This window comes from Ancylobacter sp. G4_0304 (assembly GCF_047501495.1).
In the GTDB taxonomy this organism is placed as follows: Bacteria; Pseudomonadota; Alphaproteobacteria; order Rhizobiales; family Xanthobacteraceae; genus Ancylobacter.
This window is the reverse complement of the sequence record NZ_JAZDRM010000004.1, coordinates 1-167,393: the sequence shown is the minus strand read 5'-3', so window position 1 is coordinate 167,393 and position 167,393 is coordinate 1. Positions and strand designations below refer to the sequence as shown.

At 67.0% G+C, this 167,393-nt stretch carries 154 protein-coding genes, 1 other RNA gene, 2 pseudogenes and 1 riboswitch; of the genes and pseudogenes, 51 read left to right on the top strand and 106 right to left on the bottom strand.

Going from position 1 to position 167,393, the window contains the following annotated elements; genetic code table 11:
• Positions 1-127 precede the first annotated feature (127 nt).
• The 28 genes and pseudogenes from VRZ77_RS04080 to VRZ77_RS03945 form a co-directional block, all read right to left on the bottom strand.
• Positions 128-622 (bottom strand): annotated as a pseudogene (locus tag VRZ77_RS04080) (conjugal transfer protein TraI); the annotation flags it as partial.
• Positions 619-1,668, bottom strand: a complete 1,050-nt coding sequence (trbG, locus tag VRZ77_RS04075) for a P-type conjugative transfer protein TrbG (protein WP_037520560.1) — start codon at positions 1,666-1,668, stop codon at positions 619-621. The pseudogene VRZ77_RS04080 and the gene trbG, both read right to left, overlap by 4 nt.
• Positions 1,665-2,348 (bottom strand): conjugal transfer protein TrbF, encoded by a 684-nt coding sequence (gene trbF, locus VRZ77_RS04070; protein WP_037520558.1) that lies wholly within the window; start codon positions 2,346-2,348, stop codon positions 1,665-1,667. The genes trbG and trbF overlap by 4 nt, the downstream gene beginning before the upstream one ends.
• The gene (trbL, locus tag VRZ77_RS04065; protein WP_037520557.1) at positions 2,348-3,712 is read right to left on the bottom strand and encodes a P-type conjugative transfer protein TrbL; all 1,365 of its coding nucleotides are present in this window, start codon (positions 3,710-3,712) and stop codon (positions 2,348-2,350) included. Before trbL ends, trbF begins: the two co-directional genes overlap by 1 nt.
• 4 nt (positions 3,713-3,716) lie before the next feature.
• A complete protein-coding gene (gene trbK-alt / locus VRZ77_RS04060) occupies positions 3,717-4,082 on the bottom strand; it encodes a putative entry exclusion protein TrbK-alt (RefSeq protein WP_037520714.1) in 366 nt (121 codons plus the stop codon).
• 10 nt (positions 4,083-4,092) lie between these two features.
• Entirely contained in the window at positions 4,093-4,863 is a 771-nt protein-coding gene (trbJ, locus tag VRZ77_RS04055; protein ID WP_037520555.1) for a P-type conjugative transfer protein TrbJ, read from the bottom strand.
• A complete protein-coding gene (gene trbE, locus VRZ77_RS04050; RefSeq protein ID WP_037520553.1) occupies positions 4,860-7,316 on the bottom strand; it encodes a conjugal transfer protein TrbE in 2,457 nt (818 codons plus the stop codon). Before trbE ends, trbJ begins: the two co-directional genes overlap by 4 nt.
• A gap of 11 nt (positions 7,317-7,327) precedes the next feature.
• The gene (locus VRZ77_RS04045) at positions 7,328-7,609 is read right to left on the bottom strand and encodes a VirB3 family type IV secretion system protein (protein ID WP_008827607.1); all 282 of its coding nucleotides are present in this window, start codon (positions 7,607-7,609) and stop codon (positions 7,328-7,330) included.
• The gene (locus tag VRZ77_RS04040; RefSeq protein WP_037455233.1) at positions 7,609-7,941 is read right to left on the bottom strand and encodes a TrbC/VirB2 family protein; all 333 of its coding nucleotides are present in this window, start codon (positions 7,939-7,941) and stop codon (positions 7,609-7,611) included. Before VRZ77_RS04040 ends, VRZ77_RS04045 begins: the two co-directional genes overlap by 1 nt.
• Entirely contained in the window at positions 7,938-8,921 is a 984-nt protein-coding gene (gene trbB / locus VRZ77_RS04035) for a P-type conjugative transfer ATPase TrbB (RefSeq protein ID WP_037520551.1), read from the bottom strand. Before trbB ends, VRZ77_RS04040 begins: the two co-directional genes overlap by 4 nt.
• 169 nt (positions 8,922-9,090) lie before the next feature.
• Positions 9,091-9,522 carry a hypothetical protein gene (locus VRZ77_RS04030; RefSeq protein WP_037520549.1) on the bottom strand — a complete coding sequence of 144 codons (432 nt, stop codon included), beginning with the start codon at positions 9,520-9,522 and terminating at the stop codon, positions 9,091-9,093.
• A gap of 9 nt (positions 9,523-9,531) precedes the next feature.
• On the bottom strand, positions 9,532-11,517 hold the full coding sequence (locus VRZ77_RS04025; RefSeq protein ID WP_037520547.1) for a conjugal transfer protein TraG: 1,986 nt from the start codon (positions 11,515-11,517) through the stop codon (positions 9,532-9,534).
• 26 nt (positions 11,518-11,543) lie between these two features.
• Positions 11,544-13,283: a relaxase/mobilization nuclease domain-containing protein gene (locus tag VRZ77_RS04020; RefSeq protein ID WP_037520713.1), complete on the bottom strand. Its 1,740-nt coding sequence runs from the start codon at positions 13,281-13,283 to the stop codon at positions 11,544-11,546.
• Between the two features lie 244 nt (positions 13,284-13,527).
• Entirely contained in the window at positions 13,528-14,289 is a 762-nt protein-coding gene (locus VRZ77_RS04015; protein ID WP_051886771.1) for a lytic transglycosylase domain-containing protein, read from the bottom strand.
• A 3-nt stretch (positions 14,290-14,292) separates the two neighbouring features.
• The gene (locus tag VRZ77_RS04010) at positions 14,293-14,640 is read right to left on the bottom strand and encodes a DUF736 domain-containing protein (protein WP_037520546.1); all 348 of its coding nucleotides are present in this window, start codon (positions 14,638-14,640) and stop codon (positions 14,293-14,295) included.
• A 46-nt stretch (positions 14,641-14,686) separates the two neighbouring features.
• Positions 14,687-15,232, bottom strand: a complete 546-nt coding sequence (locus VRZ77_RS04005; RefSeq protein WP_037520543.1) for a S26 family signal peptidase — start codon at positions 15,230-15,232, stop codon at positions 14,687-14,689.
• Positions 15,229-15,750, bottom strand: a complete 522-nt coding sequence (locus tag VRZ77_RS04000) for a DUF2840 domain-containing protein (RefSeq protein WP_037520540.1) — start codon at positions 15,748-15,750, stop codon at positions 15,229-15,231. Before VRZ77_RS04000 ends, VRZ77_RS04005 begins: the two co-directional genes overlap by 4 nt.
• Entirely contained in the window at positions 15,747-16,001 is a 255-nt protein-coding gene (locus VRZ77_RS03995; RefSeq protein WP_037520539.1) for a hypothetical protein, read from the bottom strand. The genes VRZ77_RS04000 and VRZ77_RS03995 overlap by 4 nt, the downstream gene beginning before the upstream one ends.
• Positions 15,998-16,636 (bottom strand): ParA family partition ATPase, encoded by a 639-nt coding sequence (parA, locus tag VRZ77_RS03990; RefSeq protein ID WP_037520537.1) that lies wholly within the window; start codon positions 16,634-16,636, stop codon positions 15,998-16,000. Before parA ends, VRZ77_RS03995 begins: the two co-directional genes overlap by 4 nt.
• 208 nt (positions 16,637-16,844) lie before the next feature.
• Entirely contained in the window at positions 16,845-17,732 is an 888-nt protein-coding gene (locus VRZ77_RS03985; protein ID WP_037520536.1) for a replication initiator protein A, read from the bottom strand.
• A gap of 11 nt (positions 17,733-17,743) precedes the next feature.
• The gene (locus VRZ77_RS03980; RefSeq protein ID WP_037520534.1) at positions 17,744-18,028 is read right to left on the bottom strand and encodes a helix-turn-helix transcriptional regulator; all 285 of its coding nucleotides are present in this window, start codon (positions 18,026-18,028) and stop codon (positions 17,744-17,746) included.
• Positions 18,029-18,154: 126 nt separating this feature from the next.
• Complete coding sequence (locus VRZ77_RS03975; protein ID WP_394092743.1) at positions 18,155-18,697, bottom strand: DUF2285 domain-containing protein; 543 nt, start codon at positions 18,695-18,697, stop codon at positions 18,155-18,157.
• The gene (locus tag VRZ77_RS03970) at positions 18,606-18,917 is read right to left on the bottom strand and encodes a transcriptional regulator domain-containing protein (RefSeq protein ID WP_234791947.1); all 312 of its coding nucleotides are present in this window, start codon (positions 18,915-18,917) and stop codon (positions 18,606-18,608) included. The genes VRZ77_RS03975 and VRZ77_RS03970 overlap by 92 nt, the downstream gene beginning before the upstream one ends.
• Before the next feature lie 118 nt (positions 18,918-19,035).
• Positions 19,036-19,299, bottom strand: a complete 264-nt coding sequence (locus tag VRZ77_RS03965; RefSeq protein ID WP_037520533.1) for a DNA -binding domain-containing protein — start codon at positions 19,297-19,299, stop codon at positions 19,036-19,038.
• Positions 19,300-19,419: 120 nt separating this feature from the next.
• Positions 19,420-19,662, bottom strand: coding sequence for a helix-turn-helix domain-containing protein (locus VRZ77_RS03960; RefSeq protein ID WP_037520532.1), 243 nt, complete (start codon positions 19,660-19,662; stop codon positions 19,420-19,422).
• Positions 19,663-19,847: 185 nt separating this feature from the next.
• Positions 19,848-20,174 carry a DUF736 domain-containing protein gene (locus VRZ77_RS03955; RefSeq protein ID WP_037520531.1) on the bottom strand — a complete coding sequence of 109 codons (327 nt, stop codon included), beginning with the start codon at positions 20,172-20,174 and terminating at the stop codon, positions 19,848-19,850.
• Between the two features lie 561 nt (positions 20,175-20,735).
• Entirely contained in the window at positions 20,736-21,179 is a 444-nt protein-coding gene (locus VRZ77_RS03950; protein WP_037520530.1) for a hypothetical protein, read from the bottom strand.
• 138 nt (positions 21,180-21,317) lie between these two features.
• Positions 21,318-21,485, bottom strand: coding sequence for a hypothetical protein (locus VRZ77_RS03945; RefSeq protein ID WP_170828631.1), 168 nt, complete (start codon positions 21,483-21,485; stop codon positions 21,318-21,320).
• Between the two features lie 313 nt (positions 21,486-21,798).
• On the opposite strand from VRZ77_RS03945, the gene VRZ77_RS03940 reads away from it, so the two are divergent.
• A complete protein-coding gene (locus VRZ77_RS03940) occupies positions 21,799-22,008 on the top strand; it encodes a hypothetical protein (RefSeq protein ID WP_037520529.1) in 210 nt (69 codons plus the stop codon).
• A gap of 73 nt (positions 22,009-22,081) precedes the next feature.
• On the opposite strand, the gene VRZ77_RS03935 is transcribed toward VRZ77_RS03940, so the two are convergent.
• The 4 genes from VRZ77_RS03935 to VRZ77_RS03920 all read right to left on the bottom strand — a co-directional run bounded on the left by VRZ77_RS03935 (position 22,082) and on the right by VRZ77_RS03920 (position 29,287).
• Positions 22,082-23,008 carry a DUF2493 domain-containing protein gene (locus VRZ77_RS03935; RefSeq protein ID WP_037520527.1) on the bottom strand — a complete coding sequence of 309 codons (927 nt, stop codon included), beginning with the start codon at positions 23,006-23,008 and terminating at the stop codon, positions 22,082-22,084.
• A gap of 316 nt (positions 23,009-23,324) precedes the next feature.
• Positions 23,325-24,371, bottom strand: coding sequence for a toprim domain-containing protein (locus tag VRZ77_RS03930; protein ID WP_037520526.1), 1,047 nt, complete (start codon positions 24,369-24,371; stop codon positions 23,325-23,327).
• A complete protein-coding gene (locus VRZ77_RS03925) occupies positions 24,371-28,693 on the bottom strand; it encodes a strawberry notch-like NTP hydrolase domain-containing protein (RefSeq protein WP_038303978.1) in 4,323 nt (1,440 codons plus the stop codon). The genes VRZ77_RS03930 and VRZ77_RS03925 overlap by 1 nt, the downstream gene beginning before the upstream one ends.
• 156 nt (positions 28,694-28,849) lie before the next feature.
• The gene (locus tag VRZ77_RS03920) at positions 28,850-29,287 is read right to left on the bottom strand and encodes an antirestriction protein (RefSeq protein ID WP_037519553.1); all 438 of its coding nucleotides are present in this window, start codon (positions 29,285-29,287) and stop codon (positions 28,850-28,852) included.
• 239 nt (positions 29,288-29,526) lie between these two features.
• Here VRZ77_RS03920 and VRZ77_RS03915 point away from each other — a divergent pair, with 239 nt between their 5' ends.
• A complete protein-coding gene (locus VRZ77_RS03915; RefSeq protein WP_202902432.1) occupies positions 29,527-29,886 on the top strand; it encodes a hypothetical protein in 360 nt (119 codons plus the stop codon).
• 6 nt (positions 29,887-29,892) lie between these two features.
• Here the strand turns inward: VRZ77_RS03915 and VRZ77_RS03910 are convergent, their stop codons facing one another.
• From VRZ77_RS03910 to VRZ77_RS03810, 21 genes are all read right to left on the bottom strand, one after another.
• Positions 29,893-30,129 carry a DUF6117 family protein gene (locus VRZ77_RS03910; RefSeq protein WP_037519555.1) on the bottom strand — a complete coding sequence of 79 codons (237 nt, stop codon included), beginning with the start codon at positions 30,127-30,129 and terminating at the stop codon, positions 29,893-29,895.
• Positions 30,126-30,539, bottom strand: coding sequence for a hypothetical protein (locus VRZ77_RS03905; protein ID WP_037519560.1), 414 nt, complete (start codon positions 30,537-30,539; stop codon positions 30,126-30,128). Before VRZ77_RS03905 ends, VRZ77_RS03910 begins: the two co-directional genes overlap by 4 nt.
• Positions 30,540-30,610: 71 nt before the next feature.
• Positions 30,611-30,832, bottom strand: a complete 222-nt coding sequence (locus VRZ77_RS03900) for a hypothetical protein (RefSeq protein WP_037519563.1) — start codon at positions 30,830-30,832, stop codon at positions 30,611-30,613.
• A 58-nt stretch (positions 30,833-30,890) separates the two neighbouring features.
• Positions 30,891-33,029 (bottom strand): ParB/RepB/Spo0J family partition protein, encoded by a 2,139-nt coding sequence (locus VRZ77_RS03895; RefSeq protein ID WP_037519566.1) that lies wholly within the window; start codon positions 33,027-33,029, stop codon positions 30,891-30,893.
• A 172-nt stretch (positions 33,030-33,201) separates the two neighbouring features.
• Positions 33,202-34,398 (bottom strand): hypothetical protein, encoded by a 1,197-nt coding sequence (locus tag VRZ77_RS03890; RefSeq protein ID WP_037519568.1) that lies wholly within the window; start codon positions 34,396-34,398, stop codon positions 33,202-33,204.
• 172 nt (positions 34,399-34,570) lie between these two features.
• Positions 34,571-35,320 carry a hypothetical protein gene (locus VRZ77_RS03885; RefSeq protein WP_037519570.1) on the bottom strand — a complete coding sequence of 250 codons (750 nt, stop codon included), beginning with the start codon at positions 35,318-35,320 and terminating at the stop codon, positions 34,571-34,573.
• A 5-nt stretch (positions 35,321-35,325) separates the two neighbouring features.
• Entirely contained in the window at positions 35,326-35,973 is a 648-nt protein-coding gene (locus tag VRZ77_RS03880) for a DUF2971 domain-containing protein (RefSeq protein ID WP_037519572.1), read from the bottom strand.
• A 74-nt stretch (positions 35,974-36,047) separates the two neighbouring features.
• The gene (locus VRZ77_RS03875) at positions 36,048-39,320 is read right to left on the bottom strand and encodes an error-prone DNA polymerase (RefSeq protein WP_037519573.1); all 3,273 of its coding nucleotides are present in this window, start codon (positions 39,318-39,320) and stop codon (positions 36,048-36,050) included.
• The gene (locus tag VRZ77_RS03870) at positions 39,317-40,828 is read right to left on the bottom strand and encodes a Y-family DNA polymerase (RefSeq protein WP_037519577.1); all 1,512 of its coding nucleotides are present in this window, start codon (positions 40,826-40,828) and stop codon (positions 39,317-39,319) included. Before VRZ77_RS03870 ends, VRZ77_RS03875 begins: the two co-directional genes overlap by 4 nt.
• Positions 40,743-41,495 carry an ImuA family protein gene (locus tag VRZ77_RS03865; RefSeq protein ID WP_037519580.1) on the bottom strand — a complete coding sequence of 251 codons (753 nt, stop codon included), beginning with the start codon at positions 41,493-41,495 and terminating at the stop codon, positions 40,743-40,745. Before VRZ77_RS03865 ends, VRZ77_RS03870 begins: the two co-directional genes overlap by 86 nt.
• Before the next feature lie 172 nt (positions 41,496-41,667).
• Positions 41,668-44,298, bottom strand: coding sequence for an AAA family ATPase (locus VRZ77_RS03860; protein ID WP_051886739.1), 2,631 nt, complete (start codon positions 44,296-44,298; stop codon positions 41,668-41,670).
• A complete protein-coding gene (locus VRZ77_RS03855) occupies positions 44,298-45,065 on the bottom strand; it encodes a helix-turn-helix domain-containing protein (RefSeq protein WP_037519582.1) in 768 nt (255 codons plus the stop codon). Before VRZ77_RS03855 ends, VRZ77_RS03860 begins: the two co-directional genes overlap by 1 nt.
• A gap of 205 nt (positions 45,066-45,270) precedes the next feature.
• Positions 45,271-46,326 carry a hypothetical protein gene (locus VRZ77_RS03850; RefSeq protein ID WP_037519585.1) on the bottom strand — a complete coding sequence of 352 codons (1,056 nt, stop codon included), beginning with the start codon at positions 46,324-46,326 and terminating at the stop codon, positions 45,271-45,273.
• A gap of 81 nt (positions 46,327-46,407) precedes the next feature.
• On the bottom strand, positions 46,408-47,256 hold the full coding sequence (locus VRZ77_RS03845) for a hypothetical protein (protein WP_037519587.1): 849 nt from the start codon (positions 47,254-47,256) through the stop codon (positions 46,408-46,410).
• A 6-nt stretch (positions 47,257-47,262) separates the two neighbouring features.
• A complete protein-coding gene (locus VRZ77_RS03840; RefSeq protein WP_080727226.1) occupies positions 47,263-47,637 on the bottom strand; it encodes an XRE family transcriptional regulator in 375 nt (124 codons plus the stop codon).
• A 3-nt stretch (positions 47,638-47,640) separates the two neighbouring features.
• Positions 47,641-48,006, bottom strand: coding sequence for a type II toxin-antitoxin system RelE/ParE family toxin (locus VRZ77_RS03835; protein WP_037519589.1), 366 nt, complete (start codon positions 48,004-48,006; stop codon positions 47,641-47,643).
• Positions 48,007-48,046: 40 nt separating this feature from the next.
• Complete coding sequence (locus VRZ77_RS03830) at positions 48,047-48,466, bottom strand: thermonuclease family protein (RefSeq protein ID WP_037519592.1); 420 nt, start codon at positions 48,464-48,466, stop codon at positions 48,047-48,049.
• On the bottom strand, positions 48,463-49,716 hold the full coding sequence (locus tag VRZ77_RS03825; protein WP_037519595.1) for a tyrosine-type recombinase/integrase: 1,254 nt from the start codon (positions 49,714-49,716) through the stop codon (positions 48,463-48,465). Before VRZ77_RS03825 ends, VRZ77_RS03830 begins: the two co-directional genes overlap by 4 nt.
• Before the next feature lie 117 nt (positions 49,717-49,833).
• Entirely contained in the window at positions 49,834-50,517 is a 684-nt protein-coding gene (locus VRZ77_RS03820) for a JAB domain-containing protein (protein ID WP_414591389.1), read from the bottom strand.
• 61 nt (positions 50,518-50,578) lie between these two features.
• Positions 50,579-51,403, bottom strand: coding sequence for a type I methionyl aminopeptidase (gene map, locus VRZ77_RS03815; RefSeq protein ID WP_414591382.1), 825 nt, complete (start codon positions 51,401-51,403; stop codon positions 50,579-50,581).
• A 91-nt stretch (positions 51,404-51,494) separates the two neighbouring features.
• On the bottom strand, positions 51,495-52,679 hold the full coding sequence (locus tag VRZ77_RS03810; protein WP_414591381.1) for a GNAT family N-acetyltransferase: 1,185 nt from the start codon (positions 52,677-52,679) through the stop codon (positions 51,495-51,497).
• Positions 52,680-52,845: 166 nt separating this feature from the next.
• Here VRZ77_RS03810 and VRZ77_RS03805 point away from each other — a divergent pair, with 166 nt between their 5' ends.
• From VRZ77_RS03805 to VRZ77_RS03790, 4 genes are all read left to right on the top strand, one after another.
• Entirely contained in the window at positions 52,846-54,069 is a 1,224-nt protein-coding gene (locus VRZ77_RS03805) for a pyridoxal phosphate-dependent aminotransferase (protein WP_414591380.1), read from the top strand.
• A gap of 13 nt (positions 54,070-54,082) precedes the next feature.
• On the top strand, positions 54,083-54,673 hold the full coding sequence (locus tag VRZ77_RS03800) for a lysozyme inhibitor LprI family protein (protein WP_414591379.1): 591 nt from the start codon (positions 54,083-54,085) through the stop codon (positions 54,671-54,673).
• A gap of 114 nt (positions 54,674-54,787) precedes the next feature.
• Positions 54,788-55,696, top strand: a complete 909-nt coding sequence (locus VRZ77_RS03795; protein ID WP_414591378.1) for a sugar kinase — start codon at positions 54,788-54,790, stop codon at positions 55,694-55,696.
• 154 nt (positions 55,697-55,850) lie between these two features.
• Positions 55,851-56,738, top strand: coding sequence for a cation diffusion facilitator family transporter (locus tag VRZ77_RS03790; RefSeq protein ID WP_414591377.1), 888 nt, complete (start codon positions 55,851-55,853; stop codon positions 56,736-56,738).
• Between the two features lie 37 nt (positions 56,739-56,775).
• Here the strand turns inward: VRZ77_RS03790 and VRZ77_RS03785 are convergent, their stop codons facing one another.
• Complete coding sequence (locus VRZ77_RS03785) at positions 56,776-58,032, bottom strand: lytic murein transglycosylase (protein ID WP_414591376.1); 1,257 nt, start codon at positions 58,030-58,032, stop codon at positions 56,776-56,778.
• 128 nt (positions 58,033-58,160) lie between these two features.
• A riboswitch (TPP riboswitch) is annotated at positions 58,161-58,289 on the top strand.
• Between the two features lie 88 nt (positions 58,290-58,377).
• Between VRZ77_RS03785 and thiC the strand changes: the two genes are divergently transcribed.
• From thiC to VRZ77_RS03770, 3 genes are all read left to right on the top strand, one after another.
• On the top strand, positions 58,378-60,219 hold the full coding sequence (thiC, locus tag VRZ77_RS03780) for a phosphomethylpyrimidine synthase ThiC (protein WP_414591375.1): 1,842 nt from the start codon (positions 58,378-58,380) through the stop codon (positions 60,217-60,219).
• A 114-nt stretch (positions 60,220-60,333) separates the two neighbouring features.
• Complete coding sequence (gene blaOXA / locus VRZ77_RS03775; RefSeq protein ID WP_414591374.1) at positions 60,334-61,191, top strand: class D beta-lactamase; 858 nt, start codon at positions 60,334-60,336, stop codon at positions 61,189-61,191.
• Positions 61,192-61,205: 14 nt separating this feature from the next.
• Entirely contained in the window at positions 61,206-61,652 is a 447-nt protein-coding gene (locus tag VRZ77_RS03770; RefSeq protein ID WP_414591373.1) for an NUDIX hydrolase, read from the top strand.
• A 114-nt stretch (positions 61,653-61,766) separates the two neighbouring features.
• On the opposite strand, the gene oxlT (VRZ77_RS03765) is transcribed toward VRZ77_RS03770, so the two are convergent.
• Positions 61,767-63,005 (bottom strand): oxalate/formate MFS antiporter, encoded by a 1,239-nt coding sequence (gene oxlT / locus VRZ77_RS03765; protein WP_414591388.1) that lies wholly within the window; start codon positions 63,003-63,005, stop codon positions 61,767-61,769.
• Positions 63,006-63,743: 738 nt separating this feature from the next.
• Positions 63,744-65,048, bottom strand: a complete 1,305-nt coding sequence (gene oxlT / locus VRZ77_RS03760) for an oxalate/formate MFS antiporter (RefSeq protein WP_414591372.1) — start codon at positions 65,046-65,048, stop codon at positions 63,744-63,746.
• 434 nt (positions 65,049-65,482) lie between these two features.
• On the opposite strand from oxlT (VRZ77_RS03760), the gene VRZ77_RS03755 reads away from it, so the two are divergent.
• The 5 genes from VRZ77_RS03755 (at position 65,483) to frc (VRZ77_RS03735) (ending at position 72,132) form a co-directional block, all read left to right on the top strand.
• Positions 65,483-66,184: a GntR family transcriptional regulator gene (locus VRZ77_RS03755; protein WP_414591371.1), complete on the top strand. Its 702-nt coding sequence runs from the start codon at positions 65,483-65,485 to the stop codon at positions 66,182-66,184.
• A 386-nt stretch (positions 66,185-66,570) separates the two neighbouring features.
• Entirely contained in the window at positions 66,571-67,317 is a 747-nt protein-coding gene (locus VRZ77_RS03750; protein WP_414591370.1) for a GntR family transcriptional regulator, read from the top strand.
• 42 nt (positions 67,318-67,359) lie between these two features.
• A complete protein-coding gene (gene oxc, locus VRZ77_RS03745; RefSeq protein ID WP_414591369.1) occupies positions 67,360-69,102 on the top strand; it encodes an oxalyl-CoA decarboxylase in 1,743 nt (580 codons plus the stop codon).
• A 215-nt stretch (positions 69,103-69,317) separates the two neighbouring features.
• Entirely contained in the window at positions 69,318-70,595 is a 1,278-nt protein-coding gene (gene frc / locus VRZ77_RS03740) for a formyl-CoA transferase (protein WP_414591368.1), read from the top strand.
• Positions 70,596-70,881: 286 nt separating this feature from the next.
• A complete protein-coding gene (gene frc / locus VRZ77_RS03735) occupies positions 70,882-72,132 on the top strand; it encodes a formyl-CoA transferase (protein ID WP_414591367.1) in 1,251 nt (416 codons plus the stop codon).
• Positions 72,133-72,412: 280 nt separating this feature from the next.
• Here the strand turns inward: frc (VRZ77_RS03735) and VRZ77_RS03730 are convergent, their stop codons facing one another.
• Together VRZ77_RS03730 and VRZ77_RS03725 are read right to left on the bottom strand one after the other, a co-directional pair.
• Positions 72,413-73,012, bottom strand: a complete 600-nt coding sequence (locus VRZ77_RS03730; RefSeq protein WP_414591366.1) for a GIY-YIG nuclease family protein — start codon at positions 73,010-73,012, stop codon at positions 72,413-72,415.
• A 23-nt stretch (positions 73,013-73,035) separates the two neighbouring features.
• Complete coding sequence (locus VRZ77_RS03725; protein ID WP_414591365.1) at positions 73,036-73,854, bottom strand: IclR family transcriptional regulator; 819 nt, start codon at positions 73,852-73,854, stop codon at positions 73,036-73,038.
• 363 nt (positions 73,855-74,217) lie between these two features.
• On the opposite strand from VRZ77_RS03725, the gene gcl reads away from it, so the two are divergent.
• The 7 genes from gcl to sucD all read left to right on the top strand — a co-directional run bounded on the left by gcl (position 74,218) and on the right by sucD (position 82,385).
• A complete protein-coding gene (gcl, locus tag VRZ77_RS03720) occupies positions 74,218-75,984 on the top strand; it encodes a glyoxylate carboligase (RefSeq protein WP_414591364.1) in 1,767 nt (588 codons plus the stop codon).
• 203 nt (positions 75,985-76,187) lie between these two features.
• Positions 76,188-76,973, top strand: a complete 786-nt coding sequence (gene hyi, locus VRZ77_RS03715) for a hydroxypyruvate isomerase (RefSeq protein ID WP_414591363.1) — start codon at positions 76,188-76,190, stop codon at positions 76,971-76,973.
• A 48-nt stretch (positions 76,974-77,021) separates the two neighbouring features.
• A complete protein-coding gene (locus VRZ77_RS03710; RefSeq protein WP_414591362.1) occupies positions 77,022-77,912 on the top strand; it encodes a 2-hydroxy-3-oxopropionate reductase in 891 nt (296 codons plus the stop codon).
• A 371-nt stretch (positions 77,913-78,283) separates the two neighbouring features.
• Positions 78,284-79,261 (top strand): 2-dehydropantoate 2-reductase, encoded by a 978-nt coding sequence (locus VRZ77_RS03705; protein WP_414591361.1) that lies wholly within the window; start codon positions 78,284-78,286, stop codon positions 79,259-79,261.
• 143 nt (positions 79,262-79,404) lie between these two features.
• Positions 79,405-80,178: a fumarylacetoacetate hydrolase family protein gene (locus VRZ77_RS03700; protein WP_414591360.1), complete on the top strand. Its 774-nt coding sequence runs from the start codon at positions 79,405-79,407 to the stop codon at positions 80,176-80,178.
• A 111-nt stretch (positions 80,179-80,289) separates the two neighbouring features.
• On the top strand, positions 80,290-81,489 hold the full coding sequence (sucC, locus tag VRZ77_RS03695) for an ADP-forming succinate--CoA ligase subunit beta (protein ID WP_414591359.1): 1,200 nt from the start codon (positions 80,290-80,292) through the stop codon (positions 81,487-81,489).
• Positions 81,489-82,385: a succinate--CoA ligase subunit alpha gene (gene sucD / locus VRZ77_RS03690; protein ID WP_414591358.1), complete on the top strand. Its 897-nt coding sequence runs from the start codon at positions 81,489-81,491 to the stop codon at positions 82,383-82,385. The genes sucC and sucD overlap by 1 nt, the downstream gene beginning before the upstream one ends.
• A 110-nt stretch (positions 82,386-82,495) precedes the next feature.
• On the opposite strand, the gene VRZ77_RS03685 is transcribed toward sucD, so the two are convergent.
• The 3 genes from VRZ77_RS03685 to VRZ77_RS03675 form a co-directional block, all read right to left on the bottom strand.
• Positions 82,496-82,624 (bottom strand): hypothetical protein, encoded by a 129-nt coding sequence (locus VRZ77_RS03685; RefSeq protein ID WP_414591357.1) that lies wholly within the window; start codon positions 82,622-82,624, stop codon positions 82,496-82,498.
• Positions 82,625-82,895: 271 nt separating this feature from the next.
• Positions 82,896-84,530 carry a hypothetical protein gene (locus VRZ77_RS03680; RefSeq protein WP_414591356.1) on the bottom strand — a complete coding sequence of 545 codons (1,635 nt, stop codon included), beginning with the start codon at positions 84,528-84,530 and terminating at the stop codon, positions 82,896-82,898.
• A gap of 42 nt (positions 84,531-84,572) precedes the next feature.
• Positions 84,573-85,868: an adenylosuccinate synthase gene (locus VRZ77_RS03675; RefSeq protein ID WP_414591355.1), complete on the bottom strand. Its 1,296-nt coding sequence runs from the start codon at positions 85,866-85,868 to the stop codon at positions 84,573-84,575.
• Positions 85,869-86,152: 284 nt separating this feature from the next.
• On the opposite strand from VRZ77_RS03675, the gene VRZ77_RS03670 reads away from it, so the two are divergent.
• On the top strand, positions 86,153-87,085 hold the full coding sequence (locus tag VRZ77_RS03670; protein WP_414591354.1) for a DMT family transporter: 933 nt from the start codon (positions 86,153-86,155) through the stop codon (positions 87,083-87,085).
• Here VRZ77_RS03670 and VRZ77_RS03665 read toward each other — a convergent pair.
• Positions 87,063-87,902, bottom strand: coding sequence for a GNAT family N-acetyltransferase (locus VRZ77_RS03665; protein ID WP_414591353.1), 840 nt, complete (start codon positions 87,900-87,902; stop codon positions 87,063-87,065). The two genes, VRZ77_RS03670 and VRZ77_RS03665, sit on opposite strands and share 23 nt — an antisense overlap.
• A 34-nt stretch (positions 87,903-87,936) precedes the next feature.
• On the opposite strand from VRZ77_RS03665, the gene VRZ77_RS03660 reads away from it, so the two are divergent.
• On the top strand, positions 87,937-88,380 hold the full coding sequence (locus tag VRZ77_RS03660; protein WP_414591352.1) for an ion channel: 444 nt from the start codon (positions 87,937-87,939) through the stop codon (positions 88,378-88,380).
• 12 nt (positions 88,381-88,392) lie between these two features.
• Here VRZ77_RS03660 and VRZ77_RS03655 read toward each other — a convergent pair whose 3' ends face one another.
• Positions 88,393-88,800 carry an MliC family protein gene (locus VRZ77_RS03655; protein WP_414591351.1) on the bottom strand — a complete coding sequence of 136 codons (408 nt, stop codon included), beginning with the start codon at positions 88,798-88,800 and terminating at the stop codon, positions 88,393-88,395.
• Positions 88,801-88,827: 27 nt separating this feature from the next.
• Positions 88,828-89,748, bottom strand: coding sequence for an allantoinase PuuE (gene puuE / locus VRZ77_RS03650; protein WP_414591350.1), 921 nt, complete (start codon positions 89,746-89,748; stop codon positions 88,828-88,830).
• Between the two features lie 170 nt (positions 89,749-89,918).
• On the opposite strand from puuE, the gene eda reads away from it, so the two are divergent.
• Positions 89,919-90,563: a bifunctional 4-hydroxy-2-oxoglutarate aldolase/2-dehydro-3-deoxy-phosphogluconate aldolase gene (eda, locus tag VRZ77_RS03645; RefSeq protein WP_414591349.1), complete on the top strand. Its 645-nt coding sequence runs from the start codon at positions 89,919-89,921 to the stop codon at positions 90,561-90,563.
• Positions 90,564-90,638: 75 nt separating this feature from the next.
• Here eda and serA read toward each other — a convergent pair whose 3' ends face one another.
• Positions 90,639-92,225, bottom strand: coding sequence for a phosphoglycerate dehydrogenase (gene serA / locus VRZ77_RS03640; RefSeq protein WP_414591348.1), 1,587 nt, complete (start codon positions 92,223-92,225; stop codon positions 90,639-90,641).
• A gap of 195 nt (positions 92,226-92,420) precedes the next feature.
• Positions 92,421-93,596, bottom strand: coding sequence for a phosphoserine transaminase (locus VRZ77_RS03635; protein WP_414591347.1), 1,176 nt, complete (start codon positions 93,594-93,596; stop codon positions 92,421-92,423).
• Between the two features lie 496 nt (positions 93,597-94,092).
• On the opposite strand from VRZ77_RS03635, the pseudogene VRZ77_RS03630 reads away from it, so the two are divergent.
• A pseudogene (locus VRZ77_RS03630) lies at positions 94,093-94,233 on the top strand (hypothetical protein); the annotation flags it as partial.
• Between the two features lie 386 nt (positions 94,234-94,619).
• On the opposite strand, the gene VRZ77_RS03625 reads toward VRZ77_RS03630, so the two are convergent.
• The 3 genes from VRZ77_RS03625 to VRZ77_RS03615 all read right to left on the bottom strand — a co-directional run bounded on the left by VRZ77_RS03625 (position 94,620) and on the right by VRZ77_RS03615 (position 96,933).
• Entirely contained in the window at positions 94,620-95,315 is a 696-nt protein-coding gene (locus VRZ77_RS03625) for an outer membrane protein (RefSeq protein WP_414591346.1), read from the bottom strand.
• 147 nt (positions 95,316-95,462) lie between these two features.
• Positions 95,463-96,311 (bottom strand): tellurite resistance TerB family protein, encoded by an 849-nt coding sequence (locus tag VRZ77_RS03620; RefSeq protein ID WP_414591345.1) that lies wholly within the window; start codon positions 96,309-96,311, stop codon positions 95,463-95,465.
• Between the two features lie 136 nt (positions 96,312-96,447).
• A complete protein-coding gene (locus tag VRZ77_RS03615) occupies positions 96,448-96,933 on the bottom strand; it encodes a DUF1269 domain-containing protein (RefSeq protein ID WP_414591344.1) in 486 nt (161 codons plus the stop codon).
• Positions 96,934-97,191: 258 nt separating this feature from the next.
• On the opposite strand from VRZ77_RS03615, the gene VRZ77_RS03610 reads away from it, so the two are divergent.
• From VRZ77_RS03610 to VRZ77_RS03575, 8 genes are all read left to right on the top strand, one after another.
• Complete coding sequence (locus VRZ77_RS03610) at positions 97,192-98,442, top strand: sarcosine oxidase subunit beta family protein (protein WP_414591343.1); 1,251 nt, start codon at positions 97,192-97,194, stop codon at positions 98,440-98,442.
• Positions 98,443-98,453: 11 nt separating this feature from the next.
• A complete protein-coding gene (locus VRZ77_RS03605; protein WP_414591342.1) occupies positions 98,454-98,744 on the top strand; it encodes a sarcosine oxidase subunit delta in 291 nt (96 codons plus the stop codon).
• Complete coding sequence (locus VRZ77_RS03600; protein WP_414591341.1) at positions 98,741-101,755, top strand: sarcosine oxidase subunit alpha family protein; 3,015 nt, start codon at positions 98,741-98,743, stop codon at positions 101,753-101,755. The genes VRZ77_RS03605 and VRZ77_RS03600 overlap by 4 nt, the downstream gene beginning before the upstream one ends.
• Entirely contained in the window at positions 101,748-102,302 is a 555-nt protein-coding gene (locus VRZ77_RS03595; protein WP_414591340.1) for a sarcosine oxidase subunit gamma, read from the top strand. Before VRZ77_RS03600 ends, VRZ77_RS03595 begins: the two co-directional genes overlap by 8 nt.
• A 49-nt stretch (positions 102,303-102,351) precedes the next feature.
• Positions 102,352-103,407, top strand: coding sequence for a GlxA family transcriptional regulator (locus tag VRZ77_RS03590; protein WP_414591339.1), 1,056 nt, complete (start codon positions 102,352-102,354; stop codon positions 103,405-103,407).
• Between the two features lie 31 nt (positions 103,408-103,438).
• Positions 103,439-104,245 carry a DUF72 domain-containing protein gene (locus VRZ77_RS03585; RefSeq protein WP_414591338.1) on the top strand — a complete coding sequence of 269 codons (807 nt, stop codon included), beginning with the start codon at positions 103,439-103,441 and terminating at the stop codon, positions 104,243-104,245.
• A 167-nt stretch (positions 104,246-104,412) separates the two neighbouring features.
• A complete protein-coding gene (locus tag VRZ77_RS03580; protein WP_414591337.1) occupies positions 104,413-105,672 on the top strand; it encodes an aromatic ring-hydroxylating oxygenase subunit alpha in 1,260 nt (419 codons plus the stop codon).
• A 208-nt stretch (positions 105,673-105,880) separates the two neighbouring features.
• Positions 105,881-107,038 carry a 2Fe-2S iron-sulfur cluster-binding protein gene (locus VRZ77_RS03575; RefSeq protein WP_414591336.1) on the top strand — a complete coding sequence of 386 codons (1,158 nt, stop codon included), beginning with the start codon at positions 105,881-105,883 and terminating at the stop codon, positions 107,036-107,038.
• Positions 107,039-107,047: 9 nt separating this feature from the next.
• Here the strand turns inward: VRZ77_RS03575 and VRZ77_RS03570 are convergent, their stop codons facing one another.
• A complete protein-coding gene (locus tag VRZ77_RS03570; RefSeq protein WP_414591335.1) occupies positions 107,048-107,731 on the bottom strand; it encodes a hypothetical protein in 684 nt (227 codons plus the stop codon).
• A 201-nt stretch (positions 107,732-107,932) separates the two neighbouring features.
• On the opposite strand from VRZ77_RS03570, the gene VRZ77_RS03565 reads away from it, so the two are divergent.
• The 6 genes from VRZ77_RS03565 (at position 107,933) to VRZ77_RS03540 (ending at position 116,107) form a co-directional block, all read left to right on the top strand.
• Complete coding sequence (locus VRZ77_RS03565) at positions 107,933-108,889, top strand: GlxA family transcriptional regulator (protein WP_414591334.1); 957 nt, start codon at positions 107,933-107,935, stop codon at positions 108,887-108,889.
• Positions 108,890-109,027: 138 nt separating this feature from the next.
• Positions 109,028-109,852 (top strand): YoaK family protein, encoded by an 825-nt coding sequence (locus VRZ77_RS03560; RefSeq protein ID WP_414591333.1) that lies wholly within the window; start codon positions 109,028-109,030, stop codon positions 109,850-109,852.
• Between the two features lie 244 nt (positions 109,853-110,096).
• Entirely contained in the window at positions 110,097-112,136 is a 2,040-nt protein-coding gene (locus tag VRZ77_RS03555; RefSeq protein ID WP_414591387.1) for an FAD-dependent oxidoreductase, read from the top strand.
• 124 nt (positions 112,137-112,260) lie between these two features.
• The gene (locus VRZ77_RS03550) at positions 112,261-114,165 is read left to right on the top strand and encodes a DUF3483 domain-containing protein (RefSeq protein ID WP_414591386.1); all 1,905 of its coding nucleotides are present in this window, start codon (positions 112,261-112,263) and stop codon (positions 114,163-114,165) included.
• Positions 114,162-115,346: an electron transfer flavoprotein subunit alpha/FixB family protein gene (locus tag VRZ77_RS03545; RefSeq protein ID WP_414591332.1), complete on the top strand. Its 1,185-nt coding sequence runs from the start codon at positions 114,162-114,164 to the stop codon at positions 115,344-115,346. Before VRZ77_RS03550 ends, VRZ77_RS03545 begins: the two co-directional genes overlap by 4 nt.
• On the top strand, positions 115,343-116,107 hold the full coding sequence (locus VRZ77_RS03540) for an electron transfer flavoprotein subunit beta (protein WP_414591331.1): 765 nt from the start codon (positions 115,343-115,345) through the stop codon (positions 116,105-116,107). Before VRZ77_RS03545 ends, VRZ77_RS03540 begins: the two co-directional genes overlap by 4 nt.
• A 45-nt stretch (positions 116,108-116,152) precedes the next feature.
• Here the strand turns inward: VRZ77_RS03540 and betA are convergent, their stop codons facing one another.
• Positions 116,153-117,829: a choline dehydrogenase gene (gene betA, locus VRZ77_RS03535; protein WP_414591330.1), complete on the bottom strand. Its 1,677-nt coding sequence runs from the start codon at positions 117,827-117,829 to the stop codon at positions 116,153-116,155.
• A complete protein-coding gene (betB, locus tag VRZ77_RS03530) occupies positions 117,829-119,961 on the bottom strand; it encodes a betaine-aldehyde dehydrogenase (RefSeq protein ID WP_414591329.1) in 2,133 nt (710 codons plus the stop codon). Before betB ends, betA begins: the two co-directional genes overlap by 1 nt.
• A gap of 397 nt (positions 119,962-120,358) precedes the next feature.
• Here betB and VRZ77_RS03525 point away from each other — a divergent pair, with 397 nt between their 5' ends.
• The 3 genes from VRZ77_RS03525 (at position 120,359) to choV (ending at position 123,563) form a co-directional block, all read left to right on the top strand.
• Entirely contained in the window at positions 120,359-121,318 is a 960-nt protein-coding gene (locus VRZ77_RS03525; RefSeq protein ID WP_414591328.1) for a choline ABC transporter substrate-binding protein, read from the top strand.
• Between the two features lie 191 nt (positions 121,319-121,509).
• Positions 121,510-122,358 carry a choline ABC transporter permease subunit gene (gene choW / locus VRZ77_RS03520; RefSeq protein ID WP_414591327.1) on the top strand — a complete coding sequence of 283 codons (849 nt, stop codon included), beginning with the start codon at positions 121,510-121,512 and terminating at the stop codon, positions 122,356-122,358.
• A gap of 11 nt (positions 122,359-122,369) precedes the next feature.
• Entirely contained in the window at positions 122,370-123,563 is a 1,194-nt protein-coding gene (gene choV, locus VRZ77_RS03515; RefSeq protein WP_414591326.1) for a choline ABC transporter ATP-binding protein, read from the top strand.
• A gap of 8 nt (positions 123,564-123,571) precedes the next feature.
• Here the strand turns inward: choV and VRZ77_RS03510 are convergent, their stop codons facing one another.
• The 19 genes from VRZ77_RS03510 to VRZ77_RS03420 all read right to left on the bottom strand — a co-directional run bounded on the left by VRZ77_RS03510 (position 123,572) and on the right by VRZ77_RS03420 (position 142,699).
• Positions 123,572-124,669: a patatin-like phospholipase family protein gene (locus VRZ77_RS03510; RefSeq protein WP_414591325.1), complete on the bottom strand. Its 1,098-nt coding sequence runs from the start codon at positions 124,667-124,669 to the stop codon at positions 123,572-123,574.
• 168 nt (positions 124,670-124,837) lie between these two features.
• Positions 124,838-126,181, bottom strand: coding sequence for a phosphoglucosamine mutase (gene glmM / locus VRZ77_RS03505; protein WP_414591324.1), 1,344 nt, complete (start codon positions 126,179-126,181; stop codon positions 124,838-124,840).
• A gap of 158 nt (positions 126,182-126,339) precedes the next feature.
• A complete protein-coding gene (locus tag VRZ77_RS03500) occupies positions 126,340-127,737 on the bottom strand; it encodes a nucleobase:cation symporter-2 family protein (RefSeq protein WP_414591323.1) in 1,398 nt (465 codons plus the stop codon).
• A gap of 241 nt (positions 127,738-127,978) precedes the next feature.
• Complete coding sequence (gene ftsH, locus VRZ77_RS03495) at positions 127,979-129,898, bottom strand: ATP-dependent zinc metalloprotease FtsH (RefSeq protein WP_414591322.1); 1,920 nt, start codon at positions 129,896-129,898, stop codon at positions 127,979-127,981.
• Between the two features lie 164 nt (positions 129,899-130,062).
• Positions 130,063-131,097, bottom strand: coding sequence for a tRNA lysidine(34) synthetase TilS (gene tilS, locus VRZ77_RS03490; protein ID WP_414591321.1), 1,035 nt, complete (start codon positions 131,095-131,097; stop codon positions 130,063-130,065).
• Positions 131,084-132,064, bottom strand: coding sequence for a tol-pal system protein YbgF (gene ybgF / locus VRZ77_RS03485; RefSeq protein WP_414591320.1), 981 nt, complete (start codon positions 132,062-132,064; stop codon positions 131,084-131,086). Before ybgF ends, tilS begins: the two co-directional genes overlap by 14 nt.
• A gap of 215 nt (positions 132,065-132,279) precedes the next feature.
• Positions 132,280-132,771 carry a peptidoglycan-associated lipoprotein Pal gene (gene pal / locus VRZ77_RS03480; protein WP_414591385.1) on the bottom strand — a complete coding sequence of 164 codons (492 nt, stop codon included), beginning with the start codon at positions 132,769-132,771 and terminating at the stop codon, positions 132,280-132,282.
• 182 nt (positions 132,772-132,953) lie between these two features.
• A complete protein-coding gene (gene tolB / locus VRZ77_RS03475) occupies positions 132,954-134,324 on the bottom strand; it encodes a Tol-Pal system beta propeller repeat protein TolB (RefSeq protein WP_414591319.1) in 1,371 nt (456 codons plus the stop codon).
• Positions 134,325-134,377: 53 nt separating this feature from the next.
• Positions 134,378-135,349 carry a cell envelope biogenesis protein TolA gene (locus tag VRZ77_RS03470; protein WP_414591318.1) on the bottom strand — a complete coding sequence of 324 codons (972 nt, stop codon included), beginning with the start codon at positions 135,347-135,349 and terminating at the stop codon, positions 134,378-134,380.
• 6 nt (positions 135,350-135,355) lie between these two features.
• On the bottom strand, positions 135,356-135,808 hold the full coding sequence (gene tolR / locus VRZ77_RS03465; RefSeq protein ID WP_414591317.1) for a protein TolR: 453 nt from the start codon (positions 135,806-135,808) through the stop codon (positions 135,356-135,358).
• A 2-nt stretch (positions 135,809-135,810) separates the two neighbouring features.
• Positions 135,811-136,485: a protein TolQ gene (tolQ, locus tag VRZ77_RS03460; RefSeq protein WP_414591384.1), complete on the bottom strand. Its 675-nt coding sequence runs from the start codon at positions 136,483-136,485 to the stop codon at positions 135,811-135,813.
• Positions 136,486-136,883: 398 nt separating this feature from the next.
• Entirely contained in the window at positions 136,884-137,393 is a 510-nt protein-coding gene (ybgC, locus tag VRZ77_RS03455; RefSeq protein ID WP_414591316.1) for a tol-pal system-associated acyl-CoA thioesterase, read from the bottom strand.
• Positions 137,394-137,514: 121 nt separating this feature from the next.
• On the bottom strand, positions 137,515-137,934 hold the full coding sequence (locus VRZ77_RS03450) for a DUF2852 domain-containing protein (protein WP_414591315.1): 420 nt from the start codon (positions 137,932-137,934) through the stop codon (positions 137,515-137,517).
• Between the two features lie 83 nt (positions 137,935-138,017).
• Positions 138,018-138,650 carry a TetR/AcrR family transcriptional regulator gene (locus VRZ77_RS03445; protein WP_414591314.1) on the bottom strand — a complete coding sequence of 211 codons (633 nt, stop codon included), beginning with the start codon at positions 138,648-138,650 and terminating at the stop codon, positions 138,018-138,020.
• 247 nt (positions 138,651-138,897) lie between these two features.
• A complete protein-coding gene (gene ruvB, locus VRZ77_RS03440) occupies positions 138,898-139,935 on the bottom strand; it encodes a Holliday junction branch migration DNA helicase RuvB (RefSeq protein WP_414591313.1) in 1,038 nt (345 codons plus the stop codon).
• On the bottom strand, positions 139,932-140,375 hold the full coding sequence (locus VRZ77_RS03435; RefSeq protein ID WP_414591312.1) for a hypothetical protein: 444 nt from the start codon (positions 140,373-140,375) through the stop codon (positions 139,932-139,934). The genes ruvB and VRZ77_RS03435 overlap by 4 nt, the downstream gene beginning before the upstream one ends.
• The gene (ruvA, locus tag VRZ77_RS03430; RefSeq protein WP_414591311.1) at positions 140,372-140,989 is read right to left on the bottom strand and encodes a Holliday junction branch migration protein RuvA; all 618 of its coding nucleotides are present in this window, start codon (positions 140,987-140,989) and stop codon (positions 140,372-140,374) included. The genes VRZ77_RS03435 and ruvA overlap by 4 nt, the downstream gene beginning before the upstream one ends.
• A 13-nt stretch (positions 140,990-141,002) precedes the next feature.
• The gene (ruvC, locus tag VRZ77_RS03425; protein ID WP_414591310.1) at positions 141,003-141,527 is read right to left on the bottom strand and encodes a crossover junction endodeoxyribonuclease RuvC; all 525 of its coding nucleotides are present in this window, start codon (positions 141,525-141,527) and stop codon (positions 141,003-141,005) included.
• 242 nt (positions 141,528-141,769) lie between these two features.
• Positions 141,770-142,699, bottom strand: a complete 930-nt coding sequence (locus VRZ77_RS03420) for a DMT family transporter (RefSeq protein ID WP_414591309.1) — start codon at positions 142,697-142,699, stop codon at positions 141,770-141,772.
• A 379-nt stretch (positions 142,700-143,078) separates the two neighbouring features.
• On the opposite strand from VRZ77_RS03420, the gene VRZ77_RS03415 reads away from it, so the two are divergent.
• The gene (locus tag VRZ77_RS03415) at positions 143,079-143,825 is read left to right on the top strand and encodes a sulfite exporter TauE/SafE family protein (RefSeq protein WP_414591308.1); all 747 of its coding nucleotides are present in this window, start codon (positions 143,079-143,081) and stop codon (positions 143,823-143,825) included.
• A 50-nt stretch (positions 143,826-143,875) separates the two neighbouring features.
• Here the strand turns inward: VRZ77_RS03415 and VRZ77_RS03410 are convergent, their stop codons facing one another.
• The 7 genes from VRZ77_RS03410 to VRZ77_RS03380 all read right to left on the bottom strand — a co-directional run bounded on the left by VRZ77_RS03410 (position 143,876) and on the right by VRZ77_RS03380 (position 149,982).
• Positions 143,876-144,622, bottom strand: a complete 747-nt coding sequence (locus VRZ77_RS03410) for a YebC/PmpR family DNA-binding transcriptional regulator (RefSeq protein ID WP_414591307.1) — start codon at positions 144,620-144,622, stop codon at positions 143,876-143,878.
• Positions 144,623-144,749: 127 nt separating this feature from the next.
• A complete protein-coding gene (locus VRZ77_RS03405; RefSeq protein WP_414591306.1) occupies positions 144,750-145,748 on the bottom strand; it encodes an alpha/beta hydrolase family protein in 999 nt (332 codons plus the stop codon).
• A gap of 116 nt (positions 145,749-145,864) precedes the next feature.
• The gene (locus VRZ77_RS03400; protein WP_414591305.1) at positions 145,865-147,103 is read right to left on the bottom strand and encodes an alpha/beta hydrolase family esterase; all 1,239 of its coding nucleotides are present in this window, start codon (positions 147,101-147,103) and stop codon (positions 145,865-145,867) included.
• Between the two features lie 108 nt (positions 147,104-147,211).
• Positions 147,212-148,027, bottom strand: a complete 816-nt coding sequence (locus VRZ77_RS03395; protein WP_414591304.1) for a TIGR00282 family metallophosphoesterase — start codon at positions 148,025-148,027, stop codon at positions 147,212-147,214.
• A 2-nt stretch (positions 148,028-148,029) separates the two neighbouring features.
• Positions 148,030-148,641, bottom strand: a complete 612-nt coding sequence (locus tag VRZ77_RS03390; RefSeq protein ID WP_414591303.1) for a 5-formyltetrahydrofolate cyclo-ligase — start codon at positions 148,639-148,641, stop codon at positions 148,030-148,032.
• Positions 148,642-148,659: 18 nt separating this feature from the next.
• Positions 148,660-148,815, bottom strand: a non-coding RNA gene (ssrS, locus tag VRZ77_RS03385) — 6S RNA.
• A 186-nt stretch (positions 148,816-149,001) separates the two neighbouring features.
• Positions 149,002-149,982 carry an NAD(P)H-quinone oxidoreductase gene (locus VRZ77_RS03380; protein WP_414591383.1) on the bottom strand — a complete coding sequence of 327 codons (981 nt, stop codon included), beginning with the start codon at positions 149,980-149,982 and terminating at the stop codon, positions 149,002-149,004.
• 218 nt (positions 149,983-150,200) lie between these two features.
• On the opposite strand from VRZ77_RS03380, the gene VRZ77_RS03375 reads away from it, so the two are divergent.
• Positions 150,201-150,404, top strand: a complete 204-nt coding sequence (locus VRZ77_RS03375; protein WP_414591302.1) for a DUF1192 domain-containing protein — start codon at positions 150,201-150,203, stop codon at positions 150,402-150,404.
• A gap of 260 nt (positions 150,405-150,664) precedes the next feature.
• Positions 150,665-151,204: a DUF1465 family protein gene (locus VRZ77_RS03370; RefSeq protein ID WP_414591301.1), complete on the top strand. Its 540-nt coding sequence runs from the start codon at positions 150,665-150,667 to the stop codon at positions 151,202-151,204.
• A gap of 141 nt (positions 151,205-151,345) precedes the next feature.
• Here the strand turns inward: VRZ77_RS03370 and rpmE are convergent, their stop codons facing one another.
• Positions 151,346-151,570 carry a 50S ribosomal protein L31 gene (gene rpmE, locus VRZ77_RS03365; RefSeq protein WP_241621554.1) on the bottom strand — a complete coding sequence of 75 codons (225 nt, stop codon included), beginning with the start codon at positions 151,568-151,570 and terminating at the stop codon, positions 151,346-151,348.
• Between the two features lie 109 nt (positions 151,571-151,679).
• On the opposite strand from rpmE, the gene VRZ77_RS03360 reads away from it, so the two are divergent.
• The gene (locus VRZ77_RS03360; protein ID WP_414591300.1) at positions 151,680-153,485 is read left to right on the top strand and encodes an ABC transporter transmembrane domain-containing protein; all 1,806 of its coding nucleotides are present in this window, start codon (positions 151,680-151,682) and stop codon (positions 153,483-153,485) included.
• 57 nt (positions 153,486-153,542) lie between these two features.
• Positions 153,543-153,887 carry a hypothetical protein gene (locus VRZ77_RS03355; RefSeq protein ID WP_414591299.1) on the top strand — a complete coding sequence of 115 codons (345 nt, stop codon included), beginning with the start codon at positions 153,543-153,545 and terminating at the stop codon, positions 153,885-153,887.
• 3 nt (positions 153,888-153,890) lie between these two features.
• Here VRZ77_RS03355 and VRZ77_RS03350 read toward each other — a convergent pair whose 3' ends face one another.
• The 6 genes from VRZ77_RS03350 to VRZ77_RS03325 all read right to left on the bottom strand — a co-directional run bounded on the left by VRZ77_RS03350 (position 153,891) and on the right by VRZ77_RS03325 (position 158,278).
• The gene (locus VRZ77_RS03350; protein ID WP_414591298.1) at positions 153,891-154,379 is read right to left on the bottom strand and encodes a GNAT family N-acetyltransferase; all 489 of its coding nucleotides are present in this window, start codon (positions 154,377-154,379) and stop codon (positions 153,891-153,893) included.
• Positions 154,380-154,389: 10 nt separating this feature from the next.
• On the bottom strand, positions 154,390-155,424 hold the full coding sequence (locus tag VRZ77_RS03345; RefSeq protein ID WP_414591297.1) for a peptidoglycan -binding protein: 1,035 nt from the start codon (positions 155,422-155,424) through the stop codon (positions 154,390-154,392).
• Positions 155,425-155,427: 3 nt separating this feature from the next.
• Positions 155,428-156,492: a flagellar motor protein MotA gene (locus VRZ77_RS03340; protein WP_414591296.1), complete on the bottom strand. Its 1,065-nt coding sequence runs from the start codon at positions 156,490-156,492 to the stop codon at positions 155,428-155,430.
• Between the two features lie 137 nt (positions 156,493-156,629).
• Complete coding sequence (locus VRZ77_RS03335) at positions 156,630-157,418, bottom strand: inositol monophosphatase family protein (protein WP_414591295.1); 789 nt, start codon at positions 157,416-157,418, stop codon at positions 156,630-156,632.
• Positions 157,419-157,587: 169 nt separating this feature from the next.
• Positions 157,588-157,971 carry a cell division protein ZapA gene (locus tag VRZ77_RS03330; protein ID WP_414591294.1) on the bottom strand — a complete coding sequence of 128 codons (384 nt, stop codon included), beginning with the start codon at positions 157,969-157,971 and terminating at the stop codon, positions 157,588-157,590.
• 10 nt (positions 157,972-157,981) lie between these two features.
• Entirely contained in the window at positions 157,982-158,278 is a 297-nt protein-coding gene (locus VRZ77_RS03325; protein WP_414591293.1) for a DUF4164 domain-containing protein, read from the bottom strand.
• Between the two features lie 300 nt (positions 158,279-158,578).
• On the opposite strand from VRZ77_RS03325, the gene tkt reads away from it, so the two are divergent.
• The 4 genes from tkt (at position 158,579) to VRZ77_RS03305 (ending at position 164,417) form a co-directional block, all read left to right on the top strand.
• Entirely contained in the window at positions 158,579-160,576 is a 1,998-nt protein-coding gene (tkt, locus tag VRZ77_RS03320; RefSeq protein WP_414591292.1) for a transketolase, read from the top strand.
• A 194-nt stretch (positions 160,577-160,770) separates the two neighbouring features.
• The gene (gene gap, locus VRZ77_RS03315; RefSeq protein ID WP_414591291.1) at positions 160,771-161,778 is read left to right on the top strand and encodes a type I glyceraldehyde-3-phosphate dehydrogenase; all 1,008 of its coding nucleotides are present in this window, start codon (positions 160,771-160,773) and stop codon (positions 161,776-161,778) included.
• A gap of 89 nt (positions 161,779-161,867) precedes the next feature.
• Positions 161,868-163,067, top strand: coding sequence for a phosphoglycerate kinase (locus VRZ77_RS03310; RefSeq protein ID WP_414591290.1), 1,200 nt, complete (start codon positions 161,868-161,870; stop codon positions 163,065-163,067).
• Between the two features lie 324 nt (positions 163,068-163,391).
• Positions 163,392-164,417, top strand: coding sequence for a class I fructose-bisphosphate aldolase (locus VRZ77_RS03305; RefSeq protein ID WP_414591289.1), 1,026 nt, complete (start codon positions 163,392-163,394; stop codon positions 164,415-164,417).
• Between the two features lie 140 nt (positions 164,418-164,557).
• Here VRZ77_RS03305 and VRZ77_RS03300 read toward each other — a convergent pair whose 3' ends face one another.
• Positions 164,558-167,053 carry a carbohydrate-binding family V/XII gene (locus VRZ77_RS03300; protein ID WP_414591288.1) on the bottom strand — a complete coding sequence of 832 codons (2,496 nt, stop codon included), beginning with the start codon at positions 167,051-167,053 and terminating at the stop codon, positions 164,558-164,560.
• Between the last annotated feature and the right edge of the window lie 340 nt (positions 167,054-167,393).

The following is a 167,393-nucleotide window of genomic DNA, read 5'->3' as shown; positions in this document are numbered from 1 at the left end:
CTCAATAACTCCATGTAGATCACTCCGCTGTCCCCCGCGATGCCGCGTGAGACGTGGTGAAAACATGGGTCAGTTCTCGATGGAAAAATCCGCTCCTGCCGGGTCAGATCTCAGTGGAAATCAACACAGCGGGCGCCCCCCGGCTTTCCGATCCGGAGAAAAGGCGGCTGGTCCGCGCGGTCTCGATCTCCTGAAGGCGGCGCTGCTCTTCCGGGCTGATGCCGGGATTGGGCGTGGCGATTCCGGGTGTCGGCACCGGCTGTCCGCGATCCTGGGTGCTGAGGATCGGCCGCCCGAGGTCACCGGGAAGTGGCGGACCGAGCTGCGGCACGCCACTGTAATCTCGCGGCAGGCCGGCCAGTCCGTCAGCGGTCGAGCGGTTCTCGGTCGAATAGAGTTCGTCGTTCGGCCGACCGCCGTCGCGTGTCTGAAGCGCGTAGATCAGCGCACCGCCGAGCCCAACGCTGGCGACAAGACCGAGGCCGGCGAGAACCTTCCGCGATAACCGCGTGACGCGGGGCGGTTCGGCGCGCAGGCGCATCGGCGCTGGCCCGACCGGCTCGCCGGTCAAGGGCTGCCCATCGTCGGGCACTTCCTCATTCCGGGGCGGGTTCTCGCTCATGAGGTCGGCCTTCCGTCGGTGCGGAAGATCCTGACGCGCTTCTGCTCGCGACCGGAGCCGAAACGCAGTTCGGCGGCGGCGAACAGGCGGTCGACGATCATGTGGTGGCCGCGAACGCGGTAGTTCACCAGCTCGGAGGTATTGCCCTCGGGGCCGACGACGAAGAGCGGCGGCATCTCGCCCTGACCGATGCCGCGCGGAAACTCGATGAAGACCTGGCGGCCGTCATCGAAGGCGCGCAGCGGCCGCCAGGGCGCGCGATCACCCTCGATCGCGTAGCGGAAGTTGACGTTGGCGAGATCGACTCCGCTCGCCACCGGCTGGGCGGCCTGCGCCTCGGCGTTCTGCCGGCGCAGGGCGATGAGCTGGTCCTGCGGATACTGCCAGGAGACCGATGCCATATAGGTCCGCTCGGTCGAGCGCAGCTCCATGTGATAGGTGCGCATGTTGGTGTTGATGACGAGGTTCGTCATCAGGTCGGCCCGCGTCGGCTTCACGAGGATATGGATTTGGCGCGTCGCGCCCGATCCGCTCTCGGTGTCGCCAATGATCCAGCGGACCGTGTCCCCGGCCGCCACCGGACCGGCGCCGACGAGCTGCTCGCCCGGCTGAAGCGCGATGTCGGTGATCTGCCCGACAGCAGTATAGACCTGATAGAGCGCCCCTTGCGTCCAGGGATAGACCTGCATGGAGTTGATGAAGCCGTCGCGCACCGGCTGGACGCGGGCCGCCTCATTGGCCTGATTGACGCGCGCCGTCGGGTTGGTCGGCTCGGGCGCGCGTCGCGTCTCCGGCACGGGCTGCAACTGGCCGGGTAGCGGCAGCGGCCGCGGCAGCTCGACCACGGTGACGGGCGCTGGCGGATCGACCGTCTGCACAGCCGGGGCCGCATTGTCGTAGGAGATTTCCGGCGGTGGATTGGTGGTCGCACAGCCGGCCAGCGCGCTCGTCGCCAGCAGGACCGCAGGGAATGCGGCTTTCCGCAGAACTGCGAATACGATTGTGTGTGAAGCCGGATTTCCGGCTTTACGGAAAGACGGCTTCATTGCCCAAGCTCCCGTGACCAGTTGATGGCGTTGACGTAGATGCCGAGCGGATTGGCCCTGAGCCGGTCGGCGTTGCGAGGAATCTGCACGACGATCGTCAGGATCGCCGTCCAGCGCGTGGTTTCGGCGAGCTGGCCGTTCTCATAACGACGTTCGACCCAGGCGACGCGGAAACTGTCGGGAGACGCGCGGATGACGCTTGAGACGTCGACGGCGACCTGCTGGCGGCCGACCCGCGTGAACGGGTCGTTCGAGCGGGCATAGTCATTGAGCGCCATCGCCCCGCGATCGGTCGTGAAGTCGTATGCCCGCAACCAGTTCTGACGCACGATGATCGCGTCGGCAGGAATCGAGCGGACCTGCTCGATAAAGCGCGCCAGGTGGAAGGCGATCTGCGGATCGGTGGGACGATAGTCGGCCTCGGCCGGCGCCACGGCTTGAGCCTGACCGACGCGATCGACCTGCACCACCCACGGCACGATCGTTCCGCGTGCCGACTGCACGACGAGCGCGGTAGCGAAACCGGCGGAGAGGATCAGGGAGCCGAAGGCCATGAGCCGCCAGTTTTTGGCCTGGATGCGAGAGGCGCCGATGCGCTCATCCCAGACCTGCGCCGCGCGCTGATACGGCGTCTCGGGTTCGGCCGCTTTGCCGTAATGGGTGGTGGGTCGTTTGAACATCAGCGATCGCCTTCGGACAGGTTGACGGAGGAGCCGCCGCCGTGGGCGTCGCCGGAGCGGACGGCATGGGCCGTGGCTTGCACGGCATGGGTCATGCGCTGGGAGCGGCGCATCCGCTGCGCCCAGGCGGGCGGTCCGCCGGCATTGGCGGCACCGGAGGACGCGGCGCCGTCACCGGCGGCATCACCGCCGATCGAGCCCATGGTGGAGGAGCCGCCCGTCGCCTCGAACGCGGCTTTGCCACCGGCGTTGAAGCTGGAGCGCATGCTCTCGGCGGCGCGGGAGGCCGCACGGCGGAGCGGTGAGACCGCAGCGCTGCCACCGGCACGAGCGACCCCGCCAAGCCCCGAGGCGACACCTGTCGCGCCGGACTGCCCGGCAGCGCCAAGGCTGTAGGCAGTGGAAGCCCCGCCTGCGAGCGCAGCACCGCCACGGGCGGCTGCTGCTGCGCCACCGGCGAGTGCCGCGCCGCCGGACGCGGCTGCGCCGACCGCGCCGACGCCTGCCGCCACCATGCCGCCTGCGGCGAGGCCTGTGCCGACGGCGGCGCCGGCGCTGAGTTGAGGACCGCCGGAGACGATGCCGCTCGCGATCCCGGGACCGAAGATGCCGAGGCCAAGCAACGACAGAGCGGCGAGCACGATCGCCATAGCCTCGTCAATAGATGGGTTCTGGCCGCCGAAGCCGGATGTGAACTCGGAGAACAGCGTAGAGCCAATGCCGATGATGACGGCGAGGACCAGGACCTTGATGCCGGATGAGATGACGTTGCCGAGCACGCGTTCGGCCATGAAGGCGGATTTGCCGAACAGGCCGAACGGGATCAACACGAAGCCGGCGAGCGTCGTCAGCTTGAACTCGATGAGTGTGACGAAGAGCTGGATGGCGAGGATGAAGAAGGCGAGCAGCACCAGAGCCCACGCCAGGAACATGCAGGCGATCTGGATGAAGTTCTCGAAGAACGACCAGTAGCCCATCAGGCTGGAGATCGAATCGAGCAGCGGCCGTCCGGCGTCGAGCCCGGTCTGAGCGACCTTGCCGGGGCGCAGAAGGTCGGCTGTCGTGAAGCCCGTGCCGCTGGCCTTCAGGCCAAGGCCTGCGAAGCTCTCGAAGATGATCCGAGCGAGATTGTTCCAGTTGCCGATGATGTAGGCGAAGACCCCGACGAACAGCGTCTTTTTCACCAACCGTGCGATGATGTCGTCGTCGGCGCCCCAGCTCCAGAACAGCGCCGCTAGCGTCACGTCAATGACGATCAGCGTTGTGGCGATGAACGCGACTTCGCCGCTAAGCAGGCCGAAGCCGCTGTCTATGTAGCGGGTGAAGACCTCGAGGAAGTGGTCGATGACGCCGGTGCCGCCCATGATACTACCGTGCCTCGTCGGGCTGGGGCGCGCTTTCACGGCGGATCGGATTGTCGGGGATCTCGCGCGGAATCGCATTCGGCGGAGGCGGTTCGGGGAGACGCTCCATCGGACGAGCGCCGGGCGCGAGAAAGCGATGACGGTTCTCTGCCCAGGCTCGGAGGCACCCCGGATCGCGCGGCCCCGCTTCGCCAAGGGACTGGCAGCGGATCAATTCGTCACGCAGGGGATCGGCCTGAGCCTGGGTAGAGCGGCCGGATGGCCAGGCCGCCGGCGCTTCCTCCTTGCGGGTCATCTCGATCGCGGTCGCGGTGACCGCGACCGCGACGAACACGACGGCGCCAAGCCGCGCGAGCATCTTGCCGTCCATGACCATGTCCTCAGTTGCCGTTCGGGAACATGCGGGCGTTGCCGGGCTGGTAGCCCGTGCCCGGCGTCAGGAAGCGGCGGCGCTGTTCGCGGCCCTGTTCGGCCGCTGCCGCCCGCTCGGCCTCGGAGAGGCTCTGTGCGCGGCCATTGGCGGCAACGACGGCGGTGAGGTCAGCGAGCTGTTGTGCTTGCAGGGCGAGAAGCTGATTGCCCGCCTGCGTCGCCTGAAGCGCGCCGGTCGCGCCCTGGCTTTGGCCGACGAGCGCCGTCATCTCACCGCGATTGGTGTCGATGTTGCCGACGACGCCGGCCTGCACGCGCATGGCGTCCTGCAAGCCTCCGACTGTGTTCTGCCAGCGCTCGCGCGCTCCCGCGACGAGCGCCTGATCGGACGCCGACATCGACGCGTTGCCATAGGTGGTCTGAAACGCACGGTCGATCTGCTGGACGTTGAGGGCGATGCCCTGCGCCTCCGCGAGAAGTTGCTGGGTGCGCTGCACCGACTGCTGAAGCTGCTGAATCGATGAGTACGGCAGGCTCGCGAGATTGCGAGCCTGATTGATCAGCATGGTCGCTTCATTCTGAAGCTGGGTGATCTGCTGATTGACCTGCTGGAGCGTGCGCGCCGCCGTCAGGACGTTCTGCGCATAGTTGGTCGGATCATAGACGATCCACTGTGCGGCGGCCGGCGGGGCGAAGATTGGCGACAGCGCGAGCGGCGCGGCAAGGAGCGCGGCGCCGATGCGCAGCGCGCGTGAGCGGGAACGAACGGAACGGGTCATGGGCGTGCCTCCGGATCGGTTTGGGGGGTGATGTTGGTGAGGTCGGCGATGAGGTCGGCGGCCCAGCCGAGCCGGTTCTCGCCAAGCCATTCGGCAAGGAAACCATCCGTGCCGCTGCGGGCGTGAACCGCGGCGATCAGCGCCTGGTGCTGCTTCGACGAGGCGGCGCAGAGCGCCAGCGCTACGTCCGACAGACCCAGCTCGAAGAGCCGGTTGCCGCGGCGGGACTGGCAGTAATAGTCGCGCTTGGGCATCGCGCGCGCGAGGATCTCGATCTGGCGATCGTTGAGGCCGAAGCGGCGATAGATGGCGGTGATCTGTGGCTCGATCGCGCGTTCGTTCGGGAGCAGGATGCGGGTCTGGCAGCTTTCGATGATGGCTGGGGCGATCGCCGAGCCGTCGATGTCGGAGAGCGACTGCGTGGCGAAGACGACGCTGGCGTTCTTCTTGCGCAGGGTCTTCAGCCATTCGCGGAGCTGGCCGGCGAAGCCCTCGTCGTCGAGCGCGAGCCAGCCTTCATCGACGATCAGCAGGGTTGGGCGACCGTCGAGGCGGTCCTCGATGCGGTGGAAGAGATAGGCGAGCACGGCGGCGGCAGCGCCGGTGCCGATCAGACCTTCGGTCTCGAAGACCTGAACATTGGCCTCGCCCAGATGCTCGGTCTCGGCGTCGAGCAACCGGCCGTAGGGACCGCCGACGCAATAGGGTCGCAGCGCCTGCTTCAGGTCGTTGGACTGGAGGAGGACCGACAGGCCCGTCAGAGTCCGCTCGGCGATCGGTGCGGAGGCGAGCGACGACAGCGCCGACCAGAGGTGCTCCTTGACCTCGGGCGTGACGGCAACGCTCTCGCGCCCCAGGATCGCGATCAGCCAGTCGGAGGCCCAGGCCCGCTCGGCGACGTCGTCGATGCGGGCCAGCGGCTGGAGCGACACGCTGTCGTCCGATCCTTCGGTAAGCCCACCGCCGAGATCATGCCAGTCGCCGCGCATGGCGAGTGCGGCAGCGCGGATCGAGCCGCCGAAGTCGAACGCGAACACCTGGGATTGCGCATAGCGCCGGAATTGCAGCGCCATCAGCGCCAGCAGCACGGACTTGCCGGCGCCTGTGGGGCCGACGATCAGCGTATGGCCGACATCGCCGACATGGATGGAAAGCCGGAACGGGGTCGAGCCTTCGGTTCTGCCGTAAAGCAGTGGGGGTGCGTCGAAGTGCTCGTCCCGTTCCGGTCCCGCCCACACCGCCGACAGCGGGATCATATGGGCGAGATTCAGTGTCGAGATCGGCGGTTGCCGGACATTGGCGTAGACATGGCCCGGCAGGCTGCCGAGCCAGGCATCCACCGCATTGATCGTCTCTGGCATCGCGGTGAAGTCGCGGCCCTGGATGACCTTCTCGACCATCCGCAGCTTCTCGGCGGCGATGCGCGGATCGTCGTCCCAGACGGTGATCGTCGCCGTCACATAGGCCTGGCCGGCATAGTCGGCGCCCAGCTCCTGCAGCGCCATGTCGGCGTCGGCTGCCTTGTTCGCCGCGTCGGTGTCGACCAGTGCCGAGGCCTCGTTGGTCATCACCTCCTTGAGGATTGCAGCGATCGACTTGCGCTTGGCGAACCATTGCCGCCGGATCTTGGTCAGCAGCTTCGTCGCGTCGGTCTTGTCGAGGAGGACGGCGCGGGTCGACCAGCGATAGGGAAAGGCCAGTCGGTTCAGCTCGTCAAGGATGCCGGGCGTGGTCGCGGTCGGGAAGCCGACGATGGTGAGGATGCGAAGATGCGCATCGCCCAGGCGCGGCTCCAGCCCGCCGGTCAGCGGCTGGTCGGCGAGTAGCGCGTCGAGATACATCGGTGTCTCGGGGACGCGGACGCGGTGCCGCTTCGTCGAGACGGTGGAATGCAGATAAGTCAGCGTCTCGCCGTCATCGAGCCAGGCACATTCCGGCATGAAGGCGTCGATGAGTTGAAGGATGCGATCGGTGCGGTCTGCGAAGCCGCGCAGTACCTCGTGCGCATCGACGCCGGCATGATCGCGACCCTCGTAGAGCCAGGTCTCGGCGCGGGCGGCGTCCTCGGCCGGTGGCAGATAGAGGAAGGTCAGGAAATAGCTCGACTCGAAATGCGCGCCGGCTTCCTCGAAGTCGGCCTTGCGCTCGGCATCGACCAGGCCGGAAGCGCTGTCGGCGAACATGCTGGCCGGATAGGTGGCGGCGCCATGGCGCTGCGCCTCGACGAAGATCGCCCAGCCGGAGCCGAGGCGACGAAAGGCATTGTTGAGCCGGCCGGCGACGGCCACCAGCTCGGCCGGTACGGCGCTGTCGAGGTCGGGGCCGCGAAAGCGCGCCGTGCGCTGCAAACTCCCGTCCTTGTTCAGCACCATGCCTTCGCCGACCAGCGCTACCCAAGGGAGGTAGTCGGCGAGCCGGGTGTTGCGGTTGCGATACTCGGCAAGGTTCATCATCGCGTCGCTCCTCAGACCGACAGGTGGCCGGGGATGCGCAGATGCTTGCGCACGACGTCGACGAACTGGGGATCGCGCTTGGCGGCCCAGACGGCCGCGAAATGCCCGACGGCCCAGAGGCCGAGGCCGACCAGCCAGAGGCGCAGGCCGAGGCCGAGCGCGGCGGCCAGAGTGCCGTTCAGGATGGCCAGCGAACGCGGCGCGCCGCCGAGCAGGATGTGCTCGGTCAGCGCCCGGTGGACCGGGACTGAGAAGCCCGGCAGTTCGCCGCCATGATCCGCGCCGTCGGCCATCAGACGAGCGCCCCGCCGCCGAACGAGAAGAAGGACAGGAAGAAGCTCGACGCGGCGAAGGCGATCGACAGGCCGAACACGATCTGGATCAGCTTGCGGGCGCCGCCCGACGTGTCGCCGAAGGCCAGGGTCAGGCCGGTGATGATGATGATCATCACCGCGATGATCTTGGCGACCGGCCCCTCGATCGATTCAAGGATCGACTGAAGCGGCGCCTCCCAGGGCATCGACGAACCCGACGCGTGGGCGGCCGGCGCCAGGGCGAGTGTGAGGAAAGTGACCGACACCGCCGTGGCGATGTGGCGGCGGATGCGCAGGGCGTGCTTGATCATGACGGGTCTCCTGTGAGGGGCTGGCTTGCGGGGATGACGCGGTAGTCGCCGTCGGGGCCGAGTCCCTCGATGCGAGCGAGTTCAGCCAGGCGGCGCGAAGCGCCGCGGCCGGAGAGCACGGCGACGAGATCGATCGTCTCGGCGATCAGCGCGCGCGGGACGGTAACGACGGCTTCCTGAATGAGCTGCTCCATGCGGCGGAGCGCGCCGATGGCGGTGCCAGCGTGGATGGTCCCGACGCCGCCGGGGTGGCCGGTGCCCCAGGCCTTTAGGAGGTCCAGCGCCTCGGAGCCGCGCACCTCGCCGATGGGAATGCGGTCGGGGCGCAGGCGAAGCGAGGAACGGACGAGATCGGAGAGCGAGGCGACGCCGTCCTTCGTGCGCATCGCGACGAGGTTGGGTGCCGCGCATTGCAACTCGCGGGTGTCCTCGATCAGGACGACGCGATCCGAGGTCTTGGAGACCTCGGCGAGCAGTGCGTTGGTGAGCGTGGTCTTGCCGGTCGAGGTGCCGCCGGCGACGAGGATATTGCGCCGATCGGCAACCGCCTGGCGCAAGGTCTCGGCTTGAGCCGCCGCCATGATCCCGGCGGCGACATAGTCGTCGAGCGTGAACACGGCGACGGCCGGCTTGCGGATCGCAAAAGCCGGCGCGGACACCACGGGGGGCAACAGCCCCTCGAACCGCTCCCCCGTCTCGGGCAGTTCGGCCGAGACACGCGGGGCACCCGGATGAACTTCGGCGCCGACGTGATGGGCGACGAGGCGGATAATGCGCTCGCCGTCTGACGGCGACAGTCGCTCACCCGTATCGGAAAGCCCCTCGGAAAGCCGGTCGACCCAGAGCCGCCCATCGGGGTTGAGCATCACCTCGACGATCGCGGGATCTTCCAGAAACGTGGCGATCGCGGACCCGAGGGCTGTGCGCAGCATGCGCGCACCGCGAAGGATCGCTTCCGATTTCTGGTGAGTGGCCGCCACGTCGTCCCCGTTCTCTTGCGGGACCGCGACATGCGGCCCTGGATCGGGGATGAGTAGAAGAGGCAGAAATCATGGCCTGACAACAACCATAATGTGGTCGTCGTACTGTGGCGTACAAAGACAGGGAAACGGCGGAACGCCCGAATACTTGCGATGCGTAGATCAGTGATTATTCCGCGTCGCGCGCGGGAATGTCTTCCGCGATTTCCTGCCTGAGCTTCGGTCCTTGCGCGAGTCGTCGGCCAAGGGCGGTGACGAAAGCTTCGTAGCGCTCGGCGGCCTTGGCGCGCGCCGCAACCTGTGCCGGCTCTGGCAGTGGCGGATTGGACGTCAGCCAGAAGCGAATGAACACGGCGAGCGTCTCGACTGAAATGCCAAGATCGCGCTCCATCCGCGCGATGCGACGATCGAGCTGGTCGAGCCGCTTAGTGGTGGCCGCCTCTTGCCGTTCCGCGGCATCAGGCGACAAGAAGGAGGCGATGCCTGCTTCTGCGACCAGCGACAGGGATAGGTCTCGCCGCGCGGCGTGCGCGGCGAGCGCCTTCATCACATCGGGATCGAGATAGACCGACAGCCGCTGTTTCTTGAGAGGTTTCGTCACGGCCGCCCCCTACAACTCGATCCCGTCGCCCGGGTCGAGCGATGCCTGACGGGCGACCTGGCGCATGGTCTGGGTCATGCGGCTGAGGCGCGCGGCATCCTCCTCGACGTCATCCCGAGGATCGATTTCGAACTCGTTCTCGATGACTGCCTTGCGCTCGACGGTCTTCGTTCGGCTGAGTTCGGGCTGATGGCGACGCTCGGATTCTGTCGGATCATCGTCCGACGCCTCCTGCGCGGCGATCGGTGCGTGGAGATCGGGCGCTGACGGCAGCGCCAATTTGCTCCAGTCGTCGGCTTGACCTGTCCTCGGCTTCGTCAGGGTCGGCGGAGCCAAGATGCGCTCCTGAAGCCGCTGATCCTCATAATATCGCGCCTTTTTCGCCCGGATCGGCGGAATGCCGGCGACCATGACGATCTCATCGGAAGGGGGAAGCTGCATGATCTCCCCCGGCGTCAGAAGCTGTCGGGCGGTCTCAGAGCGCGACACCATCATGTGGCCGAGCCAAGGCGATAGCCGGTGGCCGGCATAGTTCTTCATCGCCTTCATCTCGGTGGCGGTGCCGAGCGCATCCGAAACGCGTTTCGCGGTCCGCTCGTCATTTGTCGCGAAGCTGACCCGAACATGGCAGTTGTCGAGGATCGAGTTGTTCGGACCGTAGGCCTTCTCGATCTGGTTCAGCGACTGAGCGATTAGGAACGCCTTCAGGCCGTAACCCGCCATGAACGCCAGGGCGCTCTCGAAAAAGTCGAGCCGGCCCAGCGCGGGAAACTCGTCGAGCATGAGTAGCAGCCGATGGCGGTTGCTCTTGGCCTGGAGATCCTCGGTCAACCGGCGTCCGACCTGGTTGAGGATCAGCCGGATCAGTGGTTTGGTCCGGTTGATGTCGGATGGCGGGACCACGAGGTAGAGCGTGGTCGGATGCTTGCCGCCGACCATGTCGGCGATGCGCCAGTCGCAGCGCCGGGTGACCTCGGCCACGACGGGATCGCGATACAGGCCGAGGAAAGACATCGCAGTCGACAGCACGCCGGATCGCTCGTTGTCGGATTTGTTGAGCAGCTCGCGCGCCGCGCTGGCGATCACCGGGTGCGGGCCCGCGTCGCCGAGATGGGCGGTCTTCATCATCGCCGCGAGCGTCGACTCGATCGGCCGCTTCGGATCGGACAGGAAAGCGGCGACGCCGGCGAGGGTCTTGTCGGCCTCGGCATAGAGGACGTGGAGGATTGCCCCGACCAAAAGTGCGTGCGACGTCTTCTCCCAGTGGTTCCGTTTCTCGAGCGACCCTTCCGGATCGACCAGAATGTCGGCGATGTTCTGCACGTCGCGGACTTCCCATTCGCCGCGTCGCACCTCGAGCAACGGATTGTAGGCGGCCGACTTCGCGTTCGTTGGATCGAAGAGCAGCACGCGGCCATGCCGAGCGCGATAGCCGGCGGTCAGCGTCCAGTTCTCGCCCTTGATGTCATGGACGATCGCCGAGCCCGGCCAGGTCAAGAGCGAGGGCACCACCAAGCCCACGCCCTTGCCGGAACGCGTCGGCGCGAAGCACAGCACATGCTCGGGGCCGTCATGTCGAAGATAGTCACGCTCGTGTTTGCCGAGCACGACACCATCTGGACCGAGCAGGCCCGCGGCCTTCAACTCGTCAGGGCGCGCCCAGCGGGCCGAACCATAGGTCTCGACGTTCTTCGCTTCGCGTGCTCGCCACACTGACATGCCAATCGCGACCGCGATGGAGATGAAGCCACCCGACGCGGCGATATAGGCGCCTTCGACGAAGATCGGCGGCGCATAGGCATCGTAGAAGTACCACCACCAGAAGAAGGCGGGCGGATAGTAGATCGGCCATCCGGCGAGCTCGAACCATGGCTGCCCGAGCTGAGGTTGGAAACCGAAACGGTAGGCAGTCCATTGCGTCGCGCCCCAGGTCGTCATCAACACGATCAGGAAGACGGTGAGGATCTGGCCCCAAAGAATCTTCGTCGCCGACATGGCGGGGCACTCCTTTCTTGTTTGGGCTAGATGCCGAGGCCGCGATTGCGGCCGAAGCTCCAGTCGACGCCGCCGCCTCCGCGCGAGACGCCGGAGATGTGCTGGCCGAGCTGGCGTTCGAGGGATGGCGACCAGGGCACGAGCTGGAAGCCGAGGCCGTCGTCGATCATGGCGAAGCGGCCCGAGGCGAGCGCGAAGCGCTGCCGATAGGTGCCTGCCACATACTCGCCCGTTCCGGCCTTCGAGAATGGTCGGCCGGTCTCGGCCGCGAGCTTCTCTCCGAGCGCTTCGACCTCGCGCTGGCGCAAGGTCTCGATCAGCCCCGGCGAGAAGCTGACGCCTCGCGTTTGCCGCTCGGCGAGGCCTTGGCTGATGAGGTGTTCGGCCCGCCGGTCCATGGCCTGGCGCACTTCCGCGCCGAAGCCTCCGCCGCCGAGTGCTACCGGCTCGCGGGCGATGGCCTGCCGGTCGAGCCAGGTGGCGCCGGTCGCATGGACCTGTCGCTCGATATCGAGATCGGAGCGAACGGCGAGCGCGACACGGCGGCGACCCTGCGCATCGTCGAACTTGCGCAACTCGACGATCGACCCCGGCGCGCTGTCGGCGGCGGCGTCGAGATCGGGGAGCTTGATATGGTGGGTGCGCCCATCGGTGCCGTCGACCACGGCATAGGCCGTGCCCTTCAGCTCGTCATCGAGCCCCCGATCGACAAGCCGCCCAATAATCGGATCGTCGAGGCTCTCGCCGGCGAGCACATAGCTCGCGGCGCCACGCTCGATGCCGCGCTCGCTCAGGCCACGATGGATGCGCTTGATGATGTCGCCGCGTTCGCCGAGCGCGCGCAGCGTCTTCTCGGCATTCTCCGAGACGACCCACTGACCAGGGCCGACCTGATCGGCGAGGCCCAGCGTCTCCAGCTTCCGTAGCCGGCCGACCTTCAGCGCGTGGAATTCGTCGGGCTGGCGATCAGGATGCGGGGCGAGATCGGCCACGCCCGTGCGATAGCTGTCGCGGGCGATCTGGCGATCGAGATCGGTCCAGCGCTCCGCGCCGACCTGCCGTTCGAGGTTGCGGCGGATCTCATGCTCTGTCCGCGGCCCCAGCTCCTGGGTGACGAGGTCCTGCGCGCGGGCGCGCATGCCCTCCTTGATGTAGTCGCGGGAGATGACGAGGTCCTGGCCGTCATCGGTCCGCCCCCGCAGGATGATGTGGACGTGGGGGTTGTCGGTGTTCCAGTGATCGACACCGATCCAGTCGAGCTTGGTGCCGAGGTCCTTTTCCATCTGGCCCATAAGCTCGCGCGCGAAGGTCTTGAGGTCGGACATATCCGTCGCGTCCTCGGGCGAGACGATGAACCGGAAGTGATGCCGGTCGTCCTGGGTGCGCTCGGCGAAGGCCTTCGGATCGGCGTCCTCGCTCTCTGGGCCGAACAGGTGCGCCTTCTCTCCATCCCGGGTGACGCCCTCGCGGCGGAGGTAGCTGAGGTGAGCTGCGAGCGGCGCGGCCCGCGCGCTATGACGGACGACGCGGGTCTTGATGACCGTGTTGCGCGATCGGCTCGTGAGAAGACGATTGGCCTGCACCGTCGCGCGCTGCCCGCGCCCGAACCGCGAGCGGTTGCCCTTGCTGATCTGTCCGGTGCGCGAGATGCGGCCGCCAGCCCGCTGTGCGGCCGCGAGCGCCTGGGCGATGAAGGGCCGTGCCTGCTGGGCGCGGGTCGAGCGGATGCGACCAGGCCGGATGCGGAAATCGTCCTCGCCGCTCATGGTCGAGGCCCCGCACATCGCGCAATCGCGCGGAATTCTTTGGCGAAATGGCGAATGCGCAGGCTGCGCCGATCAGGCGCACCTCGCGCAGATGCGCCATAAGTCCCTGAAAACACACGACCGCACCAAGCCGCACATCGCCGGCTTTTATCTCGCCATCGTGCGGTTGTGCTGTCGGCTCCTCCTCTCCAGACCGCCCTTCGTCCGCCAGAACACGCCACAATGCGAACGGGTGCGAACGCGGTCATCGCGGACCACCGGGGACATTGCGCGCGACGAAAAGGCCATCGGTGCGCGAAGCCACCGGGCCTTGATCGCGCTCCGGGGCCGCCGCCGTCGTCGCGTCTGGCTCGCCCTCAGACTGCACCGGCGCTGCAGGTCCACTGCCAGCCGACTGCACGACAAAGAGCGGCGCCCGCGTCCAGGCGAGCGGATCGGCCGCCGCCACAACGACGGGGCCGGCGAGGTCACCGCCGCGGACAACGGGGGCAAGCGCGGCGACATAGGCGCGCGTTTCAGCCGGCAATGGGCGGCCCGCGAGATACTCTTCGTAGCGGCCCGGACCCGCGTTGTAGGCCGCCAGGAAGCCGGGCGATCCGTAGCGATCGTGCATCTCGCGCAGATACGCAGCGCCGGCCAGAATGTTGTCGCGCGGATCGTAGGGATTGCCGCCGAGCCGATGCCGGACGCGCAGTTCGGACCAAGTGGCGGGCATGATCTGCATCAGGCCCATTGCGCCGGCCGAAGAGATGGCGCGCACATCGCCTGCGCTTTCGACGCGCATGACGGCGCGTATCCATGCCTCTGGAACGCCGAAACGCTGCGCCGCCTCGGCGATGTAAGGGCCATATGGATCGCTGCGTGATGGCCGCTCGACCGGCGTCTGCTGGGCGTGGGCAGTGCTCGCGACCGGTGCGGCGAGGATCAGGCCGGAAAGGAGAAAGAGGGCTGCACGTCGGAGGGCGATCCTCCCTCCGACGACAGGCTTGATGCGCGCGGCGGGCATCGCTCAGTCCCGCTCGCCGCGCTTCGGCGGGCGATTCCAGTGCAGGCCCCAGGCGGATTTGTCGTCGGCCGACTGGAACAGGTTGGCGCGGATCGGATGTTCGAAGGTCGGATCGTCGAGCTGCAGCGAGACGTAGTCGCCGGCCTTCTCGCCGGTGCGCTTCCAGCCCGCGCCGATCTCCGCGCCGGTCTCGTTGCTCATCGTGTCGAGCACATGGACGCGGTAGTCGGGCGCGTTCTCGGCATCGGACGGCTCGGCCGCGACGATGATGATGTCCTGATGCAAGGACAGCGTCGTCAGGTGGCCGATGAAGCCATCATTTTCGCGAATGAATTGACCGATCACGGGCATGGGTCGTCTCCTTCATATTGCGGTGGATAGGGTCATGGGCGCGCCGTCACCGCGTCGGCGCGCGCCAAACGAAGCGGCTATCGCCGTCCTCGTCGGTATAGAGAGGGGTTGCCCGGCCGATCACGGCGGAGGCCGGGAGCGGCCCGAAGTAGCGACCGTCGAGGCTGTCGCGGACCTGCCAGTTCATCAGGAACAGCTCGCCGTTCGCGACCAACCGGCAGCCCTGCCAGACGGGCAGCGGGCGCCCGCGACGATCGCGATCGAGCGCGTCGCCCATCGGCACGCCGTCGACCGTGATGGCGAGCCCGGTCCGGCAAACCCGTTGTCCCGGGACCGCGGCGACGCGCTTCAGGAGCGGCACGCCGCGTGGCAGGTAGCCGCCATCGGACAGGAAGGTTGCGAGCGGCTCGGGTGCGTCGACGGCGACCAGATCGGTCACGTCGAGCGCGCCCACGTCGCCGATTGTGTAGAAGCCGACCGGCGTGCTGGCGGACGCGTTCCAGATCAGGCGCGGCGCGAACGAAGCGATCGAAGCCACGCCGATAAGCGAGACGGCCGCCGTAGTGACGATGGCGTAGGTAAGCCGGGTCATGCGCCGATCTCCCGACGCAGAAGAAAGGCGCGATGCTGGCGCGGACCATAGGCGCGCGGTGTTTCGCCGACGGTCATTCGGTTGTGGACATGGCGCCAATGGTCCGGCGAAACCTCGATCGGATCGATGCCGCGCGCTTCGATGGCGTCGATGAACTGGAGCATGCGCTCCACCTTTGGCCAGCCATCGACGTGCAGCAGGACCTCTGCGCCAGGCGTCACGGTCGGGACCGTCTGACACGGCGCATCGCACTCGACTGTGCGTAGGATGTCGAGGCGCGAGACCACGGTGCCGTGTTCGTTCCCCGCCCAGCGCACCAGCGCGAGGACGCTGCCGGGAGGGAAGAAGAGGATGCGACGGCGGCGGTCGAGGATCTGCTCGCGCCGCTCGCGACCGAAGCGGACCCAGTGCTCCGTCTGCTTCTCGATCCAGACGAGTTCGACCTGGGTGAACGCTTCGGGCGGCGGCTCGGCGGCAGCACGGCCGACGCGTTTTGGCGCGGCGACAAGGCCGGTCATTGTCCTTCTCCTGACGGGGGTGGGAATTCGCGCTCGAACAGCGCGCGCAGCATGTCGGCGACGGTCTGGCCGCGCTGGAAGGCGGTGATCTTGATGCGGCCCCGCATGTCGGCGGTTACGTCGATCGTCAGCCGGGCCGAGAAATCCTCGGCGGGCTGGCCGCGGGGCGCGTGGCGATCGGGCGCCTTGATCCAGCTTTCGGGATCGGCGGGACGCGCCGCAAAGCTGCGCTTCGGGGACCGCTCGCTCATGCGCCGATCCTCGCGACTTCCGCCGCGAGCGCGGCGATCTCGCGCGCGCCAGGGCAATCCTCGTCCTGCTCGGCGGCGAGCCGGCCGGTCTGCACAACGTCGGCAAAGACGATGCGCTGGCCGATTGTGGTCGAGAGCAAGGGCGGGTCGTGATCCGCCAGCGTTTCGGCGGTCTCGCGCGCCAGGATCGTGCGGGCAGCGCACCGGTTCAGCACGAAGCGCGCGGCGAGCTGCGGGCGATAGATGCGGGCCTCGCCGAGCAGCGCCAGCATTTCGGCCGACGCCCAGCCATCGAGCGGCGACGGCTGCACCGGGATCAGCACGAGATCGGCCGCGAGAAGCGCCGAGCGCATTAACCCCGCGACACGGGGCGGGCCGTCGATCACGACATGGTCGACGTCGCGGGCCAGCTCCGGCGCTTCACGGTGGAGCGTGTCGCGGGCCAGGCCGACGACACCGAACAACCGCTCCAGCCCCTCCCGGCTGCGCTGTTGCGACCAGTCGAGGGCCGAGCCCTGTGGGTCGGCGTCGATCAGCGTGACACGCTGTCCACGGCGAGCCCATTCGCCGGCGAGATGGAGGGCGAGCGTCGTCTTCCCGACGCCGCCCTTCTGATTGAGGAGGGCGACGATCATGACGGTCTCCCGGCGATCGGGGACTCGTCCACAGCGGCCGAAAACGGCCGTTGCGTTAGAAAGATTCCGTAGGAATCTAGGTTAGATAAGTTACGGGGCTCGCAAGCTGCTGATTCAGCGCGAGGAATCGACGATTCCGGTCCCCGATAGCACGAGAGTCCAGTCCCCGATGGCACGATAGTGCCGGTCCCTGATAGCACGACACTATTCACAGCTTATCCCCAGGGTGAGATTTGGTCCGGCGACGACGGCGCGGGGTGCCGAGGGCATCCGGATCGGTCGGCACGAAGGAGAGGATTTCCGGACCGCCGACGCCCTGCTCGATGGTCAGGCGGTAGCCGGGGAGCGGCTGGCGTTTGACGATGTCGCGGAGGTCGTAGGCGAAGTGCTTGAGCGGCGAGAGGCTGCCGGACTTCGAATGGAGATGCGGGAAGTCGAAGCTCCAGCCGAACTCCTGGCGACCGCCGTGCTTGCGCACCAGGCGGTAGAGCCAGCGTTCGAGCCCGCCGGTCAGGCCGAAGTAGTTTCGGTCGATCGTGAGTACGAGCGCGTCGTCCAGCACGGCGCCGTAGAACCAGTCGGGGACTATCAGTTCGAGCCCGAGCGGGCGGCCTCGGTGATCGGCGCGTTCCTTCCACTCGTTGATCCAGGAGAAGCGGTGCATCCGCCGCTCGGTCGGCTGACGGATGGACGTCGCCACCGTGGTCGACTGAAGCCGATCGAGTGCGGCCTTCAAGCGGTCGTAATCGCGCAGCGACACGCCACGACCGATGAAGTTGAGGATTTCATAGGGAGTGGTCGCCATTAGGCGCGACGGCCGCAGGCCGAGGTCGCGTGCTTCGACGATCTGCGAGGCGGCCCAGATCAGGACGTCGGCGTCCCAGATCGTCGCCATGCCGTGCTCGGCGACGGCTTCGACGCGAATCTTCACCGAGCCTGCCTTGAAGTCGATCGGCGCCAGGCGCTTCGACTTGGCGAGCGAGAAGAATGGATAGGCCATGAGGTCCTGCGCATCGCGGGGCGCAAGATCGCCGGGCAGCGCCCGGAACAGATCGAGCTGCGCACGCTCATCGCGATGCTGGTGGCGGGACGGCATGGCGCGCCGTCTCAGCGCGGAAAGCGCCCGCCGGCGGTGGCGGGAGATTTCGGCTGACGCTTGGCGGGCAGAACAGTGCCTGCGCGTGGATCGGAGGTGGAGGTCACGAGACCCTGGTCCGCCCAGGCCTGGAGGTCTTCCACCGCATAGACGACGCGACCACCAAGCTTGCGATAGGTCGGGCCGGTTCCGTAGGTACGGTGCTTTTCGAGCGTGCGCTCGGATAGGCCGAGGAACCGCGCGGCTTCCTGCGTTCTGAGATAGCGCTGCGGAATACTGGCGGCTATTTCGGCCATGATCGCACCTCCGTGTGCTCGCTGGTTGCCGCTGCGAACGAGCGGCGGGTTGCGAGCACCGTGGCGGGAGGCCGGCGCGTTCGACAGGAACGGAATTAGGAAGTTATTTTCGACACCGAGGGCGTGTCATCGCGAGCGACGCGGAAGCCGAAGGATTTTGCGGTAGCCGCCACGGACGAACGCCAGGCCGTCCCGGGCAAGGCGGACCGTCGTCTCGCGGACAGGGTTCTCGACCCAAGTCGCCGAGTCGTGTTTGAGGTTCGGGAAGAGCTGCGCGGCGATCTGGCGGTAGCTCGCTCCTGCGACACGGGCGTCGACGACGCGGAGCATCAGGCGAGCGCGCCGCTGGCGCTGCGGCGTGACTCGGGGGTCGGCGGGCGCACGCCGGTTCTTGATGGCGGCCCAGAAGCGCGCCAAAGCGGTGAGGCGGTCCGGCAGCAGATCATCGAGAATGAGAAGCGCGGCGAGCGCTTGGCGGCTGGACAATGCGGTCAGCGCGACGTCAAAGCTTTCGCGTCGCATCTCAAGCCGGACGAGCGCCTCGTCATACTGAAGGATTACATGGGCGTGCACATCTTCAGCGGTGAACGGGGGACCATCGGGCGCTGGGCCTGTCGTCAGGATGATCGCAGCCGGATCGACTTGCGGGGTCCAGAAGATCGGCTGGATGAGCGCCGAGTTGCGCGGGTCGGCGACGAAATCGCAACCCCCATTGGGCGGCAAACTCGCGCGCGGCGCTCTCGCTCAAGCGCCCGACGGCTATCAGCTCCCGATAGGATTTTCTGTAGTCTGGGTTGCGCCGCAGAAACTCCCAGGCAAGATCACCGGGCGTTAGCGCATCGATGTAATCGTAAGCGGCCTCAGACCGCCAGCTTTCGTCCTCGGACATCCTCCACCGCCTCCGCGCAATAAGACGCAACGCGAGTTATGCATGGGGCACGATTCCAAGTTGAATGAGGCTTGGGAATAACGAAGGTGGATGAAGGTGATGCGCGTTCCGCATCACCTCAGTGCGCGCGGGAGCCAAGGAACTCGCAGAAGCCGCCCTGCGTCATCCATCTGGCGCGTTCAAGATGTGCGTCGTAGACCTGCCGAGCGCGGGGCTCGTCCCGATCGGCCTCGAGGTCGAAGAGGACTTTAGCCACCTCTCGCCAATCCGCCCCTTGCGCCTCGGCATCGAGCAGACGGGCGTAGAGCTTTAGATGCGTCCGATCGTAGGCCGTCAGCGCCGCGCCGCCCGGTGGCTGGTCGAGAAAGTCCGTCTTGGTCACAACATCCCCCGAAGACGCGGTTTATCCATTCCGGGAAACATTGTTAACGCTGATTTGATCGCAATGATGAAGCGGGCAACACATGCGCGACGTCGTCGCGTTGCCGCGATAGCCGGAAAATCAGGCGTCTTTCTTAGCATCGACCAACAGCACTCCCTTGCCCTGGTCGGAGTTCAGGAAGACGATGCCGGCGCGTTCGAAAGCTCGTCTCACCTCATCGCGAGTCGTCTCGTACACCTCCAGCCCGCTATGGGATTCGAGGCGCTTGAGAGCGGTCAATGAGACCCGGGCCTTGTCCGCGAGCGTCTCCTGTGTCCAACCCAGCAACGCGCGTGCGGCCCGAAATTGTCGGGCGGTGATCATGCATGATCACCTCCCACACGGTCCTACGCGCACGCTAAAACTACGACTATAATAGTCGCTCTCGCCTCTGAATTCCAGCAATTTCGCCCTCGGCGAGCGGACTGCCGGTGTCGAAGCCGCTGCCTGATTCGGTCGTTCGAGAATGCGAAGGCCCCGGCCTTCCGGCCGGGGCCTGACGCGGGTCCTCAGTCGCTGCGCCGCCCGTTGGGACGGGACCAGATCAGCGAGTAGGTGTCCGCGTCCTCGTCGTCGAAGAGGTTGGCGTAGATGGGGCTGTTGAACGAAGGGTCGTCCAGCTTGAGGCCCAGATAGTCGCGGCCCTCGTTGGAGCGCTTGGTCCAGGCGGCCCCGATCTCGGCACGGCCGACCAGAACCCGGTGGCTCGGAGCGTTTTCGCCGGTGGCGCGGGTGTCGGGGACGATGCGCACGCCCTTGGCCTGGACGCTGAGGGTGACGATTTCGCCGGTGAACTCGTTCGAGACGGTCTTCTTGAAGGTGCCGATGGTCGCCATGGTAAGTCTCCGTTTTTCCGTATTCGAGCCCGCACCATTGCGGCCTCGATGGCGATCGGTTGGCCGGAGGCGATCGACGGCGCACCCCGAAGGGGCTGGACAGCTAAGGAGGGGTTTCTTGTCCCGCGAGGAATGGCGGCGCAGCCGGCAGGGGAAGAAAGTTCGACGCCGCTGTTGCGTCATAGGCGATCGAGGCGTCAGCCGGCCTTCGGCCAGATCAGGCCATTGAAGAGGCCGTTTGGAGCGGTTGAGGCACGGTCAGGAAACGGATGCGATGGCGGCCACCCTGCATCGGCATACCGGCGCTGATGCGGACCCCCTGGCGATTGCTCCCTCGTACAGGCAAGTCGCGCTGCATCCTCGCCGTCGCCGCTATCGGAGGGATCGTGACGCCCGGTAGCAGGTCGCGCACGCCGATGCAGTTGCCCCGGAGCGCTTCAGCGGGGTCGTGCGCAGGGTCTAGCGTCGAGTTTCGCTCCACGCTCCAGCCACACGCGCCTCAGACTGCGGAGGCGTTGGCGCCAACGTGATTTTGGTCCGTCGCATCGGCGCTGAATGTGGTCAGGCTCGCGCGAGGCCCGGACCGGATGGGGCGGGGGCCGTCGCCATCCCGGCGACCCGCACGAAGGCGGTAATGCCAACGGCAATCGCGCCGATGATCGAGAAGGCCATCTGCCAACCGTCGGACGGCATGAGGTGTTTGACGATGCCGTGGGTGGCATGGAAGCCGGCGAGCGCGGCCGGGGCAACAAAGGCGATGGCGACAAGCAGCTTCAGCCAGATGGGTCGCACGAACGCGATCATGAGGTTGCCGATGGCAAGAGTGATCGCCGCAGCGACCAAGCCGACAAGAATGGCGCCCACGATGCCGGCGCCGGTGCCGTGCGCCCAAGCGCCGACGGTCACGCCGACGAAGGCCGGCAATGCGAAGACGGCGAGAGTGAACAGCAGCCAGCACAGCGCGGCAATAGCGGCGAGCGAGGCGAGAATTGCGAGAATGATCATGGCGGTGGACTCCGTGACGATTGGTCTGACGGTCGCGCCTTCCACCACCACCACGGCACATGGCAACTGTAGCCGAAATGCGTCCGCGCCGGGAGCGGAAATCGCTGAGGATCTCCGCCCGGCAGCGGATCGCGCCGGTTACGGGGCGAAGGGGTCGATCTCATGGATGATCTCCGAGGCGTCCCCGTCGTATTCGCTGGCGGGAGCCACCGACAGGGTGCCGTCTCCGGCCTGGAAGATGACGATGGCGGCCATCAGGGTTGTGGCGAGGCTGAAGGCGAAGGCGTGAGCGTCGTTGAGGGACATTTGCTTGGCTCCTGCTGGAGCGGGGGACCATCCCCCGCCGACAGGCGCCCGAAGTGTTCGGCCGTGGACTGCAATCACCGCGCAGGCGCAGCCGCAGCGGCGGCATGCTCGCATAGCCGACCCTTTATGGGTTGATGGCGACAAGTCTGCGGCTGAACCAAGGATCAGCGCTGAAAGGCGGGGGTGGTTCTCGTGTAAGGAGACCAACGTTACTGGCCTCGAACCTTACTCTGCTTTGCTCCAGCCAAGTGCCGCTGGACGAGGATCTAAGATATTCTGCCGACGGCAGGCGTGGTGTCGCGAGGGAGGGCCAATGGCGGAGTTCACAGGTAGAGATCTGCATCTCGTGAAGAAGGCTCTCGCGATCGCCGTGTTGGCCATCGAACGTCAGCCGGGTCCCTTTCAGTCTTCCTCCGACCAGGCGGATATGAAGACGCTGCTCGATGCGCTGATCGAGAGCGATACTGAGCTCGCGCACTATGCGCGATCCGCCCGGATAGCAGTGACAGGCAAGCCGGACTGAAAGCGGCTTTGCGAGAATACGCCAACGCGCTTCTGCGGGATGGCATCAATGCAGAGAAACGTAAGGGCGGCGCTTAAGCGCCGCCGAATTTCCAGACTGGGATGCCGAGCTTCTTCGCCTTGTCGGCGAGGTTGTCCTGAATGCCGGTGCCCGGGAAGTGCATGACCCCGATCGGCAGGACGTCGAGCATCTGATCATTGCGTTTGAACGGAGCGGCCTTGGCGTGTTTGGTCCAGTCTGGAGCAAATCCGACCTGCGGCACCTTGCGATGGTCGGCCCAGCGGGAGGCGATCTTCTCAGCGCCCTTCGGTGACTTGCCGTGGATCAGCACCATGTCGGGATGCTTGGCGTGGACCTGGTCGAGCTTGGCCCAGATCAGCGTGTGATCGTTGAAATCGAGCCCGCCGGTGACGGCGATCTTAGGACCGGCCGGAAGCAGAACCTCGTTGTCGGCACGCTTCTTCGCGGCGAGGAAGTCGCGGCTGTCGATCATTGCCGAGGTGAGGTTGCGATGGTTGACCATCGATCCGCTGCGGGGACGCCAGGGTGAGCCGGTGTGCCGTTCGTAGTGCTCGGCGGCCTGGTCGCGCATCAGCTCGAAGGCGTTGCGACGTTCGATCATCGTCTGCCCTTCGGCCGTCAGGCGCTCCAGCTCGACGGCCTTCACCTCGGAGCCATCCTGTTCGCGTTGCCCACGGCGCTGCGCCTGCTCATTGTCGTCCAGCTCGCGTTCGATCCGGTCGGTGGCTCGGTGGAAGACGTTGACGGTCGACCAGAGGAGATCGTCGAGGTCGGGCTCGAGGCGGGTGTCTTCCAGGGTGACGATCAGGGCGTCGAAGACATCGGCGATGGCGCCGGCGACGTGGTTTCCTTCGGGCAGCGGCCTTCCGTCGGGTTCGTCCGCGAAGGGACGGTAGCCATAAAGCTGAAGCTCGGAGAGGACGTGGTCGGTGGGGGATGATTCGTGATGCGGCTCGTAGCTGTCGTCGTGCTCGCTCATCGGGATGCTCCTTCGTCGGTGTGACCGCGACCCTCGCGGCCTTCTGGCGACGAAAGCCAGCAGGCGGTCCGGACCTGCACCCGGAGCGAAGCGAGAGGGCCGGAGCGCAGCGGAGGACGGCGAAGGCCGGCTATTTTGTTTCGCGATGGAAAGGCCCGAAGGGCCGCCGGAAAATAGTCGGGCGCCGACGTTGTCGGTCCGGGCCGTTTGCTGGCCGATCGCCCTCTCGAAGGCCAGGTTGCGGCTCTCCCTGACCCTTGGGAGTATCCGAGCGGGTAATAAGCGACGGCGTTGCCGCCACCAGCATTCCTTCCAGCTATGCCGCCAGCGCCATGAAGCGCGCGACGTCCTGGGGAGCGATCTGTACCCGCGCCGCTGCCCGCAGGCTTTCCAGTCCAGCCAAGCGGAGATCCTCGTTGAAGTCGCCCAGCCTCGGAGACACGACGATCGCCTCGATCCCGGCCGCGTTCGCCCGTTCGATCAGCGTCGCCATCGCACTGTCGCCGGCCGGGTCGTTGTCGCGCGCGATATAGAGCCTGCGCAGTGTCTCGGGGAACAGGATGGCGGAGAGATGCGCTGCCGAGAGCGCCGCCGCCATGGCCATTCCGGGCAAGACGCATCGCAGCGACAGCACCGTCTCGATGCCTTCGCCCGCCGCCATCACGTCGCCCGGTACACCGAAGCGGACCGCGTGCCCGAGAAGGTCGCCCATCGCTCGCCTCGGTGTGTCGATCGGCGCCTTGTCCGAGCCGTCCGGGGCGAGCCAGGTGCGATGCGCGCCAGTGATCCGGCCAGCCAAGTCGGTGACAGAGGCGATCATCGCCGGCCAGGTCTCGGTCGGGGAATGCTCGTCAGGACGATAGTAGCAACGGGGATGGAAGCGCAGTGATCCGGTTCCGTGCAAAGCCGTAATCGCACGTTCCCGTAGATACGCTTCCACGACAGTGCCCAAAATCGGCTTTGACATGCCGACAAGCCTTCGTGCCGCTTCGGGCGATCCGGTTGGGACTGGTGATCTGCGCTCGCCACCTTGCGAATGCTCCGGCTCGGGATGTGGCATGGACAGGAAGGTGCGCGCCTCGTCGGCGACGTCCTTGAAGTCGATCAGGCCGCAGCTTTCGCGAATGACGTCCAGCAGGTCGCCATGCTCACCTGTCGCGGCATCGGTCCATTTGCCTGCGGCCCCCTTGCCGGTGTCGCCGCCTTTCAGGCGCACGAACATCGAGCGGCCCGGCGTGTTGCGGACATCGCCGACCAGCCAGTAGCGGCCCTCGCGATGACCGGCCGACAGATAATGACGGCAGACCGCCTCGGCCTGTCGGCCGAGACGCTGCGCCAGTTCGGAAGCATCATGACGGACCATCACGCTGCCTCCCGCTCGCCGATGCGCTCGACGGGAAAGCGCTCCAGCACCTTGGCGAGGATCGACGGACCGGAAGCGTCGGTGGGCACGAAAAAGCGCAGCTTCCACGAGATGATCTCGCTGAACAGGCCATAGGCTCGCAGGCGATCGCGCATCGCGTCGGTGAAGCCGGACAGTTCGATGCGGTTGGCGCCCATGACGCGGACGCGGCGGAGTTGCATAGCCTCGGCGAGGTCGAGGATGGTCCGGCCGTCGATCAACGCTGTGAAAGCGTCGTCCGGTGTCAGCGTGCCTGCGTCCGATGCCAATGCGCCCGCCACCCAGGCCGGCGAGACACGACGGCCGATGATGCGCTCGCCTGCATCGGTCTGAAGCCGATAGACACGGGTCGACTCGTTCGGCAGCCGCTTCCAGATCGGCAGCAGCAGTCCAGCAACGATGTGGATGGTGCTGTCGGCAAATTCCGGCACCTCGGCTATCTCGGCCGTCCATGCCTCCATGAAGCCGTTCCGATCGGTTTCCTCCCAATGGCTCTCGTCCATCGAGCGCAGGGTGGCGTGATGCTGTTCCATCGGGCGGATCAGCGCCACGCGCCGTTCGATCTCGCCATCGTCGAGCATGATCGACGATGCCGTAACCTGCACGGCGGCTCGGCCGGAGCGGCCGTTGACCAGCAGCTTCGCGCGTGGGTCTGCGAGAAAATCGAACGCGGCATCGAGTGAGGTCGGCCGGTTGCGTTCGCGCCGGGTGATCGTAAGCAACTGCGTCTCGGCGCCAGCGCCCGGATGGACATGGATGGTGCGACGGTCGGTGACGACAAAGCTCTCGGCCTGGAGCGTCTCCAGCCCAAGGTCATAGACGCCGCTGGCGACGGCACCCTCGATCTTGGCGTTCAAGAGCTGCTCGAACGCCGTGAACAGGATGCCCTGCAGTTCGATCGTCAGCGCCAGCAACCGGTTGAGGAAGGTGGTGATCGGCGGCAACTCGTCCTTGATGCCGTTGTCGTCCGTCAGCTTCAGCCCGGTGGCGTCTTCGAACATCTGGAGCGAGCAACCCTCGACCTTGCCGCGGACCAACAGGAGATAGAGCTGGCGCAGCGCATCGCGCGCATAGTGCGATTCCAGATTGTCCTCGGGCCGGAACAGGCCCTGACCGCCGGTCTGGCGCTGGCCGCGCGTGATTGCGCCCAGCGTGTCGAGCCGGCGTGCGATCGTCGACAGGAAGCGCTTTTCGGCCTTCACGTCGGTGGCGATCGGCCTGAACAGCGGCGGCTGTGCCTGGTTGGTGCGGTTGGTGCGACCAAGTCCCTGGATGGCGGCGTCGGCCTTCCAGCCGGGTTCGAGCAGGTAGTGGACGCGGAGCCGCTGGTTCCGCGCCGACAGGTCGGCGTGATAGCTGCGGCCCGTACCGCCAGCATCCGAGAAGACGAGGATGCGCTTCAGGTCGTCCATGAAGGCTGAGGTTTCCGCCAGATTGGCCGAAGCGGCGCGGTTCTCGACGGCGAGGCGTTCGCCCCTTCGGACAATGCGACGGGACCTGCCGGTGACTTCTGCGACGATATCCGTGCCGAAGCGCTGGACGATCTGGTCGAGCGCGCCCGGGACCGGCGGCAAGCTGGCGAGCGTCTCGATCAGCTCGTCGCGTCGGGCCACGGCCTCCCGGCTCTCGACGGGCTGGCCGTCCCGATAGACCGGCCGCGACGACAGATTGCCCGCGCTATCGGAGAAGGGCTCGTAAAGCTGCACCGGAAAGGAATGGGCGAGGTAATCGAGAACATACTCCCTTGGCGTTATGTCGACGCGGACGTCGTTCCATTCCTCGGTCGGGATCTCGGCCAGGCGGCGTTGCATCAGCGCCTCGCCGGTCGAGACGATCTGGATGACAGCGGCGTGGCCATCGGCGAGGTCCTGATCGATCGACCGGATCAGGGTCGGCGTTTTCATGCTGGTGAGGAGATGACCGAAGAACCGCTGCTTGGCGCTTTCGAATGCCGAGCGGGCAGCGGACTTGGCCTGGCGGTTCAGCGTGCCGCCATCGCCGGTGATGTTGGCGGCTTGCATCGCTGCGTCGAGATTGTTGTGAATGATCGAGAACGCCCCGGCATAGGCATCGTAGATGCGCGTCTGCTCGGGCGTGAGCTGGTGCTCCAACAGTTCATATTCGACGCCGTCATAGGAGAGCGAGCGCGAAGTGTAGAGGCCGAGCGAGCGCAGGTCACGGGCCAGCACCTCCATCGCCGCAACGCCGCCGTCCTCGATCGCTTCGACAAATTCGGCCCGCGTGGCGAAGGGGAAATCCTCGCCGCCCCAGAGGCCGAGGCGCTGCGCATAGGCAAGATTGTGGACCGTGGTGGCCCCGGTCGCCGAGACATAGACGACACGCGCGTTCGGCAAGGCATGCTGAAGCCGCAGGCCCGCGCGGCCCTGCTGCGAGGCCGAGACGTCGCCGCGTTCGCCCTTGCCGCCGGCGGCGTTCTGCATGGCGTGACTCTCGTCGAAGATGATCACTCCATCGAAGTCGGAACCCAACCATTCGACGATCTGCTTGACGCGCGAAAGCTTCTCCCCACGGTCGTCGGACCGTAGCGTGGCATAGGTGGTGAATAGGACGCCTTGGCCGAGGGTGATCGGCTTGCCCTGCGGGAAGCGCGACAGCGGCGTCACCAGCAGGCGTTCCATGCCAAGCGCCGACCAGTCGCGCTGCGCGTCCTCCAGCAGCTTGTCGGATTTGGAAATCCAGACCGCTTTACGGCGTCCGCGCATCCAGTTGTCGAGGATGATGCCGGCCGACTGGCGGCCCTTGCCGGCGCCGGTGCCGTCGCCCAGCATGAAGCCGCGGCGGAAGCGGACGGCGTGCTGAGCATCATCCGGCGCGGCCGAGACGAGGTCGAAGGTTTCGTCAACGGTCCAGGCTCCGGCGAGGAATTCGCCATGGGCCTCGCCGGCATAGATCACGGTTTCGAGCTGGGCGTCGGACAGAATGCCGTCGGTGACGATGCTGGCGGGGAGCGTCGGCCGATAGCTTGGCTTCGGCGGTGCGACCGAGGCCATCGCCGCCGACTGGACCAGCTTGGTCGGGTGCGGCTGCGCGCCGGGAATCCGGATCGCCTGAAGCCCGTATTCCTCATAAATGGCGTCGGTCAGCCGGCCACCCTCGGGCGGCGTCCAGTCGACGGTTTCATAGGCGAGTTCGACGCCCTCTGGTTCGGCTATCGCTCGGCTTGGCGACGATGACGTGGCGCGGGCGAGATAGCCGCGCACGGTGCGGGGCGTCGGTGCGATAGACGCGAGCGGCGGCAGCGCGACCGGCAGGCGCGACGGGGCCTGGGTTTCGATCCAGCCGAGCAGCGTCGCCACATCCTGCGCGAGGCCAGCCGATGGCGGAAACGCGGTGGGGTCGTCGGCGGGTGCCTTGTCGATGACGGTCAGGCGGGTCTCGATGGTCGTGCCATGCTTGGCATAGACCGAGCCGTCGATCGCCGCCGTGAACACGACACGTCCGCGCTGCTGCAAGCGGACAAAGGCGTCGCGCCAGGCAGGTAGCTCAGGCGCGAAGCTGGCGCCCGTGATCGTCACGAGCCGTCCGCCATCGGCGAGCCGGGCGAGGGCCGAGGCGACATGGCGATAGGCCGCGTCGGCTACTCGGCCGCTGACATTCGCCATTACAGAAAAGGGCGGGTTCATCAGTACGACGCTTGGCATAGCGGTCGGATCGAGATGGTCATCGATCTGGGCGGCGTCGAATCGCGTGACGGGGATGGCCGGAAAGAGGGAGGAAAGAAGCGCTGCACGGGTTTCGGCCAGCTCGTTGAGCATCAGCGTCGCACCCGCCGTTTCGGCCAGGACCGCGAGCAGCCCGGTTCCGGCCGAGGGCTCCAGCACACGATCGACAGGTGTGATGGCGGCGGCAGCGAGCGCAGCGAGGCCGAGGGACACCGGCGTCGAGAACTGCTGGAAGGCCTGCGTCTCCTCAGAACGCCGGGTATGTGTCGGCAACAGGCTCGCGATCTTGGCCAGCATCGGGAGGCTGGCGGCCGGAGATCCGGACTTGCGGAAAACCGCCTTTCCGTATTTGCGCAGAAACAGCACCGTCGCCACTTCGCAGGCCTCGTAGGCCGTCTTCCAGTCCCAGGCGCCAGACGTGTCGGAAGCGCCGAATGCCGCCTCCATCGCACCGCGCAGCGTCGCGGCATCGACGGGCTGGCCCCGCTCAAGATGCGGAAGAAGGTGGTGGGCTGCGGCGAGGATGGCGGCCGGCGCCGGGCTCGCGGCAAGCGGAGACGGCGCAGCCGGAACGGCCGCGGATGCGGAAGCGATAGTCATGGAGGTCACCTCGGGAGAGCGGGAAACGGAGGAACCGGCAGGCGCTCTCTCTCGACCGCACCGGCTCAAACCCGTCCCGGCGAACCTCTTCCTCTGAACGGCAGGCATGAAAAAAGCGCCTGACCGGAAGGCCAGGCGCTCGGCGGGTCGCAGCGCTCAATCGATCGCCTGGAAGATCTCGGCGGACTCGGGGTGCTCCGCCGCATAGTCGTAAAGGCGGCTGTATCCCTCCGCCATCAGGTCGACGGGATATTGGAAGGAGAGATGGGAAAAGGCGAACAGCGTCGCGATGATCCCTGCCGCCCCGGCGGACACCTCGCCTTCATAGCCGTTCGTGTCGCATATGATCTGAAGGCGGGGCTTGGAGGCTGGCGCGAGGTAAAGCGGCTTGCCATCGCGCTGATAGAAGTCCCAGAGACCGCCTCGATAATCGCGCGGGCTGAGACGCTCCATGTGATAATAGACCGTCATCTCTCCGATCAGGAAATGCTGGCGGCCGAAGAGGGTCGGAAGGAAATCTATTCGACGAGCATCCGGAACAAGCACCGCCGAGCGGTCGACGGGTTGTTCAGCGTGGGCTGTAGTCTCGGTCATGGGGGGCACCTCGGAGAGCGGGAAACGGAGGAGCCGTCGGGCGCTCTCTCTCGACCGCACCGGCTCGACCCCGTCTCGGCCGGCCTCTCACTCTGGCGTGCGGAATGACCTTTTGGCCGCTTCATCTTCCGAGGCGGGCCGCGCGCCGCTACACTTGTTCATCCGACACATGGCGGGCGGCAGCCTCGACGATCGAGGGCGCGCGCTTGCTTCACCGAGAGAGGTCAAGGGAGACGGAGATGAAGGGAAGCGCGATCGGCATGCTGGCGGCGGGGTGCCTCGTGGTGGGGTTCGGCGCGGGATTCGTCGCGCGACCGATGATCTCGCCGGGCGGTTTGTCTGCCGCGGCCGTCGCCGGCGTCGCGCAGCCGAGCGAGGAAGAAGCGATCGCCGCAGTCCGCCGTCACCGGCTGTTCACGGGAACGTCGCTTGCCAATGCGACGCTGAAACTCGGCGATTGCTCTCCGGGTGGCGTCGGTCCTGGCGTGACGTGCATGACGCAGCTCACGATGGACACGACGCGGGCCAACGCCACACCGCAGAACCGGCCGGTCGGCTTCGCGCGCGTGAACGGCCAATGGGAAGTCGCGGTCTGGTAGCGGATATCAATCTTCGATGCCGTCACCGCCACTTGGGGGCGTGTACGCCTCGTAGGGATCGCCGTCGGCAAGGTGACCGAATGGCGTGAACACGTAGGCGCCATCATCGCGGCCGACCGCGCAGATGACGTAGCGGGTCTGCCCGGTGGCAGAGTCCGCGCATTCCATAAGCGCGAGGTTGCCGTCCGCTGCGGCGCGAAGCAGCGTCTTGAAATTGGAGCGCGCATGATCCGGGATGCTCATGACGCGCCTCCCGCAGCTAGGCGGTCGGCGAGCCAGCGGCCGCTGCTCATCCATTCGACGGTCTGCCCCGTCGTCAGGTCGAGGACATGGGCACCTCCGGAGAAGCCATCGATGCGCGGCTCGGAGGCGACGCCCGCCCATTGGAATCCCCAGCGTCCGGCGAGGCCAAAGGTCTCGGCGCACCGCGTCACGAAGGTGATGAGGAGCTGGGGGTCGGCGGTGCCGGGATCGCGCATCCAGAGGCGCGTGGCACCATGCTCGGGCTCGATGGACAGTAAAAACGGCTCGGCCGGAGGATCTTCGGCGGCATTCTGCGCCATCAGGTCGTTGTAGATGTCGAGCGCGCGAGCAGCGTTCTCGACCGTGCCCACGTCCAGCAGGCACGAGAAGCGTGTGAAATAGTCCGCCATGGCGGTCTCCTGAAACGAAAAGAGCCCGGCGTAGGGCCGGGCTCGAGGTGGATGTTGGGGTGTGGTTTGGTTCAGTAGCCGAACTGCCAGGACGGCCACGGCTGACCGTCGTCGGAGGCGCGCACCGCGTCCTTGAGGTAGGCGCTGTCGCCTTCGACGACGGTGGGATCGAGCACGGGCGTTTCGTCGATCACCGTCACGCGGCAGACGAGGCCATCTTCGACCTCGACGTGAACCGGGACGAGATATTGGAAGACGACGCGGCGCGGCGCGTCGGTGCCGGATGTTTCCATCTAAGGCTCCTTGAGACAAGCAACGGGGAGCGATCAGCGTCGCTCCCCGCCAAGTGGCCTATTCGGCAGCGATCAGGTCGGACGCATCCTCGTCGGCTTCGATCACCTCGTCATCGTCACCAGCGAGGAAGTCCGGCAGCGCCTCGGCGTCACCGGCGTCGCCGCCCTCAGGCTGATCGGCAACATCAGCGAGCCGCAGCGGCTCGGGCAGCCAGCCACTATCGGCCAGGAGCCGTTCGGCCTCCTTGGCCATATCGCCCTTCTTCAGGTGGTCGATGAGTTGGGCGGCCTGTTCGCCCTTCGCCTCGCGGACTGCTTCGAGGATGCGCGGCTTGGTTACGCGATTGAGGTAGTTGCCGAAGGTCGGACGCCAGCCGGCCTCCACCATGTCCAGCCCGGTCGCGCGCGTCAGGCGGTCGGCCTGGGTGAGCCGCATGTCGAGCGTATGCTGCGACACACCGCTGGAGCTGTGCGGATTCGGCCGCTCGTAAAGGGCGTTGACGCCGTAGCTGACGCAGTGGGCCAGCAGCGCCATGCGGCTGGTGTCGTCCAGGCCAGCCAGCCAATCCCAAAGCGCATCGTCGTCTTTCGGGATGTCGCTCGCCCAGGCGTCGTGCCGCTCCTGCACCGCACGGGCGGGAGGGCTGTCGGCGAGACTCTCGTCCTGCGCGGGGAAGTAGATGTGCTTCACGCCCGCTTCCATGGCGCCGTTATACATGCGGGTCATGAACCGGTCCGAGACGAACTTGTGCAGCAGCGCCGTCATGGCGACATGCGGGTTGTTCGCGACGGCGTCGCGAAGCGCGAGCGTGCGGTAGGCGGTCAACTCGATGACCAGGCGCTCGGGCAGCGGCTTGATGGCGTCGTCTTCGTCGTCATCTTCAGTCTCGGTGGGCTGGCCGCCGATGGTAATGACGGCGCGCTGGACCGTCTGGCCGGCGGTTGCGCCCGATACGCTATCGGTCTCCGAGCCGCTGTCGCCGTCGCCGTTGCCGTCGACCGGGATAACTGGAACGTCCTCGGGGCGGACAAAGCCGCGATCCACCGTCAGCGAGCCGTTGGCGTCGATGCTGACAAACACGCCGGCGATGGCGATGTCAGCCAGCTCGTAGTGAACCGGACGATCCTCGAAGCTCGCGAGCGCGGTCTCGATTTCGCCCAGACGCTGATCCACCTCATCCGGCAGCTCGTCGGCGTCCTGATACTCGGCTTCCAGCTTCGCCATTTCGGCGTTCAGCGCGTCAATGGTCGCCTGCTCTTCGGGCGAGAGGTCGAGCGGCGTGCCGGTGATCTCCTGCAGGCCGCGTGCCGCATCGTACGGGAAGCTCACGGCCACTTCGATCCACTTCCACCCTTCGGCCGCGATCGTCTCGGCTTCGGCCTTCAGCTTCTCGCCAACGAGGCGGTCGAGGAGGCCCGCGTCCTGAAGCCATCCGCCGTCGTCGGACTGGAACAGGTCGCGCATGACGGTGCCGCCCGCCGCTTCATAGGCCTCGATGCCGACGAAGATGGCACGCTTGTCGGAAGCGCGCACCGTCGTCTCGGTCAGCATACGCCGGATCTGGTAGGGTTCCTTGGACCAGGCGTCCTTGATCGTGTCCCAGACCTGCTGCTGGCGCGCATGGTCTTCGGAGACCGTGAACGCCATGAGCTGCTCCAGCGTCATGCCGTCGTCGGCATAGACGTCGAGGAGCGCCTGCGAGACCGAGGCAAGTCGCAGCCGCTGCTTGACCATGTTGACGGGCACGAAGAACGCCGCGGCGATTTCCTCCTCGGTCATATGCTTGGCGCGCATGTCCTGAAAGGCGCGGAACTGATCGAGGGGATGGAGCGGAGCACGCTCGATGTTCTCTGCGAGCGAGACCTCTTCGGCGAGGATCTCACTGTCATTGTCGCGTACGATGCAGGGCACCGGTGCGATCTTGGCGAGGCGCTTCTGCTTCACCAGCAGTTCGAGGGCGCGGAAGCGACGGCCACCGGCCGGAACCTCGAACATGCCGGTCTCAACACCTTCCGCGTCGATGACGGGCTGGACGCTGAGGCTCTGGATCAGGCCGCGACGGGCGATCGAGGCCGCCAGGTCTTCGATCGAGACGCCGGCCTTCACGCGCCGGACGTTGGACTGGGACAGAACCAGTTTGTTGAAGGGGATGTCGCGCGAGGACGACAGGGTGATCTTCTGAACGGCAGTAGCCATCGGGGTAGTCTCCGCGACGGGCGCCGAGAGACTCTCTCTCAGCCCTAAACCCGTCACGAAGCGAAGCGCCGCCCTCTTCCTCTAAAGGGGGCAGCGCCGAGGACCGGAATTGAGGACACGCGGAAGCGCAAAGCCGGAGACACGGAAATCCGCATCTCCGGCTTTGCGGATGTCAGGCGGCTCGATCGAGCAGCTTCTTCGCCTTAGCCTCCATGTCGAGGCGAGCGTCCTGATGGGGCTTGTCGCGTGCGACGGCGGTGATGCCCTGCACAAAATCGAAAATGCTCTCGGGCGGGCGACCTTCCTCCGTCAGGACCGCGTCGATGATCTTGCCGGTCTCGGCCTTCGAGAAGCCACGGCGGCGCAGGAAGTCGGTACGATCCTCGTCGGTGCGCGCCACGATCCGCTCGCGGGCCATCTTGATGCCGTTGACGAAAGGCAGCGGAGAGGAGTTGGCGAAGTTCGCCAGCGCCGGCGCGGCCTCATGGGCGAAGCGATTGGCGGCGTATTTGGAGTGGCGGATCGTGATCTCCTCGAAGTCCTCGACGCCCCACAGATTGCGGTTCTGGCAAACCGCGCGCAGATAGAAGCTCGCCATCCCGAGCGTCTTGGCGCCGACCTCTGAGTTCCAGCAGTAGAAGCCCCGGAAATAGAGATCCGGCGAGCCGTCCGGCAGCCGTCCGGCCTCGATCGGGTTCAAATCGTCGACGAGGAAGAGGAAGACGTCGCGATCTGAGGCATAGAGGGTGGTCGTATCCTTGGTGATGTCGACGCGCGGATTGTAGATCCCGGTCGACCAGTCGAGGACGCCGGGCACCTTCCAGCGCGTGTCGCCAGTGCCGTTGCCGGCGATGCGCTGCACCGCCTCGACCAGCTCGTGATCGAAGATGCGGCCGTAATCCGGCCCGGTGACGGCGCGCAGCTCGAGCCGACCGGTATCGGTTTCGAGCGTCTTGATCTGCTCCGCCCGATTGGACGTCAGGCCATATTGCAGGTTGATCGCGGCCAGCGGCGCCGGGAGCTGGCGCAGATATGCGGCCGGCGCACCGACCAGGCTGGCCAGTTGGCCGAAGCTCCAGTGCGTGGGTGCAATCGGCGTATCTGTGCCCGGCAGGATGAGCGCCAACCGCTCCGGGTCGCTGCGGTTCGCCTCCACATGGATGAGCGGGCTTTCCACAACGCGCGTGCGGCTGCGATCGGCGCGGTTGCGGACGGAGCGCGCCAGCTCGGACAGTGACAGATATCGCTCGTCCGCGGGCCGGGAAAACCACTCTGACGAGACGCGGCCGATCCGCTCTCCGCGGCCGACATCGACCTTGTAGCCGCCGCTGGTGTCGCGGCGCGCGTCTAGAACTGAAACCTGGGTCATGGGACCAATCTCCATGACGGGCGCCGGAGACCTCTTCTCCAGCCCTCAACCCGTCACGGAAAATCCCTCCGCACTCTCACTCTCAGCGGGGCGTTGTGGGGCAGCCGCCCCGCAGAAGGGGTCGACCGAGACCGACGGGCTCGGGCGCAGGGGAAGGCTTTCCCCTCAAGGTCTAGTCCAAGGTAGACGCGGCGGCCGGATAGAATGTACCGATCCATCGCTGCTTGAGCGTAGCGAACGCTAGTCGGCTTGGAAGGCCGCTACCCCACGTCGGTGGAAAGAACACAGTGAGCTGCTCGCCGACCTGAACCGCGAGTTTCCCGATTTCCGAGACAACCGCGTCCAGGGTGGTCGACTCTACAAAGGGACCGATCACGGCGTTGCCTTCGCGCTGTGGCCTGATCATGAACGCGGACTTCATCGTCGGGTGGCCAGCGAGTTCGGAAAACATTTTGTAGGTTTCGTAGCGCTTTTTGCCGGTGAAGCCGTCGCGAGCGTCGATGGCTTCGCGCACCTTTACCGGCCCGAATTCTTTCTGACGCGCCTTCTCATCAGCGAGACGCCAACGTCCAATCAGACTTCGATCGCCGGCGAAATAGCTTAGGAGGAAAGTCGTCTCGAGCACATCGCGAAGAATGAGCGCACTGTTCTGGCTGTAGCCTGACAGCGCGAGTTTGATGCTTGCCCCAAATGCGTTGAACGTGCGCATGCCGAGAATTTGAACGACCTTCAAATCTTCGTCGGCGGTTTGGAACTGTCGCAGTATGTCGGCGAGGTCCATCGCTGCCTCGGTCACCGCCAGATGCAGTCCCAGGCGGTCGTCCGCTGCGATCATCCCCAGAGCCTTCTCTCGAAGCTCCTCTTCGCCGGCGTGTAGCCGTGCCAGATTGGCCGATAGGAGGTCGGCCGCGCTCGGTTCCATCGGTGTCACCTCCAGAGGGTGTCGTTCTTGTTCCTTACTACGTTGAAGCTCCCGAACGCCGGCCGTGCCTTATAGGAGGTCACATGAGTGAGGGCGTCGCCCAGCGCTTCAGCCAGGTCCGCCCTGGTGATCGTCGAACGATCGCCGACGATCACCTCCACCGGCTTCAACTCGTCGGTGAAGGCCTCGAAGTACAAGTTCCCTTCGTGGATACTGTCGGCAAGGCGGCTAAAGCAACGGTATTCGGACTCGTACCTCCACGCGGTGAACTTGGTGAGCAGCAGATCATCGACGTCTGCGCTGATGATTTCGCGGTCGGATGGTGCCGGCAAACGTGCTCGGCGGTACTTCACGGGATGATAAGTGTCGTTCCCGTCCGGCACATCAAAGCCGATAGCCATGCCATGGTGCTTTTCGGCGTAATGGCCCCAAAGCATGGGGTGGGACCATTTGCGGCTAAAACATACGATGCCGAATTCGCGATCCCGTTCATTCTTCCAGTTGCGCATAAACGCGCGGACGCGCTTGTCGCGGAGGTTCCATCCAAGAAATTCGAAGGGATCGTTCAGCTCGTTGATGCGTGCAATCTTCAGACGACGTTGCTTGAGAGCGAGCAACCCATATTTCTGCGAAGTGAAGTGATAGAGGCGCATATTCGTTCAGGTCGCTTCGCTTCCTAGAGTTGCGTGGTCGCGGCATGAGTCGCGCAGAAGCCTATTCTACACTTTTATCTAAAGTCTCGGGTCTTCACCTTGATCGAGTCGATATGCAGATCGCGGACGTACATGTCGCGCGTGCGCAGTCCCTTCGGCGCAAGGCCGCGCGGGTCGGGCGTCGGGGAGGCATGATGGAATTCGTCGCCCCGACCGTGTGGCAACGGAAAGGCCGTGTCGCGCTCGCCGACGCTCGCCAGCTCAGCGGAGAGATCGGTCAGCCGTTGGACTACGAGGTGAACGACTTCGCCTTCGCGCTGAACGCGCCCGCGCACGGCGATCATGCCGGCCGACAGGATGGTGCGTCGGTTCTGCTCGAAGACCTTGGGCCAAACGACGAGATTGGCGATTCCGCTCTCGTCTTCGAGCGTGATGAACATGACGCCCTTGGCGCTGCCAGGCCGCTGTCTCACCAACACGATGCCGGCCGCCTCCAGCGACCGGCCATCTTTCGCGTCCATCGCCTCTTGGCAGGTGACCATGCGACGACGGCGCAGCTCCCGACGCAGGAACGAGACGGGATGGTCCCGCAGCGACAGGCTGACATGCCGATAGTCCTCAACGACTTCACCACCCGCCGTCATCGGGCGGAGGATGACCGCCGGTTCGGCGACCTCCGGCACGATCTCCGTCTCTCGGGCCGACGCGGCGGCAAAGAGCGGGAGCGGCTCATCGCGCAGAGCCTTGATCGCCCATAGCGCCTCGCGGCGTGCCAGGCCGAAGGGCGGTCGAAATCCGTCCGCTTCGGCGATCTGCGTGAGCGCCGCGACGGGGATGCCGGCACGGCGCCATAGATCGTCTACCGAGCCGAAGGGCTGATCCGCCCTGGCCGTGACGATCGCCGCGGCGTGGGCATTGGCGAGGCCTTTAACCATGCGCAGACCCAGGCGAACGGCGAACCGCTCTTCGCTGCCGGCGGGCTCGAGCGTGCAGTCCCATCGGGATGCGTTGGCGCAGACCGGACGGATTTCGACGCCATGATCACGCGCGTCACGCACGATCTGCGCCGGCGCGTAGAAGCCCATGGGCTGACTGTTCAGCAGCGCGGCGCAGAACACTTCAGGATGCCAGCATTTGAGCCAGGCTGAGGCGTAGGCGATCAGCGCAAAGGAGGCTGCGTGGCTTTCCGGAAACCCGTAACTGCCGAAGCCCTCCAATTGTTTGAAGGTCTGCTCGGCGAACGCCTGCTCGTAGCCGTTGGCCACCATGCCGCCGATCAGCTTGTCCCGGAAATGCGAGACGCCGCCCGTGAACTTGAAGGTGGCCATCGACTTGCGGAGCATGTCGGCCTCGCCGGGCGTGAAGCCGGCGCATTCGATCGCGACCCGCATCGCCTGCTCCTGAAACAGCGGCACGCCGAGAGTCTTGCCGAGCACCTTCTCCAGCTCGGGCTTCGGGTAGTGGACGGGCTCAAGGCCCTCCCGGCGACGAAGATAGGGATGCACCATGTCGCCCTGGATCGGACCTGGTCGGACGATCGCGACCTGCACGACGAGATCGTAATAAGTGCGTGGCTTGAGCCGCGGCAGCATCGACATTTGGGCCCGGCTCTCGATCTGGAAAGTGCCGAGCGTGTCCGCCTTTCGTATCATCGCGTAGGTGCGCGGGTCCTCGGCCGGGATGGAGGCGAGGTCGAGATTGACACCCTTGTGCTCGGACAGAAGATCCAGCCCCTTCTTCATGCAGGTCAGCATCCCGAGCGCCAGGACGTCGACCTTCATGAACTTGAGCGCGTCGATATCGTCTTTGTCCCACTCGATGACCTGCCGGTCCTTCATCGCAGCGGGCTCAATCGGGACCAGATCGTCGAGCCTGTCATGGGTTAGGACGAAGCCGCCTGGATGCTGGCTGAGATGGCGTGGCGCGCCCATGAGCTGTCGCGCGAGATCGAGGGTCAGGCGAAGGCGGCGGTCGGCGAGATTGAGGTTCAGCTCCTCAACATGCTTTGGCTCGACGCCTTCCTCGGACCAGGCCCAGACCTGCGACGACAAGGTGCCGATCAGATCTTCGGGCAGGCCGAGCGCCTTGCCGACATCACGCAGCGCGCCCTTAGCGCGGTAGCGAATGACGGTGGAGCAGAGCGCGGCGTGGTCACGGCCGTAGGTGTCGAACACCCATTGCATGACGATCTCGCGCCGCTCGTGCTCGAAATCGACATCGATGTCGGGCGGCTCGCGCCGCTCCTCGCTGACGAAGCGTTCGAAGAGAAGATCGTTGCGGCCGGGATCGATCGAAGTGATGCCGAGGACATAGCAGACTGCGGAGTTGGCGGCCGAGCCGCGACCCTGGCAGAGGATGTCTTTCGATCGGGCGAAGCGAACGATCGAATTCACTGTCAGGAAGTAGGGCGCGTAATCCAGCTTTTCGATCAGCCGCAGCTCATGCTGGAGCGCGGCGGTCACGCTGTCGGGTACGCCCTCGGGATAGCGCTCCGACGCGCCTTCCCAGGTCAGCCTCGCCAGCGTTTCTTGCGGCGAGAGCGCCGGATCGTCACGCTCCTCCGGATATTGATAGGCAAGCTCGTCGAGACTGAAGCGGCAGCGATCAGCGATCTGGAGAGAGCGAGCAAGCGCTTCCGGATAGCGGCTGAACAGCCGGTGCATCTCCTCCGGCGGCTTGATGTAGCGGTCGGCGTGACGTTCGCGCCGATCGCCGAGGGTGTCGATCGTGACGTTGTGGCGGATGCAGGTCACGACGTCTTGCAGGATGCGGCGACCCGGCTCGTGAAAGAGGATGTCGTTCGTCACCACCGCGGGCACGCGCATTTGCGCGGCGAGGTTCGACAGCTCGTGAAGGCGAAGCTGGTCATTGGGGCGACGGTGTAGCGTGAGGGCGACGTAGGCGCGGTCACCGAACGCGTCGCGAAGCCGGCGCAATCTGAAGCCGCACTCGTCATCGGCCAAGTCGGGCACAAGGACGGCGACCAGGCCATCGCCATAAGCTACGAGGTCCGGCCATTCGAGAATGCACTTGGCCTTGCCGCCGCGACCCTTGCCGAGCGAGAGCAGACGGCAGAGGCGCGAATAGGCGGGGCGGTCGGTCGGATAGACCAGCACCGACGTGCCGTCGGCGAGGTCGAGGCGGCATCCGACGATCAGGCGCACGCCGGTCGTCTTCGCGGCCTCATGAGCGCGCACGATGCCGGCGAGGGAGTTGCGGTCAACGACGGCCACCGCCTCGATCCCGGCAAGCGCCGCCTGGGCGAACAGCTCCTCGCAGGACGACGCACCGCGCAGGAAGCTGAAATGCGAGGTGACCTGAATCTCGACGTAGCGGGGCTCACTCATCCGAAGACCCCATGGATGAACCATCGGTGCGAGCCCGTGGCCGTGTCCTCGCCATCGCCAGCGCGGTAGAGCCAGTAACGCTCGCCGGCGTCGTCCTCGACCCGGAAATAGTCGCGCACGGCGACCAGCTCGGCGTCACGCTTCCACCATTCGCCGAAGACGCGCTCCGGGCCGTCGCCGCGACGCAGGCGCCGGCGCACGCCGCGCCAGGTGAAGGAGACCGGCGGATGGTCGGGCAACAGCGCCACCGTCTCGACCAACTCGGGATGAGGCAGGAGGCGCGAGGGCCTCGGCCAATGGCCGGGCCAGCCCGCCCCCGTGTCGGCCGCCATTGCCGGGATGCGGCAGACGGATCGCTCGGGAACGTCGCTTGCGACGGGAGCAAGCCGATAAAGGGCGCGCTCGCCCACCCGGTTCATCAACGTGTCGATGAGATCGGAGACGTCCGGTGTGCTTTCCTCGATGAGGGAATTGACGATCTGTCTGCGCTCAAGCGGCTCGGCGACGCTCGCGGCGAGCGTCATCACCTCGATGCCAAAGCCGGGTTCGATGGTCTCGATCCTGTCGCAGAGCAGACGCGTCAGGCGCTTAACGTCGCGGACCGGCGTTGCCATGCCGACCCTGACGGCTTGGGCGCGGCTGTCGACGCGGTGGCAGATGAGGTCAAGTCTGCGAGCGCCCAAGCCGCCGGCCTCGAGACGCTCGCAGAGCTGGCCGACGAGCTTGGCGATATACCGGGCTATGGTCTCGGCCGCGGCGATCGGCTCGGCGAAGGCGCGGCGCACTTCGATGAGATCGACCGGCCGGACCGGCTCGATCGGCTCGGCCGCCTGGCCGAGGGCTTGATCGATGCGGCGGCCGATTTGGGGGCCGAAGCGCAAGGTGAGCGGCGCCCGAGGCTGCGCGAGAAGGTCGCCGACCGTATCGAAACCGAGTGTCCGCAGGGCGGCGACGGTGGACGCGGCGATGCGCAGCGCTGCGAGCGGCAAAGGCTCCATTATGGATGCGCCATGTCGGTCCGGTGCGATCTGCGGGGCATAGCGGGCCAGAGCGTGCGCAGCGCCCCAGGTGTCGGCGATCGCGCCCCGAGCCGCGATCCCGGACATGGCAAGCCGGCCGATGAGGCCGTCCAGCATCGCACTTTCGCCGCCATGGAGATGATCGGCGCCCGTCGAGTCGATGATGATCCCGTCCGGCGGATCGGGAGCGACGACGGGAGCGTATCGGAGGAGCCAGGCCGCGAGCCGGTCGAGCGCCTCGGCGTCGCCTACCGGGTCGGCGTCCTGCACGATGAGTCCGGGCGCCAGGACCTGGGCCTTGGTGACGGGCATGCCAACGCGCAGGCCAGCAGCGCGGGCAGCGGCGTCAGCCGCCAGCACCACCCGCCTGTTCCCGTCGCGGCCAATCAGGACGAGCGGCGCCTCAGCCGGAGGCGCCGCGTCGCCAGCCTTCCGCCGTAGCCGGTCGGTGGACCAGCTCGGCAGGAAGAGCGAGACGACCCGTGTCATCGCACGCCTCCACTTCGAAATCTGCACTTTCGCCCGCGCGAGCGCGGATCAGTTCGACCAGCCAGCGGGCTCGACCCACGCCCGGAACGGGAAGCGATGTCGAAGGCAAAGCGGAGACGCGCCAGCGCGTCATCGCCGCTGTAGGCTGGCCGAAGTCTGTAGCCTCTGTCTGTCGCCGCCAGCGTCGCAGCGCGATCCCGATCGATCCGGTGCCTTCGGCCGCCAGTTGCAGGCGCCGCGAGGCGGTCATGGAAAGTCGGGCCACTTCACCAAGGACGGCGCCCAGGCCACCGTGGCGCAGGCCTTCCTCCATGCAGGCGAGCACGGTCTTGTCGTCGCCGGCTTCGAGATAGATCACGCGATCGGATGCAAGGCCTGCTTGGGCGATCGCTGGCGCGAAGAGGTCGGGGCGCGTGATGCACCAAAGGATCTTGCCCTTCGTGCGGGCGGCGATCCCGGCGCTGAAGAGGGCGGCAGCGGCTCCATCGATCGCGCCGTTGCCGCCGCCGGCGATCTCATGCAGGGCGCCGAGCGCGAGTCCTCCGCCGGGTAGGCGCGAGTCGACCTCGGCAATCCCGAAGGGGAGAACCGATTTGGCGCGCCGGCTGCGACCTTCGATCTTTTCGATCTGCGCGCGCAAAGACTCTATGGCGGGCTCGGGCCGCAAGCTCGTTCTTGACCTCCAAGGGCGGGTTCTTCGTCATGTTCGCTATTTGTTCTATCTTTCAGGAACGAGAGTCAAGCCCGGATCGGCGTGAGCGAGGGTGCGCGACACGGTTTTACTGTCTCGTGGCTATCTGAGCGCCGCTGGGCGGTCGAGGCGCATGCAGCGAAATCGCTTAAGCATAGGAGGTGACGGGAGCCTTGGCCTCCTTCTGGCGCTGCTGGATGCTACCTAGCCACGTCTCCAGTTTCACGACTTCGGCTATCAGATCGGCATGAGAAACAGTCTCAGGGTTCAGGGTTTCCGCGGACGTATGCATCTCTTCCGACAACCGGCCTCGCGCTGCTGTTACGGTCTTAACGTCGTCATCGCTGATGATCGCGAGCTTGAATAGACTGTTGCCCTTTATGGCGTTATCGAATCGAGCAAGGACCGGAAATACAAAGTCTGCGATGCCTTGATCCCAAGATTCTCGAAGTTGCTCGATGATGCCTTTGCAGAAGATAGTCCGCCGAGCATCCGGCCATGTATCAAATTGGTGCTTTGCTTCTTTCAGCTCCGAGCGCAGGGATTGCGCCAATTGTTGCGCTGATTTCGCCTTCATCGGCAGCTCTGACTCCACAAAGCCGGGTCGGCTCTGTTTGCGACAAACTGTCTGATACTGGATGGAGCGCGTTTTTGCGTCCGCTTCGCGACGCAACTCGAAAAGAAACGTCAGATCGTGTGTAAACACGATGACCTGCCGGTGCTCAGCCTCCTCTACAAGTCGCGCTGCTACCGCCCTGCGATGAATGTGATCGAGCGATGACATAGGGTCGTCGAACACAATACTGGAGTATTGTTTGGATGTGACAAGCTCGGCCAGGAATGCAGCGAGTGCGACGCAACGATGTTCGCCCTCGCTGAAAATCTCGCCCACAGGCTCATCAGGTTTCTCAACGAGACAAACTTGAAAATATGACACAGCATTCGAATCTTTGACTTTCCGAAGCTCGACCGGCATTCTAGCCAACTTGAGCTTATCAATCTCACGCGCGAATCGACCGCGTAAGGCGTTCGTAACAAGCTTGTCAGACAATTCCTTATTCTTAGTCGTAACGGATCGTTTTGCCGTATCCTTTGCGGCCTTGGTTATGATTTCGGCCTCTTTGCGCCTCTCAATCTCGGCTTTAATGTCCGCGAGTAGAGGGCCGAGTGCCTCTCGATCTTTCAGTTCTCGATATTCCTTCACCAAGGCAAGGTGCTCTGGGCTGTTTTGATCGGCTGACAGTTGAAGCGCACGACTCGCAAGGCGGACAGATAGCGCGGCGAGTGCAGTGGCTGGGAAGGCAGTGAGTTGCTCGGGAGCGGTCTTGCTACGGACGAAAGATCGAAGCCGCCAAGCCGCCCGCGTACTGCATTCTCTCACAACACCGGCAAGAGAGACGTCCCCGATCTCGGTCTCAATGAGGCTAACGAACTGGCGGCGGGCCGCAGCGCTCATATGCTTAGCGGCGGCTTGTTTTATCGCATCGCTATAGGCCTCTTCCGCGGCGTCTTCGTCGGCTTTTGTCGAGCCCTTAACGAACGTCTCGAACGTCACGAGGCGCTCAATCGCATCTTTTTCCATGGGCTGTTGGCAAAGCACGCACAACTCATCATGGCCCGTTGGATGCGGGAATGTCCTGCTCGGATATGCGATGCCATCGGAGTATTTCCGGGCGGCCTCCCAAAGAGCGCGCCATGTCGCCTTCCCCACGTCAGGAAGCGGCGAAGCGGCGAACAACGCGTCGGATGCCAATTTCGCGCTCTCGGCTTTGGTTTCCCAGTCGGATTTCAAGGAGGAGCGCATCGCAAACGCCGCAGGAGATGCCGTGTCGACCAGATTCTTGAGCTTGCCGATGCCATCATCAAGGCGTGCTTTCTGCGCGGTGATTTTCGCAGCGGCTCGTTTCGGTTCTTGTGCGAGATCGCTTTCCAGCGCGGCGAGGTGGGAGGTTTCCGCCTCTGACAATTGCGCCAGCAGGTCGAGCTGAGCGATGCTTGATTTTGTGGAGAGGCTGCGCACGAAAGCGCCGGCAGCGGTATCGGCACCAAGTTGGGGCTCTTTAATTGCCAGCGGCGTTTTCGCATTGATGGCGGCAAGCCGATCATCGAGCTTTGCCTTGACCTGATCACAGGCCGTAGCCAACGCTTCCAAGACACGCATTGGCTGGGGAATGTAGGCCACGGCGTTCGTCTTCTCGACGTGCACGTTGGCGCTTCTGGAGTCGAAAATGCTTATCGACGGAAGGTCAGCGTGGCTCGGCGCTTCCGGGCTCCATGCGAATTGATCCTCCGTGGCACCACGTAGGAACACAATGTTGGCGGTCTGCGGGGTAGCTGCCGCATCTTCCACGTCACGCAAGATCTTGTTGTTGCGGTCGCGTGTCCGGCAGGCGTGCTTCAGGATACGGACATAGCCAGATTTGCCTGACCCATTGTCGCCGTACACGATCGACAGTCCCGCCTGCGCGAATTCGAGTTTTTGATCGAAGGCCAGGGCATTGACGCCGGTTGGATTCTCGATACGCAACACGCTGACCGGTGCACCTAAGATACTTTGTGACGAGACATCTGCGTCTGACAACGGCGTGTGAGGCAGCGCTGGATCAAGGCAAATTTCGAGAAGTTCGTCGATCTCCTCGCTGCCAAGGATGCCGCTCTGAACAAGTCGGCGCAAAGCATCTCGTTGCCAAGCCGGACGCGTAGCAGACCAAGCAAGCACCTCGGCAAAAGCGAGGTTTTCGGTCAGCGTTTCTTCGTTGGTAGATTGAGCCTCAGCCATCAGCCTTTGCCACCTTTCTTGTCGGAGTCCCAGGCCGGGAGAATGAACGGCTGGCCATGGTCGATAGGAACGCGAATTGACGTTTCCCCCCACTCGGCGGGCGCTGCAAGCGCGATGATGAAGCGCGACGAGAGGTCGGCATATTCGCCTTCCGGCATGGGCGTATGTCGTTCGGGCAAGCGGCGGAAAAGATGAGTATGATAGACCCAAACGTCATTGCCCCTGAGCAAGACCAAGAGCTGCTTGATCCGGCGGCGAACGGCGATTTCTTCGCTTGGGGCCACCTTCTCTAGGATGCTCCGGACGGACCACGTTAGGCCGTCCAAAATGCCGATCAGCTCTTCCGCGTACTCAGCCGCCTCATCCGTCAGCGAGATCATAATTTCGCAAGCGAAGTCGTTCGAGCTGTTTGCCTGCTTGAACAGCAGACCTTCATCCATCGTCACATTTGCGAGGTCGTAGTCGTACCGGGAAACCAAACGCTCTTCGCGCATCTCAGCAATGACAGCAGAGAAAACCTCGCCGGCGCCCGCGGTCTTTGATTGAGTGGCATCACAAGGAAACGAGATTTGCTCCCGGCGGACGTTCAAAACCTTCGCAAGTCGGTCAAGAACGTCTACTGGTACAGGCGCATTTTTGTTTTCGATCTCGCGAAGCGTCCGTTCGCTGACCCGAACCTCATAGGCCAATTCTTTCTGTGTCGAGACACGCTCGGCGTTGGTGCGGAGCCTCTTTATTTGGCTTCCATCGGGGGTAACTTTCTTCACTGTCGCCTCGGTTTGTAATTGTCGATTTAGGCACAGTATAACAGTCGACCTGCGAGTAGTCGGCAACAAACCGGCAGCTAACCGGCAAGCGCGCGGCAAGCCTGCGAGCGCGGCGGCTTTCACTCGCAGATCGATGCCCCAAAATCCCGGCGGGGCGGTTGAAACAGCACATCGACAGCAGCCGTTCCGAATGGAGGGCCTTGCCTCATCGGCGATCCATGGCCAGATCCTCCTGATACTGATGCCAGCCGTACATATCTTGTATGGGCTCGGCCATGACCTCATCGAGGTCGTCGATTTCCTGATGGAGCCGAGCATAGCAATCCAGGACAGCGAGATCGTCCATGCCGAGCCGCAGCTTGGCTGCTTGCCGACGCCAACTGGCAAACGGCAACTTCTTATGACGGGGCTTCCATTCAGGAAGAAGCCTTTGGTTCGCCTCGATCAGAACGCTGCTTCCGCGGGCGATGGAAAGCCGATCCGGATCGAACGGTTCAAAGGGAGTCTGGGTCGCTTTTAACTGGCGCTCACGCTCACGATGACGGCGCACTACCTCCGCGATCGTGTCGGCCTCGAGTTGAACACGACGTAGGGTCTGAGTGGGGTCATCCTTACCGCTGCGACCCTTAGCGATTATTCCGAAATCGGTTTCCGATTTCCCTGCGAGGCCGATTAAGTGCTCCGCCAATGCATTGCCGAGCAGAAGAGGGTCGGGATCGACGCGCGCGGCGACGCGCATGCAGAACGCCGATACGTCGACCTTGCAAGCATACCGCCGCGTCTCCGCAAGCTCGGGAAAATGTTCGATGATCTCACCCCGGGAGAGTGACTCCTCCCAACGCAGGAAACGCACCGGCCTCAGCAATTGCGGCGCGTAGCTCAGTACGAGTTTGAGGTATAGGCGGGCGAGGGGGCCGATGACAGGGTCGTCGCGCAGACCAACATGGTAGAGCTGATTGCGATAGCCGTGAAGGATCTGAACAGATCTGACGTCAACGTCCGCGAAATAGCCTGCCCGCTTTAACAGGGACGTCTTCGCATCAAAATTTTGCCCACGTCCAGCGAGCTTATCTTTCAGGGTCAATTTTGGGCTTGCTAATCTGCTATCTTCTTCGATCAGTTCTAAGCATCTTTGATGGCACATCAGCTCGAAAGCATTGTCGATTAAGATCAGCGCCATCCGGCTGCTGAGCGGACGTGCCGCCGATAGTTCCGCGGCCGCTCTGTCGAGTTGCTCAGCAAGAGGTAGGATGAAGCGCATCAGACCTCCGGCGAGAGGTACTTGCGAGACAGCATCGCTTTCAAAGTGCGCCGAGCCCCCACGTTTTGATTATTCGAAGCGTCACGCGACCCGCCTAGCCAGGCGCTCATGCTCTGCGATGAGGAAAGTCAGATAGCTTCGTATGAGGTTGCAGTAGAGGCGTGCCTCATCGATCTGGAGCGCAAGGCCCTCCCTGAGATCGACCCCGTGACGGACGCCACCACCCGTCGGCGAGGAAAGATAGCCATGCAACGTCATCATCCATTGCAGGATTTGCTCTTGATGCCCGCGGCCGCGCTGGCGTAGTTCGCCGATGATTTCGTTGAAGTACCGACCCTGGATGCTGCCGTCTAAGATCTCAGGACCACGAAACGCCGTCGAGATCGTCTCCAGCAGCCAAAGGACCTCTTGGACGGCCTGACGGCCGTTGCCTTCGCTCAACGAGTGCTGGGAGGCATCAAGAGATTCGTTGATGATCGCTTGCGCCTGCACATCGAGAGATGGGGGAGCGTCGGGTACGTTGATCGGAATGTGGACCCGCGTTGCGACCAGCATGGGAGGGTCGAGCTGATAGCCAGCGTCTGCGTCCGCGAGGATGCGGTTTATCCGCCCGGCATCCGGCACGACCATGGTAGGATTGCGGGCGCGAAGTTCCTGGCATGCATCCCAGAATGCCTCGATGAATATGGGGGCGTTCGTCTCCGCACGCGCCATATCTCGGTCGAGATCTTCGGATGCGAACCGTTCGTTGGTGCTCGGCCAATACTCTGTGTTGGCTGCGGCGCAGAAGCGAGCCTTGAAATGCTCCAAAATAGCCTTCCGCTGGCCTTGCCCGCAAACGCGGTTGATGAGATCGCGAAAGCCCTCTTGGACGGCGGCTTCTATCGGGCCGGGACTGTCAAAACGCCATCTGCCATCGAACTGGAGCATCGGGTGTCACCGCGCTGCCGCCGACTTTCGGCGTGCTACGGTGCGCATAGGTCTGTCGTGGGAGACGGTTCCATCGCTGAGACGCTGGAGCCGGATGGCCGGCCGCCCCGGCAGATTCACCGTCAGCTCAAGTTTTCCGCCGATCGCCTCAACGTAGCTGCGCAGTGTCGATAGGTACATGTCAGCCTGCTTTTCGATCTTCGAGACCGACGGTTGCTTTATCTTCAGCGCCGCAGCGATGTCCTCCTGCGCCTTCCCGGCGATCTGACGCATCTCGCGCAGGCCCTCAACCTCCTGCTTCAGTTCCTCATAACGGGCTTCGATCTGCTCCTGCTGATCGCGGGGCAGAGAAGCAATGACGTCGTTAAGGCTCCGGCCCATCGATCAATCCTTCTTTGCGGATTTCAGGCTTTCCAGATGTGCGGAAAACCGACTGTCCGCCTTTGCGATAAGCTGCTTGTAGAAGCGCTTCTGGCTGCCGCCGGATTTGTCGCCTGCAACGAGAAGGATGGCCTTCCGTTCGGGATCGAAGGCGAAGGCAGCACGCCATTCGCCGTCGGCGGCAGAGAAACGCATCTCCTTCATATTGGCGTGCTTCGAGCCGTTGAGCGTGTCGGCGTATGGCCGACCGAGCTGCGGACCGAATTCGCCGAGCAGTTTCGCAACTGCCAGCAATTGGGTCTGAACCTCGCGCTCAAAAGCCAGGAACTCCGCCTCGAAGGCGTCATGCAATCTAACATCCCAGGTCATATAGCTTCCAAGCTATGTTGAGTCAATGGCGAGCGGGGCATTAGTTGCCACCCTCGGCCACGCCAGCCTGGCGAAGCAGATCGCCAAGGCTCTTTCCACCGATCCAACATCGCGCAATGACGCGGTCAAAGGAGCGGACGCGGCCGCCGCGCCCACGTTCGGCCGTGCAGGTGATCTCGCGCCGAAGGGCGACGCGTTCGAGCGCCGCTTTCGCCGCGGGACCGCCTGGCGTGTGCAGCTCCGGGGCATCGAAGTCGGCAAGGCGCACCTCGATCCACTCGTTGGGGTCCGATGTACGCCCGACGCAAAGACCGTCGCCGTCGCCGACATAACGGACCAAGCCGGAGAACTCGACTCCAACCTGCGAGGGGACAGGCGCCTCGCATGGATCTGCATGGGCCGGGACCGCAAAGCAGGCCGTGACGAATGCGCCGGTGACAGCGATGAAGCGACCGCTCACGCGGCCTTCTTCAAGGCGCTGCCGCCCTTCTTCTTCGCTAGCAGCGCCCGGACGAACTTATCCCACTTGGCCATGCCGGCGCGCTTTTCGACCATGTAGTTCCAGCGATCGTAGTGCTTCGAACTGACGTCCTGAAGGGCGTGGTTCTGAAGCCGATCGCGGATTTCCTTCGGCACACCAGCTTTTCCGGCGAGCGTCTTGAAAGTGCGCCGGAGATCGCGGTTCGTGACGTAGGGGATCACGCCGCGATCGCGCTGACGCCACATGAACGAGTATAGAGTGCCATGGCTGACCGGCTTTGACTGGTCCGTGGCGGAGGGGAAGAACCATCCATATTCGTTGGGCTTGATGGACTCGATCAGTTCGGCCGCGAGCGACGGGACCGGGACAGCGTGCGGCTGGAGGTTTTTGGTCTTCGACCAGTCGATGATCCGCTCTTTGGCGTCCCACTGGTCGACATGGAAGCGAGCGATCTCCTCAACGCGCTGTCCGGTCAGCATGAGAAGCTGCACGGCGCGGAGGTAGGAGGGAGTGACTGGCACATCGGGGCATTCGAGCCAACGATAGAGCTGCAGGAACTCGTCCTCATCCAGCCAGCGCGTGCCCTGGACCTTGGGCTCCGTCGGGATGCCGGTGGCCGGATTAAAAGGGATGCGGAAGCGGCGAGCCGATTGCTGTCGATAGTCGTTGTCGGATTTCATACCCCAGCCAAAGGCCGCGTGGAGATACGACCGCACATGATCGGCCATCGACTTCGCGCCACGATCATAGATCGGACGGATTAGCTCGATGATCTCCTCGGCCTCGATCTCGCGGGCGAGGCGGTTTCGTCCGAGCGTATCGGCAATCTTGTTCAGGCCTTTTTCCGTCTCCTTCCACGATGGCTTGCCGGCGGCCTTGAGCGACGCGACATAGCCCTCGAATAGGTCCGCGACCGTGCCAGGACGCGTATCCGTTGCGATCTTGATGCTTCGGCCCTTCTGGATCACATCCGCGAAGTCGCGCTTGAAGACCGCGCGCGCGTCAACGAGGGACATCGAGGGATACGCACCGATCTTCTTCTTGGTGCGCTTGCCATCACGCCACTGCTGGGCCATCCAATCGGCGGTCACGCGCTTGGGCATTGGCTTGAGGACAAGGACGAGACGGCCGGTGCCGCGTCCATCGCCGTCGGCGAGATTTTCTTGCTTCTGGCTCACCTCGACGCGCTTGAGCGCATGCCGGATGGCGGTGTCGGTCAGGCTGGGCATCGCGATTCTCCTGTTCCGCAACTGGGATCGGTTCAGGAGAAACAGGGGTCGCTTGCTGGGAGCGGAGAGCCGTTTTCTACCCCTTAAACCGCCCCCAGTTTGCCAAAACCGTCCCCACTACGCAATGCCAAAAATGCCCGAGTTTGCTAGTGTTTCAGCGTGCTTGTGCGTGCTCCAGCGTGATCTTATTGACCGAGTGGGATGGTTGTGGACGAGGATGATCGCGCTGGCGGAGACCTCCAGCGCGCGCTTCACCACCTCGCGCGGATAGACCGGCGTGTGGTCCACCGTGCCGCGCTGCTGCACCTCGTCGAGGATCAGCTGGTTGCGCTTGTCGAGGAACAGCACGCGAAACTGCTCGTGGTCGACGAAGGCCATGGCGGCGCGGCAATGCGCCAACACGGCGCTCCAGGAGGACAGCACCGGACGGGCCCGCACCTTGCCACGCGTGACACGCTCCACCGCCGCGCCGATCAGCTTGAGCTCGGTGACGATGGCCTCGCCCACGCCCTTCACCTCGACGAGGCGCTTGGGCGGCGCGGCGACGACCTCGGCGAAGGAGCCGAAGCGCTCGATCAGCGCCTTGGCAAGCGGCTTCACATCCGCGCGCGGCACCGCGCGAAACAGCACCAGCTCTAGCAGTTCGTAATCGGGCAGCGCCTCGCCGCCGGCCTTACGGAAGCGCTCGCGCAGCCGCTCGCGATGGCCCATGAAGTGAGGCGCCGGCTCCGCCAGCCCGTCGCGCGGGGCGTCCGCGTCCGGCAACGGAAGCGCGTCGCCGCCCTCGTCGTCGCCGGCCATTAGGGGTCCGGCGATTTCGCCCTGCCCGGTCTTACGCGTCATGCCGGCTCCTCGGGGCGGGTCAGGCGGCGAAGATCGGCCGGTGATAGCCCTTGGGCGACAGCGTGAAGATTTCGACGCCGTTCTCGGTCACGCCCACCGAATGCTCGAACTGCGCGGAAAGCGAACGGTCGCGCGTCACGGCGGTCCAGCCGTCGGAGAGCACCTTCACATGCGGGCGGCCGAGATTGATCATCGGCTCCACGGTGAAGATCATGCCCGGCAGCAGTTCCGGCCCCTCGCCGCGCCGCCCGACATGCACGATGTTGGGTTCGTCATGGAACAGCTGGCCGACGCCGTGGCCACAGAAATCGCGCACCACGCTCATGTGCAGCGGCTCGACGAATTCCTGGATCGCCGCACCGATATCGCCGACATGCGCGCCGGGACGGATCACCTCGATGCCGCGCATCAGCGATTCATAGGTGACGTCCAGCAGCCGCTCGGCGCGGCGCGGAATGGCGCCGACCGGGTACATGCGGCTGGAATCGCCATACCAGCCGTCGACGATCAGCGTGACGTCGACATTGACGATATCGCCCTCGCGCAGCGGCTTGTCGCTGGGAATGCCGTGGCAGACGACGTGATTGATCGAGGTACAGGTTGAATGCCGGTAGCCGCGATACATCAGCGTCGCCGGCAGCGCGCCATTGTCCATGCCGAACTCGAAGACGAGATCGTCGATCGCGGCGGTCGTCACGCCGGGCGCCACCATCTCGTGCACCAGATCGAGCGCCTCGGCGGCGAGCCGGCCGGCGCGGCGCATGCCCGCGAAGCCTTCCGGCCCGTGCAGCTTGATCTGGCCGGTCTTGCGCAGCGGGGCGCCCGCCGCTTCCACATAAGTCATCGTTGAAAAGTCCAGAACAGAAAGGTTGTCACGAATGTAAGCCTTTCCCGGCGTGGCGCAAGAAATCGAAGGGCGTAGCGCGCCGGCCGCGTCACCCGAGCGGCTTCAGCATGTGCACCACGCGGCGGTCCGCCAGTTCCCGCACCTGCTCGATGCCGAACCCCTTGCGCCGGTACCAGTGCACATTGTCCACCAGCTTTTCGCCGGTGATCAGCCGCATCTGCCGGCGGCCCAGCGCGCGGGCGCGCATCTCGGCGGCGTCGAGCAGGACATTGCCGAGCCCGCGGCCCTGCGCGCCCGGCGCGACGCCGATATTGTCGATGTAGAGGTCGTCCGCGCGGGGCTGGAGAATGAGCACCCCCGCCAGAGCCCCCGACGTCCCGCCGGCCTCGGGGCCGTCGAGCACCCACACCTCGCGTGTGCGGAACACCTGCCCATATTCCCATTGCAGCGGGATCGGCTCCGTTCCCAGCAGCTCTCGGTTCCGGGCGAACGCGGCGCGCTGCAGCGCCTCCACCGCCGGCCGGTCGCCAAGGCTGGCACGGCGCAGACTGTGGGTCGGAGTGTCGAGAGTACCGGCATTGAGCACGGAGAGCGAGACGTGCTGCCGGCCGTCGGCGTCGAAATTCTCCGGCGCCAGCCACGCCTCCATCGCCACCGCGCGCTGGGGCCATTCCTCTTCCAGCATGGAGAACCACGCGGTGTCGCGATTATGGCCCTTCACGATCATATGATGGCGGAAAATGCCCTCGAAGGTGAAGCCGTAGCGCTCCGCCGCGCGGCGCGAGGGGGCGTTGAGCGCGTTGCATTTCCACTCATAGCGCCGGTAGCCCAACGTCTCGAAGACGTGGCGGGCCATCAGATACATCGCCTCGGTGCCGCCCTGTGTGCGCATCAGCGCCGGGGTGTAGAGGATGTTGCCGATCTCGATCACGCGGTTGGCGGTGTCGATCCGCATATAGGTGGCGTGGCCCACCGCGCGGCCGGTCGCGCGGTCCCGTATCGCAAACATCAGCGGGTCTTCGCGCCCCGCCGCCGCTTCATATGCGGCGAGGAAGGTCGCGAAATCGGGATAGGGCGCGGCGCCCAGATAGGCCCAGAGCCGCTCGCGGTCGTCGCCATGGGAAAGCTCGTACAGATCGCGCGCATGGAGCTTCGGGTCGAAGGCCACGATGTCCACATGGCGCCCGGCGAGCACGGTCGAGCGCTGGGGGCGCGGGGCGGGATGCGCGTCAACTGGCGCGCCGACGGGAAGGAAACTCGACATTGCGGTCATTGCGGAACTCGCTTGTTGCGCGCGCTCGCCAGAACAGGCGCTTGCAGCACCGGCCGGCGGCGTGACAGATAGTACAAAACCGACGGTACGACACCGACAAGAAAGTGCCGGACACCCGCGAGGGCCGAAGCCGCGCGGCACGCCGCCCCAACGCCAAGAGACGCTCATGACCCAGACAGCGAAGATCGCGCCGGCCGCCGGCCTCCGGCCCCAGCCCGTGGAAGCCTTCAACCGCATCGGCGAGGAAAACGCCTTCGCCGTGCTGGCCCGTGCCACCGCACTCGCCGCCGAAGGGCGCGACATCGTCAATCTCGGCATCGGCCAGCCGGATTTTCCGACTCCGCCGCACATCGTCGAAGCGGCCATCAAGGCGCTGCGCGACGGCCATCACGGCTACACCCCCTCCACCGGCATCGCGCCGCTGCGCGAGGCGGTGGCGGCCGACGTGCATCGCCGCTTCGGCGAGGAGATCGACCCCGGCCGCGTGGTGATCGTGCCCGGCGGCAAGGTCACGATGTTCTCGGCCATCCTCATGCTCGGCGAGCCCGGCGCGGAAATTCTCTATCCCGATCCCGGCTTCCCGATCTACCGCTCGATGATCGAGTTCACCGGCGCCAAGCCGGTGCCGGTGCCGATCCGCGAGGAAAACGGCTTCGGCTTCTCGGCGGAGGAGACGCTGGCGCTGATCACCCCGCGCACGCGCCTGCTGATCCTCAACTCGCCGGCCAACCCCACTGGCGGCGTGACGCCGAAGGCCGAGATCGACGCGCTGGTGGCCGGTCTCGCCAGGCACCCGCATGTCGTGATCCTCTCGGATGAGATCTACGACCAGTTCCTGTTCGACGGCGAGGCCCACACCACGCTGCTGGCCTATCCCGAGATCCGCGACCGCCTCATCCTGCTCAATGGCTGGTCCAAGACCTATGCCATGACCGGCTGGCGGCTCGGCTGGTCGCTGTGGCCGGTCGGGCTGTTCGAGCCGATGCGCAAGCTGGCGGTCAATGCCTGGTCCTGCGTGAACGCGCCGGCCCAGTTCGGCGCCCTCGCCGCGCTGACCGGCCCGCAGGACTGCGTGGGCGAGATGGTGGCGGAGTTCGACCGGCGCCGGAAGCTGGTGGTCGACGGGCTGAACGCTCTGCCCGGAATCTCCTGCGCGACTCCGAAGGGCGCGTTCTACGCCTTTCCGAACATCGCCGGCACCGGCTGGTCGTCCGCCAAGAAGCTCGCGAGCGCGCTGCTGGATGAGGCCGGGGTCGCCACCATCGGCGGGCCGGATTTCGGTGTCCATGGCGAGGGTTACATCCATCTATCCTACGCCAATTCCGCGCAGAATATCTCCCGTGCGCTCGACCGCATGGCGGAGTTTCTCGCGCAAGCACGCGCAGCCTGAAGGAGCGGACGGCATGAGGGGCGACGTTCCCTGCCGCGCAGCCATTTCTTGCCGCGCAGCCCTTGCCGTCCTCACCTGCCTGCTGCTGGCAGGGCTTCCCTGGCCGGCTGCGGCGCGCACCACCGCCTGCGATACCGCGAAGGCGCAGATGCGCGCCTATCTCGACTGCCTCGGCAGCACGCAGAAAGCCAGCGAGCAGCGGCTCAACCGCACCATCGACGCCGCGCGGGCGGCGATCGCGGCGCGTGGCGAGCTCCAGCAGGTGCAGCGCAATCGCTGGACCGCGCTGCTGGAAGAGTCGCACAGCCGTTTCGTGCACTGGCGTGATTTCGAGTGCCAGAGCATCGCGCCCTATGAAGGGGGCGGCGCTGAGAAGACGATCGGCGGCCGGGTGACCGGGATCGGCTCGCTGGAGCAGCGGCTGATCTGCCTCATCTCGCTGAACGAGGCCCGCATCGCCGATCTCGAGCAGCGCTACCGGCTGGAGCGCCATCCGGACGCCGCCGTGGCGGAGGACGCAGATCGGCCAGATTCGCCCGCCGGCGCCGCCGAAACGGCGCCGGTTTCCGGCAGTATGCCGCGCCTGATCGAAATCACACCCTGAGCGTCCCGGAGAGGCTCTGTACACAGGCCGGACCGCCCGCCTTGCCCCGAGCGGCGAAAGAGGCGAGTCTCGCGCGGGGTGCGAGGCGCGCCGGTTCGAAACGGAGGGACGCGCATGTCCAAGGTCATTTCCATCGGTGAGGTCATGGTCGAATTCTCCCGCGGCGCGGATGGGCGCTACGGGCTGTCGATCGGTGGCGACACCTTCAACACCGCGGTCTATCTCGCGCGGGCCGGTATCGAGACCGCCTATGCCACCGCGCTCGGCGACGACCGCTTCTCGCAGGCGATCCGCGCCTCGGCCGAGGGCGAGGGCATCGGCACCGGGCAGATTCTCCACGTCGCGGGCCGCAGCCCCGGCCTTTATGTGATCGACACCGACGCGCGCGGCGAGCGCAGCTTCACCTATTGGCGCGACAATTCCCCGGCGCGCGAGCTGTTCGAGCTGCCGGGATGGGAAGGCATCGCGGAGGCGATCATCGAGGCCGGCACCATCTATTTCTCCGGCATCACGCTCTCGCTCTACAGCAATGCCGGGCTCGGCCGGCTGTTCGCCACGCTGGAATTCGCGCGCGAGCGCGGGGCGCGCATCGTGTTCGACGGCAATTTCCGCCCGCGCAACTGGAAGGGCGATGTCGGCCGGGCCCGCGCGGTCTATGCCCAGGCGCTGAAGCGCTCGTCGATCGCGCTGCCGACCTTCGACGACGAGGCCATGCTGTGGGGCGACGGCTCGCCTGCCGCCACCGCCGAGCGGCTCGCCACCTTCGGCGTGCCGGAAGTGGTGGTGAAGAACGGGCCGGAAGGCGCGCTGGTCTCGGTCGGCGGTTCCTCGCATTTCGTGCCGATCCCCGCGCCGGTGGAGCCGGTCGACACCACGGCGGCCGGCGACAGCTTCAATGCCGCCTATCTCGCCGCCCGGCTCGGCGGGCAGAACCCGGTATCCGCGGCGGAGGCGGGGCACGAACTCGCCGGGCGGGTGATCCGCCATCGCGGCGCCATCCTGCCCCGGCAGGCGCATTCCTGAGCGGCTCAGCGCCGCGCCACGGCCTGCTAACGCTTCTGCGAATGACTTGCAAACCGTTGGTAATGCTTGATTTCCACGGCTCGACCCCGTAAGCGAATGCCGATTGCCGCTGCCTCACGGGCGGCGGCATCGGTTTTATCGGGGCAGGGTGACGATGGAACGATCCCAGCGGGTTGCGATCGGCAATGTCGGCATCAGCGTCCTGGTGCTGGCGCTGAAATATCTGGCCTTCGTGCTGACCGGCAGCATCGCGCTCTATTCGGATGCGCTGGAAAGCGTGGTGAATGTCGCGACCTCGATCGCGGCGGTGATCGCACTGCGCGTGAGCGCCAAGCCGGCGGACGCCGCCCACCCTTACGGCTATGCCAAGGCAGAGTATTTCTCCGCCGTGGTCGTCGGCGTGCTGATCGTGGTCGCCGCGCTCACCATCTTCCGCGAAGTGTACCAGAACTGGTTCGAGCCCTCACCGCTCGACGCCTCCCCGCGCGGCCTTGCCATGAACGCCGCCGCCGGCGTCATCAACGCCATCTGGTGCGTCGTGCTGTTTCGCGAGGGACGCCGTGCCCGTTCGCCGGCGCTGATCGCGGACGGCAAGCACCTTCTCACCGACGTGCTGTCCTCCGCCGGCGTGCTGGTCGGCGTGGTGCTGGCGATCGCGACCGGATGGGAGAAGCTCGACCTCATCCTCGCCGGGCTGGTGGCGCTCAACATCCTGTGGTCGGGCTGGGGCGTGCTGAAGGAAAGCGTCGGCGGGCTGATGGACCAGGCGGTGCCGTCCGACACGCTGGCGCTGATCCGCGCCCGGATCGCACAGGAGGCCACCGGCGCCATCGAGGCGCATGACGTGCGCACCCGTCAGGCCGGGCGGATGACCTTCGTGGACTTCCACCTCGTGGTCCCCGGCGACATGAAGGTGAGCGAGGCGCACGCCATCTGCGACCGGATCGAGGATGCGCTGGAGGCCGAGGTCTCCGACATCCTCGTCAACATCCATGTCGAGCCCGAGGTGAAGGCCAAGCAGGCCGGAATCCCGGTGCTGTGATCCTGCCGGTGCTTTGATCCTGCCGGTGCTGTGACGCCTACCGCCCGGCGCGCAGCGCCGCGAGAAGATCGGGCGTGGGATAGGAATCGGCCGGCAGGCCAAGCCGCATCTGCTCCACCTTCACCGCCTGCCGCGTCGCCGCGCCGGTAATGCCGTCGACCCGCCCGACATGGTGGCCGCGCGCGTTGAGCAGGCGCTGCAGTTCCACCACCTGCGCCTGCGACAGCACGGGGATCGCCTTGCCCTGCCCGCGATTGAACGGGCCCGCGCCCGCCACCCGCGCGGCGAGATAGGCGGCCGAGGTGGCATAGACCAGCGAGTTGTTCCACTCGGTGAACACGTCGAAATTCGGATAGACGAGGAAGGCCGGGCCGTTCCGGCCCATGGGCAGCAGCACCGAGGCGGGAAGCTGGTCGTTGGGCAGCGGACGCCCATCCGCGCGCACCACGCCCATTGCCGCCCATTGCCCGCGCGGCAGCTTGATCGACAAATCGGCCTGCTGCCACGGCAGGTTCGACGGCACCCGCACCTCTTCCAGCCAGGGCTGGCCGCGCTGCCAGCCCAGCGCCTTGATGTAGTTAGCGGCCGAGGCCAGGGCGTCCGGCGTCGAGCGGATCAGGTCCACCCGGCCGTCGCCGTCGAAATCGACGCCGTAATTCAGGTAATGGTCCGGCAGGAACTGGAACTGGCCGAGTTCGCCGGCCCAGGGCCCGCGCATGGCCTGCGGGGTGAGATCGCCGCGCTCGACGATGCGCAGGATCGCCATGAGCTGGGTGCGGAACATCTCGGCGCGGCGGCAATCCCAGGCCAGCGAGGCCACCGAGCGGATGGTCTGCTTGTCGCCCATGAAGGCGCCGAAATCGGTCTCCAGCCCCCAGAACGCCACCAGCACCGCGCCGGGCACGCCGAATTGCTGCTCGATATGGTCGAACAGCGCCTTGTTCTTCTGGATGAGCTGGCGACCCTGCTGGATGCGGTAATTGGCGACCATGCGGTCGGAGAACTCGAAGAAGCTCTGCCCGAACACCTTCTGGCCGCGGTCCGCCCCAACGACATTGGCGTCATAGGTGATGCCACCCAGCGCCGCCGACACCGCACGCGGGGAGACGCCCTGCGCTACCGCCTGCTGCTTGAACAGCTCCAGCCATTGGGCAAAGCCCTGCCCGCTATTGCCGCAGCTGGTGAGCGCCACGCCCTGCGCGGCGGCGGGAACCGGCAGCAGCGCGGAGGCGGAGATGGCGAGGGTGGTGGAAAAGGCGGCGGCCGCCAGCCGCGTCATCAGACTTTTGCGCATCGCATCCCCGGTTCGATCGAGCTGAAAATCACGGGCTTTTTCGAATCAGCAATCTACAGGAAACGCGGCGCGGGGGGAGCGGCGCCGGAGGCGGATTGACAGGTCGCGCGACTTTCGTCGTATAGTCGCCCCGTTCCAAGGGGAGCCCCGAGAAGGGGCTGAGAGATCGACGGGCCTGCCGCAAGGCGGGCCGCCGCGATGACCCTTCGAACCTGATCCGGGTCATGCCGGCGAAGGGATCGGAACCAGAAGGCGCATGGAGCCCGCAAGGGGCGACCATGCCGCCCTCTCCCCCCAGCGTCACAACGCCCGGATCTCCGTAACCCATGGTTTCAGGAGATCCATATGCCGTCCAAGCCGACCACAGAACACACCTCGCCCGGCGTTGCCACCGGGCCGATCCCCGGCTCGCGCCGCCTCTATGCCGAGTGCCCCGAGCGCGGCTTTCGCGTGCCGTTCCGCGAAATCCTGCTGCACCCTTCCGCCAATGAGCCGAACCTCGCCGTCTATGACGCCTCCGGCCCCTACACCGACCCGGACGCCACCATCGACATCAATGCCGGCCTCGCCCGCCCCCGCGCGGCATGGGTGAGCGCGCGCGGCGATGTCGAGGCCTATGACGGGCGGGAGGTGCGGCCGGAAGATAACGGGCATGTGCCGGCGGACAAGCTTGTCACCCCGTTCCCGATCCGCCACCGCCCGCTGCGGGCGAAGGCCGGCGCGGGCGTGACGCAGATGGCCTATGCCCGCGCCGGCATCATCACGCCCGAGATGGAATATGTCGCGATACGCGAAAACGGCTTGCGCGCGCGCATGGGCGAGATCATCCGCGACGGCGAGGATTTCGGTGCCTCGATCCCCGACATCGTGACGCCGGAATTCGTGCGCGACGAGGTGGCGCGCGGGAGGGCGGTGATCCCGGCCAACATCAACCATGGCGAACTGGAGCCGATGGCGATCGGCCGCAACTTCCTGGTCAAGATCAACGCCAATATCGGCAATTCCGCCGTCACCTCCTCGGTGGCGGACGAGGTCGACAAGATGGTGTGGGCGATCCGCTGGGGCGCCGACACGGTGATGGACCTCTCCACCGGCCGCAACATCCACAACATCCGCGACTGGATCGTGCGCAACTCCCCCGTCCCCATCGGCACGGTGCCGATCTATCAGGCGCTGGAGAAGGTCGGCGGCGTCGCGGAGGATCTGACCTGGGAGGTGTTCCGCGACACGCTGATCGAGCAGGCCGAGCAGGGCGTGGACTATTTCACCATCCATGCCGGGGTTCGCCTGCCCTATGTGCCGCTCACCGCCCGGCGCGTCACCGGCATCGTCTCGCGCGGCGGCTCGATCATGGCCAAGTGGTGCCTCGCCCATCACCGCGAGAGCTTCCTCTATGAGCGCTTCGCCGAGATCTGCGAGATCATGCGCGCCTATGACGTCACCTTCTCGCTCGGGGACGGGCTGCGCCCCGGCTCGATCGCCGATGCCAACGACGCCGCGCAGTTCGCCGAGCTGGAGACGCTGGGCGAATTGACGAAGATCGCGTGGGCCCATGACTGCCAGGTGATCATCGAGGGCCCCGGCCATGTGCCGATGCACAAGATCAAGGCCAATATGGACAAGCAGCTGAGCGCGTGCGGCGAGGCCCCGTTCTACACGCTCGGGCCGCTGACCACCGATATCGCGCCGGGCTACGACCACATCACCTCCGGCATCGGCGCGGCGATGATCGGGTGGTTCGGCACGGCGATGCTCTGCTACGTCACGCCGAAGGAGCATCTCGGCCTGCCCAACCGCGACGACGTGAAGACCGGCGTCATCACCTACAAGATCGCCGCCCATGCCGCCGACCTCGCCAAGGGCCACCCGCTGGCGCGGGCCTGGGACGACGCGCTGTCGCGGGCGCGCTTCGAGTTCCGCTGGGAGGACCAGTTCAACCTCGGCCTCGACCCCGAGACCGCCCGCGCCTTCCACGACGAGACCCTGCCGAAAGAGGCGCACAAGCTGGCGCATTTCTGCTCGATGTGCGGCCCGAAATTCTGCTCGATGAAGATCAGCCAGGACATTCGCGACGCCGCGCGGGCCGCGGAGTCGCAAGCCGCCGAGGCTGGCATGACCGAGATGGCGGAGCGTTTCCGTGCCGGTGGCGGGCAGCTTTACGCCCCGGCCGCCGCGCAGCCGCAATGACGGCGCGGCGTGGCGGGGATATCCTTGCCACGCCGCGTTTCCTCCCGGCGAGAGCCACGCGAATGACCCAATGCCGGTGCACTTGGCGGACGCACCGTAACGAGAAGGCCGCCCATGACCCCCGACCTGCCATTGAAGACGTTTCCGGCGCTGGCCCTGGCCGGCGCGCTCTGGCTTGCGCCCGGCCTTGCCCAGGCGCAGCAGGCCCTGCAGCCGCTGACCGCCGAGGCAACCGCCGCGACCCCGCTCGAATGCACGCTGATTCTCGACGCCACCTCCGGCGAGCCCCTGCATCGCAGCGGCACCTGCGACCGCGCCTTTGCGCCGGCGTCCACCTTCAAGGTGCCGCTCGCGGTGATCGGCTTCGATGCCGGGATCCTGAAGGACGCCACCACGCCGGCCTGGCCCTATAAGAGCGAATATGACGCGCCCGAGCGGGTGCGCAAAACCGTCGACCCCACCATCTGGGAAGCCGATTCGGTGGTGTGGTACTCGCGCGAGATCACCCGGCTGCTCGGGATGGAGCGCTTCGCCGCCTATGTCGCGCGCCTCGACTACGGCAACAAGGACGTGGCCGGCGACCCCGGAAAGAACAATGGCCTGACGCGCAGCTGGCTCGGCTCCTCGCTCGCCATTACGCCCGAGGAACAGGCCGGCTTCCTGCGGCGCCTGCTGTCCGACGCGCTGCCGGTCTCGTTCCAGGCGCAGGACAAGACCCGCGCCATCATCCCCGCCTTCACCGCCGCCGACGGCTGGAGCGTGCACGGCAAGACCGGCAGCACCTGGCTGTACGGACCGGACGGGCAGGCCGACAGGAACCGCCCGATCGGCTGGTTCGTCGGCTGGGGCGAGAAGGACGGACGGCGCATCGTGTTCGCCCGCCTCTATGTCGGCACCGAGCCTTATGAGGACGGCATGGGGCTGAAGCAGCGGGAATTCTTCCTCGACGCCCTGCCCTCCCTCGTGAAGTGAGCGCGGATACCCCGATGAGCACCGCCCCGAGCCGCCCGGTTGCCCGCCCGGTTCCCGCCGTCCTCGCCGTGGTGCTGCGGGGCGAGGAGGTGATGCTGGTGCGCCGGGCCAATCCGCCGGACCAGGGCCTGTGGGGCTTTCCCGGCGGACGCATGGAAATGGGCGAGAGCCATCTCGACGCCGCCCTGCGCGAGCTTCACGAGGAGACCGGCATCGCGGCCGACGCGCCGCGCCTCATCACCGTGCTGGACTTCATCGAGCACGGTGGCGACGGACGGCTCGCCCATCATTTCGCGATGATCGCGGTGCTGTGCCGCTGGCGCACCGGCGAGGGCGAGGCGGCGGACGATGCGCTGGAGACCCGCTGGTTCGGCGCCGCCGAACTCGCGGAGGTGGGGCCGGCCGCCAGCGCGCAGGTGCTGTACCTGGCCCAGCTTGCGCGCGACATGAGCGCGGCTTGAGCCCGAGATGAGGGTGGCTTGAGCGCACGCCTCTGATATGGCCGACGGCCCTGCCCAAAACAAAAGGCGGGCTCCCCGAAGGAAGCCCGCCCCGTTATTCAGGTCTCACTCGGATCAGGCGTGGGCCGAAGCCACCGTCTTCTCCCCCGCGGCGCCGGGCGTCGATGGGATGACCGACTTTGCGACATGCCGCTTCAGCGTGCCGGGCAGGACGGTGATCGCGAGGAAGGCTGCGAACAGGTCCATGCCAGCGACGGTGTAGAGCACGGTCGACCAGGTGCCGGTCGCTTCCATCAGCAGGTTGCCGACCGGAACGAACAGCGCGCCGATGCCCTTGGCGGTGTAGAGGACGCCGTAGATCTTGCCGATGTGCTTGGTGCCGAAGGCATCGCCCGCCAGCGCCGAGAACAGCGAGTAGACTTCACCCCAGGCCAGGAACACGACGCCCGAGAGGATGAGGAACGCCCAGGGATTGTGACCGAAATAGCCCAGAGCGATGATGCCCATGCCTTCGAGCGAGAAGGCGATGACCATGGTCTTCTCACGGCCGATATGGTCCGAGATCCAGCCGAACAGCGGACGCGAGATGCCGTTCATGACGCGGTCGAGCATCAGGGCGAGCGGCAGGGCGGCCATGGTGAAGAAGTACAGGTTGACCTGGAATTCCTTCACGCCGAGGTCCTGCGCGATGACGCCGAGCTGGGCAACCGCCATCATGCCGCCGGTGACGACGCAGGTGAACATGAGGAGCATCAGCCAGAACAGGCGGGTGTTCAGCGCTTCCTTCAGCGTGTAGTCGCGGCGGGTCTGCGACAGCTTGTCGGAGGGCTTCACTTCGCCGGCCTTCGGCGAGCGCAGGAACCACGCCGCGAGGAAGGCCAGGCCGCCCTGGAGCAGACCGAAGAAGAAGAAGGTCTCCTGGAAGCCCGAGGACTCGATCATGGCGGCGATCGGCAGGATGGTCGCGGCCGAACCGGCGCCATAGCCGCCCGCGGTCAGACCGACGGCGAGGCCGCGGCGATCGGGGAACCACTTCAGGGCGTTGTTGATACAGGTCGCGTAGATACAGCCGACGCCGACGCCGCCGACCGCGGCCGCGACATAGAACGCGAACAGCGTGGTGGCCTGCGAGTTCAGCACCCAGGCGGTGCCGATCATCACGGCGCCGAAGGCGACCATGAAGCGGGGGCCGAGCTTATCGATGAAGTAACCTTCAATCGGGGCGAGCCAGGTCTGCACCAGCACGAAGATCGTGAAGGCGATCTGGATCGAAGCGCGCTCCCAGCCGAACGTCTGCTGAATTTCCGGCACGAACAGCGTCCAGGCGTACTGGATGTTGGCCGTAGCCACCATACACACCACACCGACGGCGAGCTGAATCCAGCGACGGCTTTCCGAAAAATCCTTGCCGGGCCCCACGGCCGCCGGCGTCTGCGAATAGGCGCTCACAGGCGTATCTCCTCTCCAAAACTCATTTTATCGCCGCGGATCGGCTTGTTTTTATCAGCCGCGCGCCCCCGTTGGCCGGAGGTCGGCGGCGTCTTGGCATTGTTGGCCGCGGGCGGCTCCACGCCTGCCCGCAGCGGCCGCTTTCGCGGCTTGAATCGTGTTCGTCAGTGATGCGGTCCCGTCGGCCCGGCGCCAGCGCTCTCATGCTGTGCGGCGACTGACGCAAGGTTGAGGGATCCGATCCGCATGTTGGGGATCATAATAGACAATATTATGTATGCCAATCGCCTTTTGCGGACTCTTTGCATTTCGGGAATGTGACAGAATTCAATTTGGATAATCTTGATATTAGGAAGACTAAATAAATATTAGACCAACGAATAGGCCCGACGTCTCTTGATTATAACGCTGTTTATGACCATTCAAAATCAGCAACGCTGAGGAAGAATCGTCGACGGTTGCCATGGATCGATTACGCCTCGCGATCAGGCACGACTTTCGTCGACCCTCGATCCGGACTGGAGTGCGGCGGAATTACGCTGCCACAACTGCCGAAGCTGCGGCGCCCTGCCACAGGCGCAAACGAAAAAGGGCGCGTCCGAAGACGCGCCCTTCAAAAAGGCCCGGAAAGTTGAGGGCGGATTACTCGGCGGCAACCACCTTGGCGGCGCTGTTGGCGGCCGCGGCGCGGCGGCTATGGGCCGAGGCCAGCGGCTTCAGGATCACCAGCGCCATGACGGCGGCGATGATGTTAAGCGCGGCGGCCGAGACGAACACCGCATGCCAGCTTCCCGTCACCGTGGTGATGATGCTGGTGAACGGCACGATGATCGCGGCGGTGCCCTTGGCGGTGTAGAGCAGGCCGGCATTGGTGGTGGCGAACTTCGAGCCGAAGGCGTCGCCGCACATGGCGGGGAACAGGCTGTAGATCTCACCCCAGGCGAAGAACACGAGGCCGGTGAGGATCACGAACAGCACCGGGTTCTGGCCGAGCACGCTCAGCGCATAGATGCCGACGCCCTCGATCGCGAACGCCACGAACATGGTGTTCTCGCGGCCGATCTTGTCCGACACCCAGCCGAAGAACGGACGGGTCAGGCCGTTCAGCACGCGGTCGATCGCGGCGGCGAAGGTCAGGGCCGGCAGGGTGATGCCGATCAGGCTGACGGGAACGTCGGCGATGCCGAAATCCTTGGCGATCGGGCCGAGCTGCGCGGTCGCCATCAGGCCGCCGGCGGCCATCATGACGAACATCGCGTACATCACCCAGAACAGCGGGGTGGTCAGCATCTCCTTGGGCGAGAAGTCGCGGGCCGACTGGGCGACCTTGGCGGCGACGTTCCGCGCGGCAGCGGCGATCTGCTCCTTCTTCGGCGCCATCAGGAACAGGGCCAGCACGGTGATGACGATACCCTGGCCGAGGCCGAAATACAGGAACGCCGCCTCGTAGCCCTGATTCTTGATCATGTTCTGGATCGGGATCACGGTCAGGGCCGAGCCCGCGCCGAAGCCGGCGGCGGTGATGCCGGCCGCGAGGCCGCGCTTGTCCGGGAACCACTTCAGCGAGTTGCCCACGCAGGTGCCGTATACCGCGCCGGCGCCGATGCCGCCCACCGCCGCAGCGATGTAGAGCACGGTCAGGGAGGTGGCATAGGCGTTCAGCACCCAGGCCAGGCCGCACATCAGGCCGCCGAACAGCACCACGATGCGCGGGCCGTACTTGTCCACGAACCAGCCCTCGACCGGCACCAGCCAGGTCTCGGTGACGATGAAGATCGAGAACGCGACCTGGATCGCCGCACGGTCCCAGCCGTGGCGCTCCTGCATGGGGCCGACGAAGAAGGTCCAGCCATACTGCATGTTCGCGATCATGCACATGCAGATCACGCCGAACACGAGCTGAAGCCAACGCGCCTTATTCAACGATGACGTTGCGGTAGTTTCCATTGTTTCCTCGAACGTTTCCCAACGTAATTGCTCGCAATAGCTCTGTTATTTTTGTTGAATACGCTAACGGTACCCCTGCTTCCGCAAGATACCGAGGGAGCCATTACCCAACGCATAAGGCATTTTTTCGAGAATGCAATATTTTGAATACCAGGGTTGCAAAATTTTCACAGCAACCGAATTACGCAAGGTAATATTCCCATACGTAATATTTGGGCATTTCTTACGTAGCGTGAGGCGGCCCCGGAGCAGCGCCCGCAATGGACATTCCGGATGTGATATATAATGCTTGGCATCTGGAATGCCGCATTCGAGAATCCGGCGCGTCGCGCCGCCGCCCCCCGCCTGCCGGCAAGGGTTAGCGTCCGTCGTGCCGCAAAAGAAAAAACGAGACAAAACAACAACAAGACACCTGACCGACGAGGACGCCGCCCGTGGAAGTCGCCGATACCCAGACCCGCCTCAACATCGCCCCTCTCGCCGCGAACACCAGTCTGCGGACCCTGGCCTATGACGCCATCAAGAAGGCCATCACCGAGATGGACCTGTATGGCCAGGACAACGAGATCCGGCTGGACGAGCGCCAGCTCTCCGCCGACCTCGGCGTGAGCCGGACCCCGATCCGCGAAGCGCTCACCGTGCTGGAGCAGGAGGGCTTCGTGCGCTCCGTGCCGCGGCGCGGCATCTTCGTGGTCCGCAAGTCGAAGCGCGAGATCATCGAGATGATCACCGTATGGGCCGCGCTGGAAAGCATGGCCGCGCGGCTTGCCGCCACGCGCGCGAGCGAACGCGACCTCGCGAGCCTGCGCGACGTGTTCCATGACTTCGAGGGCGGCGCGCCCTCCGAGCACATGAACGAGTATTCCGACGCCAATATCCGGTTCCACCAGACCGTCATCCGCCTCTCCGGCTGCGCGATGATCGGCGAGATGACCGAGAATCTGTTCATCCACATCCGCGGCATCCGCGCGGTGTCGATGCGCCAGGAGAATCGCTCGGAACGTTCGCTTCAGGAGCACCGCGCGATCATCTCCGCGCTGGTCGCGCGCGACGCCGACCTGGCGGAACGGCTGGTACGCGAGCACACTCTGGGCCTCGCCGCCCATGTGGAAAAGCACGGGAAATTCCCGTCCTGAGACCTTGCCGGCCCGATCTGAGCGCGTCGCGCGCCAAAGCTCTCCCGCTCGACATTCTCAGCCGAACGATGGGGAAGCGCTCTGAATTCAAAGAGTTGGGACCCCTCCTCTTCGATCGGACGGGTCCATCCGATCGCGAGCGCGCCAGCGGATCGAGAACTTTCTGCTCTCGCGGACAGCAAACTGTTCGCGCGCCCTCGCCACGCGGAATTTGTCGTGGTATATTGCATACGCAACGATGGCAGCCACGCCAAAAGACCTTCGCAGAAAGGTTGGGCCGCCGCTCGTTACGCTAGGGAAAAAGGAGCGCCGCCGTCCCCGGCTATGGGGATATCCGATTGACATGTTGGTATTTGGTATGCCAAATTCAGAGGACTCCTGCGGGTATGTCCTCCGAGGACATTCGTGTGAGCAGCAAGGCAGTTCTGAATAAGCGTTGGCAGAGCGGCGACCATGGCTTGTCCATCGAGCGCCTGCCGGCCAAGGAGAGCTTCAAGAGCAAGGCCTACGCCGCCCTCAAGGAAGCTATCACCAACATGAACATCTACGGCTCCAACGAGCCGGTGCTGCTCGACGAGCGGGATATTTCGGAGCGTCTCGGCGCAAGCCGGACGCCCGTTCGCGAGGCGGTCGCGATGCTGGAGCAGGAAGGCCTGCTCCGCGCCGTGCCCCGGCGGGGAATTTTGGTGGTTCGCCGCACCAAGGCCGAGATCATCGAAATGATCGAGGCCTGGGCGGCACTGGAAAGTATGGCGGCCCGTCTCGCCACGCTGCGTGCCAGCGACGAGGCGATCGCCGAATTGAAGACCTACTACAAGGAGTTCGATACTTCTCGGATCGAGCGTGAACGGAACGACGATTATTCCACCGCGAATATCGCCTTCCATCAGAGCCTGATCCGGTTGAGCGGCTCCTCTCTGCTCGCAGCGATGACGGACAACCTGTTCTTCCATGTTCGGGCCATCCGCCATCGCACGATCTTCGAAATGGACCGGGCGCAGCGTTCGGCGGCCGACCATCAGGAGATCATCCTCGCTCTCACGGCACGGGACGCGGACCGTGCCGAAAGGCTGGTCCGGGACCACACGCTCCGGCTGGCCCGCCACGTCGAGAGCCATGTAGATTTAGATTAGGGCGGCAAAAACCCGCCGGATTGCATTGGGAGGGAATACGGGATGTCCGCAGTCGCACAAGTCATCGACGTCAACGCCGGCGCAGAAGAGCAGGAGCTCACCGACGGCTTTCACCTCGTCATCGATGCGCTCAAACTCAACGGCATCGAGACCATTTACGGCGTGCCCGGCATTCCGATCACCGATCTCGGCCGCATGGCGCAGGCCGAAGGCATCCGGGTGATCTCGTTCCGCCACGAGCAGAACGCCGGCAACGCCGCCGCCATCGCCGGCTTCCTGACCAAAAAGCCCGGCATCTGCCTCACCGTTTCCGCGCCCGGCTTCCTCAACGGCCTGACCGCGCTGGCGAACGCCACCACCAACTGCTTCCCCATGATCCTCATCTCCGGCTCCTCCGAGCGCGAGATCGTCGACCTCCAGCAGGGCGACTATGAGGAGATGGACCAGCTCGCCATCGCCAAGCCGCTGTGCAAGGCGGCCTTCCGCGTGCTGCACGCCGCCGATATCGGCATCGGCGTGGCCCGCGCGATCCGCGCGGCGGTCTCGGGCCGTCCTGGCGGCGTCTATCTCGACCTGCCGGCCAAGCTGTTCTCGCAGGTGATGGATGCGGCCGAGGGCGAGAAGTCGCTGGTGAAGGTCATCGACGCCGCCCCGGCGCAGATCCCCGCCCCGGCCGCCGTGAAGCGCGCCCTCGACGTGCTGAAGTCCGCCAAGAAGCCGCTGATCATCCTCGGCAAGGGCGCCGCCTACGCGCAGGCCGACGAGGAAATCCGCGAATTCGTCGAGAAGACCGGCATCCCGTTCCTGCCGATGTCCATGGCCAAGGGCCTGCTGCCCGACACCCATGAGCAGTCCGCCGGCGCCGCCCGCTCGGTGGCCCTCAAGGACTCCGACGTGGTGGTCCTGGTCGGCGCCCGCCTGAACTGGCTGCTGTCGCACGGCAAGGGCAAGACCTGGGGCGAGCCCGGTTCCAAGAAGTTCATCCAGATCGACATCGAGCCCAAGGAAATGGACTCGAACGTCGAGATCGTCGCCCCGCTGGTCGGCGACATCGGCTCGGTGATCGCCGCGCTGAACGCCGGCATCGACAGCTCCTGGCCGGCGGCTCCGGCCGACTGGGTCGGCACGCTGAAGGCCCGCAAGGAAGCCAACATCGCCAAGATGGCGCCCCGCCTGAAGAAGAACTCCACCCCGATGGACTTCCACTCGGCGCTCGGCGTTCTCAAGGACGTGATGACGGCCCGCCCGGATGCGATCCTGGTCAATGAAGGCGCCAACACGCTCGACCTCGCCCGCGGCATCATCGACATGACCAAGCCGCGCAAGCGCCTGGACGTCGGCACCTGGGGCGTGATGGGCATCGGCATGGGCTTCGCCGTCGGCGCGGCGGTCGAGACCGGCCAGCCGGTCCTCGCGGTCGAGGGCGACTCGGCCTTCGGCTTCTCCGGCATGGAGGTGGAGACGATCTGCCGCTACAACCTGCCGGTCACCGTGGTGGTCTTCAACAATAACGGCATCTATCGCGGCGTCGACGTCGACCCCACCGGCCGCGATCCCGCGACCACCGTGTTCGTGCCGGACTCGCGCTACGACAAGATGATGGAAGCGTTCGGCGGCGTTGGCTACCACGTCACCACCCCGGACGAGCTGCGCAGCGCCGTCGAAGCCTCGATGGACAGCGGCAAGCCGACCCTCATCAACGCGGTGATCGATCCGGCCGCCGGCTCCGAGAGCGGCAACATCGGCAGCCTCAACCCGCAGAGCGTGGTCGGCAAGAAGAAGTGATGCCTGCCTGAGGCACGTACCGGCCGGTTCCTCTTGAGGTCCGGCCGGACCGCCTCGGGTCACCAGCCAGGACCCCGCCACCACGCCGGATGCATGTCCGGCCGGCGGGGCCCGAAGCGGCCGGGAAATGTGCGCCCCGTCCGTCACCGTCAAAAGTCACAACGGCAATCGGCAATAAAAACAAAGCCGAGCTAACCATTCTCGAGAGGAACCCCATGGGCAAGGCACTCGACGGCGTTCGCGTCCTCGATTTCACCCATGTTCAGTCTGGCCCGTCCTGCACCCAGCTTCTGGCTTGGTTCGGCGCCGACGTGATCAAGGTGGAACGTCCGGGCGAAGGCGACGTCACGCGCGGCCAGCTGCGCGATGTCCCGAACGCGGACAGTCTTTATTTCACGATGTTGAACTCCAACAAGCGCTCCATCACGCTCGACACCAAGAACCCCGAGGGCAAGAAGGTGCTCGAGGATCTGGTGAAGATCTGCGACGTGATGGTCGAGAACTTCGCGCCGGGCGCCCTCGACCGCATGGGCTTCACCTGGGAACGCATCCAGGAGATCAACCCCCGCATCATCCTTGCCTCGGTCAAGGGCTTCGGGCCGGGTCCGTTCGAGGACTGCAAGGTCTATGAGAACGTCGCCCAGTGCACCGGCGGCTCGGCCTCGACCACCGGGTTCCGCGACGGCCTTCCCCTGGTGACCGCCGCCCAGATCGGCGATTCCGGCACCGGCCTGCACCTCGCGCTCGGCATCGTCACCGCGCTCTACCAGCGCACGCTGACCGGCCGCGGCCAGAAGGTGCTGTGCGCCATGCAGGACGCGGTGCTGAACCTGTGCCGCGTGAAGATGCGCGACCAGCAGCGCCTCGATCGCGGCCCCTTGCGCGAATACAGCCAGTTCGGCGAGGGCCACCCCTTCGGCGACGCGGTGCCGCGCGCGGGCAATGATTCCGGCGGCGGCCAGCCCGGCCGCATCCTGAAGTGCAAGGGCTGGGAGCACGATCCCAACGCCTATATCTACTTCATCACCCAGGCCCCGGTCTGGGCGAAGATCTGCGACGTGATCGGCGAGCCGGACTGGAAGACCCATCCCGACTACGCGACCCCTGCCGGTCGTCTGCCGCATCTCAACGAGATCTTCCATCGCATCGAAGCGTGGACCATGGCCCACACCAAATTCGAGGCGATGGAGATCCTCAACAAGTACGACATCCCGTGCGGCCCGGTGCTCTCCATGAAGGAGATCGCCGAGGAGCGTTCGCTCTACGAGACCGGCACGCTGGTCGAGGTCGAGCATCCGACCCGCGGCGCGTATCTGACGGTCGGCAACCCGATCAAGCTGTCGGACAACGACGTGGCCGTGGAGCGCTCGCCGCTGCTGGGCGAGCACACCGAGGACATCCTCGCCTCCGTGCTCGGCCTGAGCGAGGAGGAGATCGCCAAGGTCAAGGCGTCCGGCGCGGTCGGCACCCCGGTGGCATTGGCCGCCGAGTGAGAGGTCCGGGTGGCGGCGCGTCCCGCGTTGCCGCCCGAGCGGAATGGCTCGCGGGAGGCGTCGTGCGGACGCCTTTCGCGAGACATATACCTGAGGTGAGCATGGGAAGCCGAGACTGCTTCCGGTCAAAGCACACCTGGGACCGCCGTTTCGGCCCACGCGCGGAAACGGCGTAGGGAGAAGTAGAGTTTTCACCCGTTCGGGGTGAAGTTTCGACTTGTCGGTACGGCTGGGAGAGCCAGCGTATTGTGAACAAGTCGAGCGCTTGAAAAGGAATTCGACCAAGATGACTAAGCCGCTCGAAGGTATTAAGATCATCGACTTCACGCACGTTCAGGCGGGCCCCGCCTGCACGCAGCTCCTGGCCTGGTTCGGCGCCGACGTGATCAAGGTCGAGCGTCCCGGCGCCGGCGACGTCACCCGTTCGCAGCTGCGCCACGTCAAGGACGCCGACGCGCTCTATTTCACCATGCTGAACTCGAACAAGCGTTCGCTGACGCTGGACACCAAGACCCCCCAGGGCAAGGAAGTCCTGACCAAGCTGATCAAAGAGTCGGACGTGATGGTCGAGAATTTCGGCCCCGGCGCGCTCGATCGCATGGGCTTCACCTGGGAGCACATCCAGTCGCTCAACCCGGGCATGATCCTCGCTTCGGTGAAGGGCTTCTCGGAAGGCCACGCCTATGAGGACCTGAAGGTCTACGAGAACGTCGCGCAGTGCGCGGGCGGTGCCGCCTCCACCACCGGCTTCTGGGACGGCCCGCCGACGGTTTCGGCCGCCGCGCTCGGCGATTCCAACACCGGCATGCACCTCGCCATCGGCATCCTCACGGCGCTGCACCAGAAGATCAAGACCGGCAAGGGCCAGAAGGTCGCCGTGTCGATGCAGGATTCGGTGCTGAACCTCTGCCGCGTGAAGCTGCGTGACCAGCAGCGCCTCGATGCGCTGGGCTATCTCGAAGAGTACCCCCAGTACCCGCACGGCGAGTTCTCGGACGTGGTGCCGCGTGGCGGCAACGCGGGCGGCGGCGGCCAGCCGGGCTGGGTGCTGAAGTGCAAGGGCTGGGAGACCGATCCCAACGCCTATATCTACTTCACCATTCAGGGCCATGCCTGGGCGCCGATCTGTAAGGCTCTCGGCAAGCCGGAGTGGATCGACGATCCGGCCTACAACACCGCCGAAGCCCGCCAGGACAAGATCTTCGACATCTTCGCTTTCATCGAGAGCTGGCTGGCCGACAAGACCAAGTTCGAGGCCATCGACATCCTGCGCAAGTTCGACATCCCCTGCGCGCCGGTGCTGTCGATGAAGGAAATCGCCAACGACCCGTCGCTGCGCAAGAGCGGCACCGTGGTCGAGGTCGATCACCCCAAGCTCGGCAAGTATCTGACCGTCGGCTCGCCGATCAAGTTCTCGGACGTCGAGGTCAACGTGACCGCCTCGCCGCTGCTGGGCCAGCACACCAACGAAGTGCTCGCCGACCTCGGCTACTCGCAGGAAGAAATCTCGGCCCTGCACGACGCCAAGGCGGTCTGATCAGGGTTACCGGGCGGCGCCTCGCGTGTCGCCCGACCGTCCGCGCGTTGAGCGGACAGGGATCGGCCATCCGGTTTGAGCCGTGGGGAAACCACCGGCCGGCCTGATGGCCCCCGAGCCTCCCGGAGCAGGACGCTCCGGGGCCTGTATCCAGCCGCCCGCAAGGTCCGGCCAGGGCAGTCTCCGGCACGTTCGGTTCCTCCTAGGCGACTGATGCCGGCGCTTCTTCGAGCGCCGGCATTTTTTTGTCGTTTGGGCTGACAGTTCGCCGCCAGAACGATCACGCTCCCTTTGCGCTACGCACGTTCCAAGGAAGTGTGAACTTTTTGATGAGCCCCATCTCCAAGCCGACGCTCCCATGTATGGGCAAGCCTCGCCACTCCGTATCCGGCGGAGAGGCCGTATAAATATCGAGATGTGGCGCCGCCAATAATTCGTGCTTCATCATCGCGTTGAGGCGAATATTCGTGACCTGCGTCGGGCCAGGCCGGCCATAGAAGTAAATCCGCTTGGCCAAGCCTATAGTCGCCACCCCCACATATAGGACGATATCGTCTTTCGCGAAGGCATATACCCCGACTTGTTTGGGAAGCGAGCGCTCCAAGGTCAGTTCGCCTGCATCGGATAGACGCCAGCGACTTGAGAGGGAAAATCCGCCTGCCATCAGAACTTCAATTGTGAGGACAGGTTTCTTTACAGATGGAATCTGCCTCTCTCCACCAACTCCGCCTCCCGACATAGACCGAGGAGAAGCTGATATTAGCCCGGCATTTTTCAGCACAGTGTACGCATGCTGGTAGCGAACTCCCAACCGTTGGGCGATTTCGTTGGTACCGATCCCTTCACGACCGAGAGCACGAATCCGCTCGGACAGGTTCATCAGTCACCCCAATGGTTCTCGCTTCACAGCCCCGAATAGCGCGTCGTCAGCCGCTGTGCCGCCTCGCGCACGCGGATGCCAAGATCGGCGATGCGCTCGGGCGGCATGCGGACCACGGGGGCAGAAATCGACAGCGCGCCGACCGGCTCGCGCCATTCGTCGAGCACGGCGGCGGCCACGCAGCGCATGCCCGGCGTGTGCTCCTCGTCGTCGATGGAGAAGCCGCGCTCGGCGATCACCGCGAGATCGGCCTGCAGCGCGCGGCGGCTGACATGGGTGTGCTCGGTGAAACGCTTGAGCTGGTCGTCGCCGAGCCAAGCGCGGCGCGCTTCCGGGTTCATCGCGGCGAGGATCGCCTTGCCGCCGCCCGAGGCGTGGATCGGCAGGTCGCCGCCAATGCGGAAGAACGCGCGCACCGCGGCATGGCTTTCCACCTGCGCGACGCAGACCAGATGCGGCCCATCGATCAACGACAGGTTCACGGTCTCGTTGACGCCGTGGGACAGCTCGCGAATCAGCGCGCGGGCGATCTCGGGCAGCTTGCGGATGCGCAAGTAAGCCGAGCCGATGCGGAACAGGCCCAGCCCGACCATCCAGTGCCCCGATTCCGCCTCGTGCCCCACCAGCCCGCGCCGCTCCAGCGTGGTGAGCAGGCGATGCACGGTGGAGGTGGGCAGCTCGGCGCGGCGCGCGACCTCGCTCAAGGTCATGCCGTCGGACAGCGCCAATACTTCCAGCAGTGAGATGGCGCGGTCGAGCGACTGCACCTCTCCACCACCCTCCGTACCCCCGGAACCGGCGGGGCGGCCACGGCGGCGGGTCGTCGTGACGGCATCGTCCATGCGCGTGGCACCTCTCGCCCAACCGAATGCACCCCCCGGACGGTTATGGCATCCCCCGTCTCCCGGCGCTTCTCAGCATAAAGACGCATCCCGCATTTTTTCGCAAACCAGAAATATATCCCGTATTGCGGAAAAGGGTCGTCCGTGGCATGTTTGCCGCGATTTCGGAAATTCATCCCGCATAGCGGGAATGAACGCACTGCACCGCACAACGGGATTCCGCCTAACGGACGCAGGCACCGGAACCGGGAGAAGATCAACACGCCGCACTGTCGGATGCTCGGGCCGCCTTCCCGCCCTCGTCGCCTCGGCCTCGGGGGAAGCGCGACACCGCCTCCGGCAACAGGCGTCAGGAGGAATGCAATGGCCAAGATGCGTGCCGTCGACGCGGCGATCCGTGTGCTCGAAAAAGAAGGCGTCACCACCGCTTTCGGCGTGCCGGGTGCCGCGATCAATCCGCTCTATTCCGCGATGCGCGCCTATGGCAAGACGCGCCACGTGCTCGCCCGCCATGTCGAGGCCGCCTCGCACATGGCCGAAGGCTACACCCGCGCCAAGGCCGGCAATATCGGCGTGTGCATCGGCACGTCCGGCCCCGCCGGCACCGACATGATCACCGGCCTGTACTCGGCCGCCGCGGATTCGATCCCGATCCTGTGCATCACCGGCCAGGCCCCCCGCGCGCGCCTCTATAAGGAAGACTTCCAGGCCGTCGACATCGAATCCATCGCCAAGCCGGTCGCCAAATGGGCCGTGATGGTCCGCGAGCCGGCGCTGGTGCCGATGGTGTTCCAGCAGGCGTTCCACATCATGCGCTCCGGCCGTCCCGGCCCGGTGCTGATCGACCTGCCGATCGACGTCCAGCTCGCCGAGATCGAGTTCGACGAGGACACTTACGCGCCGCTCGAGGTCTACAAGCCCAAGCTCACGCGCAAGCAGGCCGAGAAGGCCATCGCCATGCTGAACGAGGCAGAAAAGCCGCTCATCGTTTCCGGCGGCGGCATCATCAATGCGGACGCCTCCGACCTGCTGGTCGAGTTCGCCGAGCTGACCGGCGTGCCGGTGATCCCGACCCTGATGGGCTGGGGCACGATTCCCGACGATCACGACCTGATGGCCGGCATGTGCGGCCTGCAGACCTCGCATCGCTACGGCAATGCCAACATGCTGGCCTCGGACTTCGTGTTCGGCATCGGCAATCGCTGGGCGAACCGCCACACCGGCTCGGTCGAGGTCTACACCAAGGGCCGCAAGTTCATCCATGTCGACATCGAGCCGACCCAGATCGGCCGCGTGTTCGGCCCCGATCTCGGCATCGTCTCCGATGCCAAGGCGGCGCTGGAGCTGTTCATCGAGGTCGCCAAGGAATACAAGGCCGCCGGCACGCTCAAGGACCGCTCGGCCTGGGCCAAGGAATGCCTCGACCGCAAGAAGACCATGCTGCGCAAGACGCATTTCGACAACGTGCCGCTGAAGCCGCAGCGCGTCTATGAAGAGATGAACGAGGCGTTCGGCCGCGACACCCGCTATGTCTCGACCATCGGTCTTTCCCAGATCGCCGGCGCGCAGATGCTGCACGTCTACAAGCCGCGCAACTGGATCAATTGCGGCCAGGCCGGCCCGCTCGGCTGGACGCTCCCGGCGGCGCTCGGCGTGCGCGCGGCGGACCCGGATGCGGAAATCGTGGCGCTCTCGGGCGACTATGACTTCCAGTTCCTCATCGAGGAGCTCGCGGTCGGCGCCCAGCACAAGCTGCCCTACATCCATGTCGTCGTGAACAACTCCTATCTCGGCCTGATCCGTCAGGCCCAGCGCGGCTTCAACATGGACTTCGAGGTCTCGCTGGCCTTCGACAACATCAATGCCGAGGAAAATGCCGGCTATGGCGTCGACCACGTCGCGGTCGCCGAAGGCCTCGGCTGCAAGGCGGTGCGCGTGTCCTCGCCGAACGAGTTCAAGGACGCCTTCGTCAAGGCCAAGGCCCTGATGAAGGAGCACCAGGTGCCGGTGGTGATGGAGTTCATCCTGGAGCGCGTCACCAACATCGCCATGGGCGTCGAGATCGACGCCGTGAACGAGTTCGAGGAAGTGCTCGACCTGCCGCTGGACGCCGCCAAGGAACCCGCCTGACGTCCTGCCCCGACGCGCGCCGTCCGCTCCGCCCTCCTCGGTGGATCGGATCGGTGCGCGCTTGGTGACGCGGCCGTTTCATGCGAACGACGGACAGGTGGTCCACACTCGTCGTCGTTCCACACCCGACCTGCCGGCGACGGCGCCCTTCACGCGTCGCCCCGGCTTCCCGCCTTGTCCGTCACACTTTTCAGGAGCGGTCCATGCCCCGTTTCGCCGCCAATCTGACCATGCTCTTCAACGAGGTGCCCTTCCTCGATCGTTTCGAGAAGGCCGCCGAGGCCGGCTTCGCCGGTGTCGAGTATCTGTTCCCCTATGACTTCCCGGTCGAGGAACTCGTCGCCAAGCTGAAGGCCCACGGGCTGAAGCAGGTGCTGCACAACCTGCCGGCCGGCAACTGGGGCGCCGGGGAACGCGGCATCGCGATCTTCCCCGAGCGCGTGGACGAATTCCGCGCCGGCGTCGACAAGGCGATCACCTACGCCACCGCGCTGGGCTGCCCGCAGGTGAACATCCTCGCCGGCATCGTCCCCGCCGGGGCGGATCGCGAGGTGCTGCACAACACCTTCGTGAACAACCTCAAATACGCCGCGCCGAAGATCAAGGAAGCCGGTCTCAAGCTGCTGATCGAGCCGATCAACACCCGCGACATTCCCGGCTTCTTCCTGAACTACACCAAGCAGGCCAAGGCGATCATCGAAGAGGTCGGCTCGGACAACCTGTTCATCCAGTACGACATCTATCACATGCAGATCATGGAGGGCGATCTCGCCCGCACCATCGAGGCGAACCTCGCCCAGATCGCGCATATCCAGCTCGCCGACAATCCCGGCCGCTTTGAGCCCGGCACCGGCGAGATCAATTACGCCTTCCTGTTCCGCCATCTCGACGCCATCGGCTACGCCGGCTGGGTCGGGTGCGAGTACAAGCCGAAGGGCGACACCGCGGCCGGCCTCGGCTGGCTGAAGACGCTCACCGGCGCGGCCTGAATCGGCCGCTTCCAAGAAAACAACGTCTGGGAAAACGAGGAAAAGACAATGGCTAAGGTTGGATTTGTGGGTCTTGGGATCATGGGCGCGCCGATGGCGGGGCACCTGATCGACGCGGGTCACGAGCTGTATCTGTATGACGTGAAGCCGGTATCGGCCGAGCTGACCGGCAAGGGCGGCGTCGCCTGCGCCAGCGGCACCGAGGTCGCGAAGAACGCCGACATCATCATCACCATGGTGCCGGATACCCCGCATGTCGCGGCCGCGCTGTTCGGCGAGAACGGCATCGCGGCGGGCCTGTCGGCCGGCAAGATCGTGGTCGACATGTCGTCGATCGCGCCGGTGGAGACCAAGGAGTTCGCCAAGAAGATCAACGATCTCGGCTGCGACTATCTCGACGCCCCGGTGTCGGGCGGCGAGGTCGGCGCCAAGGCGGCCTCGCTCACCATCATGGTGGGCGGCCCCGAGACGGCGTTCGAGACGGTGAAGCCGCTGTTCGAGAAGATGGGCAAGAACATCACGCTGGTCGGCGGCAATGGCGACGGCCAGACCACCAAGGTCGCGAACCAGATCATCGTGGCGCTGAACATCCTCGCGGTGGGCGAGGCGCTGCTGTTCGCCTCCAAGGCGGGCGCGGACCCGGCCAAGGTGCGTCAGGCGCTGATGGGCGGCTTCGCCAATTCGCGCATCCTGGAAGTGCATGGCGAGCGCATGATCAAGCGCACCTTCAACCCGGGCTTCCGCATCGAGCTGCACCAGAAGGACCTGAACCTGGCGCTGAACGGCGCGCGGCAGATGCAGATGTCGCTGCCCTCGACCGCGCTGGCGCAGCAGCTGTTCTCGGCCTGCGCGGCCAATGGCGGCTCGGCCTGGGATCACTCGGCGCTCGTCAAGGCGCTGGAGATCCTCGCCAACCACACCGTCGCCCCCGACGCGTGAGCCCCACTGAATAATGAATTCAGTTTTTCCGTGAGTGCCCTAGCGGCCTGACGGAGCCGGCTTCGAATAATAGTAAGCAATGCTGCCCCGGTAGTGAAACCCACTGCCGGGGCAGTTTTTTGTGCGCGTGGCGAGACAATTGTTCTTCGCCATACACCGTGGACAACATGCCATATGTCGACATAACTTCATTATGCGTCGCAAACACGCTCCGCTCCGCCCGCGAAGCCGGCCCCACATGCGCGACGTATTATCACGGCTGCACGATTGCTCTTGACTGAGGGATCATTCTCCCCTTTCATGGCATACAAAATACCAAACAAGAGTCCGGGGCACGTCACAGCCGGCCCCGGAACACAGGAGGGAGCCAAATGAAGGTCTGCATCTATGGTGCCGGCGCCATCGGCGGTTATGTCGGCGTTCAGCTCAAGCGGGCTGGCGTCGATGTGAGCCTGGTCGCTCGCGGCGCGCATCTCGAAGCCATGAAGGCCAACGGCCTCAAGCTTCTCATCGACGGCGAAGAGCGCGTCGAGCACATTCCCTGCTCGGACAATCCGGCCGATCTCGGCCCGCAGGATTATGTCATCGTCGCGCTGAAGGCCCATTCGGTGCCGGGCGTGGTCGACGCCATGCAGCCGCTTCTGGGCAATGACACCGCCGTCGTCACCGCGGTGAATGGCGTGCCGTACTGGTACTACTACAAGCACGGCGATCATCTTGAGAATAAGACGCTGGAAAGCGTCGATCCGGGCGGCAAGCAGTGGCACGGCCTGCGCCCCGAGCGCGCCATCGGCTGCATCGTCTATCCCGCGACCGAAGTGATCGCGCCGGGCGTCATCCAGCATGTCTATGGCGACAAGTTCCCGCTCGGTGAGCCCTCGGGCGAGATCACCGAGCGCGTCACCAAGCTGTCCGAGGCGTTCGCCGCCGGCGGCATGCGCGCGCCGGTGATGCCGAACATCCGCGACGAGCTGTGGCTGAAGCTGTGGGGCAACCTCTGCTTCAACCCGATCAGCGCGCTGACCCATGCCACGCTCGACACCATCGCCTCCGACCCCGGCACCCGCGCCGTGGCTAAGGCGATGATGCTCGAAGCCCAGGAAATCGCCGTCCAGTCCGGCGTGAACTTCCGCGTGGGCGTTGAGCGCCGCATCGACGGCGCCGGCGCGGTCGGGGCGCACAAGACCTCGATGCTGCAGGACCTCGAGCGTTCGCGCCCGATGGAGATCGATCCGCTGGTGACCGTGGTTCAGGAAATGGGGCGCCTCGCCGGCATCCCGACCCCGACCCTCGACACCGTTCTGGCCCTGGTTCGCCAGCGCGCCCAGATCGCCGGCTGCTATAACTGAAGCCCCTTCCGATCGGGCGGCATCGCCTGATCGACAGGAAGGCGCTTTCGCTTCAATAGCTTGGAGCCTGTTCCGGTCGCGGAGGCCTTGCAACCTTCGCGGAGCGCGCTCCAAGCCACAGCGTTTCGAGATCAAGCATCACAATGGCACATTGGGTTCGTTACGAGCATTCGGGCGCGGCCGGCTTCGGCACGCTTGAGGGCGACACCATCACGGTTCACAGCGGCAACATGTTCGGCGCCAACCAGCCGACCGGGGAGCGCGTCGCGCTCGCCGACGTCGCGCTGCTGGCTCCCTGTCAGCCCAGCAAGATGATCGCGCTGTGGAACAATTTCCACGCGCTGGCGGCCAAGCTGAATTCGCCGGTTCCCGCCGATCCGCTCTATCTGCTGAAGGCGCCGTCCTGCATCACCACGCCGGGCGCCACCGTGCCGCGGCCCGCCTCCTATGACGGCAAGGTCGTCTATGAGGGCGAACTCGGCATCGTCATCGGCAAGACGGCGACAGCGGTTTCCGAGGACGAGGCCGACGGCTTCATCTTCGGCTATACCTGCGTCAACGACATCACCGCCGCCGACATCATCAACAAGGACGCCACCTTCGCCCAGTGGGTGCGCGCCAAGAGCTTCGACAGCTTCGGCCCGTTCGGCCCGGCGATCGTCACCGGCCTCGATCCGGCCAGCCTGGTCGTGCGCACCGTGCTGAACGGCGCGGAGCGCCAGCGCTACCCGATCAGCGACATGGTGTTTTCGGCGCGCCAGCTGGTCAGCCGCATCTCGCACGACATGACGCTGAACCCCGGCGACGTGATCTGTTGCGGCACCTCGATCGGCGTCGGCACGATGAAGGACCCGTCCAATTCGGTCGACATCGTGATCGACGGCATCGGGACGCTGAGCAACACTTTTGTGCAGTAGCGTCTCGGCACTGTTACGCCTATAGGGGAATAGGATACGCCAATCGACGGAACGGCGTGCGGCTCGCCGCATGTCTGCTTCCGGCCGTCCGGTTGTGGAGGAGCGGGATTAATGAATATCCATGAATATCAGGCCAAGGGAGTGCTCCGCGAATTCGGGGTCCCGGTGCCGAACGGCGTCGCGATTCTGGATGCCGCCGAGGCTGACGCCGCGGCCGCGAAGGTCGCCGGCCCGGTATGGGTGGTGAAGAGCCAGATCCATGCCGGTGGGCGTGGCAAGGGCAAGTTCAAGGAAGCCGATGCCGGCGAGAAGGGCGGCGTGCGCGTCGTCAAGTCCGCCGCCGACGCTGCCGCGAACGCCAAGCAGATTCTCGGCAAGACCCTGGTGACGATCCAGACCGGCCCGGCCGGCAAGCAGGTCAACCGGGTCTATATCGAGGAAGGCTCCGACATCGACAAGGAGTTCTACCTCTCCGCCCTCGTCGACCGCGAGACCTCGCGCGTGGCGTTCGTGGTCTCCACCGAAGGCGGCATGGACATCGAGGAGGTCGCGCATTCGACCCCCGAGAAGATCCACACCTTCTCGGTCGACCCGGCCACCGGCATCATGCCGCACCATGGCCGCACCGTCGCGCAGGCGCTGAACCTCTCCGGCGACCTCGCCAAGCAGGCGGGCGCGCTGGTCGAGAAGCTCTACAAGGCCTTCGTCGCCAAGGACATGGCGATGCTTGAGATCAACCCGCTGGTCGTGACCAAGGGCGGCGAACTCAAGTGCCTCGACGCCAAGATCTCCTTCGATTCCAACTCGCTCTACCGCCACGCCGACGTGATGGCGCTGCGCGACGAGACCGAGGAGGACGCCAAGGAAATCGAGGCCTCCAAGTACGACCTCGCCTATATCGCGCTCGACGGCACGATCGGCTGCATGGTCAACGGCGCGGGCCTGGCCATGGCCACGCTCGACATCATCAAGCTCTATGGCGAAAGCCCGGCCAACTTCCTCGACGTCGGCGGCGGCGCCACCGAAGAGAAGGTCACGGCCGCGTTCAAGATCATCACCTCCGATCCGAACGTGAAGGGCATCCTCGTCAACATCTTCGGCGGCATCATGAAGTGCGACGTCATCGCGCGCGGCGTCATCGCCGCGGTGAAGGCGGTCGGGCTCAAAGTGCCGCTGGTGGTGCGCCTTGAGGGAACAAATGTCGAGGAAGGCAAACAGATCATCCGCGACAGCGGCCTGAATGTCATCCCGGCGGATGATCTCGACGACGCCGCCCAGAAGATCGTCAAGGCCGTGCAGGGAGCTGCCTGATGTCCGTTCTCATCACCAAAGACACCAAGATCATCACCCAGGGGTTCACCGGAAAGAATGGCACGTTCCATTCCGAGCAGGCCATCGCCTACGGCTCCAAGGTCGTCGGCGGCACCTCGCCCGGCAAGGGCGGCTCCACCCATCTTGGCCTGCCGGTGTTCGACACCGTGGCCGAGGCCAAGGAGAAGACCGGCGCCGACGCCTCGGTGATCTACGTGCCGCCTCCGGGCGCGGCCGATGCCATCTGCGAGGCGATCGCGGCGGAAATCCCGCTCATCGTCTGCATCACCGAGGGCATTCCGGTGCTCGACATGGTGAAGGTGCGCCGCGCGCTGGACGGCTCGAAGTCGCGCCTCGTCGGCCCGAACTGCCCCGGCATCGTGACCGCCGGCGAATCGAAGATCGGCATCATGCCGGCCAACATCTTCAAGAAGGGCTCGGTCGGCGTGGTCTCGCGCTCCGGCACCCTGACCTATGAAGCCGTGTTCCAGACCTCGCAGGAAGGCCTCGGCCAGACCACCGCGGTCGGCATCGGCGGCGATCCGGTCAAGGGCACCGAGTTCATCGACGTGCTGGAGATGTTCCTGGCCGACGACGCCACCGAGTCGATCGTGATGATCGGCGAGATCGGCGGCTCGGCGGAAGAGGACGCCGCCCAGTTCCTGAAGGACGAGGCCAAGCGCGGGCGCAAGAAGCCGATGGTGGGCTTCATCGCCGGCCGCACCGCCCCTCCCGGCCGCCGCATGGGCCATGCCGGCGCCATCATTTCCGGCGGCAAGGGCGGCGCGGAAGACAAGATCGCGGCGATGGAAGCGGCGGGTATCGTCGTGTCCCCGTCCCCCGCGCGCCTCGGCAAGACGCTGGTGGAAGTGCTCAACAAGCGCGCCGCCGCCTGAGCCTTCGTCGTCACCGACGCACGATCGAGAAACCCCGCGCTGTCACGGCGCGGGGTTTTTTCATGCGGGAATGGACGGGTCGCAGTGCGAGGGCCGGGAGGCGGGCCGTCTCACACCGGATAGCATTCCGGCGCGAGGGCGTGCTCGCCATCCACCTCAAGCAGATGCGCGACCTCGATGGTCATCCATGCGTGGCAGAGGATGAGCAACGACAATAGGGGCATGACCTGCGCGAACATGCGGCGTTCTCCGGTCTCGGGGCTGTGCTGCGGTGCAACGTACACCCGAGGCTCGCGTATCTGGTATACCTAATGCCAGAAACCAAGCATGCACGTAACGCATAGCCCAGGCGGTCCGCGGCGGAACCTGCCGTGTGAATCCGGAAGACACGCGACGCCGCTCGCGCCCGCCGGCGGCGCGCGCGATGCCCTACGATACGAGGCTCTTTAGACCGATGCGGGCGGCTTTAGGCCGATGCGGGCGGCTTTAGACCGATGCGGGCGCCCAGCGCTATTGCGCGGGCGCGCCCTGCGGAGCTTCCTGCGGCGGCAGTGGCAGGCCCCAGGCGCTGAAGGTCTGGCGGAAGGCCTGATCGCCCGGCACGCCCTTTTCCAGCACCAGAATGGCGCGGCGGCCATTGTCGAACACCATCGGCAGGTCGATCCAGTTGCGCGTGATCAGCAGGCCGAGATTGCGCTGGCGCTCGATATCGATCGCGGAAAGGCCGATCAGGAAGTAGCCGGGCGCCACCCGCACCGCGAGGCCGGTCAACGGCGCGCCCTGCGCGCCCTCGGACGCCTTGGCGCGGATGCCCGGTACATTGGCGACATTGCCGAGGTCGAAATTCGGCGGCAGCTCGTACTGGATCTCGACGATGTGCGAGGCCGGGATGCTGGCATCCTGGTTGCGGCGCAGCCGCAGCGTCGCCTTGATGCCGCGATCGGGAATGGTGATCTCGGCCTTGATGCCGATATCCGGCGCCATGCCGTCACCGGGGCTGAACGTATCGGTGCTCCAGACCACGGAGCCGACGAATTGCTGGAGGCCCTGGTCGCCGCCGCCCGCGCTCTCCTCGAACAGCACCGCGCGCTCGGCGACGCCAAGCGTCTGGGCGCCGGGCTGGGCGGGGGCGACACGCTGGCCGTTGGCGGTCGGCGCCTGCGCGATGCGGTCGGTGGATTTCGCGACTTCCGGCGTCGCCGGCGCGCCGGTGGCCGGCGCCTGCTCGCCGCGCAGCACCGGGGCGGAGCCGCCATTGACCATCGCGACGATGACATCGCTCTTGAGGTAGCCGACCACGCCGAGCGCGGCCAGCACCACAAGAACCACCAGCGCAATCAGCAGGCCGCGCCCGCGCCGGGGCGTCTCGTCCTCGAAACGGTCGGGATGACGGCCGTCGATCTCGCCGCCGCGCTCGGCCGGCCCGTGTGCTGCGTCGGTCTCGCCGGGCCGCAGCGCGGCGAAATCCGCGCCGTGGGAGGCACCATGGGTCGCCGGCTCGTCCGGCCAGCCACTGGCGGCGCGGCGTTGCGCCGCCGCCTCCACCAGGTCCTCATAGCCTTCGAGTTCATCGGGCTCGGCGCGGGGCGGCGCCGAGGCGGCGGACGGCCCGAGGCCGAAGGCGCCGACCTCGCGCGGCTGGGCGGCCTCGTAGCGCGCCGCACCGAAACGGCCATCCGCCGGCCGGTGCGGGGCCTCGACGGCCGGAACGGGGGCCTCGACCCCGGCGGGAGCCGGCGCGTCCGCAGGCAGATCCGGCTCGGGCGCCGCCTCTACGGCGGGCGTCGGCTCGTCAAAAGCCGGCGCGGACGGCGCAACAGGGGCGGGTTCGGGAGCCGGCGGCGGCGCGTCGACCGAGGGTTCAAACGCCTCGGGTTCCGGTACCGCGGGCTCCGGTGCCGCGGGCTCCGGTGCCGCGGCCTGGGGCGCCGGCGGCTCGGCATAATCCAGCTCCAGCCGGCGGATCGCGTCCTCCAGCGAGGATCGCTCGCGCGCGATGTCTTCCTCGCGCAGCGGCGGGTCGGCATTGCGCAACTGATTCAGCAGGGCCTTGCGCGCGCGTTCAAACACGACATTGCGAGCGTCCCGACCCTTGTTCGGGAGCCCGCCAATGGCGCGCGCGAGGAGCGGATAATAATCAGCCATTACGCTATGCGGTCACGCACTGGAGCCGGAAGGCGGCAGCGCTCATGATTCGAAGGGATTCTGGACGAGAATCGTATCATCCCGTTCCGGGCTCGTGGACAGCAGAGCGACCGGGCAGCCGATAAGTTCCTCGATCCGGCGCACATATTTCACCGCCTCGGCCGGCAGGCCCGCCCAGGAGCGCGCGCCCGCCGTTGATTCGGTCCATCCCGCGATGGTCTCATAGATCGGCTCGACATGGGCCTGCGCATCCTGGCCGGCCGGAAAATAATCCAGCTCCCGGTCGCCGAGCCGGTACTTGGTGCAGACCTTCAGCTCGGTGAAGCCGTCGAGCACGTCGAGCTTGGTCAGCGCGATGCCGTTGATGCCCGAGGTGCGCACCGTCTGGCGCACCAGCACGGCGTCGAACCAGCCGCAGCGGCGCGGACGGCCGGTCACCGTGCCGAATTCATGGCCGCGCTCGCCGATGCGGCGGCCGATCTCGTCGTCGAGCTCGCTGGGGAACGGACCCTCGCCGACGCGGGTGGTGTAGGCCTTGGTGATGCCGAGCACATAGCCCACCGCGCCCGGCCCGAGGCCGGAGCCGGTCGCCGCCTGCGCCGCCACCGTGTTGGAGGACGTCACGAACGGGTAGGTGCCGTGGTCGACGTCGAGCAGCGCGCCCTGCGCACCCTCGAACAGGATCTTCGAGCCGTGGCGGCGCTCATCGTCGAGCAGCGCCCAGGTGCGGTCCATGAAGGGCAGCACCTGCGGGGCGATCGCCAGCAGCGCCTCGCGCAGGCCCTGCGCATCGACTTCCTCGATGCCGAGGCCGCGGCGCAGCGGATTGTGATGGGCGAGCAGGCGCTCGATCTTGGCGTCCAGCGTGTCGGGATAGGCGAGGTCCATCAGGCGGATCGCGCGGCGGCCCACCTTGTCCTCATAAGCCGGGCCGATGCCGCGCTTGGTGGTGCCGATCTTGGTGCCGGAGGCGGCGGCGTTCTCGCGTATGGCGTCGAGCTCGCGGTGCAGCGGCAGGATCAGCGTGACGTTCTCGGCCACGCGCAGGCGCTCCGGCGAGACCTCGACGCCCTGCCCCCGGATGCGGCCGATCTCGTCGACCAGCGCCCACGGGTCAAGCACCACGCCATTGCCGATCACCGACAGCCGCGCGCCGCGCACCAGACCGGACGGCAGCAGCGACAGCTTGTAGGTGGTGTTACCGACGACCAGCGTATGGCCGGCATTGTGCCCGCCCTGGAAGCGGACCACGACATCCGCCTGCTCGCTGAGCCAATCGACGATCTTGCCCTTACCCTCGTCGCCCCACTGGGAACCGACGACGACCACGTTCGCCACGTGCCAAGCTCCTGATTGCGGCGGACGGCACGGCCGGGCCGTGGTCCGCACAGACAAAACCCCGGCGAAGCATTCCGACCGGGGTTGCCACCTATTAAGGGATCGGCTCCGGGGTGGCAAGAACATGTGGCGCAACATCTGGGCGGCGCGGGCTCCCCGCCCTGCCCGCGCGCGCGACGAAATGGCGGCAGCCCTTCCACCTCGATCCTAAGATTCCCTCCCATCGGGAAATGCTCTAGACCCTTGGACCCCGCTCAATCGCCCTCGCGTCACGGTCGCCCGCCATGTTTCGCCGCCTGCTCGATGCGCCCTATGTGCTGCTCACGCTGGTGCCGCTGTTCTGGGCCGGCAACATCGTGCTGGGACGACATGTCGCCGGTCAGGTGCCGCCGGTGGCGCTGGCCTGGTTCCGCTGGGTGCTGGCCTTCCTCATCCTGCTGCCCTTCGCCTACAAGGCGCTGCGCCAGGACTGGCCGCTGATCCGCCGTCATTTCGGCCTGCTGACGCTGATCGCCTTCACCGGCATCTCGGCCTACAACACCATCTTCTACTGGGGCCTGCAGTTCACGCCGGCGCTGAACGGGCTGCTGATGCAGTCCACCGGCCCGCTGCTGATCGCGCTCTGGGCCTTCCTGCTGCTGGGCGACCGGCTCTCCGCCGGGCAGGCGATCGGCATTACCCTCTCGCTGATCGGCGTGGTCATCATCATCTGCCGGGGCGATCTCGCGGTGCTGACCACGATCGGCTTCAATATCGGCGACATCGCTCTGTTCAGCGCCATGGTGCTCTACGGCCTCTATTCCGCGCTGCTGGGGCGGCGCCCGCCGCTGAGCCGCCTCGGCTTCCTCGCCTTCTCCATCGGCTGGGGCGCGGTGCTGCTCACTCCCGCCTTCATCTGGGAACGCGTCTCGGGCCCGCCGCTGACCTTCAACCTGCTGACGCTGGCCTCCATGGCCTATGTCGCGGTGTTCGCCTCGGTGCTGGCCTATCTGTTCTTCAATCGCGGCGTCGATCTGATCGGGCCGAACCGGGCGGCGCCGTTCTTCCACCTGATGCCGCTGTTCGGCTCGGTGCTCGCCATCCTGTTCCTCGGCGAGACGCCGCATCTCTACCACGCCGCCGGCTATGCGCTGGTGCTGTGCGGGGTCGCCACCGCGACCTTCTTCGGCAGGAAGAAGGCCGCGCCCGAAAAGATCAGCCCAGCTCGAAGCTCGTGACGCCGTAAATCTCGTCCAGCGCCAGCACCGGCGCCGGCCCGCGATACATGCGTGCGGTCTCGAACACCGGGGCGAGCCCGGCACGGCGCGCCAGCGCTTGCCCGCGCGGATTCGGCTCGCAGATGTCGAGGCTGACCGGGCCGTCGCCGACCTGCGCGCACAGGGCGGAGAACACCTCCTGCGCCGCCGCCTCGTCGCGAGCCACCAGAGGGGCGATCTTCCAGCCCTCGCGCGCCGGGCGCACCATGCCCCAGCCGGCGAGTTCGCCATCGCGCAGCAGCGCCCGGCCGACATGGCCCTTCGTGCCGATCCAGCTTTGCAGGAAGGCGCGGCGCGCCGCCGGGAAGACACGGGCGTCGCTCGCCTCGACCTGGGCGAACGGCACGGTGGCGAGGTCGACACAGGCGCCCTCCTCGCCGCCGCTTATCCGCCCGGAAAAGCGGACATTGCGATAGGCGAATTCAAATCCCTGCCGTGCGTAATTCGCCTGTTGCGCCACCACACCGTCGAGCCCGACCGTGCGCGGCCCGGCATGGGCCAGCCCGGCCTGCCACAGCTTGAAGCCGATGCCGTGGCCGCGCAGTTCCGGCCGGACGATGTAGAAGCCGAGAAAGGCAAACCGCGCATCGTAGTTCACAACCGAGATCACGGCGGCGGGTATGCCGTCGCGCTCCGCGCCCCAGAAGCCCTGCCGATCGACGGTGGCAAAGCACGCGGCATCGGCGAGGCCCGGATTCCAGCCCTCCGCCGCCGCCCATTCCACCGCGAGCGGTATTTCAGCCGGCGCGAGAGGTCGGATATGCACGGTATCGCTCATCGCGGGCTCCATTGATTCGCACCGGGAGGACAGGATGATCAACGAACAGCTCACGATCGGCCTTGTGGTCAATGTCGTGACCATGCTCATTCATCTCGCCGCCACCATGCTGCTCGTGGCGCTGATCCACCCTTACGGCAACTGGTTCTCGAACCGGCCGCGAATCCGGCTGGTGATCGCGCTGCTGGTCACGAACTACGTCCTGCTCACCGCCCATCTGCTGGAGGTCGGGCTATGGGCGCTGGTCTATACGTGGCTGGAACTGGTCGGCGATCCGGCGGACGCCTTCTACTCGGCCTTCGTCAACTACACGACGCTCGGCTATGGCGACGTTCTCCAGGGCACCCGCACCCGCCTGCTCGGCCCGCTCGCCTCGGCCAGCGGCATCATGATGTTCGGCTGGTCCACCGCGCTGCTGATCTATGTGCTGCAGGGCCACCTGCCCAACATCATCACGCGGACGCCTCAGGACGACTGAGCCGCCCCGGCCTCACCCCTCCTTGCAGGTGGCGACCGGCGCGGCATCCTCGCCGCGCGTGAGGTCGTAGAGGCTGGCCGCGCGGCCCGTGCTCCACCAGACATAGCGCCCGCCGGCATAGCGCGCGCCGGAGCCGGACAACACATTGGCGAGCACGACGAATTCGCCCTTGCGTGTGAGCGTGGCGAGCGCGACCGGGCCGGCATTGATGTAGACGACCTCCACCGCCGACTGATCGTCGCAGGCGTAGCGCGCCCGGATCTCCTGCGCCGTCACCCCTTCGGGCAGGGGGATGACGATGGAGCCGGAGGCCGGCGCCGGGGCCGGATCGGTCGCCGCCAGCGCAGGGAAGGCCGTTGCGAGAACTGCGAGCCCGGCCGCCAGCGGCAGGGCGAAAGGCCGGTGATGCCTGCGGATCATGGTCGTCCTCCCCTCTGCGCCCGACGCTCACGCCGGCGGCTTGTGGTGGGCGTGCCAGTGCCGGGCGATGTCGATGCGCCGCGGCACCCATACGCGGTCATGGGATGCGATATGATCGATGAAGCGCTCCAGCCCGACAATGCGCCCCGGCCGGCCGACGAGGCGGCAATGCAGGCCGATGGTCAGCATCTTCGGCGCCTCCGCCCCCTCGGCATAGAGCGCGTCGAAACTGTCGCGCAGATAGGCGAAGAACTGGTCGCCGGAATTGAAGCCCTGCGCGGCGGCAAAGCGCATGTCGTTGGAATCGAGCGTGTAGGGAATGGTGAGATGTGGGCCGTGCGGCCCCTTCACCCAATAGGGCAGATCGTCGGCATAGGTGTCCGAATCATAGAGGAAGCCGCCCTCCTCCATGGTGATGCGGCGCGACTGCTCGGAGGTGCGTCCGGTGTACCAGCCGAGCGGCCGCTCGCCGACGACATCGGTGTGCAGGGCGATCGCGGCGTCGAAATCGGCCTTCTCCGCCTCATAGGAATGGTTGCGGTAGTCGATCCATTTATAGCCGTGGCTGGCGATCTCCCAGTCGGCCTCCTTCATGGCGGCAACCACGTCCGGGTTGCGGGCGAGCGCGGTGGCGACGCCATAGACCGTGAGCGGCAGGCCGCGCCGCTGGAACAGGCGCCACAGCCGCCAGAAGCCGGCGCGCGAGCCGTATTCGTAGATCGACTCCATGTTCATGTGGCGCTGGCCCGGCCAAGGCTGGGCGCCGATGATCTCGGAGAGGAAGGCCTCCGAGGCGGCGTCGCCATGAAGAATGCAGTTCTCCCCGCCCTCCTCGTAATTCAGCACGAACTGCACCGCGATCCGCGCGCCGCCCGGCCATTTCGGGTCCGGCGGGTTGCGGCCATAGCCGATGAGATCGCGGGGATAGGGCTGGTCGTAATCGAACATGGTACAGACTCGGGAAAAGCGGCGACGCACGCGACAGATGTTACAGGCTAGAGCCCTTCCCGTTCGGATGAAACATTATCTCGCAGTCGCGGGATAAATCCCCCTCCCGCTCTCGACAGACGGGGCCGGCGCGTTTTTGATGGCGCCGTATCCCCTACCGGAGTCCGTCCATGTCGCTGCCTGATCCCAGCCTGCTTCTCGCCCGCGCGCCGGTGGTGCCGGTCGTCACCATTCAGAGCGTGGCGGCAGGCATCAAGCTTGCCCGTGCGCTGGTCGAGGGCGGCCTGCCGCTGATCGAGGTGACGCTGCGCACCCCGGTCGCACTGGAGGCCATGGCCGCCATTGCCGCCGAAGTGCCCGACGCCGTGGTCGGCGCCGGCACCGTGACCCGGCCGGAGCTGATCGAGAAGTCAATCGCCGCCGGTGCACGCTTCCTGGTCTCGCCCGGCTGCCCGCCGGCGCTGGCGGAAGCCTTCGCCGAGGCGCCGGTGCCGGTGCTGCCGGGCTGCGCCACCGCCACCGAGGCGATGACGCTGCACGCCATGGGCTTCTCGGTGCTCAAACTGTTCCCGGCCGAGGCGGTCGGCGGGGCGAACCTCATCAAGTCGCTAGCCGGCCCGCTGCCGGACTTGCGCTTCTGCCCGACCGGCGGCATCGGGCCGGACAATGTCGGCAAGTACCTGTCGCAGACCAACATCCTCGCGGTCGGCGGCTCCTGGGTTTGCCCCAATGACGCGGTCAACACCGGCGACTGGGACCGCATCGTCGAACTGTCCAAGGCCGCTGCCAAGCTGCACCGCGCGGCGTTCCCGTAAGAGGGAACGGCACGTTCAAACGCAAAACGGCCGGGGCATGCCCCGGCCGTTTTCATTCCGGCAGGCCGACGAGGCTCAGAACGCCAGCGGCTTGGCCTGCTTCACGGCGGGGAGCTGCTGCACCTTGGCCAGCACCTCGGCCGGCACCGCGCCGTCGACCTCGACCAGCGCGATGGCGTCGCCGCCCTGATGGTCGCGGCCGAGCGCGAAGGTCGCGATGTTGACACCGGCATCGCCGAGCAGGCTGGCGAAGCGGCCGACGAAGCCCGGCTTGTCCTCATTGGTGACGTAGATCATCGAGGGCGCGAACTCGGCGTCGACCTTGATGCCCTTGATGTCGACGATGCGCGGGCGCCCGTCGGCGAACACCGTGCCGGAGAGCGAGCGCTCCATCTTCTCGGTGACAACGGTCAGGGTGACGAGGCTCTCATAATCGCCGGCCACCTCGCGGGTGACCTCCTCGACCACGATGCCGCGCTCCTTGGCGATGGAGGGCGCCGAGACGACGTTGATGTCGGCCAGCGCCGGACGCAGCAGCCCGGCCACCGCCGCCGAGGTCAGCGCGCGGATCTTCAGCTCGGACACCGCGCCCTCATAGGCGATGCGCACGGTCTTGATGTCGGTGTCGGTGAGCTGGCCGGCGAAGGAACCCAGCTTTTCCGCGAGCTCGATGAAGGGCTTGAGCTTGGGGGCTTCCTCGGCGGTGATCGAGGGGAAGTTCACCGCGTTGGAGATCGCCCCGCGCAGCAGATAGTCGCTCATCTGCTCGGCGACCTGAAGCGCGACGTTTTCCTGCGCTTCCGAGGTGGAGGCGCCCAGATGCGGGGTGCAAATCACGCCCGGCAGGCCGAACAGCGGATTCTCGGTCGCCGGCTCGGTGACGAACACGTCGAAGGCCGCGCCCGCGACATGGCCGCTCTTGATGGCTTCCGCCAGCGCCGCCTCGTCGACCAGACCGCCGCGCGCGCAATTGACGATGCGCACGCCCTTCTTGGTCTTGGCGATGGCCTCGGCGGAAAGCACGTTGCGGGTCTTGTCGGTCAGCGGCGTGTGCAGGGTGATGACGTCCGCGCGGGCCAGCAGCTCGTCCAGCTCGACCTTCTCCACGCCGATGGCAACGGCGCGCTCCGGCGAGAGGAACGGGTCGAAGGCGACGACCTTCATCTTGAGGCCGATCGCGCGGTCGGCAACGATCGAGCCGATATTGCCGCAGCCGATGACGCCGAGCGTCTTGGCGGTGAGCTCGACGCCCATGAAGCGGTTCTTCTCCCACTTGCCGGCCTGGGTCGAGGCATCGGCGGCAGGAATCTCGCGGGCCAGCGCGAACATCATCGCGATGGCGTGCTCGGCGGTGGTGATGGAGTTGCCGAACGGCGTGTTCATCACGATCACGCCCTTGGCGGTGGCGGCCGGGATGTCGACATTGTCGACGCCGATGCCGGCGCGGCCGACCACCTTGAGGCGGGTGGCGTTGGCGAGGATCTTCGGGGTGACCTTGCTCGCCGAGCGGATGGCGAGGCCGTCATAATCGCCGATGATCTCGGCCAGCTTGTCCTTGTCCTTGCCGAGGTTCGGCTGGAAATCCACCTCGATGCCGCGATCCTTGAAGATCTGCACGGCGGCGGGGGAAAGGGCGTCGGAAATCAGAACGCGGGGAGCCATCGGCTTCATCCTGTTCGAGAATAGGGGTTTCTATCCCGCTGCTGGCGGGAGGGGACGACGAAGCGTTCGTCGGGCGGTGCGCCGGTAGCGCCGCCGGCGGAACGGCCGGGAGGAGGCCGTCCGCAGGCGGGGCGTGCGCAGCGTCCCTTCGCCGTCCCCTCGCGTCAGCGGCGGGGGAGCGGGACGAAAAGGACGTCAGGCCGCCTGCTTCAGACCGGCCTTGGCGCTGTCATAGGCGAAGGTGAGCCACGGCAGCAGCGCTTCGAGATCGGACGCCTCGACGGTGGCGCCGGCCCAGATGCGCAGGCCGGCGGGCGCGTCGCGATAGGCGCCGATATCATAGGCGACACCGGCCTTTTCCAGCGTGCCGGCGATCGCCTTGGCGAAGGCGGCCTGTGCGTCGGGCGCGAGCGCCTTCACTTCCGGGTCGGCGACCACGAGGCAGACCGAGGTGTTGGAACGGGTGGCCGGGTCCTTCGCGAGGAAGTCGATCCAGTCGTTCTTGGCCACGAAGTCGGCCAGCACCTTGAAATTGGCGTCCGAGCGGGCGCGCAGGCCCTTGAGGCCGCCGAGGCTCTTCGACCACTGCAGCGCGTCGATATAGTCCTCGACGCAGAGCATGGACGGGGTGTTGATGGTTTCGCCCTCGAAGAGGCCCTCGATCAGCTTGCCGCCCTTGGTCATGCGGAAGATCTTCGGCATCGGCCAGGCCGGGACGTAGCTCTCCAGCCGCTCCACGGCGCGGGGCGAGAGGATCAGCATGCCGTGCGCGGCCTCGCCGCCCAGCACCTTCTGCCAGGAGAAGGTCACGACATCGAGCTTGGCCCAATCGAGGTCCTGCGCGAAGGCGGCCGAGGTGGCGTCGCAGATGGTGAGGCCGGTGCGGTCCGCCGCGATCCAGTCGCCGTTCGGCACGCGCACGCCGGAGGTGGTGCCGTTCCAGGTGAACACGACGTCATGGTCGAAATTCACCTCGGCAAGGTTCGGCAGTTCGCCATAGCCGGCCTTGAGGGTGCGGGCATCCTTGAGCTTGAGCTGCTTGACCACATCGGTCACCCAGCCCTCGCCGAAGCTTTCCCACGCCAGCAGGTCGACCGGCCGCGCGCCGAGCAGCGACCACAGCGCCATCTCCACCGCGCCGGTGTCGGACGCGGGGACGATGCCGATGCGGTAGTCGGCGGGGATTTCGAGAACCTCGCGGGTGAGGTCGATCGCCAGCTTGAGCTTGGTCTTGCCGACCTTGGCACGATGCGAGCGGCCGAGCGGCGCGTCGCTCAGGCCTTCCAGCGTCCAGCCGGGACGCTTGGCGCAGGGGCCGGACGAGAAATTGGGATTGGCCGGCTTGTGCGCCGGCTGTGCGGTAATCGTCATGATAGCCATCCTTCCAGATGGGTGCCCCTCGGTGGGGAGGGGTAGCCCGAGGCGGGTCATACTCCCGGACGCGCACGGGCGCAAGGCCACCCTGCGCACCTCCCGACGGCCGCCGCCCCCGTCGCGGGCCGCGGGAACCGCACAGCCACCCATAGGCACCCGACCGACGCCTACAACTTTAACGATATTTTTGACGGTAATCACAAATATATCGACGCTTGAGTTGGACTCTTCGTCGAATTATCATGCGTATATCGAACTATTTATCATTTTGTTACAAACTAAACAATGGATTTTCCTATGTTTGAGGCTACAATAGTAATCATACTAGTCGTTTTGTTTATTTCGGGAGTGATATTTGGTTTTATATCTGCATGCATATTATCATCTAATAGGATATCATATTTGATCGAAGAGAATTTATATCTTAGAACTATTCTTTTAACTATTGAAGGTGACCAGTAAAGTGCAACATTAACACCAAAAGAACGAGACAATGAAAGCAGACGAACTATCAATACTCCGGCATAAATGGAGATTAACTCAAGTCGAAATGGCAACTCGCCTTGGAATGGGGCGCCGAGCCTATATAGATCTAGAAACCGGGCGCCGCTCTATCAGACGATCGCATATATTGGCGCTGGAGCGACTCAGCATGGACATGAGCATCATCCACAACGATCCGGCCATGCTCATGCCGAATGCCCGATATGTCGTCGACTACCTCGTCTCCAGTGACGCCGAGCCGGAATAGAGGCCGCCCACGTGCAAAAATCGCACAATGATACCATCAAGGTGAAGTTGCGGCCGCCTGTCGCCGTCGCCAGTAATCTGCCCGCGCCATCGGCGCATTCCGTACCGCCGGCCGGGGCCGGTGCGATCCGAATGGTCTAAGATTCCCGCTCGGCGCCAGCCGGAAGGGAGACCGCCACCGGATAGATTCCCGCGACCCACCGCCCGCAATGGCGGGAGCTTGGGTACCTGCTGGGAAAGTGAGCTCGCGCGCGGGGGGCCGCGCTCCGCTCAGTCGATCAGATAGCGCGCGCCGATGCGGATTTCGTGGGCGCCCTGGTCAAAGTCAGGCACGCCGGCGCCGCCGATGTCCACGCTGTCGAGACTGAGATAGCGATAGCCGACATCCATCTGCCAGTTCGGCGACAACTCGACCGCCACGCCCGCCATCACCGCCCAGGCGAAGCCCCAACCGCTGGCGGAGCCGATATCGGCACCCAGAAACGCGATATCCGACACCGAGACATAGCCCGCGCCCGCACCCGCGCCGACATAGGGCGTGAGCCCGTGCCAGGTGCCGAGGTCGACATAGACATTGCCGAGCAGCGTCGCCGTCTCATATTCCGCCGAAAAGGCCCCCGCCGTGTAGTCGGCCTTCGTCCGGTAGTCGGCGGTGATGTCGAGGCGCAGCCAGTCATTGGCGCGCACGCCGGCGCCGAGGCCGACCAGCCAGGCATCGGCGATCTGCGCGCCGGCATCGAAATCGAAGAAGCCCCAGTCCGGCCGTTCATTGACCACGTAGCCGATATCGCCGCGCAGATACCAGCCGCTGGTGTCCTCGATCTGCGGCGCCTTGGCGAGCAGGTCGGCAGCGTCGAGATCGGAGGCGCCGAGATCGGCCGCCCATGCCGGCGCCGCCACGGCAAGCCAGCCGGCGGCCAGAACCGCCAGACCCGGAATGGTGGAGTACGCAACGCGACGCGACATGCCCTGCCCTCTTGGATGGCCGGGACACGCCCGGCGACCGTCGATGAGCCGTCACTCTCGCAGCGATTATTTAAGGAGCGCTTAACCTTAACGCTTAACCACCTTCGTGCTCGCGCGGCCGGAACGGGACACGCCGGCCCCGCAGCGTCAGCCTTGCCGGGCGGCACGCGCGGCCGCTTCCAGATGCGGCGTCAGGTTCGGATCGAGCTTGAGCGCCATGGCCAGCCGGGCGAGGAAGGCGCGCTCGGCGCTGTTGTCCGGGTCGATGGCGAGCAGCGCGGAGAGATAGACCTCGGCCGCCTCCTCCTCGCTCGACACGTCGCGGGCGATGGTCTCGACGCTCGCCGGGTTGGCAAGTTCATCGGTGAGGAACTGCTCGGCCTCGTCGAGCCGCGCGCCGCCCTCGTTCAGCTTCGCGGAGATCGCAATACGCTCATGGTCGTCGATATGCCCATCGGCGAGCGAAGCCGCGATCATGGTGCGCAGCAGGGTGACCGGAAGCTGGGTGCGCGCGGCCTGAACCGGGCTGAACGGCGACTCCGGCGGGGGCAGCTGCGCCGCGGTCGGCGCGGGGGTGGCGGCGTTGGCCGGGGCCTGCCCCTGCTGGTAGTTCTGATAGGCCTTGTAGGCCAGCGTGCCGACAAGGGCGAGGCCGCCGAGCGCGGCGACATTGCCGCCGACCTTGCGCAGCTTCTTGTTGCCCATCACCAGCGAGACCAGCGCCCCCGCCGCCGCGCCGCCGGCGAGCGAGCCGCCATTGTTGGACAGGTAGTCCTTGGCCCGGCCGACCAGATCGCCGCCACCCTGAGCCGGACCGGCGGACGGAGCGCCGCCGCCGAGCATGCCGGTCAGTCCGCCCAGCAACCCGTCGAGCCCGCCCGGCGCGGATGAGCCTTGCGGCTGCCCCCCGGTCTGCGCCGGCAGATTGCCGGCGGCGGGGGCGCCGAGAAACTGGTCCAGCAGGCGCTTGGCATCGAAATTCTGGGTGTTGAACATGGTGCTTCCCGTTGTGAAACCGCACGGGAGGTAGGGGCGGAACATGGCTTCCGCAAGGAAAGGTGGACAACCGGCGATAAGCATTTCGTGAAGTGCCGGGACGGGCGGGAAGCCCCTCCCGGCACGGCCGCATGACTCACGCGCCGCGCAGCGCCGCCCGCAGCTTCTCTTCCTGCTCGTTGGTCAGGTTGGTCTGCAGCACCGTGCCGCCGAACTTCGCCATGTCGGCGACCACCTTGTCGGCGGTGACCTTGCGGATCAGCACGCACAGCGCCGCCTGCTTCGGGCCGAGCGCCGAGCTGGCTTCCTTGATGAAGTCGTCATTGATGCCGACATCGGTAAACTTGCCGGCAAGTGCGCCCGCGCCGGCGCCAACCGCCATGCCCAGCAGCGGATTGAGGAACAAGAGCCCGACAAGACCGCCCCACAGCCCGCCCGAAGCGGCGCCGGCGAGCGTCGTGTTGACCATCTGATGCAGCTTGATCGAGCCGTCTTCCTCGCGGACCGCGATCACGGCATCGCCGAGCTCGATCAGATATTCCTTCTGGAGCTTCAGCAGCTCCTGCCGGGCCGCTTCGGCCTTCTCTTCGGATTCATAGGCAATGATAACGAGATCGGCCATGTCACTCTCCACGCGTTTCCGGCGGGCGATCGTCCCCCGCCGCCCGTCATAGAGCCCATGGTGGCGTGCCCGCGCAACAGCTCTTTGACGGCAGCAGGACACCCGTCATGCCTGAGAGGATGCGACACGGCCCGCCGCGTGATGTCGCATTCGTTCAACGCCGGCGCCGAAACAATGCTCGCCTCCCGCCGCCTGCCGCGCCAGCATGCCTGACACTGGCGCACGCGGCGCATTCGCTGTGGCGAGGAGGTTCACGCCTTGCAGAAATTCTCCGGTTTCGAGCTGTTTCGCCGCGCCCTTGGCGGGCACAAGGGCTGGCAGCCGCAATGGCGCACCCCCGAGCCCAAGGCCGCGTATGACGTGATCATCGTCGGCGCCGGCGGGCATGGCCTCGCCTGCGCCTATTATCTCGCCAAGGAACACGGCATCACCAATGTCGCGGTGATCGAGCGCGGCTGGCTGGGCGGCGGCAATACCGGGCGAAACACCACCATCGTGCGCTCCAACTACCTGTTCGACGAGAGCGCCGCGCTCTACGAGCACGCGGTAAAGCTGTGGGAAGGGCTCTCGGCCGACCTCAATTACAACGTGATGTATTCGGCGCGCGGCGTGCTGATGCTGGCGCATAACCATCACGACGAGATCAGCTTCAAGCGCCATGTCCATTCCAACAACCTGAACGGCGTGGATAATGAATGGCTCACCGCCGAGCAGTGCAAGGAATTCTGCCCGCCGCTGAACATTTCCTCGATGCGCTATCCGATCATCGGCGGCGCCTTGCAGCGGCGCGGCGGCACGGCGCGGCACGACGCGGTGGCCTGGGGCTTTGCCCGCGCGGCCGATGCGCGCGGCGTCGACATCATCCAGAACTGCGAGGTCACGGGCATCCGCCGCGGGCCGGACGGCGCGGTGCAGGGCGTCGAGACCTCCAAGGGCTTCATCGGCGCGAAGAAGATCGGCGTCTCCGCCGCCGGGCACAGCTCGGTGGTGATGGCGATGGCCGGGGTGCGCATGCCGCTGGAGAGCTTCCCGCTCCAGGCGCTGGTGTCCGAGCCGGTGAAGCCGGCCTTCCCGACCGTGGTGATGAGCAACACCATCCACGCCTATATCTCCCAGTCCGACAAGGGCGAGATGGTGATCGGCGCCGGCACTGACGCCTACACCTCCTATTCCCAGCGCGGGGCGCTGCACATCACCACCCACACGCTGGACGCGATCTGCGAACTCGTCCCGCAGTTCCGGCGCCTGCGCATGCTGCGCAACTGGGGCGGCATCGTCGACGTGACGCCGGACCGCTCGCCGATCATCGCCAAGACCCCGGTGCCGGGGCTGTATGTCAATTGCGGCTGGGGCACCGGCGGCTTCAAGGCGACGCCGGGCTCGGGCAATGTGTTCGCCCACACCATCGCCCGCGACGAGCCGCACCCGATCAACGCGCCCTTCACGCTGGAACGCTTCCGCGACGGCTTCCTGATCGACGAGGCGGCCGCCGCCGCCGTCGCGCATTAGAGGCGATTGCCATGCTCATCATCAACTGCCCCTGGTGCGGGAACCGGCCCGAGATCGAGTTCCGCTATGGCGGCGAGGCCCATATCGCCCGGCCCGCCGACCCCTCGGCGCTGTCCGATCAGGAATGGGCGGATTTCCTCTACAACCGCACCAACCCGAAAGGCCGCCATGCCGAGCGCTGGCGCCATATCCATGGCTGCGGCCGCTATTTCAACGCGGTGCGCGACACGGTGAGCGATTTCTTCGTCGTCACCTACAAGGCGGGCGAGCCGCGCCCCGACATTGCGGGAGAGACCAAATGACCGGCTCGTTCCGCACCGCTTCCGGCGGGCGCATCGATCGCGCCAAGCCGCTGGCCTTCCGCTTCGACGGCACGACCTATTACGGCTTCCAAGGCGACACGCTGGCCTCGGCGCTGATCGCCAACGGCGTCCATCTCATGGGGCGCTCGTTCAAATATCACCGCCCGCGCGGCGTGGTCTCGGCGGGCTCCGACGAGCCGAACGCGCTGGTCGATGTGCGCCGCGACGACGCCCGCACCACGCCGAACCTGCGCGCCACGCAGGTCGAGCTCTATGAGGGACTGGTCGCGACCAGCCAGAACCGCTGGCCCTCGCTCGGCTTCGATGCCGGCGCGATGAACGACCTGTTCTCGCCCTTCCTGCCGGCCGGCTTCTACTACAAGACCTTCATGTGGCCGGCGGGGGCGTGGAAGCGCTTCTATGAGCCGAAGATCCGCGCCATGGCCGGCCTCGGCGTCGCCCCCACTTTGCCGGACCCGGACCGCTACACCCAGCACTACGCCCATTGCGACGTGCTGGTGATCGGCGCCGGCCCGGCCGGCATCGCAGCCGCACTGGCGGCAAGCGCCACCGGCGCGCGGGTGATGCTGGTCGACGAGCAGGCCGAATTCGGCGGCTCGCTGCTGGCGGAGACCGGCGCGACCATCGACGGTAAGCCGGCTCAGCAATGGCTGGCGGATGCGTTGGAAACGCTGGCGGCAAGCGGCAATGTCACCCTGCTGACCCGCACCACCGCCTTCGGCTATTTCCCGCACAACATGATCGCGCTGGCCGAGCGTGTCACCGAACACCTCGCCAGCCCGAACCCGAACCTGCCGCGCGAGCGGCTGTGGCAGGTGCGGGCGACGGAGGTGGTGATCGCCGCCGGCGCGCTGGAGCGCCCGCTGGTGTTCCCCGAGAACGACCGGCCGGGCGTGATGCTGGCCGAGGCCGGGCGCACCTATCTCACCCGCTACGGCGCGAAGCCCGGCACCCGCGCCACCGTGTTCACCGCCTGCGATTCCGGCTACCGCGCCGCGCTGGAGCTGGCGGCCGGCGGGGTCGAGGTCGCGGCCATCGCCGATCTGCGCCCGCAGGTCCATGGCGACTGGGCGGCAAAGGCGCTCGATGCCGGCATCGATGTGCGGCCCTCCACCGTGGTCACCGGCACACTGGGCCGGCGCCGCGTCTCCGGCGCGCATCTCGCCAAGCTGAAAGCCGGCGCGGTCGGCCCGGCGGAAACGGTCGCCTGCGACCTCGTGCTGATGTCCGGCGGCTTCACGCCGAGCGTGCATATGTTCTCGCAGTCGCGCGGCAAGCTGGTCTACGACCCGGCCTTGCAGGTTTACCTCCCCGGCACCTCGGTGGAGCGCGAGCGCTCGGCCGGCGCCTGCCGCGGCGTCTATGGCCTCAAAGCGGTGATCGAGGACGGCTACGCCCGCGGCGAGAGCGCGGCGAAGGATGCCGGCTTTGGCGCCGCCTCCCCGCGTGCTTTCGCCGTGGAGGCCGCTGAACTCGGAACCGACGGCTTCATCGGCGCGGTGCCGCATGGGCGCAATCCCGCCTTCGCCAAGGCCTTTGTCGACTGGCAGAACGACGTCACCTCCAAGGACATCGCGCTTGCCACCCGCGAGGGCTTCCGCTCCATCGAGCATGTGAAGCGCTACACCACCACCGGCATGGCGACCGACCAGGGCAAGAGCTCCAACATGAATGCGCTCGGCATCGTGTCGGAACAGCTCGGCGTCGGCGTGCCGCAGATCGGGCTGACCACCTTCCGCCCGCCCTTCACGCCGACCACCTTCGGCATCTTCGCCGGGGCCGCGCGCGGCGACCTGTTCGACCCGATCCGCACCACGCCGATCCATGACTGGGCGGCCGAGCGCGGCGCGGCCTTCGAGGACGTGTCGCTGTGGAAGCGCGCGCATTACTTCCCGAAGACCGGCGAAGATATGCACGCGGCGGTCGCACGCGAGTGCAAGGCGGTGCGCTCCGGCGCCGGCATCTTCGACGCCTCGACGCTGGGCAAGATCGAGATCGTCGGGCCGGACGCCGCCGAGTTCATGAACCGCATGTACACCAATGCCTGGACCAAGCTGGAGCCCGGCCGGCTGCGCTATGGCGTGATGCTGCGCGAGGACGGCTTCGTGATGGATGACGGCGTAGTTGGGCGCCTCTCCCATGACCGCTTCCACGTCACCACCACCACCGGCGGCGCGCCGCGCGTGCTGGCGCATATGGAAGATTATCTCCAGACCGAATGGCCGGACCTCGATGTGTGGCTCACCTCCACCACCGAGCAATGGGCGGTGATCGCGGTGCAGGGGCCCAAATCGCGCGAGATCCTCCAGCCGCTGATGGACGATATCGACCTCTCCCGCGCCGCCTTCCCGCATATGAGCGTGCGCGAGGGCCATATTCGCGGCGTGCCGACGCGGGTGTTCTCGGTGTCCTTCACCGGCGAACTCGGCTTCGAGGTCAATGTGCCGGCCGAACATGGCCGCGCCATCTGGGAGGCGATCTTCAAAGCCGGCGAGCCGCACGGGATCATGCCCTACGGCACCGAGACCATGCATGTGCTGCGCGCCGAGAAGGGCTACATCATCGTCGGGCAGGAAACCGACGGCACCGCTGTGCCCGATGACGTCAATCTCGGCTGGGCGGTCGGCAAGGCCAAGCGCGACTTCGTGGGAAAGCGCTCGCTGGAGCGCGCGGCGATGAGCGCGCCGGACCGCAAGCAGCTTGTGGGCCTGCTCACCACCGATCCGAAGATCGTTCTGGAGGAAGGCGCGCAGATCGTCGCCGAGCCGGGCGTCAAGGTGCCGAGCCCCACGCCGGTGCCGATGCTGGGCTTCGTCACCTCCTCCTATGCCAGCGCCACGCTGGAGCGTTCCATCGCGCTGGCCATGATCAAGGGCGGGCGGGCGCGGATCGGCACGAAGCTGCACGTGCCGATGCCGGGCGGCTCGATCGAGGTCACGGTGGTGGAGCCGAGCTTTTACGACCCCAAGGGAGAACGGTTCGATGCCTGACAACGCCGCGCTCCAGCGCCTCAGCGAGGGCCTGCGCCCGATCGAGGCCGCCCGCCTCAGCCTGCTCGGCCCCGCCGCGCGGCTCGCCTTCCGCTCCCGCGAGGCCGGCATCGGCCCGGCCGGCGAGGCGTTCGGCGTCGCCCTGCCGCGCGAGGCCAACCGCTTCAGCCAGTCGGGTTCGCGCCTGGCCTTCTGGCTCGGCCCCGACGAATGGCTGCTGCTCGCCCCCGGCGAGGAGGCCGCCCCCCTCGCCGCCGCCATCGAGGCCGCGACGTCGGGCGTGCCCCATGCGCTGGTCGATGTCTCGTCGCGCAGCGTCGGCATCGAGATCGCCGGGCCTGAGGCCGCCTTCGCGCTCAATCAGGGCTGCCCGCTCGATCTGGCGCTCGCCGCCTTCCCGGTCGGCATGTGCACCCGCACCCTGCTGGGCAAGGCGGAAATCGTGCTGGTGCGCCACGGGCCGGAGCTGTTCCACCTCGATGTGTGGCGCTCCTTCGCCCCCTATGTGCTCGGCTTCCTTGACGAGGCGCGCCGCGAATTCGCCTGAGACGCCCGATTTGCTATGCTGGTGCCGAGCGCTCCCGCATGGTGGATGGATGACCGAGCAGAACCCCGCCTCCCGGACCACAGCGAGCCCCGCCCCGGTGCTGAACGTCGGCTTCATCCTCACCGACAATTTCACCCTGTCGGCGTTCTCGCTGCTGGTCGACCATCTGCGCCTCGCCGCCGATGACGGCGACCGCTCGCGGCCCATTCTGGCGCGCTGGCAGATCATGGCCTCGACGCCGGCGCCGATCCGCGCCTCCTGCGGCGTCACCGTGGCGCCGGCCGGGGCCTTCGTCGATCCCGCGAACTTTCAATACATCGTGGTGGTCGGCGGCCTCTTACACACCGGCCACCAGCTCGACGAGGCGAGCGTCGCCTATCTCAAGCGCGCCGCCCGCGCCGGGGTGCCGCTGGTCGGCGTGTGCACCGGCAGCTTCGTGCTGGCCCGCGCCGGGCTGATGACCGGGCGGCGCTGCTGCGTGTCCTGGTATCACTACCAGGATTTTCTTGAGGAATTCCCGCACCACACCCCGGTCGCCGACCGGCTTTACGTGATCGACGGCGATCGCATCACCTGCGCCGGTGGCGGCGGGGCGGCGGACCTTGCGACCGCGCTGGTGGAAAAGCATCTCGGCCGCTCCATCGCCCAGAAGAGCCGCCATGTGATGCTGCTGGACCGCGCCCGCCCCGGCACCGAGGCGCAGCCGCATCCCCCGATTGCCGATCTCGTCGCCGACGACCGCGTGCGCCGCGCCTTGCTGCTGATGGAGCAGCACATGGCCGACCCGCTGCCGATCGCCGACATCGCCCGCCGGCTCCAGCTCTCCACCCGGCAATTGGAGCGGCTGTTCCAGACCGTGATGGGCCAGCGCCCGGCCGAGTTCTATCGCCGGCTGCGGCTGCGCTATGCCCGCTTCCTGCTGGACACCACCGTCCGCTCGGTCACCGACATCGCGCTGGAATCCGGCTTCTCGGATTGCGCGCATTTCTCCCGCCAGTTCAAGGCGCAGCACGGCTTCACCCCCTCGGATGCGCGCGCGCAGAGCCCGGCCACCGCTCCCGGCGCGGCGGCACGGAGCATGGCGGCGCAGCGGCTGTTCGACTAGGCTGGTCCCTCGTCAAGCGAGGAGCCCCGCCATGAGCGCACCGACCGCCCCCATCCGCATCGGCATCGGCGGCTGGACCTTCGAGCCGTGGCGCGGCCTGTTCTATCCCGACAAGCTGCCGCAAAAGCGCGAGCTGGAATATGCCGCCGGCAAGCTCACCGCCATCGAGGTCAACGGCACCTATTACGGCTCGCAGAAGCCCGAAAGCTTCGCGAAATGGCACGACGAGACGCCGGACGGCTTCGTCTTCGCGCTCAAGGGCCCGCGCTTCGCCACCAATCGCCGCGTACTGGCGGAAGCGGGCGGGTCGGTGGAGAAGTTCCTGACGAGCGGCCTCACCGAGCTCAAAGCGAAACTCGGGCCGATCAACTGGCAGTTCATGCCGACCAAGAAGTTCGATCCGGCGGATTTCGAGGCGTTCCTGAAGCTGCTGCCGGCGTCTCACGAGGGGCTGCCGCTGCGCCATGTCGTGGAGGTGCGCCATGACAGCTTCCGCAACCCGGAATTCGTCGAGATGGCGCGGGCTTACAAGGTCGGTGTGGTCATCGCCGGCGATAGCGAGCACCCGCTGATCCCCGACCTCACCGCCCCCTTCGTCTATGCCCGCATCATGGGCACGCGCGAGGAGGAGCCGGCGGGCTATGGCGAGGCGGAGCTGGAGTCCTGGGCGGCGCGGGCGCGCCACTGGAGCGAAGGCCGCACGCCGCCGGAGCTCGGCAACACGCTGCTCGCCCCGCCGGCCTCGACCGACCCGCGCGAGGTGTTCCTGTTCGTCATCAGCGGCTTCAAGCCCCGCAACCCGGCCGCCGCCATGGCGCTGATCGACAGAACACGCTGATCAGCGGGTGTGACGCGAAGGGCCGGAAGGCGCCCGCTCATATCTTCCATTCAATGTCGCTTTAGCGCATCTGCGTGTCGCAAACGAGAAAGTCAGCGCGCACTTTCCGTCGAACAATTCCAGACAGGATGCGCGGCCGGGGACGGCGCGCCGGGATGGAGATTCCCATGCTCGACACCACCGACACGCCGCTGAAAACCCTGATCAAGCGCCGCAAGCCCGGCTACAGCCTGGAAGCGCCGTTCTATACCAGCCCGGAGATCTTCGAGGCCGACATGGAGTTCATCTTCAACCGGCACTGGATTTTCGTCGGCGTCGAGCCGGATATTCCCGAGCCGGGCGACGCCATGACCTTCGACATCGGCAAATACGCGATCTTCGTGGTGCGCGACGACGACATGAACGTGCGCGCCTATCACAATGTCTGCCGCCATCGCGGCGCGCGCCTCCTGCTCGACTACAAGACCACGGTCGGCAACCTGGTCTGCCGCTATCATTCCTGGACCTACGGCCTCGACGGCAAGCTGCTGTTCGCCGAGCATATGGGCCACGATTTCGACGCCGCCTGCCATGGTCTCAAGCCGGTGCATGTGCGCTCGCTGGAAGGGCTGATCTTCGTCTGCCTCTCCGACGACCCGCCGGCGGATTTCGACGTGATGGCGGCGAAGATGGCGCCCTATCTCGCCCCGCACGATCTGAAGAACGCCAAGGTCGCGTTCGAGAAGGACATCATCGAGCCGGGCAACTGGAAGCTCACCATGGAGAACAACCGCGAGTGCTATCACTGCGCGGGCAACCATCCCGAGCTGACCGTCCCGCTGTTCGCCTATGGCTTCGGCTTCGCGCCGGAGGAGCTGGACGAACACGGCCGCAAGGAGGCCGAGGATTACGCCAAGCTGGTCACCAACTCGCATCGCGAATGGGAAAGCTGCGGCTTCCCCTCGGAAATGGTCGAGCACCTCGACGACATGGTGACCGGCTTCCGCACCGAGCGCCTGCCGCTGGCGGGCGACGGCGAGAGCCACACCAACGACACCCGCGCCGCCTGCCGGAAGCTGCTGGGCAAGATCAACGACCCCAAGCACGGCGCGCTGCACTTCTGGACCCAGCCGAATTCGTGGCACCATTTCATGTCCGACCACGCCGTGGTGTTCTCAGTGCTGCCGCTCGACGCCGAGCGCTCGCTGCTGCGCACCAAGTGGCTGGTGCACAAGGACGCGGTGGAAGGCGTCGATTACGACATCGAGAACCTGACCGCGGTGTGGGACGCCACCAACGATCAGGATTCGACGCTGGTCGGCTATTGCCAGGAAGGCGCGCGCTCGCCCGCCTATGAGCCCGGCCCCTACTCGCCGCACACCGAGATGCTCGTGGACAAGTTCTGCAACTGGTACATCGGCCGCATGGCTGAGCACGTCGGGCGGTAACGCCAGATCGCGTCGCGCGTCACGGCGTCATTCCAGCCGCAGCGAAGCGGGGGCCGGGATCGCTCGCCACCTCCCAAGCGTCCCGGATCGGCCTTTGGCCGTCCGGGATGACGGCGCGGTAGATGTCTCCTCACTGTCCTCTCCCCGACCGCGAGAGGGAGCATGGCTGATCCGCCGGGACAGTCGTTCACCGATCGGAACCTGACCTATGGATGCCTCACCCACCACCTCGCCCGATGATGCCGCGCTCCGCCTTGGTCCCTCGCTGCCGGACTGGGACCCGGAGGTGGATGACGCGCTGATCGTGCGCGAGGTGCGCGAGGAGACGCACGACGTGAAGACGTTCGTGCTGGCGCCGCGCACGCCCTGCCTGTTCCGCTACGCGCCCGGCCAGTTCCTGACGCTGGAACTGGAGATCGGAGGCGAGACCATCCATCGCTGCTACACGATCTCCTCCGCGCCGACGCGCCCGCACACGATCTCCATCACGGTCAAGCGCGTGCCGGGCGGGCCGGTGTCGAACTTCCTGCACGACACGGTGAAGGCCGGCTCGGTGCTGCGCGCCGTCGGGCCGATGGGCGATTTCTCCTGCTTTTCGCAGGGGCGGCCCGCCGCATCTCCGAAATATCTGTTCCTGTCCGGCGGCTCCGGCATCACCCCGCTGATGTCGATGGCGCGCACCTTCCACGACCTCGCCGAGCCGCGCGACATCGTGTTCGTCCATGCCGCGCGCGCGCCGGCCGACATCATCTTCCGCGCCGAGCTGGAGCTGATGGCGCGCAACCAGCCCGCGACCTTCCGTTTCGCCCCGGTCTGCGAAGGCGACAGCCCGCGCGAGCCGTGGCACGGGTTTCGTGGCCGGCTGAATCCCGGCATCCTCAACCATGTCGCGCCGGATTTCCGCGAGCGCGAGGTGTTCGTCTGCGGCCCCTCGCCCTTCATGGCGGCGGTGCGGGAGATGCTGAAGACCTTCGGCTTCGACATGGCGCGCCACCATGAGGAAAGCTTCGATTTCGCGGAATTGGCCGGCGCCGAGCCCGAGGTCGCGGCGGAGGTGCTGGCGGCCGAGGGGTTGGCAGCGGACATCGTCGCGCCGGCGACCGTCACTTACAAGGTCGCCTTCGCCAAGAGCGGGCGCACCATCGAGTGCCCCTCCGATATGTTCGTGCTGGATGCGGCGCGGCGCGCCGGGGTGCGGCTGCCCTCCTCCTGCGCCAAGGGCCTGTGCGGCACCTGCAAATCGAAGCTGGTCTCGGGCACGGTCGACATGAAGCATGGCGGCGGCATCCGCCAGCGCGAGATCGATGCCGGCATGGCGCTGCTGTGCTGCTCGAAGCCGACCAGCGACCTCGTGGTTGACCGCTGAGCGCCGCGCTCAGCGGATGAGGTCGAGCGCGCCGGAAACCTTCTCCTTCACCGCGTCATAGGCGGCGCTGGTTCCCGAAACCGCGCCGTCGACCGTGCGGTCGATCATGGAGCGCGCGCCCGAGATCACCGGGGCGATCATGGTGTTGGCGAGCAACCCGCTTTCTTCGGCGGCGCCCTGCGCCTGCGGGGCCGGATAGGCGATCGGCCCCAGCATCGGATCGCGTGTCTCGCAGTTACCCGTGCACTGGTCGAAGCGCTCGACGCCGGCCGGATAGGCGGTGAGTTGCGCCGGCGCGTGCCCGGCTCCGGCGGCCGGGGCGGCGCCTGAAGCGGGATGCGGCTGCGGCCGGTAGACTGCCGAAGGCTCGATCGCCCGCACCAGCGTCGGCGCCGGGCGTTTGTCGGCCTTCTCCAGAACCGGCAGCGCGACCTCCTCCGGCGAGGCGATGGGGCGCGCCAGATTGCGCAATCCGCTCTCGTCGAGCGCGCCGAGCGCGTAGCCGCCGGCATGGTGGACGCTGTCATAGGAGCGGGCATCGACCCGGATCGGGGTTGCGGCGACATGCTCGCCGCCGGCATCCATGACCAGATGCGAGCCGACCGCCAGCACGGCCAGGAATCCCAGCGGCAGGGCGATGCGGCCCGCGCGCCAGGAATGGAACCGTTGAAGCGAAGAGCGGTGGAAACGCATGAAAGAATCCTCGTTCGGAAGCCTCATTGACAGGTCCCGCCATGACTTTTTTGCGGCGGTACTGGCGCACACCCATGACCGATGACAGGTATTTCTGAAGCAAATGCTGACAATCGGTTTACCCTTGCCCCGCGCGGCGGCAGAACGACGCTCGATCCGTCACGCCGCCGAACTGGAATCATGTGACCCGAGGCCCTTTACGTGTCCGACCTGGCATCGCTCCGGCGCATCGGCTTCCTCACCTTGCCGAACCATTCGATGATCGCCTGCGCCAACGCGCTGGAAGCGCTGCGCATGGCCAATTACGTCGCCGGACACCCGATCTATTCCTGGCATGTGGTGACGATCGACGGCCAGCCGGCGAGCGCCAGCAACGGGCTCACCCTCTCCCCCACCCGCGCGCTGTCCGAAGTCGGCACGCTCGACCTGCTGCTGGTGTGCGGAGGCGTCGACATCCGCCACGCCGCGACCCCGGCCATCGAGGACGCGCTGCGCCGGCTTAGCCGGCGCGGCACGGCGCTCGGGGCGCTGTGCACCGGCGGCTTCGTGCTGGCGGAGGCCGGGCTGCTCGATTTTCACCGCTGCGCCGTGCACTGGGAGAACCTTGCGGCGGTGCGCGAGGAATTCCCCCATGTCGCGTTCGTCGAGGACGCCTACGCCATCGACCGCGACCGGCTCACCTGCACCGGGGGCATCGCCCCGCTGGAGATGATGCTGGAACTGATCGAGGCGCATGGCGGCAGGGGTCTGGCCGACAAGGTGTCCGAGCAGTTCATCCTCGACCGCGCCGGCGCGCGGGCGGGACGGGGCAAGCCCGCGGCCCGGCCGCGCCCGGTGCTCGCCGACCCGACACTCGCCCGCGCGGTGAAGCTGATGGAAGCGGCGATCGAGCGCCCGCCGGGCGTCAAAGCCATCGCCCGCCGGCTCGACGTCTCGCAGCGCCAGCTGGAGCGCCTGTTCCGCCGCGATCTCGGCATGGGGCCCGCCGCCTATCATCTGGGACTACGGCTGGAGCGGGCGCGCGAATTGCTGCGGCTCTCCCCGCTCTCGGTCACCGATGTCGGGCTGGCCTGCGGCTTCGCTTCCGCCGCGCACTTCTCGGCGGTCTATGCCCGGCGCTTCGGCCACCCGCCAAGCGGCGAGCGCCGGTCTGCCTAGCGCGTGCCGCATCGGCGCCTCGCTTGCGCATCTGGCGCGCAGCTTGCTAAGTCGCGTGGGTCCGAAGGTCTGGAGCGCCGTCCCGGCGCTTCGCCCCGGGTTCCTGATGGAGGCGGGTCACCCCCGCGACGCACGCGAATGAACGTGTCGCCTCCCGATCTGCCGCCCCGCGACGCCAACACCGTCCGGGAGCTGCCGCCCGGCCTTGCCGCGCGCTATTCCGGCATGGCCGCCGGGATGCTGGCCTCCGAGCGCACCCCGCTCGCCGACGCCCGGCTCGGCCTCGCCATGACCTTCGTCGCCGGCGCCACCAATGCCGGCGGGCTGCTGGCGGTCGGGCAATACACCTCGCACATGTCCGGCATCGTCTCGGCCATGGCGGATAATCTCGTGCTCGGTGCCTCCGGCCTGGTGCTGGCCGGGCTCGGCGGGCTGCTGCCCTTCATCCTCGGCGCGGCGTGCTCGGCGATCATGGTCAACTGGGCGCGGCTGCATCACGCCGGCAGCGAATACGCCATTCCGCTGACGCTGGAAGCCTTCCTGCTTCTGGCCTTCGGCGCGCTGGGCGGCTATGCGCGTCATTCCGGCCTCGCGCTGTTTCTCGCCGTCGCGGTGCTGTGCTTCATCATGGGGCTGCAGAACGCCACCGTGACCAAGATGTCCGGTGCCAAGATCCGCACCACCCACATGACCGGCGTGGTCACCGACATGGGAATCGAGCTCGGCAAGCTGCTCTACATGAACCACCGCCGCCGCCCGGCCGGCGTGCCGCTGGTGATGGCCGACCGCGAGAAGCTGAAGCTGCTCGCCATGTTCCTGGCGCTGTTCTTCTGCGGCGGCGTGGTCGGCGCGCTGGGGTTCAACTATGTCGGCTTCATCTTTTCGGTGCCGCTGGCGCTGCTGATCCTGGTGCTGGCCGGCCCCTCGCTGATCCTCCATCTGCTGCGCCGCATGCGCCGTTGAACGGCGTGGAGCGAACGGGTCGCAACGCTACCGGCCCGATGGCGCAATCGTTCTGTTCGGCATAGGCGCGCGCGACCTATCGTGCCACCATGACCGGGATCGCCGGTTAGAGCCCTTTCCGATCGGACACACTCGTCCGATCGACAGGAAAGTGCTCTCGATTCAATGAGCCGGAGCATTTTCTCTTCGCGAAGGTCGATCGACTTTCGTGGAAAATGCTCTGGAGGGAGCGCGCGCGGGCACCATGATCGCCAATGCCGAGGCCTTGCTGAAGCCCTTGACCATCAAGGGCCTCACCATCCGCAACCGGGTGATGTCGACCTCGCACGCCCCCGGCTATGGCCGGGACGGCAAGCCGCAGGAGCGCTACCAGCTCTATCACGCGGAAAAGGCCAAGGGCGGCATCGGGCTGACCATGTTCGGCGGCTCCTCCTCGGTCGCCATCGACAGCCCGGCGGCGCCGTGGAACCAGATCTCCGTCGCCGACGACAGCGTGATCCCCTATTTCCAGCAATTCGCCGAGCGCGTACACGCCCACGGCGCCAAGCTGATGATCCAGCTCACCCATATGGGCCGGCGCACCAAATGGGACACCGAGAACTGGTTCCCCACCCTCTCCGCCTCGCCCCGCCGCGAGCCGGCCTCGCGCACCATTCCGCGCGAGATGGACAGGAACGACATCCGCCGCGTGGTTCGCGCCTTCGCCGAGGCCGCGCGGCGCTGCAAGGAGGGCGGGCTCGACGGCTGCGAGATTTCCGCCGCCCATGGCCATCTGGTCGATCAGTTCTGGTCGCCGAGCGTCAACCAGCGCAGCGACGAGTATGGTGGCTCGCTGGAGAACCGCATGCGCTTCGGCCGCGAGGTGCTGGAGGCGATGCGCGAGGCGGCGGGGGACGATTACGTCATCGGCATCCGCATGTCCGGCGACGAGATGATTGCCGACGGCCTCAGCCATGAGGACTGCGTGGAGATCGCCGCCACCTATGCCCGCGACGGGCTGGTCGATTTCCTCAACATCATGGGCGGGCAGGCGCGCGACGAGATGAGCCATGCCGTCTCGCTGCCCAATATGTCGTTCCCGGTGGCGCCGTTCCTGTTCCTGCCGAGCGCGATCAAGCGCGAGGTCGAAGTGCCGGTATTCCACGCCCAGCGCGTCACAGATCTGGCCACCGGCGCCCGCGCGGTCGCCGAGGGCCATGTCGACATGATCGCCATGACCCGCACCCATATCGCCGATCCGCACCTCGTGAAGAAGCTGATGGAGGGCCGCGACGACGACATCCGCCAGTGCGTCGGCGCCGGCTACTGCATCGACCGCATCTATGTCGGCGGCGACGCGCTGTGCCTGCAGAACGCCGCGACCGGGCGCGAGGCCACCATGCCTCACGTCGTCCCCCGCGCCGCGCAGGCCCGCAAGGTAGTCGTGGTCGGCGCCGGCCCGGCGGGGCTTGAGGCCGCGCGCGTGTGCGCCGAGCGCGGGCACAAGGTGGTGCTGTTCGAGAAGGAGACGGCGGTCGGCGGCCAGATCAACATCGCCGCCAAGGCGACCTGGCGCGAGGCGCTCTCCGGCATCCCGCGCTGGCTTTATGCGCAGGTGCAAAAGAAGGGCGTCGACATCCGCCTCGGCCGCGAGGCGAGCGAGGCCGACATTCTGGCCGAGGCGCCGGAGGTGGTGATCATCGCCACCGGCGGCCTGCCACAGCACGGCCATGCCAAGGGCCACGAGCACATCGTCACCACCGCCGACGTACTCGCCGGCCGGGTGCAGCCCACCGGCTCCGTGCTGCTCTATGACGAGATCGGCGGCCACAACGCCGCCTCCACCGCCGAGGTGCTGGCGAAAGCCGGCTGTCTGGTCGAGATGGCGACGCACGACCTCCAGATCGCGCAGGAGGTCGGCACCACCAACAAGCCGGTGCACCTGCGCGAGCTCTACAAGCTCGGCGTGGTAATGAGCCCGAACATGGAGCTGATCGAGGTCTACCCGGAGGGCAACCGGCTGATCGCCGCGCTGCGCAACACCATGACCGAGGCCGAGGAGGAGCGCGTCGTGGACCGCGTGGTCGCCGATTACGGCACGCTGCCGGTGAACGCCCTGTTCGAGGCGCTGCGCGGCGCCTCGGTGAACGATGGCGAGACCGACCTCGACGCGCTGGTGGCCGGCCTCCCGCAGCGCTGGAGCGGGCAGAAGGGATTCGCGCTCTATCGCGTCGGGGACGCCTGGACCGGGCGCAACATCCACGCCGCGCTCTACGATTCCCTGCGCCTGTGCAAGGACCTGTGAGGGCCATGCGCGCCACTCCCCCGCCGCCCGCCGCGCGACGCCCACCCGCGAGAAATCGGGTCGCCGTGGCTCTCCGCGACCGGCAGCGGGCTCGACGCGGGGCCCGCGGAACCGGGGGGCGATGATGAGCGTCGGCGCCGGCCTCGCCTTCGTCATTCTGGGCCTGTCGGTCATCGCCGCCGCGCTGGCGGCAAGCCGCGCCCGGCTGTGGCGAAGCGGGCGGGCGGCAAAGGTCGACTGGGTGACGGGCCTCCTCGCCGTGCCGAAGCGCTATCTCGTCGACGTGCACCATGTCGTCGGGCGCGATCCCTCTGCCGCACGCATGCATGCGCTGGCGGCGGGCGGGCTGCTGGGCGGCTCGGGCCTCGCGCTGCTGGCCGGATTGACCGAGTCACGCCTCGTCTGGTCGGCCACCGCCCTCCTGTTCGCGCTGGCGCTGGCCGGCGGCATCATGGTCGGGCGGCGGCGCTACCCGCGCAAGCCGGCACGGCTTTCGGGCGGAAAATTCCAGCTTCTGCCCTTCGCGCTGGTCGCCTATGGCGCGGGTGCGCTGCTGGTCGCGCTGGACGCCGCGCTCGGGCACGCGCTGGCGCCGCTCGGCTGGATCGGCCTTGTGCTGGCGGCGTTCGGAGGTGGCTGGCTCGCGCTCCAGATCGGGCGCGGGCCGATGCGCCACGCCTTTGCCGGCGCGCTGCATCTCGCCGCCCATCCCCGGCCGGCGCGCTTCGACGGCGTGCGCGAGACCGCGCTGGTGCCGCTGGATCTCGGCGCTCCCCGGTTAGGGGTCGCGACGCCGGCGGATTTCGCGTGGAACCGGCTGCTGGGCTTCGATGCCTGCATCCAGTGCGGGCGCTGCGAGACCGCCTGCCCGGCCTTCGCCGCCGGCCAGCCGCTGAACCCCAAGCGGCTGATCCAGGACCTCGTCACCGCGATGCAGCCGGGCGGTTCCAACGCCGCCTATACGGGCAGCCCCTACCCGAATGCGCGCCCGGTCGCCGGGATCGGCGGGCCGGAGCGCCCGATCGTCGGCGCGGGGGCGATGATCCACCCGGACACGCTGTGGTCCTGCACCACCTGCCGCGCCTGCGTCGAGGAATGCCCGATGATGATCGAGCATGTCGACGCGATCATGGATCTGCGCCGCTTCCAGACGCTGGAGCTCGGCGCCCTGCCCGAAAAGGCGAGCCGCCCGCTCGCCGAGCTGCGCTATGCCGACGAGCCGGGCGGGCGGGCGCTAGGTGCCCGCACTGACTTCGCCGCGGGGCTGGACCTGCCGCTTCTGCGCGAGGGCGGCCATGCCGACATCCTGCTCTGGCTCGGCGAGGGCGCCTACGACCTGCGCCACGGCCGCACCTTGCGCGCGCTGGTGGCGCTGCTGAAGCGCGCGGGCGTCGATTTCGCGGTGCTGGGCGAGGAGGAGCGCGACTGCGGCGATCTCGCCCGCCGGCTCGGCGACGAGGACGGATTCCAGCGCCTCGCCCGCGCCAATGTCGCGACGCTGGCGCGCCATTCCTTCGGCCGCATCCTCACCGCCGATCCGCACGCGCTCCACGCGCTGCGCAATGAGTACCGCGCCTTCGGCGGCGCCTATGAGGTGATCCATCACAGCGCGCTGCTCGACGAGCTGGTGGCGGCGGGGCGGCTTCCCGTCGGCGCGCTCGCCGAGGCCCGCGTGACCTATCACGACCCGTGCTATCTCGGCCGCTACAATGGCGAGGTCGACGCCCCGCGCCGGCTGCTGGACCGGCTCGGCGTCGCGCGCGTCGAGATGGAACGCTCGGGCCGGCACTCCATGTGCTGCGGCGGGGGCGGCGGCGCGCCGGTCAGCGACATCGAGGGCGACGCCCGCATTCCCGACCTGCGCATGGGACAGGCGAAAGCGACCGGCGCGGGGATCGTGGCCGTCGCCTGCCCGCAATGCTCGGCCATGCTGGAAGGCGTCACCGGCGAACGCCCGGCGGTGCACGATCTCGCCGAGCTGGTGCTGATGGCGGTGGAAGCCGCGCCGGTGGCGGAGGCCGCGCGATGAGCCGGCTGCGCCGCAATCCGCGCGCCGAGCGCGAGGCGATGCGCATCGCCGGCGGCGCGCGGCCGCGCTTCAGCCGCGAGGCGTCGCTCCCGGTGTCAGGCCGTCCGCGCCGCGACCCGCGCGCGGAAATCGAGGCGCTGCTGGTACCCGGCGGCGTGCGGCCCCGGCTCGACCGGCTGTCGCGCGGCAGCGTGCGTCCGGTGCGCGACGAGGCGACCTCGCCGAGCGAATCCACTGTCCAGACACGCGTCGTCGCCGCGCCGGCCTTCCTCGTCGCGGTGGTGCCGGACGCGCCGGGCGGACGCCTCACCCCGCTCGATCGCCAGCTCCTCGGCGCCGCGCATCTGCTGGCGGGCGAGGACGGGGCGGTGCTGGTGCTGGCGGAAACCGGCGGCGAGGACTTCGCCCATGCCGGCGCGGATCGCTTCGGTCTCGTCGCCACGTCCTCGGATTATGACCCCGAGGTCCGGGCCGCTGTGGTGGCGCAGGCGCTGGAAAGCCTGAACATCCGCCACGCTTTGTTCGCGGAGAGCGCGGAAGGCGGCGACCTCGCCCGCCGCGTCGCCGCTCTGCTGGGCGAGCCCCTGTTCGCCGGCGCGGAGAGCCTGACGCCCAAGCTGGTCACCCGCCCCGCGCGCGGCCGGCGCATCGAGCAGCGCCGCGCCCCGCCACGGCTGATCTCGCTGGTGGCCGACAGCCTCGCGCCCTATGCCGGGCCGGTATGCGAGGCGCTTGCTGTCGAGCTGCCGACACCGGAAGCCGGTGGCGGCGCCATTGTCTCGGCCGAGATCATCCCGGCCGATCCCGCCACCGTGCCGCTCGGCGAGGCGGAATTCGTGGTGTCGGCCGGCAACGGCGTCAGCGACATTGCGAGCTTCCTCGACCTTGCCCGGGCGCTGCGGGCCACGCCTGGCGCCAGCCGCATGCTGTGCGATGCCGGGCTGATGCCGCGCAGCGCGCAGGTCGGCGCGTCCGGCACGGTGCTGAACGCCACCTGCTATCTCGCGCTCGGCATTGCCGGGGCGCCGCAGCATCTGCAGGGCATTACCGGCTGCGAGCATGTGGTGGCGGTGAACACCGACCTCCACGCCGCCATGGTGGAGCGCGCGGGTCTCGCCATCATCGCGGACGCGCAACAGGTGATGCCGGCGCTGATCGCGGCGCTGGAGGACGAGCCATGAAGATCGTGGTGCTGTTTTCCGCCGGGCGCCATCCCGCCTCGGGCACGCCCTGCCCGGTGCCGGTAGAGCTTCAGGCATTGCGGCTGGCCCGCGAGTTGGCCGGCGCGGACGAGGTGATCGGGCTTCATGCCGGCCCGGTTGACGGCGCGCCGCTCGACGTGCTCGGCCATGGGCTGGGCAGGCTCATCCATCTGCGCATGGCGGCGGGGGACGACCCGCTCCCGGCTCTCGCGGACGCCCTGGACGCGCTCGCGCCCGACCTCATCCTCGCCGGCCGTGTCGGGCAGGGCTCCGAGGAAAGCGGGCTGCTGCCCTATGCGCTCGCCCGTCGGCTCGGCCGGCCGATCCTCGCCGACGCGGCGGCGCTGGCGGCCGGCGACGACGGCACGCTCACCGTCGAGCAGGCCTTGCCGCGCGGCGTCCGCCGCCGCGTGGTGCTGCGGCTGCCGGCGCTGCTCACGGTGCATCCGGCCGCGCCGCCCGCCCTGCCCTTCACCTTCGCCGCGGCGCGGCGGGGAACGATCGAGCGTCGCGACGTCGCTCCCGCCCCGGCGACTGCGAGCGAAATGGAAGAGCGCCCCTATCGCCCGCGCCCGAAGCTGATCGCCCGGGCCGCGCCCGGCGCCAGCGCGGCGGAACGGCTGAAGGCGGCGACGCAGGCGGCCAGCAGCGGCGGCCGGCTGCTGGTGGACCCGGCACCCGAGGAGGCGGCGCGGGAAATCCTCGGCCATCTGCGCGCAATCGGCGTGCTGCGGCGCTGAGGCGGCGCCCCTCCGGCTCCCTCTCCCCGCCGGGGAAACAGCCCGTCAGCGCTGCGCCACCTTCCAGTTAGCCGGCTTATAATAGGGCGCGTTGGACGCCGCCAGCAGCGGCACGCCGCGAATATGATCGGCCGCCTTTTCCGCCAGCATGATGGTCGGGGCGTTGAGATTGCCGGTGGTGACCGAGGGCATGATCGAGGAATCCACCACGCGCAGCCCTTCGACGCCGATCACCTTCGCGGCGCTGTCGACCACCGCGAGCGGGTCGTCCACCGCGCCCATCTTGCAAGTGCAGGAGGGGTGATAGGCGCTTTCCACCTTGTCGCGGATGAAGGCGTCGATCGCCTCATCGGTGGCGATCTCCGCCCCCGGCTGGATCTCGCGCCCGCGCCAGGGATCGAACGCCGCCTGCGCGAAAATCTCGCGCGTGAGCCGCACGCAGGCGCGCATCTCGATGCGGTCATCCTCATGGCTCATATAGTTGAAGAAGATCTTCGGCTTGTCGGCCGGGTCGGCCGAGTTCAGCCGCACCCAGCCCCGGCTCTTGGAGCGCATCGGCCCGACATGGGCCTGGAAGCCGTGCTCGGAGGCCAGCCCCTTGCCATCATAAGTCACGGCGAGCGGCAGGAAATGGTACTGGATGTCGGGATAGGGAACCCCCGGCCGCGAGCGAATGAAGCCGCAGCTCTCGAAATGGTTGGTGGCGCCCAGCCCCTGCTTGGTCAGCAGCCATTCCAGCCCGATGCGCCCGCGCGCTAACAGGCCCATGGACGAATAGAGCGTGACCGGCTGCGTGCAGGCGACCTGGAAATAGAATTCCAGATGATCCTGCAGATTCTCCCCGACCCCCGGCCGGTCCGCCACCACCTCGATGCCGTGCTGGCGCAGCTCCGCCGCCGGGCCAACGCCGGAGAGCTTGAGCAGTTGCGGCGAGTTGATCGGCCCGCCGGAAAGGATCACCTCGCGCGAGGCGCGATGCTCGAAGCGCTCGCCGCCCCGTTCCCACGCCACGCCCACCGCGCGGCGCCCCTCGAACAGCACGCGGGTGACGCGGGCATGGGTCTCGACCTTGAGGTTCGAGCGGGACATGGCCGGCTTGAGATAGGCGTTCGCCGCCGACCAGCGCACGCCGTCCTTCACCGTCATGTCCATCCGGCCGAAGCCTTCCTGGGCATAGCCGTTGATGTCGTCAGTCGCGGGATAGCCGGCCTGCTGCGCGGCCTCGACGAACACGTTGTAGAGCGGGTTCTTCAGCGGGCCATAGCGCGTGGCGAGTGGGCCGTCCGCGCCGCGATAGCTGTCGCCGCCCTCCTGGCGGCTCTCGGCGCGCTGGAAATAGGGCAGCACGTCGACATAGGACCAGCCCTGCGCGCCCTCCTCCTGCCAGCGGTCGAAATCCGCCGGATTGCCGCGCACATAGACGAGGCCGTTGATCGAGGACGAGCCGCCCAGCACCTTGCCGCGCGGGCAGTGCATCCGCCGCCCGCCGAGCCCCGGCTCGGGCTCGCTCTCATACATCCAGTTGTACTTCGCCATGTTCATCGGGATCGACAGGGCGCTCGGCATCTGGATGAAGATCGAGCGATCGGAGCCCCCGAATTCCAGCACCAGCACGCGCGCCGTGCCGTCCGCTGACAGCCGGTCGGCCAGCACGCAGCCGGCCGAGCCAGCGCCGACGATGATGTAGTCGAACTCCCCGGTCCCCGGCGCGTGCGCGGCCATCAGTAGGGCGCCTCGACGCGACCGAGATTGACGTAGACGCTTTTCAGCTGGGTGTAGTGCTCGATTGCCGCCTTGCCGTTCTCGCGGCCGAGGCCGGACTGCTTGGCGCCGCCGAAGGGCAGTTCGATCGGCGTGATGTTGTAATGGTTGATCCAGCAGGTGCCGGCTTCCAGCTGCGCGATCACCCGGTGGCCGCGCGCGAGGTCGCGGGTGAACACGCCGGCCGCGAGGCCGAAGGGCGTGTCGTTGGCGCGGGCGATCACCTCGTCCTCGTCCTCGAAGGACAGCACCGCCATCACCGGGCCGAAAATTTCCTCGCGCACGATGCTCATGCCGTCCGCGCAGCCGTCGAACACGGTCGGCGCGACGAAGGCGCCCTTCGCCAGCGCGCCGTCAGTGACGCGATGGCCACCGACCAGCAGCTTTGCGCCTTCCGCCTTGCCCTTCGCGATATAGGACAGCACCTTGTCCATGTGCTCGGGCGAGATCAGCGCGCCGACCTGCGTCGCCGGGTCGAGCGGATCGCCGACCACCATTTTTTTGACGCGCGCCACGAGCTTCTCAAGGAACGCCTTGTGCACGGCGGAATGCACGAATACGCGGGTGCCGTTCGAGCACACCTCGCCGGCCGAGTAGAAATTGGCGAGCAGCGCGGCCGACACCGCGTCGTCGAGGTCGGCGTCGTCGAACACGATCAGCGGCGACTTGCCGCCAAGCTCCAGCGTGACGTGCTTCAGCGTGGCGCTGGCGTCCGCCATCACGCGCTTGCCGGTGCCGACCTCGCCGGTGAGCGAGATTTTCGCGATGCCGGGGTGGCGGGTGAGCATCTGGCCGGTCTCGGCAAAGCCCTGCACCACGTTGAACACGCCATCCGGCACGCCGCATTCGCTCATGATCTCGGCGAGCTTCAGCGCGGTGAGCGGGGTCAGCTCCGCCGGCTTGAAGATCATGGCATTGCCGCAGGCGAGCGCCGGGGCGGATTTCCAGCACGCGATCTGCAGCGGATAGTTCCACGCGCCGATGCCCGCCACCACGCCCAGCGGCTCGCGGCGGGTGTAGCCGAAGGCGGAGGGGCCGAGGTCGATGTGCTCGCCGGAAAGCGTCGGCGCGATGCCGGCGTAATAGTCGAGGCAGTCGGCGCCGGAGAGCACGTCGACCACGCTGGTTTCCTGGATCGGCTTGCCGGTATCGAGGCTTTCCAGTCGGGCGAGTTCGTCATTGCGTGCGCGCAGCGTGTCAGCGACTCGGCGCAGGATGCGCCCGCGCTCGGCGCCGGTCATCGCGGCCCAGACCTTCTGGCCCGCCCGGGCCGCGGCGACGGCGGCGTCCACCTCGGCCTCGCCGGCGATCTCGATCTTCGCCAGCACCTCGCCGGTCGCCGGGTTGCGGGTCTCGAAGCTGCGGCCCGAGCCTTCGATATAGGCGCCGGCAATGTGATTGCGGTGCAGGGAGGGAACGGTCATGGCGGAACCTTTCGCGCCGGCCGGCACGGCGGCGGCGATCTGTGAATCGACGAAGGCGGAGGCAACGGTGAGCGCGCCCGCCGCGCTGGTTTCCCCGGTGGCGGACAGGGTGGAGCGCAGCCACAGCCCATCGATCACCGCGGCGATGGAGATGGCGAGCCGGCGCGCCTCCTGCGGCGCCACCAGCCCGCGCAGGGCATGGCTGAGATTGGACAGCATGCGGGACTGGTAGACTTTCTGCACCCGCCGCAGCCGCGCCGAATGCAGCACCTGCCCCCAGAAGGCGAGCCAGACGCTGGAGGTGCGCTGGTCGAACTCCTCCGGCGCGAGGTTCGCCTCGATCACCGCTTGAATGCGGGCGCGGGGGCCATGGGCCTGGGCGAGGCGGCTCGCGGTGTCGCGGGCGATGCGGGCGGAGAGGAAGCGCAGCGTGGCTTCCAGCAGCCCGTCCTTGTCGCCGAAATAATGCGCGACGAGACCGGGCGAGACACCAGCGCGGCGCGCGATCTGCGCCAGCGTCGAGGCGTTGAAGCCGACCTCGGCCAGCGAATCGATGGTGGCCTCGATGAGCTGGCGGCGGCGCACATCCTCCGGCTCGCGCCGGCGGGCGTCGTCCTCGGCACAGAGCGCCGGGGCGGCGAGAGGGGGGGAGGCAGTGGCCCTGGCCATGAGCGGGCTCCGTCGCGGCGCTGCAATCTTATTGAACGTGCGTACAATATAACTCAGTTCACGCCGCCGAAAAGCCCCTTCGCAGCCGCAGCAGACCAAATCGCGCCACTGCGGGGGAGCGACGAGTCTTCCCGGAACCATGCATCAAATCCGCTCAAATAAACGATTCTCATGATTGAAAATTGCGCATGACAAAGGGCATTTTTCGTTATTGAATAACTGTTCAAGAGAGCCGTTAACGGCCGGGATGCAACAGCCTTACCTTCCGGCTAGACTGCCGGGGACAAGACGCCGGACAGACCCGCCGACTCAAGAGCCTCCCGCCGCACCATGTCGGCACGGCTTGCCTTCGGCGGTAACGGAGCCGGGCACTTGCAGCGAACGGGAACAGGGAAACATGCGCAGCTTCACGTATCTCGCGACGGCCGCCCTCGGCTTGACACTTCTGGCGGCACCTGCGGCCATCTCCCCGGCCCATGCGGCCGAGCCCGCCGCCTGCAAGGCGGTGAAATTCGCCGATGTCGGCTGGACCGACATCACCGCCACCACCGCGCTCGCCTCCTCGATTCTGGAAGCGCTGGGCTACACGCCCAAGACGCAGGTGCTCTCGGTGCCGGTGACCTACAAGTCGATGCAGACCAAGGACATCGACGTCTTCCTCGGCAACTGGATGCCGACCATGGAAGCCGACCTCAAGCCCTATCGCGAGGACAAGTCGGTCGAGGTGCTTTCCGCCAATCTCGAAGGCGCGAAATACACCCTCGCCGTGCCGGCCTATCTCTATGATGAGGGCCTCAAGTCCTTCGCCGACATCGCCAAGTTCAAGGACAAGCTCGGCGGCAAGATCTATGGCATCGAGCCCGGCAATGACGGCAACCGGCTGATCCTCGACATGATCAAGGACGACAAGTTCGGGCTGAAGGGCTTCGATCTGGTCGAATCCAGCGAGCAGGGCATGCTGGCGCAGGTCGAGCGCGCGTCCAAGCGCAAGGAAGCGGTGGTGTTCCTCGGCTGGGAGCCGCACCCGATGAACGCCAAGTTCACCATGAAGTATCTCGAAGGCGGCGACGACGTGTTCGGCCCGAACTATGGCGGCGCCACGGTCTTCACCAACACCCGCGCCGGCTACACCACCGAGTGCCCCAATGTCGGGCGCTTCATCAAGAACCTGAAGTTCTCGCTCGGTACCGAGAATGTGGTGATGGGCTACATCCTGCTCGACGGCATGGAACCCTCCAAGGCCGCCGACAAGTGGCTGAAGGCCAACCCGACCGTGTGGGAGCCCTGGCTCGACGGCGTCACCACCCTCTCCGGCCAGCCCGCCGTTCCGGCGGTGAAGAAGGCCCTCGGCCTCTGAGGTCCGCCTGTAAGCGTCATCCCGGCCGAAGCGACGCGAAGCCGGGGGCGCGCTTCCGATATCCACATCATCCCGGCTAGGCCTTTGGCCGTCCGGGATGACGACCGGATCGCGGCGCCGGCACCCGCCGGGCCGCGGCACGCCTGCCCTCAATCGCCGCTCGCCTTCTCCTCCACCTGCGGGAGCGCCCGATGTATGACTGGCTGACCGAGCACAAGATCCCGCTGGGCAACTGGCTGAAGAGCTTCGTCGACTTCCTCACCGAGCATGGTCAGGACGTGTTCGACCTGATTTCGCTGGTGCTGGGCACGCTGATCTCCGGCTTCACCAGCGCGCTGCTGTTCGTGCCGCCGCTGCTGCTGATCGCGCTGTTCGGCCTCGCCGCCTGGCTGGTGCACCGCTCGATCGGGCTGACCGTGTTCATCCTCGGCGCGCTGCTGCTGGTGACCAATCTGGGCTATTGGGAAGCCACCATGGAGACGCTCTCTTTGGTGATCTGCGCGACGCTGGTCTGTGTGGTGATCGGCGTGCCCATCGGCATCGCCGCCGCGCACCGGCCCTGGCTCTACACCGCGCTGCGCCCGGTGCTGGACCTGATGCAGACCATTCCCACCTTTGTTTATCTCATTCCGACGCTGGTTCTGTTCGGCCTCGGCGCGGTGCCGGGACTGATCTCCACCGTGATCTTCTCGATCCCCGCCCCGATCCGCCTCACCCATCTCGGCATCTCCTCGGTGCCGGCGAACCTTTACGAGGCCGGCAAGGCGTTCGGCGCCACCAAGACGCAGCTGCTGTTCAAGGTGGAGCTGCCCTATGCGCTGCCGACCATCATGGCCGGTATCACCCAGTGCATCATGCTCAGCCTCTCCATGGTGGTGATCGCGGCGCTGGTGGGCGCCGACGGGCTCGGCAAGCCGGTGGTGCGGGCGCTGAACTCGGTGAACATCTCCATGGGCTTCGAGGCGGGTCTCGCCATCGTCGTGCTCGCCATCGTGCTCGATCGGGTGTGCAAGCGTCCCGAGCGACGCAAGAAGAGCTGAGGGAAGCCGCCATGCCCGCCGTCGAATTCCGCAACATCGACATCGTGTTCGGCAACGACGTGAAGGGCGCGCTCGCCCTGATCGACGCCGGCCATTCGCGCGAGCAGATCCTCTCCATGACCGGCTCGGTGCTCGGCGCGGCGGGGGTGAGCCTCACCATCGAGCGCGGGGAAATCTGCGTGCTGATGGGGCTCTCCGGCTCCGGCAAGTCCACCATATTGCGCGCCATCAACCGGCTGAACGAGGTGGCGCGCGGCGAGGTCCTGGTCGAGCACAAGGGCCGCGCCGTCGATGTCGCGCGCTGCGACGAGGCCACGCTGCGCGACATCCGCATGCACACCGTCTCCATGGTGTTCCAGCAGTTCGGCCTGCTGCCCTGGCGCACGGTGCGCGACAATGTCGGCTTCGGGCTGGAGCTGCGCGGCATGCCGGCCGCCGAGCGCACCCGCATCGTCGACGAGAAGCTCGCTATGGTCGGCCTCACCAACTGGGCCGAGAAATACACCAACGAACTCTCCGGCGGCATGCAGCAGCGCGTCGGCCTCGCCCGCGCCTTCGCCACCGACGCCGACATCCTCCTGATGGACGAGCCGTTCTCCGCGCTCGACCCGCTGATCCGCGACAAGTTGCAGGACGAGTTGCTCGACCTGCAGCGCCGTATCCACAAGACCATCGTGTTCGTGAGCCACGACCTCGACGAGGCGCTGAAGCTCGGCAACAAGATCGCGATCATGGAAGGCGGGCGCATCGTGCAGGCCGGCACGGCGGAAGACATATTGCTGCGCCCGGCCAATGCCTATGTCGCTGAATTCGTGAAGCACATGAACCCGCTCAACGTGCTGCGCGGCACGGCGGTGATGCGCCCCGCCACCTCGCTGCCGCGCGAGGGCGACTGCGTGATGCTCGACAAGGAAGGCCGGGTGCGGGTCAAGGTCGACGGCGAGGGCCGGCCGGTCTCGCTGGATCTCGACGGGCGCGTCGGCCTGCTCGCCAGCGCCGATGGCGAGGCCGGCGTGATCGACGATACGCTGGCGCGCAACGCCGACTGTATCGTCGCGCCGGTCGACCTCAAGCTGAAGGCGGCGATCGAGCTCAAGCGCCACACCGACCTGCCGATCCTGCTGGTCGACAAGCTCGGCACGCTGGCCGGACTGTGCGATGACGACGAAATCTATCGCGGCCTGCTGCGCCGGCTGGACGGCTGAGCCGCCGGCTAAAGGCCCCAGAATTCCCGGATCTTCGGCGCCTCGACCTTGGCCCGCTCATAGCCCGCGCGCAAGGCGGGCGCGATCTGGCCGGGGTCCAGCAGGTTCACGCCCGGCGGCGTGCCGGCGATGATCAGCTTCGCCTTGGTGCCGACCGCCTCCAGCGCGGCGATCTCCTTGTGGATGTCGTGCGGGATGCCGGTGAGCAGGCTACCCTCATAGCCATTGGTCAGGGTGATGACCAAAGCGCGCTGCGAGCCGGCCACGAGGTCGGTATGGGCCCAAGCCTTGGAGATGCCGCCATCCATGGCGAAGCGCTGGCCGAGCTGGGTCGGGCCGATCACGCCGGGGAGCGAGGAACTGGCCGCCGCGGCATGGGCGAGCGGGATGGCGTTGCGGTCCGCGACCGGCTTGTGCACCACGAGGCGCTCGCCGGTGTAGCAGTCGTTCGAGGTGGTGAACATTTTTGGCGTCGGCCAGCCGGTGCGGCTGTCGCCGGTGAGCAGCCAGGCGAGGCGCTCGACGCCGGAACCGTTCAGGTGGTTGTCCGCCGCCAGCGCGGCGTGGCCGATGGCGCGGATGGTCTCGGCGCTGCCATCGGTGACCTTGAAATTGATCTCCTGCGCCCGCTTCTGGCTGGCATTGGGCGCGGTGACCGGCGCGAGCTTCGCGAACAGGCCCGGGAAGTGCCCGAAGAAATCGAATTCGCTGCGCAACTGCAGGAAGCGGCCGGAGAGCAGCGACGAGCCGATATAGGAGCCCGCCGAGGTGCCGACCACCATCTGCGCGCTTTCCGCCGGGTTCACGCCGAGCTCCAGCAGCCCGTGGAAGAAGCCGCAATACCAGGCGACGTAATATTCGCCGCCGCCGCCCAGCACCAGCGTGCGGTCCAGCCCCTTCGCCAGATCGGACACCGTGGGCGTATCGGGCACCACCCGCGCCAGCCCGTCGCCATCGAACAGGGCGTCCGACACACCCTCCGCCATCTGCGCCAGCGGCGTGTCGGGCACGTCGGTCTCAGCGGCATGGGCGGGAGCGGCAAGAGAGAGCGCCGAGGACGCGGCAAGACCGGCACTGGCCTGGATCAGGCTTCGACGGGACAACATAGGACGGCACCTCCCAGACAGGCGCGCCTCATGCCGCGCCGCTGCGCGTCAGGGTCTGCCGGCGCGGGGACGATGTCCAGACGTCGATGGCGGGCATCACGGGGCTGAGGCACAGTGCCCTTGGCGCGGCGCCAAGTTAGAGTTCCCACGGCGCCCCTGCGCGGCGCTCTACGCCGCCGCGAGGCCGACCGCTTCCACCACGTCGTCCACCACGCGCTCCACCAGCGCGCGGTCGTCGCCCTCGCCCATCACCCGGATCACCGGCTCGGTGCCGGACGGGCGGATCAGCAGGCGGCCATGGCTGTTGAGCTTTTCTTCCGCCGCCGCGATCGCCTTGATCACGATCTCGCTCTCCAGCGGACGGCCCTTCTTGTAGCGCACGTTCTTGAGGATCTGCGGCAGCGGGTCGAAGCGGTGGCAGACCTCGGAGACCGGGCGGCCGAGGCGCTGCACCACGGCGAGCACCTGGAGCGCGGCGACCAGCCCGTCGCCGGTGGTCGAATAATCCGACAGAATGATGTGGCCGGACTGCTCGCCGCCGACATTGAAGCCGTGGGCGCGCATGTGCTCCAGCACGTAGCGGTCGCCGACCGGGGTGCGCTCCAGCGACAGGCCGAGCGAGTGGAAATGCCGCTCCAACCCGAGATTGGACATCACGGTTGCCACCACGCCGTCGCGCGACAGTCGCCCGTCATGCTTGAAGCTTTCCGCGACCACGGCCATGAGCTGGTCGCCATCCACCAGATGGCCCTTCTCGTCGACGATCAGCACGCGGTCGGCATCGCCGTCGAGCGCGATGCCGATATCGGCGCGCACCTCGCGCACCTTGGCAGCCAGCGCCTCGGGCGCGGTGGAGCCGACCTCGCGGTTGATGTTGAAGCCGTCCGGATCGGCGCCGATGGTCACGACATCGCAGCCGAGCTCCCACAGCGTTTCCGGCGCCACGCGATAGGCCGCGCCATTGGCGCAATCCACCACCACGCGGATGCCGTCGAAGGACTGATTGCGCGGCAAGGTGCGCTTGGCGAACTCGATGTAACGGGCGTGCACGCTCTCGATGCGCTTGGCGCGGCCGATATCGGCAGGCTTGGCGAGGCGGCTCGACAGGTCCGCGTCCATCAGCTCCTCGATCTCATGCTCGATCGCGTCTGAAAGCTTGTAGCCATCGGGGCCGAACAGCTTGATGCCGTTATCGTCGAACGGGTTGTGCGAGGCGGAGATCATCACGCCGATATCGGCGCGCATGGAATGGGTGAGCATCGCCACCGCCGGCGTCGGCATCGGGCCGAGCAGCAGCACGTCCATGCCCACCGAGGTGAAGCCGGCGACCAGCGCATTCTCGATCATGTAGCCGGAGAGGCGGGTGTCCTTGCCGATCACCACGCGATGGCGGTGCTCGCCGCGCTGGAACACCATGCCGGCCGCCATGCCGACGCGCAGCGCCAGGTCGGGCGTGATAACCCCGTTGGCCCGGCCGCGAATGCCGTCCGTGCCGAAATATTTGCGCGCCATGACATGCCTCATGCTGTGGCCGCCGGCAGAAGGCGCCGGCCCGGCCCCGAACAGGCGACTCGCGCACGAGCCGCCCATGCTTCATTTAGCATTCACAATCGCGGAGAACGCTTCACAAAGTGTAAGCGCTCCTTGCAGACACGCGGAGCGGGTGCGCCTCAGCCGTGCTCCACCGCCGCGGCCGCCGCCGCGACCTCCGCCTCGGCCTCCTGCGTCGAGCGCACGCCGTTGAAGAAGGCATTCAATGCCACCGCGACGATCGCCGTGAGCAGGATGCCGGATTCCAGCAGCGGATGGAACGCGTGCGGCAGGTTCTTGAAGAAGTTCGGCGCCACCAGCGGGATCATGCCGAAGCCGATCGAGATCGCCACCACGTAGAGATTGAAGCGATTGGTGCGGAAATCGACATTGGCGAGGATGCGCGCCCCGGTCGCCGCCACCATGCCGAACATCACCAGCCCCGCGCCGCCCAGCACCACCAACGGCACCGATTCCACGATCGAGGCCATTTTCGGCAGCAGGCCGAGCACCAGCATGATGACGCCGCCGGTCGCGGTGACGAAGCGCGAGCGCACGCCGGTGACGCCGACAAGGCCGACATTCTGCGAGAACGAGGTGTAGGGGAAGGTGTTGAAGATGCCGCCGATCAGCGTTCCCGCCCCGTCCGCCCTGAGGCCCGCGGTGAGCGCGGCGCGGTCGACCTTCCGGCCGGTCATGTCCGAGAGCGCGAGGAACATCCCGACCGATTCGATCATCACCACGATCATCACCAGGCACATGGTCAGGATCGGCACCAGGTGGAAGGTCGGCATGCCGAAATGCAGCGGCATCACGATGCCCACCCAGTCCGCCGCCTCAACCTTCTCGAAATTCATCACGCCGAGCAGGCTCGCGAGCACGCAGCCGGCGACGATGCCGAGCAGCACCGCGACATTGGCGAGGAAGCCGGCGCCCCATTTGGTGAGGCCGAGGATGACCAGCAGCACGAACAGCGCGATGCCGAGCCCGCCGAGCTGGCCGTAATTCGGGTTGGGGAACGAGCCGGGCACGCCGTCGACCACCTTGGTCAGCATCGGCAGGCCGCCGCCCGCCCAGTTGATGCCGACCCGCATCAACGAGACGCCGATGATGAGGATGATGGTGCCGGTGACCACCGGAGGAAATAGCGGCAGCAGCCGGCTGACAAAGGGCGCGACGAAAATCCCGAACACGCCGGCGGCGATCACCGAGCCGTAGATGCCGAGCAGGCCGATCTCGGGGTCGGCTCCCATGGAGAGCATCGGGCCGACCGAGGCGAAGGTGACGCCCATCATCACCGGCAGGCGGATGCCGAAGCCGAAGCCGCCCAGGCACTGGATCAGCGTGGCGATGCCGCAGGCGAACAGATCGGCGCTGATGAGGAAGGCGACGTCTTCCGGCGGCAGCTTGAGCGCGCGCCCGATGATCAGCGGCACCGCCACCGCGCCGGCATACATCACCAGCACATGCTGGAGGCCGAGCGTGGCGAGGCGCGGCCAGGGCAGCATCTCGTCGACCGGGTGGACCTTTTCCGTCATCAGAACCTCTCCAGCTCAAGGCCGGCGCGCCGGCACATCCCCCAACGGAAATTGTATTCAATCTCCGTGCCAAGAGCGGGCCAGACAGTATTCACTGAGGGTCCGGAGCCGGGTGCGGGTGCTGAAGAAGCGGAGGCGGGTCATTGCCGTTCAGCTGCCCGTCGCCGGCCGACGGTCACAAAAAACAAAAGCCCCGGCGCGAGGCCGGGGCTTTCATCGGATCGGTGTCAACAGCCGGGCATCACGCCTGCGGCTGGGGCTCCATGCCGGCATCGGGGCGCGGCGGGCGGTTCTTACCCGCGCTCGGTACCACCGAGCCACGCGTGTGCGCGGGTTCGATCGTGGTGTCGCGTACCGGGGCATTGCCGTCCAGCAGGCCGATGATCTCGTCGCCCGAGAGCGTCTCGTACTCCAGCAGGCCGCGCGCCAGCGCTTCGAGCTGGTCCTTGTTTTCGGACAGGATGCGCGTCGCCTCGGCGTAGCCTTCGTCCACCAGACGGCGCACTTCGCTGTCGATGGTCTGGGCGGTGGCCTCGGAGACGTTCTGCTGGCGCTGCATCGACATGCCGAGGAACACCTCGTCATTGTTCTCGCCATAGGCGACCTGGCCGAGCTTGTCCGAGAAGCCCCAGCGCGTAACCATCATGCGGGCGAGGCGGGTGGCCTGCTCGATGTCGGAGGCGGCACCGGAGGTGACCTTGTCGTGGCCGAAGATCAGCTCTTCCGCCACGCGCCCGCCCATCATGATGGCAAGGCGCGAGGTCATCTGCTCGTAGCTCATGGAGAGCTTGTCACGCTCGGGGAGCTGCATGACCATGCCGAGGGCACGGCCGCGCGGGATGATGGTGGCCTTGTGCACCGGATCGGTCGCCGGGACCTTGAGCGCGACGATGGCATGGCCGCCTTCGTGATAGGCGGTCAGCATCTTCTCGTCTTCGGTCATGACCAGCGAGCGGCGCTCCGCGCCCATCATCACCTTGTCCTTGGCGTCCTCGAAGTCGCTCATCGTGACCATGCGCTTGTTGCGGCGCGCAGCCATCAGGGCGGCTTCGTTGCACAGGTTCGCGAGATCGGCACCCGAGAAACCGGGGGTGCCGCGCGCGATCACCTTGAGGTTCACATCCGGGGCGATCGGCACCTTGCGGGCGTGGACCTTGAGGATCTGCTCGCGGCCGACCACGTCCGGGTTCGGCACGATGACCTGGCGGTCGAAGCGGCCGGGACGCAGCAGCGCCGGGTCCAGCACGTCGGGGCGGTTGGTCGCGGCGATGAGGATGATGCCCTCATTGGCCTCGAAGCCGTCCATCTCGACGAGGAGCTGGTTCAGGGTCTGCTCGCGCTCGTCATTGCCGCCGCCGAGACCGGCGCCGCGATGACGACCGACCGCGTCGATTTCGTCGATGAAGATGATGCAGGGCGCGTTCTTCTTCGCCTGCTCGAACATGTCGCGCACGCGAGAGGCGCCGACGCCGACGAACATTTCGACGAAGTCGGAACCCGAGATGGTGAAGAACGGCACGTTGGCCTCACCCGCGATGGCGCGGGCCAGCAGGGTCTTACCCGTGCCGGGCGGGCCGACGAGCAGCACGCCGCGCGGGATGCGTCCGCCGAGACGCTGGAACTTCTGCGGGTCGCGCAGGAATTCCACGATCTCGGTGAGGTCGCTCTTGGCCTCGTCGATGCCGGCCACGTCCTCGAAGGTCACGCGGCCATGCGCCTCGGTCAGCAGCTTGGCGCGGCTCTTGCCGAACCCCATCGCCTTGCCGGCCCCGCCCTGCATCTGCCGGGACAGGAAGATCCACACGCCAATCAGCGCGATGAAGGGCAGCCAGGAGATCAGCAGGCTGACGAACCACGGCACATTGTCGGTCAGCGGCTTGGCGGTGATGGACACGCCCTTGCCGTACAGACGGTCAACGAGGCCGGGGTCGCTCGGCGCATAGGTCTGGAACGCGCGGCCATCGGTGAAGCTGCCGGTGATCTCCGGGCCCTGGATCACGACATCGCGAACCCGGCCGTTATCGACCTCGGTGAGGAGCTGCGAGAAGCTGATGTCGTTCGCCGACTGGCGCTGCGCCGGATTCTGGAACAGCGAGAAGAGCGCCAGCAGCAGGAGAACGATGATCACCCAAAGGGCGAAATTCCGAATATTGGCGTTCATCTCGTTCCTCTCGGCGCCGGCAAGCACCGGCGCGCGGGCTCCGCCGGCGCTGGCGGACCCTCCCTTGTCGTCTGGTAATTTAGGTCCACCCTCGGCGGTTGCCAAGATGTCGACGGACAAGCTTGTGCACGCATCCGTGCAATTGTGCGTCAGAGGGCAGCGGATTACCCGCGTCGCGGCGGCGCCGGAGCGATGGTGACGGCTCGCATCGCCACCCGCACCAGCGCACCGGCCAGCGTGCGCGCGCCGCTCCCGCCCGGTTCCAGCGCGGTGAGCCAGGCGGCCAGCGCCTCCAGCTTGGCGAGTTCCACCGGTGCGCCGTCGCCCGCCATCGCCACCGCGCGGCCGAGCACGCGCAGCGCGATCTCCTCGGGCAGCGCGAGGAGGCCGGCACGGTCGAGCCGCAGCGCGCGCGCCGTGGGCCGGGCCGAAACGAGCGCGGCCATGGCGGCATCGACCGCCACCTCCAGCGCGGCATCGGCCCGCGCGAGGCGGGCGGCGAGGCGGGCAAGGCGCGGCGCGTCCAGCCCCTCGGCGGCGAGTTGCGGCATCAGCGCCCGCAGCCGGGCACGGGCGAAACGCGGGTCGCGATTGGAGGGGTCCTCGACGAAGCCGATGCCCGCCGCCCGGCAGGTCGCCACCAGCTCGGCCTTGCGCAACGCGAGCAGCGGGCGCAGCAGCGTCACATCCGCGTCCAGCGCCCGCCCGGCCGGAATGCCGGCGAGGCCGGAAAGGCCGGAGCCGCGCATCAGCCGGAACAGCACGGTCTCGGCCTGGTCGTCGCAGCTATGGGCGGTGGCGACCGCCCCGGCGCCCACCGCGTGGGCATAGGCGGTGAGGCGCTCGTAGCGGGCATGGCGCGCGGCCTCCTGAAGACCGCTGCGGGTGCCGGCGCCGTCCCAGCTCAGCACGGCATGCGGCAGGCCAAGCTCGGCGGCAAGCGCCCCCACCGCCTCGGCCTCCCGCCGCGCCTCGGGCCGCAGGCCATGGTCCACCGTGGCGACGAAGAGAGCCGGGCCTTCCGCAAGGCCGGCGCGCCAGCGGGCGGCAAGCAGCATCAGCGCGGTGGAATCCGGCCCGCCGGAGACGGCGAGCACCACGCCGTCAAAGCCGAGAAATGGGGCGAACAGGGACGGCAGGGCTTCGGGAGCCACGGCTCCCACGGTCTCGCATGAGCGTTCGGCCTCAGCAGCCGACACGCTTCTGCTCCCGCTCCACCCCCTGCTTGATGCTCGCGGAGGCGCGCGGATATTTGTTGCCGATAGCGTTCAAGGTGGCGCAGGCAGCATCCTTCTCGCCGATCGCCGCCAGCGACTGGCCAAGACGCAGCAGCGCGTCGGGCGCCTTCACCGCGTTGGGATAATCCGCCGAGACCTTGAGGAAGCTCTGGGCGGCTTCCTTGTAGGCGCGGCGCTGATAGTCGGTCTCGCCCAGCCAGTAATAGGCGTCGGGCACCGCGCGGTCGCTCGGATATTGCTGGAGGAACTGCCGGAACGTGTTGCCGGACTGCTCGTAGTCCTGCCGCAGCATGTAGCCATAGGCGAGGTCGTACAGGTCCTTCGGGCTGTTGCCCGGCGGCTGCGTGGCCGCGGGCGCGCCGGAGCCGGCGACCGAGCCGGCAAGCGCGCCGAGGTCCATCGGGGTGCTGGGCTGGCCGGGGGCGGCACCGGACGGCGCCGTGGCGCCGAGCGGGCGCGGCGCCCCGGGGGCCGCCGCCTGCGCGTTGGGATCGAAGGCGTCGGAGCGCCGGGCCGGCTGGCCCGGCGTCGCCGGGGGCATGCCGGACGGGGCCGCCGAGGGCCCAGCTCCCGGAGCCGCCGGCGGCGCGCCGGTGCCGCCGGTCATGCGGAAATCGATCTCGTCCTGCAGCCGCTTCACCTGCGCTTCGAGCTGCTGGTTGCGATACTGGAGCTGTTCGATCAGGCCGGTGGTCTGGCGGAGCTGGTTCTCCAGCCGGTCGACGCGCCCGGCGAGGCTGCCGGGATCGGAAGGGTCCTCCTGCACCGGCGTCGCGGTTCCCGAGCGCACCTGTCCCGGCGGCTTGAACAGGTTGCCGAAGAAATCATTGTTCGACTGCGCGAGCGCCGGCGTGGCAGGCACCAGCGCGACGAGGCCGAGGCCGGCGGCGAGCAACAGGACGGGGGGACGCGAAAAACGAGACTTCATGACCGGGACGCGAGAGGTTCATTGGGAACGCGGCGCGCGGTGGCGCGACGCAAGGATGCATATGACCATACGAAACCGATCGCGTCCAAAGTGTGACCCGTAAGGCCCCTTCCCCGCGCATCTCCGGTCCCCGCAGATACGAGAAGGCCCGGCGGCACGTCAACGGTGCCGCCGGGCCAGCGATGTCTCAGGTCTCGGCGAAGGCGCGCTGGCGATCAGGAGCCGGTGGCGTTCAGCACGGTGACGGCGCGCCGGTTCTGCGACCAGCAGGAGATGTCGTTACAGACCGCGACCGGACGCTCCTTGCCGTAGGAGATGGTGCGCATGCGGTTGGCGTCGATGCCGCGGGCGACCAGATAGTCGCGCACGCTCTGGGCGCGGCGGGCGCCGAGCGCGATGTTGTATTCGCGGGTGCCGCGCTCGTCGGCATGGCCTTCGATGGTGAAGGTGTACTTGGCGTAGTGGTTCAGCCACTGCGCCTGCTTGTCGAGGGTGGCGCGGGCCTGCGGCGACAGGTCGGTCTGGTCGCTCTCGAAGAACACGCGGTCGCCGACCGAGACGACAAATTCCTGCGGGCTGCCCGCGGGCGCGGAGCCGAGCTGGCCCATCGCGCCGGACCCGTCCATCGGGTTCTTGGCACACGCGGCCGCAAGCATGGCAAGGCCGATGATAAAGGCGGCACGCGCGCCGCCGAACTGGCGCAACATACGGATCATTCCGCTCAACTCCTGAAACATTCCGCGACCGGGCAACGTCATCCAGCGCCGGTCTGGTGAAATCAATGCTCCGTCAACCTTTACGGAACCTTATCTCGAACAGACGAATTCGCATCCAATGTCGAAACCGTCTCTTATGGTTAACGCTTCCTTAACGGCGCGACATGGCCGGATCAAGACCGGAGCGGCGACCAGGCGGGGTCGGAGGCATAGCTCGGAGTCGGAACGCGCTGCTCGTTATAGCCGGTGACATCGACCGTGTAGAGCTGCGGCCCCGCCGCCCCGCCGGCATCGCGGAAGAACATGATCACGCGGCCGTTCGGCGCGAAGGTCGGGCCTTCATTGTGGTAGCCCTCGGTCAGGATGCGCTCGCCCGAGCCGTCCGGGCGCATGATGCCGATGGCGAAGCGCCCCTGCGCCTGCTTGGTGAAGGCGATGACGTCGCCGCGCGGCGACCACACCGGCGTGGAATAACGCCCGTCGCCGAACGAGATACGGCGCGGGTTCGAACCGTCCTGGTTCATCACATAGACCTGCGAGGTGCCGCCGCGGTCGCTCTCGAAGCAGATCTGCGTGCCGTCGGGCGAATAGCAGGGCGCGGTGTCGATGGCGGCGGTGTCGGTGAGCCGCGTCGTCGCCTTGGAGCGCAAATCCATCACGAAGATGTTGGAATTGCCGCCCTGCTGGAGCGAGAGGATCACGCGCTGGCCGTCGGGAGCGAAGCGCGGCGAGAAGCTCATGTTCGGGAAATTGCCGACCACCTCGCGCTGGCCGGTCTCGATATTGAGCAGGTAGACCCGCGGCTCGCCGGAGCCGTAGCTCATATAGGTGATTTCCTGGCTGGTCGGCGAGAAGCGCGGGGTCAGCACGAGGTCGTCGCCGCGCGTGAGATAGGTCACGTTGGCGCCATCCTGGTCCATGATGGCGAGGCGCTTGACGCGGTTCTCCTTCGAGCCGCTCTCGTCGACGAAGACGATGCGGGTGTCGAAATAGCCCTTCTCGCCGGTCAGGCGCTCATAGATCGCGTCGGAAATGATGTGCGCGACCCGGCGCCAGTTCTCCGGCTGGGTGAAGTATTGCTGGCCGATGAGCTGCTGGCCGGCGAACACGTCCCACAGACGGAACTCGGCCTTCACCCGCCCGTCGCCCTGACGGGTCATACGGCCGGTCACCAGCGCCTGCGCGTTGATCACGCGCCAGTCCTGGAAGCGCGGCGAGGCGTCGGGATTGGTGATCTTCTCGACGAAGGCGGCCGGGTTCACCGGGGCGAACAGGCCGGAGCGGCGCAGATTCGCGGAAATGATCTGGGTCACGCCCTTGCCGGCCTCGACATCCTGCGGCCCGCCGCCACCGACGAAATCGGTGATGGCGATGGGAAGCGGCTGCACTGTGCCCTGCGTCACGTCGAGCTTGAGCACCGCCTGCGCCGGGCCTGAGACCAGCCCCAGCCCCGCGAGCGCGCCAGCGCCGGCAAGAACCGAGCGACGGCCCAGAAGCGGCGCCGCCGGGGTGGCGTTGAGGAGAGAAGGCTTAAGGTGCTGCATGATCATGTGTCTCGGGCGGGCAACGTTGAGGGCGGGCCGGCGGGCGGGGCCCGCTAGCCGCGGACCATTTCGCGTGGATCGAACGTCACTTCGATGTCCTTCCACATGTCGTATTTCTCAGGCGAGAGCATGTTGAACGGCTGCCCGCGGAAGATGGCGCGGATGGCGCTGTCGCGGGCGGTCATGAAGAACGGGCTGGTGCCGGACGACACCACCATGGGCGGACCCGACAACGTGCCGTCCGGGTTGAGCCGGATACGCACGGTGACGATCAGCTCCTCCGGGTTGGCGGCGCCGGCCGGCGGGTTCCACAGCGACATCAGCCGCGCGCGCAGCGCGTCGATCTCGGTCTGCGAGAGCGTGGCCGCCGTGCCGACGCGCGCGCCGAGCGAGGCGGTGTTGTTGATGGTGTCGCCGATCGCGGCCTGACGTTGCGGCGTGCGCTTGTCGAGCAGCGCCGCGATGTCGTTCGGGTTGAAGTCCTTCTGGTCCTTCGGCGGCGCCTGCACCACCTTGGGGGGAATGTCCTTCGGCTTCTTGGGCGGCGTCGGCATGGGCGGGGCGGCCTGCGCCGCCTGCTCGGGCTTCGGCTCGTCCTTCTTCGGCTCGGGCGGCTTGGCGGCGAGCGATTCCGCATCCGGCGCGGGCGCCGGGGGCTTCGGCGCCGCCTGCGCGGCCGGGGGCTTGGGCGTCGGCTCCGGCGGCTTCACGTCCGGCGGCGGGGGCGGAGGCGGCGTCGGCTCGTTGGCGGCCTTGATTTCCGGCTTGTCGGTGACCTTGGCGTCGAGATTCTCCGGCGGCTTGGCCTCCGGCGCGACCTTCTCGACCACGGGCTTGGGCGCCTGCGCCTTCGGGGCGTCCTTCTTGCCGGCCATCATCTTCGACATCTCGGCATCGGAGATGATGTCGATCGGCATGGATTCAGCCTGCATGTTCTCGAACGGGCTCGGCGCCGCGAACGAGATGGCCATGAATCCGATGATGCCGACATGCAATGCCGCCGATGAGATGAGGCCCGCGCGCATGTCCGCTCAGCTCCCCTGCTCGACTTCGGAGACGAGGGCGACGCGCTTGAAGCCGGCGCCGGAGAGCCGGCCCATGACCTTCATCACCGCGCCATAGTCGACCGACTTGTCGCCGCGCACGAAGATGCGCTCGTCATAGCCGGCCTTGGCGATGGCCTGCAGCTTGGGCACCAGCTCGTTCACGTCGATTTCGGTGTCCTGGAGAAACACCTGGCCCTGATTGTTGATCGAGATCACCAGCGGCTCATGGTCCTGCGACACCGCCTGCGCCTGCGTCTGCGGCAGGTCGAGCGGCACGCCGACGGTCAGCATGGGCGCGGCCACCATGAAGATGATGAGCAGCACCAGCATGACGTCGACCATGGGGGTGACGTTGATTTCGGACATGACGGCGCCGCCGCCCCGCCGGCGCGAACGCCGCGAGGTCCAGCCGCCGCCGCTGCCTCCTGCCATCCCCATTATCAGCCCCGTTCGTCGATCTGACGCGACAGGATCGCCGAGAACTCGTCGGCAAAGCCTTCGAGCCTCAGCGCCTGCTTGTTCACTTGCGACACGAACCTATTGTAGAAAATCGTCGCCGGGATGGCGGCGATAAGGCCAATTGCCGTTGCGAAAAGGGCTTCCGCGATGCCCGGCGCCACAACTGCGAGGCTGGTGTTCTTCGACGCGGCGATCGACTGGAACGAGGTCATGATGCCCCACACCGTGCCGAACAGGCCGATGAACGGGCCGGCCGAGCCGACGGTAGCCAGCACCAGAAGCCGGCTTTCCAGACGCTCCACCTCGCGGGCGATGGTGACGTCCATCACCTTGTCCAGACGCTGGGTGAGCCCGGCGAAGGAGCGCGCCCCGCCCTCATAGGAGCGCTTCCACTCGCGCATCGCCGCGACGAAGATCGCCGCCATGGCGTGGTTCGGCCGCGAGGACAGCGAGCGGTACAGTTCCTCCAGGCTCTGGCCCGACCAGAAGGTCTGTTCGAAACGGTCCATCATGCGCTTGGTGCGCGCGAACAGGATGGTCTTGTCGATGATGATCGCCCAGACCCAGACCGAGGCGATGATCAGGCCGGCCATCACCAGCTTGACGACCAGATGGGCCTGCAGGAACAGCCCGATCAGCGACATGTCCGGTCCCATGCCCGCGCCCTCGGGGGCGATGGCCGCGCCCGGCGGGGCCGCGACGGCCTGGCCCTGCACCTGTGTCGTCGGGGCGCCGGTCACGGGCGCCGTCGCGTTTTGGGCGTGGGCGAAGGACGCCGATGCCGCGAGAAACAGCACCATCGCAAAAAGAAGCTTCCTGAGCGTCATCACGCCAATCCTGCCAGTCACAAAGGGTTGCGGCGCCGCAGCTCATCCACCGTCCAAAGGCGGATGACACCGACGCGGCTCAAGGGAATACATCCGCCATCAAGCGATTGAGTCTGTCCAAACTTGGGCGATCGACGTCGGCGCGCTCCCGCAGCTACGCGATACAAGAGCTTATTAGGGTTAATGGCGGGTTAGCGTTGCGGCGGCGCAACAAGGAATTGTGGCGCTCAGGCGCCGCCGCCCTCCTCCAGCGCCGCTTTCATCGCCGCGCGCAGGGAATCGGGGATGCGCCGGGCGCGCCCCTGCGCCACGAACGCGACCTTGACCTTGCCCTCGACCAGCAGTTCGGCTCCGCGCATCACTTTCTGCTGAAGCGTGATCGAGGCGCCCGCCACCTCTATCGGCGCGGTGTGGATCTCCAGCACGTCGTCGATGCGGGCCGGGCGGATGAAGTTCAGCTCCATGGAGCGCACCACGAAGGCAAAACCCGGCGCCTCGGCCAGCGCCTCGCCGAACAGCTCGCCCTGCACCACGCCAATCAGGCGCAGATGGTCGGAGCGCGCGCGCTCCATGAACTTCAGATAGTTGGCGTGGTAGACGATGCCGGAAAAATCCGTGTCCTCGTAATAGACCCGCACAGGCAGCACATGCCCGCCCGGCACGATGCGGCCGGCGAGGTGCAGATAGGGATCGGCTTTGAAGGCTTCGGGGGTAAAGGGTTCGGGGCGCTCGTTCATGGCGCCCTCATAGCTAAAAGCGGCGTTGGCGAAAAGCGCGGCGGGCGAAAACCATGGCACAAAAAGAACCGCGCCCCCGATGGCTCGGGAGCGCGGTCCTCATTCAGTTCGGTCGAGGCATTCAGCCCTGCTGGCCGGCATCCTGCTCGGGCGCGGGGGCGGGACGGTTGCGGCGCTCCGTCATGAACTGGTCGAATTCCGCCTTGTCCTTGGCCTGACGCAGCCGGTCGAGGAAGCCGCGGAAATCCTTCTGCTCCTCCTCAAGGCGGCGCAGCGTGTCCTCGCGATACTCGTCGAAGGCGCGGTTGCCGCTCGACTGGGAGCCCCGGCCGAAGCGGGAACCGAACATGCCGCGCATCGCGTCTTCTCCTTCTTCACGCCAACGCGCGAAACCGCGCTTCGCACCGCAACCCATGCGTCCACTCCCTATCGTAAAGGCCAGGATCGCCAGACCCAGCGGCCACCAAGCCATGAAGCCCAGGACCGTAAGCGCGATCCAGGCCGGCCTGCCGTAACTGTCGAGCTTGTATGCGAGCTCCATGGCATCCGTTCCTGGTTAATGTTAATCACATTTACATAGGTAGGCGCGGCATGGATTTCCGTCAAGAGGACGCGAATGGAATTTTAGGTGGCGGGCGCGCCGAGGCCGCGCAGATAGACCAGGAAGCCGGCTTCCAGCAGCTCTTCCGGGCTCATCGGCAGCTTGCGCCGCGCCCCGTCCGCCCGGCCGAACAGCGAGGCGACGCCGTGGGCCAGCGACCAGATGTGCAGCGCCACCATCAGTGCCGGTGGGCGGCCGCTCGCGGGCATCGCGGCCACCAGCGCCTCGGCGGCCTCGCGCAGCACGGCGAAGGCACGCTGGCCGGCGAGCTGGAGTTCGCCATGGGTCTCAGTGGCAATGCCGGATTCGAACATGGCGATGTAATCGGCCGGATGGCTGCGGGCGAAATCGAGATAGGCCCGGCCCATGCGCTCGAAGGCTTCCGCAACGTTCGGCTTGCCGTCGGCCCAACCGTCCTGAAGCGCGCGGGCGAACCGGTCGAAGCTGGCGGCCGCGACCGCTGCGATCAGTTCGTCGCGGTCGCGGAAATGGCGGTAGGGCGCGGCGGGGCTGACACCGGCACGGCGCGCAGCCTCGGCGAAGGTGGCGCCCGCCATGCCCTTCTCCGCGATCAGGTCGAGCGCCGCCTGCATCAGGGCTTCCCGCAGGTTGCCGTGATGATAGCCGCGCGATTCTCCGTTCCGGGACCAACTCATGTGAGGAGCCCTTACATCAGCGCGGGCGCGGCGTCGACGGTTGCCGCGCGAGAGGGTGAAGATTGCGCGAGGCGGCCGCGCGCTTCGAGGCCGTCCATGACCGGAGCCGAGCCATGAAGCAGGTATGAGCGGCGGGTGTCATCGGGAAGCGCCCCTCACCCCAGCCTTGTCCCTCGGAGGTAGCCTTCCCCGGACGATGGAGCATCGACGATCGGACGCTGCCCATCGGCGCGGCGCCCCGGACGATCTACTCCCCGCCCTCGTCGAACAGGGGCATCTGGTTCGGGCTGGTCGGCACGGCGAGGCCGAGATGCTTGTAGGCATGGGCGGTCAGCATCCGGCCGCGCGGTGTGCGCTGGATGAAGCCCTGCTGCACCAGATAGGGCTCGATGATCTCCTCGATGGCGTCGCGCGGCTCGGAGAGCGCGGCGGCGATGGTCTCGACGCCCACCGGCCCGCCGCCGTAATTCAGCGCGATCACGCTGAGATAGCGCCGGTCCATCTGGTCAAGGCCGAGCCCGTCGACATCGAGCGCCTTGAGCGCATGATCGGCCGCCGCGCGATCGATGGTCTCGCGCCCAGCGACCAGCGTGAAGTCGCGCACCCGGCGCAGCAGCCGCCCGGCGATGCGCGGCGTGCCCCGCGCGCGGCGGGCGATCTCACGCGCGCCGTCGGGCTGGATCGGGATGCCGAGCACGCGGGCGCCGCGCGTCACCACCCGCTCCAGCTCCGGCACCGTGTAGAAGTTGAGCCGGATCGGAATGCCGAAGCGGTCGCGCAGCGGCGTGGTCAGCAGCCCGGAGCGCGTGGTGGCGCCGACCAGCGTGAATTTGGAAAGCTGGATCTTCACCGAGCGCGCAGCCGGCCCCTCGCCGATGATCAGGTCCAGCTCGTAATCCTCCATGGCGGGATAGAGGATTTCCTCCACCGCCGGGTTGAGCCGGTGAATCTCGTCGATGAACAGCACGTCGCGTTCTTCGAGATTGGTCAGCAGTGCCGCGAGGTCACCGGCCTTCGCGATCACCGGGCCGGAGGTGGAGCGGAAGCCGACACCCAGCTCGCGCGCCACGATCTGCGCCAGCGTGGTCTTGCCGAGCCCCGGCGGGCCGACGAACAGCACATGGTCCAGCGCCTCGCCCCGTGCCTTCGCCGCCTTGATGAACACGTCGAGATTGGCGCGCGCCTGCTCCTGCCCGACGAACTCGACGAGGTTCTGCGGGCGCAGCGAGGCTTCCGCGAGGTCTTCCTCGCGCTTGTCGGGGGCCACCAGCCGCTTGGTGCTCATCGGCGGGCCTCCTCGGCCGCCGGGAACACGCCGCCGCCGATCAGCAGGCCGGTCGCGAGCACGCAGCCGCCCGCCAGCATGGCGGCGACGAGGGGCGCGCGGTCCCTGACGATTGGCGTGAACGCGCCGAAATCGATGGCAAAGACAAGGAAGCCGAGCGGCGCCAGCGCCACGATCACCACCGCCGCCAGCACAAGCAGCCGCCGGCGCGGCGAAAACGACAGGGCGAAGGCGCAAATGCCGGCGGCGATCCCGCCCGGCACCACCGCCGCCGACGCATAGGTCGCCGAGAGCGGGCTGTGGATCATGCGCTCGGCGATCAAGACAGAGAACACCACCGCGCCATAGGCGAGGATCATCGCCGGGATGCGCGCCTGCCAGGTCCATTGCGGCCCGGCCGCGCGGGCGCTCGCACGGGGCGAGAGGAAGCGCAGCATCATGACGCCAGCTCCTTCAGGCCGAGACGGATCAGCTTCGCTGTATCCGCGCCCTCTCCGGCCTCGCGGAACGCCGCCGCTACCGCCGCGCTGGCCTGCACCTGCGCATAGCCGAGATTGACCAGCGCCGAGACCGCATCCGCCACCGGCCCCGGTGCGCGGCGCTGCTCGATCTCGCCGGCGAGGCTCGCGACCGCCGGGTCGACATCGGAAAAGCCCGGCGCCTTGTCCTTGAGCTCGGCGACGATGCGGGCAGCGACCTTCGGCCCGACACCATTTGCCCGCGCAACCATCGCCTTGTCGCCCAGCGCCACCGCATTGGCGAGTTCGGTCGGCGAGAGCACGGAGAGCACGGAGAGCGCCACCTTGGCACCGACGCCCTGCACATTCTGCAGCAAGCCGAACCACGCCTTCTCGGCCTGGGAGGCGAAGCCGTAGAGCCGGATCATGTCCTCGCGCACGAAGGTCTCGATGAACAGCACCGCCGCCTCGCCCACCGGCGCCAGCGCCTGCAAGGTGCGGCCCGAGCAGTGCACCAGATAGCCGACGCCGTGGACGTCGAGGATCACATGATCCTCGCCATAGGAATCCACCGTGCCCTTGAGCTTCCCGATCATCGATATGCACCGGTCATGACGCCGCGGCCTTCAATGTCGCCGCCTTCAGCGCGGCCATGCCGCGATGCTGCGCGTGGGTGACCGCGACCGCAAGGGCGTCGGCGGCATCATCCGTGGTGAAATCGGCCTGCGGCAGCAGCACCTTCATCATCATGCGGATCTGTCCCTTTTCCGCGCGCCCGGCGCCGACCACGGTCTTCTTGACCAGCAACGCGGCATATTCGGCCACCGGCACCCCGGCCAGCGCCGGGGTGAGCAGAACCACGCCGCGCGCCTGGCCGAGCTTAAGCGTCGAGGCCGGGTTCACATTCACGAAGGTCTCCTCCACCGCCGCCTCGTCGGGCGTGAACGCGGCGATGACCTGGGACAGTTCGCGGTGAAGCTGCGCCAGCCGCTCGGCCAGCGAGCCGTCCTCGGGCGGCAGCACGGTGCCACACGCAATGAAGCTGAGCCGCGTGCCCAATGCCTCGATCACCCCCCAGCCGGTGCGGCGGAGGCCCGGATCGAGGCCGAGAATGCGAATCGGACGCTGTGCCATGCTTCCGGGTTAGCCGAACAAAGGGCGAACGACTAGAGCGACGGGAGAAGTTTGCGCCGCGACTTCGCCACGGAGCGGGCGGATGGTTAATGCGAGGTTAGCGGCGCTGCGAGCACGCCAGCCATTCCGGCGAGGCGTGCGCGACCATCCCCGCGTCGGGAACGCGTTTGCGGTTCACCACCGCCGACCGCGGGAGCGGCCCGTGGCACGCCCGCGCCGAACGATCGCCGTAGCCGGCGGGGTCAGCCCCGCCGGAACGCGCCGCTCGCCAGCATCACGCCGATGCCGGTGCCGATGACGCCGACCACCGCCGCCATGTCCGGGTGCTCGCCGAGCACCGGCACCGCGATCGCCGCCGCAAGCGCCGGCACCAGCCCGGTGAAGGCGGCCGCGCGCGAGGAGCCGAGCTTTTCAATGGCAATGCCGAACGCCACCAGCGCCACCACGCCGGAGAACAGGCCCTGCACCACAAGCTGGATCAGCACCTCGCGGCCATAGCCCTCCTGCACCGCAGAGATCACGCCGGGCAGGCCGACCGGGGTAAGGATGATGGTCGACCACAGCCCGATCATGCCGACGATGGCGGTCGCCTTCATGCCGGTGCGGCGGAAGGCCAGCGTGTAGCAGGCCCACATCGCCGCGCCGCTCACAAGCAGCAGATGCCCGCGCCAGGCGCCGTCCTCCGGATAGAGCAGCCCGCGCCCGCCGAGCGTCAGCACGCCGAGCGCGATGAAGAGGAAGCCGAAGATGCGCAGGCTGCCAAGCCGCTCATGGAACACCAGCGCCGAAATCACCGCCACGATCAGCGGCATGGTTCCCGGCAGCAGCGGACCGACATCGGCCGCCGGCACGAAGCGCATGGCGGTGGCGACGGTGAGGAAGAACAGGCCGCCCGCGCCGATGAAGCACAGCACGAATGGGATCATCGCCTCGCGGCGCGGCCACAGGCCGATCTTGATCCAGGCGGGTGCCAGCACCACAGCGGGAACCACGAAACGCAGCCAGCCGACCGTCGCGGGCGGCAGGTGACCATGGACGGCATGACGGGTCGAGACGATCCAGCCGCCCCAGATGGCGATGGCGAGCAGGGCGCAGGCATAGCCGGTCAGGCGGTCCGCCATGGACGGCGGCGCCGCGACGTCGGTCGCGGCAGGGGACAAGGTGGTGGTCATGGTCGCATTCCAGCCGCCGTGGCGGCGAAAAGAGGGGTGCCGCGACGCGGCGAGACTGGGTCGCCGTGAGGGCGAAAAGACACCTCCGCGCCCCGCTGGCGGGAGCATCGCCGGCAGGCGATCGCGCCGCGAGAGCGGGGTCTGGAGGAGTGCTGCACAGGCGGTATCGTTGCCGCACTATGTGGGTCGGCTTCGCTCGCCTGCAAACGAGTTTTGCAAATCCGAACGTTCGCGTTTGCTGATGGAACTTTGCAAACGGGCAAGCCCGGCGACGGATGCCCCGGCCAGCCTGGAGGCCCCCGCGCGCGATTGACCCGGCGCGGCGCGGGGATTAAGCCGGCCGCGCGGCCCGCTTGTCGCCGCCCTGTGGTTTTCCGTCATGTCCTTCGATTTCGCCCTCGGCTGGGCGATCGCCACCGCGCTGGTGGCCGGCTTCACCCGTGGCTTTTCCGGCTTCGGCGGCGCGCTGATCTTCGTGCCGCTGGTCAGCGCGGTGTTCGGGCCGCGCGTGGCGGCGCCGACGCTGCTGATCATCGACGGCGTGATGACGCTGCCCTATGTGCTGCCGGCACTGAGGGCCTGCGTCTGGCGTCAGGTAGCGCCGTTCGCCATCGGCGCCGTGCTCACCGTCCCGCTCGGCGTCATGGTGCTCGACCATGCCGATCCACTGCTGCTGCGCTGGGCGCTCGCCGGGCTGGTGGCCGTGCTGCTGACGCTGCTGGTCTCGGGCTGGCGCCACAGTGGGCGGCACACCCTGCCCACCACCCTCGGCATCGGCCTGTTCGCCGGCATTCTCGGCGGCGCGGCACAGATGTCCGGCCCGCCGGTGGTGGCCTATTGGCTGGGCAGCGGGCAGAACGCGGCGCTGGTGCGCGCCAATCTGTTCGGCTTCTTCGCGCTGACGACGCTGGCAAGCGGCGCGTCCTATGCGCTGGGCGGCATGATCACCGGCGAGGTCGGCCGGCTCTCGCTGATCCTCGGTCCGGCCTATGCCGCCGGGCTGCTGGCCGGCGCGCGGCTGTTCCGCGGCGCCAGCGACCGGCATTTCCGGTTGGCGGCCTATGGCGTGATCGCCGTGGCGATCATCGCCAGCCTGCCGCTGTTCGATCCGCTGTTCTGGCGGTAGCGTTTCCGAGCGCCGCGCCGAACGATGGGGACGCCTGAAACGATGCGCGCTTACGCGCTCATCTTGGCGACGAAGGCGTCGGACAACTCGAAATTGGCGTAGACGTTCTGCACGTCGTCATTGTCGCTCAGCGTATCGACGAGGCGCACCAGCTTCTCGGCCACCTCGTCGTCCACCGCGATGGTATTCTGCGGGCGCCAGACCAGGCCCGACTTGCGGGGCTCGCCGAACTTGGCTTCGAGAGCGGCTGCGACCTCGTGCAGGTTCTCCATCGAGCACACCACCTCGTGGCCGTCCTCGGAGGAGGACACGTCGTCGGCGCCGGCCTCGATGGCGGCTTCCATCATCGCGTCCTCGGAGGCCTTGGCGAGGTCGAACTCGATCACGCCGACGCGGTCGAACATGAACGACACCGCGCCGGTTTCCGCCAGCGCGCCGCCGGACTTGGTGAAATAGGAGCGCACTTCGGAGGCGGTGCGGTTGCGGTTGTCGGTCAGCGCCTCGACGATGACCGCGACGCCGCCGGGGCCGTAGCCCTCATAGCGGATCTCGTCATAGTTCTCGGCATCGCCGCCGGCCGCCTTCTTGATCGCGCGGTCGATATTGTCCTTGGGCATGTTCTCGGCGCGGGCCGCGAGGATGGCGGCGCGCAGACGCGGGTTCATGTTGGGGTCGGGCAGCCCGAGCTTGGCGGCCACGGTGATTTCGCGCGCCAGCTTGGAGAACAGCTTGGAGCGCACCGCGTCCTGCTTGCCCTTGCGGTGCATGATGTTCTTGAACTGCGAATGCCCGGCCATGGCCGCCTCCACGTCATGCGGGGGGCGCGTCCCGGCCCTTCTCCGCGTCATGTCTCGAATGGTGGAGGCTTATAGGCGCAAGCCGTGGCGCGCGTAAAGCCGGGGGCTTCCCGGTGGCGGCGAGCGTTCAGGGCGCGGCAATGTTCGCGAGCGCGGCGTCGATCATCCCGGCCAGCTCGGCCTGAAGATCGGCCCGCGAGCGCGGTCCATCCTCGCGGCAGATGGCGTCGTCCTCGCCCTCCGCCGCCAGCAGCGTCAAGGCGCGGGCCGTGCAGCGGCCGAAGGCGGTGAAAACGTTCGCCTCGGGGAGCGCGAGTTGGCGCGCGCCGGGAATCTCGCGGTCCGCAGCGGGCGCACCGAGCCCAATGACGGTGACCGGCACGTCCACCGCGCCAAGGCTCTCCCGCGTGAGGCTGCCGACCAGCTCGGGGGCGACGGCAACCACTGCCCTTATCCGCGGATCGCGATGCGAGGCGCCGAACGCCTCGGTGACCCGGCCGGAGAGATCGACACCGTTCGTGGCGAACCAGGCGCAGTCCGGCCCGCGTGCCGGCGGGTCGCATGACGCGCGGTAGGCCTGCGGATCGAGCCGCGCGCCGGCCAGCGCCAGCGCCGAGGTTCCGCCCAGAAAGAAGCCGACCGCGCTCACGTTGCCGGAGGCCAGATGCGCGGCAAGAGCGGGATCGTTCTCGATCCGGTCCAGCGCCGCACTGAGGTCCCCCGGCCGAAGCCGCACCTCATCGGGCGCCTCTCCTGCCGTTTCCGGCGCCGGCGAACGCGGCAGGGCGACGAGCGCGCCGCGCCCGGCCAGATGCGAGGCGATCCATGAGGCGAGGTTCGGATTGGACCGCAATCCGCCATGGGCCAGCACGACCAGGGGAAAGCGGCCCGTCGCGATGTCCGCGTCGCGTCGCACGGAAACGCCCTCGAACAGCGGCGAGGCGCCGTGATTCTCCGCCGTGCCGCCCGTGCCCGCCGGGTACCAGAGATCGACCGCGATCTTTGCGCCCCGCTCCGGGGCCGGGACTGACAGGCTGCGCAGGCCGACCGGCTCGGCCGCCGACGCCGGCCCAACGCCGACCAGCGACACGCCGAGCGCCACGACGAGACGATGCACGGTCTTCATGTCGTTCGCTCCCCGGCAGCACCACGACGCCGATGCCGGGCTTATAAGGGCCGATGCGGCCGCGCGCAAAGCGGGGGCCGGAGGGTTGGCGCCTTCCCGCACGCGGCCCGGCGGCGTCACTTCATCAGGCCCGCCGCGCGTAGCGCGTCCTCGATGACTTCGCGCACGCCGCGCGGGCGCGTTTCTTCGCCCGAGGGCCGAGGGGCTCCGGCCCTGTCGGCATCGAAGCTCGATCGGCCCGCTTGCTCCCGCGCGGATGCTCCCACAGCCGCGAGAGCGGGCGCGGCGGGCGACGGTTGGGTGGGCGGGGGCCCCGCGGGCTGCACCCCGGCCTGAACGGCGGCAGCCTTTGGCGCCGGGGCAATGCCCCAGAAATGCGCGATGTGCCGTGTCGACGAGATGCCGACATCCAGCAGGAACGGCCCGGCCCGACCGAGCCCCTCCGGGCCCTGCGTGGCGAGCGGCGTGCCGTGACCCATGCCGAGGATGCTGAACTCTTCCATCACCTCGCGCCCGGCGGCGTCGCACCACACGCGGTGCGGGAAGCCGTCGACCTGCTCCAGCCGGGTCGGCAGCATGTCGACGCCGTGCACCCCGCGCCATTGGCCGATGATGGCGGCGGCATTGGCGGGCACCACGATCGTATCGGCCGTGCCCTGCCAGACCGAAAGCCGCGGCCACGGACCGGCATAGGGTCTGCCATCACGGGCAGAGGCGGCACGCAGCCGCGCCTGCAGCTCGTGCTCGCCCAGCCGGCCCTGCCCCTTCATCTGCCGCAGCGCCTGCGGCACGTTGCGGGAGCAGTCATAAGGCAGGCCGGCAATGATCGCGCCACTGGCGAACAGTTCCGGGTAGGTCGCCAGCATCACGCCGGCCATCGCCCCGCCGGCGGACAGGCCGGTGACGAAGACGCGCCCGCGATCCAGCGCGAAGCGCGTCACCAGCGCCTCGATCATCTGCCGGATCGACAGCGCCTCGCCCTCGCCGCGCCGGATATCGCCGGGCACGAACCAGTTGAAGCAGAGGTTGGGATTGTTCTCCCGCTGCTGCTCGGGACAGAGCACGACGAAGCCGTGGCGATCGGCGAGGCGCGACCAGCCGGCGCCGGCCTCGTAGCCCGCCGCGCTCTGGGTGCAGCCGTGCAGCACCACGACCAGCGGCGCGCGCGGGGGCAGATGCTCGGGCACGTAAAAGCGGGCGCGCAGATTGCCCGGATTGGAACCGAACGCGGCGAGGTCGACCAGCCGGTCCTCAGCCTCCTCGGGGCGCGGGGCGGCGCCGGGGGAGGCAGTGCCGAAGCGGCCGGCGCGATGCAGCGCGCGCAGTCGCTGGATCATCTCTGAGAACTGCTTCACGGTCCGGTCCCTTTCCGCGGCGGGCCGCACCACGCGGCCCACCTACGCCTCAACGCGCATCCCGGCCGTTTGTTGCTGCACTGCACAATATGGTGCGCCGGTGTGGGATCACCAGAAGGAGGGAACCGCCGGCTCCAGCGCGCCGCCAAGGCGCACCGGGGCCACGCGGGTGGCAAGGCCCCGTCCGTCGGTCTCCACCGCGAGGCCGGACAACGTGCCCGGCCCGGAGGCCGGCTCGAAGCGCGAGGAGCCGATCTTGCGGGTGAAGCGGCGCAGCGGCTCTTCCTTGTCCATACCGATCACCCCGTCATAACAGCCGCACATTCCGACATCGGTCATGTAGGCGGTACCACCGGGCAGAATGCGGTGGTCGGCGGTCGGGACATGGGTGTGGGTGCCGATGACCAGGCTGGCGCGACCATCGCACCAATGGCCGAAGGCCTGCTTCTCGCTGGTGGTCTCGGCGTGGAAATCCACCACCACCGCATCGGATACCAGCCCCAGAGGGCCGGCATCGAGCTCGCGGTCGATGGCGGCAAAGGGGTCGTCCATCGGGTCCATGAAGGTGCGGCCCATCATGTTGACCACGAGGACCTGCGCGCCCGAGCGGGTCTCGACCAGCGCCGCGCCGCGGCCGGGCGTGCCGGGCGGGTAATTGGCGGGGCGGACGAGGCGCGGGGCGCGCTCGATGAACACCAGCGCCTCGCGCTGGTCGAAGGAATGGTTGCCGAGCGTCACCGCGTCGGCGCCGGCCTCCAGGAATTCCTCGTAGATCGCCTCGGTGATGCCGAAGCCACCGGCGGCGTTCTCGCCATTGACGATCACGCAGTCCAGCGCCCAGTCGGCGCGCAGCCGGGGCAGATAATCGGCCACGACCTGACGGCCTGGCCGCCCGACCACATCGCCAAGAAAAAGCAGGCGCATTGCTACTCCTCAACCACGGCCGGGCAGATGATGCCGGCATCGGTGGCGATGGCGTCGAGGCGCTCGTCATGGACGTCCGCCGGCAGGGTCGGCAGTTCCTGCACGGCGAAGGCATAGCCCAGCGCCTCGATGCGCCGCGCGGCGCGGATCTGCGCCAGGGTGCGGTCGTAATAGCCGGCGCCATAGCCGATGCGGTTGCCGCGCGCATCGAAGGCGGCGAGCGGCACCACGATGACGTCGGGCTCGACCAGCTTCTCGCCCTCGGGCGGGGCGGGAATCGTTAGCCGGCCGGGGCCGACGCTCGGCGCCAGTGGCACCTCCTCGCGCCACTCGCGGAACAGCAGCGGCGTGCTCGCGGCCACCACCACTGGCAAAGCGAGCCGCGCCCCGGCGCCGCGCAGCAGGCCGGCGAGCGGCTCAGTGGCGATTTCGGTGCCGATGGGCGAGAACAGCGCGATCATTTCCCCGGATACATCGCCGAGCCAGCACAGCGCATGGGCGGCGGCCCGCGCGGCCGCCGCGTCCCGGGCGGCGGGATCAAGCTCGGCGCGGCGCTTGAGCGCCACCGCGCGGAGGGCAGCCTTGTCGAGGGAGACCGAGGTCGTAACGGGCATGGATGCCTTGGACAAAAGTGCGGAGCCGCGATGGCCGTTGGTGATCGATCCCGGGAACCTACAACGTAGGTGGGCGCCGTGTGTCCGGACCCACGGGTCCGGTCAGGGACAGCTCCCTTTGAGATCGATAAGGCCCCGGGGAATATGTTCTCCTGACGAACCCCGCAGCCCCGCATCGCTAATCTAGGACGGCGCGGGACGAAATTAAAGGGGGATCGCAGGCCCGGCGAACAGCTTTCCGCGAGCGGGCCTCATACCGTCATCGCGGGCGCCGGCGACGCCGGAGAACCGCGATCGCCCACCGACATCGAGCGATCCCCGATCGGCCGGCGGCCGTCGGGGATGATGTTTGCCAGGACCTCAGTCGACCTTCAGCATGATCTTGCCGATATGCGCGCTCGTCTCCATGCGGGCATGGGCCTCGCTGGCCTTCTCAAGCGGAAACACCTGATCCATCACCGGCTTGACCGTGCCGGCCTCGACCAGCGGCCAGACCTTCTCGGCGATCGCGGCAGCAATGGCGGCCTTCTCGGCCTTCGGGCGCGAGCGCAGGGTCGAGCCCATGTGCGACAGGCGCTTGAGCATCAGGCGCATATAGTCGATCTGCACCTTGGAGCCTTCCATGAAGGCGATCTGCACGATGCGCCCCTGCGGAGAGGCGGCCTCGTAATTGCGGGCGATATAGGAGCCGCCCACCATGTCGAGGATGACGTTGACGCCCTTGCCGCCGGTCTTCTCCTTGACCACGGCCACGAAGTCCTCGGTCTTGTAGTCGATGGCGACGTCGGCACCGAGCTCGCGGCACACCGCACACTTCTCGGCGCTGCCGGCCGTGGTGAACACGCTGGCGCCGAACGCCTTGGCGAGCTGGATCGCCGTGGTGCCGATGCCGGAGGTGCCGCCATGGACCAGGAAGCTCTCACCCGCCTTCAGCCCGGCAAGGTCGAACACATTGGTCCACACCGTGAAGAAGGTCTCGGGAAGCGCGGCCGCCTCGACCATGGACAGGCCGGCGGGCACCGGCAGGGCGGAGGCGTCATCTGCGAGGCAATATTGCGCATAGCCACCGCCGGAGACCAGCGCGCACACCTTGTCGCCAAGCTTCCAGCGGGTCACGCCCTCGCCGAGCGCCACGACCACGCCGGAAATCTCAAGGCCGGGAATATCGGAAGCGCCGGGCGGGGGCGGGTAATAGCCCTTGCGCTGCATCACGTCCGGCCGGTTCACGCCCGCCGCCGCGACCTTGACCAGAATCTCGCCCTTGCCCGGCACCGGCACTGGCCGCTGCTCGGGAACCAGCGCTTCGGGGCCGCCGGGGGTCGGCAGGCCGATCGCGGTCATGGTGGCGGGCAGGTCGGTGGGCGTTCCGGTCACGGGCGGTTCCTCGTCACGGTTTTCTCGGGGGCTTTGCCCTGTGGTTAAGTCAAGCGCCGCAGGCTGGCAACCATGCCCGGCCGGGATTACCTTGTGAAAGCCGGCCGGGTGTCGCAGGGAGCGGGAACCTGCGGAACTTACCGCGCCGCCGGCATTTAACGATGAACAGCTGGGAGGGGCATCCTATGGCGATCGACGACGAGGTTTTTTCGGTGAGGCCGGCACGGGCGCCGGCCACCCACGAGATCGGGGCCGATCTTTCCACCCTGTCGGAGATCGAGATCGAGGAGCGCATGACGCTGCTGGCGTCGGAGATGGAGCGGCTGCGGCTCGCGCTTATCGCCAAACGCGCCTCGCGCGTGGCGGCGGACACTTTCTTCAAGCGCTGAACACGCCCGCGACGGGCGGGCTTAACCCAAGGTTAAGGTTTCTCAACCATTACTTGCGGCAGTCCGATGTTGGACGCGAGTGGTTCCTTTCCACTTTGTTTGACGCCGCCCTGTCTTCACTTCCAGCCGCCCTCGGGGCGGCTTTCTTTTTCGCCTCCCCGCAATCCACGGACCGGCGGGCTGGACAGCCCGGCCACTCTGCGCGACACGCTTAGGCACGCTGGGGAGCGCAGGCGCGAATCGCGCGGACGGTGACAAGAATGGCAGCAGACCGGAACACAGACCCGGGCGGCGGGGCGGTGAACATCGCCGAGCGCCGGCTGGCCTCGCGCGCTTTCGCCGAGCTGTTCGCGGAGGGCATGGCGCTGGTCGAGGAAGCCGCCGCCTATCTCGACGGCACCGGCCGCGTCGAGAGCCGCGACCTGTCCCGGACCGCCCTCACCGCCTATGCCCAGCAGAGCATGCGGCTTTCCACGCGGCTGATGCAGCTCGCCGCCTGGCTGCTGCTCCAGCGCGCGGTGGCCGAGGGCGACATGCGCCCGCAGGACGCGCGGCGCGAGAGCGCGAAGATCGACCTGGAAGGCCCCGCTCCCGACGAGGAGCAGGAAGAGCTTCTGCCGACCACGCTGCGCGACCTGGTGCGCCGCGGCTATGAGCTGCAGCGCCAGATCCAGCGCATCGACGCCGGACTGGCGCGCGGCGCGAACCTTCATGCCGTGCCCGAACGCGCCGGCCAGGAACGCGCCGGCCATTCGGTGGCGAGCCAGATCGGCCGCCTGCGCACCGCCTTCGAGCGCTGAGCGGGCGCGGGAATGCCGCCGGTAATCCACCGCGATTGTCCCGGCCCAGCACGCAAAACCCCGCCGGAAGCCAGCGGCCTCGGCGGGGTTTGCAAAGCGTCACGCGACGGCCGCGAGCGGCCGTGCTGCCTCGAAGGCCGATCAGGCCTTGAGGAAGCCCGCGAACTTCTTCTGGAACTTCGACACGCGGCCGGCGCGGTCGAGCAGCTGCTGCGAGCCGCCGGTCCAGGCCGGGTGGGAGGTCGCGTCGATATCGAGCTGAAGGGTGTCACCCTCCTTGCCCCAGGTCGTCCGCGTCGTGTACTCGGTGCCGTCCGTCATCACCACCTTGACGAAGTGGTAGTCGGGATGGATGTCGCTCTTCATGGGTTGCATCCTCGCCGCCGCTGGGCCGGAACCCTTACGGGAACCGCGCGGCGATCTTCAAAATCGATCCTGCCGGAAATCCGAGCGGCTCTATAACCGAGACCTGAGCGTGACACAAGTCGCACCAACTATCGAAAACTCCGCCCCGGAAAAGTCCGCCCGCCCGCGGCTCACCCCCCTGCTCGCGCTGTGGCCGCATATCCGGCGCTACAAGGGCCGCGCGCTCGCGGCGCTGGCCGCACTGCTCGCCGCCGCGCTGGCGACGCTGGTGGTGCCGATCGCGGTGCGGCGCATGATCGATTTCGGCTTCGATGCCGGCCATGCCGGCTTCATCGACCGCTATTTCGCGGTGATGATCGGCGTGGTGGCGGTGCTCGCGGCCGCCTCGGCCATGCGCTACTACCTCGTGATGACGCTGGGCGAGCGCATCGTGGCGGATCTGCGCGCCGGCGTGTTCGCCCATCTGCTGACGCTGGACGGCGCGTTCTACGATCAGGCGAAGTCCGGCGAGCTGATCTCGCGGCTCACGGCCGACACCACCCAGATCAAGTCGGCGGTGGGCGCCTCGGCCTCGATCGCGCTGCGCAACATCGTGCTGTTCATCGGCGCGGCCATCATGATGGTGGTCACCAGCCCGTGGCTGTCGGCGATCCTGCTGATCGCGATCCCGGTCATCGTCGCGGCGCTGATCGGCTCCGGGCGCGGGGTGCGCCGGCGCTCGCGCGGGGCGCAGGACACGCTCGCCAACGCCTCCGCCTATGCGGCGGAAGCCATCGGCTCGGTGCGCAGCCTTCAAGCCAACACCGCCGAGCGCGCGGCGGATAGCCGGTTCTCCACCGATGTCGAACATTCCTTCGAGGCGGCCCGGCAGGCGGTGCGGGCGCGCGCGCTGCTCACCGGGGTCGGCATCTTTCTCGTCTTCGCCAGCGTGGTCGGCATCCTGTGGGCCGGCGCCAATGCCGTGCTGGCCGGCACCATGAGCGCGGGCACGCTCGGCCAGTTCGTGCTCTACGCCGTGCTCGCGGCGAGCGGGCTTGGCCAGCTCGGCGAGGTGTGGGGCGAAATCTCGCAGGCGGCCGGTGCCACCGAGCGCATCGCCGAACTGCTGGACGAGCGCCCCCATGTGCGCCCGCCGGCCCGCCCGCTCGCCTTGCCGCAGCCGGCGCGGGGCGCGATCGCCTTCACCGATGTGCGCTTTTCCTATCCCACCCGCCCCGACGTGGTGGCACTGGCCGGCGTCAGCTTCCAGATCGCGCCCGGCGAGCGGGTCGCCATCGTCGGGCCCTCGGGCGGCGGCAAGTCGACCCTGTTCCAGCTTCTGCTGCGCTTCTACGACCCGGCGTCAGGCAGCATCGCGGTCGATGGCGTCGACATCGCGCACGCCGACCCGCATGAGGTGCGCGCGCGCATCGCGCTGGTGCCGCAGGACGTGGCGATCTTCGCCGCCAGCATCCGCGAGAACATCCGCCTCGGCCGCCCCGAGGCGAGCGATGCCGAGATCGAGGAGGCCGGCCGGCTCGCCCGCGCCGACGAGTTCGTCGCCCGGCTGCCCGAAGGCTGGGAGACCCCGGTGGGCGAGCGCGGCGTCACGCTCTCCGGCGGCCAGCGCCAGCGCATCGCCATCGCCCGCGCCATCCTGCGCCGCGCCCCGATCCTGCTGCTGGACGAAGCCACCTCGGCACTCGACGCGGAAAGCGAGACGCTGGTGCAGCAGGCGCTCGACCGCTCCATGGAGGGGCGCACCACGCTGGTCATCGCCCATCGCCTGTCGACCGTGCTGTCGGCGGACCGCATTCTGGTGATGGAGCAGGGCCGCATCGTCGAGGAAGGCACCCATGCCAGCCTCATCGCCCAGGGCGGCCTCTACGCCCGGCTCGCCGCGCTGCAGTTCGGCGAGGGGAAGGATAGCTATTGACAAGGTCCGATCGTGACCGAAGCCTGAGCGGTGTTTTCGTAGCGCTGGAGGTCGAGCGTGCCCCCAAAGACCGAAGCCGACATCACAGCACTCATTGTCGCCGCGTTCTCCAAGGAGCTTCTCCGGGATTGGGAGGCCAGCGCCATCCTCGTGCTTCTCAGGCATCCCGGAAGCACGTGCGCACAACTCGGCGCTTTGGTCGGCTGGAAGCCAAGGGCGTGGGACATGCAGATCGGTAAAATCTGCAACAGGAGAGGGTTGAATACGGCCACTCTGGATTCCGCAGCCCTGGACGGCACCGACAAGCCAATAAGGTCGATAGCCAGTTTCAATACTTCTGATCGAACGTGGTCTCCCAAGCCGGCGGCAATCCAAGCTTTTGAGCTGCTTGGCCTTCGCTGAACGTCACACGCCCTGCCACTCCATGCGCAGCGTCGGGCGGCCGGAGAGCGGGTTGGCGCCGCGGCTGACCACAGTGAAGCCGGACTTCTCGTAAAAGCGCACCGCGCGGGTGTTCTCCTCGTTCACGTCCAGCGTGAGACGGCGCGGGGAGTGCCGGCGCGCGGCGGCGATCAGCGCGAGCGCGATGCCCTCGCCCCAATGGTCGGGATGCACCACGAGCTGGTCGACATAGCCCGTTCGGGGATGGATCGTGACGAAGCCGAGCATCTGCGCGCCGGCCCCCGCCGTAGCACCCTCCGGCATCGCGGTCGCGATCTCGATGACCGCACCCTCGTCGATCAGCGTGCCGATGCGATGGCAGATCCAGCCGCGCCGCGCCTCGAAATCGATCTCCGGCATCGCCTCCTGCCAGCTCTCCACCCAGAGCGCGGAAAGCACCGGCATGTGGTCCCAGGAGAAGCCCTGCAAGGCGACGTGGCGGGGTTCGGTCATTTCGACCCGGCTATCTTTCAGTGAGCTTGAGCTCGATGCGGCGGTTGCGGGCGCGGGCTTCGTCGGTATCGGCGGTGTCGAGCGGCTGGTACTCGCCGAAGCCGGCAGCGACCAGATGGGTCGGGGAGACGCCCCTGGACGCCAGATACTGCACCACGGCGATCGAGCGCGCCGCCGACAATTCCCAGTTGGACGGGTATTGCGGGGTCTGGATCGGCCGGTTGTCGGTGTGCCCGTCGACGCGCAGCACCCAGGCGATGTCCGGCGGAATCTGCTGCTCCAGCTCCTTGAGCGCGGTCGCCATCTGGTCCAGGGCCGGAACCGCCTCGGGGCGCAGGCTGGCGAGGCCGAGGTCGAACAGGATTTCCGACTGGAACACGAAACGGTCGCCGACGATGCGCACGCCGGGGCGGTCGCCGAGAATGGCGCGCAGCCGGCCGAAGAATTCCGAACGGTAACGGGTCAGTTCCTGCACGCGCTGCGCCAGCGCCACGTTGAGCCGGCGGCCGAGCTCGGAGAGCCGCGACTGGCTCTCCTTGTCCTTGGTCTCGGCGATGTTCAGCGCCTCTTCCAGCGCCGCGATCTGCCGGCGGAGCGCGGCGATCTGCTGGTTGAGGATGGCGATCTGCGCGGCGGCCTGCGCGCTGGCGTCCTGCTCCTGCGCGAGCTGGCGGCCGAGATCGGCCGAGCGGTTCTGCGCGGCGGCGAGGTCCTCGGGCGCGGAAGCGGCGGCGGCCTCGCCCAAGGCCGCGTCGCGCTCCTGTTCGAGCCGCAACAGGCTCGCGCGCAGCGCGCCGATCTGGCTTTCCGACTCCGCGTCATTGGCGCGCTCCAACGCCAAAAGCTCGGTCAGCTCGCGGATCTGCGCCTGCAGCCGCGCCATGGCGTTGTCCTTGCCGGTGATCTCCTGCGAGAGGAAGAACTGGGCGATGACGAACACCGAGAGCAGGAACACGAAGACCAGCAGCAGCGTCGACAGCGCGTCGACGAAGCCGGGCCAGTAGTCGATGCCGCGCTCGCGGCCCCGGGAGCGTCCCAATGCCATGGGTCAGGCCCGCTCGCGGTCGCTGTCGTTGCGCGCGATCCGCTCCAGCAGCTTCTTGATGTCCTTCTGCTGCTCGGCCTGCGCCTCCACCCAGTCGCGCACCATCTGCTGTTCGCCGCGCATGTGCTGGACGAGACCCTGAAGGCTCTCGGCCAGATGCGCCATGGCGGTGGTCACGCGCTGCGAGCCGGCCTCCGTCATAGTGCGGTCGAGCTTGGCGACCGCCTCGGTGAGCTGGGCGAGGTCGGCGGGCGGCAGGAAGGCGGACGGCGGCGGCAGGCTGCCGACCGGGGCGGCCGCGGCGGGCACGGGCTTGGGCGCCGGCACCGGGACGGGCTTGCGCTCCTCCATGCCGAGGTCCTCCACCGTGGTGGACAGCCAGTCTTCAAGATCGGTGTAGAAGCGGTTCTGCGCCTGCCCGGCCTGAAGGTCGAGGAAGCCGAGCAGCAGCGACCCGGCGAGGCCGAACAGCGAGGACGAGAACGCGATGCCCATGCCGCCGAGCGGCGCGGCGAGGCCGGTCTTCATGGTCTCCAGCGCCGAGGCGCCGTCAGGTCCGACTTCCAGCGAGCCGATGACGCGGCTGATCGAGCCGATGGTCTCAAGAAGACCCCAGAAGGTGCCGAGCAGGCCGAGGAACACCAGCAGCCCGGTGAGATAGCGCAGCAGGTCGCGCGCTTCGTCGAGCCGCGTGCCGATCGACTCCAGGATGTTGCGCATCGTGGTCTGCGAGATCGACATCCGCCCCACGCGGTCGCCGAGCAGCGCGGCCATCGGCGCCAGCAGCTTGGGGGCGCGGCGCACCTCGATGCCCGGCTCCACGATGCGGAAGCCGTTCACCCAGTCGACCTCGGGCAGCAGGCGCACCACCTGGCGGAAGGCGAAGACGACGCCGATGAACAGCACGCCGAAGATCACGCCGTTCAGGCCGGGATTATTGAGGAAGGCGGTCCAGATCTGGCGATGCAGCACCGCGGCGAGCGACACGCAGAGCAGCAGGAACACGAACATCCGCACCAGGAAGATCCGGGGCGACGAAATTTTCAGATAGGGATCGTGGTCGCTCATGCCGGTGGCAGCCTCCTCGCGCGGGGCGCCCGCCAGCACCCTCGTCGACGGGGCGACTATGCCACAGAGCGCGCGAAATGGAACGCGGCGGTACTGCTTTCTTCGCGCGACATCGACGACCGAAAATCCCGGCCCGCTCAGGCCTTGCGGATCACCGCCAGCAGGTCGCGACGGATCTGCTCGTTGCCGGCGACGATGTCACCCTTGGCCAGCATCTTGTCGCCGTCGTCGAGATCACTGACATAGCCGCCCGCCTCGCGCACCAGCACGATGCCGGCCGCCATGTCCCAGGCCTTGAGATTGCGCTCCCAGAAACCGTCGAAACGGCCGGCCGCGACCCAGGCGAGGTCGAGCGCCGCGGCGCCGGTGCGGCGCAGGCCGGAGACCTTCGGCCCCAGCGCGGCATATTCGCGGCCGAAGCCGGCGAGATCGCCGCGGCCCATATGCGGCACGCCGCAGGTGATCACGCTCTCGGACAGCGCGCGGCGGGCGGCGACGCGGATGCGGCGGTCGTTCAGGAAGGCGCCGGCGCCCTTCTCGGCGATGTAGAGCTCATCCATGACGGGATTGAAGATCACGCCCGCCACCGGCACGCCGTCGCGCACCAGCCCGACCGAGATGCAGAACATCGGGATGCCGTGCAGGAAATTGGTGGTGCCGTCGAGCGGGTCGATGATCCAGCGATGGCTCTCGTCGGCGCCGTCGACCTCGCCGCTCTCCTCCATGAGGAAACCGAAATTCGGCCGGGCGCGGGAAAGCTCCTCCTGAAGGATGCGCTCGGCCTTGCGGTCGGCGTTGGAGACGAAATCCGCCGGCCCCTTGAGCGAGACCTGAAGGTTCTCGACCTCGCCGAAATCGCGGACGAGGGAGCGGCCGGCCTTGCGGACGGCCTGGACCATCACGGTCATGAGTGGGGAGCGGATCATGGGAACTTTCCGAAGAGACGAGGGCCCCGCGATCGTGGGGCCACGATGACGGGACATCGATTGCGAGATTTAAGGGAATTCGTGTGCCCGGCGCGGGGCGCTTCGTCAAGGCAACCCTGCCCGGCGCGTCGAGCGGGCGCAGGTCGCATGCCGTGGGGACGAGCCCCGCTCAGCCCATCCCGACGCCGCCGGAGGGGCTGGGGCCGAGCTCGCGGGCGAGGCGCTCCAGCCGGTCGGCGGCGTCCAGCACCGTGCCGGCCAGCGCCTTCTGGTTGTCGCCGAGCCGCTGCTGCGCGCCAGTGCGGGCGGCGCGCTCGGCCTGGAGTTCCTGCTCCAGCGCGCGCACATGCCGGCGCGTCTCGCTGAGCTCGTCGGCGATGGTGATCGCCGCCATCACGCTGAGCCGCTGGTCGCCGATCTCGCCGAAGGCGGCACGCAGCTGGTCGATCTTGGCGTCGACCTCCTGGCCGAGCCGGGTCAGGTGGTCTTCCTGGCCGTCGTCGCAGGCCATGCGATAGGCGCGTCCGGCAATGGTGACGGAGACATGGGCCATGGGCGACGCCTCAGCGCTCATGCGCGGCGAGCACCGCGCGGATGGTTTCCATGGCGCTGCCGAGCCGGCGCGCCACCTCGTCATTGGCGCCTTCCAGCCGCTCGGCCTTGGCCTGCGCGCCATCCAGCGCATCGGCAAGGCGCGCCCGGTCGGCGCCGAGTACATGGAGCTGGGCGGCCAGCGCCGCCTCCTGCCGCTCGACCTCCAGCCGGCGCTCCACGGCGGCTTCCAGCGCCTCGACGGCGGCATTGAAGCGCCGGAGCGCGGCTTCGAGCGGATTGGCGTCGCCGGATGCCGGATGATTCATGAACGCGCGGGTTCCGTCGCAAGGTGCAGGGAGATTCGCGATATCGCGCGATTCCGGCGACATTGAGCCTGCGCCGGCCCGCAGCGTCAACCGCGGCCGCAAGGATCGGACCCGGGTCGACGCGCCGCGCAACCTTCCCCGCCGGCGCTGCGTTTGACAGGACGCGGCGTGGTGCTATCACTCCCCGCGCTGCTGCAATGCGGCAACACCGTGGCCACAGGACCGCGCAGCGAAGCGGATCAGCTTAATCCCCATCCCCGCTGCGCGGCGAGACAACCCCCATCGGGAGACGTCGCCCTCATGTCGAACCGCGAAAAGCACGATCGCATGGCCAACGCCATCCGGGCGCTGTCCATGGATGCCGTCGAGGCCGCCAAGTCCGGCCATCCCGGCATGCCCATGGGCATGGCCGATGTCGCCACCGTCCTGTTCGGCAAGGTGCTGAAGTTCGATCCCACCGATCCGCATTGGCCGGACCGCGACCGCTTCATCCTCTCCGCCGGCCACGGTTCGATGCTGCTGTACTCGGTGCTGCATCTGGTGGGCTATGAAGGCGTGTCGATGGACGACATCCGTCATTTCCGCCAGCTCGGCTCGAAGACCCCCGGCCATCCGGAATTCGGCCACACCGTCGGCGTCGAGACCACCACCGGCCCCCTCGGGCAGGGTATCGCCACCGCGGTCGGCTTCGCGCTGGCCGAGCGCATGGCCGCCGCGCAGTTCGGCCCTGACCTCGTGGATCACCACACCTATGTGATCGCGGGCGACGGCTGCCTGATGGAAGGCCTCTCGGAGGAGGCGATCGAGATCGCCGGCCACCAGAAGCTCGGCAAGCTGATCGTGCTGTGGGACGACAACCACATCACCATTGACGGGCCGACCTCGCTCTCGGTCTCCACCGACCAGCTCGCGCGCTTCGAAGCCTCGGGCTGGGACGCCACCCGCATCGACGGCCACGACCCCGACGCCATCTTCGCCGCCATCGAGCACGCCAAGACCACCGACAAGCCCTCGCTGATCGCCTGTCGCACCACCATCGGCTTCGGCGCTCCTAACAAGGGCGGCACCAATGGCGTGCACGGCGCGCCGCTGGGCGCCGCCGAAATCGCCGCCACCCGCGCCGCTCTGGGCTGGGAGGCCGAGCCGTTCACCGTGCCGACCGACGCGCTCGACGCGTGGCGCCTCGCCGGGCTGCGCTCGCGCCAGGCCCACAAGAGCTGGCTGCAGCGCTTCAAGGACGCCGACATGGACCGGCGCTGCGAGTTCGACCGGCGCCAGCGCGGCGACCTGCCGTCGAAGTTCGCCGAGACGATCGCCGGCGTCATCGCCAAGGCCCGCGCGGATGGCGGCGCGGTCGCCACCCGCAAGTCCTCGGAAATCGTGCTGGAGGCGCTGACCGCCGCGCTGCCGGAAATGGTGGGCGGCTCGGCCGACCTCACCCATTCCAACAACACCAAGACCAAGGCCACCGCCAAGGACGTGCTGCCCCCCGCCTATGACGGGCGCTATGTGAACTGGGGCATTCGCGAGCACGGCATGGCGGCGGCGATGAACGGCCTCGCACTGCATGGCGGCTTCATCCCCTATGGTGGCACCTTCCTGGTGTTCTCCGACTATTGCCGCCCCTCGATCCGTCTCGCGGCACTGATGGGCACCCGCGTGGTCTACGTGTTCACCCACGATTCGATCGGCGTCGGCGAGGATGGCCCGACCCACCAGCCGGTGGAGCAGATCGCCGCGCTGCGCGCCATTCCCAACCTGCTGGTGTTCCGCCCCTGCGACACGGTGGAGACGGCGGAAGCCTGGAAGCTCGCTTTGGAGCATAAGAGCGGCCCGAGCGTGCTGGCGCTGACCCGCCAGAACCTGCCGCTGCTGCGCACCGAGAGCACCGAGCGCTGCCTCACCGCGCGCGGTGCCTATGAGCTGATCCCGGCCTCCGACGAGGCGCAGGTCTCGCTGTTCGCCTCGGGCTCGGAAGTCTCGCTGGCGGCAAGCGCGCGCGAATTGCTGGAAGCCGAAGGCATCCCGACCCGCGTGGTCTCGGTGCCCTGCTTCGAGCTGTTCCTGAACCAGCCCGAAGAGACCCGCCGGCAGGTGGTCGGCAAGGCCCCGGTCAAGGTCGCGATCGAAGCCGCGATCCGTCAGGGCTGGGACGCGGTGGTCGGCTCCGACGCCGCGTTCGTCGGCATGACCGGCTTCGGCGCCTCGGGTCCGGCCCCGCAGGTGTTCGCGCATTTCGGCATCACCGCCGAGGCGGTCGCTACCACGGCGAAAAGCCGGCTGAAGAGCGCAAAATAAGCGGCGCTATGCATTGAGTGCATGGATCGTGCGACAGCTCCGCGCATCGGTCCTATCGAAGGGGAAGGACGCTGGCATAGGCGCCCGCCCCGCGCTATGAGGCCAATGCGCTGGGAGGCGCCCGGACATTAAAAGGAACGGCACGTACAAGGTCCGGCGGCCAGGAACCCACTTTTCATCTCGGGGATAGACGCATGACGCTCAAGGTTGCCATCAACGGTTTCGGACGCATCGGCCGCAATGTGCTGCGCGCGATCATCGAATCCGGCCGTACCGATATCGAAGTCGTTGCCATCAACGATCTCGGACCGGTCGAGACCAATGCGCATCTGTTCCGCTTCGACAGCGTGCACGGCAAGTTCCCCGGCACGGTGACGGTCGAGGGCGACACCATCAATGTCGGCCGCGGCCCGATCAAGGTGACCGCGGTGCGCAACCCGGCCGAGCTGCCGCACACCGCGCTCGGCGTCGACATCGCCCTTGAGTGCACCGGCATCTTCACCTCGAAGGACAAGGCGAGCGCGCACCTGACCGCTGGCGCCAAGCGCGTCATCGTCTCGGCCCCGGCCGACGGCGCCGATTTCACCGTGGTCTACGGCGTGAACCACGACAAGCTGACGAAGGACCACCTCGTCATCTCCAACGCCTCGTGCACCACCAACTGCCTCGCCCCGGTGGCCAAGGTCCTCAACGATGCCGTCGGCATCGAGAAGGGCTTCATGACCACGATCCACTCCTACACCGGCGACCAGCCGACGCTGGACACCATGCACAAGGACCTCTACCGCGCCCGTGCTGCCGCGATGTCGATGATCCCGACCTCGACCGGCGCCGCCAAGGCGGTCGGCCTGGTGCTGCCGGAGCTTGCCGGCAAGCTCGACGGCTCCTCGATCCGCGTGCCGACCCCGAACGTCTCGGTGGTCGACCTGAAATTCGTCGCCAAGAAGACCACCACCAAGGAAGAGATCAACGAGGCGATCAAGGCCGCCGCCGAGGGCTACCTCAAGGGCGTGCTCGGCTATACCAGCCAGCCCAACGTCTCGATCGACTTCAACCACGATGCCCACTCCTCCACCTTCGCTCTCGACCAGACCAAGGTGATGGAAGGCAACTTCGTGCGCGTGCTGAGCTGGTACGACAACGAATGGGGCTTCTCCAACCGCATGTCCGACACCGCGGTGGCACTGGGCAAGCTGATCTGAACGAGTTCCGGCCGGGCCGTCGATAAGACGCCCGGCCGTTTCGTTTGAGCCAGCCAAAGAACCCGAAGCCCATACTGGGGAGAGCCCACATGAGCGAGACCTCCGCCTTCCGCACCCTCGATGACGCCGAATTTGCGGGCAAGCGCGTGCTGGTGCGCGTCGATCTGAACGTGCCGGTCGATGCCGGCCGCGTCACCGACGACACCCGCATCCAGGCCGTACTGCCGACCATTTCCGAGATTTCCTCCAAGGGCGGCAAGGTCATCCTGCTCGCCCATTTCGGCCGCCCCAAGGGCGCCGATCCCAAGCTCTCGCTGGCGCCGATCGCCGGAGAGGTCGCCTCCCGCCTCGGCAAGCCCGTCGCCTTCGCCCCCGCCACCATCGGTCCCGAGGCCGAGGCCGCCGTGACGAAGCTCAAGGATGGCGAGGTCCTGCTGCTGGAGAACACCCGCTTCGACCCGCGCGAGGAGAAGAACGACCCCGCCTTCGTCGAGGCGCTCGCCGCGCTCGGCGACCTCTATGTGAACGACGCCTTCGCCACCGCCCACCGCGCCCATGCCTCCACCGAGGGCCTTGCCCATCACCTGCCGGCCTATGCCGGGCGCTGCATGCAGGTCGAGATCGAGGCGCTGGCCAAGGCGCTGGAGAAGCCCGAGCGCCCGGTCATGGCCGTGGTCGGCGGCGCGAAGGTGTCCTCCAAGCTGGACCTGCTCGGCAATCTGGTCGCCAAGGTCGATGTGCTGGTGATCGGCGGCGGCATGGCCAACACCTTCCTCGCCGCGCAGGGCAAAGATGTCGGCAAGTCGCTGTGCGAACACGACCTCGCCGGCACCGCGCTGGAGATTCTCGACAAGGCCAAGGCCGCCGGCTGCGACGTGGTGCTGCCGGTCGACGCGCTGGCCGCGACCGAGTTCAAGGCCCATGCCGCCCACCGCGTCGCCTCGGTGGACGACATCAAGGCCGACGAGATGATGCTGGACGCCGGCCCGGCCTCGATCGACAACGTGATCGCCAAGCTCAAGACCGCGAAGACGGTGGTCTGGAACGGACCGTTCGGCGCGTTCGAACTGCCGCCCTTCGACATCGCGACGGTGGCGGTCGCCAAGGCGGCGGCGGAGCTGACGGTGGCCGGCAAGCTGCTTTCGGTCGCCGGGGGCGGCGACACGGTGGCGGCGCTCAACCATGCCGGCGTCGCCGACGACTTCACCTATGTCTCGACCGCTGGCGGCGCCTTCCTGGAATGGCTGGAAGGCAAGCCGCTGCCGGGGGTGGAGGCACTGCGCCGGTAGCGCCTTTCCCGATCAGATGGACCCATCTGATCGGGAAGGAATGGCTTCAGCTGTCTAAATCCAGAACCTCCCGGTTCGGGTGCTCCATCCGAACCGGGAGGTTCAAGCTTCGCGACGCGATCGCGCCTCAAGACGTGACGCGTTGAGTTGACGCAAGGTCCAGCTTCGCCTTTCGAGCGAGGCTGGAAAATGAGGTTCCTGAGGTTTACCGACGCGTCATGTGTCGAGAAATTTAAGGCGCCGATGCTATAAATCCATCAGGTCTCCTCCCGCCACGGCCCTATCGGCGGGAGGGGGTTCGTCCTTCTCGTGCGGGAGAAAACGATGACGGCCAGTCTCGACGAAGTTGCGTATAAAATGTGTGCCGGCGGCAAGGGCATCCTGGCCGCCGACGAGAGTTCAAGCACGATCAAGAAGCGTTTCGACGATATCGGCGTCGAATCCACCTTCGACAATCGCCGTGATTACCGCGAGATGCTGTTTCGCTCCGAAGAGGCGATGACCAAGTACATCTCGGGCGTCATCCTGTTCGACGAGACCATCCGCCAGAAGGCCAAGGACGGCACGCCGCTGGTCGAACTGATCCAGAAGGCCGGCTCGATTCCCGGCATCAAGGTCGATGCCGGCGCCAAGCCGCAGCCGGGTGCGCCCGGCGAGACCATCACCGAGGGCCTCGACGGCCTCGGTGGCCGCCTGAAGGAATATTACGACCTCGGCGCGCGCTTTTCGAAGTGGCGGGCGGTGATCGACATCGGCAACGGCATTCCGAGCTACACCTCGCTGATCGCCAACGCCCAGGCGCTGGCCCGCTACGCGGCGCTGTGCCAGGAAGCCAACATCGTGCCGATCGTCGAGCCGGAAGTGCTGATGGACGGCGACCACGACATCGACCGCTGCTACCACGTCACCGAATGGGTTCTGAAGGAAACCTTCCAGCAGCTCTATTACGCCCGCATCCGCCTCGAAGGCATGGTGCTGAAGCCGAACATGGTGGTGTCCGGCAAGAAGTGCCCGAAGCAGGCATCGGTCGCGGAAGTCGCCGAGAAGACGGTGCGCCTGCTCAAGAACTGCGTGCCTTCCGCCGTCCCCGGCATCGCCTTCCTGTCCGGCGGCCAGTCGGACGAGGACGCCACCGCCCATCTCGACGCCATGATCAAGATCGGCGGGCTGCCCTGGAACCTCACCTTCTCCTATGGCCGCGCGCTTCAGGCCGCGCCGCAGAAGGCGTGGTCGGGCAAGGATGAGAACTGGGCCGCCGGCCAGGCCGCCTTCACCCACCGCGCCAAGATGAACTACCTCGCCGCGCTGGGCCAGTGGAGCGCCGAGGTCGAAAGCAAGAAGGCGGCCTGAGGCCGGCTCTCCTGCACCACTCTCTCGTCGAAACGCCGCCCCTTCCGGGCGGCGTTTTTCGTTAGACGACCATCGGAAACGAAAATGCCCGGCGCGCGGCCGGGCATTCTTTGTCGTTCGAGCGAAGGAAAGCCGTGCCTTCAGCGGCGGAAGCCGCCCCCGCCAAAGCCATGGAACCCGCCGCCGCCGAAATCGCCGCCGCGGAAGCCGCCATCGCCGAAGCCGCCCCGGTAGCCCCCGCCACCGAAATCGCCATAGCCGCCGGCTCGGGCGAAGTCGTTGAAACGCTGGTCGCCCATCGACTGGAAGCTGCGCTGGCTGTCCAGCCGGTCGATCTGGCCCTGATCGGTGTCGCGCTGCCAGCCGCCATTGGCCGCCTGATGCTGCCAGGCACCGTCATCGCCATATTGATGGATCGAGCCGTCATGGTCCGTGTAGATGTTGCCGTTGTTCCAGGCCACCGCATTGCCGGTGCGCGCATTGCCGGCGACGCCGCGGCTGTCGGCGCTCACATGGCCGTCGACGTCGGTCACGCCGGTCTCCGAGGCATGGCCGATGCCGGTGGTCGGGTTGTAGCCCGCGGACTGCCGCCCGGCGGCGAAATTGCCGTTATAGGCATTGCCCTCGATGCCGGCGCGCGCCTCGCCATGAGCCCCGGAATAGGGATTGTCATAGGCGCCCTCGCGGCCGGCCGCGTAGTTCCCGCTCCACGGGTTGAAGGCCGCCCCGCCGCGCCCGGCGAAGGCGGTGCCGTTGCCGGTCACGCCGGCGACGTTGCGCCCGGCCCATTCATTGCCGGTCCACGGGTTGTAGCCATAGGCATGGTTGACCACGGCCGCGCCGCCCCAGGCGCCATAGATGTTGGTCTGGTTGATATTGACGTTGGTCCAGGGCCCGCCCCACGGGCCATGGCCCCAATAGGGGCCCCACCACGGATCGGCGACGCCCCAGTCATAGCCGTCGACGAAGCCGAAGGCGAAGCCGGTGGTCCAGCCGAAGGCGGCGTTGTAGCCATAGGTCGGCGGGCAGCCATACCAGTAGGTGGCGCCGACATAGCCCACGCAATTATAGCCGGTGCCGTAGACCACCGTGCCGCCGGGCGCCAGCACCACGCCGAGATAGCCGGGGGTGTAGCCGACCGTCACCGCGTCGGGCGTCGAGGCATAGACCCGCACATAGGTCACATAGTGAAGCGGCGAGGACACGGGAATCGTGTAGATCGCCGCCGGCACCACATCGGCGACATTCCACGGGCCGGTCGGCGCGGTGGAAACGAACCACGCGGCGTGGAACAGCGCGTAGTAGCGGCCGGTGTCGAGCTGGATCACCGGCGTGCGGGTGTTCTCGGCATAGAGCAGCGTGGTGCCCTTGATCGGCACGAATTTCGGCGTGCCGCCATCATACTGGATGGTGAGCTGGGTGTTGCGGGCGATGGTCGCGGTCTGCGGCACGGTGGCGGCGATGGCCGCTTCCTTGGCCTGCGGCGTGCCTGGCACCGCCACCAGCGCGTTCGCCGCCGGATCGGTCGGGGAGATCTTTGCGAAACCGGCCGGCAGGTCGGAGCCGGCGACGAAGCTCCACGGGCCGTTCAGCCCGGCGGAGCGGAACCAGCGGCCCGAGACCAGCACGTAGTAATTATTGTTGCTCGGGTCCATGAACACGGCGTGGTTGGCGTTGCTCATGCGCAGCAGAGAGGTGCCGGTGACCGGCGCCATCTGCGCCGCGCCATTGGTCAGCACCAGCTCGGTTGGGGTGGTGACAACCATCACGGCGGCGGGCTGCGCCGGCTTCTGGCCATTGGCCGGCAGCATGGACTGCGCCGGCTCGTTGTAATTGGCGGTACCACCAGCGGCCTGGAGGTCCGGCGACGGGGCGGACGTCACCGTCCACGGCCCCTCAATCGCGGGCGCCTGATACCAGATGCCGGCGGCCTGAAGGTGATAGGCCCCGGTGCTGTCGACCAGGATCAGCGGGCCGGTATTGATCACGCGCTGATAGCCCTGCGCGCCCTGCACAGGGCGCAGCACCGGCGTGCCGGCGACCTGCACCAGGAGGGTCGGCGTGCTGGCAAACACGATGCGCGGCGGGGTGTTGTCCACCGGCTGCGTCATCTCCTTGGTGATTTCCTTAGCCGCCGCATAGGAGGTGGTGAGGTGGTCGAGCGCCACGCTCATGCCTTGCGGGGGAATGCGCGACTGCAGCGCGCTCATCAGCGCGGTGTCCTGCGAGGGATCGGTCGGCACGTCGACCTTGGTGACCTCGATCGAGGAGAGCTGGGCGAGGCGCGCCGGCTTGTCGATCGCCACGCGCGCGGTGAAATGGGCGATGCCGTAGGTCGGCGTGCCCTTGGCCGGGCCGATGGCGATGGCGGCACGGCCGGAAAGCTGGTCGCCGTTCCAGGTCTCGATCAGCGGCTGATAGACCTGAAGCAGCTGGTCGCCGACATCGAAGCTGCGCGGCCAGGCCAGCGCGCCGGCGGACATGCCCTGATAGGGCGCGGAGGCGGTACCGGCTCCCGCGGCCGGCGCCGGGGCGGCGGGCTGTTGCGCCAGCGCGACGCTGGGCGGCAGCAACGGAGTGCCGAGGGTGAAGACACAGGCGAGAAGCGCGGCGGCACGCAGGACACGAGCGGGCATGATTTCCCCCTGCCGGCGGTACGCCGGCGCGTTTTAACACCTATGTACCTATCATTCGCCTCTGTCACGGTGAAGCGGCTCCCCGCTTGCGCGCCGTGACATCTTCATGATCGCGCGCCCCTTCAACAACGTCGTGACATGCTCTAGGACAGGGGTGAACCCGGCCCGGCGGGCCGCCCCCATAAGGCCGGCCGCCCCTCTCGGCGCGCAGGAGCGCGGCGCGGCTGCGGCCTGTCGCGGTCGGCCACGAAGCCGCCGCGACCGGCGCCAGTTTCGTCGTGCTTTCGCCGCCATCCTGCGACATGGCTCGACGATGGCACGAAACCAGTCCCCTCCCCCC

Excerpts from the sequence above, each read along its gene's own strand:
- trbG (WP_037520560.1), bottom strand. The coding sequence starts at position 1,668 with ATGAAGCCGTCTTTCCGTAAAGCCGGAAATCCGGCTTCACACACAATC.
- trbF (WP_037520558.1), bottom strand. The coding sequence starts at position 2,348 with ATGTTCAAACGACCCACCACCCATTACGGCAAAGCGGCCGAACCCGAG.
- trbL (WP_037520557.1), bottom strand. The coding sequence starts at position 3,712 with ATGGGCGGCACCGGCGTCATCGACCACTTCCTCGAGGTCTTCACCCGC.
- trbK-alt (WP_037520714.1), bottom strand. The coding sequence starts at position 4,082 with ATGGACGGCAAGATGCTCGCGCGGCTTGGCGCCGTCGTGTTCGTCGCG.
- trbJ (WP_037520555.1), bottom strand. The coding sequence starts at position 4,863 with ATGACCCGTTCCGTTCGTTCCCGCTCACGCGCGCTGCGCATCGGCGCC.
- trbE (WP_037520553.1), bottom strand. The coding sequence starts at position 7,316 with ATGATGAACCTTGCCGAGTATCGCAACCGCAACACCCGGCTCGCCGAC.
- VRZ77_RS04045 (WP_008827607.1), bottom strand. The coding sequence starts at position 7,609 with ATGGCCGACGGCGCGGATCATGGCGGCGAACTGCCGGGCTTCTCAGTC.
- VRZ77_RS04040 (WP_037455233.1), bottom strand. The coding sequence starts at position 7,941 with ATGATCAAGCACGCCCTGCGCATCCGCCGCCACATCGCCACGGCGGTG.
- VRZ77_RS04025 (WP_037520547.1), bottom strand. The coding sequence starts at position 11,517 with ATGTCGGCGACGAAGATTCTTTGGGGCCAGATCCTCACCGTCTTCCTG.
- VRZ77_RS04020 (WP_037520713.1), bottom strand. The coding sequence starts at position 13,283 with ATGAGCGGCGAGGACGATTTCCGCATCCGGCCTGGTCGCATCCGCTCG.
- VRZ77_RS04015 (WP_051886771.1), bottom strand. The coding sequence starts at position 14,289 with ATGCCCGCCGCGCGCATCAAGCCTGTCGTCGGAGGGAGGATCGCCCTC.
- VRZ77_RS04010 (WP_037520546.1), bottom strand. The coding sequence starts at position 14,640 with ATGCCCGTGATCGGTCAATTCATTCGCGAAAATGATGGCTTCATCGGC.
- VRZ77_RS04005 (WP_037520543.1), bottom strand. The coding sequence starts at position 15,232 with ATGACCCGGCTTACCTACGCCATCGTCACTACGGCGGCCGTCTCGCTT.
- VRZ77_RS04000 (WP_037520540.1), bottom strand. The coding sequence starts at position 15,750 with ATGACCGGCCTTGTCGCCGCGCCAAAACGCGTCGGCCGTGCTGCCGCC.
- VRZ77_RS03995 (WP_037520539.1), bottom strand. The coding sequence starts at position 16,001 with ATGAGCGAGCGGTCCCCGAAGCGCAGCTTTGCGGCGCGTCCCGCCGAT.
- parA (WP_037520537.1), bottom strand. The coding sequence starts at position 16,636 with ATGATCGTCGCCCTCCTCAATCAGAAGGGCGGCGTCGGGAAGACGACG.
- VRZ77_RS03985 (WP_037520536.1), bottom strand. The coding sequence starts at position 17,732 with ATGCCGTCCCGCCACCAGCATCGCGATGAGCGTGCGCAGCTCGATCTG.
- VRZ77_RS03980 (WP_037520534.1), bottom strand. The coding sequence starts at position 18,028 with ATGGCCGAAATAGCCGCCAGTATTCCGCAGCGCTATCTCAGAACGCAG.
- VRZ77_RS03970 (WP_234791947.1), bottom strand. The coding sequence starts at position 18,917 with ATGTCCGAGGACGAAAGCTGGCGGTCTGAGGCCGCTTACGATTACATC.
- VRZ77_RS03960 (WP_037520532.1), bottom strand. The coding sequence starts at position 19,662 with ATGATCACCGCCCGACAATTTCGGGCCGCACGCGCGTTGCTGGGTTGG.
- VRZ77_RS03955 (WP_037520531.1), bottom strand. The coding sequence starts at position 20,174 with ATGGCGACCATCGGCACCTTCAAGAAGACCGTCTCGAACGAGTTCACC.
- VRZ77_RS03950 (WP_037520530.1), bottom strand. The coding sequence starts at position 21,179 with ATGATCATTCTCGCAATTCTCGCCTCGCTCGCCGCTATTGCCGCGCTG.
- VRZ77_RS03945 (WP_170828631.1), bottom strand. The coding sequence starts at position 21,485 with ATGTCCCTCAACGACGCTCACGCCTTCGCCTTCAGCCTCGCCACAACC.
- VRZ77_RS03940 (WP_037520529.1), top strand. The coding sequence starts at position 21,799 with ATGGCGGAGTTCACAGGTAGAGATCTGCATCTCGTGAAGAAGGCTCTC.
- VRZ77_RS03935 (WP_037520527.1), bottom strand. The coding sequence starts at position 23,008 with ATGAGCGAGCACGACGACAGCTACGAGCCGCATCACGAATCATCCCCC.
- VRZ77_RS03930 (WP_037520526.1), bottom strand. The coding sequence starts at position 24,371 with ATGGTCCGTCATGATGCTTCCGAACTGGCGCAGCGTCTCGGCCGACAG.
- VRZ77_RS03925 (WP_038303978.1), bottom strand. The coding sequence starts at position 28,693 with ATGACTATCGCTTCCGCATCCGCGGCCGTTCCGGCTGCGCCGTCTCCG.
- VRZ77_RS03920 (WP_037519553.1), bottom strand. The coding sequence starts at position 29,287 with ATGACCGAGACTACAGCCCACGCTGAACAACCCGTCGACCGCTCGGCG.
- VRZ77_RS03915 (WP_202902432.1), top strand. The coding sequence starts at position 29,527 with ATGAAGGGAAGCGCGATCGGCATGCTGGCGGCGGGGTGCCTCGTGGTG.
- VRZ77_RS03910 (WP_037519555.1), bottom strand. The coding sequence starts at position 30,129 with ATGAGCATCCCGGATCATGCGCGCTCCAATTTCAAGACGCTGCTTCGC.
- VRZ77_RS03905 (WP_037519560.1), bottom strand. The coding sequence starts at position 30,539 with ATGGCGGACTATTTCACACGCTTCTCGTGCCTGCTGGACGTGGGCACG.
- VRZ77_RS03900 (WP_037519563.1), bottom strand. The coding sequence starts at position 30,832 with ATGGAAACATCCGGCACCGACGCGCCGCGCCGCGTCGTCTTCCAATAT.
- VRZ77_RS03895 (WP_037519566.1), bottom strand. The coding sequence starts at position 33,029 with ATGGCTACTGCCGTTCAGAAGATCACCCTGTCGTCCTCGCGCGACATC.
- VRZ77_RS03890 (WP_037519568.1), bottom strand. The coding sequence starts at position 34,398 with ATGACCCAGGTTTCAGTTCTAGACGCGCGCCGCGACACCAGCGGCGGC.
- VRZ77_RS03885 (WP_037519570.1), bottom strand. The coding sequence starts at position 35,320 with ATGGAACCGAGCGCGGCCGACCTCCTATCGGCCAATCTGGCACGGCTA.
- VRZ77_RS03880 (WP_037519572.1), bottom strand. The coding sequence starts at position 35,973 with ATGCGCCTCTATCACTTCACTTCGCAGAAATATGGGTTGCTCGCTCTC.
- VRZ77_RS03875 (WP_037519573.1), bottom strand. The coding sequence starts at position 39,320 with ATGAGTGAGCCCCGCTACGTCGAGATTCAGGTCACCTCGCATTTCAGC.
- VRZ77_RS03870 (WP_037519577.1), bottom strand. The coding sequence starts at position 40,828 with ATGACACGGGTCGTCTCGCTCTTCCTGCCGAGCTGGTCCACCGACCGG.
- VRZ77_RS03860 (WP_051886739.1), bottom strand. The coding sequence starts at position 44,298 with ATGGCTGAGGCTCAATCTACCAACGAAGAAACGCTGACCGAAAACCTC.
- VRZ77_RS03850 (WP_037519585.1), bottom strand. The coding sequence starts at position 46,326 with ATGCGCTTCATCCTACCTCTTGCTGAGCAACTCGACAGAGCGGCCGCG.
- VRZ77_RS03845 (WP_037519587.1), bottom strand. The coding sequence starts at position 47,256 with ATGCTCCAGTTCGATGGCAGATGGCGTTTTGACAGTCCCGGCCCGATA.
- VRZ77_RS03840 (WP_080727226.1), bottom strand. The coding sequence starts at position 47,637 with ATGGGCCGGAGCCTTAACGACGTCATTGCTTCTCTGCCCCGCGATCAG.
- VRZ77_RS03835 (WP_037519589.1), bottom strand. The coding sequence starts at position 48,006 with ATGACCTGGGATGTTAGATTGCATGACGCCTTCGAGGCGGAGTTCCTG.
- VRZ77_RS03825 (WP_037519595.1), bottom strand. The coding sequence starts at position 49,716 with ATGCCCAGCCTGACCGACACCGCCATCCGGCATGCGCTCAAGCGCGTC.
- VRZ77_RS03820 (WP_414591389.1), bottom strand. The coding sequence starts at position 50,517 with ATGGCCGGCGACGACGAGGGCGGCGACGCGCTTCCGTTGCCGGACGCG.
- map (WP_414591382.1), bottom strand. The coding sequence starts at position 51,403 with ATGACTTATGTGGAAGCGGCGGGCGCCCCGCTGCGCAAGACCGGCCAG.
- VRZ77_RS03810 (WP_414591381.1), bottom strand. The coding sequence starts at position 52,679 with ATGACCGCAATGTCGAGTTTCCTTCCCGTCGGCGCGCCAGTTGACGCG.
- VRZ77_RS03805 (WP_414591380.1), top strand. The coding sequence starts at position 52,846 with ATGACCCAGACAGCGAAGATCGCGCCGGCCGCCGGCCTCCGGCCCCAG.
- VRZ77_RS03800 (WP_414591379.1), top strand. The coding sequence starts at position 54,083 with ATGAGGGGCGACGTTCCCTGCCGCGCAGCCATTTCTTGCCGCGCAGCC.
- VRZ77_RS03795 (WP_414591378.1), top strand. The coding sequence starts at position 54,788 with ATGTCCAAGGTCATTTCCATCGGTGAGGTCATGGTCGAATTCTCCCGC.
- VRZ77_RS03790 (WP_414591377.1), top strand. The coding sequence starts at position 55,851 with ATGGAACGATCCCAGCGGGTTGCGATCGGCAATGTCGGCATCAGCGTC.
- VRZ77_RS03785 (WP_414591376.1), bottom strand. The coding sequence starts at position 58,032 with ATGCGCAAAAGTCTGATGACGCGGCTGGCGGCCGCCGCCTTTTCCACC.
- thiC (WP_414591375.1), top strand. The coding sequence starts at position 58,378 with ATGCCGTCCAAGCCGACCACAGAACACACCTCGCCCGGCGTTGCCACC.
- blaOXA (WP_414591374.1), top strand. The coding sequence starts at position 60,334 with ATGACCCCCGACCTGCCATTGAAGACGTTTCCGGCGCTGGCCCTGGCC.
- VRZ77_RS03770 (WP_414591373.1), top strand. The coding sequence starts at position 61,206 with ATGAGCACCGCCCCGAGCCGCCCGGTTGCCCGCCCGGTTCCCGCCGTC.
- oxlT (WP_414591388.1), bottom strand. The coding sequence starts at position 63,005 with ATGGTGGCTACGGCCAACATCCAGTACGCCTGGACGCTGTTCGTGCCG.
- oxlT (WP_414591372.1), bottom strand. The coding sequence starts at position 65,048 with ATGGAAACTACCGCAACGTCATCGTTGAATAAGGCGCGTTGGCTTCAG.
- VRZ77_RS03750 (WP_414591370.1), top strand. The coding sequence starts at position 66,571 with ATGTCCTCCGAGGACATTCGTGTGAGCAGCAAGGCAGTTCTGAATAAG.
- oxc (WP_414591369.1), top strand. The coding sequence starts at position 67,360 with ATGTCCGCAGTCGCACAAGTCATCGACGTCAACGCCGGCGCAGAAGAG.
- frc (WP_414591368.1), top strand. The coding sequence starts at position 69,318 with ATGGGCAAGGCACTCGACGGCGTTCGCGTCCTCGATTTCACCCATGTT.
- frc (WP_414591367.1), top strand. The coding sequence starts at position 70,882 with ATGACTAAGCCGCTCGAAGGTATTAAGATCATCGACTTCACGCACGTT.
- VRZ77_RS03730 (WP_414591366.1), bottom strand. The coding sequence starts at position 73,012 with ATGAACCTGTCCGAGCGGATTCGTGCTCTCGGTCGTGAAGGGATCGGT.
- VRZ77_RS03725 (WP_414591365.1), bottom strand. The coding sequence starts at position 73,854 with ATGGACGATGCCGTCACGACGACCCGCCGCCGTGGCCGCCCCGCCGGT.
- gcl (WP_414591364.1), top strand. The coding sequence starts at position 74,218 with ATGGCCAAGATGCGTGCCGTCGACGCGGCGATCCGTGTGCTCGAAAAA.
- hyi (WP_414591363.1), top strand. The coding sequence starts at position 76,188 with ATGCCCCGTTTCGCCGCCAATCTGACCATGCTCTTCAACGAGGTGCCC.
- VRZ77_RS03710 (WP_414591362.1), top strand. The coding sequence starts at position 77,022 with ATGGCTAAGGTTGGATTTGTGGGTCTTGGGATCATGGGCGCGCCGATG.
- VRZ77_RS03705 (WP_414591361.1), top strand. The coding sequence starts at position 78,284 with ATGAAGGTCTGCATCTATGGTGCCGGCGCCATCGGCGGTTATGTCGGC.
- VRZ77_RS03700 (WP_414591360.1), top strand. The coding sequence starts at position 79,405 with ATGGCACATTGGGTTCGTTACGAGCATTCGGGCGCGGCCGGCTTCGGC.
- sucC (WP_414591359.1), top strand. The coding sequence starts at position 80,290 with ATGAATATCCATGAATATCAGGCCAAGGGAGTGCTCCGCGAATTCGGG.
- sucD (WP_414591358.1), top strand. The coding sequence starts at position 81,489 with ATGTCCGTTCTCATCACCAAAGACACCAAGATCATCACCCAGGGGTTC.
- VRZ77_RS03685 (WP_414591357.1), bottom strand. The coding sequence starts at position 82,624 with ATGTTCGCGCAGGTCATGCCCCTATTGTCGTTGCTCATCCTCTGCCAC.
- VRZ77_RS03680 (WP_414591356.1), bottom strand. The coding sequence starts at position 84,530 with ATGGCTGATTATTATCCGCTCCTCGCGCGCGCCATTGGCGGGCTCCCG.
- VRZ77_RS03670 (WP_414591354.1), top strand. The coding sequence starts at position 86,153 with ATGTTTCGCCGCCTGCTCGATGCGCCCTATGTGCTGCTCACGCTGGTG.
- VRZ77_RS03665 (WP_414591353.1), bottom strand. The coding sequence starts at position 87,902 with ATGAGCGATACCGTGCATATCCGACCTCTCGCGCCGGCTGAAATACCG.
- VRZ77_RS03660 (WP_414591352.1), top strand. The coding sequence starts at position 87,937 with ATGATCAACGAACAGCTCACGATCGGCCTTGTGGTCAATGTCGTGACC.
- VRZ77_RS03655 (WP_414591351.1), bottom strand. The coding sequence starts at position 88,800 with ATGATCCGCAGGCATCACCGGCCTTTCGCCCTGCCGCTGGCGGCCGGG.
- puuE (WP_414591350.1), bottom strand. The coding sequence starts at position 89,748 with ATGTTCGATTACGACCAGCCCTATCCCCGCGATCTCATCGGCTATGGC.
- eda (WP_414591349.1), top strand. The coding sequence starts at position 89,919 with ATGTCGCTGCCTGATCCCAGCCTGCTTCTCGCCCGCGCGCCGGTGGTG.
- serA (WP_414591348.1), bottom strand. The coding sequence starts at position 92,225 with ATGGCTCCCCGCGTTCTGATTTCCGACGCCCTTTCCCCCGCCGCCGTG.
- VRZ77_RS03635 (WP_414591347.1), bottom strand. The coding sequence starts at position 93,596 with ATGACGATTACCGCACAGCCGGCGCACAAGCCGGCCAATCCCAATTTC.
- VRZ77_RS03625 (WP_414591346.1), bottom strand. The coding sequence starts at position 95,315 with ATGTCGCGTCGCGTTGCGTACTCCACCATTCCGGGTCTGGCGGTTCTG.
- VRZ77_RS03620 (WP_414591345.1), bottom strand. The coding sequence starts at position 96,311 with ATGTTCAACACCCAGAATTTCGATGCCAAGCGCCTGCTGGACCAGTTT.
- VRZ77_RS03615 (WP_414591344.1), bottom strand. The coding sequence starts at position 96,933 with ATGGCCGATCTCGTTATCATTGCCTATGAATCCGAAGAGAAGGCCGAA.
- VRZ77_RS03605 (WP_414591342.1), top strand. The coding sequence starts at position 98,454 with ATGCTCATCATCAACTGCCCCTGGTGCGGGAACCGGCCCGAGATCGAG.
- VRZ77_RS03600 (WP_414591341.1), top strand. The coding sequence starts at position 98,741 with ATGACCGGCTCGTTCCGCACCGCTTCCGGCGGGCGCATCGATCGCGCC.
- VRZ77_RS03595 (WP_414591340.1), top strand. The coding sequence starts at position 101,748 with ATGCCTGACAACGCCGCGCTCCAGCGCCTCAGCGAGGGCCTGCGCCCG.
- VRZ77_RS03590 (WP_414591339.1), top strand. The coding sequence starts at position 102,352 with ATGACCGAGCAGAACCCCGCCTCCCGGACCACAGCGAGCCCCGCCCCG.
- VRZ77_RS03585 (WP_414591338.1), top strand. The coding sequence starts at position 103,439 with ATGAGCGCACCGACCGCCCCCATCCGCATCGGCATCGGCGGCTGGACC.
- VRZ77_RS03580 (WP_414591337.1), top strand. The coding sequence starts at position 104,413 with ATGCTCGACACCACCGACACGCCGCTGAAAACCCTGATCAAGCGCCGC.
- VRZ77_RS03575 (WP_414591336.1), top strand. The coding sequence starts at position 105,881 with ATGGATGCCTCACCCACCACCTCGCCCGATGATGCCGCGCTCCGCCTT.
- VRZ77_RS03570 (WP_414591335.1), bottom strand. The coding sequence starts at position 107,731 with ATGCGTTTCCACCGCTCTTCGCTTCAACGGTTCCATTCCTGGCGCGCG.
- VRZ77_RS03560 (WP_414591333.1), top strand. The coding sequence starts at position 109,028 with ATGAACGTGTCGCCTCCCGATCTGCCGCCCCGCGACGCCAACACCGTC.
- VRZ77_RS03555 (WP_414591387.1), top strand. The coding sequence starts at position 110,097 with ATGATCGCCAATGCCGAGGCCTTGCTGAAGCCCTTGACCATCAAGGGC.
- VRZ77_RS03550 (WP_414591386.1), top strand. The coding sequence starts at position 112,261 with ATGAGCGTCGGCGCCGGCCTCGCCTTCGTCATTCTGGGCCTGTCGGTC.
- VRZ77_RS03545 (WP_414591332.1), top strand. The coding sequence starts at position 114,162 with ATGAGCCGGCTGCGCCGCAATCCGCGCGCCGAGCGCGAGGCGATGCGC.
- VRZ77_RS03540 (WP_414591331.1), top strand. The coding sequence starts at position 115,343 with ATGAAGATCGTGGTGCTGTTTTCCGCCGGGCGCCATCCCGCCTCGGGC.
- betA (WP_414591330.1), bottom strand. The coding sequence starts at position 117,829 with ATGGCCGCGCACGCGCCGGGGACCGGGGAGTTCGACTACATCATCGTC.
- betB (WP_414591329.1), bottom strand. The coding sequence starts at position 119,961 with ATGGCCAGGGCCACTGCCTCCCCCCCTCTCGCCGCCCCGGCGCTCTGT.
- VRZ77_RS03525 (WP_414591328.1), top strand. The coding sequence starts at position 120,359 with ATGCGCAGCTTCACGTATCTCGCGACGGCCGCCCTCGGCTTGACACTT.
- choW (WP_414591327.1), top strand. The coding sequence starts at position 121,510 with ATGTATGACTGGCTGACCGAGCACAAGATCCCGCTGGGCAACTGGCTG.
- choV (WP_414591326.1), top strand. The coding sequence starts at position 122,370 with ATGCCCGCCGTCGAATTCCGCAACATCGACATCGTGTTCGGCAACGAC.
- VRZ77_RS03510 (WP_414591325.1), bottom strand. The coding sequence starts at position 124,669 with ATGTTGTCCCGTCGAAGCCTGATCCAGGCCAGTGCCGGTCTTGCCGCG.
- glmM (WP_414591324.1), bottom strand. The coding sequence starts at position 126,181 with ATGGCGCGCAAATATTTCGGCACGGACGGCATTCGCGGCCGGGCCAAC.
- VRZ77_RS03500 (WP_414591323.1), bottom strand. The coding sequence starts at position 127,737 with ATGACGGAAAAGGTCCACCCGGTCGACGAGATGCTGCCCTGGCCGCGC.
- ftsH (WP_414591322.1), bottom strand. The coding sequence starts at position 129,898 with ATGAACGCCAATATTCGGAATTTCGCCCTTTGGGTGATCATCGTTCTC.
- ybgF (WP_414591320.1), bottom strand. The coding sequence starts at position 132,064 with ATGAAGTCTCGTTTTTCGCGTCCCCCCGTCCTGTTGCTCGCCGCCGGC.
- pal (WP_414591385.1), bottom strand. The coding sequence starts at position 132,771 with ATGTTGCGCCAGTTCGGCGGCGCGCGTGCCGCCTTTATCATCGGCCTT.
- tolB (WP_414591319.1), bottom strand. The coding sequence starts at position 134,324 with ATGCAGCACCTTAAGCCTTCTCTCCTCAACGCCACCCCGGCGGCGCCG.
- VRZ77_RS03470 (WP_414591318.1), bottom strand. The coding sequence starts at position 135,349 with ATGCGCGCGGGCCTCATCTCATCGGCGGCATTGCATGTCGGCATCATC.
- tolR (WP_414591317.1), bottom strand. The coding sequence starts at position 135,808 with ATGGGGATGGCAGGAGGCAGCGGCGGCGGCTGGACCTCGCGGCGTTCG.
- tolQ (WP_414591384.1), bottom strand. The coding sequence starts at position 136,485 with ATGGGACCGGACATGTCGCTGATCGGGCTGTTCCTGCAGGCCCATCTG.
- ybgC (WP_414591316.1), bottom strand. The coding sequence starts at position 137,393 with ATGAACGAGCGCCCCGAACCCTTTACCCCCGAAGCCTTCAAAGCCGAT.
- VRZ77_RS03450 (WP_414591315.1), bottom strand. The coding sequence starts at position 137,934 with ATGGAGCTCGCATACAAGCTCGACAGTTACGGCAGGCCGGCCTGGATC.
- VRZ77_RS03445 (WP_414591314.1), bottom strand. The coding sequence starts at position 138,650 with ATGAGTTGGTCCCGGAACGGAGAATCGCGCGGCTATCATCACGGCAAC.
- ruvB (WP_414591313.1), bottom strand. The coding sequence starts at position 139,935 with ATGAGCACCAAGCGGCTGGTGGCCCCCGACAAGCGCGAGGAAGACCTC.
- VRZ77_RS03435 (WP_414591312.1), bottom strand. The coding sequence starts at position 140,375 with ATGATGCTGCGCTTCCTCTCGCCCCGTGCGAGCGCCCGCGCGGCCGGG.
- ruvA (WP_414591311.1), bottom strand. The coding sequence starts at position 140,989 with ATGATCGGGAAGCTCAAGGGCACGGTGGATTCCTATGGCGAGGATCAT.
- ruvC (WP_414591310.1), bottom strand. The coding sequence starts at position 141,527 with ATGGCACAGCGTCCGATTCGCATTCTCGGCCTCGATCCGGGCCTCCGC.
- VRZ77_RS03420 (WP_414591309.1), bottom strand. The coding sequence starts at position 142,699 with ATGACCACCACCTTGTCCCCTGCCGCGACCGACGTCGCGGCGCCGCCG.
- VRZ77_RS03415 (WP_414591308.1), top strand. The coding sequence starts at position 143,079 with ATGTCCTTCGATTTCGCCCTCGGCTGGGCGATCGCCACCGCGCTGGTG.
- VRZ77_RS03410 (WP_414591307.1), bottom strand. The coding sequence starts at position 144,622 with ATGGCCGGGCATTCGCAGTTCAAGAACATCATGCACCGCAAGGGCAAG.
- VRZ77_RS03405 (WP_414591306.1), bottom strand. The coding sequence starts at position 145,748 with ATGAAGACCGTGCATCGTCTCGTCGTGGCGCTCGGCGTGTCGCTGGTC.
- VRZ77_RS03395 (WP_414591304.1), bottom strand. The coding sequence starts at position 148,027 with ATGCGCCTGCTTTTTCTTGGCGATGTGGTCGGGCGGCCAGGCCGTCAG.
- VRZ77_RS03390 (WP_414591303.1), bottom strand. The coding sequence starts at position 148,641 with ATGCCCGTTACGACCTCGGTCTCCCTCGACAAGGCTGCCCTCCGCGCG.
- VRZ77_RS03380 (WP_414591383.1), bottom strand. The coding sequence starts at position 149,982 with ATGACCGCGATCGGCCTGCCGACCCCCGGCGGCCCCGAAGCGCTGGTT.
- VRZ77_RS03375 (WP_414591302.1), top strand. The coding sequence starts at position 150,201 with ATGGCGATCGACGACGAGGTTTTTTCGGTGAGGCCGGCACGGGCGCCG.
- VRZ77_RS03370 (WP_414591301.1), top strand. The coding sequence starts at position 150,665 with ATGGCAGCAGACCGGAACACAGACCCGGGCGGCGGGGCGGTGAACATC.
- rpmE (WP_241621554.1), bottom strand. The coding sequence starts at position 151,570 with ATGAAGAGCGACATCCATCCCGACTACCACTTCGTCAAGGTGGTGATG.
- VRZ77_RS03350 (WP_414591298.1), bottom strand. The coding sequence starts at position 154,379 with ATGACCGAACCCCGCCACGTCGCCTTGCAGGGCTTCTCCTGGGACCAC.
- VRZ77_RS03345 (WP_414591297.1), bottom strand. The coding sequence starts at position 155,424 with ATGGCATTGGGACGCTCCCGGGGCCGCGAGCGCGGCATCGACTACTGG.
- VRZ77_RS03340 (WP_414591296.1), bottom strand. The coding sequence starts at position 156,492 with ATGAGCGACCACGATCCCTATCTGAAAATTTCGTCGCCCCGGATCTTC.
- VRZ77_RS03335 (WP_414591295.1), bottom strand. The coding sequence starts at position 157,418 with ATGATCCGCTCCCCACTCATGACCGTGATGGTCCAGGCCGTCCGCAAG.
- VRZ77_RS03330 (WP_414591294.1), bottom strand. The coding sequence starts at position 157,971 with ATGGCCCATGTCTCCGTCACCATTGCCGGACGCGCCTATCGCATGGCC.
- VRZ77_RS03325 (WP_414591293.1), bottom strand. The coding sequence starts at position 158,278 with ATGAATCATCCGGCATCCGGCGACGCCAATCCGCTCGAAGCCGCGCTC.
- tkt (WP_414591292.1), top strand. The coding sequence starts at position 158,579 with ATGTCGAACCGCGAAAAGCACGATCGCATGGCCAACGCCATCCGGGCG.
- gap (WP_414591291.1), top strand. The coding sequence starts at position 160,771 with ATGACGCTCAAGGTTGCCATCAACGGTTTCGGACGCATCGGCCGCAAT.
- VRZ77_RS03310 (WP_414591290.1), top strand. The coding sequence starts at position 161,868 with ATGAGCGAGACCTCCGCCTTCCGCACCCTCGATGACGCCGAATTTGCG.
- VRZ77_RS03305 (WP_414591289.1), top strand. The coding sequence starts at position 163,392 with ATGACGGCCAGTCTCGACGAAGTTGCGTATAAAATGTGTGCCGGCGGC.
- VRZ77_RS03300 (WP_414591288.1), bottom strand. The coding sequence starts at position 167,053 with ATGCCCGCTCGTGTCCTGCGTGCCGCCGCGCTTCTCGCCTGTGTCTTC.